Origin of the sequence: Bhargavaea cecembensis (assembly GCF_000826125.2) — a bacterium.
Classification (GTDB): domain Bacteria; phylum Bacillota; class Bacilli; order Bacillales_A; family Planococcaceae; genus Bhargavaea; species Bhargavaea cecembensis_B.
Window position 1 is genome coordinate 1,408,678 of the sequence record NZ_LN651373.1, and the last position, 192,080, is coordinate 1,600,757.

Consider the following 192,080-nt stretch of genomic DNA (forward strand, 5'->3'; position numbering starts at 1 on the left):
CGTTGGATGCGGTCCCGCCCGGCACGCAGCCGAGGAGGACGAGGCCCGCCGCGAGTTCCGGCGGCAGCCGCAGCGCATAGGCGATCCCGAATGCGACAAGCGGCATGACGGTGTACTGGGCGAGGACCCCGATGATGACCGGGACCGGCTGGGTGAAGACGACTTTGAAGTCGGCCGCCTTCAGCGTGAGCCCCATCCCGAACATGACGACGCCGAGGAGGATCGTAATATAGGCGCCGAACCGGGTGAATGCGTCCGGGATGAAGTAAGCGGTCATCGCCGTGGCGATGACGAAGAAGGCAAAGTATTTCCCTGCAAATGAGCTGATCGTTTCGAGCAGTTTCATCAGTCGGATCCCTCCTGTTTCAAATCGATGACTTTTCCGGGGTTCATGATATTGCCCGGGTCAAGCGCGCGCTTGATGGCCTGCATGGCAAGAAGGGCCGGTCCGTGTTCGCGTGCCTGGTATTTCTGTTTGCCGATCCCGACGCCGTGTTCGCCGGTGCAGGTTCCGTTCCGGTCAAGCGCATACGACACGATGTCTTCGTTCAGCTCATCCGCTTTTCGGACTTCTTCTGCATCATCCATGTCAATCATGAGAATGATGTGGAAGTTGCCGTCGCCGACGTGGCCGGTGATGCCGCCGATGAGCCCCAGACGGTCGACCGACTCCCGGGCGTGATGGACGGCGCCGGCCAGTTCCGAAATCGGAACGCAGACGTCCGTGACCATCATCTTCCGGCCGGGATGTCCGTGGATGTACGCGTAGGCAAGGTTGTGCCGGGCTTCCCACAGCCGGTTCCGGCCTTCGGTGTCGGTCTCGAAATCGATCCGTTCGCAGCCGAGCTCATCGACGATTTCCCTGCAGAAGGCGATGTCCTGCGCGAGGCCGGCTTCATTGCCGTGGAATTCGAGGAAGAGGGTCGGCCGGATGTCGTAATCCGTGCCGCTGTGGCGGTTCACCTGCTCCATCGATGGTTCGTCGACGAGTTCTACCCGTGCGATCGGAATGCCCGCCTGCAAAATCGAGACGACGGCCTGGACCGCGTCATCGACAGTCGGGAAGGAGGCGCGGGCGGCCGCCGTTTCCTCGGGGATGCCGTAAACCTTGAGCGTCAGCTCGGTGAAGCAGCCGAGCGTCCCTTCGGAGCCGACGAACAGGCCGTTCAGGTGAAGTCCGGAAGCGGATTTTGCCGCGAGGCTGCCTGTATGTATGATCGATCCGTCGGCGAGCACGACTTCCAGATCCCGGACCTGGTCGCGCATCACCCCGTATTTCACGCTCGTCGTTCCGCTTGCATTCGTTGCGGCCATGCCGCCGAGCGTGGCGTCCGCACCCGGGTCGACGGAAAAGAACAGGCCGTATTTTTTCAGTTCCTTATTGAGCCGGGTCCGGGTTACGCCGGGCTGGACCCGGACGAGAAAATCGCTTTCCCTCACTTCAAGGATCTGGTCCATGAGCGAGAAGTCGATCGAAATGCCGCCGCTGTAGGGGATGGCATGGCCTTCCAGGCTCGACCCGAGTCCGAACGGGATGACCGGCGTTCCATTCGAAGCGGCCAGGCGGACGATCCGGCTCACTTCTTCCGCCGTCTTCGGGAACACGACGAGATCCGGCCGGTGCTCGGCGTGGTAGGACTCGTCTTTTCCGTGAAGGGATCTCACCGTTTCATTCACGGTCGCCCGTTCTTCCCCGAGAAGGGAAACCAGTTCCTGGTGAAGCTGCGTGGTCTGTGTGGCTGTCATGATGTTCACTCACTCCTTCGCCCGAAAATCCGGGCATATTTGCGAATACAGAAATTATACGCTCTTTGCGAGTAATTGCAATTCAATTTCATCAATTCAAAACAAACGAAAAAATCGGTTTTCCCGAAATATCACCGGTTCCATGCGTGTCGGACGCGAAATTGGGTATCTTACATAGCAAAGGGATTATTTATACCGACAAACAGATTCGGCAGAAGGAGTGGAGTGAATTGAAGAAATACTTGGTGAGCCTGTCCGCCCTCACGCTGGCTCTCGGACTCTCGGCGTGCGGTAAAACGGCTGATGAAGATCCGTCGTTCACGGAGAACGGGCACGAAGAAAACGATATGGGCGTGCCGGCCGATACAGATGACGAGCAGAAAAAAGATGAAGGACAAAGCGGGGAAGACAAAAAATCAGACCCGGACGTCAAACTCGAGGTGAATCAGGAAGCCGCCGATAAAGTGAAGACCGTTGAGGGCGTGGAAGACGCATCGGTGATGGTCGCCGGAGATGATGCTTACGTGACCGTTCAATTGATGGAAGGAACGGAAGAAGATACGGTGTTCCAATCGGAAATCGAAGATGCCGCCAAGTCGGTCATTCCTGAAGCGAAAGTCCACCTCTCGACAGACCCGGAGACGGCCGAACAGGTGAAAGGCTATTCGGACCGTGTCGGCAACAATGATGACGCCGTGTACGACGAATTTATGGAAAAAGCCGGGGATCTGTTCCCGGGTTCATAAGGTGAGACAGCAGCGGCCGGGATTCCCGGCCGTTTTCATTTTGCCCGGCCGTACATAATCCGGGCGTCCGGTGACAATCTAAGAGATAGAGGAAAGGAGGGAAATGATGAAAAAGATCCTGATGAGCCTGTCCGCACTGTTCCTGGCTCTCGCCCTGGGTGCCTGCGGCGGCAATGATGATAACAACGCCGACAACGGCAATACCGGCAATACCGGAAACACGACCGACAATGCCGGCACCGGAGATGACAACCACTCCATGACGGACGAAGGCGGCACCAACGGCGGAACCGGCGATAACGGAAACACCGGAGATCAGGCGGCGGGCGACGGGAACGGCGACAACGATCTGCGGCGGGACGAAGACGTGGCGGACAAAGTGAAGACCGTTGAAGGCGTGGAGGACGCGACCGTTCTGATGACGGACCAAAACGCATACGTCGGTGTGAACCTGAAAGAGGGCACCGAAGAGACGGAAGACCTGCAGACCCAGATCAAAGACCAGGTGAAGAAGATCAAGCCCGAAATCGGTGAGGTATACGTATCGGCCAACCCGGACTTCGCCAAGCAGATGTCTGATTACGGGACCCGGATTGATGAAGGAGAACCGGTCGAAGGATTCTTCGATGAGTTTTCGGATGTCGTAAGGCGAATGTTCCCGGATGCACAGTAAATCAAAACGGACCGGAGAGACAGTCAGTCTCCGGTCCGTTTTTTGTAAAAACGCAGAATTATACCACATTGGCGGTCTGTTTGTGAACAATCCGTGAACTTTATGAATGGTGCTTCACTTCGACAAAAAGCGCAAAACTGAAGGTGTATGATAGACAAGCTGTCCTGAAAACAGCGCAATTCCATCATGGATAGGAGAATATTAATAATGTGCGTGTCGAAAACGGTTTTAAGGAATCGCATTCGGTTCGTTAGGAGGAAAATGTATCGCAAAGCCCATGTTCTCGGTATGACTCATCCGGAGACCGTCGCCTGCAGCCAGGCGCTGGACGGATTGCTGAACCGCTATCAGGACATTGCTTGAGCCGCTAATCCCCGACTCCAACAAATAAAACAGGCGCCGTCCCGGTAAGGGGCGGCGCCTGCTTCGAGTTAGCGTCCAGGGGGCGATTCGAACGCCCGACCTACAGCTTAGGAGGCTGTTGCTCTATCCAGCTGAGCTACCAGGACATGATTTGCGACAGTCTCTATTATACACGTTTTTGCCATGATGCAAAAGGGGGAGAGCGGATTTTTGTACCGGAGGAAGGAAACGGAGAGATTTCTTGCTGCCCGTCCGGACGGAAAGAGCAAAAAACATTTGCTTTTCCGTGTCGATTTTTGCATTTACAGGAGAGAAAGTTTTGATTTATTATTTTGTTAACGCTTTCGTAGAAAAGGAGTGGAGCGCATAGATGCAGTCATTTGAAGATCAGCAACCAGAAGAAATTCGAGAACGGAAAATCGGCTTTTTCTGGGCCATTCTTCCGCTCGCCATCATGATCATCGTCATGCTGTTCACGGTCGTCAAGCTGAAGGAGGGGCCGCACGTTCCGCTCATCGTCGGGACCGTCCTCGCGTCCCTCGTTGCGTATAAATCCGGATTCACCTGGAAAGAGATCGAGGAAATGATGTACAAGGGAATCCGGCTGGCGATGCCGGCGATCGTCATCATTATGCTCGTCGGACTCGTCATCGGGTCCTGGATGGGCGGCGGAATCGTCGCCTCGATGATCTATTTCGGCCTCAAGATCCTGAATCCGGCCTACTTCCTCGTCGCCATCTGTGTGATCTGCGCCATCGTTTCACTCGCGATCGGCAGCTCCTGGTCGACGATGGGAACGATCGGAGTGGCCGGCATGGGGATCGGCCTGTCGATGGGCCTTTCCCCGGGGATGATAGCGGGCGCCGTCATTTCCGGAGCCTATTTCGGCGATAAGCTTTCGCCGCTGTCCGACACGACGAACCTGGCGGCGGGACTGACCGGCACGGAACTGTTCGACCATATCAAGCATATGCTCTGGACAACCATCCCGGCGCTCATCCTGTCACTTGGCGCGTTCGCTTTTCTCGGCATGAAGCACGCCGGGGGTGCGGTAGATGCGTCAGAAATCGCCCGGACGTCGGAAGTCATGGGAGACAGCTTCCTCATCTCCCCGTGGCTGCTTCTCGTTCCGGTGCTGGTCATCGTGCTCGTTGCGATGAAAGTGCCGGCGGTGCCTGCATTGATCGTCGGCATCCTGCTCGGCTTCGCAAGCCAGGTGTTCATCCAGGGAGACTCGATTGCCCATGCGCTGAATGCGCTCCAGGAAGGTTACAAGATCAACACCGGCAACACTCTCGTGGATGAACTGTTCAACCGCGGAGGGCTCGATTCGATGATGTACACAGTGAGTATGACCATCGTCGCGATGACGTTCGGCGGGATCCTCGAATTTTCCGGCATGCTGAAGTCGATCATGGACCAGCTGCTGAAAGTCGTGAAAAACTCGGCATCGCTCATCGCGGCGACAATCGGCTCGGCATTCCTCACGAACGCCTCCTGCTCCGAGCAATACATCTCGATCGTCGTTCCGTCCCGGATGTTCGCCAAAACTTATCAGAAGATGGGCCTGGCCTCGAAAAACCTGTCGCGTGCCCTGGAGGACGGCGGGACCCTGACATCGGTCTTCATCCCGTGGAACACGTGCGGGGTCTTCATTTTCGGAACGCTCGGCGTCGGGGTCGCGGAATACGCCCCGTTCGCCATCCTGAACTTCCTTTGCCCGGTCATCTCGATCGTCTATGCCATCACCGGCTTCACGATCGAAAAGCTCGATAACTCGGGCACCGGCGGAGGGACGGCGGTCGAAGATCGTGAACCAGAACAAAAGCTGCAACCTGTAACGGAATAAATAAAAAGCCGCGCTGGCTCAGCAGCGCGGCTTTTCATTCGGTCTTCTTTTGCACGGAAAGCGTCCCGTCCTGTCCGTATTCGGCAAACAGGACGTCGGCGGCGGAAGAAATCCCTTGCTGCTTGAGCTCACTGAAGAGCCAGTCTTCGCCGAGGCCGAGCTCCTGCAACTCATGCTGCATGACCGTTCCGTCCACGACGAGGAGCGTCGGAAGGTTCCTGACCGGAGCGGCCTGCTGATCCAAGTCAGTTTTGGTCGCCGGCTGCTTGCCGTATTTCAACATGACGCTCAGCTGTCCGTTCGGCTCCAGGATGGCGTAATCCACATCGGCGATCGAGAACGCATTCGCTTTCCGGAGCATCATCACGAGATCGTCCAAGTTCATCCTCAGGTCACCGAGGACTTTCCTCTGGACGAATCCTTTTCGGATGAGGATCGACGGTTCGCCGTTGAACAGGACTCTCGCCTTGCTCGAGCGCAGGCTGATAAGACCGAGAAGGATGGTCAGCACGACCCAGACGGCCAGCGCAAGGAGCGCATATCCGGCTTTTGGCCAAGATTCAACTGCCGCATTCGCGGACAGGGTCCCGATTGAAACACCGGCCACGTAGTTGAAGTAGGTCAGCTGGCTCATCTGCTTTTTGCCGAGGATGCGTGTCAATAACAGTAAGAAGAAAAAAGCGAATATCGCCTGAAGAAATGTCGCAAAATAAGAAGAGTCACCCAAACCGATCATCTCCCCGAAAAGTATTGGTCCGATTAGGGTGAGACGGCCGGGCGAATTTATGCAAAATAAAAAAGACACCGGTAATAAAACCGGTGCCCGTTAGCGGAGATGAGAGGATTTGAACCCCCGCGGCGCGTGAACGCCCTAACTGATTTCGAGTCAGTCCCCTTCAGCCTCTTGGGTACATCTCCATGTTGACAAGAGAAATTATAACACGGCCGGGGAAAGGTGCGCAACCCTCTTTTTATGATTTTTTGATCGGGGAAGTGGAAGGGCGGGTGTTCACTTCGCGGGCGGGAGTGTCAACTTCGCTGGTTGGAGTGATAACCTCGGCAGCGCGGGTGTTGAATTTTTAAGGGTGAGTGTCATCTTCGTGAATGATCTGCGATCAAAGGAGGTCCGCGCCATGAAAAGGAAAATAACCGCGATATCGCTTGCGGTCATGCTCGTCTGCGGCATGCCTCTCGCTGTACCGCCTGTCGCCGCGTCAACAGAGACGGCCTTTGAACCGGCCGAAGAACTGCTGCAAACAATTGATTCCGGCCGGATTTACCGTCACATTGCCGAGCTGAGCAAAGAACCGCGGGTCGCCGGCACGGAATCGGAGCAGCAGGCCGTCCGGTATATCCGTGATGCATTCAAGTCTTACGGCTACCGGGTCGACGTTCAGCCGTTCACATTCACGGCGTACACGGAACCGCAGAAAGTCAGGCTCCAGGTGGAAGGACTGTGTGACGTGGCGGCCGGGCATTTCACATACGGCATGAACGGGGACGTCTCGGCGAAACTGATCGATGCGGGACTCGGAAAGCCGCGCGATTTTAAAAAGGCGAAAGGAAAGATCGCGGTCATCCGGCGGGGGGAAATCCCCTTTTCGGAGAAGATAGCGAACGCATCCCGCGCCGGGGCGGCAGGAGTGATTTTGTACAATAACGAACCCGGCGAGCTGGGTGGATCACTCGGGGAGCCCGGCAAACATCGGATTCCCGCCGTCGCCATGTCCCGCGACACCGGTGAAGCCATCCTGGAACACATCAAGGCGCGTCCTGATGCCGAGGCCCGGATCCTCGTGGAAGGGGCGGAAACGACCGAACGCGAATCGCATAACGTCATTGCAACGAAGAAAGCGGGCGCCAAGAAGAAGGGAGCCGGAGACAGGGAAATTATCATCATCAGCTCGCATCTGGACTCAGCACCCGGGGCGCCGGGCGCGAACGACAATGCATCCGGCACAGCGGTGGTGCTGGAAATGGCGCGTGTGCTCAAAAACATTCCGGCTGAAGCGGAAATCCGTTTCGTTGCATTCGGGGCGGAAGAACTCGGTTTGCTCGGCTCCGAAAAGTATATCTCGCTGTTGCCGGAATCCGAGAAAAAGCGGATCATCGCCAACTTCAACCTCGACATGGTCGGCAGCCGGGATGCCGGCGACCTGACCTTGCAGACAGTAGACGGAAAGCCGAACCTCGTCACGGAACTGGCCCGCTCATCCAGCAAAAAGCTCAACGGAACGCCGACGCCGGTCATCCAGGGAAACCGGAGCGACCACGTCCCGTTCCACGAAGCGGGCATCCCGGCCGCCTTGCTTATCCATCACCCCGCCGAACCCTGGTACCACACCCCCGACGACACGTCGGATAAAATCAGCAAAGAAAAACTCCGGGACGTCGCCCGGATTGTGACGATGGCGGTCTATGGGCGGATGAGCCGGCCGAAATAAGAAAAATGATCAGCGCCAGCCCGATAACGGCAGGCGCTTTTATTTGGTTGGGCCGAGTAGCCTCGGGAGTCTGTCCTACCGGAAAGCAGGCGCGAGAACGGGCGAAGCGGACGCGAAAAGTTACATTGCGGCCTCGAAAAAGGAAGAAGCGGACGCGAAAAGCCACAAAGCAGCCTCGAAAATCTTCCGAGGCAAAATGCGATCCGCGAAATTGCTCGTTGCATCCGCGAAAATCTCCCGGAGCAGAATGCATCCGCGAAACCGCCTGTTGCGTCCGCGAAAATAGCGCGGGACAAAATGCGTCTGCGAAAATGCCCGTTGCATCCGCGAAAATAGCGCGAGACAAATTGCATCCGCGAATCCACCCGTTGAGTCCGCGAAAATTCCATGAGTCCTCATTCCATCGGCAAAGTGACTCACCGAAAGTAATTTTCGCAGCAGGCATCAAAAGCCATCCTGTGACACTCTGCCTCCTTTAGTGTTAAAATCATAATAAGAAGGAGGTGTTCCCGTGGATCCATTCATCAGAAGTGCAGATCTGCATTTTGTTTTGAGGCAGGCGAGAAATGTCATGAACAGCCATTTGAGTGTCCGGGACGGAGGGGTTCTGGATGCTGTCGAAGGGCTTGCGGAGGAGCGGTCGAAGGCGCGGCTCGGCGATATTCCGGAAGAGGCCTTGGCCGTAGTCAAGAAGATCGGCGATGTCCGTGACCAGGACGGGTTTGCCCGGTTCCGTGAAGAGTTGCTGCCTTTTGTCATCCCGTTTCCGGCTGTGACGGAGCATCAGCTGAAAAAGACGTTTCCGAAAGTGAAGAAGCTGAAAGTCCCGGCGCTGGAGGATATCGAGTGGCGGGATCTGACGTACCTCGGCTGGAACGATCCCGGTTCCAACCGGAAGTATATCGTTTATGAAAAAGACGGGAAGCTCACCGGGATGCATGGGGAGTTCAGGCCGTCCGCCAAAAAGGGCGCATGCGCAATCTGCAAAGGGCTTGATGAGATCGGCATGTTCATGGCGGAGACCCGGCATTCGGGCGGAGTGAACTATACGAAGAGGGGAAATTATATTTGCGTGGACTCTGAGAAGTGCAATGATCGCCTGGATGACCCGGACCGTCTCGGGCAATTCATCGACACGCTCAAGAAATAAACGCGAAGGGAATGAAGGAATGATGGAAGGGAAAGGTATTGCTCATCACAGGAGCCGCCAGAGGGATCGGTTTTGATATCGCAAAAGAATTTTCCCGCGCCGGGGCGAACGTAATGATCTCCGATTTGGACGGGGAATCCGTGCGGGAAGCGGCCGAGTCGATCGGCGGCGAGACTGCGGGTGTCGTCTGTGACGTGACGAAAGAGGCGGATATCCGGCGGGCGATCGAGGAGACGGTCGGCCGTTTCGGCAAAATCGACATTCTCATCAACAACGCCGGCATGCAGCACGTCTCGATGCTCGAAGATTTCCCGACGGAGAAGTTCGAACAGCTCATCAAGATCATGCTCACCGGACCGTTCATGGCGATCAAGCATGTGCTTCCTTATATGAAGGAGCAGGGCTTCGGCCGGATCCTCAATATGGCATCGATCAACGGGGTGATCGGGTTTGCCGGAAAAGCGGCCTACAACTCCGCGAAGCACGGCGTCATCGGCCTCACCAAAGTCGCCGCACTGGAAACGGCCGAACACGGAATCACGGTGAACGCAATCTGCCCGGGATATGTCGATACTCAGCTTGTCCGCAACCAGATGGGCGACCTCGCCAAAACACGGGGCATTTCAGTGGAAGAAGTGCTCGGGGAAGTGCTGTATCCGCTCATTCCGCAAAAGCGCCTCATCAGTGTGGATGAAATCGCGTCGCTCGCACTTTACCTGGCAAGCGACGAAGCGAAGGGAATGACCGGGCAGGCGGTCATTTTGGACGGCGGCTATACGGCTCAATAAGTTCAAATCCGCACAGGCTGCAGCCGAGTTTGGGCACAAAGGGTTTTTCCTCGCTCCGCAAGGGAATCTTAAGGAAGAGAGGACTTATTTCTTAAGGAGGAGAGGTTGATGGCGAAGCGTTACCCGGACAGCCGTCCGCAACCGTACGACCAGGACGCCCCCCAATGGACGGTTTTTTGGATTGCCTTGGCGGTGATCGTTTTGGCCGTCGTCCTGGAATGGATGATGTGACGAAAAACAGGCAGCCGGAAGCTTCTCCGGACTGCCTGTTTTTTCAATGGATCTGGAATGTGAATGATTCTTCGCCCGCCGGTTCGCCGTCTTTGAATGTCCGTTCAATGAACGTGACCCGGCCGTCGCGGTCCGCGAGGATGACCGTTGAACAGCGTGTGCCGTAGCCGGTCGTCCGGATGAAGAGGGGAGAGAGCATCCGCTCCATGTCGGGGCCGACCCCCGTGTCCGGAAGATGCTTGTCAGGAAACGGTTCGGCCTTCGCCAGGATGTCGAAAAGTTCATCGGGATCGATCGGACAGAAGCCTTCTGCAATCCGGGCGAGCCGTTCTTTGCCGTATTCGACTTTCGGCCACGGCGTGTCGAGCCGGTCATTGCTCAAGCCATGCGTGCCGGCCGGAATTTCGGTGAAACCCTTCCGGTCGCGGTTCGTCCCATAGAATAGATGGCCGGGTGTCCCGGCGATGAGGTTATACATATCATAGGATCCTCCCTGAGCGGAGATCGTTTCCAGCACTTTGGGAAGGGGCTGGTCATCTTCCAGAACCGAAGTGACCAGTCCGCCCCGCGTTCTGGCACCCGGCGGAGGCGGCACATCCGGCTTCCGTACATTGGTGAGTGCCGCAAACCGGCCGCCTTTCGTCATGCCGAGCCAGGTTCCGCCTGACTGGAGGTCCCTTCCGGCAAGGAGGCCGGGTTTTTGTTCCCACCAGTGGGCCGGCTGTGCGGGCCGGTCATAGAATTCATCCCGGTTCGCCGCCACGATCAGCGGATAAACGGGATGTTCGTCATGATTGAAAAGAACGAGACACATTACGGACACACCTCCCTTGTTTCCTTCCAGTATACAGGATTCCCCGGGCCGCCCGATATCTTGTTGCCCGCGTATTCTATCGTGCCGGAAGTTGCGGTTCGTGATATGATGTTGAATACTTAGTTCTAGCTTTCAATCAAAGATTATTAGTTTCAAATTCAATATAGAATATGAATGGACGGAGTGAACCAGCATGAAATGCCCGAACTGCGGACATGACATCGACCAATTCGAGGGAGACTGCCCAGAGTGCGGACGGCCCTTGACACGGGGCAACCGGAAAAAGAAAAAGTCCAGGCTGATCGCCGCGGTGGTTGCCGCAATTTTCCTTCTCACCGGAGGAGCGTTTACCGCCCTTTATCTGACCGAAGATAAGGCGGAGGAGCAGCCGGCCGAACCGGATCAGGACGTGCTCCAGCAAACCGAGGAGGAACCGCCGCCTGAGGAAGAAGAAGGCGTCGTCACCGACGAATCGGAAGATGAACCGGAAGAACAGCCGGAAAAACAGGTGGGAACGGTCCAGCGGGAGATTACGGAGACCTCTGATACGATGGCGGAAGCCGTCATTCTCCCTGAAAAGATCGCCGGAGAAAAACGGGATACCCAGTCGATCATCAAAGAATCCCTCCCGAAAGTGTTTACGGTCATCACCGATGACAGCATCGGCTCCGGGTTCCTTTACAAAAAAGGGATGATCGTGACGAACGCGCACGTTGTCACCGGCTACACAAGAGTCACGGTCCGGAACGGGAGCGGGAAAGAATCCCAGGGGCAAGTCATCGGGATTTCGGACCGGTCCGACGTGGCGCTCATCAAAGTTGATGATTATGCCAATGCAGCTCCGTTCGAGACGGAGACCGGCGTCACCCCGATCGGAACGGAAGTCATCGCGATCGGAAGCCCGAACGGCCTCGCCAACACCGTGACGACCGGGCACCTGACCGGCCACGACCGGAACATGGAAATCGGATTTATTTACGAAAACATCTATCAGATGGATGCGCCGATCGACCGGGGCAGCAGCGGCGGCCCCTTGATTGATGCGAAGACCGGCAAGGTGGTCGGGATCAACTCGCTCGTCATGCAGGACAACAGCCTCGTCGGCTTCGCCATACCGCTCTTCAGCATGACCGGTCTCCTGGACGGCTGGGCGGCCAGCCCGATGTCGCCGGATCAGGTGGCTGCGTTGTTCGGGTCATATGATGATTATGAAGGCGGCTCCGGAACTCCTGCGGACGACCAGTTTGAAGGCGGATGGAAAGGCGACACATTCAATGAAATTGCGCTTGAGAACTTCATCCTCTCCTTCGGCCATTTCCATGTGCTGATGCTGACGGATGCGGACTTCTTCTGGGTGGCGGATCTTGTCCAGCCCGGCAGCCCGGCCTATGGTAAACTGGAAGAGGAAGTGGCGGCGCTCGGAGGAAAAGGTGTCCAGCATGAACTGACCAACCAGGAAGTGCCTTCAGTGGATATCCATGAAGACCACGCTGTCGTTCATTCGCTCGAATCCACCCGGACCACCGCAGCGGACGGCACCGTCACCGAAAAGGCGTTGAAGGTTGATTATACAGTCATCATCGACGAGAACGGGTTCTTCCAAGTATCGGACGTCGTGACATCCGAACGATGATGAAGTAAGGGGGAGCAGATGATGGAGCAATTGAAATCGATGGATCAATTCAACGAACTCAAGCAGGAAGAGCGGGTCGTATTCATGTTCACGGCCGGCTGGTGCCCGGACTGCCGGGTGATCGAACCGGCCCTCCCGTCGATTGAAGCGGATTACCCGGAATTCACATTCATTTCCGTGGACCGCGACGAATTCATCGACGTGTGCAGCGAACTGGATATCTACGGCATCCCAAGCTTCGTGGCATTCCACGAAGGAAAAGAAGCCGGACGCTTCGTCAGCAAAGACCGCAAAACAAAAGAACAGATTGAATCATTCCTCGACAGCGTATCAGTGGACTGAGGATGATGGGAAGAAGGCCCGGCAGTGGATGCCGGGCCTTCTTTTATCGTTTAGGGATTTACCCAGTCGGACGATTGGAAGGCTGAACCGATCGAGAAAAGGTAAATTCATTTTCAAGCCTTTTTCGATAGCTTCATAAAAAGCCGTGACGGAGAACGAAAGCTCCGGCACGGCTTTTATCGTGGGTGAACGGGAGTGGAAGCGATCCATATTTCAATTTTCCGTTCCATATTGTAAATCTACTTGCCATATTTCAAATGGGGCATCCATATTGTAAATTTGCGTTCCATATTTTAAAAACGGTGTCCATATTGTAATTCTGCTATCTATATTGTAAATTTGCTATCCATATTTTAATTCTGCGTTCCATATTGTAATTCTGCTTGCCGTATTTCAAATCGGTCTTCCATATTGTAAATCTGCCCGCTATATTTCAAATCCGGACGGAAACGTTGTGTATCTAGTCCTAAACGTTGTCTATCTGCGAAAAAACGTTGTGTATCTCCGCCGAAACGTTGTGTATCTATACTGAGACGTTAACGATCCGCTCAGCCGCACGCAAAAAAGGCTTTCCGGAGCGCAATCCCCCTGCGCTTTTCGGAAAGCCTTCTTTGAATGACGACCGGCCTCATGCGTCCCGGTCATACCATTCCAGCCGCTCTTCGATGCGCCGCTTCCGGTAGAACACTTTACCGGCTTCCGCGAGTTCGCGGATGACGCCTCGGTTGGTGATGGCGCCGAATACGAAACCGGCGACTGGGACCATCTGGAAGAGTTTCTTCCAGCCCCAGCGCTCCCTGTAGGAGTAGACGACTTCCCGCCAGCCCCGCAGCTCGGAGACGACTTCCTTGCGGGCGGCGTCCGGGTTTTCGTTCATCAGTCCGAGCTGCTTCAGCACGAGCTTCTTGCCTGAGGCGTCGGATGAGACGAACTGCATGATTTTGACGATGAAGAGCCGCTCTTCGGGAAGTTTCGGGTCATAGCCGTAGCACATGGCGATGTCCTGGAGGGTTTTCAGCTGAAGCCCGAGGAGCAGGGGGATGTCGATCGACAGGGTGAAAATCCCGCCGATCCCGGTCGATGCGCCTTGCACGGCCGCTGCTTTGCTGCGTCCTTCGCCGACGCGTTCCGCAGCGGTGTCCATCATGCGGATCGGCAGGCCGGGGACGTCTGCGAGAGTGCGGATCTGTGAATCCTGAAAGAATCCGGACACTGCTTTCTCTGAACTGAGATAGCCGCCGCCTGTCTGGATGAACTTGCCGATTTCATCGAGCGCCGTGCCGATTTTCCGGTGGATGAAGGCGGGGGTGAGCTTGTCCAGAATTTTAAACGGGATTTTGCCGATCCGTTCCCAGAACCACGAACCGCCCTGTGACCGCTCCCATCTCCGGATCTGCCGGAGTTCCTGTTCGAGCCATTGTTTTGATTCCATCTTGTTTTTCCTCCCGTGCGGTTTGTCTTTGTACGTTTCTATTACCCGGTTGGTTCCAATTGAAAGCGGTCTCCCGGCGTCCTTCCCTTTTCCCTTCTGGCGCCGTTCCGATACAATAGGACAAGAATCCATAAAGAAACAGGTGTTGTCCATGAACAGAATTCTGATCATCGGCGGTGGAATCCTCGGTGCCTCCGCCGCTTATCACCTTGCCAAGGCGGGCAGGGACGTGACAATCATCGACCGGGGGGAGCGCGGCCAGGCGACCGGCGCCGCAGCCGGCATCATCAGCCCGTGGCTCTCTCAGCGGCGGAACAAAGCCTGGTATGCGCTCGCGAAGGGCGGGGCGGCGTTTTATCCTTCATTGATCGACTCGCTCGAACAGGACGGGGAGACTTCGACCGGCTACAAGCGGGTCGGCGCCGTCAGCGTGCATACGGATCCGGCCGTGCTCGATCTTGCGGAAGAACGGGCGTACTCGAGAAGAGAAGATGCGCCGGAGATCGGCGAGATCCTGCGGCTGTCGGAAGAAGAGACGCGCGAGCGGGTGCCGATGCTTGCGGATGATTTTGCATCCGTCTGGATCGGCGGGGCGGCAAGAGTGAACGGCCGCCAGCTTCTCGAAGCCCTTCTGTCCGGATCGAAAAAGCACGGGGCCCGGGAGATCGGCGGATCCGCGACCGTTTCGGCGGAAGAAGGGAAAGTCAACGGCGCCATCGTGGACGGCCGGCTGATCGAAGGGGACACCGTGATCGTGGCGGCGGGTGCCTGGGCGCCCGGGGCCGTCGCACCGCTCGGCCTGAACGTCGATGTCCGGTCCCAGAAAGCGCAGATCCTCCATCTTCGGCTCGATGATCGGTCGACGGGGGAATGGCCGGTCATCATGCCGCCGCGGCGCCATTACATCGTTCCGTCGGAGGACGGCCGGATCGTCGTCGGGACGACCCACGAGGACGAGCATTCGTTTGAGCTGGAACCGACCGCCGGGGGCATCCACGAAATGCTCGACAAGGCGCTCGTCACGGCGCCCGCTCTTGCGGATGCCGCCTTTGAAGAGGCGAAGGTCGGCTACCGGCCGTTCACGGCGGACAATCTGCCTGTCATGGGTCCGCTCGGCGGGTTTAAAGGTCTTTATTTCGCGAACGGGCTCGGTTCAAGCGGGCTCACCGTCGGGCCGTTCCTCGGGACGGAGCTCGCGAAGATGGTGCTCGGGGAGCCGCTCGATATCGACCCGGCCCTCTACGACCCGTCGAAAACGATCTTAAACGGTGAATCATGAAAAGGAGGGTTGCCGAGTGACGACCGCAACGGCCGTTAAACGGGTGCCGGATCCCGTCTATCCGGTCATGTTCGCAATCGGGGCATGCCATCTCTTGAACGATACGATTTCCGCCGTCGTCCCGGCGATGTATCCGATCCTCCGGGAAGCGAACGGCTATTCATACACGCAGCTCGGGATGATCACGTTCGTGTTGCAGATGCTGTCGTCGGTCATGCAGCCGGTCGTCGGCATCATGAGCGACCGAAAGCCGAGGCCTGCCATGATGCCGACGGCGATGATTCTCGCATTCATCGGAATCGGGCTCCTCGCCTTCAGCCCCTCCTACTGGCTGCTGCTCGTCGCGGCGGTCTTTCTCGGTCTCGGCTCCGCCATCTTCCACCCGGAAGGTTCGCGGGTCGCCTTCATGGCCGGAGGGACGAAGCGCGGGATTTCCCAGTCGATCTTCCAGGTCGGCGGTAACTCCGGACAGGCGCTCGCCCCGATCATCACGGCGCTCATCCTCATTCCGCTCGGCCAGCGCGGCGCGGCCTGGTTCCTGCTGGCGGCCGGGGCAGGGGTCTGGATCCTGATTTTCGTGGCCAGGTGGATGAGAAACCGGCTTGAGGAAGAGGCGGCAATGCCCGGCAAAAAGCCGGCACCGACAGGAATCGCCGGCCTGACGAAAGGACGGGTCCGCGGGGCGCTTCTGCTTCTCATGCTGATCATTATCGTCCGGTCGTTCTACGTCGTGAACATGCAGGGCTATTTCGTATTCCACTTGACGGATAAATACGGGCTGACCGTCCGGCAGGCGCAGTATTTCATCTTCATGTTCCTGGCGCTCGGCGCGGCGGGCACGTTCTTCGGCGGCCCGTTTGCCGACAAATACGGCAGAAAGCGGCTGATCGCGGCGTCGGCGCTCATTCCGATTCCGATTTGTCTTGTTCTGCCGCATCTTCCGATCTACCTCGTGGCACCCGCGCTCGGTATCGTCGGCTTCGTCCTCATGTCGAGCTTTTCCGTGGCGGTCGTGTATGCCCAGGAACTTGTCCCGGGCAAGATCGGCACCATGGCGGGTCTCACGACCGGATTCGCATTCGGGGTCGGGGCGGTCGGATCGGTCGCCATCGGGGCGTTCATGGATGCGATGGGCGTGCCGCTCACGATGCTCGTCATTTCCGTTCTGCCGATTCTCGGCGTCGCGGCCATCTGGCTGCCGGACGACCGGTCGTCCGCGATTGCCTGACGGCGGGGCGGGAAAAAGCATGAGAAAACGCTTCCTGTTTTCTGCGAAGTCCGTCTATTCGCTTCTTCCTTGTTTTCATATTCCGGCATGTTATACTGATTTCAATCTAATCAATGACGCTCATATAATCGCAGGGATATGGCCTGCAAGTTTCTACCGGTCCGCCGTAAACGGACCGACTATGAGAGGCAGAACGAAGAAGACCGGTCGGCTGCTCAGCTCCGCCGCCTTTTGTTCATTTCCGTCCGGGAATCCATGTCCGGCGGCTTTGCCCCTCATCAAGGGGGCGGGCCGCCGGATTTTTTTCGGCCTCCAGAGAGCGCACAAAACCAAACCAAGCGGGAGGAAAAAGATGATGAAACAGCTTCAAGATAAAATTACAGACGAGGGCATCGTGCTCTCCGAACAAGTGCTGAAAGTCGATTCCTTCCTGAACCATCAGATCGACCCGCAGCTCATGAAGGCGGTCGGGGATGAGTTCGCAGACCGGTTCCGTACGGCCGGCATCACGAAGATCCTCACAATCGAATCGTCGGGCATTGCGCCGAGCGTCATGGCGGGACTCATGCTCGGCGTGCCGGTCATCTTCGCGAGGAAACGGGCGTCGCTCACGCTGAACCAGAATCTGATCAGCGCCCAAGTGAAGTCATTCACGAAAAAAGAAACAAACACAATATCGGTATCGGGCGATTTTCTGTCACCGGATGACACGCTGCTCATCATCGATGATTTCCTCGCGAACGGCCAGGCGGCACTCGGCCTGCTCGACATCGCCGAACAGGCAGGCGCAAAAGTCGCGGGGATTGGGATCGTCATCGAGAAAGGCTTCCAGCAGGGCGGCCGGCTCCTGCGCGACCGGGGCGTCCGTGTCGAATCGCTCGCGATTGTCGAGTCGCTCGAAGACGGCTCCGTCACATTCAGGAAGGAGACGGGCATCTGATGAAACAGGCACTCCGTGAAACGACGCTCGGCATCCAGCATCTGCTCGCCATGTATGCGGGCGCCATTCTCGTACCGCTCATCGTCGGGGAGGCGATCGGGCTGACGACCGAGCAGCTCACGTACCTGGTCGCTGTCGACATCTTCATGTGCGGCGTGGCGACACTCCTGCAGATCATGACGAACCGGTTCTTCGGCATCGGGCTGCCGGTCGTCCTCGGCTGCACGTTCACTGCGGTCGGTCCGATGATTGCGATCAGCGGCGACTACGGCATCGGGGCGCTTTACGGCTCGATCATCCTGTCCGGCCTGTTCATCGTCATCATCAGCCCGTTCTTCGGAATGCTCGTGAAGTTCTTCCCGCCGGTCGTCACCGGTTCCGTCGTGACGATCATCGGCCTCACGCTCATTCCGGTCGCGATCAACAACATGGCCGGCGGACAAGGGGCGGCGGATTTCGGCTCGTCGACGAACATCGCCCTGTCGTTCGGAACCCTTTTCGTCATCATCCTCATCTATAAGTTCACGACCGGTTTCGTCCGGTCGATCTCGATTCTCCTCGGCCTCATCGCAGGCACGGCCGCCGCTGCCGCGATGGGCGCGGTCGACTTCGGAAATGTGCGGTCGGCCTCCGTTTTCCATATGCTCGAGCCGTTCCACCTCGGGACGCCGACGGTCGTATGGCCGGCAGTGATCACGATGTGCCTCGTCAACATGGTCTCTCTCGTTGAATCGACCGGCGTCTACTTTGCGCTGAGCGACATCACGGGCAAGAAGCTCTCAAAGAACGACCTGTCCCGTGGCTACCGGGCGGAAGGGATCGCCGTCATGCTCGGCGGGTTCTTCAACGCCTTCCCGTACACGACGTTCTCTCAGAACGTCGGGCTCATCCAGATGTCCGGCGTGAAGTCCCGCCGCATCATCCTCATCACGGCCGGCATGCTCATTTCGCTCGGCTTCCTGCCGAAGGTCGCGGCGGTCACGACGATCATCCCGACTTCCGTGCTCGGCGGCGCGATGCTCGCCATGTTCGGCATGGTCGCCGTGCAGGGCATCAGCATGCTGAGCCGGGTGATGGGCGAGAAGCCGGAGAACGCAATGATCGTTGCCTGCGCCATCGGTCTCGGCCTCGGCGTCAGCGTCGTTCCGGACCTGTTCCAGGCCCTCCCGTCCGGCGTCCGCCTCCTGACGAGCAACGGCATCGTCGCCGGCAGCGTCACCGCCATCGTGCTGAATATCGTGTTCAACATGCTGCCGGGCAGGGAAGAAAAACCTGCCGACGAACAGGTTGCCGCTGTTGAGCATGCACACGAAGTTTGACCGGCCGGCGTACTGAAACATAAACTGACCCCAGCTCCGCGCCGCACCGGCGACCGGAGCTTTTCTGTGCCTTCAGCAGGCTAAAGGAATTCAGAACTTCGGAACACCGGCCGTCTGATAGAATAGGGAAGTCAACAGGAGGTCGTCTTTCATGGGGAAAACCAAATTCATGCAGTCATCTGCGTATGACTATGTACGCGTCATTTTCGGGGCCGCGCTTGTCGGGCTCAGCTTTAATCTGTTCCTTCTGCCGACCCGCATTGCGGCCGGGGGCGTATCGGGGATCAGCACGATCCTCTATGAACTGCACGGCTGGAATCCGGCTTATGTCCAGTGGCTCATCAGCCTGCCGCTGTTCGTCCTGGCGATCCTGCTCGTCGGCAAGGAATTCAGCATGAAGTCGCTCGTCGGCACGTTCTTCGTCCCGTTCACGATCTGGCTGACCGGCGGCATGAAGCTGCACGTGGAAAACCCGCTCCTCGGATCAATCTACGGCGGAATTCTGCTTGGGATCGGCCTCGGGATCGTCTACAGGGGCAACGGGTCCACGGGCGGAACGGCGCTCATCGCCCAGATTCTGAAGAAATACACCGGTCTGTCAAGCGGCTTCGCACAGCTGATCGTCGACGGGGGCGTCGTCCTCGCTTCGGCGTTCGTGTTTGACTTTGAGCTGGCGCTGTATGCGCTCATGTCGATCTACGTCACGAGCAAGGTGATCGACTTCGTCCAGCTCCGCACGTCGCCGACGAAGCTCGCCCTCATCATCACGGAGCGGGAGGCGGACGTCCAGGCGGTTATCCGCGACGAAGTCGACCGCGGCATGACGAAAGTCCGGGTCGTCGGCGGTCACTCCGCCAAAGAACGGACAATGATCCTCTGCGTCGTGGAACAATCCGAAGCCGTCTACCTCAAGAAACTTCTCGAAGATAAAGAACCGTCTTCGTTCGTCATCTTCCTGAACGCATCGGAAATACTCGGCCGCGGATTCTCCTCGGAACGGATCTATGAATGAAGCCGGCGGGAATATTCCCGCCGGTTTTTCGATGTTTAAGCAGCCGGACGAAGGGAGATACAAAAGTGACGCGCGTATTCGACGCTTCCGGCAATTCCGGATATGGGGAAAAGGAGTATTTGCCGTTGAAATGCGGGCTCTTTTTTTGGTACCGTTTAGCTTGTCTGAAGTCAGACCATCATTACATATATAACCGCGCGGAGCCGGTTGGATTGTAGAGGGATCAGATATGAATAATATTTTGTGGGGCTTGCTCGGAATCGTGGCCGTGCTCGGCCTGGCGTTCCTCATGTCGGACGCCAAGCGGTCGATCAAGCCGAGAACCGTACTCGGAGGCCTGGTCATCCAGCTTTTATTCGCGTTTGCCGTCTTGAAATGGGAAGCGGGAAGGAAAGGGCTGGAATGGTTTGCCGGCGTCGTCCAGAAAGTGATCGACTATGCGGGGGAAGGCATTAAGTTCGTATTCGGCCCCGCGGCGGACGTTGATAATTTTGGTTTCGTCTTTGCTTTTAACGTCCTGACGATCATCATCTTCTTCTCGTCGCTCATTTCCATTCTTTATTACCTCGGCATCATGCAGTGGGTGATCAAGCTCCTCGGCGGCGGTCTGTCCAAATTGCTTGGAACAAGCAAGGCGGAGTCGATCTCGGCCGCGGCGAACATTTTCGTAGGCCAGACGGAAGCGCCGCTCGTCGTCCGTCCGTTCATCTCCGGCATGACACGTTCCGAGCTGTTCGCGGTCATGACCGGAGGGCTCGCATCGGTCGCGGGGTCGACTCTCGCCGGATATGCGTTGCTCGGTGTCCCGCTGAAGTATCTGCTTGCGGCAAGCTTCATGGCGGCGCCGGCTGGGCTCATCATGGCGAAGATCATGATTCCTGAGAGGGAAAAACCGAATGAGGAAACATTCGAAATGGAAAAGGACAATGAATCGGCCAACATCATCGACGCGGCGGCCAAGGGGGCCGGGGATGGCCTCCACCTCGCGCTGAATGTCGGCGCGATGCTTCTCGCCTTCATTGCGCTCATCGCGTTGCTCAACGGGATCCTCGGTTTTGCCGGCTCGTTCCTCGGCTTTGAACACCTGACGCTTGAAGGGATTCTCGGTTTTCTTTTCGCCCCGCTCGCGTTCGTGATCGGTGTGCCGTGGGAGGAAGCCATGCAGGCAGGCAGCTTTATCGGCCAAAAGCTTGTGCTCAATGAATTCGTTGCGTACACGTCGTTCGCGCCGGAAATTCCGGATCTTTCGCCGAAGACGGTCATCGTCGTCTCGTTTGCGCTGTGCGGATTCGCCAATCTGAGCTCGCTCGCCATTCTGCTCGGCGGTCTCGGCGGTCTCGCACCGGACCGGCGGCCGGATATCGCCCGGCTCGGCATGCGGGCGGTCGCAGGCGGAGCGCTTGCTTCTCTGCTCAGCGCGGCCATCGCCGGCATGTTCATCTAAGAAAATGGAAAAGGGATGCGTCCGGAAAGACCGGAGCATCCCTTTTTTATGCTGGTAACACGTTCTGCTGAATCAAATCGATTTTCCTTCCCCAGTTGCCGGCCGGGGTTTGCCGCGGTATGATCCATCCACATGACAACTTAAGCAATGCAATCCCTGCCTTCTATTGCATCCTTGCGGCCCTCAAGCCGCGCCAGTGTGAATAAGTCCGTTCCGTGCCATACGGGATGGACGCCAGATCTTGCCGATTCCGTTCATCATGAAGCATTACTTTATCCAATATACACCTTTTAACGGCATTTGTAAAGCATCCCGGCTTGTCAGACGAGCTGCTGTTCGGCGTACTCTCGGTAGACGGGGTGGTTCTTGATCAGTTCGGCGTGGCTGCCGATCCCTGTGACCCGGCCGCCCTCGATAAAGACGATCTTGTCCGCTCCGACAATCGTCGACAGCCGGTGGGCAATGGCAAATGTCGTCCTGCCGGCCATGAGCCGGACGAGGGCCTCCTGGACCATCGCTTCCGAATGGCTGTCGAGGCTCGCCGTCGCTTCATCCATCATGAGGATGAGCGGATCCCGGAGGAAAGCCCGGGCGATGGCGATCCGCTGACGCTGTCCGCCGGAAAGCTTGATGCCCCGTTCGCCGATCTCCGTGTCGAGCCCGTCCGGAAACTCGCGGATGAATCCATCGGCGTAGGCCATCTCCGCCGCGAGCCAAAGCTTCTGGTCATCCGGGCGGCCGGTGCTGTCCATCCCGTACAGGAGGTTGTCGCGGATCGTTCCGGACATCATGGCGCTGTCCTGGGCCACGTAGCCGATGTGCCGCCGCCATTCTTCCATGGAAATATCGGCGATGGACGTGTCCCCGACCCGGATTTCTCCACTGTCGGGCTCGTAAAACCGCTCCAGCAGGGCGAACAGCGTCGATTTTCCGCCACCGCTCGGACCCGCGAAGGCGATCATCTCACCGGGTTTGGCGGTGAAGCCCACATTGTGCAGGACTTGTTCGCCGGTATTGTAGCTGAAGCTGACGTTGTCCGCAACGATCGGCTTCCCGGCGATGACCGCGGATTTTCCGGTCTGGCCGGGTTCCGGCTCGAGTCCGAGAATATGGATGATCCGCTCCGTTGCGCCTTTCGCCTTCTGCAGCTGGGTGAAGAACAGGGCGAAGGAAGTGACCGGGACGACGATCTGGAACAGGTAGAGGAGGAACGCGACGAGCGTACCCGTGGACATGGACCCGTCCGCCACGCGGATGCCTCCGTAGACGATGATGGAGACGATGACCGTCATGATCACCAGATTCATGAGCGGGCCGATCAGGGAGTTGATCTTCGCTTCCCGAAGGCCGAATTTCAGGAGCCTGTCGATGCCGCCGAAGCCTTTCTTCTCCTCGTCCGCCTCGGCATTGGACGCCTTCATGAGCCGGATTTCGCTGATCGTCTGCTGGATACTGCCGCTGAAGGCGGCCGTCTCATCCTGCATGCCACGGGAAATCTTGGCCATTTTCTTGCCGAGCGGAATCATGATCAAGACGGTGACCGGGACGGAGATGAGCATGATGAGCGTCATTTTCCAATCCATGATCAGCAAAAGCGTGACCGCCCCGATGATCGAGATGATGCCGCCCACGAATTTCGGCACGTGGTCGGAGATGAGTTCCCGCACGATCCCGGTGTCATTGACGACCCGGCTGACGGTGCCTCCGCTCGTCTCCGAGTCGAAGTGGGAGACCGGGAGCCGCAACAGCTGTCTCCACATGCGGACCCTCAGGTCGGCCACGACTTTCTGGCCGGAGTAGCTGAGCAGATAGGAAGACACCCCGCTGATGACCGCTTCCAGCAGGAATGCGATTGCGACCGCCGCAATGAGCGGTGCGCTCAGCGAAGCCGCCGAAAAACCGTCGACGAGGTTGCGCGTGAGCAGCGGGATGGCGAGCGAGACGAGCGTGGTGACGAGAAAGCCCGCCAGGCCCGCCGACATGGCCGCTTTCGGGATCTTCGTTGTTTTGATCAGATGGTAGAATGTTTGCTTGCTGTTTTTGCCTGGGTCCATGTCCGGTTTCCTTTCTTGACTTATGCGGTAATGTTTAGACGAATTCTAGAGATGGAAGATTCATGTCAGACCATTTCGAACGCTCTGCATTCAATTGCTTTTCAAGCAAACATCTTTAAAGGCCCTTTCTCTATGCTATACTGTTTGGCATTGAGATTCCATCATAGGGGGATGCTCCGTTGGGGATAAAGGGGAGAATTTCGGCGGTCGGCGTCGTCATCCTGTTCAACATTTTGCGGTACTTTTATTATCATGTGTATTTGGATCTCCCCTTCAAGTGGGATTTCTTCGTCCTGACGGCGGTCTTTCTCGCGGTCGCCTGGTTCGGCGGCCATCAGTATGACCGGGCCGAATATCTGTCGAGGCGGGATCCGCTGACCGGCGCCTTCAACCGCAGATCGCTTGCGGAGTATGTACACCGGCTCGCCCGGCAAGGGAAGGGCCGTTTTGCGGTCATCCTGTTCGATCTGGACGATTTCAAGCAGATCAACGACCGTTTCGGCCATGAGACCGGAGACGCAGTCCTGAAAAACTTCGCCGGGGAGCTGAAAACATTCATCGGCAAACGCGGGATCATCGCGAGATGGGGCGGGGATGAATTCCTGGCCGTCGTCCGCGATCCGGGCGAAACATTCAAGACCGAGTTGGCGTTCGAAGCGACGCAGCAGCTCGGCCGGTTATCTTATCAGGGCGGCCGGCCGGTGGGCGTTTCATTCGGCATCGCCGTCTTCCCGGAAGACGGGGCCGATCTGGAAAAGCTCGTTGATGCGGCGGACCAGGCGATGTATGAAAACAAGTACGAACGCAAGGTATAAAGGGTTTTTACTTGTCAATACAAGTGGATTTCGGTAAGATGGACTAATGAATTTTGATGGAATGAGGCAAAAACTGATGAAAACATCGATCTACGGACTGACATTCGATGCGATGCAGGATTGGATGCTGGAAAACGGGCAGCAAAAATTCCGCGCCAAGCAAGTGTGGGACTGGCTGTACAAAAAGCGCGTCAAGTCATTTGATGAAATGAAGAATATCAATAAAGAGTGCCGTACGCTGCTGGATGAGCAGTTCGAGCTCCGGACGATGGAAACGGCGGTCAAGCAGGAATCCGCCGACGGCACCGTCAAGTTCCTGTTCCGCCTTCAGGACGGCAATCTGATCGAGACGGTCCTCATGCACTTCAGCTACGGCCATTCCGTCTGTGTGACAACACAGGTCGGCTGCAATATCGGCTGCAGCTTCTGCGCGAGCGGCCTGCTCCGGAAAAGCCGTGACCTCAACGCAGGCGAAATCGTCGAGCAGATCATGAACGTGCAGGAGTACCTCGACGGCTTCGGCGGCGGGGAGCGCGTCTCCAACATCGTCGTCATGGGGATCGGCGAACCGTTCGACAACTATGACAACCTGATGGCCTTTCTCCGAATCGTCAACAACGGGGACGGCCTGTCGATCGGCGCCCGCCACATCACCGTCTCGACGAGCGGCCTCGTGAAGGGAATCCGCAAATTTGCGGACGAAGACCTGCAAGTGAACCTGGCACTGTCGATCCATGCGCCGAACAACGAGCTCCGGACGCGCATCATGAAGATCAACAAAGCGTTCCCGCTTGAGCAGGTGATGGACGCGATCGACTACTTCCTGTCGAAGAAAAACCGCCGGATCACGTTCGAGTATATCCTTCTGAACGATGTGAACGATCACGTCGAGGAAGCGCGGCAGCTCGCCAAGCTCCTGGAAAACAAGAAACACCTCAGCTACGTCAACCTCATCCCGTACAACCCGGTGGATGAGCACGACCAATACACCCGCAGCAACAAAGCGTCCATCGACGCATTTGAAAAGACGCTTAAGCAGAAGGGCATCCAGTGCGGCGTGCGCCAGGAACAAGGCACCGACATCGATGCCGCATGCGGACAGCTGCGGAGCAAGCAGATCAAAAAATCCGTTTCCTGAGCGGAAGAATATGAAGATGGGCGGCCGGAGAAGAACGTTTCTCCGGCCGTTTTCTACTGGGTGGGCTAGGGTTGGTTGTCTGAAAATATTGATTTTATTATCTCTGAGAATATTTTTCCTTTCCCCGAAATATAGTGGTTGTGGCTGCGGAGTGCAGTCCCGCTCAATTTTTTTTGGGAGATAGACCAGAAGAAGGTTGAAATGTTCTGTGCTTTCTGACAATATAGTAGATAGCGTCAGTTGAAAGCGCATACAAACGTGAGGGAGGAATGGAAACATGGTAGAAGCGATGAAATCGAGAGTGTATGCAAACCCGAATACGGACGGTGCGAAAGTCAACTTCAAGGAACGCTACGACAATTACATCGGCGGGCAGTGGGTGCCGCCGGCCAACGGGGAATACTTCGATAATGTGACTCCGGTCACCGGCAAGGTGTTTACAAAAGTGGCCCGCTCGACCGAAGCGGACATCGAAAAGGCGATCGACGCGGCCCATACTGCGAAGGATGCCTGGGGCAAGACGTCGGTTGCCGAGCGCTCGAACATTCTCCTGAAGATCGCCGACCGGATGGAAGAGAATCTGGAAATGCTCGCGGTCGCAGAAACTTGGGACAACGGGAAAGCCATCCGCGAAACGCTGAACGCCGACCTGCCGCTTGCGATCGATCATTTCCGCTATTTCGCCGGCGCCCTGCGTGCACAGGAAGGCGGCCTCAGCCAGATCGACGACAATACCGTCGCCTACCATTTCCATGAGCCGATCGGCGTTGTCGGCCAGATCATCCCGTGGAACTTCCCGCTCCTCATGGCGGTCTGGAAACTCGCACCGGCGCTGGCCGCAGGGAACTGCGTCGTGCTAAAGCCGGCCGAGCAGACACCTGCCTCCATCATGGTGCTCGCCGAACTGATCGATGACCTGCTGCCTGCGGGCGTGCTGAATATCGTGAACGGATTCGGCCTGGAAGCAGGCAAGCCGCTTGCATCCAATCCGCGGATCGGCAAAATTGCCTTCACGGGCGAGACGACGACCGGCCGGCTGATCATGCAGTATGCTTCCCAGAATCTCATCCCGGTCACGCTCGAACTCGGCGGCAAATCCCCGAATATCTTCTTTGAGGATGTTTTCGAAGAGGATGATGCTTTCCTCGACAAGGCGGTCGAAGGGTTCGTCATGTTCGCGCTCAACCAAGGGGAAGTGTGCACATGCCCGTCTCGCGCCCTCATCCAGGAATCAATCTATGACAAGTTCATGGAGCGTGCCCTGAAGCGCGTCGAAGCGATCAAGGTCGGCAATCCGCTCGATCCCGAAGTGATGATGGGCGCCCAGGCGTCGACCGAGCAGATGGAGAAGATCCAGTCTTATCTTGCGATCGGCAAAGAAGAAGGCGCCGAGTGCCTCACGGGCGGCGAGCGCAATGAACTGGAGGGCGACCTCTCGGAAGGCTACTATATCAAGCCGACCGTCTTCAAGGGCGACAACAAGATGCGCGTCTTCCAGGAAGAAATCTTCGGCCCGGTCGTCGCCGTCACGACATTCAAGGACAAGGAAGAGGCACTGGAAATTGCGAACGACACGCTGTACGGCCTCGGAGCCGGCGTGTGGACGCGCGACATGAACACCGCATACCGGTTCGGCCGCGGCATCCAGGCCGGCCGAGTGTGGACGAACTGCTACCACGCCTACCCGGCACACGCAGCATTCGGCGGCTACAAAATGTCCGGCATCGGACGCGAAACCCACCAGATGATGCTCAGCCACTACCAGCAGACGAAAAACCTGCTCATCAGCTACGAAGAGAACAAACAGGGCTTCTTCTGATCCGAAAGGAGGGGGCGTCATGGTCCAGCGGGTGATCGCCACGGACGCCGCGATCGAGCTGATCGGCAAGCTTGTGGAAAAACATGGCCCGGTCATGTTCCACCAGTCCGGCGGCTGCTGCGACGGCTCTTCGCCGATGTGCTATCCGGACGGAGACCTCCTGATCGGCAGCCAGGACATGCTGCTCGGTGAAATTGGGGGCGCCAAGTTCTACATGAACAAAAACCAGTACGATTACTGGAAGCACACCCAGATCATCATCGACGTCGTCGACGGTCGGGGCGGCATGTTCTCCCTCGAAGGCGTCGAAGGAAAACGGTTCCTGTCCAGATCGCGCGCCTTCACAAAAGAAGAAAACGAATTGCTCGGCATTTGACCGAACAATCCGGAAAACGGCTCCGCACGGCTGCGGAGCCGTTTTTGTTGTGGATTACGGGTGATTATGAGATCGGGCAGCCAGGGAAGTGTGAGCCACCGGAAAGCGACCGTGAAGTTAAAGGGAGCCCTCCAGCTCTCCGTCCAAATGCATCCGCGAAAACGTCAGTTGCATCCGTGAAAATAGCGGAAGGCAAAATGCGTCCGCGGAATCGCTTGTTGCGTCCATGAAAATTGCGAGAAGCAAAATGCATCCGCGAAAACGCCTGTTGCATCCGCGAAAACGTCTGTTGCGTCCGCGGAAATTGTAGGCGACAGAAGTGCATCCGCGGAAATGGTAGGAGACAAAGTGCATCCGCGAAAACGCTTGTTGCATCCGCGAAAATCACAAGAGGAAAAATGCGTCTGCGAAAATCCTTCCGCATTTGCCACCCACTCGCTCCGAAAAGCCACTCACTCAGCTTTATTTGCCACCGGCTCGCCCCTAATAGCCACCGACTCACCCACAATAGCTACCGACCCGCCCCCAATTGCCACGCACTCAAGTCCGCCGCCGCCCCGGCCCTTTGATGAAGTTCCTCAAGTTGCCCTGCCGGCCCCGGCTGTTCTACCATGTACATATGCAAAATGGAAAGGAAGTTGGTTATGGCGGAGCATTTGTTTACGTTGAAGGCGGATTGGCCTGGCTTAAGGAACGATGTGGGTTCGATCGAGGCGGAGAATCTGAGGACGAAGATTTCCGTTCCTCCGGAGATGGACGGGCCCGGCATTGGGACAAATCCGGATGAGATGCTGCTTGGGGCGGCGGCGACGTGCTATATTATTACGCTTGCTGCGATGCTGGAGCGGGCAGGGATCGACAAGCAATCTCTTCGGATGGAGTCGGAGGCGGCGGTGGATGTGACGAACGGCGTGTTCACGTATAAGCGGATCACCCATAGGCCGGTTCTCGTTCTGGAAAGAGGCGCAACGGAATCGGAGGTTGAGAAGGCGCAAGGATTCGCTGTGAAGGCGGAGGAATCTTGCATGATCAGCCGGGCGCTCCGCGGGAATGTGGAAATCCGGCTGGAGGAGAAGGTTCGGCGTGCCGGCGAGTGACGGGGATAAACGTTTGAACGCGAGAGGACGGCTCCTGAAAGTCCTCCATATTCTGATGGAGGAGACGGATGACCGGAATGCCCTCACCATCCATGACATCCACTCGCGCTTCGAAGGGTTCGGCGTGAGTGTGAAGGCGGTCCGGGAGGATGTTCAGGCGCTCGAGGAGTCGGATGATTTTCCGGTGACGGCCGTTCAGGAGAAGGAAGGGACCGTCAAGCGGTACTTTTTCGACGGCCGGCGCTTTCAGATCCACGAGTTGCGGCTTTTGCTGGACGCCATTTCGGCGGCCAAGTTCATTCCTGAACAGCTCACCCAGTCGCTGCAGGGGAAAATCCGCAAGCTGACGAGCCGGCCGCTTGCCGCGCAACTGAACAACGAGCTCCACGTTGCCGTCGATTCGGCCGGGGTAGCCGATACGGCGATTGCCGTCCAGACGCTTCATGAAGCGGTCCAGCAGCATCTGCGGATTGCCTTCAAGTACGGGAAGTATACGCCGGACAAGGAGTTCAAGCTGTCAAGGGACGGCGGTGAATACGTGGTCGAGCCATACGGCCTTGCCTGGAACAACGACAAGTATTACCTGGTCGCCCATTTCCCCGAGGAAGAGGAGGTCCGGCAATACCGGGTCGACCGGATGAGGGAAATCCGGCTCGAGGGAAGCCCGTTCGTTCCGGATCCGGAATTCAGCTTGCAGAGCTATCTCGGGAGCACGTTTCACATGTACAGCGGGGAGCCGATTTCCCTGGAGGCCCGGTTTGAAAACCGGCTCATCAATGTGGTCATCGACCGTTACGGGACGGCTGCGAACATCCGGCGGGACGGAGACGGCCATTTCATCCTGAAGACCCAGGCCGCCATGAGCGACGGGCTCGTCCGCTGGCTGCTCGGCTGGGGCAAGGGGGTCCGGATTCTGCATCCGCCCGTTCTCGTGAAGCGGATGGAAGAAGAGATCCGCGGCATGCATCGTCTGTATGAATGAGCCGCCTGCTGGACGGGGCGGCTCTTTCGCTTTCCGGCAATCATGCTCTACCCCGCGCGCCTTTGCTCGTTTATAATGATGGAAAGGGAATCTTTTTAAAATAAATGCAGGGAGGGTTATCCATGAAATTTTTCCACACTGCCGACTGGCACCTCGGCAAGATTGTCCAGGGCGTCCATATGACCGATGATCAGAGATTCGTGCTGGAGCAGTTGATCGAGGCGGCCAGGCAGGAACGGCCGGATGCCATTGTCATCGCCGGAGATCTGTATGACCGCGCCGTCCCGCCGACCGATGCGGTGCGGCTGCTGGATGATGTGCTTTCGGAGATTGTGCTCGGCCTCGGCATCCCGGTCATTGCGGTCGCGGGGAATCATGACAGCCCGAACCGACTGCATTTCGGGAGCGGATTCATGGGGCAGAGAGGGTACCATATCTCGGGTCTTCTGGAAAACGGGGCGGAGCCGGTCGTTCTGTCAGACGGCTTCGGCGAAGTCCATTTCCATTGTGTGCCATTCGCCGACCCGTCCATCGTCCGTGGCGTCTATGAGGCTCCCGAAGTGACCGGCCATGATGCGGCGATGGGCTGCGTGCTGGACGAGATGCAGGGACGGTTCGATGAAAGGGCTCGCCATGTGTTCGTCGGGCACGCATTCGTCACGCCGGGCGCTGAACCGGAAGAAAATACAAGCACTTCGGAACGTCCGCTTTCGGTCGGAGGTGCGGAGTACGTGGATGCAAGCCGGTTCAGCCTGTTTCATTACACCGCGCTCGGCCATCTGCACCGGGCGCATTCCGTCGGCAGCGAGACGGTCCGCTATTCGGGGTCGCCGCTGAAGTATTCCATTTCGGAGGAAACCCACCGGAAGGGCTTCCTGGCGGTTGAGCTTGACGGAGACGGCCGGGTGCAAGTGGAACACCGTCCGCTCAAGCCGAGAAGAGATATGCGGACAGTCGAGGGAACACTGGCCGAGCTGCTGGAGATGGCACCGTCCGAGGATTATGTGTTCGTCCGTCTGCTTGACCGGGCGCCGGTCCTTTATCCGATGGAGCGGATCCGGACGGTGTTCCCGAATGCCCTCCATGTCGAGCGGACGATGCCGATCCACCGGGAGAGCGCGTCCGGCAGCAGGGGGAGCCTTTCGGAAATGGACGACCTGACGATGTTCCGCGCGTTCCACGAGGAAGTGGAGGGATCCGCGCCTGATGAGGAGACGGAAGCGCTGTTCCGGGAGATGCTGGATGAGCTGCTCGGCGCCGAGCGGGAAAGCGAAAAGGAGGCGGTCCGGAAATGAAGCCGCTCATTTTGAAGATGACCGCATTCGGTCCGTACAAAGAGTGTGAGACGATTGATTTCCGGGAGCTGGACGGGCGCGGGCTGTTTGCGATCTCCGGGCCGACCGGTTCCGGCAAGACGACGATTTTTGATGCGATCTGCTTTGCCCTGTACGGGAAGGCGAGCGGAGAAGAGCGGGACGACAAGAGCCTGCGTTCGGATTTTGCGGACGACCAGGTGTACACCGAAGTCGAGCTCCATTTTGAGACCGCCGGCGATACATACCGGATCATGAGGAGGATGGCCCACGTCAAGGCCGGGAACAAAAGTGCGACCGGCGACCGGATCGAGCTGTTCCGTCTTTCGGACGGCAAGGAACAACCGGTGACCGACCGCCAGATGACGACGGAAGTGAATGCGAAAGTCGCTGAATTGATCGGCTTCACGCACGACCAGTTCAGCCAGATCGTCATGCTTCCGCAGGGCGAATTCCGCAAACTCCTCACGTCCGACACCGAAAACAAGGAAAAGATCTTCCGGAAGATTTTCCGGACGAAGAAGTATAAAGACATGGAAGCGGTCCTGAAAGAAAAGAAAGACCGCGTCCAGCAGGAATGGCAGGGGGCGGCCGGACGGATCGCCTGGCAGGCGAAGCATCTGCGGGACACGCTGCCGGGGCTCGGGGAAGAGCTGACCGTCCAGCTGTCCGCGGAACATCCGAATCCGTCGGCGATCATCGGAGAATTGATCACCGAACAAGAACGCCACTCGGAAGCGCACCGGCTCATCGGAGAGCAGGCGAACGAGCTGGCCGGCCGGCTGCAGGACCTTTCCGCCAAGCTTGCGGCGGCAAGGGAAGTGGCCGCGCGCTTTGAAGAATGGGAAAAGAAAAAGTCGGAACTGACCGGACTGGAAAGCCGGCTGCCGGAAATGGAAGCGGTCAAAGAGTCCATTTCAAATGCGCGGATCGCCGCGCGGATCCGGCCGCTTGAAGAGAAATTGCTGGAATGCCGGAAAGAGCATGAAGCCTCCCTTGAAGCGTTCCGGCAGGCGGAACTGGAGCTCGTTGCTTCCCGGGAAGGCGAGCGCCTGGCGAATGCCGCTCTTGAAGAGATTTCACGGGGCGACGCCGGTGCGGAAGCCGAGAGCCGGGAAGCGGACCGTCTTGAGGAGTCCCGCCCGCTCATCGGCCGCAAGCAGGAAGCGAAGAAGAAGCTCGCCGCGGCGCGCAGGCAGCTGGATTCATTGAAAAAAGAGATCCGGACGGCCGAAAACGAGCAGGCCTGCCTGGCCGAAGAAGGGACGCAGCTCCGCAAAACACTCGGCGAGCTTGAGGAGCAGCTGGAGGATACGGAGCACCTGTACGGCAAACTCGGACGACTTGAACGCGATCTGGAGCTGCTGGATGAATACATGAACGTGTCGCTGAAGACAACTGCGGCAAAAGAGCGGGCGAAATCGGCCGGGCAAATGGCGGCCGATGCCGAACAGATCCTGGAACAGCGGAAGCGGGAACGCCGCGACGGCCTGGCCGCGGAATTGGCGGTTCATCTCCACGACGGTTCGCCTTGCCCGGTCTGCGGCAGCGCGGATCATCCGGCACCTGCCGCATCAGGAACGGCGGGCACGGAGGCCGGACTGCTGGAAGAAGCTGAAGCCGCCTGGCGGATTGCCCATGCGGACTCGATCACGGCTGCGGGTGCTCACCGGATGCTGGAAGAACAGAAGGAAAGCCTTGCCGGACAGATCGCAGGACGCGGCATGGATCCGGCAGATGCCGGTACGCTTGGCGAAGAGCGCCGTTCGGCTGTTTCCCGGTGCAAGGAGGAGATCCGGCTGGCGGGCGAACGGAAGGAACAGCGGAACGTCCTCCGCGAGCGGCTTGCCGAGATTGACCGGAAACTGGAAGAAGCACAGTCGGTTCTGTCCGGCCTCAAAGAGCGCGAGCAGGAATTCCTCCGGGGCTCGGCGGGACTCGAAGCCCAGATCGGAGAGATGGCGTCGGCGCTTCCGGAAGGCCTGCCGGATCTCGCTTCCCTTGACGCCCGGCTCGGGACACTCCGCGAAAATGTCCGTGCGCATAAGGAACAGAAGGCCGGGGCGGAACGGAAATTGACCGATGCATCGGACCGGCGCAAGCGAGCCGAGCAGTCGCGTCTGTTCGGCGAGGAACAGGCCGGGAAAGCGGAAGCCCGGAAAAATGAGGCGGAAGAAGCCTTTGCCGAGGCGCTCGGCCGTTCCAAGTTTGCCGGGGAAGCCGGGTACCGGGAAGCCCTCATTCCGGAAAGCCGGCTTGAGGATCTCGAAGAGAAAGTCATGGAATTCGACCGGGCGGTTCATGCGGTCCGCGTCCGGGTCCGGGAACTGGACGCGTCCCTCGAAAATACGGAGCGGCCGGACCTGGAGGCGCTCGCCGGAGAAGAGGAGGCGTGCCGGGAGAGCGCGGAGGCGGCCCGGGAAGAGCTGATCCGCTCCAAGTCCCTGCTCGACATCCTCTCAAAAGGCATCGCGGACATGCGCGAAGCGGCGGGGGATGCAGAGGAACTTGAACGGAAGAGAGGCAAGATCTCCGCCCTGCACGATCTGCTGCGCGGGCAGAATGCGGATAAGCTCTCATTCGAACGGTATCTGCAGATCGAATACTTGGAACGCATCCTCGTGGCGGCGAATGAACGGCTGAAAAGCCTGTCAAACGGCCAGTTCGAGCTGATGAGGAGCGACCGCCAGGAAGCGCGCGGCCGTCAGAGCGGCCTCGGAATCGATGTGTACGATGCCTATACCGGACAGGCGCGCGACGTGAAGACCTTGTCGGGCGGAGAAAAATTCAATGCCTCGCTGTCGCTCGCGCTCGGAATGGCGGACATCATCCAAGGGTTCGGCGGCAACGTGCGGATCGACACGATGTTCATCGACGAAGGTTTCGGCTCGCTCGACCCGGAATCCCTCCAGAAAGCGGTCGATGCACTCATCGGACTCCAGCAGACCGGACGGATGGTCGGTGTCATCTCCCACGTCGGAGAACTGAAGGCTGCCATGCCGGCCGTCCTGGAAGTCTCCAAATCAAAAGCCGGCCATAGCACGACGGAATTTGTGCTGAAGTGAACGGGCGGTGTCAACTTTCAAAAAAAACAAACAGGCACGGGGCTCTCGGCTCCGTGCCTGCTTTATTCAATTCTTGATGCCGCGCTGAATCAGTGGAACAATCCGGACTCCCTCGATTTTTTCAGCAGTTTGTTCATGCTGTTCGTGAGCCTTGCCTTGAAGAACGTCCCGAACAGAATGAAGGCGATTGCGATTCCGAGCAGGACGGGGATGTCCGTCGTGACATTGGCTTTCACGACGCCGCCCGTCATTTCCCTCATCAGGTCGATTGCATAAGTGAACGGCAGGAACGGACTCAGCTTCTGGAAGAAGTCCGGGAGCAGGACGACGGGGTAGGTCCCGCCGGATCCCGCAATCTGCAGGACGAGCATGACGATCGCCATCGCTTTCCCGACGTCCCCGAATACGGAGACGAGGGTGTACACGATAGAGATGAAGACGAGGCTGATGAACAGGCCGGACAGGATGAAGCCAAGCGGCACCGCTACTTTGACACCGAGGATCAGCAAGTCTCCCGCCGTGACGATCAGCGCCTGCAGGAGGGCAAACACCGCGAATGTGATGAGCCGTCCGAAGTAGACGGTTCTCGGATGATAGACCGCTTCCCGGTGAACGTCAGTCGAAAGAAGGGAGATGAGCAACAGACAGCCGACCCAGAGCGAGAGGACCGTATAGAACGGCGTCATTCCGGTTCCGTAGTTTTCGATCGGGAACATCTTGTTTTCATGGAGCACGATCGGTTCTTCGAAAAAGCCCTTTTCAGCGGTCGGGTCGTTCAGCAGAAGATCGATGATGTCATTGACATCCGTTTCACCCTGCAGTTTGCGGATCCGGTCGGCAAGCTCCGTGATCTTGGAATATACATACGGATACTGGTTGAGCACGTCGCTGATCACTGTTTTCCCTTTTGTCAGGTCGCCTGCCGTGCTGCTCAGGACCCGTTCCGCTTCCGGGAGTTTGTCCTGGATGCCCGTTAGGAGGTCCCTGGCGTCCGTCAGCGTTTTTTCAGCGCCCGCGATTTCTTTATCAATGGTCGGTTTGATCGTGTCATGGTACATCTTTGAATAGCTGTCAATGCTGACGGAGACGTTCTGTGCAATGCCCTGCAGCTCGTCCACCCATCCTTTTGCCTGCTCTACATAGCCTGTCGCCGTATCGTTGACCGCCCGCGCATTCGTCTGCGCTTCCTGCAGCACGCCTTTCAGCTGACCGGTCGCGTCTATGGCGTGCTGGATGCGTTCCCGGCGGTCGGGAAGCGTGAGATCCGGCTTAATGTCCGGCAGCTGGATGTCCGGTGCGACCGGCCGCTCCGGCTGATTCCCTTCATCTCCGCCGGTTTCACCTTGGCCTTCGTCCGGACCGGGCTTGACCGGAATATCGGGAACCGGAATGTTGTCCGGCGAGATGGGATCCGGAGCGGCGTTCGCCAGTTCTTTCAGCTTTTCCAGGTTGGCCTGGATGTCATCGACGGACTGGATGGCGCCGGTCATCCGGTCATCCAGCTGCTTTTTCGCTTCGTCGAGCCGGGAAGTATCAAGGTCTGCATTCTGGATTTTTTTAAGCATGTCATTCACTTCGCCGGACACCCGGGAGGCCGTCTCCAGGTCTTTATCAATCTGGGGGGCGATGGCGCCGAGCTGTTTCTGCGCCGAGTCCAGATAGCCGAGTGTCCGGTTGATCGTGCCGAGGCCTTCTGTCGTCAGCCGCTTGGCTTCGGGCATCGCTCCCTGTGCCTGGCTGATGAGCGAATCTGCATTTTCCGCGTCGTTGTAAGCCGATTCCAGGAGGTCGTGCACACCCGGCAGTTCCTTTTCGGCGGTGAACACGTACTGCTCGAACTTTTCGATGTCCGGAAGATCTTGCTCGATCTCCAGCCCGATCTGATTGAACATGTCGAAGATGACATTGTTGACGGTCGATGTAAATTCGCTGCTCAGCGTCTGGACGACGGTCGTAGCGCCCTTTTCCGTAATCTTCGGCGCGATGGAGTTGATTTTTTCATTGACGTAGTACTCCATTTCGGCCTTTTCCGGCTTGTCGGTCACGACGGTGGCCAGCCTTTCGGAAAAGTTTTCCGGAACGACGATGGCGGCGAAGTACTCGCCGCTTTCCACCCGCTCCATCGCATCGTCACGTCCTGTAAACTTCCAGTCGATGCTGTCGTTTTCTTTTAATGATTCGACGAGTTCGTGGCCGACGTCGATGTGCTCATCCCGCACATCCGCACCCAAGTCCTCGTTCACGACCGCGACCGGAAGCTGGTCCGTCCGCCCGTACGGGTCCCAGGACGCGTAAATATTGAACCACGCATAAAGAGACGGAAGGAAAATGAGGCCGCCGACCAGGATGGCGGCAACCCAGTTCTTTGCAATGTTCACGAAGTCGGTTTTGGCAATTTCAAACGGTCCACGCATGGGCATCCCTACACTTTCTGAAGACTCTTCTTCTGTATATCGTACCCTTCGAAGCCGCCGAGAAACCGTGTCTTTCCTTTGGCAAATAAAAGGAGTCCGCCAGCGCCGCATCGAAACAGGTTCTTAAAGAGGGGGAGAAGAAGGATGGAAGAAAAGAGAATCATCGACTTTATCGAAAAGGAAAGAAATGCACAGAACATCCCCGGCATGGCCGCTGCCGTTTTCAAAAATGGTGAACTCTTTGAAGAGGGATCCGGTGTGATTGAAATCGGCAAGGACGCACCTGTCCGGCCCGAGACGGTATTTGGAACGGCGTCGCTGACGAAGACGTTCACCGCACTGGCGATCATGATCCTGCAGGCGGAAGGGGAACTGTCCGTCCATGATCCGGTCGTCCGTCATCTTCCGGAGCTGGAGCAAGTGGCGGCGATCCGCGATTCGGAGATCCGCCACTTGCTCTCGCACACGACCGGCCTGCCGCCGCTTGAGCGCCGGGAATCGATCGTCGGGTTCGAGGCGCATGTTGATTATCTTCAGTCGGCGGTTTTCGAACCGTTGGGACGTCCCGGTGAACGGCTCAGCTACAGCAACGATGCGTTTCTCCTTCTCGGTGCGATCATCGGCCAGGTGTCGGGCACGGATTACCAGTCGTTCATCACGGAGCGGATCATCCGGCCTGCCGGAATGACGAGGACATCCTTTGATCCGCCGCCGCAGGGCACGCAGGAAAACGTCGCCGTCCAATATGCGGAGACCGGCGGCGAACTCCGTCCCGTCGAGTGGCCTTCCCTCGGAAATTATGCGGTCGGAGGAGGCATCCGGTCGACGGTTCGTGATCTTATGAAATATGCACGGCTTTATATCGATGATGAATACCGGGAGCGGGTGCTGAAGGTCCGGCTGGACGTGTCCGAGATGTGGTCGGACGTGCAGCGGGCAGGCCGGTTTTCCTCCTACGGATACGGCCTGACGGTTTCGCGGGATTTCCATGGACTTCTCTTCGTCCATCACGGCGGAAGCCAGCCGGGTGTCTCATCGGCGATCGGTTTCATTCCGGAAAAACGAATGGCCGCAGTGGTTTTGACCAACCGCTCCGAGGCGCGTGCCGATCGGATTCTGCACGGAATCCTGAACATCGGACTCGGCCGGGATCCTGAAGACGACCCGTTCCGGGAACCGGAGTACGACATGGCGGAGGATGAGTTCGGGAGATTTAACGGTGTGTACGTCAATGACGAGGACCCGGAAGGATTCGAGATCCGGCTGGACGGGGGGCGTCCTGTGATGAGCGCCGGCGGAAAGACGGACGAGCTCCGGGCAAGCGGACCGTCAACGCTTGTCAATGAACGGACGAGCAAGCCAGTCGAATTCATGTTTGGCGAAGACGGCAAGCCGGCGTCCGCATTTATGGGACTCCGGATTTTCCGGAGAAAGGGATAAACAAAGCAAACCGCCGGCATCCGTGCCCGGCGGTTTATTCGTTATATGTTCAGGTTTCAGGAACGGGTTCATACCGTGCCGGATCCGGCACGAAGTAGAGAACAATCCCGCCGATGATAAACAGGATGACGAGGCTGAAGACGCCGGCGTTCGTGTTGCCGGTCATCTGCGCGGTGACGCCGACGAGAAGCGGCCCCATGATCGACGCAAACTTCCCGAAAATGTTGTAGAAGCCGAAGAATTCGTTGGAGTTCTCTTTCGGGACGAGCCGGCCGAAGTACGAGCGGCTGAGCGCCTGGATTCCGCCCTGGGAAGTGCCGACGAGCATCGCGAGGACCCAGAAGTCCGTCACGCTGTCCATCGTGTAGGCGTAAAAACAGACGAATGTATAAACCGCAATCCCGACATACAGCATGCGCTTTGTGCCGAACCGGTCGGCAAGACGGCCGTACAGGAAGGAAAACGGCGCCGCGATCACCTGGGTCATGAACAGGATCAGCAGCAGGTCCGTCGATCCGATGCCGAGATCCGATCCGTACGCCGTCGACATCGAGATGATCGTGCCGACGCCGTCGATGTAAAAAAAGTAGGCGAGCAAAAACAGGAACAGGCCGCGGTATTTCCGGATCTCCCGGAACGTTCCGGCCAGCCTGCGGAACGAGCGGGCGATCGGCTGCGGTTCAGGTTCGATGAAAAAGCGCTGCTTCACATGGCGGAACATCGGAATCGAGAAGAGGATCCACCAGATCGCCGTGATCAGAAATGCGGCCCGGCTGGCATTCGTCATCGACAGCGGAATCAGTTCAAACTGCGCGAGCATGATGATCGCGATGGCGATGATGAACGGGATGCAACTCCCGATATAGCCGATCCCGTAGCCGAACGCCGACACCCGGTTCATCCGCTCCGACGTCGAAACGTCCGTCAGGAATGAATCGTAGAACACGTTCGCCCCGGTCGATCCGAGTGCCGCGAACGTATAAATGATGAGCAGCAAGAGCCAATTGTCAGCCGGCACGAACGCCAGCGCTGCGGTCGCGCCGGTCCCCAGGACGAAGAAGAATGTAAAGAACTTCTTCTTCATTCCTTTATAATCGGCGATCGTGCCGAGTATCGGTCCGAGCATCGCCAGGATGAACGTGAAGATGGAGATGGTATAGCCGAGATAGGCCGTCGAGTCGGAGCCGCTGATACCGGCATCCGTGGCCGCCGCCTTGTAGAACAGCGGAAACACGGCAGTCGTGATGATGATGGAATAGGCGGAATTCGCCCAGTCATACATGGCCCAGCTTTTTTCTTCGGTCGTCAGCCGGAGTTTCAAATCCCGATCCCCCTTTAAGAGTGATGCCTGTTTTTCTACATTGTATCAATTACGTCCCGGGAAAAGGAGAAGTTTCAGAAATATATGTTGGAGTGAGGTGAGGCGGATGCGGGGCGAGTCGTCCGCATTTGGCCCCGAGTCGTCCGTATCTCGTGATATGGTCCCCTTAGAGTTTACACCTTGATTCTGTCACACTAGGAGTAACGAAAAGGGGTGCCGAAAAATGAACCAGAAGCGGGATTACGATATAAAAGTGAAAGCAGTGGAGGAATTTTTTGAAGGCTCTTCCACTGAGGAGTTGGCTCTTTCGTACAATGTCTCGGATCGGACGATCCGACGCTGGGTCGAAAAAGTGGAGATGGATGGCTTCGAGGCTTTGCATGACGCCAGGGGCAAGAATGGCCGGAAACCGTCGGATGAGAAGGATGCTCTGATTGAACTGCAGAAGGCGGAGATCCTCCTCTTAAAAAAGCTCTTGGATCTGAAAAGGGGGTGTTAAGCAAACAAGATAGTTTCCTGTTCATCGACCTGAATAAGGACACCTTTTCGGTCTCCCTCCTCGCGGAGGCGTCGGATGTCTCCCGGCAGGGTTATGCCAAGTGGAAGAAGCGGCAGGATCACTCTGCCCAGGATCTCAAGGATGAGCAGATGTTTCACTATATCTCCAAGGTGTTCGCCAAGTCCCGGGGAACCTATGGGCGACGCCGGATCAAGCTGGCGCTCCAGAGAGAGTTCGGGCTCACCGTCAATATCAAGCGAATCTCCAGAATCATGCGCCGATATGGGCTCAAATGTCGGATTCGCCGCAAAGGGTACCGTCACGGCGGTACAGAGGGGAAGGTGGCGCAGAACCTCTTGAAGCGTAACTTTAAAGCCACGAAGCCGATGAAGAAATTCTCGGTGGATATCACATACGTGCGCGCTTTCGTTCCTACGGAACACTGGACCTATCTGTGCGCCATTAAGGACCTGTACGACGACTCGATCGTAGCATTCGCCTACGGGCCGAACCAGGACACCGGCCTGGTCCTGGAAGCGCTCGAGATGCTGGAGAAGGTGAAAGGGAACCGGAAGAAGGCCATTATCCACAGCGACCAGGGCAGCCAGTTTATGAGCCTGAGATACCAGAAACGCCTTCAGTCGATGAACCTGACACCGTCCATGTCACGGCGCGGCAACTGTTGGGATAATGCATGCATCGAGAGCTTTTTCAGTCACTTCAAAACTGAGATTGCCTGCTTTGGCGACCCTCGGTCTCTTGAGGAGCTTCGGATTGCCATCGAGGAATATATCTACTTTTATAACCACGAACGCCTCCAGCTCAAGCACGGCGTGCCTCCTGCCGAGGTCGGAAGTGTGTTGGCTGCCTGAATCTTTATCGGACAGAATCAACTGTAAACTTGACAGGGACCAGACCATGGACCTGAATCGTCCGCATCCGGGCCTGAGTCGTCCAGGTTTTTATTTCCACTCCGGCGCTTCCGCCCGCACGGTCCAATCAGCCGGATGGTCGGGGCGTCCGGTTTCTTGTATGATGGAGTTGTGACTTATCGGAATGGAAGTGGGAACATGAGCCAACTCATCGTATCGAACCTGACGAAGACGGTCGGGGACAAGACGTTGTTCAACAATATCAGTTTCACGATTACGGCCGGTGACCGGATCGGCCTGATCGGGGTGAATGGAACCGGGAAATCGACGCTTCTGTCGATCATTTCGGGAGAGCTGTATGCGGACGAGGGGACGTTTGACCATCCGAATGATTACCGGATCGTCCATCTGCCGCAGGATCCCCAGCTGGAGCCGGGCCTGTCGGTCTTGCAGACGGTGTTTGCGGGGGATTCGCCGCTGATCCGGCTGAATCGTGAATACGAAGCCGCGCTGAAGGAACTCGCCGCTTTTCCGGGATCTGAAGCCGCGCAGGACCGGTTCGCCGCTCTGCAGGCGAGGATGGATGCGGAAGGAGGCTGGGATCTGAACGCGAGGGCGAAGATGATCCTTTCCAAACTCGGACTTCAGGATCCGGATGCACAGGCGGACACCTTGTCGGGCGGCCAGCGCAAACGCGCCGCGCTTGCGCATGTGCTGCTTGAGCCGGCGGACTTGCTGCTGCTCGATGAGCCGACGAACCATCTGGACGTGGACTCCATCGAGTGGCTGCAGGACTATCTCCGCCAGCTCGGCAGCAGTCTCCTGTTCATCACCCACGACCGCTATTTCCTCGATGCGGTGGCGACGAACATCTACGAACTGGCGGACCGCACGCTGTACAGCCACCGGGGCACGTATTCCGATTTTCTGGAGGCGAAGGCGCTCCGGATGGAACAGGCGGCGGCCACGCAGGAAAAGGACCGCAACCGGTACCGCAGCGAGCTGAAGTGGATCCAGAGGGGCGCCAAGGCCCGTTCCACGAAGCAGAAGGCGAGGATCGGCCGGTTCGAGGAGCTTTCGGAAAAAGTGAAGAAAGAGCATGATCAAGACCCGCTTGACCTGTCGCTCCTGACAAGCCGTCTCGGCAAGAAAGTGCTTGAAGGAGAACGGGTGACGAAGCAGTTCGGGGACCGGGCGGTGATCGATGATTTCTCCTTCCTTCTGCAGGGCGGCGACCGGGTTGCGGTCATCGGGCCGAACGGGGCGGGGAAGTCGACGCTCATGAACCTGCTCGCCGGGAAACTGCTTCCCGACAGCGGGGAGATCAGCCGGGGGGAGACCGTCCGGACTGCGCATTTCACCCAGCATCTGCCCGAAATGGACGAAAGCCAGCGCATCATCGAATACGTGACCGAAGCGTCGAATGATATCAGCCGGCAGGACGGGACCCGCTATTCGGCCGTCCAGATGCTCGAGCAGTTCCTGTTCCCGTCGAACGTCCACGGAACGCTCATCGGAAAATTGTCCGGCGGCGAGCGGAAGCGGCTGTACCTGCTCCGGCTCTTGATTGAACAGCCGAACGTGCTCCTGCTGGATGAGCCGACGAATGATTTGGACCTGGAGACGCTGTCCGTGCTGGAGTCGTTCATCGATACGTTCCCGGGCGTGGTCATCACGATTTCCCACGACCGGTTTTTCCTCGACCGTACGTCGAGGAAGTTGTGGGTGCTGGACGGCTCGGGGATGATCCGGCAGGAAATCGGAATTTATTCCGATTATCTGGAAAAGGCGTCGCTCGACAAGCCGGCAGCTGCGCAAAAGAACGTCCGGCAGGGAGCGGAGGCCACTCAGCCGGACAAGCCGAAAAAGAAAAAAATGACGCTCGGCGAGAAAAAGGAATGGGAAGAGATCGGCGGCAAGATCGAAGAGGTGGAACAGGCGATCATCGAAACCGAGGAAGAGCTGGCCGGCGCCGGTTCCGACTACGGCAAAGTGAGCGACATCTCAACAAGGCTGGACGAGCTGAACAGCCGGTATGAATCGCTCATCGAACGCTGGTCCGAACTCGAAGACCTTGCCGGCGGATCTTGACTGTAAAGAGGAGGGGTTTCAAATGAAAATCAAGTTGATCGAACCGACGCCGAGTCCGAACTCGATGAAGATCGTACTCGACCAGGAACTCCCGTTCGGGAAGGCGTACAACTATAAAAAAGAAGAGCTGGACGGCGCGCCGGACTTTATCCGGCAGCTGTTTGAAATCGAAGGCATCAAAGGCATCTATCATGTGATGGACTTCATCGCGATCGAACGCAACGGCCGCTTTGACTGGGAGCCGATCCTGGCCTCGGTCCGCGGGGTGTTCGGGGAAGAAGAGACGGGGGACCGCGAATCTTCAGAAGCGGACGAGCATTTCGGCGAAGTGTACGTGCACGTCCAGGAATTCAAGGGCATTCCGCTTCAGGTAAAAGTGTTTGACGACCACGGCGAAGACCGTTTCGGCCTTGGCAAGCGGTTCATCGATGCGATGAACGCCGTCATGAACGATGATGAAGAAAACTACATTCTCCAGCGCAAGTGGGCCGATTACGGCGTCCGCTACGGCGACAAGAAAGAAATCGGGGAAGAAGTCGTGAAAGAGATCGAGGCGGCTTATCCGCAGGAGCGGCTTGATGCGATCGTCCGCTCGGGAAGCGAGACGAAGGAAGCCCCGGTCCTCGGCAGGCAGAAAGTGACCCTTGAGGAGTATAGATCGGCGGACGGCTGGGAAGAGCGGTTCCGGATGCTCGACCAGATGCCGGACCCGACGATGGAAGACGTTCCGCTTCTGATGGAAGCGCTGGCCGATGAGAAAATGTCCGTCCGCCGGCTCGCCGTCGTTTATCTCGGCATGATCGAGGACCCGGCCGTCGTTCCTTATATCGGAAAAGCGATGGAGGACAAAAGCGCGCCGGTCCGACGCACGGCCGCCGATGCGATGAGTGACCTCGGATTTTCTGAATTTGAGGATCTGGCCATCCGGGCGTTGTCCGACAAAAGCAAGATCGTCCGCTGGCGCGGCGCCATGTATTTGTACGAATCCGGGACCGAAAAATCGCTGCCGGCACTTCATGAAGCGGAGAACGATCCGGAATTTGAAGTGAAGCTGCAGGCGAAGATGGCCGTTGCCCGCATCGAGGGCGGGGAAGAGGCGAAAGGGTCGATCTGGAAGCAGATGACCGAACTGAGATCAGCGGGGAAAGGGGAATGACAGATGGAAGCATATGAAGCGTACATGAAACAGGTGGCAGAACCGATGCGCCGGGAGCTCACCGGCAACGGGTTCACGGAACTCACGACGGACGATGAAGTGGAAAGCTTCATGAATTCCGCGGAAGGCGTGTCGCTCGTCGTCGTCAACTCGGTATGCGGATGCGCGGCAGGATTGGCACGTCCGGCGGTTGTCGGGGCGATCGAAGAACTCGAAAAAAAGCCGGACCACCTCGTAACGGTGTTCGCGGGACAGGACCGGGAAGCGACCGAAAAGATGCGGAGCTATTTTGAAGGGGTGCAGCCGAGTTCGCCGTCGATTGCTATCCTCGACGGCAGTGAACTCAAATACTTCATCCCGCGCGAGCAGATCGAGGACCATGACCTGGAACAGGTCCAGGAACACCTGGCCGGCGCGCTCCGACAGATGATCGGGTGAACCGGCCGATCGTCACAACCGGCCAGCATCCCGACGAACGGAGCGTGGAGCTCGCCGGACAGGTGGCCGGAGAACTGGGCAGCGATTTTGTCCCGAGGAAAAAGCGGTCGGTCCGAAAGCTCATGAAAGAGTTCGGCCGGCCGGTCGTCGTTGCGGGCAAGGAACGGTATGAATACCACACCGATCCCGACGTGCAGCCGCTGTTCTTCCACCCTGGGCTTGCCGCAATCCGGATCAAGCGTATCAGGGACGGGGGGAACGACGCCATGGCCGAAGCTTGCGGACTCCGTGCCGGAGATTCCTTCCTCGACTGCACGCTCGGCCTCGCAACGGACTCGACGGTCGCTTCGTTCATCGTCGGTCCCGGAGGCCGGGTGACCGGATGCGAGGCCGATCCGGTCGTCGCCTATATCGTCTCGCACGGACTTGAAACGTACACGGATTCTCCTCAGGACGTGCTCGAAGCGATGAGGCGGATCGACGTCCGCCGGGTAGAGGCGGGGGAATGGATCGCCCGCTGCCCCGACAACAGCTTCGACATCGTCTACCTCGACCCGATGTTCGAGGAAGCGATTGAAGAATCGGCCGCCTTCGCGCCGCTCCGTTCCGCCGGCGTCCACGGAATACCGGATGACCGGCTGTTCGAGGAAGCTCGCCGTGTCGCGCGGCGCCGGGTCGTCCTGAAGGCCCATTTCAAGTCGGCGCTTTTTGACCGGCATGGATTTATGCGGATTGAGCGCCCGAACACGAAGTTTCATTACGGAATACTCGACTGCTGAAAAGGAAACCGCCGGCTTGTGGCATGCCGGCGGTTTTTCATATCCGCGGTTTGACTTGCGTCACTCGCCGCTAAAATAGAAATACAGAAATAAAATAACCCCCTGAACCATTGGGGTCCAAGGGGTCAGCCGTCCGGAGGTCTACCGCTCCGCGACGACGATATCAGTGCGTAAAGTTAAAGTAGCTCAGGTATGCGAGAAGTGCGAGGAAGCCGATTCCGATCCAAGTGCTTGCGTCCATCTTTATTACCTCCTTTTAAGAAAACGAAGGGACTTTATGATGATTTCATTTACACATGAACTATTGTACAATGAACGCAGGAATAAAGAAACCTCTTACTTATCTCTTCCCGGAATTGACACGAATCTGACTGGACGGGTGATTTAAGATGAAAAAATGGATCCAGAAATCGTTAATGGTCGGTGTGGCGCTCCTGACGCTCGGCTTCATCCCGCCGAGCCACGAGATGTGGGATTCGCTCCTCGATGATAAAGGGCACCGCGAAATATCCGGCGGGGAAGTCCATGCGGAAGTCCTGCATGAGCCCGAAGCCCTTCCCGAGGAACCCGCGTTCCCTGACATCGCCAAACTTGCCGCCAAAGATCAGGCATTCGAAAAGTTCGGCAGCCGGATCGGCCCGGTCATCTCGGATGAATTTGAAGAGGTGATTCTGCCGAAGATCGAAGAAGCGATCGACATGACGCTCGTCTCGCTCGGTCCGGATGCCGTCCGCGAACTTGCGATCACGGAGCGGCCGGCCGGCGGCTACAGCGAAAAGATCTTCCATATCTTTGACACAGCGACCGGGAAGGACGTCATCCGCTTCCACGTGCGGACGGACAAGCGCCCGCAGGACGGCTACTTTTTCAACTTCCATTATCACACGGCGGAAGACGGCTTCAGCCGCCACATTGCGCTTGGAGACATCTACTGGTCAAAAAACACACCGCCGAAATGGCTGTCATGACAATGCAGTCCGGGAATCCTCTCATGGATTCCCGGGCTTTTTTGATTTCCTTGGCGCTTTTCCTGACTGCGGACGAATCGAACGATTCCCCCGGCCGGTCACAAATGCGCGGAAGCTGTGTGGGGAAAGGTCCCCGGCTCTATGTTAGAATGAAAGAAATCCCGGCGGGCAATCGGCCGGAAATGAATCTATAGAGTAAAGCCGGCGGGGGATGGAGCGGCCAGCCTCCCGCCCGGAACGGAGGCCGACGGCATGGAACAGTATTTGCAATTGTGCAAGAATATTATGGAGACCGGGACGGACAAGAGCGACCGGACGGGGACAGGGACGAGGAGCCTCTTCGGACATCAGATGCGATTCAATCTGGAAGACGGGTTCCCGCTTCTGACCACGAAGAAAACCGCTTTCCGGCTTATCGTCTCGGAGCTTCTCTGGTTTCTTCGGGGAGACACGAATGTGCGTGCGCTCATGGCGGAAAATAATCGGATCTGGGATGAATGGGCATTTGAAAAGTGGGCGGCCAGCCCGGAATATGACGGCCCGGACATGACAGACTTCGGAAGGCGGGCGGCTGCCGATCCGGAGTTCAAAAACGAGCTGGACGCCGAGATGGAGAAATTCCGCGGACGCATCCTCGCCGATGAAGCGTTCGCCGCAAAATACGGCGAGCTTGGCCCTGTTTACGGACGTCAGTGGCGTTCCTGGCCGGACGGCAAAGGAGGGACGATCGACCAGATCCGCAACGTGATCGAGTCGATCCGGAACAATCCCGACTCCAGGCGCCATCTCGTTTCCGCCTGGAATCCGGCGGAAGTCGATGACATGGCGCTGCCGCCGTGCCACACGCTGTTCCAGTTTTACGTGGCGGACGGCAAGTTGAGCTGCCAGCTGTATCAGCGGAGTGCGGACGTGTTTCTCGGCGTGCCGTTCAATATTGCGTCCTACGCCCTCCTGACGCATCTGATCGCCAGGGAAACGGGGCTCCGGCCCGGAGAATTCATCCATACGCTCGGGGATGCGCATATTTATTCCAATCACTTCGACCAGGTGAGGGAACAGCTGACGAGGGAACCCCGCCGGCTGCCCGAACTCGTGATCGGGGCGGAAGGCAAAAGCATTTTCGAGCTGGAAACCGGAGATATCAAGGTGGAGGGATACTACCCCCATCCGAAGATCAAGGCGCCGATCGCCGTTTAAATTGATCGCCGGTTAAATTGAAAGGAGCGGGCTTCGTTGATTTCATTCATTGTTGCGCATGATCCCGATCTCGTGATCGGAAAAGATAACCAGCTGCCGTGGCATTTGCCGGGGGATCTGGCTTATTTCAAGAAAATGACGATGGGCAAGGCGATGGTGATGGGAAGGCGGACGTTCGAATCGATCGGGCGGCCGCTGCCGGGAAGGCTGAATATCATCGTCACCCGGAATCCGGACTATGAGGCGGAAGGGGCCGTTGTCGTCCACTCAACAGAGGAAGCGGTCCGAAGGGCTTCGGATTACGCACCCGAAGTGATGGTCATCGGCGGAGCCGGGCTGTTCCGCTCGATGATGGAAGGAGCCGACCGGCTCTACATCACGCTGGTCCATGAACGGTTTGAAGGCGATACCCATTTCCCGGAATACCGGGACGACTGGGTGCTCGTCTCCAAGTCGGACATGCAGCAGGCCGAAGACGGCACCCGTTTCGACTACCGGATCTACGAAAGGACCCGGACGCTTTGAAGGCGGTCCGCTCGGCCCGGACATTCGGCTATCTGTTCGGCTACCTGCCGTTCTCGATACCGGCCCTCCGGAAAGTGAAAAAAGTGAAAAGCGGGCATGCCCCCGGCCGGACAGACGATCTGGTCAGCCGCGAGGCGAAGAAATGGGCATCCGGCATTCTCAGACGGGCCGACAGTTCGGTGACGGTCCGGATCCACGGGGACTTGCCGGAAGGTCCGGTCCTCTTCGCGAGCAACCATGAGGGCAACTTCGACATCCCGGTCCTCATCGCCAACCTGCCGAAACCGTTCGGATTCATGTCGAAGGCGGAAGTGAAAAAGCTTCCCGTCATCCGGAAATGGATGGTGGAGATGAACTGCGTGTTCATCGACCGGGCGGACCGGCGGAGTGCCGTTCAATCGATTCGGGACATGTCGGCCATGCTCCGGGAAGGTCATTCGATGCTCATCTTTCCGGAAGGCACGAGGAGCCGGGGGACGGGGCTCGGCGAGTTCAAGGCCGGTTTCGTCCGGGTCGCCAAAGATGCAGGCGCCCCGATTGTCCCGGTCGCCATCTCCGGCACTTCTTCCATCATGGAGCGAAACGGCAATTTCATCTGTCCGGCGGTTGTCACAGTCGATGTGCTGGAGCCGATCGGGCCTGACCTGATCGAGGAAATGCCGGCGAAGGAAGTGGCTTTGCTTGCACAGGAACGCATTGCCCGCACGCTTGCAGGCCGGCACAACGAAAACACGGCCGTCTCGTGAGGCGGCCGTGCTGCCATGCTATGATTTGACTCTAGCCGTATAATAAAACCGAAAAATACATCGCGGCGCTTCCGCCGATGACGAACAGATGCCAGATGGCATGGTTATACGGAATCTTGCGCCAGGCGTAGAAGATTGCGCCGACCGTGTAGAGGAGCCCGCCGATGACGAGCAGCGTGATTCCGTTCGTCCCGATCTGTGAATGGAGCGGACGGATCGCGAAGATGATGAGCCAGCCCATCGCGATGTAAAAAATCAGGGAGACGGCCTCGAAACGGTGAATGAAAAACACTTTGAAGAGGATGCCGAGAACGGCGAGTCCCCAGACGATCCCGAACAAAGTCCATCCGAGCGATCCGCCGAGCGACACGAGCACAAGCGGTGTGTAAGTGCCGGCGATCAGGATGTAGATGGATGAATGGTCCAGGATGGAGAAGAATCGCTTATATTTTTCGGGCATACTATGAAGCAAGGTCGACATGAGGTAGAGAATGAGCATCGAAACGCCGAAAATGGTGTAGGCGGTGATGTGAAGGGCGCTTCCGCGTTCGCTGCCCTTCAGGATGAGGAAGATGAGCGCAGGGATGCTGAGGACGAAGCCGATGCCGTGTGTGACGGCATTCCAGAATTCTTCTTTGTTGTTTTTATAATCGAAGGCCAAGGCCTCCACCTCACTTTTCTTGACTTGGACCGACGGGGGACCTATTCTTCTTTTACCGAACCTCTTTTTCTGAAACCTTATATTCATATATCATTTTACCAGTTTAATCACGGAAGGGCGATGAAATGGCTACTGTACACATCGTAACGGACTCCACAGCAGATATCGGCGAAGGGATCGCCGAAAAATACGGGATTCACATTGTCCCCCTTTCGATTCACGTCGGCGGGGAATCCTATCTGGACAAGATTGAGATCACGCCGGAGGAATTCCTCGACAAAATGGCGGCGGCCGATGAACTGCCGAAAAGTTCCCAGCCGCCGGTCGGCGTTTTCAAGGAGCTATACGACCGGCTCGGGGAAGACGGGAAGCCCGTCCTCTCCATCCATATGACCGGCGGCATGAGCGGGACCGTCGAGTCCGCCCGGGCGGCAGCCGAACTGACGAGTTCCAATGTAACGGTGATCGATTCGAAATATATCAGCTTCGCCCTGACTTTCCAGGTGATCGAGGCAGCCAAACTGTCCCTTGAAGGCAGATCGCTCCGTGAAATCGTCGACCGCGTCGAAACGGTCAGGAAAAACACGGCGCTCTTCGTCGTCGTGGATACGCTTGAGAACCTGGTGAAGGGCGGCCGGATCGGCAAAGGAAAGGCGATGATCGGTTCTCTGCTCAACATCAAACCGATTGCGGCGCTGAAAGACGGCGTGTACACACCGATCGGAAAGGCCAGGAACCACAAGCAGGTCGTCCGCCAGCTTTTCGACCAGTTCAAGGAGCATACGCTCGGGAAAACGGTCAAGGGAATCGGCATTTCCCATGCCCACGGGCTGGCCATGGGCGCTCCGCTGAAAGCGCTGATCGAGGAATCCGGCTATGAGGACGTCAAGCTCATGTTCACTTCGCCGGTCATCAGTACCCATACCGGACCGGGCGCCATCGGCTTCATGTATTACTGGGATTAGTCTGACCTTGGCGGGGTGCCGGCATCCCCGCCATTTTCATTTTTTCATGCCGGACGAACAGAGAAGGCGAGGGGAATGAGAGAGTTTTGAAGAGATGGATTGTGCTGATCGCCGCAATGGCGGTTGTTCTCTCCGGATGCACATCCGGCGCGCCCAAAAAGCAGTTCACAGGCATCCCGGCATCCGGGTTCGGCGATTACGAAGTGCCGCGGACGTTCGTCCCCCGGATTGTCACGCTTGTCGGGCTCGGTGATTCTCTCACTCAGGGAGTGGGGGACGAACGGAAAAAAGGCGGCTACCCTGGACGGCTTGCAACGGAGATGGATGACTGGAAAGGCGTGAAAGAGGTCAGGATTGAAAATCTCGCAAAGCGCGGAAGAAGGAGCGACCAGCTTGTCGCCCAGCTGAAGCGGGATGATATCCAGGAAGAAGTCGGCAAGGCCGACCTCATCACCCTGACCATCGGCGGCAATGATGTGATGAAAGTGGTTAAAAGCAACCTTTTTGATCTCCAGCCGGAACCGTTCCGAAAAGAGATCCAGCCGTTCACGGAAAGGCTCGCCTCCACGCTGTTCCTGATCCGCAAGGCCAATCCGGATGCGTTGCTTGTGATCATCGGCCTGTACAACCCGCTGACGGTCGTCACCGAAGAGGCGAGCGAGATGGACGACATCATCAGGGAGTGGAACGGCGTGCTCGAAGACGCGGCTTCTGCCGACGGGAGGGCGTGTTTCGTGCCGGTCGATGACTTGTTCATTTCGAATGCAAATCTCGTGTACCATACCGACTTTTTCCATCCGAACGCACGTGGCTATGAACGCATGACCGACAGAATTGAGGAATCGCTGGCGGCATGCGGTTTGAATGAGCTATCCGGCGGGGAATTGAACTTTTGAGGAGTGATGGCGATTGAACAAGTGGAAAATCGCGTTTTTCCTGCTGGCCGCGCTGATTATCACCGCGGTGATCGGGCTGGCTATCTGGATCACCCGCCCGGCGCCCTCTGCGGACATACCGGCCGCGGAAGCGATGACCAAGGAAGCCGACCGCCTGACGGTGACGGCGACGAAGGAAGACCTGCAGGGAATCGCCAATACGTATATCGCCAAGGCGATCGGGAGCAACAAGATTCCGATCGACTTGTTCATCGAAGATGATGTCCTGCTTACATCCGAGCTGACCGTATTTGCCGTCCGCCTCCCGGTGATCATGCATTTTGAACCGTCCGTGCTGGAAGACGGGAATCTCATCCTGAAACAAAAGTCGGTCGAGGTCGGCAATCTCAACATCCCGCCCTCGACTGTGCTGAAACTGATGGGGGACACCGTGGCACTGCCGTCCTGGATGATCGTCAGGCCGAAGGAAGAAGAACTGTTCATCGATTTGTCGAGACTGCCGGTTTCGGGTGATGTGAAAGTCCGGGCGACGAAAATCGACCTGCCCGGAAATGACATCGAACTGGAGATCATGATTCCGCGAAAATAGGAGTGAAAAGATGACAAACGAAAAAGCGACTTTTGCAGGCGGATGCTTTTGGTGCATGGTGAAGCCGTTCCATAAATATGAAGGCGTTTTGTCCGTCGTTTCGGGATATACGGGCGGGGATCTTCCGAATCCGACCTACGCCCAGGTCTGCTCGGACCGGACCGGACACTATGAGGCGGTGGAGATCACATTCGATCCGGAGATCATCTCTTACCGGGAGCTCGTCGATATATTCTGGCGCCAGATCGATCCGACCGATGCGGGCGGACAATTTTTTGACAGAGGTTCTTCTTACCGGACCGCCATCTTCTATCATTCGGACGAACAGCGGCAAATCGCAGAACAGACGAAGGAGGAGCTCGATGCATCAGGCCGGTTCGACCGGCCGATCGCAGTCGAAATCCTTCCCGCCAAGCCGTTTTATCCTGCGGAGGAAGAGCATCAGGATTATTACTTGAAGAATCCTGCGCACTATAATCGTTACTTTGAAGGATCCGGCCGGAAGGCGTTTCAGGAAAACTCATGGAAGGGGCAATGACCACATGAAACCGAGCAAAGAGGAACTCAAGCAGAAACTGACCCCGATGCAATATCAGGTAACACAGGAAAAAGGCACGGAGCCGCCTTTCCGCAACGAATACGATGCACACTACGAAGACGGAATCTATGTTGACATCGTCTCCGGGGAACCGCTGTTCTCCTCCATCGACAAGTATGATGCCGGCTGCGGCTGGCCGAGCTTTACGAAGCCGATCGAGAAGTCGGAAGTCACCGAGCATTTTGACTCGAGCTTCGGCATGCGGCGCACCGAAGTGAGGAGCAAGACAGCGGATTCGCACCTTGGGCATATCTTCCCGGACGGCCCGAAGGAAGCGGGCGGCATGCGGTACTGCATCAACTCGGCCGCGCTCCGGTTCATCCCGAAAGATCGTCTTGAAGAGGAAGGGTACGGCCGGTATGAATCGCTTTTTGAGTCCTGAACCGGCTGGAAGGACGGTGACTCCAACGTGAGACGTTCCTTCTATCAGTACCTTATGACACACCGGGGCGGCCCGAAGGGAGATCCGCGGTCCCGTTTTGCAGATGCGGCTTTCCTGGATCATGAATTCCCGAAGACGGAAACGTCCTTTGATCCGCTGTCCCGGTATATGGAAGAGCGGGCAGATCCCGATATGCCGTCCGCGACATTCGACAAGCTGTGGGAAGAGTACATGGAAACCGATTGATCCGAATCCTGCGTTTAAACGGCAGGCATTCCGGCAGACCGAGTTAAGTTGCCGGCGGTGCCTGCCGTTTTGCTTTTTCCGGCAGAGGCCGCTTGTTCCTCCGGCATTGCGGAAGCCGGGAAAACACGATATGATGGAAAAGAATTTGTGAAAGCGGGGTTTTTAACTGATGAGTGTACACATTGGTGCAAAAAAAGGCGAAATCGCCGACACGATCCTTCTCCCGGGAGATCCGCTCCGTGCCAAATATATCGCGGAAACATTCCTTGAGGACGCCAAGATCTACAATGAGGTCCGCAATATGTTCGGTTACACGGGTACGTACAAAGGCAAGCGGGTTTCGGTGCAAGGGACGGGGATGGGCGTTCCGTCGATCTCCATCTACATCACCGAGCTCATGCAGGAATACGACGTCCAAAAACTGATCCGCGTCGGCACATGCGGCGCGATCCAGAAAGACGTCAAAGTCCGTGACGTGATCCTGGCCCAGAGTGCTTCGACCAACTCCAAGATGAACGAGATCATCTTCAAGGGAGTCGACTACGCGCCGACGGCCGACTTCAACCTGTTGCTGAAAGCTTATGAAGCAGGCCGCGAGAAAGGCCTCCATCTTCAGGTCGGCAACGTCTTCACGGAAGACCTCTTCTACAGCGATGATGCCGAACATGAAAAGTGGGCATCATTCGGTGTGCTTGCGGTGGAAATGGAAACGGCGGCCCTTTACACGCTCGCAGCCAAATTCGGCCGCCAGGCGCTGTCCGTCCTGACGGTGAGCGACCATATCCTGACCGGCGAAGCGACATCTTCCGAAGAGAGACAGACCACCTTCAACGAAATGATCGAAGTCGCTCTTGACGCGGCAATCCAGGAGTAAGCACTGTCCGACTGCCATCGTGCCGGTGGCAGTCTTTTCTGCATACCGGTCCGGCGCATGCTGCCGGGCCTCCGGATGAAAGTGGTGAAATCAGATGGATGAAAACGAGAAAGACCTGAACAGGCAAGACCCGCCCGAAGAACAGAAGACGCCGGCAGGACGCAGATACATCCGGATCAAGCCGTTCGTGCTGCTGATGATGGCATTCGGCCTCATCCTCGCCACTGCCGGCGTAACCTTCTTTGCGCTGACCGTGGGAGACGACAAAGTCGTGGAAGTGGTGTCGCCTCAGACGGACCGGTCCCAGTTCAAAAAACTGTTCGACGCGTATGATGCGGTGAAGAAGGATTATTACGAGGACATCACCGATGAAGAACTGGTCAACGGGGCCATCAACGGATTGATCGATTCGCTCGGTGATCCGTACTCCGATTACCTGGATGAAGTGGAGGCCGAGCACCTGAATGAAAGCATCACCTCCAGTTTCGAAGGGATCGGTGCGGAAATCCAGGAACGAAACGGGCACATCATGATCGTCTCGCCGATCAAAAACTCACCGGCGGAGAAAGCCCATCTTCAGCCGGATGACATCATCCTCGAAGTGGACGGCAAAAGCATCCAGGGGATGAGCTCCTCTGAAGCAGTCCTGCTCATCCGCGGGGAAAAAGGATCGAGCGTGACGCTGAAAATCCAGCGTGCCGGCATGGAAGAGCCGGTGGACGTGACGGTCGTCCGCGATGTGATTCCGATTGAAACGGTGTACGCGGAAATGCTCGATGACCAGGTGGCCCATATCCAGATCTCGAGCTTTTCGGAGAACACGTACAAAGAGCTCCTCGCCGGCATCGAAGAGATGGAAAAAGCGGGGATGAAGGGAATGGTCGTGGACGTCAGGCAAAATCCGGGCGGGCTGCTGAACAGCGCCATCGACATCTCCAACCTGTTCGTCGAGGACGGCAAGCCGCTGTTCCAGATCGAAGACAAAGGCAAGAAGCCGGAAGTCTATTATGCGAAAGCCGGCCGGAAGATCAAAGTGCCGGTCGTCCTTCTGATCGACGGCGGAAGCGCCTCGGCTTCCGAGATCCTGACGGGGGCCATGATGGAATCCGCCGGGATCCCGACGGTCGGCGAGCATTCATTCGGCAAAGGTACCGTCCAGACGCCGCGCCAGTTCAAGGACGGCTCCAACCTGAAGCTCACGACGTCCAAATGGCTGACGCCGGAAGGGAACTGGATCCATGAAAAGGGGATCGAGCCGGATTACCCGGTCGCACAGCCGCCGTATGTGAAGCTCCCTTACATCGATCCAGAGACCGAGATGACGGAAGGCACGACATCGATGACCGTCCTGGCCGCGGAAGAAATGCTTGAAGCGGTCGGCTACGATCCGGGTGAAGCGGACGGGGTCTATGATGAACGGACGAAAGAAGCGGTAGAACATCTTCAGCAGGACGAAGGACTTGAAGTGGACGGCATCCTCGCAGGGGATACGACTTATTCGCTCATGGACAAGCTCCGTGAAAAGATCAAGACCGACGATCCTCAGATGAAAAAAGCCGCAGAACTCGTGCATGAACAGATAAAATGATGAACGGGCGGAATCCACGGGGTTCCGCCTTTTCTTTCTGAAAGGATGAGTGACCATGACGGAAGTATATATTTTCAGCGGGTTTCTCGGCAGCGGGAAAACGTCCCTGCTGACCCATGTGATCCGGCAGGCAAAGGAGGAGGGGCTAAAACCGGGCGTCATCATGAATGAACTCGGCCAGCTGGCATTCGACTCGGCGGCAGTGGACGGGGACGTGCCGCTCAAGGAGATCCTGGACGGCTGCATCTGCTGCACCGGCTCAGAAAAGACGGAGGCTCAGGTACAGGCGCTTCTCCATGAAAAGGTCGACATCATCTTCATCGAAACGACGGGGGCGGCCCATCCGGTCGAAGCCCTCGACTCGATCCACTCGCCGCTGTTCGGCGACAGCCTCGATATCCGGGGAATCATCACAGTCGCGGACGGCCGGCGCTGGCTCGAAAAGGAACGGTTGTCGCCGCAGGTCCGGATGCTCTTCCTTGAGCAGATCCGGCATGCATCGGTCATCCTTCTGAACAAATCCGACTTGCTGACGGAATCCGAGCGGGCTTCCGTGACTGCGGAAATCCAGTCGGTCAATCCCGGGGCGCCGATTCTTGAGACGGTCAACGGGAAGGTCCCACTCGATTATCTGAGGAAAATGGCATCCACCGGAAACCGGAAGCCGGTCCGCCGCGCGGCGATCGGAGAACAGCTGCCGATCTCATCGAGACTCGTCCGGATGGAAAAACCGGTAAACCGGGAGGCGTTCGAGGACTGGGTCAGGTCCCTGCCGGATACGGTGTACAGGATGAAGGGGTATGTGCCGCTCGAAGGCCACCGCTACCCGGCCCTCTTCCAGTATGCCTACGGGATGGTGCAGTGGATCCCCGAGTCGATGAACATGCCGGCCAATCTCGTGATCATCGGGGAGAACCCCGAAGCCGTCGAAGTGCCGGGAGCAGCGCGTGAGTGACCGGATGCTCCTGGAGGCCTACCGCCGATTCTGGAAAGGAAGAAGTTCCGCAGAGCGCGTTTCCGCCGCGGGTGAGCTGTTCCGGCGGATCTCCGACGACCTGGATGACCGGCTCACCCATCCGCGGCTGCGCAAAAGCCGGGAAGACAAGCTGCGAGAATTGGAAGAGCGGATTGCCGGTTCGTCATTGACTGAGGAGCAGAAAGAAATCCTGGCAGACGCCTACCGCTCCTCTCTCTGAAAAGGATGTCAACCGGATTAAACATACAATAAGCAGGCGGGTCCCCAGATGTTTCCTCTGAAACTCTTCGGGATCCGCCTGTTTCATCGCATCGGATCTGTTAATGGCTTCCCCTCCAATGTCTGGCAAGATTCCGGACGGATCGGGCATGTACGATATGGCGGAAGGGAGGAACATGCAGATGAAAAAATCGATTTCCATCGTCGCACTAAGTACGGCACTCCTTTTGCCGACTGTCACTGCAGAAGCATCTCAGCCAAAGGCCGAAACAGGCCACCATCAGATCGAGGTGGACGCTGCCGCGTTCAAAACCCTCGTTTACAGCCAACCGATCCGGTGGGCGGGAGGACAATGGACCGAGAAGGACCTCAATCAGCTGATCCAACGGCTCCTCGCATTCAAAGGCCAGGGAACCGTGAAACCTCCGGCGGCCGGGAATGAGGACACCCAAAAACCGGACGGGGAAAAACCTGCTCCAAAACCGGACACCGAAAAACCTGAAATTGAAAAACCGGAACCGGCACCAGAAATCCCGGAGCCAGATAAAAATGAAACACCAGAATCACAGCAGCCGGAAGTAGAACAGCCGGACGTCCAGCAGCCGGATGCAGAAAAACCTGAGGTCCAGCAGCCGGACGTCGAGCAACCGGAAGTTCAGAAGCCGGATGCAGAACAGCCGGAAGTCCAGCAACCGGACGTCCCGCAACCGGATGCGGAACAGCCGGAGGCCGAAAAACCGGCTCCTGCACCTGTTCAGCCACAACAGCCACAGCAACCGGAAACCGAGAAGCCGTCCGCCGGCCAAACGGCAGGTCTCAGCGCCGTTGAGCAGAAAGTGCTGGACCTGACCAATGCGGAGCGGTCGAAGGCGGGCCTCAAACCGCTTGCGGCCGATGCCAAGCTGATGGACGCCGCCCGCGAGAAATCCGCGGACATGCGCAAGAACCACTACTTCTCCCATACGAGCCCGGTTCTCGGTTCGCCGTTCGACCGGATGAAGGCGCTCGGCATCAGCTACCGGTCCGCCGCGGAGAATATCGCCATGGGACAGACGTCGCCCGAAGAAGTCGTCAAAGCCTGGATGGAATCACCGGGACACCGCCAGAACATCCTGACGCCAGGATTTACACATATCGGCATCGGCTACGATCCGAATGGCCACTACTGGACACAGCAGTTCATCCAGAAGTGATCGATACAAAAAACGGAGCGCGCTTTCAAGGCGGCTCCGTTTTTTGTCGATTACTTCGACATTTGGATAGCGGTCAGATCGGTCAGTAATCGGGAACGGGATGTTCGCTTGCGGGCGCGGAAATAGAAATGCGGCCGCGAAACACTCCCGGGCGGCCATGGAAATCATCCGGCGGCCTGTCCGGAACATGAGAAGAACGATTCGGATGATGTCCGGTTCTCTGTGTAAACTCTATCCGGAGGGAGAAGATAGCCGCGAGACACCTGCAGGAAAAGTTAATTGAGTGCCCCCGGCCCCGTTCCGATGACACTCAACCTGTTCCGATGACACTCGACTGTCCTCCGATCACACTCGCCCCTGCTCCGATCACACTCGCTTCGACCTACTCCAATTCGAGTCCAATTCTCTGTATGAATTTTGGCGCAGGCTCCGCCACGCGCCATCCTCCCGGCACGAAACATCCCACTCCCCCTTCCTGACCAGGAAAAGCCATGCTTATATAGACCACGAACACAGCTTTCACCCGCCTTGAATATCCCGCGTTCTGTGTGTTCATACTGTGCGGGAGAGGTGATCAAATGTCACAGGCCATGCTGAAGCAATCACTATTCACCTTCTTCGGGAATTCTGCGGATTTTCAGGTGAAGGATGTCCGGGTCGACGGGGAAAAAGCGTTGCTTTGCTTTTATTCGACGATGATCGACCAAGGCGAGGCAAACCGGCAACTGCGTATTCTAGAGGAGCGGGCCGTGAGCGGTTCGGAGGATTGGGGGACCGGTGCGCCCACGGAGGTTCAAACATTCAGCAAGGAAAAGCTCTCGCAGGCCGTCTGCACAGGCAACGCGGCCGTCATTTTTCCGGATTCCAATCTGATGATCGAGCTTTCTGTGTTCGGCCTGCCCCAGCGGTCCCCGGATGAACCGGGAAATGAGCAGGTCGTAAGGGGCTCTCACGAAGGCTTCATCGAGAATTTCATGGTCAATATCGGTTTGGTGAGAAAACGCCTCCAGCGCGAGGATCTTGTATATGAAACGTACATTCCGCCGGGGAGCCATACGGCGATCCATATGCTTTATCTGTCTCGGGAAGTGGCGCCTGAAGTGCTGGCTGAAATGCGCAGCCGGCTGAACCGGATTCCGCGGGGGCAAATATTCAGTATGGGACAGACCGAGGATTATCTGGATGACACGATCTATACGCCGTTCCCTCTGTTTTTGACGACGGAACGGCCGGACCGGGTCACCTTCAACCTGATGGAAGGGAAGATCGCGCTTCTCGCGGATCATTCGCCCTCCGTCGCGATCGCCCCCATCAATTTTTTTGCGTTCTATGAATCGCCCGATGATTATAACAGCCGGCCGGTCGTCGGCTCTTTTTATCGTCTTGTCCGGCTGGCCGCTTTCTTTCTGGCGGTTTTCCTGCCGGCGTTTTATATCGCCATCATCAGCTACCACTCGGAGATCCTGCCGTTCGAGATCAGCATGACGCTAAAAGAGACGTTGCTCAATGTTCCATATCGCCCGGTCTTTGAGGCGCTGCTGCTGGAACTGTTCATCGAACTGATCAGGGAAGCGAGCGTCCGGCTGCCGCAGCCGATCGGGCAGACTGTCGGAATCGTCGGCGGGATCGTCATCGGGGACGCCATTGTATCTGCCGGCCTGGCATCCAGCCTGATGGTCATCGTCGTGGCCATGACGGCGATCGCGAGCTTCGTGATCCCGTCAGCGGAGATGAATATGGCCGTGCGGATCCTCCGTTTCCCGTTCATGATCCTGGCCTCGATGTTCGGTTTCTTCGGAATCGTCATCGGATCGCTTTTGCTGACGATCCATCTCATCAATCTTTCTTCCTTGAACCAGCCGTACTTCGCTCCGGTCGTCCCGTACGACCCTTCCCGGATGAAGGATGTCTTTTTCAGGCTTCCGTTCTTCAAGCCGGACAGGCAGCAGCAGACGTTCCAGCATGGTGAGGAGGGGGCGGAATGAAATTCCGGCTCGCTCCGATCCAGCTTTTTGTCATGCTGTTCCTGACGACCGGTTCCGTCTTCATTTCGTTCCAGTCCGATTTGGTGAATGCAACCGGCCATGATGCATGGTGGCTTTTCCTGCTGGCCGGCCTGTTTCACTTGCCGCACCTCATCATCTTCGAAAAGTGCAGGGACCGGTTCATCTGGACGCGTCCGGTCTGTCTGCTCTATGGCCTTTACTGGATTTATGTCATCGTCAGCCTCATCGGATACACCGTGTATACGATGGAGGTGTGGGCTTTCCCGAAAACGCCCGAAATGATCGTTGTGCTGGCGATCATCTTGATCAGCCTGTACGCAAACATCAACCGCGCGGAGACGGTCGTCAACATCGGCGTTATTTTGATCCCGATCATGGCGATCTTGATTTTGTTCGTCATGATGGGCGCAAAGAATTTTGTCTGGACGAATCTTTTCCCGGTAGGCGGCGCATCTGCGGGAGAACTGTATAAAGGCTGGCTGTTTTCCCAGCTGCCGTTCATCGGAATCGAAGTCTACCTGCTTCTGAGGAAGCTGATGCCCGGACAGATCCGGACAAAGATGATCGTGATTTACAGCGCCATATGGTACAGTTTTTACTCTTTTATGCTGATCGTGCCTTTTCTGTATTTCTCGATAAAGGAGTTTAGCCTGATCGGAGATCCGATCATCTACCTGCTCAAATCACAGCAAGTCACATTTCTGGAACGGCTGGATCTGATTTTCATTTATATCTGGCTGATCTGGAGCATCGCCACCATTATGGTTTACGTGTTTGCAGTGCTCCGTCTCATGATCATGTGCGGAGCCCGGCAGATGAAGCGGAAAATCATCTGGTTCCATGTGGGCATCGCCGTTCTCGCGATGTTCTTCACATCCAAGGAGATGGTCCACTCGACTGCAATCTTCTACCCTTATTCCCATCTTTTATTTGCGATCCTGTTGCCGGCCTTCATCATGGTCTTCAATAAGCTGAGAGGTAAACGGGACGGCGGGGGAGGGGCGCCTGTATGAAACGGCTTCTGTTGCCGGTGCTGCTGTTGGTTCCGCTTCTCTCGGGCTGCTGGGATGAGCTCATGTTCAAGGAACTGCAGGCGGTCACACTCGTCGGAATTGAAGGTGAGGAAGGGGAGGTCACCGTTCATTTCGCTTTCCCGGCCTTCACGGAAAGCGGCGTCGAGTTTCAAACGATCAAAGCGGACGGACAATCGCTGAGCGATGCGCGGAACAAAGTCAACAGCCGTTCCAGTGATGCGCTCAATATGTCACAGCTGCAGATTCTATTGATTTCTTCCGAAACAGCAAAATCGGACGTGTACGAATTCCTCGATAACTTTTATCGTACGCCACACAACCGTCTGACCGGCCAGGTGATCTTGGTGGAGGGGAACATGGAAGACTATATGGGCTCCCCCGAAGGCGAAGGGCCATCAAAACAGATGCCGAGATACTTAAAGGATCTTTCGCGGACGATCGATATCTATTCTCTTTCGACGATGACGGATCTTCACCAAGCCGGCAGCCTGATATTCTCGGAAGGGATTGACCTTTCCCTGCCCATGTTGAAGATGGGAAAGAAAGGGCAGCCCGAACTGGCCGGCACCGCTTTGTTCAACGGCAATCAATTCAGCGGAACCATCCTGTCCGAAACCGAAGGCAGTCTTCTGAACATCCTGCGGGGAAAGCCGGGCAAGATCCTGAGGCTGAGCTATGAAGTGGAGATAGACGGAAAGCAGGAGCTTGTTTCATTTGAATTGATCAGGTCAAAGAAAATGTGGACGATCGACAACGGCCGGGCTGACTTGTTTTATCATCTGAAGGTGCAGGTCGAGGAATACCCCGATGGAGCCGTCCGCGACCAGATCCCTGAACTGGAACGCCAACTGAGCAAGAAAGTCGCCTCTGAACTGAGGGACACTGTGGAAAAGCTTCAGGACGCAGGGAGCGATCCTCTGGGCCTCGGCAGACAATTCCATGCTTTCCACCAGGACCTGTGGAAGAAAGGGGACTGGAACGAAACGTTTTCGGAGCTGGATATTTCCGTAGAGGCGGAAGTGAAGATCGCCAGGACCGGCATATTGAATTGAATCCTGATCGCTGCAAAAGAAAAACGGCAAGGACGCGTTTGACTCCGTCCTTGCCGTTTTCCCGTTTCGCTTTATTTGGCTGTGTATTCCGGATCCCCGGCCTTCGGCGGCCGTTTCTGGATCAGCACGAGCCGGATGGACAGCGTGATCGCCCCCGCGGTCAGGCCCGTGATGAGGCCGACCCAGTAGCCGAACGGTCCGAGGTCCGTGAGACGGGCGACCGCGTAGCCGACCGGGAGTCCGATCACCCAGTAGGAGACGATCGCCATGATGAACGTCACGTTGACGTCTTTGTAACCGCGCAGCGCCCCCTGGACAGGTGCCTGGATCGCATCCGACAGCTGGAACAGCGCCGCGAACAGGAAGAACTGGACGGCGAGCCGGATGATCGCCGGGTCATCCGTATAGAGGGACGCGATGCCGTTGCGAAACAGGATGAGAATCACGATGGATACGAGGCTGACGGCAATCGCCATCAGGACGCCGAGCCAGCTGAACTGGATGGCGTCTTTCCGTCTGCCGGCCCCTTCCGCCTGCCCGACGAGGATGGTCGCGCCCATCGACAGGCTGAGCGGGATCATGTACAGGAGCGACGAGAAATTGAGCGCGATCTGGTGGGCGGAGATCGTCTCGGTTGAATATGTGCTCATGAACAGGGTGACGACGGCGAAGATGCTCGTTTCGGTGAAGATGGCGATGCCGATCGGCACACCGAGCGCAACGATTTCCTTCCACTTGGCGAGGGACGGCTTCTGCCAGCCGGCAAACAGCCGGTAGGCGGCGAACGGGCGCCGGCCGTGCACGACGAACATGGCGATCAGGAAGACGAGCCAGTATGTAATGGCTGACGCGACTCCCGCTCCCGCGCCGCCCAGTTCCGGAAAGCCGAACTTGCCGAAGATGAACAGGTAGTTGAACAATATATTGATCGGCGCGGACAGCAGCGTGATGCCCATCGTCACCCGGGTGGCGGCCATCGCATCGATGAACGAGCGGATGACGTTGTAGGCGAACAGCGGGAACAGGCCGAGGCTCATCGCACTCAGGTAGCCGGCCGCCGTTTCCCGGACGGCCGACTCGATCGGCATATTGCTCAGCCCGAGGCGGATGACGAGCTGAAGCAGTCCGAAGACGATCGCCGACAGGACGACACTGATATACAGGCCCTGCTGGACGGTCGGGCGCACTTCTTTTTTCCGGTGGCCGCCGATCGCCTGTGCGACGATCGGGGTCACCGACAGGAGAATACCGGCGAGCCCGGTATAGACCGGATTCCAGAAAGAGGAGCCGATCGTGACGCCGGCGAGATGGGCGGAGTCGTACCGCCCGGTCATGACGATATCAAAGAACGTCATCAGGTACATCGCAACCTGTGTGATGAGGATCGGCAGAACGACTTTGCCGATGATCGGGATCTTGCCCGTAAAAGTTGTTTCCCCGTTCAATGAAGAAGCCTCCTTCTGATGTTGAGAGTCCCGGAATGGGTTGATTTCCTCCGTGCTACGATGGATAATGCTTTCATATGGATGAAAGACTGAACAGGAATAGAGGTTATTGATTTGGAATCACCCAAGATCGTCCTGACTGGCGGAGGGACGGCCGGCCACGTGTCGCTGAACCAGGCCATCATCCCCCCGCTGTCAGAAAAGGGCTACGATGTTCATTATATCGGTTCGAAAGATGGAATTGAAAAAAAGTTGATACAGGATTCATTTCCCGGCGTGCCGTACCACGAAATCCAAAGCGGCAAGCTGCGCCGGTATTTTTCCATGAAGAATTTCACGGATCCGTTCAAGGTCGGAGCGGGTGTCCTGCAGGCCTACCGGACCATCCGGAAGCTGAAGCCCGAACTGATCTTCTCTAAAGGCGGGTTCGTTTCCGTACCGGTGGCGCTCGCGGGGAGGATGGCGGGCGTGCCGGTCCTCATCCATGAATCGGATGTGACGCCGGGGCTCGCGAACCGCCTGGCGATGCCGTTTGCGGATCATGTGTTCACCGTCTTTCCGGAGACTGTGCCGCATGTCAAGAAAGCCGAAGCGACCTGTTCGGGTCCGATCATCCGGCCGGAGCTCTTTGAAGGCTCCAAAAAGGAGGGGCTCCGCCTGGCCGGGCTTTCCGGCTCCCGGCCGGTGTTGCTCGTCATGGGCGGAAGCCAGGGCTCTGCTGTTTTGAATGACGCAGTCCGTTCCAATCTTCCGGAACTGCTGCAGACCCATGAAGTGATCCACCTGTGCGGGAAGGGCCACCTTGACCGGGATCTGGAAGGACTCGGCGGATATGCCCAGTTCGAATACGTGACCGACGGGCTAAAGGATCTCCTAAAGGCGGCGGACGGCGTCGTTTCCCGGGCAGGCTCCAATTCCATCTTCGAATTTCTGGCCCTGCAGATCCCGATGCTGCTCATCCCGCTGTCGGCCGAGAAGAGCCGGGGGGACCAGATCCTGAACGCCCGCCTTTTCTTAAAAGCCGGTTTCGCCGAAGTCCTCGAGGAGGAAAAGGTGTCGAAGGAGTCATTCAGGGAGGCGGTCCGGTCGATGACAGAAAACACGCAGCGGATGATTCTCGCAATGGAGCAGGCGGAGCAGCCGAAAACGCCGGAAGAAATGGCGTCGCTCATTTTGCAATTTGCATCGAATGCCTGATTTTCAGGGCTTGTTTCCTGCTTTTCTGCATGATGGACAACCAAATCGGGTAATTATGGGGCATGTATCCGCTTTCAGCGTACATGCCCCGTTTTTCAGTAAAAAATGATTGTATTTTATCAGCACAGTAGTAAGATTGATATGGACAAAACGCAGGTATCGCCCGGCGTGCCGGTTCCCTTTAAGTCCTGAGGCCGGCATGCTAAAATTAAGGCGGATCAAATAAATACACGATGCCGTGCGAAAAAGTGGAGGGTATCTACATGTCAAACAATTTTGCCGCTCCCGGATCGCCCTGGGGGTCCTTTTCCGGGCCGAACCTCGGATATGTGATGGAGCAGTATGACCTGTACCGGGAGAACCCCGAACAGGTCGAACCTGAACTCGCGGAACTGTTCAGGAACTTCGGACCGCCTGCCGCTCCGGCAGCCGGCGGAACAACGGTCGAGCAAGGCGCCGGCGCGTCTTCGGCCGATATCGGAAAGGCGATTGCAGCGGTTCAGCTGGCAGACGCCATCCGCCTCTACGGACACCTGGCGGCGGATATTTACCCGCTCAAGGACTTCGAGCGGGATTCCTCGCGCATCGAGCCGTCCGCATACGGACTTGGAGATGAAGACCTGGAAGCACTTCCGGCGTCCCTCTTTTTCCGGGACGTGCCGGCAGGCGTGATGAACGGCCTGGACGCCATCCGTCGTCTCCGGGAAGTCTATACCGGAAAGGCCGCCTACGAATATGCGCAGGTGATCGATCCGGAAGAGCGCAACTGGCTTCAGCACTACATCGAATCGGGCTCCGTCAAGCCGGCTCTTTCCGATGAGGAGAAAAAAGAGCTGCTCGACCGGCTGACGAAAGTGGAAGGCTTCGAAAAGTTCATCCATCGTACGTTTGTCGGCGCCAAGCGCTTCTCGATCGAGGGCCTCGACACGCTCGTCGTGCTGATTGATGAGCTTGTCCGCAACACGAAAGAGCAGTCCATGAAAGAAGTGCTCATCGGCATGGCGCACCGCGGCCGGCTCAACGTGCTGACCCATGTGCTGAACAAGCCGTATGAGATCATGTTCGCCCAGTTTGCCGGTCTGTCGGAAGAGCCCTTCATGCCGACAGACGGTTCACTCGAACTGTCCCGCGGCTGGTTCGGCGACGTGAAATACCATATGGGGGCAACCCATAATACTCCTGACGGCCTGAAGGTCAAGCTTGCGTACAACCCGTCCCACCTTGAAGTGGTGAACCCGGTCATCACGGGACAAACCCGTGCGGCGCAGGACTCGACCGACGAACCGGGACTTCCCGTCCAGCATCCGGAACGCGCTTTTGCGGTCCTGGTCCACGGGGACGCGGCGTTCACCGGCGAAGGCATCAACACCGAGACATTCAACTACAGCCGGACCCGCGGCTTCAACAACGGCGGATCGGTCCACGTCATCGCCAACAACATGATCGGCTTCACGACGGAGCACTATGATTCCCGCTCGACGCTCTATGCATCCGATCCCGCGAAAGGCTATGAAGTGCCGATCATCCACGTCAACGCGGACTCGCCGGAAATGGTCATCGCCGTTGCGAAAATGGCATTTGAATACCGCACGCGCTTCGGCAAGGACATTCTGATCGACCTGCTCGGCTACCGCCGGTTCGGACACAACGAGATGGATGAGCCGCTCGTCACCAATCCGCTCATGTACCACGATATCCACCAGCATCCGACGGTCCGCGAACTTTACGGGCAGCAGCTCGCCGAACAGGGGATCGTTTCCGAAGACGACGTCAGGAACCTGGACGAGCAGACGTTCGGCATCATGCAGGAAGCCTATGACCGCGTGAAGGAAACATCGGGCAAGGATACGCCGGACAACTCGACGCCGGAAGAGATCATGGCCGGCTACCCGGGCAGCGACACCGGCGTGGCGGAAGACCGGTTGCGGAAGATGAACGAAGAGCTTCTCGAGTGGCCGCAGGACTTCAATGTGTTCAAGAAGCTTTCGCGCATCCTGAAGCGCCGTGAAGAACCGTTCAACGGAAAAGGGAAGATCGACTGGGCGCATGCGGAGACGCTCGCCTTCGGCTCCATTCTCCAGGACGGCCATCCGATCCGCATGTCCGGACAAGACGCGCAGCGCGGCACGTTCGCACAGCGCCACCTTGTCCTTCACGATGAACAGGACGGAACCGAATATGTCCCGCTTCACCACATCAGCGACTCGAAAGCCTCGTTCGCGGTCTACAACAGCCCGCTCAGCGAAGCGTCGATCGTCGCCTATGAATTCGGCTACTCGCTCGAGGACCGGAATGCGCTCGTCATCTGGGAAGCCCAGTACGGCGACTTTGCCAACATGGCCCAGATGATGTTCGACCAGTTCATCTCGTCCAGCAAGTCGAAATGGGGACAGAACACGGGGCTCGTCATGCTGCTTCCTCACGGCTATGAAGGACAGGGACCGGAGCACTCGAGCGCACGCATCGAGCGCTACCTCCAGATGTCGGCCGAGAATAACTGGACAGTCGCGAATCTGTCGAGCGCGGCGAACTACTTCCACATTCTCCGCCGCCAGGCCGAGCACCTCGGTGAAGAGGCGAGCCGTCCGCTCGTCATCACGACACCGAAGTCCCTTCTTCGCCACCCGCTCGTCGGGGCCGACTTGGAAGATCTGACGGAAGGTAAGTTCCAGACCGTTCTTGAACAGCCGGGCCTCGGAGCGAAGCCGAAGAAAGTCGAGCGGATCGCGTTCGCCAGCGGCAAGATGGCCATCGACCTCGCCGAAAAGGTGAAAGAGGGAGAAGAGCCGGAATGGCTGCACATCATCCGTGTGGAACAGCTGTATCCGTTCCCGGCAGAGCAAATCAAAGAGATCGTCGCACGCTTCCCGAATGTGAAAGAATTCATGTGGGTTCAGGAAGAACCTCAGAACATGGGCAGCTGGTCGTTCGCAGAACCGTACATCCGGGAGATCGCCGAAGGCAAGGAAGTCCGCTACAACGGACGCATCAAACGATCCAGCCCTTCGGAAGGCGACGGCAAATCCCATAAGATCGAACAGGATCGCATCATCCAAACTGCATTGAGCAAATGAATCCCATTTGCATGACCATAAGGAGGAAAACACCTTGGCAGAAATCAAAGTGCCTGAACTTGCTGAATCCATCACGGAAGGAACAATCGCCCAGTGGCTGAAACAGCCCGGCGACACGGTCGACAAAGGTGAATTCATCGTCGAGCTTGAAACCGACAAAGTCAACGTCGAAGTCATCTCCGAAGAAGCCGGCATCGTCCAGGAACTGCTCGCAGAAGAAGGCGACACGGTCGAAGTCGGCCAAGTCATCGCCGTTGTCGGCGAAGGATCCGGCGCTGCGGCAGCTCCGGCTCCAAAAGCTGAAGAACCGAAACAGGAAGCACCGAAACAGGAAGCTGCTCCAGCAACTCCTGCAGCTCCGGCTCCTGAAGCTTCCGTCGAAGAATCTTCTTCGACGGACCGCACGATCGCCAGCCCGGCCGCACGCAAGCTCGCCCGCGAAAAAGGCATCGATCTCGCATCGATCACACCGGTCGATCCGATGGGCCGAGTGCGCGTCCAGGACGTTGAAGCTGCAGCCGCAGCACCGAAACAGCAGGCCAAGCCGCAACAGCCGGCAGCCAAGGCCGCTGCACCTTCGTCCGACGAAGAGACAGGCCGCGTAACACGCGAGAAAATGTCCCGCCGCCGCCAGACGATCGCAAACCGCCTGCTGGAAGTCCGCCAGAACACGGCGATGCTGACGACATTCAACGAAATCGACATGACGAACGTCATGGAACTCCGCAAGCGCAAGAAAGACGAGTTCGAGAAGAAATTCGGCGCCCGCCTCGGCTTCATGTCCTTCTTCACGAAGGCTGTCGTCGCTGCGCTCAAGCAATACCCGTATGTGAACTCCGAACTCGACGGCAAAGACCTTCTCCTCAAGAACTTCTACGATGTCGGCATCGCCGTATCGACTGAAGAAGGCCTCGTCGTGCCGGTTGTCCGCGACGCCGACCGCAAGAACTTTGCGGAAATCGAGAAAGACATCGCGGAACTCGCAACGAAAGCACGCGACAAGAAGCTCGCCCTGTCCGACCTGAGCGGCGGATCGTTCACCATCACGAACGGCGGCGTCTTCGGATCCCTGTTCTCGACACCGATCCTGAACGGCACCCAGGTGGGCATCCTCGGCATGCACACCATCCAGAAACGTCCGGTCGCAGTCGGCGACAACGTCGAAATCCGCCCGATGATGTACGTGGCGCTCTCCTATGACCACCGCGTCATCGACGGAAAAGACTCCGTCGGCTTCCTCAAGACCGTCAAAGAAATGATCGAAAACCCTGAAGACCTCCTTCTCGGTTCCTGATCGGATCCCATCTGATGAAAAAGCCTCCTTCGGGAGGCTTTTTCTGTTGGCAGGAGAGTTGGGGGCGTGGGAATTCTAGCGCGTTGTGATGTTTTCGTGGTGGCGATTTAGGTGCATGGATTTTCAAAGGCGCGTGCGGGTGATTCAGAGGCGCACCGCATATTTTCGGAGGCGGGGTATTGCCGGTGGGATTTTCGAAGGCGCGTTGTGCGTTTTCGTGGTAGCGATTCAGCGGTGCGGATTTTCAAGGGCGCGTGCGGGTGATCCGGAAGCGCATGGCGTGTTTTCGGAGGCGGGGTATTGCCGGTGGGATTTTCGAAGGCGCGTTGTGTGTTTTCACGGTAGCGATTCAGCGGTGCGGATTTTCAAGGGCACGTGTGAGAAATTCGGAGGCTCACCGCGTGTTTTCGGAGGCGGGATATTGCCGTAGGGAATTTTCGAAGGCACGTTGTGCGTTTTCGTGGTAGCGATTCCGGTGGATGGATTTTCAAAAGTGCGTGCGGGAGATTCAGAGGCGCACCGCGTGTATTCGGAGGTGCAGTATTGCCGGTGGGATTTTCGAAGGCGCATTGAGTGTTTTCGTGGCAGCGATCTTGTCGCGTTATTTTTCAAAGACGCATCGTCCCTTTCTGCGGCAGCAATCCGGCAGCGCGATTTGCCCTTTGAATTACGGGCCATCGACCGTTATAATGGGGATATTGAAGAGGGGGCAGAAACCGATGAAATTCACAGAATGGAAAGACGCCCCGGCGATCCGGACGGTCAAGTGCACGCACACCGATGCGGCGAAGTATCTCGTCTCCAACGTCCTGACACCGGGCAAAGAATACGAAGTGAAAAATGAAACCGACGAATTCATTTTCGTGAAAGACAACACCGGCAATGTGGCCGGCTACTACAAAACCTACTTTGAATGATCCGGAGGCCCGGCGGGATAAACCGCCGGGCCTTTTGCATAGGAGGCATGGGAAATGGAAGCAATCATTGAGGAAGAACGGAAAGAACGCCTCGCGCGCCGATATGATGAGGAGGAGTCCCTGTTGGTCGGGACCGGGGGCTATGTGCCGCCCGGCCCGCATTTATGGGAGGATGTCCTCACATCCGTCGTGATCCGGAGGCCGGTTTTGCTGAAGGGGCCGACGGGTTCCGGAAAGACGAAGCTGGCCGAGTCGGTCTCGGCATTTTTCGCCCAGCCGATGCACCAGGTGAACTGTTCGGTCGACCTGGATGCGGAAGCGCTGCTTGGATTCAAGACGATCATCCAGCAGGAGGGACAGACCGTGATCGATTTCGTGGACGGTCCGGTCATCACGGCCATGAAGAAGGGCCATATCCTCTACATCGATGAGATCAACATGGCGAAGCCGGAGACGCTGCCGATCCTGCACAGCGTGCTTGACTACCGCCGCATGCTGACCAATCCGTTCACCGGGGAAATCATCCGCGCCCATCCGGATTTCAGCGTGCTCGCCGCTATCAATGAGGGCTATGTCGGGACGGTCCCGATGAATGAGGCGCTTAAAAACCGGTTCATCGCATTCCAAGTTCCATACCTCGGCACGGAAGAGACCCGGGAACTTCTGGAGCGTGAGTTTCCCGATGCGCCGGAGGTTCTGATCGATACGATGCTCGGCATTTCTTCGGACCTTAGGGAGCAGGTCAGAAACGGCCTGCTGGAAGATGAAGCCGCGTCCATCCGCAGTCTCATCGACGCCACGGAACTGGCCCTCCATATCGGGATGGAACGGGCGGTTCAATATGCGATCGCCGAGAAGCTCGAAGACCGCGGGGAACGGCAGCTCGTCCAGGACCTTGCCCGGACGAGGATCCGGTGAGGCGCGGATGACTTCCATCAGGCGATTCATCGATTTCAATGACGAACAGATCGACGCGGAAGAACGGCTCCGTCACGAGCGGCTTGCCCGGGCTCTGGCCGGAGACCCGGAAATCCGGCTAACGGAACGGAAGCTGCTGGAGTACAGTCCGGCCAACCTCGAGCTGGCGATGAGCGTATTTTGGCGGCATCGTCCGGACGAGATCCAGGAATCCGGCCGGCTGTCCGATATTTATCTGCTGGCCTCGGGGTTCTGGACCGGCTTCGACCTGTCTGCCTGGCGTTCATTCACTGGGCTGACAGAAGACAGTCCCATCCGTGAATTTCTGAGACAGACGGTCCTGATGATCGAAGAACTCCGTCTTTCCGACCTGATCATGAAAGAGCGCCCGGGGACGAAAAAGGCATTCGGTGTCAGAAGGAAAGCCTACGCAGAATTCCACAAGGCGCAGCTGCCGGTGAACCTCCGGCACGGCTTCCGGGCCGATGCACTTTTCAATCACTTCTTTCTGGCGCTTAACGGATTTCCGGATGCGGAGGGCGAAGAGGAGTTCGGCAATCTCACCAGGCTCAGCGAACCGATTCTCTTCCATGCATTTGACGCGCGCTCAACCGGGGACTCGGTGAATATCGCGGCCCGCTTGATGCCGGTGCTCGAGAGCCGGCTCGGAGTCGATCTCGTCCATTCTTATTATTCGCTCGGCGAGTCTCTCGGAGGCGGTCGGAAAGACTTCCATTATCACCGGGGCGTCAAGACGGGAGAGGCAGGGGAAGAGGAGGAGAAAGAGTCGATCCGGGAGCTGTTCAGGACATGGCACGACGCCAACCGGTCCGAGAAAGGCCCGCATCTCGACTATGAGCTCGAACACGGCCGGACCGGCCGTTCGGACTCCGCCGAATCAAGGGAAGGACGCGAAGGCATGGAGGTGACGTCCACCGGCCGGGGCCGATCTGCCGCAGATGAACGGACCGGCGTCTCTCAATCCAAGCCGGAGGCGGGCCAGGAGGGGATCGCGGCAGAGTGGAAGAAGGCGACCGGCTTCGGCTCCGAGAACGAAAGCGTTATTTACCGGGAGAAAGTTGCGGAGCCTGATCGAGATCCTGAAACGCTCCTGATGATCCGGGACTGGCGTATGGAGGCAGCTCCATACGTGCGGGCGGTCGAGAGGGAAATGAAAAAGAGAATCGAGAAAAAACGGGAAGATCGGAGAGAGGGGCTGTCAGCCGGGCGGCTCTCGGGCAATCCGACGGACATCGTGCTGTCGGAAAGGCCGAAGCCATTTTACCGGAAACAGCGGCCGTCGAAACGGCTGGATGCGGTATTCGGCCTGCTCGTCGACGGCTCGGGCTCCATGGTGGATAAACTGCCTGAAACGAGAAAAGCGGTCCTCCTGTTCCACGATGTGCTCAACTCGCTCGGAGTCCGTCACGGCATCGCTTCTTACCAGGAGGATGCCGGGACCGCTTCGAAAGCAAGCCAGCCGAATGAATTCCTCTGGCTCCATTCCTTCCGGGACGAGGGGAAGGATGACGCCTCCAGGATCATGAGCCTGGAAGCGGGGGATGATAACCGGGACGGATTTGCGATTCGGTGGATGACGAAGCGCCTCGAACAGATGCAGGAACACCATAAGTTCCTTTTGATCTTCACGGACGGAGAGCCGTCGGCGTTCGGATACGGACAAAACGGAATCGTCGATACGGCAGAAGCCGTCAATGAAGCAGAGAAGCGGGGCATCATCGTCATCCACCTGTTCCTGTCCGCTCATCCCGTCGACGAGCGGCAGCATGAACTGTTCAGGATGATGTACGGCAACCGCTCCGCAACCGCCGAATCCCTCGGACAATTTTCAGAGGAAACCGTCCGCATTCTCCGCAAGCTCCTCGCACTCGCCGCATCGTCGGAGTGAAGGGTCTCAAAATCGGAGCATGGCTCGCAATATCGGAGTATGGACCACAAAATCGGAGTATGGCTCGCAATATCGGAGCATGGAACACAAAATCGGAGTATGGCTCGCAATATCGGAGTATGGCTCGCAATATCGGAGTATGGAACACAAAATCGGAGTAAGGCTTGTAAAATCGGAGTATGGCCCACAATATCGGAGCATGGCACGTAAAATCGGAGTATGGAACACAAAATCGGAGTATGGCTTGTAAATTCGGAGCATGTCGTACCGCCCCTTCTTTAGCAAGCTGAAGCAGTGCGGATCGGTCGCTCCACGCCGCTTTCCGCTTTCCCCATCAATAAAAAGCAACGCATGAAAGGATGACATCCTTCATGCGTTGCTTCGGAACCGTCCTCATGAAGGGCGGTTTTGTGTTTTGTCCGCGACCGAGATGAGGCGCTGTTTGAGCTCTTCTTCCATCCGTCCGATTTCGGCTTCTGCGGCTTTCCGCTTGGCCCGTCCGTCGGCCTGGATGGCGAGTGTTTCCTCGATCGTGGAGATCAGGTTTTCCTGGGTCTTTTTCAGCGTGTCGACTTCGACGATTCCGCGTTCGTTCTCTTTGGCTGTTTCAATGCTGTTCATCTTGAGCATTTCCGAGTTCCGCAGCAGGAGGTCGTTCGTCGTCTTCGTCACGAGCTTCTGCGATTCGACGGCCTGCCGCTGTCTGTTGAGCGTGAGGGCGATGGCGATCTGGTTTTTCCAGAGCGGGATCGATGTCATGATCGACGACTGGATCTTTTCGGCGAGCGTCTGGTTCGTCTGCTGGATCATCCGGATCTGCGGCGCACTCTGGATGGTGATCTGGCGCGAGAGCTGAAGATCATAGACCCGCTTCTCGAGCCTGTCCACGAACTGGGCCATGTCATTCACTTCCTGGAACGCCATCTGGTCGTTGGATGCTTCCGCCTTGGCGCGGAGGGCGGGGAGGGTCTCGTTCATGATTTCGTCCCGCTTCAGTTCCGCGGCCGCGATGTAGACGTTGAGCGCCTGGAAGTAGGCTTTGTTCTGCTCGTAAAGGTTGTCGAGCATATGGACGTCCTCGATGAGCCCGCGTTTGGAGTGTTCGAGCTGAACGCCGATCCGGTCGATCTGCGTGCTCAGCTTCTGATATTTGGTCATCAGTTCCTGTACGGAGCGCTGGACCCGGCCGAACAGCTTTTTCAGGCCGGATTTCTTTTCTACGCTGAGGTCTTCCGGGTCGATCTCATTGAGCTTGCCCATCAGTTCGCTCAGGATATCGCCGACCGGTCCGATATCCTTTGATTGGACGTGGTCAAGCATCTTGTGGGAGAACGTCGAGAGCTGGTTCTGCGCATTGGCCCCGTAGGTGAGAATCGCTTCATAGTCTCCTGCGGGGATCTGCTTGGAGAGTTCCCGGGCTTTGGCCCGTTCTTCCTCGCTCAGCCTGTCCATCAGGGCGACACCGGGTTTCGCCGGGGCGGATGTCTGCATTTCATCCGGAAGCAGGGAAGCCTCCGGTTTCAGGTCGAAGGGGTTGTCGAGCAGGTCGTCCATTGTCGTGTTCATCGGTTCAGGAGCCGATTTGTTTTCGGTCATCCGAGTCATCTCCTTCCAGCGGCAGCGATTTGGTTTCCGCCGCATCTAATTCCTTTCTTTCCTTACCCGTCAAAACATCGGCATAGTCCAGTTCGAACCGGAGAGTCTCCAGGTCGGTCGCGAGTGCCCGCTTCACGTCTTTCCGGATTTCCTCGTTCAGGTCCCCGAGGGTCTCCCGTGTCTGTTGGAGGGCGACCTTCATCTCCTCGTCCTTCGTCGGCTGGTTGGCCAGCAGAGCGTATTTCGAAGAGAGCTCAACGGCGGAGTCGAGATGGGCATAGAAGAACTTTTCCACGTTGTAGAATTTCTTCGGGTTTTGCCGGACAATGCCGATGATGCGCTTCGAGAGCTTGTTCAGCTCATTCAGCTGGCGGAATGCCTGGACGGACCGGATGTTGCCGTAATGTGCATTCAATTGCCGGAGCTTGGACTTCGCCTCGCCCAGCTGGTGTTCAATATGTTTAAATTCGGATCGGGTCATGCCGAGCCGTTTGACCTCGGAAGTCGTCTGCACCTGGCGGACCGTGAAGTCACCTGCCAGGTAAATGGCGATGAGCAGGCCGGTCGCCGGCACAAATCCCATCCCTGCTCCGAGAAGAAAATAGAGCCATGACCCAAAACTGACCGGCAGCATGATCGCCTGCCTCGTCAGGAATTGCTGAAAGTAATTCATCAGCCGGACCTCCTGTCGGAATCTTACTATAGCTACGTTGCGGACGGGGAAAAGGTTTCACCGTCCGTGTCTCCGTCCGTTCGTTCATGCCTCCATTATATCGCATACCCGGCCCGCGGGCACACGAACCGCATGCCGTTTCGAGCATTGTATGTGGAGGCGGCGGCCGAATCTGCTAGAATGGGGGCTATACAAAGGTTTAAAAAAGAGGTTGAGCAGAATGTATGAGATCATTTACATGAGAGCAGACTATGAACCATGGTGGCAGTTTGACGGCTGGGAAGAAGAGATCGTTGAGCGCTGGTCTTTCGCCGAGGCGGACCAGGCGATCGAGAAGCTCGAAGACGTGCTCTGCGGGATGAGGGGCGAGCATGCCAACGAGGCGGAGCGGGACGGCCGCTTCTGGGCGTTCTGGTCGAAGAAGGAAGTATGCTTCTGCGAACACTGCGATGAAGATCTACAATTGTATCACGGCGTGATCACGATGAAAGACGGTCAACCGTCCCCGTTTTCGTGAAAATGAAAAATGTTCTGTAATTTCGATTGACAACGGACTGAAAGATGTTATACTTGTGTTTAATTGAACAGGCGGACCAAACACGGATTCACATATTATAAAAAGTGATCGGGGTCTTTGCGGTACTTTTTATAATATGTGAATTTTTTTGTTCAGCAAAAGGGTTCCATATTAATTTTTACTTTTATTTGGGGGTATCATCATGAAACAAGGTACAGTAAAATGGTTCAACGCTGAAAAAGGCTTCGGTTTCATCGAAGTCGAAGGTGAAGACGACGTATTCGTCCACTTCTCCGCAATCCAGGGCGAAGGCTTCAAGACGCTCGACGAAGGCCAGCAGGTCGAGTTCGAAGTTGTCGACGGCAACCGCGGACCGCAGGCTGCAAACGTCGTCAAACTGTAATAGCCGACGATCCAAAGGGGCATCCGGATAATCCGGATGCCCCTTTTTCCGTCCCCTTTAAATGCCTGTCGCCGATTCGAGGATGGAGGTGACGATGAACGGCTCTTCACCCTCTTCCTCCATGACCGATTCCCGTTTGACTTCACCGAATCCGGGCACAATCCAGGAGCGGTTCGTGAAGTCCGCCGTTTTTTCTTCGATCAGGATGGCCCCGTCGAACGTGCGGAAAGGCGTCTCCACCGTTTCATCATTGCCGAGGACCGTCCAGCCTTCGAATTCGGCGCCTTTCTCCGCAGGAAGGGCAAGGTAGGTGTTCATCGGTTCCATGGCGACCAGTTCTTCTTTGGACGGCAGCGGCTCATCTTCTTCGAGCGGCTTGCCGAGGACCTGTTCGATCTTGTCTTCACTGATCCGGTAGGCTTTGCGCAGTGTCACGCCGCCGTTGTCTTCGTCCAGGACGACATACTCGCCGTCCGACAGGCGGACCGAGATGTCGAGCTCGGCGAATTCATTACCCTCTCCCTTGAAATGAAGCTCTGCGCCTTCAGGAGGGAACAGGGAAGATGTTTCTTCCGCTGCGTCTTTGCTTTCGTCTGAACCGTCTTCTCCGGCAGGGTCGGCTTCTTCGGCGTCTGTGTCTTCACTGCCGGTTTGCTCCGTTGCCTCGTCTGTTATCGTGTCTTCAGACGGTTCCGTCTCCGGTGCGTTCTCTTCGGCCGGGGCTGCGGTCACATCATCCGTGTCGGCCGGGTCCGTGCCATCCGACGTTTCGCCGCTGCCGCCGGTGTTGCATCCGGCAAGCAGGAGAGCGAGGGACGCGGAGGCGGCCCATTTCCATTTTCTCATCTGTCATCTCTCCTTTTGTTGTGGGGTCTTTGATGCCCTCTTCTCTTAATAGGTCGTGTACCATTGCGCGGACGTTTCAAAACGTGCCCGGAATGGTAAAAAAGAATCAGAAGGGACGTGCAGCGCGTGAAACAAGAACTGAAAGAGCCGCTCCCGACTCCCGCGGAGCAGGAAGGGTTCTATAAACAGCTGCGAAGCCGGATCGCCCGCTGGCTCGGGCAGAAGCCGGGAAAGCGGGGCAGGGTCGCAGATGTCGTCCTGTTTGCACCCGACCTGTTCCATCTTCTCATGAAATCATTGACAGATGGAAGGATCGACCGGAAAAGCCGTCTCCTCGTCGCGAGCGGGATCCTTTATTTCATCTCGCCGATCGATTTGCTGCCGGAAGGGCTGCTCGGCCCCGGCGGCTATCTCGACGATGTGGCGGTTGCGTCGTTCATCATCACGACGCTCATCGGCAGTGCCGGGGAAGATGTGATGGAAGAGCACTGGACGGGGAACACCCGCCTGCTGCGAACGCTCGGAACGATCAGCGACCGGGGAGGGAAACTGATCCGGAAGCTGCCCGCAGGGGTGCTGGCGCGCCGCTATCTGAAGAAGCATTGAAAAAAGGGGAGACGGATGTCCGTCTCCCCTTTGATCATCCTCAGTTGGCGACGCTTTGGGCATCGCGCCATTCGAGGTATTCGTCGTAGCCGAGCTGTTTGTCCAGAATGGTCCCGTCATCCATGATCTCGATCACGCGGTTGGCGATCGTCTGGATGAACTGGTGGTCATGAGAAGTGAAGATCATCGCGCCCTTGAATGCGATCAGGCCGTTGTTCAGCGCCTGGATCGATTCGAGGTCGAGGTGGTTCGTCGGCTCGTCGAGAAGAAGGACGTTGGCATTCGTCAGCATCATCTTCGACAGCATGCAGCGGACTTTCTCGCCTCCGGAAAGAACGGACGGCTTCTTCTTCACTTCCTCGCCGGAGAAGAGCATCCGGCCGAGGAAGCCGCGGAGGAAGGTTTCCGTCTGGTCTTCCGGAGAGTACTGGCGGAGCCAGTCGACGAGTGTCGGCTCGCTTCCGGAGAAGTACTCGGAACTGTCCTGCGGGAAGTAGGCTTGGGAAGTCGTGACGCCCCATTTGTACGAGCCCGATTCCGGCTCTTTTTCGCCTGCAAGGACGTCGAGGAGTGCCGACTTGGCGAGCGGGTTGCCGATCAGGATGATCTTGTCTTCCTTGTTCATCGTGAAGCTGATGTTGTCGGCGAATGTGTGGCCTTCCTCCTTGATCGTCAGGTCCTTCACCTGAAGGACATCGTTGCCGATTTCCCGGCCGATCTGGAAGTTGACGTACGGATAGCGGCGGGAAGACGGACGGATGTCGTCCAGCTCGATCTTCTCGAGCGTCTTTTTCCGCGAAGTTGCCTGCTTGGATTTCGAGGCGTTGGCGCTGAAGCGGGCGATGAACGCCTGCAGCTCCTTGACCTTTTCCTCTTTTTTCTTGTTCTGCTCGGATGCCATCTTGGCCGCGAGCTGGCTCGATTCATACCAGAAGTCGTAGTTGCCGACGTACAGCTGGATCTTGCTGAAGTCGAGGTCCGCGATATGCGTGCACACCTTGTTCAGGAAGTGCCGGTCATGGGATACGACGATGACGGTGTTCTCAAAGTTGATGAGGAACTCCTCGAGCCACCGGATGGCTTTCAGGTCGAGGTGGTTGGTCGGCTCATCCAGCAGCAGGACGTCGGGCTTCCCGAACAGGGCCTGTGCAAGCAGAACCTTCACCTTGTCGGAACCTGTGAGATCTTTCATCTTCGTGTGCATCATCGATTCCGGGATGCCGAGGCCCTGAAGGAGGATCGACGCATCCGTCTCCGCCTCCCAGCCGTTCATTTCCGCGAATTCGCCTTCCAGTTCGGCGGCGCGCATGCCGTCCTCGTCCGAGAAGTCTTCTTTCATGTAGATCGAATTCTTCTCATTCATGACTTCAAACAGGCGTTTGTGGCCCATGATGACGGTCTCGAGGACTTCGTTTTCCTCGTATTCATAGTGGTTCTGCTTCAGGACGGCGAGACGCTCGTCGGCCCCCATCGAGACATTTCCTGTCTGCGGCTCGAGTTCGCCGGAGAGAATCTTGAGGAAGGTGGACTTGCCCGCGCCGTTCGCACCGATCAGGCCGTAGCAGTTGCCCGGCGTGAACTTTATGTTGACGTCTTCGAACAGCTTGCGGTCACCGAAGCGAAGACTGACGTTGCTAACTTGAATCATGAGTTCTCCTCCTTGTACACAATGCTCCGATTATAACATAAAGCGCCCCCGGACCAAAACACGGCGGGGACGCGAAAAAGACAATGGGGCCGGGACAGCCGGAAAATCAGGAAACTCCGAGGTTCCGTACACTGCGCCGGTTGCGGTAATGCTCAATCGTGCCGAGCTCTCCGTTGACGAGTTCTTCCATGACGGCATAATGGCGCCGCTCCGGAAGCGGACCGTACTCACCGCCCCTTGAAGAGAACAGGAAGTAGTAGTCCCCGATTCTCCTGAACAGGAAGACCGTCTCCGGAAAGTCATCAAATATGGCCTTCACCTGATACTTGCGCGTGTAGGACCACTGCATCAGCTTCAATGGGATCACCTTCCTGTTATATATTACCTGCAACAGGGGAAGAACGCAAGTTCGTACAGGCTGATCCGGGCATATGCACGGAGGCAAGCACGGCAAAAAGATGTCCGGTCGAGAAGAAACACCTGCCGTGACGGATGCCGTCAGTTTTTCCAGTGGTCCTGGATGAATTCATCGCGGCCGGAAATTGCGCGATCTTGTTCATAATGGTCCGGTTCTTTGAGATAATAGTCCTGGTGGTAGTCTTCGGCAGGATAAAAGACCGATGCCGGGAGGATTTCCGTCACGATCGGTTTCTGGAACCGGCCGCTCGCTTCGAGTGCTTCCCGGGAGCGGAGTGCTTTGCTTCGCTGGTCGTCCGTCGTCCAGAAGATGGCGGTCCGGTATGAATCGCCGCGGTCCTGGAACTGTCCGCCGTCGTCCGTCGGGTCGATCTGCTGCCAGTAGACATCAAGCAGCTTCTCATAAGGGAAGACTTCCGGATCGAATTCGATCTCGACCGCTTCGAAATGGCCGGTCTTGCCTGATTTCACTTGTTCATAGGTCGGGTTTGCGGCCGTGCCGCCCGTATAGCCGGAAACGAGGCCGTGGATGCCGTCCCACTCTTTGAACGGCTTCACCATGCACCAGAAGCAGCCTCCGGCAAACACCGCCTTTTCAGTTTTGCTTTCCGCCATCTGTCCGTCACCTTCTCTTTCATTTCATGCCGAAATTGTAGCATGCGGCGCGACGGCCGGGCAAGGCGGTGCAACCCCCGGAGCGGCGGGGCCGTCCTATGAACGAATACCAGTCTGGAGGAATCATCATGGAACAACGACATACACGGACAGGAAGAAAGAGGCGGCGGAGGCTCCGGCCGTTCAGGACGTTGTTCGCCTTCCTTTTTGTCGCCTTCATCGGGATCGGCCTTTACTCGGTCTGGCAATACAACGAGGGCAAGGAGCTGGCAAAAGGGGAAAAGCCGGACTCCGGGCCTTTCCGCGGAGATCCTGCCGATGCGAGGCAGCCGTACATCGAGAACTATCTGCTTCTCGGCATCGACGACGACGGGTCGGGCCGTTCCCGTTCCGATTCGATGATGCTGGCTTCCTGGAACCGGCAGTCCGGCGATCTGAAGCTCGTTTCGCTCATGCGGGACATCTACGCCGATATCCCGGGCTATAAATCATACAAGCTGAACACCGCGTATTACCTCGGCGGCGTGCAGCTGGCGAAGGATACGGTCTCCGGCATGTTCGGAGTGCCAATCCATCACTACGCCGTCACCGACTTCGACAATTTCGAGAAGCTGATCGATATCGCCGCGCCGAACGGCGTCACGATCGACGTTGAAAAGCCGATGTCCGAGAAGATCGGCGTCTCGCTTGAGCAGGGGACACAGAACCTGAACGGCAAGGAGCTTCTCGGCTATGCGCGTTTTCGGGCAGACAGCGAAGGAGACTTCGGCCGCGTGGCCCGGCAGCAGAAGGCGCTTGCCGCGCTGAAAGATGAAGTGGTCTCTCCGGCTACGCTGCCGCGGCTGCCGAAAATGGCAGGAGCGGCGACCGGCTACGTCGAAACAGATATCGGCGGGACGGAAGGCCTGGGGAAAGTGCTGAGGGCGGCATTGACGGGAGGCGTCCACATTGAGCGGATGACCATCCCGGCCGAGGGCACCTATTCGTTCGGCTCTTATCCGCACGCCGGTTCCGTGATCGAAATCGATCTTCCGGCCAACCGGGAGGCGCTCGGCAAGTTTCTCGGCGTTTCCCTGAATGAACATTCGGCGGCGGCATTCGCCGACTGACCTGGGGGGATCCAATTGAATAGAGATAACAAAAAAGGGGGCTCACGGGTCATCCGGTTCCTCGGCGGGCGGGTGACCTTGTTCGTTTTGGCCACCGTGCTTCTGGCCGGTCTCGTCATCCTCGTCTACGACCGGGTGTCCTTCATCTTCACGCCGGTCCGGGTGCTGTTGCAGACGGTCGTGCTTCCAGTTATCCTGGCAATGATCCTCTTTTATCTGCTCCGGCCCGTGCTCCGGCTGCTGGAGCGTGCAAAGATTCCGAGGGTCTGGGGGATAGCGATCATCTATATCGGGGGGATCGGGCTGATCACGCTGCTCGTCCTGCTCGTCTTCCCGTTCCTGAAAGCGCAGTTCCACAACCTGGCGGCGGACTTCCCGGAATACTTCCGGACACTCATGCTCAACATCGACCGGTACATGAGCACGTCACTGTTTGCCAGCTATTACAATGACCTGAACTTCAGCCTGGCAAAGATGACCGACTCGTTCTTCGATGACATCGCGGGGTTCTTCCAGGACACTGCCGGCGGAATCGCCTCGGGAATCACGAACTTTATATCGACGCTCACCGGAATCATCCTGTCGGTCGTGACCGTCCCGTTCATCCTGTTTTATCTGCTGAAGGACGGGGAAAAGCTGCCCGGATTCATCATGAACCTGCTTCCGCCGAGAATGCGGGACGACGCGATGGTAATCACCGCAGATGCGGACCGGCAGCTGAGCGCCTATATTCTCGGCCAGGTGCTCGTGTCGTTGTGCATCGGCATCATGGTGTCGATCGGCTTTTTGATCATCGGCATGAAATATGCGCTCGTCCTCGGGGCACTGGCTGCCGTGACGAGTGTTGTCCCGTATCTCGGTCCGGTCATCGCGATCACGCCGGCATTGATCATCGCGCTCGTCACTTCGCCGTTCATGATCCTGAAGCTCGCAATCGTGTGGACGGTCGTCCAGCTCGTAGAATCGAAGTTTATCTCACCGCAGATTATGGGTAAAACGATGCATATCCATCCGGTCACCATTATTTTCGTCCTGCTCACTGCAGGTTCGCTTTTCGGCATCCCGGGCGTCATTCTCGGGATACCGGGATACGCGCTGCTGAAGGTCGTCGCTTCTCATTTGTTCAAGCTTTTCAAGAAGCGGTACGATGAGCATGAAGACGAGCCGGAGATGCGCTACGGCGAAAACAATCTGCGGCCGGATGAGACAGGGAGAGAGTAAGATGCTGAAATCTTTTTTATCGAAAATCGGAATTAACAGCCTGCAGGTGGATACGGTCGTCGACAATCAGGTGCTTGAAGAAGGGGAGACGCTCAATGGCACCATTTATATCGATGGAGGAGATGCGGACCAGGTGATTGATCACCTGACGCTTGAAGTGCTGATCCGGACCCATGAATATAAGCCCGACAGCGATTTTGACACCGTTGACAGGACCATCACGAAGCAGTCCATCGAATTGCTTGGAGATGTCCGCTCGAAAGAAACGAGGATGATCCCGTTTGAGGTCGTCCCGGACGAGCGGTGGCAGGTGGATAAAGAAAAATCCAAGCTCATCTTAAAAACGACCGTCCATATTGCCGGCGGGATCGATGGCCATGATGAAGATGAAATCAGTTATGGCTGATTGGACAGAAGAAGCGCATCCGATTTTCCGGGTGCGCTTTTTGTTTTTTGAATGTACAATCAATTCAAGGGGAGGGGACTTACATGGATGAAATGCTGAGGATGTTTCATACGCTGAATGGGGAGCTGAATAAAATCCACAAAGACGCATGCAGGGAAGTCTCGGTGCAGCAGAGCACGATCATGCACGAAATCCAGAACCTCAACGAACCGTCGATGCAGGAAACCGCCCGCGGAGTCGGCATGGACATCACGACGTTTTCGCGGCAGATCCAGTCACTTGTTTCAGCAGGATTAGTCTCCAGAAGACCGTACCCCGGGGACCGCCGGATCCAAATCCTTTCGCTGACCGGAGAAGGGGAATCTGCAGTGGAACAGATCGATGCACTCATACTGGAACAGCTTGAAAAAGCATTCGAGGGAATGGGCGGTTTTGAAAAGGAAGTCATCGTCCGATCCCTCCAGCAACTGCAAAAAACGATGAAAGGAGATGGCTGAATCCAGTAGTTGCAAAGTACATCTATTGATTTTGATTAATGGTTGCAAGATTCAACTAGGATACTTGAAAGCTGATCCTAATGCAGAAAAAGTCTGACAGTTTCGGTTTGCAACTATCGAAGTTGAGTTTTGCATCTATTGAACATGCAACTTGCATGCAATGAACAATCGTTTTGCAATCAATCTGTTTTTATTGCGCAGACAGCAGCCGACAGGCGGTTTCGCTGCTTGTATAACAGCTCCCGGGTCAGTTTGAATACAGTCAGACAGCCGCCAGCCAGTCGGCTGCAAAGCGGCATGGACCGATCAGCGATTCAATGAAGAATTCATACGAAGAATACCGGGACAATTTTGTGAGAGAAATGCCGGCTGGTCATCAGCAGAAAAACAGTCCGGATTGCGTATGGATATTTGGCCGGATTGAGGAACTGATCTGCGACATTTGGAACTTGTCGTGAAAGTCGCTGTCATTGCATGGACAGTCAACAAACAGCAGGATAGGCAAATGAAGTGACGGAAGGACCGCTTAAGACGGATCCGCCAAAAGAAGGCCAAAAGACAATCCCGGTCATGCTATAATGATTCCAGGCTATAGGCTGCAGAGGGTAGCAGGAGTGGACCCTCTCTTGACTGCCACCGCTTTTAGTTTACATAATTTCTATTTTCGGAAGTTGAGTATCATTGAATAGTATACTCTAAACAGTGAGACGAAACGCGTTTTTTTGGTTATTCATGTCTGTGCAGACATTTTGGTCAATCCATCATTGCACCGGTGTTTTTGTCTGGTTTTCGTTTCATCTTCTCCGGCTGCATCATGATTTCACCCTCAGTCCGTCTCATCAGCCCGGTCTCCACGCATCTCACATCTCATTCTTATTCTCGTCTCGCCACGTCCCATCTCATCTCATTCGCATATCCCGTCTCACAATCAACCGGTTCACTTCCTGCGCTTCATTAACCGGCCGCCGGTTGCTGCCTTGCTTTCTTGAGTGTATTCAAACCGCACTTCACCCACAATCCAGTGCCCTTCTACGATCCGTTGATCCACCAAGTTGAAAAAAGATTCAGCAAACCCCTTTACATCCGCTTCCCGATGATGTAGTGTAGTTTCCAAGATTCATAATTGAATAACAATGGATGAGGTGCAAAGATCATCAGTAACCCGCCGCAACGGCTGCAGTCCGGCCGCGGGTGAAAGGGAGATTTGCCGAAATGGGGGCCGGTTTGCAGGCTGTCCCCTGTTGGACTGTACAGAAACACTGTGCAGGCTGTCATTATTCTTCGTGATAATGGAGTGCTTCCTTCTTGTGACCTTCCAGGTCGTGCATTGCACAACCCAAAACCGCCACAAGCCGGAAAACGATTCATTTTCCGGCTTGTGTTTTTTTATTGGGGAGCGATGCATGGGACATTTCATCCATTGTCCGGGCATTCGTACCGGAAACCGGAAAACCGGAATACACTATGGATAGAAAGAGGGATGGAACATGAATCATTTGTTCACCGGAACCGCCGCAGCCGTCACTACGCCATTCACCGATCAGCAAGTCGACTACACTAGTTTCCGCAATCACCTCGGGTACCTGATCAATAACCGGATCCAGGCGCTCGTCATCAACGGCACGACCGGAGAAGGCTCTACGCTCACCGCCGAAGAAAGGCGCAGGCTGCTGGAAATTGCCGTGGAAACGTCGGCCGGACGCGTTCCGGTCATCGCCGGCACCGGCTCCAACTCGACGATCGAATCGATCCGGGCTTCCCGTGAAGCGATGGAAATCGGTGCCGACGGAATCATGCTGATCACGCCTTACTACAATAAAACGAGCCAGCGGGGCCTCATCCGCCACTTTGAGGCCATTGTGGATGCGGCCGGCCTTCCGGCGATCTTGTATAACGTTCCGTCCCGCACCGGCATGACGATCGAGCCGGCCACCGTCCTGGAACTGAGCCGGCACCCGATGATCATCGGGCTGAAAGACGCGACAGGCGACCTGAACTACATGTCGCAGGTGCGGCTCATGACCGATCCGTCATTCGCCCTGTACAGCGGAAACGATGATACGGCATTGCCGTTCCTGTCACTCGGCGGAGACGGGGTCATCTCGGTCGTCGCGAACATCGTGCCCGATGAATTCCAGGAGATGTTCGAGCGGTCGAAAACAGATCTGAAAGCGGCACAGGAGATCCACTACCGGCTTACCCCGCTTATTTCGGCACTGTCCGTCGATGTGAACCCGATTCCGATCAAGGTGCTGACGTCGCATCTCGGTTTCGGCGGCTATGAAGTCCGCCTCCCTCTCCTGCCGCTTGAGGCAGCGGGCCGAAGCCGGCTGATCCGCCAATTTGAATCGATTCGGATGGAGGTTTGAGAATGAGGTTGCTGCTTTGCGGATACGGCGCGATGAACCGCCGTGTCGCTGCCCTGGCCGAGGAAAGAGGACATGAGATTGCGGGGGTGCTCCTCACGCGCGGAAGCCGGGCCGGCGGTTATCCGGTGTATCGTCCGGATGAACGCCTTCCGGATGCGGATGCGGTCATCGACTTCTCGCATCCCGCCCTGACGACCGCGCTGCTTGCCGCCGGAACCGGCCTGCCGCTCGTCGTCGCGACGACCGGCGAGAAAGAAGCATTGCTTGAAATGATGAAGGAGAGTTCCGCCGGCCAGCCGGTCTTTTTCAGCGCCAACATGAGTTTCGGCGTCCATATGCTCACGGAGATCGTGAAATACGCGGCCTCCCTTCTCCCCTCGTTCGATATCGAACTGACGGAGCGGCATCACCGGAAGAAAGTGGATGCGCCGAGCGGAACGCTCGTCAAGCTCTACGACGCCATTGCGTCTGTCCGGCCCGGCGTCCACCCGGTGCATGACCGGCACCAGACGGAAGGCAGGAGGACCGATGAGGAGATCGGGATCCATTCGCTCCGGGGCGGCACGATCTCCGGTGAACATGAAGTGCTGTTCGCCGGGCATGAAGAAACGATCACGATCGCCCACCATGCCCAGTCGAAAGACATATTCGCATCAGGCGCGCTCGATGTGGCCGAACGGCTCATCGGCAAAGCGAACGGTTTTTATACTTACGATAACCTGGAGGTTGACTAAACGATGACTGAATTCAACGCAGAAGAAATCATCTCTTTTATCAGCAACGCCAAAAAAACGACGCCGCTTAAAATCTATGTGAACACGGCACTGGAACGCGGAGAGTTCCCGGAGAGCTTCCATGTGTTCGGCGGCGACGGCTCTTATATCATTTTTGCCGACCATGCGGACTGGGCACCGTTCGAGGAAATGAACCGGGACCGGCTCGATGATGTCGTCATCGAACAGGACCGCCGGAACAGTGCCGTTCCGCTTCTGGATGCAACGAACGTCAATGCACGGATCGAGCCGGGCGCCTATATCAGGGAGCATGCCGTCATCGGCGACCATGCCGTCATCATGATGGGCGCCGTCATCAACATCGGGGCCGTCGTCGGCGAAGGGACGATGGTCGACATGAATGCGGTCCTCGGCGGCCGGGCCGCCACCGGGCGGAATGTCCATGTCGGAGCGGGAGCCGTCCTGGCCGGCGTCATCGAACCGGCGAGCGCCACTCCGGTGACGGTCGGCGACAATGTCCTCATCGGCGCGAATGCGGTCCTCCTCGAAGGGGTCCAGGTCGGCGACGGCGCGGTCATCGCGGCCGGCAGCATCGTCACGGATGATGTGCCGGCGGGTGCGGTCGTTGCGGGTGTCCCGGCGCGGATCATCAAACAGGCCGCTGACGTGCAGGCGGGCAAAGTCGGGATCGTCGACGCGCTCCGCAAGCTGAACGACTGACTTTCTTTTAAGGGGGAAGGGCCCGCCCTTCCCTTTTTCAATTCATGGAGGTGGACCTGATGGATTTGACCGAACGCCTGACCCTTCACCGGCGCACACTGCACCGGATTCCGGAACTCGGATTCCGGGAATTCAAGACAGCCCGCTATATCCGGGAAACGCTGGACAAACTCGGAATTGATTACGGAACACCGATGGAGACGGCGACCGTCGCCTTCATCAAGGGGAACTCCGGGCGGACCATCGCGTTCCGGGCGGATATCGACGGCCTTCCGATCGAAGAGGAGAACGACCTTCCGTTCCGCTCGGAACACCCTGGCGTCATGCATGCATGCGGCCACGACGGGCATGCAGCCATCCTTCTCGCATTCGCCGAGCGGTGCATGGAACTGCAGTCGGAGAACGCCCTGCCGCATAACGTCCTCCTCCTTTTCCAGCCGTCCGAGGAATCAGGCGGCGGAGCGGCTCACCTCGTCCGTGCAGGCGTATTTGAAGGTCATCCGCCCGAAGCCGTCTTCGGCCTTCATCTGATGCCGGATGAAGGAGAGGGACTCCTGCTGACGAGGAGCGGGGAGCTGACCGCAAGTGCCACGGAATACCGCTTTACGGTGAAGGGCCGGTCCGCCCACGTTGCGGACAAACAGGATGGTGCTTCCGCGCTCGGTTCGCTGATCCAGATCATCTCCGGCATCGAGCGGCTGCAGCATTACCATTTGGACGGCCTGAACCGCAACATCGTCCATATCGGCCGGATGCAGGCCGGCGAAGCGATCAACACGGTCGCTTCAAGCGCCCGCCTCGAAGGGACCATCCGGACGTATTCGCCGGACGACCTCAAAAAAGTGACGGCCATGATGAAGAACCTGGCCGTCAGCGCGGATCTGCTGTTCGGCACCGAAACGGAACTGGCGGTCGCCGACGGCTACCCGCCGGTCATCAACACCCCTTCCCTCCTCCCTCTCTCCCGGCGCGCGGCAGAGGCGGCGGGCCTCCGCTTCATCGAGAAAGAAAAACCGTATCTGTTCGGCGAAGACTTTTCATTTTACGCGGACGCCGCCCCGGTCCACTTCGCCTTCCTCGGCGTGCGGAATGAGCCGCTCGGCTATACGTCCGGTCTGCATACCCCGACCCTGAATTTCCGGGAAGAGGCGCTTGGGGGCGGAGTCCGATTCTTCGAACAGGCGCTGTTTGAAACAGGAGACGTAAACTGATGCCGGCCGTTCTTGAGATCGACCGCGGACGGATCCTCCGGCAGGCCCGCCGGATCAACGGTGACGCCCCCGTGATCGCGGTCGTGAAAAATGACGCGTACAACATCGGCCTCCCCCTCGCCTGGCGCACGTTCAGGGAAGCCGGAATAAATGCATTCGCGACGACAAACCTGAAGGAAGCGGTCGCCATCCGGGAACTCGACCCGGACAGCCTCGTTTTCCTCATGAACCCGTCTACCGAATTCAGTGTGATCCGCGATCACCGGATCGAGATGACCTTGCCGTCTATGGATTTCTACGTGCGGCACCAGCATGATCTGTCCGGAATCCGGGTCCATCTCGAATACAGGAACCTGCTTCGCCGGTCCGGCTTTGCAGATCCGGAAGAGATGAAACGGGTGCTGGAGGAAGGAGCCGTCGAAGTCTCCGGCATCTGGACGCATTTCGCGTTCGCCGATGAACCGGGCGCACCGGAACACGAACAGGAGAAGGAGGATTGGCTCGCTGTGCTTGCCGAACTGTCGCCGTTTGTGCAGCACTTGCCGTTCATCCATGCGCAGAACAGCGCGTCTTATATGCAGGACGGGCTGCTCCCCGGCCATACCCACATCCGGCCGGGCATCCTGCTGTATGGCTCACGTCCGTATGCTTCGCTTGAGGAATCGGCCGTCCCGAACGTGGTGACCGTCCGGGCGAATGTCATCCAGACCCTCCCGCTGAAACAAGGGGAGTCGTCCGGCTATTCCGCCGCCTTCCGCGCAGAGGAAGACTGCACGGTCGCCGTCTGCGACATCGGCTACGGGGACGGGGTTCTGCGGGCCCGTGCCCGCCACGACGTCCTGATCAACGGCAGGCGCTATCCGGTGGCGGCGCTCATGATGAGCCATCTGCTCGTCCGGGTGGATGAGACGGTGAAGGCGGGCGACACCGTCCATCTCTACGGGGACGACATCCGGGTGGACCGCTTCACCGCGCTCGGGGTCGGTGCGAATTCTGAGCAGATGTCGGCATTGAACCGGATGTCCCTTGAAACGGTCATCAAGGAATGAAAAATGCCCGTGCAGGGAGCCGGATCGGCTCTGCTGCACGGGCATTGCTTATTCTTCTTTCGTTTCCATGTCGATGGCCGGATAGACGGCCACCACTTCGCCGTCCTCTTTCTGGTCGACGGCGAAGCTGCCGTTCGAATACCGGTCGGCGAGACGATAGGCGCCCGGATCCACCGCGATCCGCTTGTCCTTGTCGGTCAAAAGGATGACCGGTTCGCCTTTCCTCGCCGGAGCGACGCCTGCGATCCGGTGAGGATTTGATTTCAGTTCCTTCAGGCAGACGAGCCCCCGCTTGGCGCGGGAAGACAACTCGAATTCGGAGACCGGCATCTTCTTCACGGCGCCCCGGTGCGTGGCCAGGAGCAGGGCATCTTCATCCCCCGCATTTTGGATGACCGCAGAAACGACCCGGTCCCCGTCTTTCAGATTGATGCCTTTGACGCCGGCTGTCCGGACGCCGGTTTCCGTCACTTCGGAGACTGGGAACCGGAGACCGTAGGCCAGGTTCGTGAACAAGAGGATCTCTCCGTCGGCCTTTACCTGGTGGACGGATTGCAGAGTGTCCCCTTTCTTCAGGGAGACAGCCTTGTACGATCGGCCGTAGCGCTGCACCTTGAAGTCCGCGAGTGCCGAACGCTTCACGAATCCGTTCTCCGTGACTGTCAGGATGCCCGCGCCTTCCTCTTCGAATGAACCGACCCCGAAGGCCGCAATGACTTCCTCGTCCGCAGCGAGCGGAACGATGCTGGAAATATGCTGTCCGAGATCCTTCCACCGGATGTCCGGCAGCTCATGAACCGGCTGGAAGATGTAATTGCCTCCGGAAGTGAACAGGAGGATCGCCTGCTGGGTGTTGAGCGTGCCGCCGAACAGCAGCCGGTCCGACTCCTTCATCTCGAGATCCCTGCCGCCCGAGGCGCCGTACGAGCGAAGGCCCGTCCGTTTCAGGTAGCCGTCCTTCGTCACCGTGACGACGACGTCCTCGCTCGGGATGAGAAGGTCCATATCAAGCCGGATCTCCTCGATCTCATCTTCGATGACCGAACGTCTCGGCTCGGCAAATCTCTTCCGGATGTCCTTCAGTTCGTTCTTGATCACGCGGAACAGTTTCTTCTCGGAGCCGAGTATGCCCGTCAGTTCTTCGATGAGCGCATTCAGCTCCTGCTGCTCGCGCTGCAGTTCGGTGATGTCCGTGTTCGTCAGCCGGTAAAGCTGGAGGGAGACGATCGCCTCCGCCTGCGCCTCCGAAAAGCCGAATGCGCTGATGAGGTTCTTCTTGGCATCCCGCTTGTCCTCGGACGCCCGGATCGTCCGGATCACCTCGTCGAGGATCGACAGGGCCTTCATCAGTCCCTCGACGATATGAAGGCGGTCTTTCGCGCGGAGCAGGTCATATTCGGACCGCTTCGTGATGACGTCCTTCCGGTGGCCGATGTACGCGTCCAGCAGCATGCCGAGCGACATGAGCTTCGGACGCCGGCCCTCGATGGCGATCATGTTGAAGTTGTAGTTCACCTGCAGGTCCGTGTTCTTGAACAAATACTGGAGGATGCCTTCCCCCGCGATGTCCTTTTTCAGTTCGACCACGATCCGGAGGCCGGTCCGGTCGGATTCATCCCTCACTTCGGAAATGCCTTCAAGCTTCCGGTCGAGCCGCAGTTCGTCGATCTTCTTCACGAGATTGGCCTTGTTCACGTCATACGGGATTTCCGTGACGACGATCTGTTCCTTGCCGCCCCGCAGCTGCTCGATTTCCGTCTTCGCCCGGATGACGATTTTGCCGCGGCCGGTCTCATAGGCTTTCCGGATGCCGTCCGCCCCCTGGATGATGCCGCCGGTCGGGAAGTCCGGTCCTCTCAGGACGGTCATGAGCTCGTCGGTCGAGACAGCCGGGTTGTCGATCCTCATCAGGACCGCATCGATCACTTCGTGGAGGGCATGCGGCGGGATGTCCGTCGCGTATCCGGCGGCGATCCCGGTCGAGCCGTTCACGAGCAGGTTCGGCAGGCGCGCCGGCAGGACGGTCGGTTCCGTTTCATTGTCATCATAGTTCGGAATGAACTCGACGGTCCGCTTGCCGATGTCACCGAGCATTTCCGATGCGATCGCCGACAGCCGGGCTTCCGTATACCGCATCGCCGCGGCCGGATCCCCGTCGAGCGATCCGTTGTTCCCGTGCATTTCGATGAGCGGGTGGCGGAGCTTCCAGTCCTGGCTCATCCGCACCATCGCTTCATAGACGGACGAATCGCCGTGCGGGTGATAGTTCCCGATGACGTTCCCGACCGTCTTTGCGGATTTCCGGAACGGCTTGTCGTGGGTGTTGCCTTCCTGGTGCATGGCGAAGAGGATGCGCCGCTGGACCGGCTTCAGGCCGTCACGCGCGTCCGGCAGTGCCCGGTCCTGGATGATGTATTTGCTGTAGCGTCCGAATCGGTCGCCGATCACTTCTTCAAGCGGCAGATCCTGATATTGTCCGGTTTCTGTCATGCCAGATCCTCCTCAGCCGTCAGGAATTCATTTTCGAGGATGCTTTCCCCGTCTTCCATGCCGAAGTCGACATTATCTTCGATCCATTTCCTGCGCGGGTCGACTTTGTCGCCCATGAGCGTCGTCACCCGGCGCTCGGATTTGGCTCCGTCTTCGATCGTCACCCGGATGAGTGTCCGGCTTTCGGGGTTCATCGTCGTCTCCCACAGCTGGTCGGCGTTCATCTCCCCGAGGCCTTTATAACGCTGCAGCATATAGCCTTTGCCGATTTTTTGGATGGCGCCGTCAAGTTCGGCCTCCGTCCAGGCGTATTCGATCTTCTCTTTTTTGCCGGCACCTTTTGATACCTTGAAGAGCGGCGGAAGCGCGATATATACCTTGCCTGCTTCGATCAGCGGCTTCATGTAGCGGTAGAAGAACGTCAGGAGCAGCACCTGGATGTGCGCGCCGTCGGTATCCGCGTCGGTCATGATGACGACTTTGTCGTAGGCGATGTCTTCGATCGTGAAATCGGCGCCCACTCCGCCGCCGATCGCATGGATGATCGTCGAAATCTCCTCATTTTTCATGATATCTTCAAGCTTCGCTTTTTCCGTGTTGATGACTTTGCCCCGCAGCGGCAGGATCGCCTGGAATGTGCGGTCCCTTCCCTGCTTGGCGGAACCGCCGGCGGAGTCGCCCTCGACGAGATACAGCTCGTTCTTCGCCGCGTTGCGCGACTGGGCCGGTGTCAGCTTGCCGGACAGCAGCGTCTCAGAACGCTTGCGCTTTTTGCCGGTGCGGGCATCTTCCCGCGCCTTCCGCGCCGCTTCCCTCGCCTGCTGCGCCCTCACCGCCTTGCGGACGAGCGTCGCGGACAGCTCGGCGTTCTCTTCCAGGAAGTAAAGCAGCTTCTGCGAAACGATCGCATCGGTCACCGTCCGCGCCTCGCTCGTGCCAAGCTTGCTCTTCGTCTGGCCCTCGAACTGAAGCACCGCTTCCGGGATCCGGACGGAAATGATCGCCGAAATCCCTTCACGGATATCCGATCCGTCAAGGTTCTTGTCTTTCGGCTTCAAGAGGCCTGCTTTGCGGCCGTATTCATTGAACACCCTCGTCATCGCGGACTTGACGCCGGTTTCGTGCGTTCCGCCGTCCTTCGTCCGGACATTATTGACGAACGACAAGATCGTCTCGGAGTAGCCGTCGGTGAACTGGAAAGCAAACTCCAGCTCGATCCCATCCTGCTCCCCTTCGATATAGGCGACTTCGTGGAGCGTGTCTTTTTCTTCATTGAGATAATGAACGAACGCCTCGATGCCCGTCTCGTAATGGAAGGCATCCGATTTGCCGTTTTCCTCGTCCTCCAGGGTGATTTTGAGCCCTTTGAGGAGGAAGGCCGACTCACGGAGACGCTCGCTCAGAGTTTCATAATTGTATTTGACTGTGGAGAAGATGGACGGATCCGGCTTGAAGTGGATCAGCGTCCCGTGTTCCCTCGTCTTTCCGATCATTTCGAGTGTCGTCACGGCATGGCCGCCGTGCTCGAACCGCTGGCGGAATTTCTGCCCGTCTTTGAAGACGGTCACTTCCAGCCATTCGGAGAGCGCGTTGACGACGGATGCGCCGACGCCGTGCAGCCCGCCGCTCGTCTTGTAGCCGCCCTGTCCGAACTTGCCGCCTGCGTGCAGGACGGTCAGGATGACTTCGGTCGTCGGCTTGCCGGTGCTGTGCATCCCGGTCGGCATGCCCCGCCCGTGGTCGCGGACGCTGACGCTGCCGTCTGCATGGACGGTAACGTTGATCTCTTCGCCGAAGCCGGCAAGTGCTTCGTCGACCGCATTGTCGACAATCTCATAGACAAGGTGATGAAGACCCCGTGAATCGGTCGAGCCGATATACATGCCGGGCCGTTTCCGGACGGCATCGAGGCCTTCGAGTACCTGGATCGATTCGTCATTGTATGTGCTGAGTTCATTGATCTTTGTCAAAGGTACGCCCCCATCAAACGTTTGTTCGCTTTTTATTTAATCGTAATCGTTTTTCCGGAGCCTGTCAAACCGCCGGTCTCCGGAACTCCCGGTCTTCATTGTAGAACACCGGAGCGCTCCGTGGCAATGTCCTCCGCTGTCCGTGTTGCTTGGACAGGCGTTCCGGAAGCGGACGGGCGGCGGGAAAAACCGCCCGCCGGTCATTGTACGGAGCCGGCCGTTAAGGTAAACTGATAGTGCCTTCTTAACACCTACTACTAACCAAAGAGGTGCCGTTTTATGCAGACTGCAGTATTGCTGCTGATCGCTTACCTGCTCGGATCGATTCCGGCGGGCCTGTGGATCGGCAAGCTGTTCTTCCATACGGACATCCGGGAATCCGGAAGCGGGAACCTCGGGGCGACGAACTCGTTCCGGGTTCTCGGAAAAAAAGCCGGAATCGCCGTCACCCTGATCGATATCCTCAAAGGGACGGCCGCCGTCCTTCTCCTTCATCTGCCGGCTTTCCAGGATGCCGGCATTCATCCGCTGACACTCGGGATTGCGGCCGTTGTCGGCCATATGTTCCCGGTGTTCGCCCGGTTCCGCGGCGGCAAGGCGGTGGCGACTTCCGGCGGGGTGATCCTCGGCTACAGCTGGCCGTTCTTCCTCGTGCTGATCGCTTCGTTCCTGATCGTGCTCAAGCTGACGAAGATCGTCTCGCTCACGTCGATGGCGATGGGCGCTGTCGGTCTCATTTATGCGACCGTCAACTATTTCCTGACCGGTGACTTGTACCTGCTCGTCGTCATCGTTCTCCTGACCGCTTTCATCTTTTACCGCCACCGGGCGAATATCGGCCGGATCAAGGCGGGAACCGAGCCAAAGGTGAAGTGGCTCTAGTATACTGGGTGGCAGAAGACCGAAAGGCGGTGTGACGGTTGGAGATCACGATCACTGATGAAGCGCTCCGCTGGTTCCGCGACGAGATGGACATCGGGCCCGGGGATAATGTCCGGTTCCGTGTCCGCTACGGCGGTGCCGGCCTGCAGCCCGGGTTCTCGCTCGGCCTGTCGGGCGATGCGCCGGAATCGCCGGCTGCCAGCACAAAGCAAGGTGACGTCACCTTTTTCGTCGAAGATGACGATGAGTGGTATTTTGACGGCCATGACCTGGTCGTCGGCTACGATGAACAGCTGGATGAACCTGAATACCGCTACGAAAAAGCGTGAGCCGTCAGAAGCTCACGCTTTTTCCTGTCTTTCTTCCAGTTTGAACCGCCGGATCAGGTCATGCCGCCCTTCGGCTTTCAGGATCTCGTATTCCCGTTCACCGAACAGGTCGAAGTGCGGAAACTGCTCTTTGTGATCGATCCATTCAGGTCTGAGCCCGTACTGCCTTCCCCACTCCGTCAGCCGGCCGATGTCGGCGCAACCGGCTTTCGTGACGGTTTTGCATCCCGGGAAGCGGTCATCGAGCCAGTAATGGGTCAGAAGCGCGACTTCCCCGTTGCTCACCGCCGCTTTCCACGCATTCAGCTCTTCCCGCTTGATGCCGAATGCCATCAGTCGGTTCCTTTTGCGATCTCAACGTACTTCGCTTCCCATTCCGGGTCGACTTTTCTGAGCGCCACCGGGCGGAATGTGTCTTTATGGACGAGTGTGTGGACCGACTTGCCGGTCGCCGCGATCGTGCCGTCCGGATGTGCAATCTCGTACCCGTACGTGGTCCGCAGTCTCCCGTGGTGTTCGATCCATGTGCGGATGACGGCGGTGTCCCCGTAGCGCATCGGCTGCTTGTATGAGACGTTCAAGTCGATGACGGGCGACAGATAGCCCTTCTCTTCGAGCCCCGCATAGGAGAACCCGATATCTGAAATGAGGGCGCTACGGCCGATCTCCATCCAGATCAGATAGTTCGCGTGGTAGACGACGCCCATCTGGTCGGTTTCGGCGTATCGCACGTCCACGGATGTTTCACTTATGTACATGATTCCTTCACCTCTTTTCCATTATAACGGAAACGGCCTGCCGGCGCGCGGACGGCGGGCCGGGGGCTTGGTGTGTGAGTGAAAGTGTGACGCTTCGTGCCGGCGGATGGCTTTGGCCGTGGACTCTGCTCTTCGCTGACGCTCCGGAGCGGATTCCACGGCGTCGCCTTCCGCATCGGCACTGTCGCTTCAACCGGTTCTTTCCAAAATGGTGGCGCAGCGCACAGCCTGCGCCGGTTTATCGAGTGTATGAGCAAAGTGTGTGACGCTCTGTGCCGGCGGATGGCTTCGATGGGTCAGGGGTTTCGAAACGTTAATTAGCTAGGTTGAGACGTTAATTAGCCGAGCTGAAACGTTAATTAGCCGAGCTGAGACGTTAATTAGCGGAGCTGAAACGTTAATTAGCTAAGGAGGCAGACGCAATCCTTCGTCACACGGCCTTCTCCCCACTCCCGCGGCTTCTTGACGGAAGCCCGGATTTCCTTTGCCGCCCCAATCTATTGGACAGTATTCCCAAACAACGCAAAAAAACAGCCGGGAGGGTCATGCCCTTCCGGCTGTTTTGCTTTGTATGGATCAGTTGTTTTTCAGCTTGTCGCGGAGGACCATCTGAAGGATGCCGCCGTTGCGGTAGTAGTCGACTTCCACTTCGGAGTCGAAACGGGCAAGGGCCTGGAATTCCTTGACGGAGCCGTCCGGCGATTTTGCCGTGACCGTCAGGATGTCGCGAGGCTTCACGTCGTCGGTAAGGTTGACGCTGATTTCCTCTTCGCCTGTCAGGCCGAGGGATTCCACGCTTTCGCCTTTCGCGAACTGGAGCGGCAGAACGCCCATCATGACGAGGTTCGAACGGTGGATCCGCTCGTAGCTTTCGGCGATGACGGTGCGGATGCCGAGAAGGCTTGTGCCTTTCGCAGCCCAGTCGCGGGAAGAGCCCATGCCGTAGTCTTTGCCTGCGAGAATGACGAGGCCTGTGCCGTCTTCCTGGTATTTCATGGCCGCATCATAGATCGGCATGATTTCTTTGTTCGGCCAGTAGGTCGTGAAGCCGCCTTCCGTGCCTTTTGCGATCTGGTTGCGGATCCGGATGTTTGCGAATGTGCCGCGCATCATGACTTCGTGGTTCCCGCGGCGGGAGCCGTACGAGTTGAAGTAGCGCGGTTCCACGCCATGTTCGCGCAGGTATTTGCCGGCCGGCGTGTCTTTGCCGATCGCCCCTGCAGGAGAAATGTGGTCGGTCGTGATGGAATCGCCGAATTTCCCGATCACGCGGAGGCTGGAAAGGGTTTCGATCGGGCTCGCTTCTCTCGAGAGTCCTTCGAAGAACGGCGGATTCTGGATGTATGTCGAATTTTCGTCGAAGTCATACAGGGAATCGTCCGTCGTTTCGATGGCGTTCCAGCGTTCGTTTTCCGTGAAGACATGTTCGTATTCTTTGCGGAACAGGTCAGGCGTGACTGTTTTTTCGATCTCCGCCTTCACTTCCTCGGAAGTTGGCCAGATATCTTTCAGGTAGACGTCCGTGCCGTCCGTACCGCGGCCGATCGGCTCCTTGTCGAAGTCGATGACGACTTTGCCCGCCAGTGCGTAGGCCACGACGAGCGGAGGCGATGCCAGGTAGTTCGCTTTGACGAGCGGGTGGATCCGGCCTTCGAAGTTCCGGTTACCGGAAAGGACCGAAGAAACGAGCAGGTCGTTGTCCATGATCGTCTGTTCGATTTCCGGAAGGAGCGGACCGGAGTTCCCGATGCATGTCGTGCAGCCGTAGCCGACGAGGTTGAACCCGATTTCATCGAGGTACTTGTCGAGGCCGGCAGCCTGGAGGTAGCCGGTTACGACTTTCGAACCCGGTGCAAGCGATGTCTTGACATACGCAGGCGGGCGGATGCCGCGCTCAACCGCTTTTTTCGCGACGAGTCCGGCGCCGAGCATGACGTACGGGTTCGATGTGTTCGTGCAGGAAGTGATGGCTGCGATGGCGAGGTCGCCCGTCGTCATATCGACTGTGCGGCCGTCTTCGAATTCGATCGTGCCTTTCTTGTCGAATTCCTTTTCCGTGAGGCCGAAGCCCTGGTTGCCGGCAGGAGCCGTAACAGCCTTGATGAACTCTTCTTTCATCTGGGACATCGGAATGCGGTCCTGTGGCCGTTTAGGGCCGGAAAGGCTCGCTTCGATTGTCGCCAGGTCGAGCTCAACGACGTCTGTGTAGAACGGATCTTCCTTGTCCGGAGTGAAGAACATGTCGTTTTCTTCAAGGTATTTCTTCGTAACGGCGATGTGATCCTCGTCACGGCCGGTCAGGCGCATGTAGTTGAGAGCTTCCTCGTCAACCGGGAAGAAGCCGCAAGTTGCGCCGTACTCAGGTGCCATGTTGGCGATCGTCGCGCGGTCCGCAAGCGGGAGCTTCGAAACGCCGGGGCCGAAGAATTCGACGAATTTGCCGACGACGCCTTTTTCACGCAGAAGCTGCGTCACGCGGAGCGCGAGGTCGGTCGCGGTGGAGCCGTTCGGAAGTTCGCCTGTCAGCTTCACGCCGATGACTTCCGGAACCGGGAAGTACGACGGCTGGCCGAGCATGCCGGCTTCCGCTTCGATGCCGCCGACGCCCCAGCCGAGTACGCCGAGTCCGTTGATCATCGTCGTGTGGGAGTCCGTACCGACGAGGGAGTCCGGATACGTTTCGAACGTGCCGTCCTCGTTCTCGACTTCGTGGACGACGCTCGCGAGGTACTCCAGGTTGACCTGGTGGACAATCCCGGTGGCCGGTGGAACAGCGCGATAGTTGTCATAGGCCTTCTGTGCCCAGTTCAGGAACTGGTAACGCTCGGCGTTGCGCTCGAACTCGAGTTCCATGTTGGCGCGGAGCGCATCTTCGGTGCCATAGCGGTCAACCTGGACAGAGTGGTCGATGACGAGGTCAACCGGGATTTCCGGGTTGATCTTGTTGGCGTCCCCGCCCATATCGGCCATCGCCTGGCGCATCGACGCAAGGTCAACGACGACCGGAACACCGGTGAAGTCCTGAAGGATGACGCGGGAAGGCTTGAATGGAACTTCCGCGGCAGGATCGACATCCTTCCCCCATTTGGCAAGGTTGCCGACGTGATCTTCTTTGATTACATAGCCATCGTACTGGCGCAGAACGGATTCGAGCAGCACTTTGATGGAATAAGGCAGCCGGGAAACGTCTGCGATATTCGCATCCTGAAGAGCTGCAAGACGATAGAAGTTATACGTCTTGCCGTTCAGGTCGAACGACTGGCGGCTGTTGTGCAGATTGCTTTTAGCCATTGTTTTTCCTCCTCTGACTCTACTGAAAAGGTCGGATGGACCCACTTTTCACCCTTTCATCATATCGGATTGCAGATGATAAGTAAAATACATAATATCGATCGATGGACATAAGGAAATGCAATCAAGTGATCGCAATCAAGCCCGGCCGGATCACCGGCCGGGCCTGGTTTTCCCGTCAGTAAAATGTCAGAAAGTCAAAGGCGAGGGAGATGATGAACACCGAATGCACTGCAGCGAAAAGCAGACCGTGGCGATCAAGCATTCTCATTCGTTCTGTATCCATACGACCATCTCCTTTTCAAAGATTATAAAGGAAATCGCCTTTAATTTCAATACTGTAAATTTTCAGTTTTAAATTTTCTTCATTTTTATTTCGTGCGTTATTCCGGATATTATGTTTCGGTTCTGCACAAAATGGATATATCAAATACTGTAAGCGACATTAGTTAAAAACAAACAAAAGGAGTGGAAGCGACATGGGATTCATTTTGTATTTGATCGTCGGCGGAATCATCGGCTGGCTCGCAGGACTCATTCTTGGTAAAGACATCCCTGGCGGCATCATCGGCAACATCATTGCAGGGATCATCGGTGCGTGGGTCGGCGGCGCCCTCTTCGGAGACTGGGGCCCTGATCTTGGCGGGATTGCCATTGTACCGGCTCTGATTGGTGCAATCATCCTCGTGTTCATTGTGAGCTTTATCCTCAAAGCTATGCGCAAAGCATAATCCGAACGAAAAAAAGGACCTTGCGGGGTCCTTTTTTTGTGCTTATTCCAGTTCATCGACCCTTGCTTCGTAGTCTTCATAAAAGGCGATGACGTCTTTTACATACCGGTCGCTGTGGTTATAGCGGAACACGGCCTGTTCAATTTCCCCGTCCGCCGCTCCGTTCTCCGACAGATAGAAGGCTGCGCTGTAGATGGCATCTTTCAGATTGAACGGATCCGCCTTTCCGTCCCCGTCCGCATCAACCCCGTATCCCCCGTATTTCCTGATGACCTCGGGATCCGTTTTCTCTTCTTCCGGGATTTCCCCTTTTCCGAGACCCGAGCACGTCGGATGCTCCCAGCCGACCCACGTGCACGGCATGAACTGCATATGGCCCTCCGCGCCTGCCGGGGAAATGAGCGGATCCATCGTGCTGAACCGGGTCTCGACCCGGTGATGGGCCGCGAGGAGCGTCCAAGGGATCCCGTATGCGTCCGCCGCTTCCTTGTAGAGCGGAATGTAATTCTCCGGCACGTCGACATCAAACAGCCTGTCCGGCGCATGGAGCGCATACTCGTTCAGTTCCCGGATGCCCGGGAGTTCCCTCAGCCGGTCCCAGAACAAGGCGGTCATCACATAGAGCACCATCATCACCGGGATGAGGAGGATGGCAGCCGACAGGAAGCAGCCCCGTTTCCGGAGGCGCCGTTTCGGCTTTTTCGCTTTTCTTTTCCTGGCCATCGTGTCCCTCCCAATGGAAAGGGCCGGCACGCGCCGGCCCCCGGGTCATGACCCTTCTTTGATGAGTGCTTTCAGATCTTCCGTGATCTGGTCGAATGGAACGTCCTCAAATCCGCTGTAGCTTTTCACGGCGTGCCCTTCCTGATTGACGAGGAAGTACGAAGTGCCGTGGGTGACCTGATCGGAGTTCGGATCATCGATGACCGGCGTCTTGAAGGATTTCACCGCCATTTTGCCGATGTCTTCCTGGGTGTAGCCCGTCAGCATCTCCCATTTGGACTGATCCGCCACATCGTACATATCCAGGTATTCCTGCAGTGCCTCCGGGGTATCGTGTTCCGGATCGACACTGAACGAAACGATTTTGTAGTCCTCGATTCCTTCTTTCGCAATCCGGTCTTGAAGTTCCGCCATGTTGAACATCATCGGCGGGCAGACCGAATCACAGTTGGTGAAGACGAACTGCGCGAGCCAAGGCTTGCCCTCCAGATCCTCAAGGGATACTTTCTCATTGTGCTGGTTCGTAAATTCGAACGGCTCGACTTTCCAGTTGAAGTCCCCATTGAACTTGCCCGCATTGCATGCGCCTAGCAGCAGTGCCGCCATCAATGCAAAAGCCGTGAATGACAGGAGTTTTCTCATTATCTATGTCCGCCTCCCACATTTCTCGTCATTCCCCATCTTAGCGGATGGCCTTCTCCTGTTCAAGCTGCATGCGCCCCTTCTTTCCGACAATTTATTGTCCTATGACGCATTCATCGAAACCAGTGCATCATGGATGGCCACCAGTTTCGACTCCACACGGTGCATCAGATAAAACGATACGAAAATCGGAAATCCGAGATCCTGTATGAATGACATCCACTGTTCCATCGATGTGCCCTCCTTTCTCCCGATTCAAAAACGGGCCCTCCGGAGCGTTTCCGGAAGGCCCTGTTGTCACGCCATGATCAGATCGGTCACTTCGCGCGCGATGATGCGCGCGCTCTCCACTTCCGCCAGCGGATGCCCTTCCGCACCAAACGCGCCGGTTGAAATGACGGCCTCCATGCTCTCGCGCACTTCAGCCGCCGTCAGCCCCTCTTTCGGCTCGTCGACCGTCAGGCTCACTTTCTTTCCGCCGGACGTCAGGAAGCCCAGCTCCAATGTTTTCGTCATGCCTCTTCTCCCCCTTTCCCTTTATCCGTTTTCCGCCAGGTCATCAAGCCGGTCAAGCCATGATGAAGCCCGTCTCGATCTTGTCCGCCGAAACAAACGTGTATTCCGACAGGCCCCCGAGTGCCGTCACCACCTGCAGCAACTCCTCCGCGCTCGACTGTCCGGTGACGTTCCGGTAAGTCTTCGTCTTGCGGATCGGTTTCCCTTCGCCGTCCATGCCGGCGTCAAAGTAAAGCCGCACGGAGGCATCCTTGAATTCGATGCTCGCCATTTTGCATCCCCTCCTTTCACCCGTTACATAGAGGGTTTAGGCCGGAAGGATACCAGGGGATGAAATTTTTCGCCTTCCCCCTTATAATGAGAGAGAATCCAAAAGAGGTGAGAATGTTGCTCCAAGGCTGGTTCCTCTGGTTTATCCTGTTCTGGGTCGTCATCCTGGTCGGCCTGTTTGCCATCGGCGGCTTTTTCATGTTCCGCAAATTCCTGAAGGTGTTCCCGAAAGAAGACGGGAAATCCACGCTCGACTGGGAAGAATATTACGTGGATCGCTCCCTCAAGCTTTGGACGGCCGAGTCCAAGGAAATGCTCAATGAGCTCGTCGCCCCTGTCCCCGAGCTGTTCCGCCCGGTCGCGAAGCAGAAGATCGCGGGCAGGATCGGACAGATCGCGCTTGAGGAGAAGGCGAAGCGGATTGAGTTTGACCATATCATCCGCGGCTATATTCTTGCCACGCCGAAACGGGACCATAAATTCCTCCGCAAAAAGCTCGACGAGATGAAAATCGACATCCGCCCATATGAACAGCTGTTCTGATCATAATGAATGAAAGCCGCCGTCCCGTGTATGCAGGGCGGCGGCTTTTGTGTAATATTTTGAAGGTGTACAAAAGTGTTTGGGGAGGCGCAGTTCCTCGTGCGTTTTTCCGGAGGCGCGAAGGGCAGTTTCGAAGGCGCGTAACCGGTTTTCAGAGGTGCGTTTCTCCGGGCGGATTTTTCGGGGGCGCACGGAACGGTTTCAAAGGCGTAGTCCCGCTTTCCGGAGGCGCGTTTCCTCGGACGGATTTTTCGGGGGCGCGCGGGACGGTTTCAAAGGCGCAGTTCTGCTTTTCGGAGGCGCGTTTCCTCGGACGGATTTTTCAGAGGCGCAGTCCCGCTTTGCGGTCCTGGGCCGTCCGTGCGGGGAATTTTCGTGACCGCTCGAAGGCTTTTCGCGCCCGCATTTTCCATTCTCGCGCCCGCTCGGAGGCTTTTCGCGCCCGCTTCGGCCATTTTCGCGCCCGCAAGCCGGGAGGCCCGGATTCCCGCGTCCGCTTCACCCGCACTTCCGGTAGCTTTCCGGTCACCCTGTTCCCCATGACCATCGTGGTCCGCAGTCCCAAAATTACCTTATCCAAAGAAAAAAGGCGCAGATCGGTTTCTGCGCCTTTTTTCGATTCCGATTCAATTGTCAGGCAGCGAGCGATCGTTGCCGGTTCAGCTTCTGGAACTGGATATACATCGCGATGCGCCACGGGACGATCATGGCGAATGCCAGCAGGAAGAACATGCCGGCCAGTTCCCCGACATCGATCGAGCTGCTCAGGATGAGCTTTGCGACCACTCGGAAGATGAGCAGGCCGACGAGGATGAAGATGAACGCCTTCGACGGCTTCAGATAAATATCATCGCCGACCGTTTCGAACTTCGAGGTCTTGATGAGCACGATGGAAAACAGCAGGCCGACGAGCGCCGCCTCCAGGACATGTGCCCACGGAACCCGGAACGGCTCGAACAGGAACATGAGCGCTCCAGTGGACATCATGACCGGCGGCAGCAGAATCTTCCTGGCGCTCGCCGGACGCTTCGCCGATTTGGAGCGGACGATGAGCGCCATCGTCCCCATGAACGCGAAGGCGACCGTAGATCCGATGATCAGGACCGGCGCCGGCACTTCGTCGAACACCCAGTTGATCCAATCATTGATCATTGTAATCACCCGGGGCTTCGAGTTCATCCATGCGGCGCTTCAAATCCTCCATCGGCACGAACCGCGCAAAGCGGGCATATTCCCGGCCTTTCTTGAAGAGAAGCACGACGGGTGCAGAAAACAGCGAAAGCTGGCCTGCCAGTTCCGGCACACGGGCCGCATTTGCCCAGTGGAACGGGAATCCGTATTCTTCTTCCAGTGCGGCAACTTGCGGGAACAGCGCCTCGCAGACCGAGCAGTTGTCGGTCTTCACGAACAGAAGCAGCGTCTCCTCTTCCCCGAGGGCATCCAGCCAGCTGTCGAATGAAGTAATTTCCTCCATGGTGTTTCCCCTCTTTCCAAAATCAGAATCCTTGGAAGTCCCCGAAGAACGGGCTCAGCCAGCCGATGATCTTCGTCATTCCGTCGAAGAACAGCAGAATCCCGACGAGGATCATGATCCAGCCGCCGATCTTCATGATGATGTTGCTGTATTTCCGGATGACCCCGAGCTTCGTGATGAAGAACGACAAGATGAAGAACGGGATGGCGAATCCGAGCACATAGGACATCATATACAGCATGCCCGCGTCCGGATGCTGCCCGGCCATCGTGATGATGGCGCCGACGATCGGGCCGTTGCACGGCGTCCATCCGGCGGCGAACGCCAGGCCGATGACAATCGATCCCAGGTAGCCGGCCGGCCGGTTCTTGAACTGGAATTTCCGTTCTTTCATGAGGAACTCCGGCTGCAGCACCCCAACGATCATGAGGCCGAACAGGATGATGAAGATGGCCCCGATCTGCCGGATCATGTTGTCATACTTCAGGAAGAATTCCCCGATCAGGGAAGTTCCGAATCCGAGGGCCACGAAGATGATGGAGAACCCGATCAGGAAGAACAGCGTATGCAGGATGCCGGATCTTGTCATTTTCTTCTGGTCCGATTTCAGGTCTTCGAGCGACATCCCTGTAATGTACGATACGAATGCAGGATAAAGCGGCAGCGAACACGGGGAGATGAAGCTGAGGAAGCCCGCCCCGAATGCCAATAACACGTTGAGGTCCGTCGACATACCGTTCCCCCTTTCTTTATTGCCTCTCCTATCGTACCAAAATCATCCCGGATTTGCGCCAGTTCCGCCTGTGACAGTTTGTTGTCGGCGCAACGGCGCTGCCGGGTGGGCACCTTTCCTTCAGTTTCAAAGGTGTTTGATTTAGTTTCGCGTCGCCCCTCTTTAGTTTCAGACCCTCCTGCTTTCGTTTCCCGCAAAAAAACACGGGAGCCGTCGGCACTCCCGTGTTCGCTGGTCAGCCTGCTTCGTCTCCTTCGCCGACGAGTCCGTTCTGCAGGCGGTACATATTGAAATACAGGCCTTTCCGGGCGATCAGCTCGCGGTGGGTGCCCCGCTCGACGATCTCTCCCTGATGGAGGACGAGGATCAGTTCCGCGTCCTGGATCGTGCTCAGCCGGTGGGCGATGGCGATCGTCGTCCGGCCCTTCCGCATGCGGCCGAGTCCTTCCTGGATCGCCGCTTCGGTTTCCGTGTCGATGTTGGCCGTCGCTTCGTCCAGCACGAGGATCTTCGGGTCGGTGGCCATCGTGCGCGCGAAGGCGACGAGCTGGCGCTGGCCTCCGGAGAAGGTCGTCCCCCGCTCGGTCACTTTCTGGCGGTAGCCGTCCGGGAGCTGCCGGATGAACGGATCCGCCTGGACGAACTCCGCCGCCGCCCGGACGTCCGCCGGAGTGATCGACTCGTTGAACAGGCGGATATTGCTCTCGATGTCGCCGTAGAACAAGAACGGGTCCTGGAGCACGAGGCCCATCTTCTGCCTCAGTTCCGCCTTCGGGTACTCGCGGATCGGCCGTCCGTCGATCAGGATGTCCCCCCGCTCGAACTCATAGAAGCGCATGAGCAGATTGATGATCGAGCTCTTGCCGGAGCCGGTATGCCCGACGAGTGCGACCGTCTCTCCGGGCCTTGCGGTGAATGAAATATTTTTCAGGACATCGTTGCGGCCGTCATAGGAGAAGGAAACATCGCGGAATTCGATTTCGCCTTCCGTGATTTCCGCCCCGCTTGCTGCAGGCTGCGCAGGTTCCAGGTCCGGTTCGTCCATGAGCTTGAACACCCGGTCCGCCGCGACGGTCGCCTGCTGGAAAATCGACAGCCGCTGCATGACCTGGTTGATCGGCTCGAAGAACCGGTCGATGTACGTGACGAATGCGTAGATGACGCCGACCTCCACCGGGCTGCTGAATGACGTGATGCCGAAGTACGACAGCAGCAGGATGAGGCCGAGCGCATAGACGAGGTCGACCGCCGGCCGGAGAAGCAGGCCGTCCAGCTTGATGTTGCGCATGCCGGCGTCGTAATGCTTTTCGTTGATCTCCCCAAATTCCTTGCGGAGCCGCTTCTCCTGCCGGAACGCCTGGACCATGCCCATGCCGTTGAGCGATTCGGCGATTTTCCCGTTCAGCTGGCTGAGCCGCTCCCTCAGATCCTGGTAAAACTCGGAACTGTATTTGCGGTAGATCGCCATGATGAGGAAGATGAGCGGCAGCAAAAGCAGCGTGATGAGCGCCAGGCGGACGTCCAGGATGAACATGGCGATGTAGACGCCGATGATGAGGAAGCCGCTCTGCAGGAAGCCGACGAGCACGTCGACGAACATTTCGAGGATCGCTTCCGTATCGTTCGTCACGCGGGAGACGATGCCGCCGGCGGGTGTCCGGTCAAAGTAGCGCATGCCGAGCCGCTGGACTTTTGAAAACGCGTCGATCCGGATCTGGCGGACGATCCGGAGGGCGATCTCCTGGAACTTGAACAGCTGCACGTAGCCGAACACCGTATTGAGCACGAGAATGATGAGGTAGACTGCGGCAAGCGCCGTGAGCGGACCGGCCGGGAACGTGCCCGGCGTCAGGTAGTCGTCGATGAAGATCTTGATGAGCACCGGCCCGAGCACGTCGCCGAGCACCATGAGCCCGAGCAGGACGAGGGCGAGGACCGCCGCCTTGGCATGCGGGCGGATATAGCCCATCAGCCGCTTCAGCACCCGCCACTGTTCCCGGTTGCTCAGGACCGGCTGTTTTTCCCGAGGTTCCATCATGATTCTCCTCCCTGCTCGACGAGCGCCTCAAGCCGCTGCAGCTCGTACATTTCGTAATAATGGCCCCGGAGCGCCATCAGCTCGTCATGCGTGCCTTTTTCGGTGATTGTGCCGCCGTCCATGACGAGGATTTCGTGCGCATGCTGGATGGCGCTCATCCGGTGGGAAGTGATGATCGTCGTCTCCCCCTGCCGCTCCGCCTTGAGCGAGCGGAGGATCGCTTCCTCCGTCCGGGCATCGACCGCGGAAAGCGAATCGTCGAGGATGAGCAGCTCGGGGTCCATCAGAAGGGCGCGTGCGATCGAAATGCGCTGCTTCTGACCGCCGGAAAGCGAGACGCCCCGCTCCCCGACGACCGTTTCGTAGCCGGCCGCGAATCCGAGGATGTCGCCGTCGATCTGGGCGAGCCGGGCCGCCCGCCGCACTTCATCAAGCGGTGCGTCGATGTCCGTGAAGGCGATGTTCTCCCGGATGGTCGTCGAGAACAGGAAATGATCCTGCGGGACGTAGCCGATCGCCTCGCGGAGACGCTCTTTCCGGTAATCGCCGATCGGGACGCCGCCGTATGTAATCGTTCCTTCAAAGCCGTCGAATTCCCGGAGGAGCAGCTTCAGGATGGCAGTCTTGCCGGAACCGGTCCTGCCGACGACGCCGAGCGTCTCGCCGCGCCGGAGCGCGAAGCGGACATCGTGAAGCGCCGGCCGGTCATCGCCCGGGAACTTGAACTCCTTCACGTCAAAGACAAGGTCGCCCTCCGGCTTCCGGTCGACCGCCCCCGGGACGTCCTGCACTTCCGGCCGGACCGAAAGCAGTTCGGTGATCCGGCCGTAGGAGGCGCGTCCGCGCTCGACAATGTTGAACAGGAAGCCGAATGCGAGCATCGGCCAGACGAGCAGCCCGAGATAGGCCGTGAAGGCGACGAGGTCCCCGACGCTCATCTCCCCGGCCAGGATGAAGCGGGCCCCGAACACGACCGACAGGAAGAACGAGACCCCGACGATCAGCGAGATGGTCGGATCGAACAGGGCGTCCACGCGTGCGACCCGGATGTTCTTGTCGACGACGTCCGCGGACAGCCTGCGGAAATCGTCGATGTCCTCTTCCTCCTGGCCGAACGTCTTGATGACCTTGATGCCGGAGATGCTCTCCTGGGTCTTGTCGTTCAGGTCGGAGAAGGCTTCCTGGGCGCCGCGGAACCGTTCATGGAGCATGCGCCCGTACCAGCTCGTCAAAACGGCCATGAACGGCATCGGCAGAAGCGCGATCAACGTCAGCTTCCAGTTGATCGTGATCGCCATCGCGAGGATGACCGCTCCACCGGTCGTGACGGAATCAACGAGCGTCAGCACGCCCTGGCCGGCGGTCATCTGGACCGCCCGCAGGTCGTTCGTCGCGTGCGCCATCAGATCGCCGACCCGCCGTTTCTGATAGAACGAAGGCGATTGATCGGTGAAATGGCGGAACAGCCGCTCGCGCATCTGCCGGCCGAGCAGCACCGAGGAGCCGAAGATCTGGATCCGCCAGTAGTAGCGGAGGACGTACATGCCGAGCGCCGCTCCGGCCAGGATGAGGAGCCATTTCCCGAGTCCGCCGGGCGTGAGGTCGCCGAGCCGGATCTCGTCGACGACAAACCCGATGATCCGCGGAGGCAGGAGCTGGAGCACGGCCACGACGATCAGCATGAGGATGCCGAGGATGTATTGCTTCTTTCTTTCCTTAAAGAACCACCCCAGTTGCATGAATACTTTCACGGAATACGGTCCCCCCTTTTTTTTCGAACCGATATCCAGTGTAGCAAATGTTCCGAATTTGGAGAAGTGGCGGAAACCGGATTATTCGGCTGCGGAAATGCCGATTACATCCGCGGTCCGGATGATGCGCGGCTCCCCGTCCCCGTCCACGAGGCGGACCGTGCCGCTCGCCGGGTCGAAATGATGCAGGGGCCCCGCATATTCCACCTCCCCGGAAACCGTCCGGCAGCGGATGGCGAGCCTGCCGCCGAACTCCAGCGCTTCGTGGATCAGCCGGTCCCATTCCTCCAGCTGCTGCGGGTCCGCCCCGACCGGCTCCCGCCTCTCTTCTTCCTCCTGCCATTCCCTCAATAGTTTCAGGTGTTCCGGCAGCATCATCGCCGTCCATTTGATGTTTCCCCTGTCGCGGATCATCCGCACCACTCCTTTCCCGTCCGGCGGTGATTCCGCCGTCAGATTTTATGGCCGCCGATCAGCTTCGCGCGGCCGACCGCCGTGCCGGCGTCCGTGTAGGAGACGGCCCGGAGAATGGCGGCCGGCCCGTATTTCGAGCGGATGGCGTCCATCGCGGCGCCGAGCTTCCGTTCTTCCCATTTGTTCTCCTCAAACAGGCTCAGCTGCATGGAATGCTCTTCTTCCAGATTGGAAAGCGAGATCGCCAGGCGGCGGATCGGCCGCCCGTCATGAAATTTATCAAGCAGTTCCGTGCACACCCGGTAGATCGCCATCGTGGCATTGATCGCCTCATCGACGGAGCGTGACCGGCTGAACCCGCCGCCGTACGCATCATCGCTGTAGCCGGCCGACAGATGGACGGTCCGCCCCGCCCGGTTTGCTTCGCGCGCCCTGCGCCCGACGTCTTCGCACATTTCGAGCAGGACGGCGAGGATGTCTTCGCGCTTCGAGTAGTCCCGGAACAGCACCTGCCCTTTCCCGTAGCTCACCTGGCCCTCGATGAGCGGTGCGCCGAGCTCCGACAGATCGACGCCCCACGCGTGGTGATACAGCTGGTTGCCCATCACGCCGAACTCCTTTTCCAGCACGGCGAGGTCCGCGTGGGCAAGATCGCCGACCGAGAAGATGCCGAGGCTGTTCAGCCGCTTCTCGAGCCGGCGGCCGATGCCCCACATGCCGGAAAGGGGCGCAACCGGCCACAGTTTCTCCGGCACGTCTTCATAGCGCCATTTGGCGAAGCCCCGCTTTTTCGCCTCCAGATCGAGTGCCAGCTTGGCCAAGAGCATGTTCGGTCCCATGCCGATCGCGGACGGCATCTGGAACTGGGCGAGCAGCTGGTCGCCGATCCGCTTTGCCGTCTTTTCCGGCGGGCCCCACAGCCGCTCCGTGCCGCCGAGGTCGACGAACGCCTCGTCGATGCTGTATACGTGGATCGCTTCTTTTGGAACATACTCGTTCAAGAGGCGGGTGATCTCCATGGAAATGCCGATATAGAAGCCCATCTTCGGTTCAATGAGCCGGATGGACGGATCATCGGGGATTTCATACAGCCGGCTGCCCGTCCGCACACCGAATTCCTTTTTCAGCCGCGGAGAGGCGGCGAGCACGACACTGCCCTTCCGCTCCCGGTCGCCGATGATCGCGATCGGCTCTTTCATCACGTCGAGCCCTTCATCGGCCGCCGCGCAGCTCGCGTAGAAGCTGCGCATGTCGAGGCAGATGATTTTCCGCTCCGGCAGTCCTTCGTACATCCGGATTTCCTCCCTTCCTCTGCATTGATTCTACTTAGAACAAGTGTTCCCCTCCTTCAGTATAGCCAAACCGGACGGAATCATTCAACGGCAATTTCGGGAAACGGAGGAAGGAAATCAGCAGATCCGCTGTGCATGCGGGTCTCCGTTTCCATTAAAAAAGACCGGGAGGGATCCCGGTCAGGATGTGCGCCGCTCGCGGCCGGCTTTAGAACCACGCCTTTTTCAGAAGCTCCGCACCAAGTTCGATCTCTTCGGCAGAGAGGCTGCTGAACCCGAGCTTGATCATGGGACGGTCGGGATGGTTGCGGATAAAATAAGTTGAAGAAGGATAAACACGCACTCCCTGCGAGGAGGCACGGCGGATCAGTTCTTCTTCGGTATACGGAAGATGCACCTTGATCAGGAGGAACAGGCCCGATTCCTTCCCGACCATCGTCACCTGTCCGCCGAAAAGCCTGTCCAGTACGGAAATGAGCCGCGTCATCTTGCGCTTGTACACAAGCCGCATCCGCTTGATGTGGCGGCTCCATTCCCCGTCCTCAATAAACCGGGCCATGGCAAGCTGGTTCGGAAGCGAAGCGGTCGTCTCGAAATTTTGGAAACGGGCGTGATACCGGTCGAGCAGACCGGGCGGAAGGACCATGTAGCCGAGCCGGATCCCCGGCAGAAAAGACTTTGAAAAATTCCCGAGGTAGACGACCCGCGACGAATCGGTGGCCGCAAGCGCCGGGAACGGCCTGCCGGTATACCGGAACTCGCTGTCATAGTCGTCCTCGATGACGTATCCCTCCCTTGAGGCGGCCCAGTTCAAAAGTGCCTGGCGTTGCTGGATAGTCATGCTGACACCGAGCGGGCTCTGGTGGGAGGGCGTGACATAGGCCACCCCGGCGTCCGTCCCTCCGAGATGAGACAGGTCAATGCCCGTCTCACGGACCGGCAGCGTCCGGATCCCGAAGGAGTGGAAACGGAAGGCCTCCCAGGCACCGTCATATCCGGGATCCTCCACGGCGACGGAGGAATGATCCTCCCTCAGGACATGGCCGAGCTGGAGGAGCATCTGCTGGGTGCTGCTGCCGATGACGATGGCATCCGCATCGGCCGACACGCCGCGGGATTGGAAAAGGTAAGACGCAATCTGTTCGCGCAGACGCCGTTCGCCGAACGGGTCTCCGTACAGGAAGCTCTCTTTCTCCGCCAGCACCTGGTTGAAAATCCTTCTCCATGCCTTCAGCGGGAAGTGCGCCTGATCAACGGCACCCGCCCGGAAATCGACGGTTACGGAAGGTTCCGGAGGAGCGGGCCTGACAGACCGGGAAGTCGTTCCATGGAGGAAAAGCGGTTCCAGCCGGTTCACGAAGTAGCCCCTCCGGCTCTCACCCTGTATGTATCCTTCGGCCATCAGCTGTTCGTAAGCCATCAGTGTCGTGTTCCGGCTCACCTGGAGCGAATCCGCAAGGCGGCGGATGGACGGCAGCTGCTCGCCGGGCAGCAGTTCACCTTGCTCAATCCATCGCTTGAACCGTTCATAGACCTGCTTGTACTTCGGCGATCCTTCATGGAAAGCGAAAATGATGTCTTTCATAGTCCAACATCCTCTGACATGTGGATTTTTCTAATATTGTACCTTTTTCCATGACAGCCTACATCGTATACTTTCAAAAAGAGGATTAAAACTGGAGGCGTTGCTCATGTACATTCCAAGAAAATACCAGGTCCGGGATATGGAAGAGATCGAAACATTCATCCGGGCGAATCCGTTCGGCATTGTCGTCACCTTGAAAGAAGGCAGTCCCGTCGCAACTCATATCCCCCTGCAGCTTCGCACAGTGGACGGGGAGCATTACCTTACCGGGCATCTGGCCTACGGGAATGCCCAGTGGAAGGCGTTCGGGGCGGACGAAGAAGTCCTCATAATCTTCCAGGGTCCGCACTCGTACATCTCCCCCTCCTGGTACGAGCAGGAAAACGTGCCGACCTGGAACTACCAGGCTGTGCACGTGTACGGAAAGCCGGAAATTATGGAAGGCGAAGAACTGCACCGGGACCTCGCCCTCCTGATGGAGAAATACGAAAAGCACCGGGAACACCCAGTACTCTGGGACACACTGTCCCCTGAACTGCTGGAAACCGAACTGAAGGGGATCGTCGGATTCAAGATCCGGGTCGGCAGGATCGAGGCCGCATTCAAGCTCAGCCAGAACCGCAGCGACTCCGACTACCGGAACATCATCCGGCACCTCGGCCAAGAAGACGACCCGCTGGCCGCGGATGTGGCCGAAGCGATGGGGAAAATCCGGCCGGGCGAGACGGAATGAGCCAAAACGCAGGCTGAAACGGCGCGAAGGGGAGATACCGGGAGATACCGGCCGAAACTCTCCTCACTCGGCGGCCAACTCTCCTCACTCGTGCCCAAACTCTCCTCACTCGTCAGCCACAACGTAAAAAAAAGACCGGAGTCGTCCGCCATGGACAATTCCGGTCTTTTCGGGTGATGAATCAATACTTGCCGGCAGGCTGGCCGAGGGTCTCCTCCGCTTTGCCGATCTGCACGCGGACCTGGTCAAATCCGGTCCCCCCGTAGGAGTTTCTCCGGCGGACGGCCGCTTCGGGTGCGAGCACGGCGTAGATGTCTTCTTCGATGAGCGGGCTTTCCTCCTGCATGCCGGACAGCGGCAGGTCTGTCAGGACGCAGCCTTTCTGGATGCAGGTGAAGACGAGCTTTCCGGTCACTTCGTGCGCTTCGCGGAACGGCATGCCTTTCGCCGCCAGGTAGTCGGCGAGCTCGGTGGCGTTCGAGAAATCCTTGCCGACCTCCTGCTCCATGACGTCCGCATTCACGGTCATCGTGCGGATCATGCCCGCGAAGATGCGGAGCGAGCCGGTGACGGTCTTGACCGTGTCGAACATGCCTTCCTTGTCTTCCTGCATGTCTTTGTTGTAGGCGAGCGGCAGGCCCTTCAGCGTCGTGAGGAGGCCGGTCAAGTTGCCGTACACGCGGCCGGTTTTGCCGCGGATGAGTTCCGCCATGTCAGGATTCTTTTTCTGCGGCATGATGCTCGAGCCGGTCGAGAACGCGTCGTCGAGCTCAATGAAGCCGAATTCCTGGCTCGACCAGAGGATGATCTCCTCGGCGAAGCGCGACAGATGCGCCATGAGCAGCGACGAGGCGGACAGGAATTCGACGATGAAGTCCCGGTCGCTCACCGCGTCCATGCTGTTTTCATAGACACCGGCAAAGCCGAGCAGCTCCGCAGACAGATGCCGGTCGATCGGGAACGTCGTCCCGGCGAGTGCGCCCGCGCCGAGCGGAGACAGATCGGTCCGCTTGAGGGAGTCTGTGAAACGGCCTTTATCCCGCTCGAGCATCCAGAAGTATGCCATCAGGTGATGGGCGAATGACACCGGCTGGGCGCGCTGGAGGTGCGTGTAGCCCGGTGCGAGCGTCTCGACATGGGCTTCCGCCTGCTCGAGGATCGCCTTCTGGAAGTCTTCGATGAGCACGATGACTTCCTTCGTGCGCGCCTTCAGGTACAGGTGCATGTCGGTCGCGACCTGGTCGTTGCGGCTGCGTCCGGTGTGGAGCTTGCCGCCGACCGGGCCGATGTCGTCCGTCAGCATCTTCTCGAGGTTCAGGTGAATGTCTTCAAGTTCCACGGAAAATTCCAGTTCATCCGCTTCCGCCTTTTCTTTCAGACGGGCGAGGCCGCCGAGGATGGCATCCGTCTCATCGTTGGTGAGAATGCCGCATGTTCCGAGCATCCGGACGTGCGCCGTGCTGCCTTCCAGGTCCTCCAGGACGAGTTCCCGGTCGAAGCCGATCGACGCGCCAAACTCGTCGACCCATTCCTCGGCGCTCTTCTGGAAACGGCCACCCCAGAGTTTTTCGGTCATGACTGCACCTTCTCCGGCTGTTTCACGGATTCGGCAGCCTTGTTGACGGAGGCGTGGACTTTCGTCGGCAGGCCCCACAGTTCGATGAAGCCGACGGCGGATTCATGGTTGAACGCGTCTTCCTTCGTATAAGTCGCGAGCTTTTCGTCATAGAGGGAGTTCGGCGACTTGCGGCCTTCGACGATCGCATGGCCCTTGAACAGTTTCACGCGGACGGTGCCGTTGACGAACTGCTGGGTCTCCTGCAGGAATGCCTGGAGCGCTTTTGTGAGCGGCGAGAACCAGAGTCCTTCGTAGATGAGCTCGGTCAGCTTCTTGCCGACGACCGGCTTGAAGTGCGCGAGTTCCTTCACGAGCGTGATGTCTTCGAGTTCCTTGTGCGCCGTGAGCAGCGTCATCGCGCCCGGGCATTCGTATACTTCACGGGACTTGATGCCGACGAGGCGGTTCTCGACGTGGTCGATGCGGCCGACGCCGTGCTTGCCGGCGATGTCGTTCAAGCTGAGGATCAATTCATCCAGCGCCATTTTCTCGTCGTCGAGCGTGACCGGAACGCCGTGCTCAAAGCCGATTTCAATGACGTCCGGCGTGTCCGGCGCGTCTTCGAGGGACACCGTCAGGTCGTATGCATCTTCCGGCGGAGCGGCCCACGGGTTCTCGAGGATGCCGCATTCATTCGAACGGCCCCACAGGTTCTGGTCGATCGAGTACGGGCTGTCGAGATTGATCGGGATCGGGATGTTGTGCGCTTTCGCGTATTCGATCTCTTCTTCGCGCGACCAGCCCCACTCGCGGACAGGGGCGATCACTTCAAGCGACGGGTCGAGCGCCTTGATCGACACTTCGAAGCGGACCTGGTCGTTCCCCTTGCCTGTGCAGCCGTGCGCAACGGCATCTGCGTTCGTTTCATGCGCGATTTCGACGAGTTTCTTCGAAATGAGTGGACGGGACAGCGCCGAGACGAGCGGGTACTTTTCCTCATAAAGCGTGTGGCCCTGGAGCGCCGGCAGGACGAATTCTTCCGCGAACTCCTTCTTTGCGTCGATCATGTAGCTTTCGGATGCGCCGACCTGGAGCGCCTTTTCTTTGACGAATGCGAGGTCCTTCCCTTCGCCGACGTCGAGGCAGACCGCGACCACTTCGTATCCTTTTTCCTTCAGCCACGCAACCGCCACCGATGTATCAAGACCTCCTGAATATGCAAGAACGACTTTCTTCGCCATATGCAATCCCTCCATGTATGTTTATTCATGTTATTCATGTTTTATTCATGAGTGAATCTTAACACGGAATAATCATCGGTGCAAGCAAATGTTTATGCATTTCCGAAGAAAGCAAAAAAAGTCGCCCGGAGCCCGCCGGGACCCCGGGTCTCTCAAAGCAAAACAGGCGAGACGCAGCCGGTCACCCGGTTGCAGTCTCGCCTGTTTTGCGGTCCGATCATTCGCTTTTCGGTTCTTTCGTATATTCGTGGCTGTCGACGTCGAGTTCCACGGTGTAGGTCTCATTGGATTCGACGATCGTGTAGTCGAATTTGACCGTCTCTTCGCCGAGCTCCGGCTTGCCGAGGAGGACGAAGTCATTGCCCTCTTTTTCGAGGAACGCCTGGAATGCTTCGGTCTGGCTGATCGACAGGCCGTCTTTCGGCACGACGAAGACCGAGGCGTGCGCCTGACCCGGGAACGAGCGCGCGACCATGCCCGTATGGTACACATCGGCCCGCATGCCCTTTTCCAGATCCCCGATTTCCAGTTTCCGCTCTTCTCCGTCTCCTACGCTGACGAAGTGGGTCTCTTCGTCAATCGTATAGAAGATGTCATTGACGAGCACCCGGTCGCCGTCAATGTCCGTGATGAACCCTTCCACTTTTTCAAGCCCTTCAACCGAAGCGGACAGTTTATCTTCCGCTTTCGGGCCATCCGACTGGCCCCCGCTCCCCCCGCCGGTGCCGCAGGCGGAAAGAAAAAGCGTTGCCGTTGCGCAGATCAGAAATTTTTTCACTGCAATCACTCCCCGGAATGTTCGTCATCGATCGGTTCTTTCGTGTACGCTTTTGTGTCCGTGTCCAGCTCCACGCGGAATTCCTCGTTTGAATCCGACGTATAATCAAACCGGATTTCGCCCTCGGGGAACTCGACCTTTTTGATCACCCAGGGCTGGTCGTCCTCTTCTTCAAGGAACGACCGGAATGCCTCCGCCTGCTTCATCTCTTCCTCTCCCTTTTGGACCGCAAACACGTCGGCGTAAGCCTGGCCCGGCAAGGACAGCGCCACGACGCCGGAATGGTAGACATCCACTCTCATGCCCTTCTCCAGATCTTCGGCCGCCAGCGTCTTTTCGGAGCCGTCGCCGAGGGAGACGAGGTGGGTGTTTTCATCCATCGAATAAGAGACGTCATTGACGAGCACGCGGCCGTCTTCGATCGCAACGATCAGTCCCTCGGTCTTCTCCATCCCTTCCACGGACACGGACAGCTGATCCTCTTTCCCTGTCTCTCCTGAAGGAGCGGCGTCCCCGCCGCCTCCCGTCCCGCAGGCGGACAGCAGCACCGCCGTGGCGGCGAAAATCAATAACTTCTTCAAAATTTTCACCCCCTCAACCGATCAGACGGTCGAGGGGGTATGGAGTTTCATTTCTTTTCAAAGAAATTCCGGCCGAGCTTTTCGGTGAGCCCGGGAGCGATCGAATGGGCCCTGGCGGCGGCCGCCATGTACCACGGAAGATCGATGTCGCGGACCGGACGGCCGAGTGCCCGGACGGCGGCTTCTGCGACTTTTTCCGGAGAGGTCAGGTAGCCGGCCATCGATTCCCGGTAGTCCGCAGACGGAGCGGCCAGGTCAAGGAATGGCGTATCGACAGGCCCCGGATTAATCGAGGTGACGGTGATGCCGTGCGGGGCCATCTCGAGCCGGAGCGCATCCGCGTAGCCGAGGAGGGCGGCTTTGGAGGCGGCGTAGGCGGACGCTTTTTTCGTGGCGACTTTCCCCGCGGCGGAAGCGATGAAGATGATCTGCCCCGCCCCCCGAGCCATCATGCCCGGCAGGAGCCGCCGCAGCAGCTTCATCGGGGAGGCGGCGTTCACCTCGAGCATCCGGTCGATCGTTTCGTCGGACAGCTCATGGGCGTGGACGAACGCACCGACGCCGGATGCCAGGATGACCGCATCGGGTGCTCCCGCCGCCCGTGCCACCCGGTCGAGTCCGGCGGCGTTGGACAGGTCGGCCTCCAGGATCCCGGCCCCTTCCCGCCGGATGTCTTCGAGGGTTGAGCGGTTGCGCCCGGTGGCGAGCACGAGATGCCCTTCCTTCAGCAGTTCCGAAACGATTGCCCGGCCGATGCCGCCGGTCGCGCCGGTGACGAGCACCCGCTTACGCCTGTTCATAATGAAGCACCCCGTCTTCCCCGCGTGTTTCCTCCGCGAGCCCTTCCTCGACGAGCCAGTCCGCCTGGCCGATCGTCTCCGAGAGCGTCAGGCCGAGTTCTTTCTGATACATCGTCGGGAACAGACGCGTGGTCAGGTCGAAAATCGTCTTCGGCCCGTCTTCCAGCATGCCGAGCACTTTCATCGCGCGGTCTTTCTGCTGATCAAGACGGTGTTCAATGAGCGGCGCGATCCCCCGCACTTCTTCGCCGTGTCCCGGGTAGACGACTTCCACCGGCAGCGCGGCAACCCGGCGGAGCGAATCGTTGTATTCCAGCAGCGATTTCGGCCGTCCGGCTTTCGGATCGAGCGGCGGTTCGATGAGCGGATTGGAAGAGATCTTCCCGAGCACGAGGTCGCCGCCGATCATGTCGCCTGTGCTTTCACTGAAGAAGGCCAGGTGGCTCCGGGCATGGCCGGGTGTTTCGAGCGCGGTCCAGCCGGGATGCCCCGGCACGGCGTCCCCTTCGCCAAGCAGTCCGTCGAGCGGCCGGCTGCCCATGAATCCGACCGGACGCTTCATTTTTGAGACCCATTTCAAATATTCTTCCGGCACGCCCTCTTCGGTCAGGCAGTCCAGATAAAATCGGTCGTGATGCTCAAAAAACGCCTCGTCCCGGCGCAGCCACGGGTCGTTGTAGGCGTGCCCGAGCAACGCCGCCCGCTCGAAACGGTCGACGAGGCCGGCGTGGTCCGGATGATGATGCGTCAGGATGACCTGCTCGATGTCTTCCGGCCGGTACCCGGCTTCCTTCAATCCGTGCAGAAGCGCTTCCCACGCTTCGGTTGTATTCGTGCCGGCGTCGAACAGGGTGAGCGCGTCCCCTTTCAGCAAATACGCGTTGACATCTCCGACGGCAAACGGCGTCGGCATGGTGATGGTATGGATCATCGGAACCCCTCCGTTGAATGAATCGTGATTCATTTATTGTACATGAGGAGAACCGCCGCGTCATCTGTTGACACTGCACGGCCGGGTGCGTATAATCACGTTAACCGAATGAACGGAATGCTCCGACGAAGACGAGTACGGGCGGTGAAGGCGCACAGAAAATGCGGTCACCGGCTGAGAGCCGCATCCCCTCTCCCGCCCCGAACCTGCTTTTGAGCCGCCGTGGAAACACGGCCGCAGCCCTCTGCGTTAAAGGGGATGAGCCGCGCCGGCCCTACCGGTGAATGAAGGTGGTACCGCGGAAACGATGCGTTTTCGTCCTTTTTCATGATTGATTCATGAACGGGGACGAGAGCGCATCTTTTATTTTGAGAAGGAGGATGAACGGGATGGAAAATGTGCTGTTTGTCGGCGCAGGTTCGATGGCGGAGGCCATCATGGCCGGGATTTTGGAAAAGGGGGCCGTGAACCCGTCGTCTGTGTTCGTGATGAATAAATCCGATGAAGGCCGTCTGGGCATGCTGAAGGAGAAATACGGCGTCGTGCCGGTAAAGAAAGAACATCCGGAAGTCGGACTGGCGGAACTCGTCGTGTTTGCGACGAAGCCGAAAGACGTGCGCCAGGCGATGAGTGATGTGGCCGCCTATCTTCATCCGGAAGCGGCAGTGTTGTCGGTGATGGCCGGGATTCCGATCCGGACGTTCGAAGAAGGCCTCGGCAGCCGGCCGGTGGCGCGTTCCATGCCGAACACGTCCGCCACGATCGGACTTGCCGCGACCGGCGTGGCGATGAACAATGCGGTGTGCGACCGGGTGCGCGGGGACATCCTTTCGCTTCTCGGCTCGGTCGGCATCGTCAAGGAAGTGGCGGAAGACGATCTCCACCTCGTGACCGCCCTTTCCGGAAGCGGCCCGGCGTATGTGTATTATTTCACGGAAGCCCTGGAGGAAGCGGCGAAGACCGCCGGGTTTGACGGAAGGGACGCGCGCGAACTGATCATCCAGACGCTCGAGGGGGCGGCGGCGATGATGCGGCAGACCGGGCTGGAGCCGGCGGATCTGCGCGAGCATGTGACGAGCCCGGGCGGCACGACCGCTGCCGGACTCCGCGCGCTGGATGAAGCCGGCTTCCACCGGGCGGTCGCCTCCTGCATCCGCGCAGCCGAAAACCGCTCACGCGAGCTCGCGGACGGGAAGTGACCGCCGGCAACTGATAGAATGGAAAGGAATTCTGTCAGGGGAAGGTGAGTATGGATGGCAACATTGTTCGAATCGATCAAATTTGGTGAAGTGACGCTGCGCAACCGGATCGTCATGTCCCCGATGTGCATGTACTCCTGTCCGGAAGGGGACGGCCGGGTCCAGGACTGGCACCTCGTCCACTATCCGACACGCGCAGTCGGCGGCGCCGGCCTCATCATTGTCGAGGCGACCGCGGTCCAGCCGGAAGGCCGGATCTCCAATGAAGACCTCGGCATCTGGGAAGACGGACAGATAGAGGGGCTCGGCCGGCTGACGGATCTGATCAAGCAGCACGGAGCAGCGGCAGGCATCCAGCTGGCTCACGCCGGCCGCAAGTCGGAGACGGACGGGGACATCTTCGCCCCGTCGGCGATCGCTTTCAATGACCGGTACAAAGAGCCGAAGGAAATGACTACGGAAGACATCCGGGCGACCGTCTCCGCTTTCCGGGAAGCGGCACGTCGGGCGAAGAAAGCCGGGTTCGACGTGATCGAGCTCCACGGAGCGCACGGCTACCTGCTCAACGAATTCCTCTCTCCGCTCTCCAACCGGCGGACCGACGAATACGGCGGCAGCGCGGAAAACCGCTACCGGGTCCTCCGCGAGACGATCGATGCCGTCAAGGAAGTGTGGGACGGGCCGCTGTTCGTCCGGGTTTCCGCAAGCGACTGGACGGACGGCGGCATGGGGCCGGACGACTATGTGCCGATGGCGCGCTGGATGAAGGAACAGGGCGTCGATTTCATCGACGTGAGCTCGGGTGCCGTCGTGCCGGCCCGGATCGAAAGCTACCCGGGCTACCAGGTGCCGTTTTCCGAGACGATCCGGAGCGGCGCCGGCATTGCCACCGGTGCCGTCGGCATGATCGCCGAGCCCGAGCACGCCGAGGAAATTGTCCGCAACGGCCGCGCCGATCTCGTGCTGCTCGGCCGGGAACTGCTGCGCGACCCGTACTGGCCGCGCAGGGCGGCGAATGTGCTCGGTGCGGAGGTCGAAGCACCGGTTCAATACGAACGCGGCTNCATCCGCGCAGCCGAAAACCGCTCACGCGAGCTCGCGGACGGGAAGTGACCGCCGGCAACTGATAGAATGGAAAGGAATTCTGTCAGGGGAAGGTGAGTATGGATGGCAACATTGTTCGAATCGATCAAATTTGGTGAAGTGACGCTGCGCAACCGGATCGTCATGTCCCCGATGTGCATGTACTCCTGTCCGGAAGGGGACGGCCGGGTCCAGGACTGGCACCTCGTCCACTATCCGACACGCGCAGTCGGCGGCGCCGGCCTCATCATTGTCGAGGCGACCGCGGTCCAGCCGGAAGGCCGGATCTCCAATGAAGACCTCGGCATCTGGGAAGACGGACAGATAGAGGGGCTCGGCCGGCTGACGGATCTGATCAAGCAGCACGGAGCAGCGGCAGGCATCCAGCTGGCTCACGCCGGCCGCAAGTCGGAGACGGACGGGGACATCTTCGCCCCGTCGGCGATCGCTTTCAATGACCGGTACAAAGAGCCGAAGGAAATGACTACGGAAGACATCCGGGCGACCGTCTCCGCTTTCCGGGAAGCGGCACGTCGGGCGAAGAAAGCCGGGTTCGACGTGATCGAGCTCCACGGAGCGCACGGCTACCTGCTCAACGAATTCCTCTCTCCGCTCTCCAACCGGCGGACCGACGAATACGGCGGCAGCGCGGAAAACCGCTACCGGGTCCTCCGCGAGACGATCGATGCCGTCAAGGAAGTGTGGGACGGGCCGCTGTTCGTCCGGGTTTCCGCAAGCGACTGGACGGACGGCGGCATGGGGCCGGACGACTATGTGCCGATGGCGCGCTGGATGAAGGAACAGGGCGTCGATTTCATCGACGTGAGCTCGGGTGCCGTCGTGCCGGCCCGGATCGAAAGCTACCCGGGCTACCAGGTGCCGTTTTCCGAGACGATCCGGAGCGGCGCCGGCATTGCCACCGGTGCCGTCGGCATGATCGCCGAGCCCGAGCACGCCGAGGAAATTGTCCGCAACGGCCGCGCCGATCTCGTGCTGCTCGGCCGGGAACTGCTGCGCGACCCGTACTGGCCGCGCAGGGCGGCGAATGTGCTCGGTGCGGAGGTCGAAGCACCGGTTCAATACGAACGCGGCTNAAGCCCTGGAGGAAGCGGCGAAGACCGCCGGGTTTGACGGAAGGGACGCGCGCGAACTGATCATCCAGACGCTCGAGGGGGCGGCGGCGATGATGCGGCAGACCGGGCTGGAGCCGGCGGATCTGCGCGAGCATGTGACGAGCCCGGGCGGCACGACCGCTGCCGGACTCCGCGCGCTGGATGAAGCCGGCTTCCACCGGGCGGTCGCCTCCTGCATCCGCGCAGCCGAAAACCGCTCACGCGAGCTCGCGGACGGGAAGTGACCGCCGGCAACTGATAGAATGGAAAGGAATTCTGTCAGGGGAAGGTGAGTATGGATGGCAACATTGTTCGAATCGATCAAATTTGGTGAAGTGACGCTGCGCAACCGGATCGTCATGTCCCCGATGTGCATGTACTCCTGTCCGGAAGGGGACGGCCGGGTCCAGGACTGGCACCTCGTCCACTATCCGACACGCGCAGTCGGCGGCGCCGGCCTCATCATTGTCGAGGCGACCGCGGTCCAGCCGGAAGGCCGGATCTCCAATGAAGACCTCGGCATCTGGGAAGACGGACAGATAGAGGGGCTCGGCCGGCTGACGGATCTGATCAAGCAGCACGGAGCAGCGGCAGGCATCCAGCTGGCTCACGCCGGCCGCAAGTCGGAGACGGACGGGGACATCTTCGCCCCGTCGGCGATCGCTTTCAATGACCGGTACAAAGAGCCGAAGGAAATGACTACGGAAGACATCCGGGCGACCGTCTCCGCTTTCCGGGAAGCGGCACGTCGGGCGAAGAAAGCCGGGTTCGACGTGATCGAGCTCCACGGAGCGCACGGCTACCTGCTCAACGAATTCCTCTCTCCGCTCTCCAACCGGCGGACCGACGAATACGGCGGCAGCGCGGAAAACCGCTACCGGGTCCTCCGCGAGACGATCGATGCCGTCAAGGAAGTGTGGGACGGGCCGCTGTTCGTCCGGGTTTCCGCAAGCGACTGGACGGACGGCGGCATGGGGCCGGACGACTATGTGCCGATGGCGCGCTGGATGAAGGAACAGGGCGTCGATTTCATCGACGTGAGCTCGGGTGCCGTCGTGCCGGCCCGGATCGAAAGCTACCCGGGCTACCAGGTGCCGTTTTCCGAGACGATCCGGAGCGGCGCCGGCATTGCCACCGGTGCCGTCGGCATGATCGCCGAGCCCGAGCACGCCGAGGAAATTGTCCGCAACGGCCGCGCCGATCTCGTGCTGCTCGGCCGGGAACTGCTGCGCGACCCGTACTGGCCGCGCAGGGCGGCGAATGTGCTCGGTGCGGAGGTCGAAGCACCGGTTCAATACGAACGCGGCTGGAAATGAAAACAGCGCCGGACGGGATGACGCCCCGTCCGGCGCTGTTTTTGTAACTGGAGAATCGGAATCGTTCGATTCAAAGAGCTAATCGTTCGATTCGGCGAGCTAATCATTCGATTCAAACGGCTAATCGTTCGATTCGGCGAGCTAATCATTCGATTCGCGGCCGTGCTCCCATACCGCCCGTGATCCTCCGGTAATTCCCCGGATCGGTATCGCCTTCCGTGTTGATTGCCAGGACAACCGAACGCTCGTCCAGGCCCAGTTCCGCCGCACGCTTCGGGTTTACGCGACAGATGTCGTCCAGCAGGCCGACCGCGACCGCAGCGCCGGATTCACCCGATACGACACGGGGATTCCCCGCGGATGGACGGGACAGGATCCGCATGCCGTTCGCGCTGACTTCATCGCTGCATGAGGCGAAGTGCGACACGAGTGGCCTCAGGATCTGCCAGGCATCCGGACTCGGCACACCGCAGGCGAGCCCCGCCATCATCGTGTCCAGGTCGCCGCCCACTTCGGCCGCGGCCCCGTCCCCCTTCAGTGCCGACCGGTAAAAACAGTCCGCCTTGTCCGGTTCCATCACTATGATTTTCGGAGCGGACTCCTCCATCCGGTTCCGCGCATATGCCGCCATCGCGGCGGCGAACGAGCCGACGCCGGCCTGCAGGAACAGATGGGTGACCGGCGGCGCGCCCGCTTCCTCCATCTGATCGAACGCTTCGTCGATCAGCGTCAGATAGCCCTGCATGATGAGCCGCGGGATTTCCTCATAGCCGCGCCAGGCCGTGTCCTGCACGAGCAGCCAGCCGCTGCGGACCGCTTCGTCTTCGGCCAGCCGGACGGTGGCGTCATAATTCAACTGCGTGACCCGCACATCCGCCCCCTGTTCCCGGATGGCGTCCACCCGCTCCTGTGCGGATCCGGCCGGCAGGAAGACGACGGCCCGCTGTCCGAGTTCACGTGCCGCCCAGGCGAGCCCTTTCCCGTGGTTGCCGTCGGTGGCCGTAGCGAATGTGACGGGTTCCCCGTTTCCTTCATGAAGCCGGCTCAGCGCATAAGAGGCGCCGAGCCCCTTGAATGCCCCCAGGCCGAACCGCCCGGACTCATTCTTGATGTACAATCCGCCGATGCCAAAAGCACGGGCCAGGCCGCCGAGCGAATGAAGCGGCGTTTCGGCGTACGCCGGAAGGCTTTCGTGGAAGCTTCTCGCCCGCTTCGCTTCTTTCAATGAAAACCGTTCCGTCAGACCGGATGGCGGCTCCCCCGCAAACGGATTGGCCATCCACTTCAACTTCCCCACTTCAGATCCCCCCTGTCCAATCGTTCCCTACGGCAGCCGTCTCAGCTGCCCGTCTTTCCATTCGAATTCCGAAAGGTCTTCCGCGATTTCGACGACCGGAAACAGGTCGGCGGCCTCGTCTGCCAGCTTGCGGGCGTCTTCGGGCAGGAAGCGCGCGCTGATATGGTTGGCGATCAGTGCCCTGGCGTCCCCTTCAGCGGCGACCCGTGCCGCATCCCGGATCGTGGAATGGCCGTACGGTCCGGCCAGATGGGCGGTGTCCGCGTCGTACGTCGCTTCATGGACGACGATGTCCGCACCGCGTGCCAGTTCGACCGAATTGCCGGTGAGCCGGGTGTCGCCGAGAATCGTCACCGTGAATCCGGGCTGCGGAGGGCCGGTGACGTCTGCGCTCCGGACTGTCCGGCCATCCGGAAGCTGCACATCGCGGCCTTCCTTCAGTTCCCGGAGAAGGGGCCCTTTCGGCACGCCGGCTTCCATTGCCCGACCGATCAGCAGCTTGCCGGGGAGCGGTTTTTGCTCGATCCGGTAGCCGAGACTCGGGATGGCGTGATCGAGCGGAAGCGCGCGCACGATGAACATTTCATCCTCGAACACGGGGCCGCCTTCCGTCTCGTGGATCTCCAGCTCGTAGTTCAGATGCGTCCGGCTGATCCTGAGCGTCACGTCGATCCACTCCTTCAGTCCGGGCGGTCCGTACAGATCGAGCCGCTCCGTGCCGCCGAGAAATCCCCTTGAGCCGAGCAGACCCGGCAGGCCGAAGATATGATCGCCGTGCAGGTGGGTGATGAAGATCTTCTCGAGCTTTCTCGGCTTCAGCGTCGTGTGGAGAATCTGGTGCTGCGTCGCTTCGCCGCAGTCGAACAGCCAGAACGTCCCCCGCTCCTCGAGCAGCTTCAGCGCAAGCGCACTCGTGTTTCGTTGTTTGGACGGCATGCCGGCGCCCGTCCCCAAAAATTGTATCTGCATGGCCTTCCCTACTTTCCTCCGGGGTTGCCGTCCCGGATGCCCCGGGTGACCGCCCCTTTGCCGAATTTTTGTTCCAGGTCGCCGAGCGCCTTCAGGACCGGTTCTTCTTTTGCGTATTTCTGATAGCTGAAGATCGACAGCTGCTCCGTCGCTTCCGCCCGGTCGACGATCCCGCCGACCGTCACGCCGAGCAGACGGACCGGCTGTCCTTCCCAGTGCCGGTCAAGCAGCGCCTCCGCTTCCCGGAAGATCGCCTCTTCCGAATAAACGGGATTCGTGAGCGTCCGGCTTCGCGTATGATTCACCCAGTCCGCATCCCGGATCTGCAAAATGACGACGTCTCCCGCGAGTTCCCGTCTGCCGAGCCGGATGGCGACTTTCTCGGAAAGGCCGCGCAGCGTCTTCTTCAGCGCTTCGGGATCGGTTTCGTCAAACGGCAGCGTCACCGATCCGCCGACGCTTTTCCGTTCATTTGCCGACTCCGGATCTACCGGGCGGGAGTCGATCCCGTTCGCCCGCTGTTTCAGATAATGGCCGCGCTTCCCGAGATTCTCCTTCAGGATGCCGTCCGGGGCGGCGGCGAGTTCGCCGATCGTCCGGACTCCGATCGTCCGGAATTTCTCTTCGGTGCTTTTTCCCACTCCGTGCATTTCGATGACCGGAAGCGGCCAGAGCACGGCCGGCACGTCCCGCTTCCTGAGGATTGTGATGCCCATCGGCTTCTTCATGTCGGACGCCGTCTTTGCGAGGAACTTGTTCGGGGCGATGCCGATCGAGCACGGCAAATCCAGTTCCGTGAGCACCCGGCGCTGGATCTCCTCCGCCAGCGAGACGGCGGAGCCCGGCCAATCCGATTCGGTCACGTCCAGATAGCCTTCGTCGATCGAGACGGGTTCGATCAGGTCGGTGAATGTGGCCAGGAGCCGGAACATCGCGTTCGATGCGTCCCTGTACCGGTTATGGTCGGGCGGGATGACGATCAGATCCGGGCATTTCTTCCGGGCTTCCCACACCGGCATCGTCGTATAGACGCCGTACGCCCGGGCCTCATAGGAACAGGTGACGACGATGCCCCGCCGCTCCTTCGGGTTCCCGGCGATCGCCACCGGCTTGCCCTTCAGCGACGGATCATGCGCCTGCTCGACGGAAGCGAAAAAGGAGTTCATGTCGATATGAAAGATGATTCTTCCCCTGTGCTGTCCGCTGCCTGCCATCCCGTCACCTCCCGTTCTTCTTCCATTATATCAACGGCGGCACGCGTTGCACAAAAACCGCATGGAAAAAGCGGGCGCGCGGCCCGCTTTTTATGTTGGCTTCTTATGACTGCTTCGCTGCTTCTTTGACGATTTCCACAAGCAGGTCCGCCAGCTTTTCGAGTTCTTCGACCGGCATGCGCTCGTTCGTCGTGTGGATTTCTTCGTAGCCGACCGACAGCGTGACGGTCGGAACGCCGAAGCCGTTGAAGATGTTGCCGTCGCTTCCGCCGCCGCTCGTCATCAGCTTCGGTTCGCGGCCGACTTTGCGGATGGCGTCCGTCGCGGTGCGGACGACCGGCGCTTCTTCGCCGATCGAGAAGCCCGGATACATGAGCTTGACATCGGTTTCCGCGGAGCCGCCCATGAGCTGCGCCTGACGTTCGAACGTGCGGACCATGTGCTCCGTCTGCTCGTCGAGTTTGGCTTTGTCGATCGAGCGGGCTTCCGAAAGGATCTTCACTTCGTCGCAGACGATGTTCGTCGCCTGTCCGCCTTCGAAGCGGCCGATGTTCGCGGTCGTTTCCGAATCGATCCGGCCGAGCGACATGTTGGCGATCGCCTTCGCCGCGATCGTGATGGCGGAGACGCCTTTTTCGGGCGCCACACCGGCATGCGCCGTGCGGCCCTTGATCACCGTTTCGAGCTTCGCCTGGTACGGCGCCGCCGTGACGATGCCGCCGACTTTGCCGTCCGAGTCGACCGCATAGCCGTAGTCGGCCCGGATCGCATCCGGCGACAGCTCCCGGGCACCGGCGAGCCCGCTTTCCTCGCCCGCCGTGATGATGAACTGGATGTCGCCGTGCGGAATGTTCTCTTCGTTCACCCGGCGCATCATTTCAAAGAGTGCCGCGAGCCCCGCCTTGTCGTCCGCCCCGAGAATCGTCGTGCCGTCAGAATAAATGAAGCCGTCTTCCTTCAGCTGCGGCTGGATGCCCTTGCCGGGGGTGACCGTGTCCATATGGCAGGTGAAATAAATCCGGTCAGCCCCTTCGACGCTGCCTTTCAGCGTGGCGATCAGGTTACCGGCCCCGTGGCCGGAGCGTGCGGCGGAGTCGTCTTCTTCCACTTCAAAGCCGAGCGCCTCCATCTTTTCCTTCAGCACCCCGACGATTTCCTGTTCATGTTTTGTTTCGGAGTCGATTTGCACGAGCTCCATGAATTCATCTACAAGCCTGCTTTGTGCCATGCTGCATTCTCCTTTCTGTGTCAAAACAACAGGACGCACCGTTGCCGAAGAGCTGCCGGTGCGTCCGTTCCCCGCATCAGAGCGGAATATTGCCGTGTTTCTTCTTCGGCCGGTCTTCTTTCTTGTTGCGCATCATGTCGAGCGCCTGGATCAGCTTGATCCGGGTGTCGCGCGGATCGATGACGTCGTCGACCATGCCGTGGCTCGCCGCGACGTACGGGTTTGCGAATTTCTGCTTGTATTCCTCGATCTTCGCCGCTCGGGTCGCCTCCGGATTGTCGCTGTTCGCGATTTCGCGGGCGAAAATGATGTTCGCCGCCCCTTCCGGCCCCATCACCGCGATTTCCGCGTTCGGCCACGCATACACGACATCCGCGCCGATCGATTTCGAATTAAGGGCGACATACGCGCCGCCGAACGCCTTCCTCAGGATGACCGTCATCTTCGGCACCGTCGCCTCGGAATAGGCATACAGGATCTTCGCACCGTGGCGGATGATGCCGCCGTGCTCCTGCTTGATGCCCGGGAAGAAGCCTGTCACGTCCTCGAACGTGATGATCGGGATGTTGAACGAGTCGCAGAAGCGAATAAACCGCGCCGCCTTGTCGGATGAATCGATGTCGAGCCCGCCCGCCATCACCTTCGGCTGGTTGCAGACGAGGCCGACGACTTCACCCTTGATCCGCGCAAGGCCGACAACGATGTTGCGCGCAAACTCCGGCTGGACTTCCATGAATGAATCTTCGTCGACGACTTCATCGATCACCTTGCGCACGTCATACGGGCGGATCGTCTCGAACGGAACGACATCCGCCAGATCCGGCCGGTCATCCTTCTCCCCGTCGGCCTCAAGGCGCGGCGGCATTTCATTGTTGTTCTGCGGCAGGTAGGAAAGCAGCCGCCGGACATCTTCCAGAACTTCCTGTTCGGACGCCCCGCGGAAATGCGCATTCCCGCTGATTGCATTATGTACTTTCGATCCGCCGAGGTCTTCGGAGGAGATCTTCTCGCCGGTCACCGTTTCGATGACTTTCGGGCCGGTGATGAACATCTGGCTCGTCTCGTCCGTCATGAAGACGAAATCGGTGATCGCCGGGGAATAAACCGCCCCGCCTGCACACGGTCCGAGGATGACGGAAATCTGCGGGATGACGCCGGAATAGATGGCGTTCCGGTAGAAGATCTCGCCGTAGCCGTCGAGCGACACGACCCCTTCCTGGATCCGGGCGCCGCCCGAGTCGTTCAGTCCGATGAACGGGGCGCCGTTTTTCGCCGCCAGGTCCATCACATTCGCGATTTTCATCGCATGCATCTCGCCGAGCGCCCCGCCGAACACCGTGAAGTCCTGCGAGAACAGGTACACCGGACGGCCGTTCACTTTTCCGTAGCCGGTGACGACGCCGTCCCCGGGTCCTTCCATCTTGTCCATGCCGAAATCCCGGGTTCTGTGGGAGACGAACGGGTTCAGCTCAACGAACGTGCCTTCATCGAGAAGCAGATCGATCCGCTCCCGCGCGGTCAGCTTGCCTTTTTCGTGCTGCTTGTCGATCCGTTCGTCTCCGCCGCCCAGTTCAATTTTACGCTTCCTGTCATACAGTTCATTGATTTTTTCGTAGATATCCATGTCGGGTCACTCCTGCTTTCCGGATTTGTCGCAGAGCTCATAGAGCACACCAAATGAAGATTTCGGATGCATGAACGCCACCTGCGCCCCGCCTGCACCCGGACGTGGCTCGTCCGACAACAGCCGGACGCCGTGCTCTTTCAGCTCGTTCATCCGCTCCTGGATGTCGGCCACCCCGAAGGCGATATGATGCACGCCTTCCCCCCGCTTCTCGAGAAACTTGGCAACGGCGCTGTCTTCTGAAACCGGCTCCAGCAGTTCCAGTTTGACGTTGCCGGCATCGAGGAACGCCACCTTGAGTCCCTGCGTCGGCACATCTTCCGTCCCGAGCAGCGGGATGCCGAGCGTCTCCGTGTAGTATGGCAAGGTTTCGCTGATGCTCTTGACGGCAATGCCGATATGATCCACGCGCTTCATTTCCTCATGCCCCCTTTTTGTATCCGCCTTCAATTGTACCGCGTTAAAGGAGAAATCTCTATATATTGCGCAAACACCGGAAAAACCTTAGAATGGATGCATCATCTACAGAGGAGTTTGAACGTGAACAATAAACGAATCCAAAAAATCGTCATTTACATCATGATCGCCCTCATGGTCCTGTCCATGGTCGTGTTCGGCCTGAGCTTCGCCATCTAAATCTTAGAGCGGTGCGGCGAGATGTCCGCTTATTTCCGAAAGCGGCTCACTCAGGGAAGATTGCGGCTCACTCGGACCCAAAAGCAGCTCACTCGGGCGAGATTGCGGCTTACTCACGCCCAACAGCGGCTCACTCGGCCACAAGCCCACGGCAAAAACACAAAAAGGAGAACCGGATCCACCCTCGGGTGTCCGGTTCTCCTTTTTTGCATTAAAGCTCTTCGCAGTTTTCTTCGAACTGGGCCTGAAGGTTGACGACAACCGACATCGGGTCGTGGCCTTCGATTTCGTGGCGCGGCACTTCGCCGACCACTTTGCCGTCTTTCATGAGGACGAATGCCGGGGACGATGGCAGGTGGTCATCCCCGAAGTGCATGCGTGCCTGTGCCGTCGCTTCCTTGTCCTGGCCGGCGAAGACCGTGACGAGGTGATCCGGACGCTTGTCATAGTGGACCGCGTGCGCCGCTGCCGGACGCGCGATGCCGCCTGCGCAGCCGCATACGGAGTTGACCATGAAGAGTGTCGTGCCTTCGCGCTTCATGGCTTCTTCAACTTTTTCAGGAGTCTCCAATTGCTCGTAGCCGGAAGCTTCCATTTCGCTCCGCGCCTGGCGGATCATATCTTGCATGAACAGGTTCATATCCATATTCATGTTCACATTCCCCTTTCGGTTCTTTCAATTCGCATTTTACCAGTTTGCCCACCGGACTGCAAAAGGCCGGGCTTCATTCGCTGAACAGGTCGTCAACCGCCGCCGTGACGGTGAGCCGGCCGTGCAGAATTTCCTCCTCTAACCGGGCCACCTGCGTTTTCCGGCCGTGCGCGGCAAAAAAGCTTTCGATGAGCCGGTCCTCGATCGCCTCGCGGAACCACTCTTTCAGCTGCGCCTTTCTCCGGGCTTCCCATTGCCCCGATGCGCCCGTCTGTTCCTTGAACCGGGAGATCGTCTCCCAGACGCCTTCAAGGCCCGACGGAACGATCGACGACACCGGGACGACCGATGTCTGCCAGCCGGGTGTTGCGGGCTGCAGCATCCGGAGGAACTGCTTGTACTCCCTCGCCGTCCGTTTGGCGGCGAGCACATTGTCGCCGTCCGCCTTGTGGACGATGATCCCGTCCGCCAGCTCCATGATCCCCTTTTTCACGCCCTGGAGCTCGTCGCCCGCTCCGGTGAGCACGAGCAGGAGGAAGAAATCCGCCATCCCGCGCACCGCGGTCTCGCTCTGCCCGACGCCGACCGTCTCGATCAGGATGATGTCATAGCCCGCCGCCTCGCACAGCAGCATCGTTTCCCGGGTTTTCCGGTGGACACCGCCGAGCGTTCCGGACGACGGGGACGGCCGGATGAACGCGTTCGGGTGCCGGGCCAGCTCTTCCATCCGCGTCTTGTCGCCGAGGATGCTGCCGCCGGTGACGGTCGAACTCGGATCGATCGCGAGCACCGCGACTTTGTGGCCGGCCTCTGCGAGCGTGAGGCCGAACGCCTCGATGAATGTGCTCTTGCCGGCACCAGGTACGCCGGTGATGCCGATCCGGATGCTGTTCCCGGATTCCGGAAGCAGGCCGAGCAGCAGCTCCTGAGCCGCCGCCCGGTCATCCGGTGAACGGCTTTCGAGCAGGGTGATCCCCCTGGCGAGCCCTAGCCGGGAGCCGCTCCGGATCTCGGCTTCGATATCACCGACCGGGACTGGCCGCTTCCGCTTGACGAATTTCCTGCGGGGAGAAGCGGACATGCCGTCATGAGGCGGTACACCGCCCCCGGTCCGCAACTCTTCCCCGCCGCTTCGTTCCGTCAATCGGATGTCGCCTCGTAGCCGAGGCCTTCGTAGATCGACTCGATCACTTTCTGGGCGGAAACCGGGATGACGGTGCCCGGTCCGAAGATCGCCGCGACGCCCGCTTCGTAAAGGAACTCATAGTCCTTCGCCGGGATGACGCCGCCTGCAAAGACGACGATGTCCTCGCGGCCGAGCTTCTTCAGCTCCGCAATGAGTTCGGGGATAAGCGTCTTGTGCCCGGCCGCAAGCGAGCTGACGCCGACCGCATGCACGTCGTTCTCCGCCGCCTGGAGCGCCGTTTCTGCAGGCGTCTGGAACAGCGGGCCGATGTCGACGTCAAAGCCGAGGTCCGCGAATGCAGTGGCGACGACTTTCGCTCCCCGGTCGTGGCCGTCCTGGCCCATCTTGGCGACCATGACGCGCGGGCGGCGGCCTTCGTTTTCAAGGAACTCGTCCGCCATTTCCTTCACTTCCCGGATCGCTTCGGAGTCCGAGTAGTTCGTGCTGTATACGCCGCTGATCGAGCGGATGACCGCTTTATGACGGCCGGACGCCTTCTCGATCGCATCGGAAATCTCACCGATCGACGCACGGGTCCGCGCCGCATCGACGGCCAGCGCCAGCAGGTTCCCTTCCCCGCTTTTCGCCGCGTCTGTCACCTTGTCGAGTGCCATGCGGACGACCGCCTCATCGCGGTCCGCCTTCATTTTCTCGAGCCGCTCAATCTGCTTGCGCCGGACTTCCGTGTTGTCGATGTCGAGGATCTCGATGGGGTCTTCCTCGTCCGGGCGATATTTGTTCACGCCGATGATCGACTCGGCACCCGAATCGATCTGCGCCTGGCGCTTCGCCGCGGCTTCCTCGATCTTCATCTTCGGAACGCCGGTCTCGATCGCCTTCGCCATGCCGCCGAGCTCCTCGATTTCTTCGATGAGCGCCCAGGCCTTTTCCATCAGCTCATCCGTCAGCTTCTCCACGTAATAAGACCCGCCCCACGGGTCGATGACGTTCGTCATCTGCGTCTCTTCCTGTAGGAACAGCTGTGTGTTGCGAGCGATGCGTGCCGAGAAATCGGTCGGCAGCGCAATCGCCTCGTCAAGCGCATTCGTATGGAGCGACTGCGTATGCCCCATCGCCGCCGCGTTCGCCTCAATCAGCGTCCGCGTGACGTTATTGAACGGATCCTGCTCGGTCAGGCTCCAGCCGGACGTCTGAGAATGGGTCCGGAGCGCGAGCGACTTCGGATTTTTCGGATCAAATGACTTCATCATCTGCGCCCAGATCCGGCGCGCGGCCCGCATTTTGGCGACTTCCATGAAGTAGTTCATGCCGATCGCCCAGAAAAAGCTGAGCCGCGGGGCGAATGAATCGATATCGATGCCCGCCGCAAGGCCCGTCCGCACATATTCAAGTCCGTCGGCGAGCGTATAGGCGAGCTCGATGTCCGCGGTCGCGCCCGCTTCCTGCATGTGATAGCCGGAAATCGAGATCGAGTTGAACTTCGGCATGTGGTTCGACGTGTAGTCGAAAATGTCCGCGATGATCCGCATCGACATCTCCGGCGGATAAATGTACGTGTTGCGGACCATGTACTCCTTCAGGATGTCGTTCTGGATCGTGCCGGCCAGTTTTTCGGGCGGAACGCCCTGTTCCTCGGCCGCCACGATGTAAAACGCCATGACCGGGATGACCGCGCCGTTCATCGTCATCGACACCGACATCTGATCAAGCGGGATGCCGTCAAACAGGATCTTCATATCTTCGACGGAATCGATTGCAACGCCCGCCTTTCCGACGTCACCGGACACACGCGGATGATCGGAGTCGTAACCCCGGTGGGTCGCGAGGTCAAATGCGACCGACAGCCCTTTCTGGCCCATCGCGAGGTTCCGCCGGTAGAACGCGTTGCTCTCCTCCGCGGTGGAGAAGCCGGCGTATTGCCGGACGGTCCACGGGCGCGACACGTACATCGTCGGATACGGTCCGCGTGTGTTCGGCGCGATGCCCGGCAGGTCGGACAGATGCGAAAGCCCGTCCAGATCCTCTTCTGAATAAACCGGCTTGATCTGGATTCCTTCATAGGACTCCACAGGCGCTGCGGCCTCCGCTGCCCGGGTCGATCCCTTCAGCACCGCGGATGGGTCCACCTTTGAAAAATCAGGCTTGTTCATGTTCTGTACCCCCTTCGAGAATCCCTTTCAGCTCTTCCAGCTTGGCGAGGATGTCCTGCCCGCGCCGATAGAATCCGGACAGCCCGGCTTCCAGCAACGCCGCCTCGTCTTCAAAGCGTCCGGCCGCATCGAGCGTCAGCCCGTCCGGCTTGTCCCGTAGCAACCCGGCGACCACCGTTTCCGCCTGAGCGGCCGGCGCGCAGACGACCGCATAGCCGACCGCGTTCCCCCGGACATAGCCAAGCGCATCTTCCGTGCTGTCAAACAGCGGAGACAGCTCGGGGCGGATGCCGCCGACCGCGAGCACCCCGGCCGTAAAGTCGGACACCGGCTTGACGTCTTTGAGCGCCCCGAAACGGAGCAAGTGGACGGTTTTGCCCTGCAGCGCAAGGCGCATTCCCTCAAACGGTTCCGCAAAGCGATCTGTCGCGGCGGCCGAAGGTTCCGTGATCGTCTCCTCAGGATCGGCGTAGATGTTTGTTCCGATCAGGGATTCCGCCCTTCCGGAAAGCGCCCGGATACGCGCTTCTTTCTTTTCGCTTAGCAGTCCGCCTAGTGTTCCGTCAGCGGTGACCGCATCGATGCCGCCTTTCTGCTCGAATTCGAGGAAGAGCTCCCACGCCTTCCGGTATAAGGCTTCCGTCAGCGTTTCGATATAATAGGAGCCCCCTGCCGGGTCCAGCACGCGGTCTGCATGGACTTCGTCTTTTAGGATGAGCTGGATGTTACGGGCGAGCCGTTCGGAGAATGCCGTGCTGCCGGTCAATGTGTCAAACGGCGACACAACGAGTGCATCCGCCCCTCCGACTGCTGCGGCAAACGCCTCGTTGCCCGCGCGCAGCAGGTTGACATACGGGTCGGCAAGAGTGAATGTGCGCAACGAGGTCCGAGCAATGACCGGGACGGGTGCCGGGTCCTTCACGCCATATGCTGCGGCAAACGCTTCAAAAAGCAGCCGAAACGCTCGAAGCTTCGCAACTTCGGTGAAAAAATGAGTATCGACGTCAAACGTGAAGAACAGCTGCCGCGAGAAAGCCCCGAAATCGTCCTCGCATTCCGAGATCTTCGCCGCTTCCGACAGGGCGACTGCAAGCTCCGTGACCGCATCCGAGCCTTTGCTATGTACTGAACCGGTGTCGACAGCGATCGTCCGGATTCCCGGGAACAGGCGGGACAAGTCCGCCGTCCGCTCCACATCGGCAAACCCGGTGACCAGATGACGGTCCGCCTCATCCACCGCACCGAACACCGCAAGAAACGGATCATCTGGGCTGCAGCACACGTGCACAGGCACTTCCTTGATTAGTTCGGCGAGCTGATCCGTCACCTGTTTATCCGCCTCCGCCGTCCAGCCGCCCGTATAGACGACAGCCCCGTTACCGCGCGCAAGTGCTTCCTTCGTCTTTCTGAGGAATTCCGCCGGATCTGTCGTCCGCACTTCCTGAAGGATCATCCAGTCCGCCTGTTTCATCCCGTTGCGGATGGCGTCAATCCGGAACTCCGAACCGTCGGGAACATCTTCCGCCGTATAAAGCGGCTTCAACGTGATGCCTTCCGGTGTATCTGTTTCAAGCGCTGAAAGCGATTTCCCTTTCAGCGAGGCTTCCGCCGCCTCGCGCCATTCCTCACAGGAAGGCACGGGGAACGTCGTGTTTTTCATCGTCTGGATCGTCACTTGCCTCTCCCCCTCATGCAACTTATGACTATTTCCATTCTAACGAAGAATTTGATGGTTTGAAAGGACAGGGCGGCAATCCTTCCCCTTAATAATGAATGCGGCCTTCCTGCGTTGTTTTCATCCTGCGTCAGCGAGAAAAACCCGAAAGTTTTATTGCTTTAAATTTCGTATACCGCACGTCTCAACATATTAAAGTCAACATGGGCTAAGTTCTTCCTTCATGACGTCTCCCAGTCTTTCAAATGCTCATCTTCGACAGAATAATTAACCGCATTGTAAAAAACGGACCGGTTGGCTTCCTGCGCGCCAGCCGGTCCGCTCATTTATACATAATGGATTTCCGCTTAAGGCTAATCATTCAAGCCATGGCCGTTCAGTCCTCCGGAATCACCATGACGCCCCAGCCGTCTGAGCGGCCATCAAAAGGGGCGGCAATTTGATCAAGGCGTTCTTGCATTTCCACGATCGCCGCATGGTCAAGATGAGTCACTACCACCGCGTAGCAACTCCACTCCCCCTCGTCTTCGTCCAATTCAGCCGTAATCCCTTCTCTTTTGATCGCTTTTAAGATTTTCTTTGCACGCCGCTTGTCCGGACAGGCCACTGCAAATTCCACTGGTTGTGGAATATCAAAATCCACTCCCTCTTCCTTGAGCATTTGCAAAACCTGTCCATCCTCATCATTTGGAAACATCTTGATTTCCTCCATTCTTTCCTTTAAGAAGACGCTCCATCTCGTCGCTTTTGATATTGTAGTGCCGCTTGTCCATATAGCCCGCATACTGAAGGGACGGATGTTCCAGGAGCGGAGTCATATCCCCGTCTAGAACGTTCGTATCAACGAAAATAAATTTCTCAAGCTTTGGGAACTGTCTTAAAAACTGCAGGTTCTCAAGAGGGCTGATTCCTACTAGACTTAAAATTCGAAGCTCCTTCATTTCAAACAGTTCAGTTTCCAAACCAATTCTCTTTGCTTTTTCTATTTTGAGTACCTCTAAATGTTCAGAAAGCTGGCTGATCCCATTGAATGATTGAAGATTCCTTGCATAGGCAATGCCGATTCGTTTTAAGCGGCTACATTCCTCGAAATCTTCAAAGTCCTTTATATTCGTAAAATCTAATTCAACGCTCAAAAGGTTTTTAAAACGTTTGAAATCGTAAAAGTTACTTTTTGAACCCTCTTTATAAGAATCCAGATAGATATATTTTATTTCCTCAAAATTAAGAGAATCTTTAATTCCTCCTTTTAAGTCTAACCCTAAAAACTCATTTGCAGGGACTTCATCATAAATCAATGTGATGGATTTCCACATTTGCATCCTCCTAATTAATATTTTCCGTAATCTTGATAATGATATTTTCTACCCGGGCTGCTTATTTTATTGTATAATCTATGGCCCTTCTTTTTGAGGTTTCTACTACTGTTCAAATAAAAACCATGTTTTTTCATCAATTTATATCCCCTAATAAAAGCCTCCCTTGAATTCTTTGCCGGCCTCCAAGCAATGGAAGTAATTTGTGCGCCGTCTTTCCTTTGGTGTTTTTTTGCGGATTTTTTCGCTCTTTTCATGCTTCCTTTCCCAATATATTTGTAGCCATTACTATAGGAGATCATATAGGTACCGGTTGTTTTAGTTACCTTGGTCAGACCTTTAATCTTTCCAATCCCAATAAGACTGGATGCTGCAGCCCACGCAATCTGCTTCTTGCTCTTGCCCGACTTGTACGCCTGGTAGCCGTCATAGGCCGCGAAGCCGGCGTTGACGACCATCCATGCCCAGTGGCCGTCCGGGTCGGTGTTCATGACCGGATTCCCGTCGGCGTACGTGTAGCCGTTCATCGTGACGGGGTCGTCCTCATCGCCCGGATCGGGGTCGCGGGAGAGGAAACGGGCGGTCGCCGGGTCGTAGTAGCGCGCCTGGAGATAGTAGAGCTTCGTTTCCGTGTCATACACATAGCCCGCATAGCGGATCGGCTGGCCTTTGATGCGCGCGTCGGTCGGTTCCGGCGACACGAGGTTGCCCCATGGGTCGTAGTCATATTCGGCGGCGGTGAGTCCGTCCCGGTCAATCAGGCGGACGACGTCGCCCCGGTGGTTCGTCACGGCCTCAAACGACTGGCCGGCGGCGTTCGTCACCTGGACAAGCTTACTGTTGTTCCAGGTGAAGGACCAGACGGTGCGGCCGCCGGTTTCGGTGATGCGGACGAGCTGCGAGCCGTCGTAGTGATACTGGTGGGTTGCGCTTCCCACAGTCTTTGTCTTCCGGAGTCCGTCGGGATGATACGTGTAGCTGACCTGGCTTCCATTGATCCGGTCGGTGGAGGAGGCGAGCCGGCCAAGGCCGTCCCATGTATGAGTGAGCCGTCCGTCATCCAACAGGTTTCCTTCCCGGTCATAGGTAAAGCCCACTACTTCGTTCGCCGCATTGAAAGATAGTGTCCGGCCCTGCGGGTTCTGCAGGTTGCCTGCAGCGTCGTAGTGGTAAAGGGTCTCTTTTGAACCGTTGTGCCATTTCACAAGCCGGTTATACGCGTCATACGTGTACCGGTGGGTCTTGTTGCCGGCGGTGTAGGACACCACCTGTCCGCTCTTGTCGTAGGCGTAGCGGTACTGGACCGGGGACCGGGCCAGGACGGTCTGGGCGGTGAGCTGTCCGTCCTCGTCAAACTCATGAAGCTGGACAGACATCTGGCTTTCCTGGCGGACCGGCTGGCTTTTCTCATTGAAGAAGTACTGGTACGCCGTGTTGTCCGGCGCAGTCAGCGTCGTCAGACGCTGAAGGCTGTCATAGGCATAGCGTGTGGTAAAGGTGCCGGCGCCGAGCGTTTCCTTAAAGGCAGTCCGCAACCCGTTTGCCGGATTGTCGGTGGCGGTTTCATAAGTGTTTTCTATGGTATACCCTAGCGAGACGGCTTTGGTCAAGCGCTGGCTGGCATCATAGTCGAAGGAATAGGCGCCGTTCGGCGTCTGGATCGACTTCAGCAGGCTGTTTTTGAAATAGGTCTTATCATAGAGCTTGACGCCATTCACGGATTTGGCGACTTCGTTGTTTTTGGCGTCATAGCCGAATGTNGTCCGGGTCGCGTGAGAGGAAGCGGGCGGTCGCCGGGTCGTAGTAGCGCGCCTGCAGGTAGTAGAGCTTGGTTTCCGTGTCATACACGTAGCCGGCATAGCGGATCGGCTGTCCCTTGATGCGCGCGTCGGTCGGTTCCGGCGACACGAGGTTGCCCCACGGGTCGTAGTCATATTCGGCGGCGGTTTGCCCGTCCCGGTCGATCAGGCGGACGACGTCGTCCGGTGGTTCGTCACGGCCTCAAACGGCTGGCCGGCGGCGTTCGTCACCTGGACGAGCTTGCTGTTGTTCCAGGTGAAGGACCAGACGGTGCGGCCGTTCGTATCGGTGATGCGGACGAGCTGCGAGCCATCGTACTGGTAGTGCAGGGCGGTGCCGCCCGCCGTCTTCATTTTCCGGAGGCCGTCGGGATGGTACGTGTAGCTGACCTGGCTTCCGTTGGTCCGGTCGGTGGAGGAGGCGAGCTGGCCAAGGCCGTTCCATGTATGGGTGAGCCGCCCGTCATCCAGCAGATTCCCTTCCCCGTCATAGATGAAGCCGGCGACTTCGTTCGCCGTATTGAAAGAAAGCGTGCGGCCCTTCGGGTTTTCTAGAATGCCGGCAACGTCATGTTTGTAAGGGTTTTATTTTAAACCGTTATGCACTTTACAAGCCCGTTGTATTTGTCGTACGCCTATCGGTGTATCGCAGTAGAACAACCAAAAGTTTCTAAAGTAAAACCGGAAAGCCTAAGCTCTCCGGTTAATTCTTAACCCAAGTTGCCTGAGTAAATCTTCTAAGCTAACTGTTGTGCCAGACAATTATATTAGTTTTCATTCCAAATAAATAACTTATCACCGTATTCATTTCCTTCTACAACTATTCCTCTTCTTAATTGAGGATCAACAAACACTAAATCCATTTCTCCTGTTCTGTAACCGGTAAACGGCAAGATTTCTTCCAGATTCTTAAAAAAAGTGTCTTCCGGTATCCAAATCGCATCAACTTCGGTGTTTTGTTTGAAGAAAAGTAATGCCTTGTTGTCTAATTGCGTTGACTTAAATAGCAGACGAGATTTAAGAATAGTATTGATAATCGTATTTTCATTTACTGGAAAAATGCTGAGGTTTTCAGTTTTATCAATTCTTTTAAACACATCATTGAACAATTCAAACCTATCGTTTTGATTAATAAATCCACTTGGCTCGTAGTCCTTTAATATTTGTATCAATTTCTCTTGAACAATGGCTCGTTTGTTTTCGAAGAGTAATTGTTGAAGACGCAATTTTTGATTATTACTCATTACTACCTCCTGCTATTAAAACCCTTTTTATTTTCAGGAAAATGACCTTTGTATTGCTTATATCTTCCTGGACGTAGTGGGCTTCCTTTACTATTGTCAGCTCCGTGAAAGTGTGGGCCCCTCCCAAATTTATCTTCTTTATGAAGGACAAAATACTTCTTCCCGAATTTATAAACTGTTCTGTTCTCATACTTTTTATCACGCACATATTTATGGGTCTGATATTGAGAAGACGTTGGTATTCCCGCTGCCCTCTTGGCAGATCTGAAGGCTTGTCTCCTTGTTAGCTTTACAACTTTACTAATTTTCTTGACATGCCCAACCTTCACAAAGCTCGAAGCCACCGCCCAAGCAATCTGCTTCTTGCTCTTGCCCGACTTGTACGCCTGGTAGCCGTCATAGGCCGCGAAGCCGGCGTTGACGACCATCCATGCCCAGTGGCCGTCCGGGTCGGTGTTCATGACCGGATTCCCGTCGGCGTACGTGTAGCCGTTCATCGTGACGGGGTCGTCCTCATCGCCCGGNAACATCTTGATTTCCTCCATTCTTTCCTTTAAGAAGACGCTCCATCTCGTCGCTTTTGATATTGTAGTGCCGCTTGTCCATATAGCCCGCATACTGAAGGGACGGATGTTCCAGGAGCGGAGTCATATCCCCGTCTAGAACGTTCGTATCAACGAAAATAAATTTCTCAAGCTTTGGGAACTGTCTTAAAAACTGCAGGTTCTCAAGAGGGCTGATTCCTACTAGACTTAAAATTCGAAGCTCCTTCATTTCAAACAGTTCAGTTTCCAAACCAATTCTCTTTGCTTTTTCTATTTTGAGTACCTCTAAATGTTCAGAAAGCTGGCTGATCCCATTGAATGATTGAAGATTCCTTGCATAGGCAATGCCGATTCGTTTTAAGCGGCTACATTCCTCGAAATCTTCAAAGTCCTTTATATTCGTAAAATCTAATTCAACGCTCAAAAGGTTTTTAAAACGTTTGAAATCGTAAAAGTTACTTTTTGAACCCTCTTTATAAGAATCCAGATAGATATATTTTATTTCCTCAAAATTAAGAGAATCTTTAATTCCTCCTTTTAAGTCTAACCCTAAAAACTCATTTGCAGGGACTTCATCATAAATCAATGTGATGGATTTCCACATTTGCATCCTCCTAATTAATATTTTCCGTAATCTTGATAATGATATTTTCTACCCGGGCTGCTTATTTTATTGTATAATCTATGGCCCTTCTTTTTGAGGTTTCTACTACTGTTCAAATAAAAACCATGTTTTTTCATCAATTTATATCCCCTAATAAAAGCCTCCCTTGAATTCTTTGCCGGCCTCCAAGCAATGGAAGTAATTTGTGCGCCGTCTTTCCTTTGGTGTTTTTTTGCGGATTTTTTCGCTCTTTTCATGCTTCCTTTCCCAATATATTTGTAGCCATTACTATAGGAGATCATATAGGTACCGGTTGTTTTAGTTACCTTGGTCAGACCTTTAATCTTTCCAATCCCAATAAGACTGGATGCTGCAGCCCACGCAATCTGCTTCTTGCTCTTGCCCGACTTGTACGCCTGGTAGCCGTCATAGGCCGCGAAGCCGGCGTTGACGACCATCCATGCCCAGTGGCCGTCCGGGTCGGTGTTCATGACCGGATTCCCGTCGGCGTACGTGTAGCCGTTCATCGTGACGGGGTCGTCCTCATCGCCCGGATCGGGGTCGCGGGAGAGGAAACGGGCGGTCGCCGGGTCGTAGTAGCGCGCCTGGAGATAGTAGAGCTTCGTTTCCGTGTCATACACATAGCCCGCATAGCGGATCGGCTGGCCTTTGATGCGCGCGTCGGTCGGTTCCGGCGACACGAGGTTGCCCCATGGGTCGTAGTCATATTCGGCGGCGGTGAGTCCGTCCCGGTCAATCAGGCGGACGACGTCGCCCCGGTGGTTCGTCACGGCCTCAAACGACTGGCCGGCGGCGTTCGTCACCTGGACAAGCTTACTGTTGTTCCAGGTGAAGGACCAGACGGTGCGGCCGCCGGTTTCGGTGATGCGGACGAGCTGCGAGCCGTCGTAGTGATACTGGTGGGTTGCGCTTCCCACAGTCTTTGTCTTCCGGAGTCCGTCGGGATGATACGTGTAGCTGACCTGGCTTCCATTGATCCGGTCGGTGGAGGAGGCGAGCCGGCCAAGGCCGTCCCATGTATGAGTGAGCCGTCCGTCATCCAACAGGTTTCCTTCCCGGTCATAGGTAAAGCCCACTACTTCGTTCGCCGCATTGAAAGATAGTGTCCGGCCCTGCGGGTTCTGCAGGTTGCCTGCAGCGTCGTAGTGGTAAAGGGTCTCTTTTGAACCGTTGTGCCATTTCACAAGCCGGTTATACGCGTCATACGTGTACCGGTGGGTCTTGTTGCCGGCGGTGTAGGACACCACCTGTCCGCTCTTGTCGTAGGCGTAGCGGTACTGGACCGGGGACCGGGCCAGGACGGTCTGGGCGGTGAGCTGTCCGTCCTCGTCAAACTCATGAAGCTGGACAGACATCTGGCTTTCCTGGCGGACCGGCTGGCTTTTCTCATTGAAGAAGTACTGGTACGCCGTGTTGTCCGGCGCAGTCAGCGTCGTCAGACGCTGAAGGCTGTCATAGGCATAGCGTGTGGTAAAGGTGCCGGCGCCGAGCGTTTCCTTAAAGGCAGTCCGCAACCCGTTTGCCGGATTGTCGGTGGCGGTTTCATAAGTGTTTTCTATGGTATACCCTAGCGAGACGGCTTTGGTCAAGCGCTGGCTGGCATCATAGTCGAAGGAATAGGCGCCGTTCGGCGTCTGGATCGACTTCAGCAGGCTGTTTTTGAAATAGGTCTTATCATAGAGCTTGACGCCATTCACGGATTTGGCGACTTCGTTGTTTTTGGCGTCATAGCCGAATGTCACCGTTGAAGAGACGGAGGTGTCCTGGCCGCGTTCAATCTTGGTGACATTGCCTTCGCCGTCATACTCGTAGCGATAGAACTTCCCGAGCGGATCGTTCTCCCTCTCCACCTGGTTAATGGCGTTGTAGGAGAACGTGGTCTTGTTGCCGCGCGGATCGGTCCTTGAAAGCAGATTGCCTTGCCTGTCGTAGGCATAGGTCGTCTGGATGTCCTTTGCCGGACCCAGGCTGACGGATGTGACCCGGTTCATCGGGTCGTATTGGCGCTCTTTCACCCGGTTTTCCGCATCAGTGACTTTCGTTTCATTGCCGTTTGCATCGTGTGCATAAGAAGTCGTATTGCCGAAGGCGTCTGTCTCCGCTGTCATGTTGACGCCGTTGGCATCGTATTTCTTCTCTACCGCGGAACCGGTTGTTTCCACCTTGATATTATCAAAATAGGCAAAGCCGGAGGTCTTGCTGTAGAGCCCATAAATCTTGGCTTGTTTAAAGTCCTTCGGTGCACGGATGGTGTTTTTGGCGAACTGCCACTTGTTCTGGGCATGGCTGCCGCTCATGAACGGAAGATCGACCGAAGCGGAAGTTCCGTCCGTGTACGTAAGCCAGAGGCGAAGTTTCAGATCTCCCGCGGCTACGGCACTGCTGGTGTTCGCCCAGCCGGAAAATGTAATCGGGTCGTTCTTTTTTCCTTTGGCTTCCACATACTGTCCGATGAATCGCTGGGTTCCATTGCCGGTGATCCGGACGCTATTGCTGCCGGACTGTTTGACGGCCGTGCTTCTACCGTCTCCTGTACCGAAGCTGTTCAGGGTCCATCCTTCCGGAGAAGCGGAAGTTCCTCTTTCAAAACCGGCATTCTCATTGGCGGCATATTCCGGAAGCGTCGTACCGTAGACTGCCTGGACTCCGTCGAACAAGGCGGTTCCTTGCCCTTTTGCCAGGAGATCGATTCGGACAGCTCCTGTTCCTGCCGGCAACGTGACGGTTTTCGAAAGGTCTGTCCAATCCGTCGTCCCGGTGATCGGGGCGCTCAGCTCCTGATAGATGGAGCCGTCCGGATTTTTCAAGTTTACATTGGCACTGTCCAACGGGTAGATGCGAAGGCGTGCGCCTTCACCGCTTAAATTAACCGTCTTTACCCGGGCGGATACCGTGTAGACCCGCTGGGTCTCTGACGGTTCCACATTGAAGGCCTGTCGGAAGTAGCCTGCATCGCCTGTTCCCGAGAGACTGATCTGTGCCGCTTTCTGGCCGAATCGACTGTCAGCCGACAAGGTGTGGCTGCCTGCATTCGTCCCCGAAAAACGCAGCCATCCTGAAGGCAGACCGGCTGCATCCGCCGTTTCAAACTGGCTGTTGGCCAGGCGATTGTAACTGTTTCGCGTCGGGCTCACGCTTCTCGTCACGTTTCCAAATAGATCATACTGGTTGTAGTCCGTGAGGTAGAAGTTTGTGGTGCTTGAGACCAGGTTGCTGACGGCATCATAAATGTTGTTCTCAAAGATTCCGCCGGAATCTTTTGAACTGACCACATTGTTCTTTGCATCGAGGGTCTGCGTGAACGACTGATTGCCGGTCGTGGAAGCGCCGGTGACATTTCCCTTGCTGTCATATTGGGTGGTGGTCGTGACAGCTGAAGGCGCTCCACTGTCTTTGTCCGGCTCATACTCTTTTTCCAGCAGGTTATTTTTCCATACATATTTGGTGGTGCTTTGATTGGCACTGCCCACATTCTCTACAATCTGGGTTACGTTCACCGTTCGGGCTTCCGGAGTGGAGTAGGTGTAATCCGTCTTGTTTCCTTTTGAGTCCATGTAAGACGTCTTTTGATTTGTATAAATCAGTTGGGAGTAGATGGACGGGCCTTTCGGATCAATCAGCTTGGTGACACGGTTGTTCACTTTGTCATATTCGATCTTGCCGATATTCCCGTTGGCATCCTTCACCGATACCAGTCGGGCAGTCGCCGGGTCATAGCCGAATTCAATGGCTTTCTCTGCAGTCGTTCCGGCAGCGAATGTGATCTTTTGCAGGACAGAAAGGTTGTTGACGGTGGCATAGGCGAACTTCACCGGCGTGTTTTTGAAATCATTGACCGTGTCCAGCCGTCCGTTGACATACTTCAAGTCCAGGCTCCGTACGGAGCCGCCCGTTTTCTCCGTGATCTTGGTGATGCGGGTTGAGGAGCCGTCGAACGTATAAAGTACCTGATTCCCCTTCTCATCCTTGATCTCATAAAGACGGCCGGAGTGGTCAAAGAACCGCACCGTTTCCGATGTGTCGCGCAGCTCATATCCCGAAGACGTCCGGATCAGTTCATACTCACGCCTTCAGGGGAGCTATAGGTCATCCCATCATCATGCTGCTGCTTGGCGAAGTGATAACGGGCACCGCCGCCCGTCCGGTATTCAATGATGGACTGGTCACTGTTGGCTGCAAGTGATTCATAGGAGTTGAACATCCATCCGAGGCCGAAGTGGGTGTTGTAGTTCGACCGGCTGTTGTAGGTCAGGCCCAGATCAAACGCTTCGGTCAGGCCGGCGACGTCAATCAGCGCCAGGTCATAGACCATATTGCCGTTGATGACATTGACGACGGCCGTTCCTTCCCCTTGGAATACATCCGGCGTATACGCCCAATAGTCGGTGAGTCCAAGCAGTTCGGTCGGCCGGAATTCGATGTACAGTTTTGGCTTTCCGAACGGACTGCCATCCGGATTCACCCATTCCGATGAATGGAAGCTCTTTCGCGCGGCTGTCCCTTCCACACTATCCGGGTATTTGGCCATCACCCCGAAGTTGGTTGCCGGGTTGTCATACCAGCCTTTGACGGCGTCCGTGACCTTGAAATATTGGTAGGCCTCGGCAGACTGCTTATTTGAATCAAGAGGTGTCGACAGATAAGACGGCTGCGTCGCCCAATTGACCGTCGTCGCATTGAACGAAGAAGTCAGTTTGTGAAGGTCAATCTGTGAAGTGTTTCCAGTGCCCACTTGGTAGAGCCCGAGAGAGGCACCGGTCACGACCCCGTTGGGGACAGTAGGAAGGTTGAACTTCAAAAGGGAGCGGGTCTTCCCGATCGCAGAATGGTTCCCTGCGAACAGATAATCTGTATTGTGATAGTTGTAGTTCGTTCCGCTTGCGACAAACGTGTCTTCTCCCTGGAAGACATCGATCCATGGATCGATCGTCACCGGGTAGACGGTGTCTGGACTTTGAAGAAATGCTTCATCTGCGGTGACAGTAAGCAAAAAGCCCTCATCGGTTTTTTCGATGTCCTGTGAAACTTCCTGCGAGATGACCCCTTCGGGAGCTGCTTCGTGATTGGAGTCATACATGAACGGTTTTTGGATGAGGAACAAAAACGCTCCCTTGGCATTAAAGAAATGAATACTCCCATCAGATTGCTTTTTCGCTTACACGCCGTCGATCGACAGCTTGAATTGAAACTGGTTTTTGCCTTCATACGCTTGGAGAATAATGTTTTCTTTCACCTTGCTGCCGTCAGCGAACTGTTTTTCATTCACGGATTGGCCTTCAAGGGACATTTCCATGACATGTCCACCCGTTTCATAGGACAAGATTTCAGAGGACTCACTGAAAAGCTGCTTCGGAAATTCTACCGAGAATTCATTATCGGTGTTTTCAAAAACAGTACCCGTTTCAGAGTCCTTTAAAGTATTGTCAATATCAAGCCATTCCCCATTCTCTTCAAAGTGAATGGGATCCAAATAGACTTCTGCAAAATAATTCCCTTCTTCATCACTGAATACTTTTGAATTCCGATTGCGCATGGCAGGGATCTCTCTTATCTGTTTCCGGTTTTCCCCCTGGAACTTGTGCTCCAATGATTTACCGGGTTCTTCCGGTTTTTTTGCGAGTGCTTCCGTCGCAGAAAGAGGCAGTGAACTGATCATGAGGCAGATCGCCAGGAGGACTGCCAAAGTTTTTCGGGCTGGATACATGCGGTTGCTCCTTCGATGGTTGATAAAATGGTAAAACAGGCATAAAAAATAGCGGGATTGAAATTCATCCCGACATACGCTTCAATTGGCATCCAATTTTACATACTTTGTGAGAACCGGTTTCGGGCAGCCGAAGCACTGCCATGAAATTTCAACCACAGTGGTACCCGATCATGAATGGGTTCTCGATCCTCTTCTCCGCACCGCCCGTTAGTAGTTTTTTTGACACACCCAGCTTGCTTCGATGGTCAACTAATTCTATCAAGATACCTCTGGAAATATCAATCTAATTTTTCTGCTGTTGTAATTTTTCTTTAAAATTTTCATGATCTCTAAGAAGGACGTATCTGGTCAATGCATTGAGCATGGAAGTTGACGCCCGAAGGGAGGAATTAGAGTGAATCCGAAAGAAAGATCACAAAAAAACATCCGGAAAGCAAATGAGCTCTCCGGATGTTTATTAGTAAACAGATGTAGTTTCACTTGAAATACTTTCAAGGATCTCCTTCACCCGCGCCAGGAAGTTTCCTGCGACGAGGCCGTCGAGCACGCGGTGGTCGAGCGACAGGCAGAGGTTGACCATGTCGCGTACTGCGATCATGCCGCCGTCCATGACGACCGGCCGCTTGACGATCGATTCGACCTGCAGGATGGCGGCCTGCGGGTAGTTGATGATGCCCATCGACTGGACGGATCCGAACGAGCCGGTGTTGTTGACGGTGAATGTGCCGCCCTGCATTTCGTCGGATTTCAGCTTGCCGGAGCGGACTTTCGACGCGAGTTCGTTTACTTCGCGGGCGATGCCTTTGACCGTCTTTTCGTCGGCGTCTTTGATGACGGGGACGAAGAGGGCGTCTTCCGTTGCGACGGCGATCGAGATGTTGATCGCCTTCTTTTGGATGATCTTGTCGCCCGCCCACATCGAGTTCATCATCGGGAATTCCTTCAGTGCCTGTGCGACCGCCTTGACGAAGAAGGCGAAGTACGTCAGGTTGAAGCCTTCCTTCTTCTTGAAGTCGGTTTTGAGCGAATCGCGGTAGTTGACGAGGTTCGTCACGTCGACTTCGACCATCGTCCATGCATGCGGCGCCTCGTGCACAGAGCGCAGCATGTTGTTCGCGATGGCGCGGCGCACGCCGGTCACCGGAATCTCGATGTCGCCTGCTGCGGTTTCAGCAGGAGGTGCGGGACGCTCCGCCGGCTTGGATGAAGCGGCAGGCTGGGAGGCAGCCGGTTGTGAAGGGGCAGGTGCCGCTTCTTTCGCCGGTTCTGCCGCCGGGCGGCTGCCTTCTGTTGGGATGTTGCCGGATTCAATCAGGCTCGTGAGGTCTTTCCGCGTGATGCGGCCGCCTTTTCCGGAGCCTTCCACCTGGGACAGGTCGATCCCGTGTTCCTGCGAAAGCCGGAGAACGGCCGGGGAATAGCGGCCGCCCGTCTGTTTCTGCGGAGCCGGTGAGATGTTGGTGCCTTTCGTGCCGGACAGGTTTTCCGGCTTGTCGGAACCGGCGGCCGGCATTTCGTTCGCCGGCTCATCCGCTGCCGGGGACGCCTCAGGTTCCGCCTCCCCGCCGCCTTCCGTCTCGATCGTGCAGACGGGCGCGCCGACTTCAAGCGTCTCGCCTTCCCCTGCGAGCAGTTCCTTGATCGTCCCGGAGAATGAAGAAGGAATTTCCGCCGTTACCTTGTCTGTGTTCACTTCTGCGAGCGCATCGTATTTTTCAACGGTGTCGCCCGGTTTCACGAGCCATCGCTCGATTGTGCCCTCGGTCACGGATTCTCCGAGCTGGGGCATTTTAATCTGTTCGGTCGCCAATGGTAACCCTCCGTCCGATTTAGAATTCCGCAAGCTCCCGCATGGCCTTTTCGACTTTGTCCGGGTTGATCATGAAGAACTTCTCCATGGTCGGCGCATACGGCATCGCCGGCACATCCGGTCCTGCCAGCCGCTGGATTGGGGCGTCGAGGTCAAACAGGCATTCTTCGCCGATGATCGCCGCCACTTCACTCATGATGCTGCCTTCTTTGTTGTCTTCCGTGACGAGCAGGACCTTCCCCGTCTTGGACGCCGCTTCGACGATCGCTTCGCGGTCAAGCGGATAGACTGTCCGCAGGTCGAGGATATGGGCGGAAATGCCGTCTTCCGCCAGGCGTTCCGCTGCCTGGAGCGCGAAATGAACCGCAAGTCCGTATGTGATGACGGTGATGTCATCCCCTTCGCGTTTGACGTCCGCCTTGCCGATCGGGAGCGTGTAATCTTCTTCAGGCACTTCCCCCTTGATCAGGCGGTAGGCCCGCTTGTGCTCGAAGAACAGGACCGGATCTTCGTCGCGGATCGCCGCCTTCAGCAGGCCCTTCGCGTCATAAGGAGTGGACGGGATGACGATCTTCAGCCCCGGCTGGTTGGCGAATACCGCTTCCACCGACTGCGAGTGGTAAAGCGCCCCGTGGACGCCGCCGCCGAATGGCGCACGCACGACAAGCGGGCAGCTCCAGTCATTGTTCGAGCGGTAGCGGATTCGCGATGCCTCGGAGATGATCTGGTTGACCGCCGGCATGATGAAGTCGGCGAATTGCATTTCCGCGATCGGGCGCATGCCGTACATGGCGGCGCCGATCGCAACACCGGCAATCGCGGATTCGGCGAGCGGGGCATCGATGACACGTTCTTCGCCGAACTCATCGTAGAGCCCCTGTGTCGCCTTGAACACGCCGCCTTTTTTGCCGACGTCTTCACCGAGGATAAAGACGTTGTCGTCACGCTCCATCTCTTCTTTCATCGCGAGTGTGATTGCATCGATATAGGACATGACCGCCATCACTCATCCCCCCCTTTCTCTGCGTATACATACTTCAGTGCGTCTTCCGGCTTCGCATAAGGAGCCGCTTCCGCATAGTCGGTCGCTTCGTTGACGATCTTCTTGACCTTGTCTTCAAGCGCCTTTTCCGACTCTTCGTCCAAGACGCCCGTTTCTTTCAGATAAGCGGCGAATCTCGGAATCGGATCTTTTTCGCGTTCGGCTTTCAGGTCTTCGTCCGACCGGTACGCCCGGTGGTCGTCATCGGACGAGTGGGCGGTCAGGCGGTAGCAGATCGTTTCGACGAGCGACGGGCCTTCTCCGCTGCGTGCACGGTCAGCCGCTTCTTTCATCACTTTGTACACTTCAAGCGGATCGGTGCCGTCGACGGTGACGCCCGGCATGCCGTAGCCGATCGCGCGGTCCGAGACGTGTTCGCAGGCGAGCTGCTTTTCAATCGGAACGGAAATGGCGTATTTATTGTTTTCGACCATGATGATCGTCGGCAGTTTATGGACGCCCGCAAAGTTCGCACCTTCATGGAAGTCGCCCTGGTTGGACGAGCCTTCCCCGAGCGTCACGAATGTGATGAAGTCCTTTTTCTTGATCTTCGCTGCAAGCGCGACGCCGACCGCATGCGGCAGCTGGGTCGTGACGGGCGAGGAGCCGGTAAGGATCCGGTTCTTTTTCTGCCCGAAGTGGCCCGGCATCTGGCGTCCGCCCGAGTTCGGGTCTTCCGCCTTCGCGAATGCACTCAGCATGAGTTCTTTCGGCGTCATGCCGAAATGGAGCACGACGCCCATGTCCCGGTAGTACGGGGCGATATAGTCTTTGTCTTTGTCGAGTGCGTAGGCGGCGCCGACCTGGGCGGCCTCCTGGCCCTGGCACGAGATGACGAACGGGATCTTGCCCGCCCGGTTGAGCAGCCACATCCGCTCATCGAGGCGGCGAGCCATCAGCATCGTTTCGTACATGTGCAGGACGTCGTCGTTGGACAGCCCGAGCTCTTCATGACGGTTGTTGGTCACTTGATTTTCCCCCTTCATCACATATGGATCGCTTTGCCGTCGACGGCAAGCGCCGCTTCGCCCATCACTTCGCTGAGTGTCGGGTGCGGGTGGACGAGCGATGCAATTTCCCAAGGTGTTGCGTCAAGCACTTTCGCAAGGCCCGCCTCGGAGATCATGTCGGTCACATGCGGACCGATCATGTGGACGCCGAGCAGGTCGTCGGTTTCCTTGTCGGCGATGATCTTGACGAACCCTTCCGATTCGCCGTGGACCAAAGCCTTGCCGATCGCCTTGAACGGGAACTTGCCGATTTTCACTTCGTGCCCGCGTTCCTTCGCTTCCGCTTCGGTCAATCCGACGGCGGCCGCTTCCGGGCTGGAATAAATGCAGCGCGGCACCAGTTCCGCGTCCACATGCGACGGCTCTTTGCGTGCAATATGCTCCACTGCGGCAATCCCTTCATGGGACGCGACATGGGCGAGCTGAAGGCCGCCGATCACGTCTCCGATCGCATAAATATGGGATTCCTTCGTCTGGTAAGTCTTTTTCACTTGGATGTAGCCGCGGTCCAGCTCGATATCCGTGTTTTCGAGACCGATGCCTTCCGTGTTCGCCTGGCGGCCGACGGAGACGAGGACCTTTTCCGCTGAGAAGGTTTCCGTGCCGTCGCCGGTCTCCGCCGAAATCGACACGGATCCTTCTCCCTTCTGGAGAGTGTCAGGCAGGACTTTCGCGGATGTGATGATCTTCACACCGCGCTTTTTGAGCAGCTTCTCCATTTCCTTCGAGATGTCGGCATCTTCCGTCGGCAAAATCCGGTCCGCATATTCGACGACCGTCGTGTCGACGCCGAAGTCATTCAGCATGGAAGCCCACTCGATGCCGATCACGCCGCCTCCGATGATGAGGATCGATGCCGGCAGGCTTTCCATCGCGAGCGCCTCGTCTGAAGTCATGACATGGGTCCCGTCAATGTCGAGTCCCGGCAGCGTGCGCGGACGGGATCCCGTCGCGATGATGACGTTGTTCGGGATGAGCATTTCATTTTCCTCGCCGTTCTCATACTCGACGGAGATCGTGCCGGGCATCGGCGAGAAGATCGACGGGCCGAGAATGCGGCCCATCCCCTCGTATACGTCGATCTTGCCTTTTTTCATGAGTCCCCGGACTCCGTTGTGCAGACCGGAGACGATGGATTCTTTCCGGCTCTGCACTTTGCCGAAGTCGAGCGTGACTTCCCCGGTCGAAACGCCGAACGAATCGGCTTCGTCCTTTGCAAGACGGAGCACTTCCGCACTGCGGAGTAGCGCCTTGGACGGGATGCATCCTTTATGGAGGCAAGTGCCGCCAAGCTTCCCTTTTTCGACGATGGCCGTTTTCAGCCCGAGCTGGGACGCGCGGATGGCGGCGACATAGCCGCCGGTCCCTCCGCCCAGAATGACAACATCATATTCAAGTGCCATGAGATGGCCCCCTTTCCTAACTGCGGTGGATCTGTTCTGTGGTCAACGTTTCGCCAGGATGTCTTTGCCGTTGCGCAGGAACTGGCGGCGCGACTTCGCGAGGTTGGCGATCCGCTCTTCCGCGAGGCGGTCCGCTGCCGCATAGGTCGGGATGCCGTCACGCTTCGAGATGGAGATGACTTTTTCGATCGTGTCGTAGATTTTTTCGACTTTCCTCATCGCGCGTTCTTCGTTATAGCCGTCGAGCTCATCGGCCACGTTGATGACGCCGCCAGCATTGATGATGTAGTCCGGCGCATAGACGATGCCCATTTCGTGGATCCTGTCCCCGTGCTCCGGCGTTTTCAGCTGGTTGTTCGCCGAGCCGGCGATCACTTTCGCCTTGAGCTGAGGGATCGTCTCGTCATTGATCGTCGCGCCGAGTGCGCAAGGTGCGTAGATGTCCGCTTCCACACCGTAGATGTCGTTGATGCCGACCGCTTCGGCGCCGAATTCTTCAACAGCGCGCTGAACGGCCTGCTCGTTGATGTCCGTGACGATCAGCTTGGCGCCTTCCTCGTGGAGGTAGCGGCAAAGCGCGAATGCAACGTTGCCGACGCCCTGTACGGCAACCGTCCGGCCCTCAAGGGAGTCTGTGCCGAACGCCTCTTTTGCCGCCGCCTTCATGCCGCGGTAGACGCCGTATGCCGTGACCGGCGACGGATTGCCCGAAGAGCCGGAAGTTGTCGGAGAAACGCCGGTGACATATTCCGTTTCCAGGTGGATGAGGTCCATGTCTTCTTCGGTCGTGCCGACGTCTTCGGCGGTGATGTAACGGCCGTTGAGCCCTTGTACAAACCGGCCGAATGCGCGGAACATCTCTTCATTCTTGTCTTTCTTCGGATCGCCGATGATGACGGTCTTGCCTCCGCCGAGGTTCAGCCCGGCTGCGGCGTTTTTGTATGTCATGCCGCGTGCAAGACGGAGTGCGTCTTCGAGCGCTTCCTCTTCGGATGCATATGTCCACATGCGCACGCCGCCGAGCGCCGGTCCGATTGTCGTGTCATGGATGACGATGATCGCCTTCAGGCCCGAAGCCTCATCCTGGCAAAGAACCACTTGCTCGTAATCGTATTTCTCCATGTATTTGAACAGTTCCATCATCATTCTCCTCCTTTTATGTACAGGCGGTAAGCCTGGTCCCGCTTCATAGCAGATTGTGCTTTTCGAGCTTGTAGTACAGCGTGCGCACGGAGATTCCGAGCTGTTTGGCGGCTTCGGATTTGTTTCCGCCGCACGTTGTAAGCGCTTCCCTTAAAATCATTTTTTCATGGGCATCCAACTGCTCGGCGAGCGTTCCGGATGCCCCTTCGCCTTCCGCCTGGAATACGGCGGCCAATTCAGGCCTGCCGAGGACTTTGTCCGTCGGCTGCATGAAGATCAGGGCGCGGCTGACCACGTTTTCAAGTTCTCTTACGTTTCCGGGCCATTCATGCTGCATGAGCAGGCCGGCCGCATCCGGATCGATCCGTTCGACGGATCGGCCGAGGTCCCGGTTCAGTTTGGGCAACAGCTTTTCCGCCAGTTCGGGGATGTCCGCCCTGCGGTGTCGGAGAGGCGGGATGTGGACCGGCACCCGGTTCAGCCGGTGGAACAGGTCTTCCCTGAACCGGCCTTCCTTCATCGCCTTCTCCAGGTTGCTGTTCGTTGCCGAGATGACCCTGACGGATACCGGCACAGGTTTGCTGCCGCCGACGCGGTGGATCTCCTTCTCTTCAAGTGCACGGAGAAGGCCGGCCTGCACCGTCCCCGGCAGTTCGCCGATTTCATCCAGGAAGAGCGTCCCGCCTTCCGCTTCTTCGAAAAGTCCTTCCTCCGAATCACCCGGGTCCGGCCCTTCGGAACCGAACAGTTCACGGGCGAGCCGGTCCCCCGGCAGGGCTGCGCAATTCACTCTCACGAAGTTGCCGCCGCCGGATGCATGGTGGATCGCCTGGGCGAACACTTCCTTGCCGGTCCCCGACTCTCCGCGTAGCAGGATCGGAACGGGCATCGCGGACGCCAGCTTCGCCTGCTGGACGGCGAGCCGCATTTCCGGTGACTCGCCCGCTATGTCGTCGAACGTATAGCGGGTTTCCAGAGAGCGAATGAGGCGCCTGGCCCGGTCCAGCTCTTCTGACAGTGAACGGATTTCCGTCAGGTCATGGATGATCCCGACGCTCCCCTTCAGCTTGCCGCCTGCGATCACCGGCGCCACGTTGACGACGACTTCGCGGCGGGACGGACCGACGCGCATCCGGACGCCCCGGATCGGCTTGCCCGTCTCCAGGACCTTCATATGGATGCTCTCGCCCTCGGTGATGTCCACTCCGGCCGGCTTCCCGATCACGTCTTCCTCGGTGAGTCCGGTTAGCCGGGTGTACGCCGGGTTGACGAGAATGCCGCGGCCCTCTTCGTCCACGACGGAGATGGCATCGTCGCTCGACTGGATGATCGCCTTGAGCATCGACTGGATCTCCTGGAGGTTCGTGATCTCTTCGGCGAGCTCGACAATGCCGGTGATGTCGCGGAACACGGCAAATGCCCCGACCCGCTTGCCGGTATTGTCCTTGAGCGGCCGCCTGGAGGAGACGACGCGAACTCCGTTGGCGAGCGTCAATTCCCGGTTCAGTTCGGGGATCCCCGTCTCGGCCACTCCCGGCAGCCCGCTTCCCGGAATGACTTCTCCGACGGGACGGCCGATCGCATCGGCTGCCGGATGCCCGGTGATGAGCGCCGCGCTGCGGTTATAGAACCGGATGATGCCGTCCGTGTCGATGCCGATCATCCCCTCGTCCAGGGAGTTGAAGATCAGCCGGTTCCGGAACGATTCCGACCGGAGCTGCCGGATATAATGGTCATTTTCTTCCAGCAGGCTGACAAGCAGCCTGGCGATCGTGCCCGGGATTACGACGGCGTGGGCGGGCCGCGACTTGAGCAGTTCGCCGAACACGCCCTGTTCCCCCGTCACATCAAAGATCAGATGCAGGTCGTTCGCCAGGAAGGCCCGCCAGTCATCGCCGGTCGGAATGCCGTTCTGCTCGGCAAGGGCGAGGCCGGGCGCATCCGGATTGATGTCGGTCATTCCGGTGACGTGCATGTAATCCAGCTGCATCAATAGTTTCAGGATGGCGGTACCGCCAGCTCCGGCACCGACGACAAGCACATTCTGCAATATCGTTCAGGCCCTTCATAAGAATTATGCAAAGCTTTGCAATACCACCCCAATCATAACCGATAGCGGCTTTCTTGACAATCATGACCTGGCATCGGACAATAAAAACGACAGAAAAAGGGGAGATCAGCATGCAGCGGCTGGCCGCTTTCATTGTCCTGCTCATTCCCGGTATCGGCGCCGCCTGGGGCATCAAGCTGATGAGAGACTCCCTCTTCGGGATCCGCTTCGCTTTGTTTCCGTGGGTTTGGCTGCAGTTCCTCGCAGGGCTTGCCATCCTGATCGTCTGCATCGGCTTTTTCGCCGGGTTCCTGCTGAGACGTGATCAGAGAAAAGGGAAGATACCGGAAGACCGGTTCAAACGTAAAAAAAAGGGTTCCTGACAAACGTCAGAAACCCTTTTTCATTGCGTTCCGGACCCTTTCCGGGTGATCGGTGATCCATCCCCTGACAAACGGTTCGGGCGTGCGGATAAACGGCTCGCTCCCGTCCACCCCGTACACCCTCGCCGGCTTTCCGCTTTTCTCGATGGCGCCAAGGAAACGGCCGGACCAGAGCCGCTTGTGGATATGGAATGCATCCGCGGACCCGTAACTTTCAAGATGGTCCCATGAAGATTTCTTGGTGGCGATGAGCGCCGTTTCCGCCGAGGGATCCAGCCATTTGGCACGGACGAGCAACGGATAATGGAAAGACGAAAAATGCACATCTTCCAATCCGGCACATAAGGCGAGCACTTCCCGTATAAGTTCCGGCCGTTCAAGGAACGTCTCCTTCAGCTCGATGTTGACGGAAAGCCCCGGCCTGCCGGACGCCCAGCGGATAAACTCCCCGAGCGACATGATCGTCCCCCCGCACAGGCGCTTCCACCGATTCCGGCCGACTCGGAGCCGGCACACCTCCTCCGACGTGAGCTCCGTCACGAACTTCCGCCTGCCGGTGACCCGGTACAGATCCGCATCATGGACAATGACGGGAACCCCGTCGCGCGTCAGCTGCACGTCTGTCTCGATCCCGTCCGCCCCGAGCTCGGCTGCCTGCTCAAATGCGGACAGGGTGTTCTCGAATGCCGACCCGGATGCCCCCCGGTGCGCGTAGATTTTCATTCCGATCGACCGCCCTTCCAGCTTCTCTCTCCATCATACGGCATCTTTACCCGGTGCGGGCCGGCCGGCAAACGGAAAAATCCGCCGGCGGAGCCGGGGCGTCCGTCGGCGGATCATTTTCAGGCGGTCATGAATTCAAGCCGCAGTCGGTCTGAAACCATGGCGATGAATTCGGAATTGGTCGGCTTGCTCTTCATATGATGCACGGTATAGCCGAACATCTTGGAGATCACTTCATAATTGCCGCGGTTCCAGGCGACTTCGATCGCATGCCGGATCGCCCGCTCGACACGGGAAGGGGTCGTGGAGAACTTCTCCGCAATTTCCGGGTACAGCACTTTCGTCACCGAACCGAGAAGGTCGACGTCGTTATAGACCATCGTAATCGCTTCACGTAGGAAGGCATAGCCCTTGATATGGGCCGGCACGCCGATTTCCTTGATGATGGCCGTCACAGCCGTGTCGATCGCCTTGCGGCTGACCGTCTGCTGGCGGCCGGTTTCCAGCACGGACGCGGGCTGGCGGGTCGTTCTGCCGTTTTTCATCGTGAGGATCTGATGGACGAGCCGGTCAAACTCAAACGGCTTGAGGATGAAATAAGAGGCGCCAAGCTCCGCCGCCTGCTTCATGATCTCTTCCTGGCCGAACGCCGTCAGCATGATGATGGACATGTTCTCGGCCCGTCCGTCCGCGTTCAGCTCTTCCAGCACTCCGATCCCGTCAAGATGGGGCATGATGATGTCGAGCAGGAGAACATCGGGTGATTGTTCCTCAAGCATCGACAGGCAGAGCTTCCCGTTCGCCGCTGTTCCCGTCACTTCAATTTCCGGGTGGTTTTCGAAGTATTGGACCATTGTTTTCACCAATTCGCGATTATCATCAGCAATTGCCACTTTAATTTTTTCCATTTCCCGTTCCCCCTTTTATTAAAAGAACCCATCCCAAGGCACTTACCCGTTTCAATTCGACATTGCCCCGCGGTCCCCTTCACCAAATCCGAAAATAGGGCCGCGGGAGGATAGTTTAGACACGATTCGACGCGTTTCCACAATTGGCATTTTGTATAACCGCTTTTCATTATAATGAAAATATAGGAAAAGGCCATACCTGTGCAGGTATGGCCGACCATGTTTTTCGTCACGGTTTTTTCTTTGTCATTTCTACGACGGGAAGACCCGCCCCTTTCATCGGTTCCTCGACGAACATATGGGTGACGACTCCCGCAAACCGTCCGTCCTGGATGATCGGGCTGCCGCTCATTCCCTGCAGGATCCCGCCAGTCTTCTCAATCAGCCGGCGGTCGGTGACGGTGAACCGGAACGCTTCCGAGTCCTTTCCCGCGGAGGTGATGCGGATGCTGAATTTTTCGATCGTCACGCCCTCGACGGTCGTATAGATCTCCGCATCCCCTTCGCGGACCTCGTCAGACCGCATAAGTTCAAGCGGTTCCGGGAATGCTCCTGTTAACGATGATGTCCACTTGCCGAAAATCCCGTATACATCATTTTCCCGGATGTTGCCGAGAAGCTTTGTGCCGGATTCCACCGAGGAAATCTTATAGCCGGGCACACCCGGTTCACTTTTCCGGATATGCTCCACTTCCGCCAAGTGGATGGAGCCGCCCGTGAAAGGCGGGGGTCCGTCCAGCGCACGGTCGACAATCTGGTGACCGAGCGCGCCATACTCTCCGGTCTTCGGGTCGATATACGAGAGGGTGCCGACTCCTTCCGTCCGTTCCCTGATGAAAGCAGGCAGATTTTCCAATTCCTTTTTCCCGGCCTGCACGGTGACGGGCTCTCCGTCCCGGTCGACGGTCAGATCCGCCTCTGAGCCATCCGGCATCTTGCCGGCAAGCTTGAGAAGGCTGTCCGTTCCGGCCACGGTATTCCCGTCGATCGTCTTGACAAAATCTCCGGCTCTGAGCCAGTTCCCGCTTCCGACCATCACATCATCGGTCACCATCACCCTGCCCAGGTCCAGATGGATGCCGATGGAATGACCCATCGGGATGAGGGATTTCGGCTCTTCCGCAGAGACGGCCGCTGCCGGCATCAGTACGAGCAAAAGGAGGACCGGTGACAAAAGCCTGCGGCTAATCCATCGCATGTTTCACCTCCTATGAACGTTGTACCGTTATGATGGTCGCCGCGGCCGCTGTTATGTCCGGTACTTTTAAGCAGGCGTGTGCGGGGTGGGAATTTTTGTTGAAAAAATAGCCGGATTGGGAGAGGTGTGCGTTACATTCGGAGTAAATATTGTGGCTGGCCGTTGCTGGTGAAGCCGGAAAGTCAGGTGGACATCGGTGGCAAGTTCTCTTCATTCGCTGTTGATTCCCGTTGCCGGCGGACACTTTCTGCAGGCACGGCCTCTGCCGGCGCCAAAACGAAGATGGCATCTGCGCCCAACTCCGATTTTTTGTCCCATACTCCGAATTCTGAGTCCATACTCCGATTTCTCGTTCCATACTCCGAATTTTGAGTCCATACTCCGATTTCTCGTTCCATGCTCCGAATTTTGAGTCCATATTCCGATTTCTCGTTCCATACTCCGAATTTTGATCCCATACTCCGAATTTTGATCCCATACTCCGATTTTTCGTTCCATACTCCGAATTCCGTGTCCATACTCCGAATTCTAAGCTCATACTCCGAATTTTGATCACTTACTCCGATATTGCTCCTTGGCCGGGTTCCATAAAACAACAATGAAAACCGGACAGTGCTGCAGTTCGGGTCCTGCCCCTTTTTTCGGCCGCTTGTCGAACGTCCTATTAGATGGCGTCCAGTTATCTGTGTGAAATCCACGATACATCTGGGAAAAGCTAATGTGATTGCACCCGGCCTCACTCCGATTACACTCGGCCCCGATCCGATTACACTCGACTGCCCTCCGATGACACTCAGCCACGCTCCGATGACACTCGGTCGCCCTCCGATGACACTCGTCATTCTCCACCTAAATTTTGCAAACAAACCGATCCGCCTCTTCAACAGATCACCTGCCCGGTACAGCCCCCGGGCCGGTTCTTCAATGATTTTCCGAACAACAAAAAACACGCACGTTCGGTGCGTGTCAGGCGAGTTTGCGTTTGCGGTCGGCCGCCATTCTGAGCAGCTCGTCCGCGTGCTGTTTGGTGAGTTCGGTCATTTCGGCGCCGGTCATCATCCGGCTCAGTTCCTCTGTCCGCCCGGTGCCTTCCAGTTCCTGCACGGAGGTTGTCGTCCGGTCTCCGGAGACCTCTTTTCGGATGAGCAGGTGATGGTCCGCCATGGCGGCCACCTGTGGAAGGTGGGAGATGCAAAGTACTTGGGAGTGCATGCTGATGGCGGCGATCTTTTCGGCGATGGCCTGTGCGACCCGGCCGCTCACCCCCGTGTCCACTTCGTCGAAGATGATGGACGTGACTTCCTGGTGTTTGGAGAAGATGGATTTCAGGGCCAGCATGATGCGGGACAGTTCCCCGCCGGACGCCACTTTGGCAAGCGGTTTCAGCGGTTCGCCGACGTTGGCGGAGATCAGGAATGTCACATCTTCCGCCCCTTCCCTGTCGAACCGGCCGCGCGGATTGAAGGCGACGCTGAATTCGGCCTTCTCCATGTAGAGCTCCGTCAGCTGACGGCGGATGGCCGAGGCCAGTTCCTCCGCCGCTCTCTGCCGCAGAATGGCCAGTTCTTCCGCCTCCACACGCAGGTCCTCTTCCATTGCATCGAGTTCCCCGCGGTCCTGCTGCAGCCGCTCGTCCCGGTTTTCGAGCTTTTCCAGCTCGGCGCCGATCCGTTCGCGGTAAGCCAGCATCTCCGCGATCGTTGCCCCGTATTTCCGCTTCATGGACTGGAGAAGCGCGAGCCTGCGCTCCACTTCGTCCAGACGGTCGGGGTCAAATTCCATTTCATCCAGAAAGGCCTTGAGGGAGAAGGCGGCGTCCTGCAAGGTGTAGAAGGCATCCGAAACGGCCGTGGAGTGTTCGCCGACCGACGGGTCCACGGAAGCGGCGTGCTCCAGGTCGCTCATCGCAGTGCCGGTCCAGTCCAGGCCTTTGGATTCTCCCTGGATCGCCTCGTAGGCGGAAGCCAGGCGCTCATAGATCGTATGGAAGTTTTTAAGGCGCAGCCGCTCTTCCGTCAGTTCTTCCTCTTCTTCCTCGTAAAAGCCGGTATCATCGATCTCGCCGATCTGGAACCGGTACAGATCGATTTTATGGGCGATCTGCTGTTCGGACTCTTCATATTCGCCGAGCCGTCTGCGAAGTTTGACGTACCGGTCATAGAGCTTTCCGTAGCTTTCCTTGGCAGGCGCAATTGAATCCCATCCGAACTGGTCGAGGAGCAGCACATGCCGCTGCTCATCCATCAGTTCCTGGGTCTCATGCTGCCCGTGGATGTCGATGATCGACGAGCCGATCTCACGCAAAATCGCGATGGTGACCAGCTTGCCGTTGATCCGGCACGTGCTTTTCCCGGACTGGGAAATGTCCCGCCGGAGAATGACGGTCCCCTCTTCATGCTGGATGCCATTGTCCTCAAGCTTCCGGAACACGGCATGATTCGGATTTTCAAGGATGAACATCCCTTCCAGCTCCGCTTTCTTTTCACCGTGACGGATAAATTCGCTTGACCCCCTGCCGCCTGCAAGAAGCTGGACGGCATCAATGATGATCGACTTCCCGGCACCGGTCTCGCCGGTCAGGACGGTCAACCCCGATTCAAAGCTGATGGACAGTTCGCTGATGATGGCAAAGTTCTTGATGGTCAGCTCTCGAAGCATCCCATCACCTCCCCGCTTATAGCATGCCGAGCAGTTTCTCCCTGAGCGCCGATCGCTCATCACTGTCCCGGCATAAAATCAGTATCGTATCGTCTCCGCAAATCGTTCCGAGCACTTCTTCCCACTCGATCTGGTCGAGCAGGGAGCCGATCGCATGGGCATTGCCGGGCAATGTCTTCATGACGAGGAAATGGCCCGCGCCGTCGATGCTGACGAAGGCGTCCGTCAGTGCCCGGTGAAGTTTCCGGCTCGGATCAAAACTCCGCTCCGCCGGCAGATTATATTTGTATCGCCCGTCGCGAAGCGGAACTTTCACCAGATGCAGTTCCTTGATGTCTCTGGAGATGGTCGCCTGCGTCACGTTGAAGCCTTCCTGTTTCAACCGGTCGACCAGCTCGTCCTGCGTCTCGATCTCGTCATGGGCGATTATTTCACGAATGCGGATATGGCGTTGGCCTTTGCTCACGTTTTTCCCTCCGGTACCTGCTTGTTCAATGTATTTTCCTACACCTTAATGTACCATTATCCGGTTTTCCCGACAAACGAATGGCAACCGGGTGCCGTCCGCAAACGAAAAACGGCAAGAACCAGGAGGGCCTTCCGGACGGACACTTGCCGTTTTCACGTCCGTCAAACGGAAGCCCTCCCGTTCCTGCCAGTTTCTATCCTATTCGGTTGCCGGCAACTCAGTCCAGCTGGCGGTGCGCCTCCTGCACGACCTCCGGCAGCCGCCCGTCGTCTATCAGGATGGACGGCGAATCGGAAGCCCTCAGATGGAACAGGAATTCGATGTTGCCTTCCCCGCCGGTCACCGGTGAATAATCAGCGGCCACCAGGTCAAAGCCGCTGCCGACCGCCATTGCCGCCGTCTTTTCCAGCACTTCCAGATGGACGGCCGGATCCCGAACGATCCCCTTCTTGCCGACTTTTTCCCTGCCGGCTTCGAACTGCGGCTTGACGAGGGCGATGACATCCCCTCCCGAAACGATGATCGTCTTCAGCGTCGGAAGAATGAGGGACAGCGAGATGAACGACACATCAATCGTCGCGAACTCCGGCGCTCCCTCGGTGAACATGCCTGGATCGGCATGTCGGAAGTTGACGCGCTCCATGACCGTCACCCTCGGATCTTCACGGAGTTTCCAGGCCAGCTGATTGTAGCCGACGTCGAGGGCATATCCGTGTTCCGCCCCGTTCTGCAGGGCGCAATCGGTGAAGCCTCCGGTCGACGCCCCGATATCAAGAAATCGTTTGCCCGCCACGGACACGTCAAAGACGGCGAGCGCTTTTTCCAGCTTAAGCCCGCCGCGGCTGACGTATTTCATCCGTTGGCCTTTGATCCGTACTTCAGCGTCTTCCGGAATCTTCTCACCCGGCTTGTCGATCCGGCGGTCGCCGGAGAAGACGATGCCCGCCATGACGGCGCGCTTCGCCTGTTCACGGGTTTCGAACAGGCCCCGGGCGACGAGCAGGACATCGATTCGTTCTTTCGTCTGTTGCCCGCTCATGAGACGTGTGTCCCTTCAGGGCGGGAAAGCCCGACAAGCTCCTCGATCCGGATGGCCAGATTTTCATCGGTCATGCCAATTTCCTCAAGCAGCTCCCCGACATTGCCGTGCTCGATGAACTGATCGGGAATCCCCATCCTGCCGATGACGGCGTCATGGAATCCGTGATCACTCGCGAATTCCAGCACCGCGCTTCCGAAACCGCCTGCGAGCACGGCCTCTTCCACCGTCATGATCGGGATTTGGCGGTCCAGCAGATTTTTCAGCATCTCTTCGTCAAACGGCTTGATGAACCGCGCATTGACGATGGCGGCGTCGATTCCTTTTGCCATGAGGCGCTCGGCTGCGGCGAATGCCATCGGGATTGTCGTCCCGAATGTCACGATCGCTGCATCCCGGCCTTCCTTCAGAATTTCCCAGGAACCGATCGGGATTTCCTTCAGTTCCTCGTCCATCGGAACGCCGATTCCGTTGCCCCTCGGATATCTCAGGGCAATCGGCCCGCCGTCATAGGACAACGCCGTCCGGACCATGTGCTGACCTTCGTTTTCGTCTTTCGGCATCATGATCGTGAAATTCGGCATGCTCCGGAGGAAGGCAATGTCGAAGACTCCCTGATGGGTCTCGCCGTCCGCGCCGACCAGGCCGGCACGGTCAATTCCGACGAACACATTCAGGTTCTGCCTGGAGATGTCATGCAGCATCTGGTCATAGGCACGCTGGAGGAACGTCGAATAAATGGCCAGAAACGGCTTCATGCCCTCGATGGCCATCCCGGCCGCCATCGTGGCCGCATGCTGTTCGGCGATGCCGACGTCAAACATGCGGTCCGGGAATTCGGAAGCGAAGCCTTCCAGCTTGGAGCCGACCGGCATCGCCGGCGTGATGGCGACGACCCGGCGGTCCTCTCGCGCAATGCGGCGGACCGTCTCCGAAACGAGCGCGCTCCAGGCGGGTCCCGCAGCCGGTGACTTGACGAATGCGCCGGTTTCCATCTTATACGGGCCTGTCCCGTGCCAGGTGCCGATCTTGTCTTCCTCTGCCGGCCGGAAGCCCTTGCCTTTTTTCGTGATGACATGCACGAGGACCGGGCCCTTCATTTTCTTCGCGTAGTTCAGGTTCGACTCGAGGTCCTCCAGGCTGTGCCCGTCGACGGGTCCGAGATAAGTAAACCCGAGTTCCTCGAAAAAGACGCCGGAGACGAGCAGATACTTCAGGCTGTCCTTCACCCGCTCCGCCGTTGCGGCGACCCTGCCGCCGACGGCCGGAATCTTTTTCATGAGGAATTCAAGGTCATCCTTGACCTTGTTGTACTTGCCGGCGGTCCGCAGTCTGCCGAGCACATTGTGAAGCGCGCCGACATTCGGCGCAATCGACATTTCATTGTCATTCAGGATGACGGTCATGTCGGTTTTTTCCGAACCGATATGGTTGAGCGCCTCCAGCGCCATTCCGCCGGTCAGTGCCCCGTCGCCGATCACCGGCACGACATGGTTGTTCATCTTCTTGATGTCCCGTGCGGCTGCCATGCCCATGGCGGCGGACAGCGAAGTGGAACTGTGGCCGGTCTCCCAAATGTCATGTTCGCTTTCGATCCTCTTCGGGAACCCGCAAAGCCCTTTATATTGCCGGAGGGTGGCGAAATCGCAGGCCCGTCCGGTCAATATTTTATGGACGTACGCCTGATGTCCGACATCCCAGATGATCTTGTCCCTCGGGCTGTCGAATGCCCGGTGAAGGGCGATTGTCAGTTCGACGACCCCGAGGTTCGGACCGATATGGCCCCCCGTCGCCGACAGCTCATTGATGAGGAAAGACCGGATGTCCGACGCCACTGCCTCAAGTTCGTCATTGCTGAGATCCTTCAGGAAGGATGGATCGGAAATCTTAGTCAAGTCCATCGCCATCACTCACCTTTATCAAATAAATAAATGGTATACATTCTTTTCCGTATACATTCTTTGTCCATTATAGCAGGGTCCGCCCGTTGTACCAATTATACCGTTGTTCAAGAAGCCCGGTAAACGATGTAGTCCGCGATGAGGCGGAGCATCGGTTCCGGCGATCTCAGGAAGGAGATGGCCTTCACCGCCTCGGTGTGGTGGTGCGCCAGCTTCTGCTTGGCACCTTCGAGCGTGAGCACGGACGGATAGGTGTTCTTGCCCTGTTCCGCATCGGCGCCGGATTTTTTTCCGGTCAGTTTTTCGTCCCCTTCCACGTCCAGAATATCATCCTGAATCTGGAAAGCAAGTCCGATATGCCGGGCGTACCGGAGAAGATTCTCCCGCTCCGGCATCGTCGCGCCCGCCAGGACGGCACCCGCTTCAACCGGGAATGAAAGAAGTGCACCTGTTTTCAGCCTGTGGACTTGCTCAAGCCCTTTTTCCGTGAGCGTCTCTTCCTCGGACTGGATATCGAGCATTTGGCCGCCGACCATGCCTTCCGCACCGCTCGCCTTGACGAGGAGGCCGATCAGGGCAAGCTTGTCTTCCGGGGAAAGTGCGGGTGCCCGTCCGATGATCCCGAAACTTTCGGTCAGGAGGGCATCACCCGCGAGGATGGCGGCCGCTTCGCCGAACACTTTATGGTTGGTCGGCTTGCCCCTGCGGAGATCGTCGTCATCCATGCTCGGCAGATCGTCGTGGATGAGAGAATACGTATGGATCAGCTCGACGGCCGCGCCGATATGCATTTCGGCAGGGTGGACTTTCCCGAGGTCATGCAAAACGGCGGACAGCAGAATCGGACGGATCCGCTTGCCGCCCGCCAAGAGAGAATAAAGCATCGATTCCTTCAGGACGGACGGCGCATTCAGGCGCCGGACCGTTCCTTCGAGAACGGGTGTCAGGTCATCCGCACGGTTTTCCATGAAACGGCTCAGCTGCTCATTCATCGCGCGTCCCCCCGGTTGCGGGATTGAACGGGGCCTGCGAGCCGTCTTCGCCGATCATCGTGACGAGCTGCTTTTCCGCGGACTGCAGCTTGCCGTGGCAGACGGCGGACAGCTCCATCCCTTTTTTGTAGAGGCTGATCGCGTCCTCAAGCGGAACGTCTCCGGACTCCAGACGGCGCACGATCTCCTCCAGGCGCCCGATCGCCTCTTCGAACTTGATATCTTCTTTCTTCGCTTCTTCCATTATGTATCCCCGTCCTTTCCTGCGGTTACCGAGACGACGGATGCTTCGGCGTATCCGTCGCGGAATGAAATGGCAATATGGTCCCCTTCCGAAAGTGCGGATGCGGACTTGACGACCTGTCCGCCGCTCCTTGCGATGCTGTAGCCGCGTTCCATGACGGCAAGCGGATTCAGCGCCTGGAGCGTGCGGAGTACGGATGCAAGCGACCGGCCGTGCAGGGAAACGGCCTCCCGCGCACTCCGTTCCAGTTCCCGGCCGAGCCGGTCCGTCCGCTCTTTGGCCGATTCGATCAGCAGTCCGGGATTGCGGGAATGCAGCCTCGTGTCCAGATGGGCGACGGCCTGCCTGCGTTCCTCGACCTGCCGGCTTGCAGACTGGCGAAACCGTTCTTCGAGTGATTCCAGCCGTTCGGCAAACGGGCGGTACAGCCGCTCCGGAAACTGCATCGGGTAGGAAGACTCCAGCTGGGAAAGCCGCCGCTTTTCCTGTCGCAGCCTTCCCGACAGGCTTTGATGCATGCGGGATTTTGCTTCAAGGATCCTTCTGGCGAGTTCCACGCTGTCCGGCACAGCCATTTCAGCGGCGGCCGTCGGGGTGGGGGCACGCAGGTCGGCGACGAAATCGGCGATCACGGTGTCGGTCTCATGGCCGACTGCGCTGATCACCGGAATCCGGGAAGAGAAGATCTCCCGGGCCACCTGTTCTTCGTTGAATGCCCACAGGTCCTCGATCGACCCGCCGCCCCGTCCGACGATGAGCACATCGATTCCCCCGTGTTCATTTGCCCGCCGGATGGCCGAAGAAACGGACGGCGCGGCGTTCGCGCCCTGCACGACTGCCGGGAACAGAAGGACTTCCGCCATCGGATACCGCCTGGCAAGCGTCGTGCAGATGTCGCGTACCGCGGCCCCGGTCGGTGCGGTGATCACGCCGACCCGCTCGGGAAAGCGGGGGATCGGCTGTTTCCACCGGGCATCGAAGAGGCCTTCCTTCCCGAGCTTCTCCTTCAGCTGTTCAAACGCGATGTAAAGCTCTCCGATGCCGTCAGGCTGCATGGAGGTGGCGTAGAGCTGGTATTGCCCCGCGGCTTCATAGACGTTCACGTCTCCCCGGATCAGGACGTTCATCCCTTCCTCGGGGCGGAATTTCAGCTTCCCGGCATTGGACCGGAACATGGCGGCGCCGATCCGGGAACGCTCGTCCTTCAGGGTGAAGTAAATATGGCCGCTCGAGTGGATCTTGACGTTCGACAGTTCGCCTTTCACATAAACGTCGCGCAAGTGAATATCCGCATCGAATTTCCGCTTGATGTAGCGGGTCAGCGCCGCCACGGATAAATATGGATTGTCCAAGGGCTGTTCCCTCCTTCGCTATCGGAGCGCTTGAAGAGGCGCGGCCGGTTTTCAGCTCAGCAGCGGCCTTCCTTGAATGCTCTTCTGGCGCTTTCAAGCGTGTTCGACATGAGCATGGCGATGGTCATCGGACCGACCCCGCCGGGAACCGGGGTGATCTTTGAAGCGACCGGCAGGACGGCGTCAAAGTCGACGTCTCCCCGGAGCTTGCCGTCTTCACCGCGGTTGATGCCCACGTCGATGACGACGGCCCCGTCTTTCACATGTTCCTTGTTGATCATCCCTTCGCGGCCGACTGCCGCGACAAGGATGTCGGCCTGCTTCGTCACGGAAGGGAGGTCTGCCGTTTTCGAGTGGCAGATCGTGACGGTGGCGTCCTGCTGCAGCAGAAGCATGCTCATCGGCTTGCCGACAATATTGCTCCGGCCGACGACGACTGCGTGCTTTCCTTTGAGGGAGACTCCGCTCCGTTCCAGCATCACCATGATGCCGAGCGGCGTGCACGGCACGAAGGCGTCCAGGCCGGCCATCAGTTTGCCGGCATTGATCGGATGGAAGCCGTCCACGTCTTTGTCCGGCGAAATCGCCGAGATGATCCGCTGTTCGTCGATCTGCTTTGGAAGCGGCAGCTGGACAAGGATGCCGTGGATGGCCGGATCGCCGTTCAGCCGGTCGATTTCGCCGAGAAGTTCACTCTCCGACGTCTCCTCCGCCATGCGGATCACTTCCGAGTGCATGCCGAGCGCCTTCACCGTGCGCTCTTTGCTTCCTACATAGGAAGCCGATGCCGGGTCGTTGCCGACGAGGATGACGGCGAGGCCCGGTGTGCAACCGTCCTGCTTGAGGCGCTCCACTTCCCGCCCCACTTCTTCCTTGATCTGCCTGCTGATTTCTTTTCCGTCAATGATCTTGCCGTCCAAGCGATTCACTCCAAGCTGTTAAGGATTCATTCCGAGTATTTGGAGAGGACCCCGTTGACAAACCGGCCCGAAGTCTCGTCACCGAACGTCTTGCACAGTTCGATGGCTTCGTTCAAGACGACTTTTGCAGGGGTGCCTTCCATATATTGCAGTTCATAGACCGCCATGCGAAGGACCGTGCGCTCCACTTTCGGCAGCCGGTCAAGCGTCCAGTTCTCCAGTTTGGACCGGAGGGAGCCGTCGATTTCGGCCCGGTTTTCAAACGTTCCGTTGACGAGCTGTTCATAAAAGGGATCCGTTTCTTCGCCGACGATGTGCCTCATGGCCTCTTGCGGGCTCATTTCGGTATTGTCCAGCTGGAACAGCGTCTGCATGGCCTTTTCGCGTGCTTCATGTCGTTTCATATCGGGCAGTTCTCCTCTTTTTCTTCGTTCTGGTTTATGATAGCACATTTCCCGCCGGACATCCGGACCGAGCCGAAAAAACAGACCGCCGCCCGGATGGACGGCGGTCAGGTCATTGTTTGTCGGCCGGCGGATCGAACTGGATGCCGGTGATATGGACGTTCACTTCCTGTGCTTCGATGGCGGTCATGTTCTGGACGGTTTGCCGGACCGTCTCCTGGATTTTCCTGGCAACCGCCGGGATGGTGTAGCCGTACAGCACCGTGCAATAAATATCGATGAACAGGCCTTCATCCCCGTAATCAAGCTTGACCCCCTTGCCGTGGACTTTTTTGCCGAACTTTTCCGCGACGTCGCTCGCAAATGTGCCGCGGGTGTCCGCAACCCCTTCGACTTCCGTCGTGGCGATCCCGACAATCACTTCAAGCACTTCCGGGGCAAGTTCAACCTTGCCGAACTCATCTTTTTCCGAGACTGCCGCATGTTCATTGGAAGGAATCGATTTATCAGCCATCCGGTTCATCCCTTTCTCAGTCTTGTCCTGCCTCTTCAGCCATGACATCGTATTTTTCGAGGAACTTCGTATCAAAATCCCCTGATTTGAACACTTCATGATCCATAAGGTTCAGATGGAACGGGATCGTCGTGTCCACTCCGTCGACGACGAATTCGGACAGGGCCCGCTTCATCCGCGCGACCGCCTCTTCTCGGGTGTCGGCGAACGTGATGAGCTTGGCCACCATCGAGTCGTAGAACGGCGGGATCGAATAGCCGGTGTAGACGGCGGAGTCCACCCGCACCCCGTTGCCGCCCGGCGCCATGTACATGTCCACGCGGCCCGGGGACGGCATGAAATTCCTCGCCGGGTTTTCCGCGTTGATCCGGCATTCGATCGCCCAGCCGCGGATCTTGATATCCTCCTGGCGGTAAGCGAGGGGCTCGCCCGAGGCGATCTTCAGCTGCTGGACGATGAGGTCGATGCCCGTCACCATTTCGGTCACGGGATGCTCGACCTGGATCCTCGTGTTCATTTCCATGAAATAGAACTTGTCGTTCACATGATCATAGATGAACTCGACTGTGCCCGCCCCCCGGTAGCCGACGGCCTCGGCCGCCTTGACGGCCGCCTCGCCCATCTTCGCGCGGGTCTCTTCGGAAAGTGCCGGTGACGGCGCTTCCTCGACGAGCTTCTGCATCCGTCGCTGGATCGAGCAGTCCCGTTCGCCGAGGTGGATGACGTTCCCGTACTTGTCCGCCAGTACCTGGATCTCGACATGCCGGAAGTTCTCGATGAACTTCTCCAGATAGACACCCGGGTTCCCGAAGGCGGCCGCAGCCTCCTTCTGGGTGATTTCGACCCCTTTGCGGAGTTCGGCCTCATCACGCGCTACCCGGATGCCCTTTCCTCCGCCGCCCGCCGTCGCTTTGATGATGACGGGGAAGCCGATCTCCCCGGCCACCCGGAGGGCGTCTTCAGGACCGTCGACAATGCCGGTCGAGCCGGGCACGACCGGAACGCCCGCCGCCCGCATCGTCTCGCGCGCCACGTCTTTCGTGCCCATCTTGGAGATGGCGTCGGCGGTCGGTCCGATGAATTCGACGTTGACTTCCTCGCAGAGCTCGGCGAAGTCCGCGTTTTCGGCGAGGAATCCGTAACCCGGATGGATGCCGTCGCAGCCGGTCATCTTGGCGACGCTGATGACATTCGTGAAGTTGAGGTAGCTGTCTTTTGAGAGCTTCGGCCCGATGCAATACGCCTCGTCGGCCATCTCCACATGGAGGGCGTCGCGGTCGGCCTCAGAGTAGACGGCCACTGTCTGGATCCCGAGGTCGCGGCATGCACGGATGATGCGGACCGCGATTTCTCCCCGGTTTGCAATGAGTACTTTCTTCAGCATGGCAGACCCTCCTTATTCCGGCTTGACGAGGAATAGAGGCTGGCCGTACTCAACAAGCTGGCCGTCTTCCACGAGAACCTTGACGATTTCCCCGCTCATTTCCGCTTCGATTTCGTTGAACAGCTTCATCGCTTCGACGATGCAGACAACGCTTGCAGGCTTTACTTTGTCGCCGGGCCGGACAAATGCCGGTGCGTCCGGGGACGGCGATTCATAGAAAGTCCCGACCATCGGAGATTTCACTTCCTCAAGTCCTTCTTCCGGTTCGGCTGCAGCCGCAGGGGCTTCTTTCTGCGCGGCCGGCTCTTCCTTCTGCTCGGCAACGGCGGGCGCTGCAGGAGCTGCGGGAGCGGCCGGCGCTACAGGTGCTTGCTGCGTGACTTCCGGTGCGGAAGGGGCAGCGGAAACGGCTGTGAAGGCGCCGCCTTTTTTCAGCTTGATCTCCCCTTCTTCCGTCTTGTACTTGAATTCTTCAATCCCCGATTGGTCGATGAGTTTGATGATTTCTCGGATTTCCTGGATTTTCAGCATTTCGACGACTCCTCTTACTTTTGAAATGGGTACCCTTTCATTTTAGACGTTTCTCTGACTTTTTGAAACTGTTAACGGGGAATTGGCCGGATTTGGGCCTGCGGGAGGATTCGAATCCCCGTTGATTTCCGTTGCAGGCGGACGCTTTCTGCGGGCACGGCTTCAGTCGACGCCAATACGAAGATTGGCGTCTGCGCCCAAAAGCGATAGCGTTGGGCGGCATCGCGGGGCCTTCAGCTCGCGCTGTTCCCGCTAGAGTCGCCGCCTTCCACTCCAATCACCTGATAGTAACAGTTGAAGACCTTGCGGAAGCTTTACAATTCTCCAAACAACAAGAAAAAAGGCCTTCCGGAGGAGGCCTTGTCATTTTTCGGATTTGAAGTCGACCTGGACGGTTCTTGCATCATTCCACTCGCTCTTGACGGTGTAGACGATCTGGTCGGCCTGGGCGGGGGACATTTCCGCCGCGATGACGTTCACCTTCACACTGCCGTCTTCCGCCCTGACCACCGCGTCTTCGTACCCGAGGTCTTTGATGAGCATTTCAAGCATCGCCTCCGCGGTCTCCCGTTTCGTGAGGGTCTGCATCTCGTCGAATGCGGCATTCCGTTCCTCTGCGGTCATGTCTTCGGAAGTGATCTTCTGCGTGAGCTGCTCCCTCAGCTGGCTGCGCTCGTTGCGCACTTCCATCCGCATCTCTTCGAACAGGTAGCTTTCCGCGAAGACCGGGGTCGTGTCCTTGCCCGCCTCCCCGAGTTCGGTGCCGTCCAGCGTATCGCCGGAGAAGATCGTGATCCCGTCAAATGGTTTCGGCGCTTTTTCGAACAAGTAATACACTCCGATCACTGCCGTCAGGCTGAGCAGCGTGAGCAGCCAGACGCCTCTTTTCCTTACTTTCATCGGCCTTCCCCCTCTTTTTTCATTTCCACCACGACGATCCGGTGTTCGGGCAGCTGGAGCACCCCGGACAGGATCCGGGCCAGCTCACTCCGGATTCTCGGGTCTCCGGCTCCTTCGGCGACGACGAGGATCCCTTCGGAAGGCGTGTCCCCCGATGCGCCGGACCCGCCCCCGAAATAGCCGGACAGCGAAAACATCCCGCTTTCCGAATCCGGACCGGCATCCTGCCGGTAGACCTTGACGGAACCGACTCCGCGGATTTCCGAAAGCACGGCTTCAAGATCCGATTGCGCCGGTTCCGTTCCCGCGCCTCCCCGGTCACCGCCGGCCAGGGCCGGCAGCAGGATGATCAGGGCTGCGGCACCGGCGAGCAGGAACAGCCAACTATTCCGTTTCCGCAAATTCTCCATGTCATCCCACGCTTCCCGTCCCTTCCGCCATGGTGATCCATCCTGAGACAATGTATGCCGTATCCGTACAAGCTATGCACCCGCGAGCCGTGCCGCACACCGGATCATCCAGAGCAGCACCGCCAGCTTGACGAGCGGAAGAATGCGCTCCTGCTCCTCATCGCCGAGAAGGAGCGGCAGAACCGCGGCAAAGAACAGGAGAGAGACCAGCCCGCCCATAAATTCACCCAACATCCCGTTCACCCCGTTCCCGCGATCAACTTGATCAGAACCACGGCGAGCAGCACCGTATAAAAAACCGCGAAAGCTACGATGAATGTAATGCCGCAAAGAACGAACATCGTCTTCCCGAGATCGTCGAACAGGCCGGACAATTCCTCACCCGCGAACGGCTCGCTCAGCGCCGCCAGCCATTTATAGAAAAAGGCGGTGAGCAGCACCTGGGCTGCCGGGATAAGACAGACGACGAGGATCGTCCCGATGAGCCACCCGCCCGCCATGGCCGCGGTGCCTGCCGAGTATTTGCCGAAAACCCCGAGCGCATCCGTGACAAATGAGCCGATCAGCGGAATGTTTTGCCGGAGCAGCACTTTCAGCGGCTCGCCCGCGGAGCCTGAACCGGCCCATGCCATGACGCCCGTGGCCGTGATGAACAGCGTGTAACAGGCCGCGATCACCGAGACCGCGCCGAGGATCGTCACCCGGATCATTTCCGCGATCCGCGTGAACGGAATATCCGGCACAAGCCGCGAAAGGTAATCAAATAAAAAGCTGACCGTCAGCAGCGGAATGAGCCACTTCCCGCCGAGGACGACCGAGCCCTGCACGAACAGGAACACCGCCGGATTCCAGCCGGCGATCGTCAGCGCCCCGCCCGCTGCCGCCATTCCGGACGTGAGGAGCGGATAGACGCCGAGGAACAGGCCGGTCATCTTGGCGGTGAGCCCGTCCAGCATCCGGAGCGCTTCCGCCGCCGGGCCGAGCGCCATCGTGCCGGCCGTCAGAAACAGGAGGACCCTTGTCCATTCCCTGAACGCCGGAAAAAGGAAATCTGCGATGAGTCCGGCCGCACAGAGGATGAGGACGGTCTGAAACAGCCGGACGACCGGAGCGGCTGCCGCAAGTATAAGATCCGCCAGGAAAGGCCCCCCCTTTCACGCCCGGTCAAGGCAGGAGGCCGAGCACCGTCCCGGACGCCTCGAGCAGCCGGTCTGACCAGGCGGCCAGGATCAGCAGTTTGGCCGCCGTGTGGGAAATCCGGCCGACCGCTCCGAACCCGGCATCCTCCATCATCGATTTAAATGAATCCGATAGATAAAAGATCAGCGCAGACCCGGCTAGCAAGCCGAGCAGGCCGGCGGCGGGGATGTCCGCCCCCGCCAGTGTCCGGATGGCCGGCACGAGAAGTTTCATGGCGAGCTGCGCAATCAGAAGGAAATAGAAGATCATCAGAAAAAACGGCAGCAGGCCCGGCGCATGCGACTGGATCAGGATCAGCAGGAAGGCGGCGATCACCGCCGTAAGAATGATGTCCATCCGTCCGCCTCACGCCGCCAGCCACTGGAAAAATGCGATGATTTCATTGAAGAACAGCCGCAGGAACCGGAGCATCTCGGCCGTAATGTACAAATACGCGATAAAAAACAGAAAAAAGGAAAACTCCTTCTTGCCCGTCTGCTCAAAAAACAGGTGAAGGAAGGCGATGACGAGCCCGATGCCGGCGACCCGAAGGATGTCCTGCAGCTCCAAATGACGGCCCTCCCGTTTTCATGATCGGTTGCATAGCGGGTTGCGGACGAAGCGGACAACGGGTGCGCGAACAAGCGGAGGATCCGCCGGCCGGCTTCATCCTGTTGTTGCTTAATGTATGTACATGATTTTCCCCATATGAAAAGGCCCCCGCTTTGTGCGGAGGCCTTGCGGTGTTTCTCATGCACGGGAGACGTAGTCGCCTTCCGATGTGTTGATGATCAGCTTGTCGCCGGTGTTGACGAAGAACGGAACCTGAACGACGAGGCCGGTTTCCATTGTCGCCGGCTTGGAGCCGCCGCTGGCCGTGTCGCCCTTGATGCCCGGCTCGGTGTCCGTGACTTCCAGTTCGACCGTTGCCGGCAGTTCCACACCGAGCGTCTCGCCCTGGTACTGGATGATGTGGACTTCCATGTTTTCCTTCAGGAACTTCAATTCATACTCGATCTGGGAAGCATTGAGCTCGATCTGTTCGTACGAGTCGTTGTCCATGAACACGTGCTCGTCGCCGCTCGCATACAGGTACTGCATGCGCCGGTTGTCGATCTGGGCGCGTTCGACCTTCTCCCCGCCGCGGAATGTCTTTTCCGTGACGTTGCCGTTGCGAAGGTTGCGCAGCTTGGACCGTACGAATGCCGCCCCTTTNGCCGGTCATCTTGGCGGTGAGCCCGTCCAGCATCCGGAGCGCTTCCGCCGCCGGGCCGAGCGCCATCGTGCCGGCCGTCAGAAACAGGAGGACCCTTGTCCATTCCCTGAACGCCGGAAAAAGGAAATCTGCGATGAGTCCGGCCGCACAGAGGATGAGGACGGTCTGAAACAGCCGGACGACCGGAGCGGCTGCCGCAAGTATAAGATCCGCCAGGAAAGGCCCCCCCTTTCACGCCCGGTCAAGGCAGGAGGCCGAGCACCGTCCCGGACGCCTCGAGCAGCCGGTCTGACCAGGCGGCCAGGATCAGCAGTTTGGCCGCCGTGTGGGAAATCCGGCCGACCGCTCCGAACCCGGCATCCTCCATCATCGATTTAAATGAATCCGATAGATAAAAGATCAGCGCAGACCCGGCTAGCAAGCCGAGCAGGCCGGCGGCGGGGATGTCCGCCCCCGCCAGTGTCCGGATGGCCGGCACGAGAAGTTTCATGGCGAGCTGCGCAATCAGAAGGAAATAGAAGATCATCAGAAAAAACGGCAGCAGGCCCGGCGCATGCGACTGGATCAGGATCAGCAGGAAGGCGGCGATCACCGCCGTAAGAATGATGTCCATCCGTCCGCCTCACGCCGCCAGCCACTGGAAAAATGCGATGATTTCATTGAAGAACAGCCGCAGGAACCGGAGCATCTCGGCCGTAATGTACAAATACGCGATAAAAAACAGAAAAAAGGAAAACTCCTTCTTGCCCGTCTGCTCAAAAAACAGGTGAAGGAAGGCGATGACGAGCCCGATGCCGGCGACCCGAAGGATGTCCTGCAGCTCCAAATGACGGCCCTCCCGTTTTCATGATCGGTTGCATAGCGGGTTGCGGACGAAGCGGACAACGGGTGCGCGAACAAGCGGAGGATCCGCCGGCCGGCTTCATCCTGTTGTTGCTTAATGTATGTACATGATTTTCCCCATATGAAAAGGCCCCCGCTTTGTGCGGAGGCCTTGCGGTGTTTCTCATGCACGGGAGACGTAGTCGCCTTCCGATGTGTTGATGATCAGCTTGTCGCCGGTGTTGACGAAGAACGGAACCTGAACGACGAGGCCGGTTTCCATTGTCGCCGGCTTGGAGCCGCCGCTGGCCGTGTCGCCCTTGATGCCCGGCTCGGTGTCCGTGACTTCCAGTTCGACCGTTGCCGGCAGTTCCACACCGAGCGTCTCGCCCTGGTACTGGATGATGTGGACTTCCATGTTTTCCTTCAGGAACTTCAATTCATACTCGATCTGGGAAGCATTGAGCTCGATCTGTTCGTACGAGTCGTTGTCCATGAACACGTGCTCGTCGCCGCTCGCATACAGGTACTGCATGCGCCGGTTGTCGATCTGGGCGCGTTCGACCTTCTCCCCGCCGCGGAATGTCTTTTCCGTGACGTTGCCGTTGCGAAGGTTGCGCAGCTTGGACCGTACGAATGCCGCCCCTTTGCCCGGCTTGACGTGCTGGAAATCCAGAACCCGGTAAATGTCTCCGTCGACCTCGATCGTCAGGCCGGTCTTGAAATCGTTCACTGAAATCATGTTGTTTCCTCCAATGGTTGTTTATAGGATGATAAGTTCTTTCGGCGAGGAAGTGATGACCTCGCGTCCGTCTTCGGTGATGATGGCATCATCCTCGATCCGGACCCCGCCGAGGCCCGGAACATAGATGCCCGGCTCGACCGTGACGGCCATGCCCGGTTCGAGCTTCATGTCCGAGCGGAACGACAGCGCGGGCCCCTCATGCACTTCAAGCCCGATGCCGTGGCCGGTCGAGTGGCCGAACGCCTCGCCGTAGCCGTGCTCTTTGATGTAATCCCGTGCGACGGCGTCCGCCTCTATTCCCGTCATACCCGGTTTGAGCGCATCCAAAGCACGCTTTTGCGCCTCGAGTACGATAGAGTAGATGTTTTTCAGTTCTTCGGGCGGTTCGCCGACNATTTCATTGAAGAACAGCCGCAGGAACCGGAGCATCTCGGCCGTAATGTACAAATACGCGATAAAAAACAGAAAAAAGGAAAACTCCTTCTTGCCCGTCTGCTCAAAAAACAGGTGAAGGAAGGCGATGACGAGCCCGATGCCGGCGACCCGAAGGATGTCCTGCAGCTCCAAATGACGGCCCTCCCGTTTTCATGATCGGTTGCATAGCGGGTTGCGGACGAAGCGGACAACGGGTGCGCGAACAAGCGGAGGATCCGCCGGCCGGCTTCATCCTGTTGTTGCTTAATGTATGTACATGATTTTCCCCATATGAAAAGGCCCCCGCTTTGTGCGGAGGCCTTGCGGTGTTTCTCATGCACGGGAGACGTAGTCGCCTTCCGATGTGTTGATGATCAGCTTGTCGCCGGTGTTGACGAAGAACGGAACCTGAACGACGAGGCCGGTTTCCATTGTCGCCGGCTTGGAGCCGCCGCTGGCCGTGTCGCCCTTGATGCCCGGCTCGGTGTCCGTGACTTCCAGTTCGACCGTTGCCGGCAGTTCCACACCGAGCGTCTCGCCCTGGTACTGGATGATGTGGACTTCCATGTTTTCCTTCAGGAACTTCAATTCATACTCGATCTGGGAAGCATTGAGCTCGATCTGTTCGTACGAGTCGTTGTCCATGAACACGTGCTCGTCGCCGCTCGCATACAGGTACTGCATGCGCCGGTTGTCGATCTGGGCGCGTTCGACCTTCTCCCCGCCGCGGAATGTCTTTTCCGTGACGTTGCCGTTGCGAAGGTTGCGCAGCTTGGACCGTACGAATGCCGCCCCTTTGCCCGGCTTGACGTGCTGGAAATCCAGAACCCGGTAAATGTCTCCGTCGACCTCGATCGTCAGGCCGGTCTTGAAATCGTTCACTGAAATCATGTTGTTTCCTCCAATGGTTGTTTATAGGATGATAAGTTCTTTCGGCGAGGAAGTGATGACCTCGCGTCCGTCTTCGGTGATGATGGCATCATCCTCGATCCGGACCCCGCCGAGGCCCGGAACATAGATGCCCGGCTCGACCGTGACGGCCATGCCCGGTTCGAGCTTCATGTCCGAGCGGAACGACAGCGCGGGCCCCTCATGCACTTCAAGCCCGATGCCGTGGCCGGTCGAGTGGCCGAACGCCTCGCCGTAGCCGTGCTCTTTGATGTAATCCCGTGCGACGGCGTCCGCCTCTATTCCCGTCATACCCGGTTTGAGCGCATCCAAAGCACGCTTTTGCGCCTCGAGTACGATAGAGTAGATGTTTTTCAGTTCTTCGGGCGGTTCGCCGACGGCCACTGTCCGGGTGATGTCCGAAATATAGCCGTTGTAGAGCGCGCCGAAATCGAGCGTCACCATGTCCCCCTGCTCGATCTTCTTGTCCGTCGCCACACCGTGCGGGAGCGCAGAACGCTTGCCGGATGCCACAATGATGTCAAACGAGGACGATGTGGCCCCCTGGCGGCGCATGAAGAATTCAAGCTCGTTCGATACGTCGAGTTCCGTGACGCCCGGCCGGATGAATGTGCAGATATGGGCGAATGCATCGTCGGCAATCTTCGCCGCCTGGCGGAGCACTTCCTTCTCCTCGTCCGTCTTGTACATGCGGAGCTTTTCAATGACGCCGGAAACGGGGACGAATTCGACCCCTGCCGCTTTTTGGTACCGGTCGTATTCCGCATACGGGAGCGTGTCTTCCTCGAAGCCGACTTTCTTGATCCCCATGTCCCGGATCACTTCGCCGATCTCATCCGACAGAACACCGGATTGCTTGATGATCCGGTAGCCCTTCACCTGTTCGGCGGCCTGTTCCGTGTAGCGGAAGTCCGTGATGAACACCGCATCATTCTCCGAGATGACGGCGACGCCCGCCGTCCCCGTGAAGCCGGTCATGTAGCGGCGGTTGAACTCGCCCGTCACGAGAAATCCGTCAATCCCCTTTTCCGCAAACATGCTGCGGAACGCCTTCAGTCTGTCCATGATCATTCCCCTTTTCCGTACCGATGGAGGGCGAGCAGCGCGAGTTCATAGCCATGCGTCCCGAGGCCCGCAATCTGGCCGATGCAGACGGGCGCGATGAATGAATGATGGCGGAACTCCTCTCGGGTATGTATGTTCGAAATATGGACCTCGACCGTCGGAATGCCGACGGAAGCCACCGCATCCCTCAGTGCCACGCTCGTATGCGTGAAAGCGCCGGGATTGAAGATGATCCCTTCCATCCCTTCATCCGCCGCTTCGTGGATCCGGTCGATCAGACAGCCCTCATGATTCGACTGGAAAAAGGAGATCCGGGCGCCGAGCTCCCCGGCCTTTTCCCCGAGCCGGGCTTCCACATCATCCAGCGTTTTTGTCCCGTAGATATCCGGTTCCCTTTTTCCGAGCCGGTTCAGATTAGGTCCGTTCAGGCAAAGAATGTCCATATGCCCACCCCCTTCAGCAGATTCCCTATCATTTTATCATATGGTTCCCCCGGGACAACTCATTTCGGGCGGGAAGCCTGCTGCTTTTTCTGAAAAACGGCCGTTTCGGTGACGAACCGGCTGGCGATGAGCACGAGGGCCGCGAACGGGATCGACAGCCGGTCCATGAAATCCCCCATTCCTTCGGGTCGGAGAATGATCCACTCCGCCGGCAGGGCCAGGATGATTCCGATCAGAAAGGCAGTGACCGCGGTCGGCCACTGCGCCAGAAGCATCGAGAGATAATAAACAGCGAGCGTGAAAACAAACAGCCCGGCGAACAGGAGCAACCAGCCGGCGGGCCAGGCGGCGCCCTTCACGCCGATCCGCTCCATCAATCCCGCGGGATGCCAGGAGATGAATTTAAAATACTGCAGGAATCTCAGCCCGAGGCAGACGAGGAGCGCGGTTGCCCCGGCCGTCCAGAAAGGCATCGCCGTGAACTTCATGGTTCATTCCTCCCAAACTTGGTCTTCCTTCCATCCTCCCTAACGGATGCGGGAAATATACATGCCGGGATCGCCGGCGGACGGTCCGGGAGCTGCCGGTCCGGGAGATCCGGGAATATAAAAGCGGAGCGGATGCGCCTGTGCCGGCAACATCCGCTCCGCGGGAAGTGTTAGATAAGTTCGGGTCAGTTCGGGTCGGATCTGTTCGGATCGGATCAGAGGCCGCATTTCAGCTGGGCGCCGCAGTTCGTGCACGAGTTGCAGCCGCCGAGTTCTTCAACGGTGCCTTTGCGGCAGACCGGGCAAGTGTCGCCGATCTCGGAGCCGATCGTCACATTCGTCGAACGCAGATCCTGGATCGTGTCCACGAGGACGATCGGGCGTTTCTCCTCGATCTCTTCCTCCACCCGCTCGTCCATGTCGTTCTCTTCCGCTTTGAGCGTGAGCACCTGGGAGTCGCGGGATCCGTCGACGTAGACCGTTCCGCCTTTCGCCCCGCCACGGTAGAGCCGCTCATAAACGCTTTCGACCTGTTCGACCGTGTAGCCTTTCGGCGCGTTGACGGTCTTCGAGATCGAGCTGTCGATCCAGCGCTGGATGACGCACTGGACATCCGCATGCTCTTCGGTCGTCAGGTCCATCGAAGAGACGAACCAATCCGGAAGATGATCCGCATCCGCATCAGGGTGCCGGCGCAGGTACTCCTCGACGATCTCTGCCTTCACTTCGATGAACTTGCCGAGACGGCCGCTCCGGTAGTATGTGAAGGAGAAGTACGGCTCCAGGCCGGTGCTGACGCCGACCATCGTTCCGGTGCTTCCCGTCGGAGCGACCGTGAGAAGGTGGGAGTTGCGGATGCCGTGTTCGAGGACGCCCTGCCGGATGTCTTCGGGCATTCCCTTCATGAATCCGGTGTTGATGAAGCGTTCACGGAGTTCCTTCGTCTCTTCGTCCGTAGAACCGACGAGGAACGGGAAGCTCCCCTTCTCTTTGGCCAGTTCGATCGATTCCCGGTAGGCGGTCGTTGCGATCGTCCGGAACACATCGTCGACGAGCCGGTTGCCCTCTTGGGAGCCGTACCGCTTGCCGCAATAGATGAGAAGGTCGGCAAGCCCCATGACGCCGAGGCCGACACGGCGTTCGCCGAGCGCCTGCTTTTCGTTCTCGGGAAGGAAGTACGGAGTGGCATCGATGACATTGTCCTGCATCCGGACACCGGTCCGGACCGTCTTCTCGAGTTTTGCGTAATCGACCTGCATCGTCTCGCGGTCCGCCATTTCGGCGAGATTGACCGCAGCCAGGTTGCAGACCGAATACGGTGCGAGCGGCTGCTCGCCGCAAGGGTTCGTCGCGACAACCTGCTGGCCGTACGCCTTGGCGTTCGTCATCGCGTTAGCGTTGTCGATGAAGAAGATGCCGGGCTCCGCCGAATAAGTCGCGCAGATGTTGATGAGGTTCCACAGCTCGCGCGCCTTCATCGTGCGGTAGGTGCGGATGGCAAAGCCCCGCTTCTCCCACTCCCTCACATCGCCCGTCTGGTGCCACTCTTCGTTGTAGACGGCCATCTCCTCCGGCGTATACTGCTCGACATACGGGAAGCGCAGCCGGTGTTCGCCGTCCTCTTCGACCGCTTTCATGAAATCGTCGGTGAGCGTCACCGAAATGTTGGCGCCCGTCAGGAAGTCGGGATTGTGGACCGAATACGTCCCGCCGTCACGGAGCTTCTGCTCGGCATCGCGGATGATGCCGTCATTGAAGCCGCCCTGGCCCGGGATGTTCTTATAGTTGACGATCCCCTGGTACATCGCTTCCTCCTGCTGGGTGAATGGCTTGAACTTCAGCTTTTCGTTCGCCAGCTTCCGGATATGCTCGTCCCGTGTGTTTTCGACGAGGTAGCGGAGGATCCGCGGATTTTGCATTTTGGAGATGATGAATTCGGCGATGTCCGGATGCCAGTCCGCGAGCATGATCATCTGCGCGCCGCGGCGCGATCCGCCCTGCTCGACAAGGTGGGTGAGCTTGGCGATGTCGTCAAGCCACGACACCGAGCCGGAAGATTTTCCGTTGACTCCGCGGGCAAGCGTATTGCGCGGACGGAGCGTCGAGCCGTTCGTGCCGACGCCGCCGCCTCGGCTCATGATTTCCATGACCTGCTTCCGGTGGTCCGAGATGCCTTCGCGGGAGTCCGCGACATACGGCATGACGTAACAGTTGAAATAAGTCACGTCCGTATCCGCTCCGGCCCCGTAGAGGACCCGGCCTGCCGGAATAAAGTTCAGCGAAACAAGTTCACGGTAGAAACGATCGAACGACTCCTGCCGCTTCTCCTCATCCGCTTCGACGGATGAAAGGCCCGTCGCGTTGCGGAGGGCGATCTGCTCGTAGAAGACTTCCAGCGGCTTTTCGATGACTTCCAGCGGGCGGGATACGATTCCCTTCTCCTGCTCATCGGGATTGTCGATCGCCGAACGGTAGTCGGGTTCGATCCAGATTTCCGCCCGGCCGGCATCCCGGTCGACGGACATCACATAGCCGAGGCCGCGTGCCGGAAACTTCGGATCTTCCTTGACGGTGAGAACGACGAAATCTCCTTTGCCGAGTGTTTTCTTTTCCGTATCCTTGAAGGAATACCGGTCGATCATGACGAGCCGGGAAACGCCGGAATGGCTGATGTTCATTTCTTCCGTCACAGGGTGGACTTGGGGGAACAGTGAAATGTCCGCATTTAATTTCTGCTTGTCCAGTGTCGGACGGTTCTGTTGAGAGGCGATGACCATAAAGAGACCTCCTCCTGTCTTCTATCTGTTTTACACAACATGTTGTGCTTATGTACTTCCCTAATCTACTACATATTGAAACTTGGCTACAAGCATGTAATTTTCGCTTGACTTTTATCTCCGGAAGGCGGACCTTTGCGGCTCATGCTTTTGCGACGTTATGGAAAGAAAAGGGTTGCTTAAAATAAGTCGAAAGTCCCGTTTCACTTTTTGAAATTCCATAGGTCGGAAGCATACTTCTCCCTCTCCAGCCGGGCGACCAGTTCTTCCTGTTCCGGCGTCGGGTTGAAATCAGACAGATTGATGCCAAGCCCTTCGCGGAAACCTTCCCGGAAAGCTTCCACGCACTCCGCCACCGGAACCGGCCTGCCGAGGAGCCCCTCGATGGATACCGCCTTGCCTTCGAGCTTGCGCTTCATCTCACGTCGCTTGTCTTCAGAAGAGAAACGGAAAACGGAGACGAGTTTGTCGAGATCAAGCCCGACCGGAATCGCCCCGTGCTGCAGGATGACCCCTTTCTGCCTCGTCTGCGCGCTGCCCGCCGCCTTCCTGCCGCCCACGACCAGCTCATACCAGCTCGGCGCATCAAAGCAGACCGCGCTCTTCGGCTTTCTGAGCGCTTCCTTTTCTTCCTCGCCCGCAGGCACCGCAAGCTCGGCTTCAAGGCCGACGTTCCGAAATCCTTGGAGAAGGCCCGCGCTGATGACGCGGTAGGCTTCCGTCACCGTCGCCGGCATATCCGGATGGGACTCGGAGACGATGACACTGTAGGTGAGCTCACGGTCATGAAGGACCGCCCGGCCCCCGGTCGGCCGGCGGACGAACCCGAGGCCCTGCTCCCGAACCCGGTCGAGGTCGACAGCCTTCTCCGCCTCCTGGAAATAGCCGATCGACAGCGTCGGCGGATTCCATTCATAGAAGCGGATGACCGGCGGAATCTCCCCCCGGCTGTGCAGATCGAGCAAAGCCTCGTCAAGCGCCATATTGTAGGATGGGCTCTTCGGGCCGGAGTTAATGAACAGCCAATTTTCTGCCATGCCAACATCACCTTTCAAAAACACAGTGGTTCCAGTTTATCATATTTCCGCGCCGTTTTTTTGGACGTGACGTGAATAAATTTCGCGGGCATGGACGGAATGCGGCTCTTCTTTTATAATCGGTTTGAGAGAGAAAGGGGAAAATGGCTGTGACTACACTTTATTTCATCGCGGCGATCTTGTTTGCGCTGATCGTCTATATGCTCGTCACCGTCCTCAGGACCCGGGGGGCCGTGGCGACACTCACGCAAGAGGAATTCATCGCAGGCTACCGGAAGGCCCAGCTGATCGATGTCCGCGAACCGAAGGACTTCGACGCCGGCCACATCCTCGGTGCGCGGAACATCCCGCTCACCCAGTTCAGGCAGCGTTACAAGGAAATCCGGGCGGACAAGCCCGTCTACCTGTATGACCAGAACGGCTCACGGAGCGGAAGGGCCGCGCTGTTCCTGAAAAAACGCGGCTGCACGCAGCTCTTCATGCTGAAGGGCGGCTTCCGGCAATGGACCGGAAAGATCAAAACGAAATAAGCCACGCTGTGCGGGCAAATGAATGCCGTGCCGGAGAGACCGCTCTCCGGCACGGCTTTTGTTTGGTCGGAGTGTGGAGGGATGGAGAGTGCGGCGCAGAGCGAAGCCTGCGCCCTTTCTTCAGAAAGGGGAAGCGGTGCATGCGATTGTGTCCAAGATTTTATATGAATCTGTTTCGGGTTCAATTGCGAAGAAGGGAAAATCGGAGTATGGGTGCCGATTTCGGAGTATGGATGGAAAAATCGGAGTATGGGTGCCAATTTCGGAGTATGGACCGGAAAATCGGAGTATGGACGACAATTTCGGAGCATGGACCGGAAAATCGGAGTTTGGACGACAATTTCGGAGCATGGGCCGGAAAATCGGAGTATGGGCGACAATTTCGGAGTATGGACCGGAAGATCGGAGTATGGACGACAATTTCGGAGCATGGGCGGAAAAATCGGAGTATGGACAACAATTTCGGAGTATGGACGGAAAAATCGGAGCATAGGCGGAAAAGTCGGAGTATGGACGAAAGATTCAGAGATGGTGTCCGGTTCACTTGTAAGTTCTGTTCAAATGAAAAAGAAATCCACGAGACACCTGCGGGAAAAACTAATGCGAATGCACCCGTCCGCACTCCGATTACACTCACCCCCGCTGCGATCACACTCGCCTGTCCTCCGATTACAATCGGCCCTGCTCCGATTACACTCAGCCCCGATCCGATTACACTCGCCTTATCCTCAGTTCGTGAGCTTCTCTCCTTCCGGGCAAAAATCCAACGCGGAACCGGATGCATACCTCACCCATTCTCCGATCCGGCCGCCCGCAGGACTCTAGGCTACCGCGTGCACCGTTACCGAAGGCGGTCCGGCCACATCGTGACCCCACGACAAAAACCTGCAGGGCATAGGCACCTGCAGGTTTTTGATATTCATCCGGACCCGGGTCAGTTCACTGCGACGGGTTCGTTTTCTTCTTTCGGGATGTACTTCAGGACCGGCTTGCGGGCGGCCCGTGTTTCATCAAGGCGGCTGACGACGGTCGTGTGCGGAGCTTCCTGGACGACTTCAGGCGTCTCCTCCGCTTCTTTGGCGATCTTGATCAGCGCATCGATGAACGCGTCAAGCGTTTCCTTCGATTCGGTCTCCGTCGGTTCGATCATCATGCCTTCCTCCACATTGAGCGGGAAGTAGACGGTCGGCGGGTGGAAGCCGAAGTCGAGGAGCCGCTTGGCGATGTCGAGCGTGCGCACGCCGAGCTTCTTCTGCCGGCTTCCGCTCAGCACGAATTCATGCTTGCAGTGCTGGTCGTACGGAAGCTCGTAGTACGGGGCGAGCTTGCGCATCATGTAATTGGCGTTCAGGACGGCATATTCCGAGACGAGCTTCAAGCCTTCCGCCCCCATGGAACGGATGTAAGCGTATGCCCGGACGTTGATGCCGAAGTTTCCGTAGAACGGCTTGATGCGGCCGATCGTCTGCGGACGGTCGTAGTCGAACGTGTACCGGTCGTCTTTCTTCACGAGCACCGGCTTCGGCATGAACGGGACGAGCTCCTTCTTCACGCCGACAGGCCCGGAACCCGGTCCGCCGCCGCCGTGAGGACCCGTGAACGTCTTGTGGAGGTTCAGGTGGACGGCATCGAAGCCCATGTCCCCCGGACGGACTTTGCCCATGACCGCATTCAGGTTGGCGCCGTCATAATACAGCTTGCCGCCGACCCCGTGGATGATCTCGGCCATCTCAAGGATATGTTCCTCGAACAGACCGAGCGTGTTCGGGTTCGTGAGCATGAGCGCTGCCGTGTCTTCACCGACGACCCTGCGGAGGTCATCGAGGTCGACAAGGCCGTCATCGGCCGACTTGACCGTGACCGTGTCAAAGCCCGCGACAGCGGCGGAAGCCGGGTTCGTTCCGTGCGCGGAGTCCGGGACGATGACTTTTGTGCGCTGGTGATCGCCGTTTGCTTCATGGAAGGCGCGGATCATCATGAGCGCCGTCCATTCGCCCTGGGCACCGGCCGCCGACTGCAGCGTCACTTCGTCCATGCCGGTGATTTCGACGAGATGCTCCTGGAGGTCGTACATGAGCGCCATGGCACCCTGGACGGACGACTCATCCTGCAGCGGGTGGATGTTAGCGAAGCCGGATAGGCGCGCCACTTCCTCGTTCACTTTCGGATTGTACTTCATCGTGCAAGACCCGAGCGGATAGAAGCCCGAGTCGATGCCGTGGTTCCGGTTGGACAGGGCCGTGTAGTGGCGCATGATGTCCAGTTCCGACACTTCCGGCAGCGGGGCCGGCTCTTCGCGGAGCAGGCCTTCGGGGATGAGCGCGGAAAGGTCCGCCTCCGGAACATCGAGCTCCGGAAGGCTATAGCCGATCCTGCCCTCCTTGCTGATTTCAAAGATGAGCGGCTGATTTTCGTTATGCATGGATGGCCTCCATTTCCTGCACAAGTGCATCGATTTCTTCCTTCGTCCGAAGTTCGGTCACCGCGATGAGCGTATGGCCCTCAAGCTCCGGATAAGTGAGCCCGAGGTCGTAACCGCCGATGATCTTCGATTCAAGCAGACGCTTGTTGAGCGCTCCGACAGGCTCTTTCGTTTCCACGACGAATTCGTTGAAGCACGGGCCGTCGAACTTGACGTTGAAGCCTGCTTTCTTGAACGCATTGATCGCATACTGGGTCTTCGAAATGTTCTGCCGTGCCATTTCCCTCGTGCCTTCCTTGCCGAGCGCCGTCATGGCGACGGACGCGGCAAGCGCGACGAGGGCCTGGTTCGAGCAGATGTTGGAAGTCGCTTTGTCCCGGCGGATATGCTGCTCGCGCGCCTGGAGCGTCAGCACGTAGCCGCGGCGCCCTTCCTCGTCAACCGTCTCGCCGATCAGGCGGCCCGGAACTTTTCTCATGAGCTTTTCCGTCACGGCGAAATAGCCGCAGTGCGGGCCGCCGAACGATTCGGGAATCCCGAACGGTTGGGCATCCCCGACCGTGATGTCCGCGCCGAGCTCACCCGGAGGGGTCAGCACGGAAAGGGCGAGCGGATTGGAGGAAACGATGAACAGCGCCTTATGTGCATGCGCCAGTTCCGCCGCTTCGCGGATGTCTTCGATCTGGCCGAAGAAGTTCGGATACTGGACCATGACTCCGGCCGTTTCGCCGTCAACCATGCCGCCGAGCGCCTCGTAGTCCGTTTTTCCGTCTTTCATCGGAATGTCGACGACGTCGATCGACTGGCCGGCCGCATAAGTCCGGACGACGGCACGGTACTCCGGATGCACGGCTGCCGAGATGAGCAGCTTCTTGCGGCGCGTGTGGCCCGCGGCAAGCGTGCCGGCCTCGGCGAGCGCCGTCCCGCCGTCATACATCGAGGAGTTGGCGAGGTCCATGCCGGTGAGCTGGCAGATCATCGTCTGGAACTCGAACAGGGCCTGCAGCTCGCCCTGCGACAATTCCGGCTGGTACGGCGTGTAGGCCGTGTAAAATTCGGAACGGGAAATCACATGGTCGACGACGACCGGCTTGTAGTGATCATAGACGCCGGCGCCGATGAATGTGGCGTGGGAAAGGCTGTCGGCATTCATCGCGGCAAGCGCGGACAGCTCCTTCATCAGGTCGGTCTCCGAGAGCGCCGGCTTGATGTCATACTCGCGCTTGAAACGGACTTTTTCAGGGATGTCGGAAAACAGTTCTTCGACCGAATCAATTCCGATTGTCTGGAGCATTTCCTTCTTATCGGTTTCGGTCATCGGCAGATAGCGATGCTTCATTTTATCTGGACCTCTCTTCATTGGGATTTCGGACGCTTGTAGAACGGAGTTTCCACAACTTTCGCCTTCAGGCGGCGCTTTCTCACTTCGACTTCAAGTTCTTCGCCCGGGTTTGCGTATTCCGCACGGATCAGGGCGTTCCCGACATTTTTGCCGATCGTCGGGGACTGGGTGCCGGTCGTCACTTCCCCGACCTTCTCCCCGTCCTTGTAAACCGCATATCCCGTGCGAGGAATTCCCTTGTCGATCATTTCCAGGCCGGCGACCTTCCTCGGCACCCCCGCCTCTTTTTGCCGGGCGAGTGCTTCCTTGCCGATGAAGTCTTCTTCTTTGCCGAGCTTCACGACGAAGCCGAGGCCCGCCTCGAGAGGAGAGACCGAGTCGGACAGCTCCTGCCCGTAGAGCGGGAGCCCCGCTTCAAACCGGAGAGTGTCACGGGCACCGAGACCTGCAGGAAGAAGACCGTCCGGTTCCCCCGCACGCAGGATTTCCGTCCAGAGAGCACGCGCCGACTCCGGCGATGTGTAAATTTCGAACCCGTCTTCGCCTGTGTAACCCGTCCGGGAAACGAGGGCCGGGTGTCCCGCAATCTCCACCCCTTCGCGGAAACGGAAAAACTTGATGTCTTCGAGCGGCTCGTCCGTGAGCCTGGACAGGATCTCCTGTGCAAGCGGCCCCTGCAGCGCGAGAAGCGCATAGTCATCGGAAACATCCGTCACGGAGACNAGGGCCTGCAGCTCGCCCTGCGACAATTCCGGCTGGTACGGCGTGTAGGCCGTGTAAAATTCGGAACGGGAAATCACATGGTCGACGACGACCGGCTTGTAGTGATCATAGACGCCGGCGCCGATGAATGTGGCGTGGGAAAGGCTGTCGGCATTCATCGCGGCAAGCGCGGACAGCTCCTTCATCAGGTCGGTCTCCGAGAGCGCCGGCTTGATGTCATACTCGCGCTTGAAACGGACTTTTTCAGGGATGTCGGAAAACAGTTCTTCGACCGAATCAATTCCGATTGTCTGGAGCATTTCCTTCTTATCGGTTTCGGTCATCGGCAGATAGCGATGCTTCATTTTATCTGGACCTCTCTTCATTGGGATTTCGGACGCTTGTAGAACGGAGTTTCCACAACTTTCGCCTTCAGGCGGCGCTTTCTCACTTCGACTTCAAGTTCTTCGCCCGGGTTTGCGTATTCCGCACGGATCAGGGCGTTCCCGACATTTTTGCCGATCGTCGGGGACTGGGTGCCGGTCGTCACTTCCCCGACCTTCTCCCCGTCCTTGTAAACCGCATATCCCGTGCGAGGAATTCCCTTGTCGATCATTTCCAGGCCGGCGACCTTCCTCGGCACCCCCGCCTCTTTTTGCCGGGCGAGTGCTTCCTTGCCGATGAAGTCTTCTTCTTTGCCGAGCTTCACGACGAAGCCGAGGCCCGCCTCGAGAGGAGAGACCGAGTCGGACAGCTCCTGCCCGTAGAGCGGGAGCCCCGCTTCAAACCGGAGAGTGTCACGGGCACCGAGACCTGCAGGAAGAAGACCGTCCGGTTCCCCCGCACGCAGGATTTCCGTCCAGAGAGCACGCGCCGACTCCGGCGATGTGTAAATTTCGAACCCGTCTTCGCCTGTGTAACCCGTCCGGGAAACGAGGGCCGGGTGTCCCGCAATCTCCACCCCTTCGCGGAAACGGAAAAACTTGATGTCTTCGAGCGGCTCGTCCGTGAGCCTGGACAGGATCTCCTGTGCAAGCGGCCCCTGCAGCGCGAGAAGCGCATAGTCATCGGAAACATCCGTCACGGAGACGTCCCCTTCCGCGTGACGCTGCATCCACCGGACGTCTTTTTCCGTGTTCGCCGCGTTGACTACAACCAGATACTTGTCGCCGGACAGTTTATAGATGAGCAGATCATCCACCGTGCCGCCGTCTTCGTTGCACATGACGGTATACTGTGCACGGCCCTCCGTCAGTTTCGACACATCATTCGTCACAAGCTTTTGAAGAAAAGCGGTGCTGTCCGGACCTTCGACGATCACCTCGCCCATATGGGAAACATCGAACAGCCCTGCGCGGTTCCGGACCGCCTCATGTTCCGCCTTGATGCCGGAAAATTGGACGGGCAGATCCCATCCTCCAAAATCGATCGTTTTTGCACCGTGCTGTTTGTACAGATCGAACAGCGGGGTGCGCAGCAACTCATCGGTCACGCCGTTTTCCTCCCTTTTTCCAGAATAAAAAGACAGAGGCCCCTTGAATCGGGTCCTCTGTCCTGTCACCTGAAAGTTTTCCTGATCGGTTTTCCTCGTTGGTGGCCGGCCTGTCCGGCACTCTCCAGAGATGCGTCCTGTACGAGTCTTTTTGCCTGAGAGATTCATAACAGCTGTTATTTGCTCCTTCGGCGACGCATTTCGCGTTCTCTCCCCGTACATTCATCCGCCCGGCGCATGGCGCCTCGTTATTCAACTGTCGGATTACTTCAAAGCGTCTGCCGCTTTGCCTATATCCTAACATTGAACAGGCAGAAAACGCAATCTTTTTTATGATTCCTTCCATAGACGAATGAAATTCGCAGAGTCGCGCAGATCGTTCGGGAAAGCAGGCGGTGCAGCAGATCTCTACCTGCTTCTCAGCCGCCTGACCTGCCTGGCTGCATATTCCGTGGCCTGGCGCAGCGATCTCCCTTCCGTGTTCACCGTAATATGGGCCGTCTTCCTGTAGATCTTCTTGCGCTCGCCGTAAAGCTGCTGGAGCTCCTCCCGGGTCGAACGCTGCACGATCGGCCGGTTGCGGTCGGTCCTGATCCGGCGCCAGATCTCGTGGAACGGGGCGTTGAGGAACAGGACGAGCCCGGTCTTCCTCATGATCTCCCGGTTCTCTTTCCTCATCGGCGTTCCTCCGCCGGTGGAAATGATGCACCATTCGTCCCGGAATTCATTGAGGAATGCAGTCTCCTGGCGGCGGAAGTAGTCCTCGCCGAACCGTTCGAAGATTTCCGGTATTTTCATGCCCTCCTTTCGTTCAATCTCCCGGTCCATGTCGTAGAAGGGCATCTTGAGCGCGTAGCTCAGCCTCCTGCCGATCGCTGATTTCCCCGAGCCCATGTATCCGATCAGATACACTTTCTTCATCTTCCCACCTGCCTGCCTGTGAAGCCGATTCTTGTGAAACCGATTCGATTTTCATAATCGTATCACGAGTCGCGGCCGATTCCAACAACGTATAGGCGTGGAGTTGGCCGAGATAAGCAGCAGTGGCGGAAAGGAAGAAAGCGGTGCTGAGGAGCAGCAGGAAAAGCGCGGCGGGCAAAGCGGCCCCCGATTCACTCCTCCCCGTTGCGGAACGTAATCGTATGGGTGGTCCTCCTTTCCCGGCCGTTGCCGAAAACGACTTCCAGATTGAGACGATGGCCCTCAAGCGCAAAGCTTGCGGAGGAGACATCGGTCAGCATCGGCTCATGGCCTTTCCGGTCGACCCGTTTTCTCAACAGTGCCCCGTCTTTGAATTCCTCGATATCGATGACTACCCCGCCCCGCCGGACGGAAACGCCTTTTCCGCCTTCCGGGACGGCGATTCCATCGGTCTCCTTCAGATACTCCGAAAACTCGCGGCGGAAAAGCTCCCATTCAACGGCCGAGGGGTCCCCGAGATGAACCGCGGTCTGCCCCGCCCATACGAGGAAGGCGAGAGAGAAAAGGCTGAAAAACGAAAAAATGAGAAGCTGAAGCATCGACTCGGTGAACGTGTAGCCCCTCTCCGGATGATCAAGGAATGATGCAGAGCGATTCCTCGCCCGAAAGCGACCGGTAGGAAACACAGACTCCTCCCCTTTCCATCCACCAGTCAAAGCGGGTGCCGTCGATCAGGTGATGGCCGGCAGATTCGCCGTAGGCCAAGTGGGCATCCGCCGCATCGGCCGCAACCGACGCCGCCTGGGCGGCCAATCGCCGCTCGTCCATCTTCAGCGTCATCCGGTCCGCTGCCGGAATGAGCAGCAGCCATACGACCGACACGACAATGAGGCTGAGCATCGCTTCCGGCCAGGAATAGCCCCGCTCATCGTTCAAACGAAACCCGCCCCTTTCCGATATGCACTTTCAGCTTCAGCGTCCCTGACGGCGCATCAAAGTGGATCGTTCCGAATGCGGCGACCGAACCCCGGGGATTGAATTCGATGTTCCGGAGGGTCCCGTATCTGGAGACGGTCACTCCTTCTGGCAACGCGCGCCTGAACAGGATTTCCGAATTTTCCCCGGAGCCGATGTAACCGGTCCCGTCGCTCGTGAACACGAGCCGTCCGGTGACCCGGTTTGCCAGCGTATAGGACTGGAGCGTCTGGATGTCCGCCTTCAGCTGTTCTTCGAATCTCATCAGGCCGCCGCCCGACGGCACGCGGCCGGCGGCATGGACGGATGCCAGCGTGACGGCGGACACGACGAGCAGCACGAGGACGACTTCCATGAAAGTGAAGCCGGCCTCCCGCTTACGGCTGCGACAGGGTGACTTCCCCATTGTTCAC

The 192,080-nt window shown here is 57.8% G+C and carries 183 protein-coding genes, 2 tRNA genes, 3 pseudogenes and 3 riboswitches; of the genes and pseudogenes, 80 read left to right on the top strand and 108 right to left on the bottom strand.

Features of this window, described 5'->3' with window-relative positions:
• A partial coding sequence (locus BN1189_RS16185; RefSeq protein WP_040228527.1) for a bile acid:sodium symporter family protein occupies positions 1–346 on the bottom strand: 346 nt, incomplete at its 3' end.
• Positions 346–1,746 (bottom strand): FAD-binding oxidoreductase, encoded by a 1,401-nt coding sequence (locus BN1189_RS12420; protein ID WP_040228743.1) that lies wholly within the window; start codon positions 1,744–1,746, stop codon positions 346–348. The genes BN1189_RS12420 and BN1189_RS16185, both read right to left, overlap by 1 nt.
• 230 nt (positions 1,747–1,976) lie before the next feature.
• Here BN1189_RS12420 and BN1189_RS12425 point away from each other — a divergent pair, with 230 nt between their 5' ends.
• The 3 genes from BN1189_RS12425 to BN1189_RS12435 all read left to right on the top strand — a co-directional run bounded on the left by BN1189_RS12425 (position 1,977) and on the right by BN1189_RS12435 (position 3,528).
• Complete coding sequence (locus BN1189_RS12425) at positions 1,977–2,492, top strand: YhcN/YlaJ family sporulation lipoprotein (protein ID WP_040228529.1); 516 nt, start codon at positions 1,977–1,979, stop codon at positions 2,490–2,492.
• 106 nt (positions 2,493–2,598) lie between these two features.
• Entirely contained in the window at positions 2,599–3,165 is a 567-nt protein-coding gene (locus tag BN1189_RS12430; RefSeq protein WP_052455844.1) for a YhcN/YlaJ family sporulation lipoprotein, read from the top strand.
• A 207-nt stretch (positions 3,166–3,372) separates the two neighbouring features.
• Complete coding sequence (locus BN1189_RS12435; RefSeq protein ID WP_082194260.1) at positions 3,373–3,528, top strand: aspartyl-phosphate phosphatase Spo0E family protein; 156 nt, start codon at positions 3,373–3,375, stop codon at positions 3,526–3,528.
• A gap of 72 nt (positions 3,529–3,600) precedes the next feature.
• On the opposite strand, the gene BN1189_RS12440 is transcribed toward BN1189_RS12435, so the two are convergent.
• Positions 3,601–3,674, bottom strand: a tRNA-Arg gene (locus BN1189_RS12440).
• A gap of 224 nt (positions 3,675–3,898) precedes the next feature.
• Between BN1189_RS12440 and nhaC the strand changes: the two genes are divergently transcribed.
• Positions 3,899–5,377: a Na+/H+ antiporter NhaC gene (gene nhaC / locus BN1189_RS12445; RefSeq protein WP_040228530.1), complete on the top strand. Its 1,479-nt coding sequence runs from the start codon at positions 3,899–3,901 to the stop codon at positions 5,375–5,377.
• 34 nt (positions 5,378–5,411) lie between these two features.
• On the opposite strand, the gene BN1189_RS12450 is transcribed toward nhaC, so the two are convergent.
• Entirely contained in the window at positions 5,412–6,104 is a 693-nt protein-coding gene (locus tag BN1189_RS12450) for a YetF domain-containing protein (protein WP_069201975.1), read from the bottom strand.
• A gap of 103 nt (positions 6,105–6,207) precedes the next feature.
• Positions 6,208–6,295 (bottom strand) — tRNA-Ser (locus tag BN1189_RS12455).
• Between the two features lie 215 nt (positions 6,296–6,510).
• Here BN1189_RS12455 and BN1189_RS16690 point away from each other — a divergent pair.
• From BN1189_RS16690 to BN1189_RS16585, 4 genes are all read left to right on the top strand, one after another.
• Positions 6,511–7,821 carry a M28 family peptidase gene (locus tag BN1189_RS16690; protein ID WP_040228533.1) on the top strand — a complete coding sequence of 437 codons (1,311 nt, stop codon included), beginning with the start codon at positions 6,511–6,513 and terminating at the stop codon, positions 7,819–7,821.
• 511 nt (positions 7,822–8,332) lie between these two features.
• Complete coding sequence (locus tag BN1189_RS12470) at positions 8,333–8,971, top strand: FusB/FusC family EF-G-binding protein (protein ID WP_040228536.1); 639 nt, start codon at positions 8,333–8,335, stop codon at positions 8,969–8,971.
• A gap of 38 nt (positions 8,972–9,009) precedes the next feature.
• Positions 9,010–9,759, top strand: coding sequence for a 3-hydroxybutyrate dehydrogenase (locus BN1189_RS12475; RefSeq protein WP_040228538.1), 750 nt, complete (start codon positions 9,010–9,012; stop codon positions 9,757–9,759).
• A gap of 108 nt (positions 9,760–9,867) precedes the next feature.
• The gene (locus BN1189_RS16585; protein ID WP_257125420.1) at positions 9,868–9,990 is read left to right on the top strand and encodes a hypothetical protein; all 123 of its coding nucleotides are present in this window, start codon (positions 9,868–9,870) and stop codon (positions 9,988–9,990) included.
• 43 nt (positions 9,991–10,033) lie between these two features.
• Here the strand turns inward: BN1189_RS16585 and BN1189_RS12480 are convergent, their stop codons facing one another.
• Entirely contained in the window at positions 10,034–10,804 is a 771-nt protein-coding gene (locus BN1189_RS12480; protein WP_040228540.1) for an NRDE family protein, read from the bottom strand.
• 262 nt (positions 10,805–11,066) lie between these two features.
• On the opposite strand from BN1189_RS12480, the gene BN1189_RS12485 reads away from it, so the two are divergent.
• Both BN1189_RS12485 and BN1189_RS12490 read left to right on the top strand, forming a co-directional pair.
• Positions 11,067–12,437, top strand: a complete 1,371-nt coding sequence (locus tag BN1189_RS12485) for a S1C family serine protease (protein ID WP_052455845.1) — start codon at positions 11,067–11,069, stop codon at positions 12,435–12,437.
• Between the two features lie 21 nt (positions 12,438–12,458).
• Positions 12,459–12,779 (top strand): thioredoxin family protein, encoded by a 321-nt coding sequence (locus BN1189_RS12490; protein ID WP_040228542.1) that lies wholly within the window; start codon positions 12,459–12,461, stop codon positions 12,777–12,779.
• Between the two features lie 628 nt (positions 12,780–13,407).
• Here the strand turns inward: BN1189_RS12490 and BN1189_RS12495 are convergent.
• Positions 13,408–14,211 carry an EcsC family protein gene (locus BN1189_RS12495; RefSeq protein ID WP_040228543.1) on the bottom strand — a complete coding sequence of 268 codons (804 nt, stop codon included), beginning with the start codon at positions 14,209–14,211 and terminating at the stop codon, positions 13,408–13,410.
• A 151-nt stretch (positions 14,212–14,362) separates the two neighbouring features.
• Here BN1189_RS12495 and BN1189_RS12500 point away from each other — a divergent pair, with 151 nt between their 5' ends.
• The 6 genes from BN1189_RS12500 to BN1189_RS12525 all read left to right on the top strand — a co-directional run bounded on the left by BN1189_RS12500 (position 14,363) and on the right by BN1189_RS12525 (position 21,433).
• Complete coding sequence (locus BN1189_RS12500; protein ID WP_040228544.1) at positions 14,363–15,490, top strand: NAD(P)/FAD-dependent oxidoreductase; 1,128 nt, start codon at positions 14,363–14,365, stop codon at positions 15,488–15,490.
• A gap of 16 nt (positions 15,491–15,506) precedes the next feature.
• Positions 15,507–16,718 (top strand): MFS transporter, encoded by a 1,212-nt coding sequence (locus BN1189_RS12505; RefSeq protein WP_040228545.1) that lies wholly within the window; start codon positions 15,507–15,509, stop codon positions 16,716–16,718.
• Between the two features lie 100 nt (positions 16,719–16,818).
• Positions 16,819–16,920, top strand: a riboswitch (purine riboswitch).
• A 153-nt stretch (positions 16,921–17,073) separates the two neighbouring features.
• A complete protein-coding gene (locus BN1189_RS12510) occupies positions 17,074–17,658 on the top strand; it encodes a xanthine phosphoribosyltransferase (protein ID WP_040228747.1) in 585 nt (194 codons plus the stop codon).
• On the top strand, positions 17,658–18,977 hold the full coding sequence (locus BN1189_RS12515) for a nucleobase:cation symporter-2 family protein (RefSeq protein WP_040228546.1): 1,320 nt from the start codon (positions 17,658–17,660) through the stop codon (positions 18,975–18,977). Before BN1189_RS12510 ends, BN1189_RS12515 begins: the two co-directional genes overlap by 1 nt.
• Before the next feature lie 151 nt (positions 18,978–19,128).
• Positions 19,129–19,989, top strand: coding sequence for a YitT family protein (locus BN1189_RS12520; RefSeq protein WP_052455846.1), 861 nt, complete (start codon positions 19,129–19,131; stop codon positions 19,987–19,989).
• 229 nt (positions 19,990–20,218) lie between these two features.
• Complete coding sequence (locus BN1189_RS12525) at positions 20,219–21,433, top strand: NupC/NupG family nucleoside CNT transporter (protein ID WP_040228547.1); 1,215 nt, start codon at positions 20,219–20,221, stop codon at positions 21,431–21,433.
• Positions 21,434–21,753: 320 nt separating this feature from the next.
• On the opposite strand, the gene BN1189_RS12530 is transcribed toward BN1189_RS12525, so the two are convergent.
• Complete coding sequence (locus BN1189_RS12530) at positions 21,754–23,487, bottom strand: ABC transporter ATP-binding protein (RefSeq protein ID WP_040228548.1); 1,734 nt, start codon at positions 23,485–23,487, stop codon at positions 21,754–21,756.
• Between the two features lie 179 nt (positions 23,488–23,666).
• Between BN1189_RS12530 and BN1189_RS12535 the strand changes: the two genes are divergently transcribed.
• The 8 genes from BN1189_RS12535 to BN1189_RS12570 all read left to right on the top strand — a co-directional run bounded on the left by BN1189_RS12535 (position 23,667) and on the right by BN1189_RS12570 (position 34,092).
• Positions 23,667–24,302 carry a GGDEF domain-containing protein gene (locus tag BN1189_RS12535; protein ID WP_040228549.1) on the top strand — a complete coding sequence of 212 codons (636 nt, stop codon included), beginning with the start codon at positions 23,667–23,669 and terminating at the stop codon, positions 24,300–24,302.
• A 76-nt stretch (positions 24,303–24,378) separates the two neighbouring features.
• A complete protein-coding gene (rlmN, locus tag BN1189_RS12540) occupies positions 24,379–25,440 on the top strand; it encodes a 23S rRNA (adenine(2503)-C(2))-methyltransferase RlmN (RefSeq protein WP_040228749.1) in 1,062 nt (353 codons plus the stop codon).
• A 277-nt stretch (positions 25,441–25,717) separates the two neighbouring features.
• A complete protein-coding gene (gene adh, locus BN1189_RS12545) occupies positions 25,718–27,259 on the top strand; it encodes an aldehyde dehydrogenase (RefSeq protein WP_179860953.1) in 1,542 nt (513 codons plus the stop codon).
• 19 nt (positions 27,260–27,278) lie between these two features.
• The gene (locus BN1189_RS12550) at positions 27,279–27,635 is read left to right on the top strand and encodes a DUF779 domain-containing protein (RefSeq protein ID WP_040228550.1); all 357 of its coding nucleotides are present in this window, start codon (positions 27,279–27,281) and stop codon (positions 27,633–27,635) included.
• A gap of 644 nt (positions 27,636–28,279) precedes the next feature.
• Complete coding sequence (locus BN1189_RS12555) at positions 28,280–28,732, top strand: OsmC family protein (protein WP_040228551.1); 453 nt, start codon at positions 28,280–28,282, stop codon at positions 28,730–28,732.
• Between the two features lie 13 nt (positions 28,733–28,745).
• Complete coding sequence (locus BN1189_RS12560) at positions 28,746–29,714, top strand: helix-turn-helix transcriptional regulator (protein WP_179860954.1); 969 nt, start codon at positions 28,746–28,748, stop codon at positions 29,712–29,714.
• A 122-nt stretch (positions 29,715–29,836) separates the two neighbouring features.
• The gene (locus BN1189_RS12565; RefSeq protein WP_040228553.1) at positions 29,837–31,009 is read left to right on the top strand and encodes an exonuclease SbcCD subunit D; all 1,173 of its coding nucleotides are present in this window, start codon (positions 29,837–29,839) and stop codon (positions 31,007–31,009) included.
• Positions 31,006–34,092 (top strand): AAA family ATPase, encoded by a 3,087-nt coding sequence (locus BN1189_RS12570; RefSeq protein WP_040228554.1) that lies wholly within the window; start codon positions 31,006–31,008, stop codon positions 34,090–34,092. The genes BN1189_RS12565 and BN1189_RS12570 overlap by 4 nt, the downstream gene beginning before the upstream one ends.
• Positions 34,093–34,181: 89 nt before the next feature.
• On the opposite strand, the gene BN1189_RS12575 is transcribed toward BN1189_RS12570, so the two are convergent.
• The gene (locus BN1189_RS12575) at positions 34,182–36,512 is read right to left on the bottom strand and encodes a YhgE/Pip domain-containing protein (protein WP_257125421.1); all 2,331 of its coding nucleotides are present in this window, start codon (positions 36,510–36,512) and stop codon (positions 34,182–34,184) included.
• 138 nt (positions 36,513–36,650) lie between these two features.
• Here BN1189_RS12575 and BN1189_RS12580 point away from each other — a divergent pair, with 138 nt between their 5' ends.
• Positions 36,651–37,946: a serine hydrolase domain-containing protein gene (locus tag BN1189_RS12580; RefSeq protein ID WP_040228555.1), complete on the top strand. Its 1,296-nt coding sequence runs from the start codon at positions 36,651–36,653 to the stop codon at positions 37,944–37,946.
• 49 nt (positions 37,947–37,995) lie between these two features.
• On the opposite strand, the gene BN1189_RS12585 is transcribed toward BN1189_RS12580, so the two are convergent.
• Entirely contained in the window at positions 37,996–39,228 is a 1,233-nt protein-coding gene (locus tag BN1189_RS12585; protein ID WP_052455864.1) for an MFS transporter, read from the bottom strand.
• Positions 39,229–39,490: 262 nt separating this feature from the next.
• Between BN1189_RS12585 and BN1189_RS12590 the strand changes: the two genes are divergently transcribed.
• The 10 genes from BN1189_RS12590 to BN1189_RS12635 all read left to right on the top strand — a co-directional run bounded on the left by BN1189_RS12590 (position 39,491) and on the right by BN1189_RS12635 (position 48,538).
• Positions 39,491–39,766, top strand: a complete 276-nt coding sequence (locus BN1189_RS12590) for a helix-turn-helix domain-containing protein (RefSeq protein WP_040224721.1) — start codon at positions 39,491–39,493, stop codon at positions 39,764–39,766.
• Positions 39,760–40,638 carry an IS3 family transposase gene (locus tag BN1189_RS12595; protein ID WP_052455554.1) on the top strand — a complete coding sequence of 293 codons (879 nt, stop codon included), beginning with the start codon at positions 39,760–39,762 and terminating at the stop codon, positions 40,636–40,638. The genes BN1189_RS12590 and BN1189_RS12595 overlap by 7 nt, the downstream gene beginning before the upstream one ends.
• A gap of 198 nt (positions 40,639–40,836) precedes the next feature.
• Entirely contained in the window at positions 40,837–42,729 is a 1,893-nt protein-coding gene (locus tag BN1189_RS12600; protein ID WP_040228557.1) for an ABC-F family ATP-binding cassette domain-containing protein, read from the top strand.
• Between the two features lie 22 nt (positions 42,730–42,751).
• Positions 42,752–43,885 carry a conserved virulence factor C family protein gene (locus tag BN1189_RS12605; RefSeq protein ID WP_040228558.1) on the top strand — a complete coding sequence of 378 codons (1,134 nt, stop codon included), beginning with the start codon at positions 42,752–42,754 and terminating at the stop codon, positions 43,883–43,885.
• A 3-nt stretch (positions 43,886–43,888) separates the two neighbouring features.
• On the top strand, positions 43,889–44,323 hold the full coding sequence (locus BN1189_RS12610) for a BrxA/BrxB family bacilliredoxin (protein WP_040228559.1): 435 nt from the start codon (positions 43,889–43,891) through the stop codon (positions 44,321–44,323).
• Positions 44,320–45,102 carry a class I SAM-dependent methyltransferase gene (locus tag BN1189_RS12615; protein ID WP_040228560.1) on the top strand — a complete coding sequence of 261 codons (783 nt, stop codon included), beginning with the start codon at positions 44,320–44,322 and terminating at the stop codon, positions 45,100–45,102. The genes BN1189_RS12610 and BN1189_RS12615 overlap by 4 nt, the downstream gene beginning before the upstream one ends.
• Positions 45,103–45,491: 389 nt before the next feature.
• Entirely contained in the window at positions 45,492–46,070 is a 579-nt protein-coding gene (locus BN1189_RS12620; protein ID WP_040228561.1) for a YpjP family protein, read from the top strand.
• Positions 46,071–46,322: 252 nt separating this feature from the next.
• Positions 46,323–47,267, top strand: coding sequence for a thymidylate synthase (locus BN1189_RS12625; protein ID WP_040228562.1), 945 nt, complete (start codon positions 46,323–46,325; stop codon positions 47,265–47,267).
• Positions 47,268–47,303: 36 nt separating this feature from the next.
• Positions 47,304–47,792 (top strand): dihydrofolate reductase, encoded by a 489-nt coding sequence (locus tag BN1189_RS12630; RefSeq protein WP_040228564.1) that lies wholly within the window; start codon positions 47,304–47,306, stop codon positions 47,790–47,792.
• A complete protein-coding gene (locus BN1189_RS12635; RefSeq protein ID WP_040228565.1) occupies positions 47,789–48,538 on the top strand; it encodes a lysophospholipid acyltransferase family protein in 750 nt (249 codons plus the stop codon). The genes BN1189_RS12630 and BN1189_RS12635 overlap by 4 nt, the downstream gene beginning before the upstream one ends.
• Positions 48,539–48,569: 31 nt before the next feature.
• Here BN1189_RS12635 and trhA read toward each other — a convergent pair whose 3' ends face one another.
• Complete coding sequence (trhA, locus tag BN1189_RS12640) at positions 48,570–49,199, bottom strand: PAQR family membrane homeostasis protein TrhA (RefSeq protein WP_040228567.1); 630 nt, start codon at positions 49,197–49,199, stop codon at positions 48,570–48,572.
• Between the two features lie 125 nt (positions 49,200–49,324).
• Here trhA and BN1189_RS12645 point away from each other — a divergent pair, with 125 nt between their 5' ends.
• From BN1189_RS12645 to BN1189_RS12710, 14 genes are all read left to right on the top strand, one after another.
• Entirely contained in the window at positions 49,325–50,164 is an 840-nt protein-coding gene (locus BN1189_RS12645; protein WP_040228568.1) for a DegV family protein, read from the top strand.
• Between the two features lie 86 nt (positions 50,165–50,250).
• Positions 50,251–51,060: an SGNH/GDSL hydrolase family protein gene (locus BN1189_RS12650; RefSeq protein ID WP_040228570.1), complete on the top strand. Its 810-nt coding sequence runs from the start codon at positions 50,251–50,253 to the stop codon at positions 51,058–51,060.
• A 13-nt stretch (positions 51,061–51,073) separates the two neighbouring features.
• Positions 51,074–51,649 carry a YpmS family protein gene (locus BN1189_RS12655; RefSeq protein WP_040228571.1) on the top strand — a complete coding sequence of 192 codons (576 nt, stop codon included), beginning with the start codon at positions 51,074–51,076 and terminating at the stop codon, positions 51,647–51,649.
• A 10-nt stretch (positions 51,650–51,659) separates the two neighbouring features.
• Positions 51,660–52,187, top strand: a complete 528-nt coding sequence (gene msrA / locus BN1189_RS12660; protein ID WP_040228573.1) for a peptide-methionine (S)-S-oxide reductase MsrA — start codon at positions 51,660–51,662, stop codon at positions 52,185–52,187.
• 4 nt (positions 52,188–52,191) lie between these two features.
• Entirely contained in the window at positions 52,192–52,629 is a 438-nt protein-coding gene (gene msrB, locus BN1189_RS12665) for a peptide-methionine (R)-S-oxide reductase MsrB (protein ID WP_040228575.1), read from the top strand.
• Between the two features lie 27 nt (positions 52,630–52,656).
• Positions 52,657–52,875: a YozE family protein gene (locus tag BN1189_RS12670; protein ID WP_040228577.1), complete on the top strand. Its 219-nt coding sequence runs from the start codon at positions 52,657–52,659 to the stop codon at positions 52,873–52,875.
• 169 nt (positions 52,876–53,044) lie between these two features.
• The gene (deoD, locus tag BN1189_RS12675; protein ID WP_040228579.1) at positions 53,045–53,749 is read left to right on the top strand and encodes a purine-nucleoside phosphorylase; all 705 of its coding nucleotides are present in this window, start codon (positions 53,045–53,047) and stop codon (positions 53,747–53,749) included.
• Positions 53,750–53,843: 94 nt separating this feature from the next.
• Positions 53,844–55,337, top strand: coding sequence for a S41 family peptidase (locus BN1189_RS12680; protein WP_040228581.1), 1,494 nt, complete (start codon positions 53,844–53,846; stop codon positions 55,335–55,337).
• A 55-nt stretch (positions 55,338–55,392) separates the two neighbouring features.
• Entirely contained in the window at positions 55,393–56,292 is a 900-nt protein-coding gene (locus tag BN1189_RS12685) for a CobW family GTP-binding protein (RefSeq protein ID WP_040228583.1), read from the top strand.
• Positions 56,285–56,533, top strand: a complete 249-nt coding sequence (locus BN1189_RS12690) for a hypothetical protein (RefSeq protein ID WP_052455847.1) — start codon at positions 56,285–56,287, stop codon at positions 56,531–56,533. Before BN1189_RS12685 ends, BN1189_RS12690 begins: the two co-directional genes overlap by 8 nt.
• Positions 56,534–56,714: 181 nt before the next feature.
• Complete coding sequence (locus BN1189_RS12695; RefSeq protein ID WP_082194271.1) at positions 56,715–57,725, top strand: CAP domain-containing protein; 1,011 nt, start codon at positions 56,715–56,717, stop codon at positions 57,723–57,725.
• Between the two features lie 578 nt (positions 57,726–58,303).
• Positions 58,304–59,710: a spore germination protein gene (locus BN1189_RS12700; RefSeq protein ID WP_040228584.1), complete on the top strand. Its 1,407-nt coding sequence runs from the start codon at positions 58,304–58,306 to the stop codon at positions 59,708–59,710.
• A complete protein-coding gene (locus tag BN1189_RS12705) occupies positions 59,707–60,744 on the top strand; it encodes a GerAB/ArcD/ProY family transporter (RefSeq protein WP_040228585.1) in 1,038 nt (345 codons plus the stop codon). Before BN1189_RS12700 ends, BN1189_RS12705 begins: the two co-directional genes overlap by 4 nt.
• Positions 60,741–61,817: a Ger(x)C family spore germination protein gene (locus BN1189_RS12710; RefSeq protein WP_040228586.1), complete on the top strand. Its 1,077-nt coding sequence runs from the start codon at positions 60,741–60,743 to the stop codon at positions 61,815–61,817. Before BN1189_RS12705 ends, BN1189_RS12710 begins: the two co-directional genes overlap by 4 nt.
• 71 nt (positions 61,818–61,888) lie before the next feature.
• Here the strand turns inward: BN1189_RS12710 and BN1189_RS12715 are convergent, their stop codons facing one another.
• Positions 61,889–63,262 carry an MATE family efflux transporter gene (locus BN1189_RS12715; protein WP_052455849.1) on the bottom strand — a complete coding sequence of 458 codons (1,374 nt, stop codon included), beginning with the start codon at positions 63,260–63,262 and terminating at the stop codon, positions 61,889–61,891.
• A 114-nt stretch (positions 63,263–63,376) separates the two neighbouring features.
• Here BN1189_RS12715 and BN1189_RS12720 point away from each other — a divergent pair, with 114 nt between their 5' ends.
• From BN1189_RS12720 to BN1189_RS12745, 6 genes are all read left to right on the top strand, one after another.
• Positions 63,377–64,459, top strand: a complete 1,083-nt coding sequence (locus tag BN1189_RS12720) for an undecaprenyldiphospho-muramoylpentapeptide beta-N-acetylglucosaminyltransferase (protein ID WP_040228587.1) — start codon at positions 63,377–63,379, stop codon at positions 64,457–64,459.
• A gap of 263 nt (positions 64,460–64,722) precedes the next feature.
• A complete protein-coding gene (locus BN1189_RS12725) occupies positions 64,723–67,533 on the top strand; it encodes a 2-oxoglutarate dehydrogenase E1 component (protein WP_040228588.1) in 2,811 nt (936 codons plus the stop codon).
• Positions 67,534–67,567: 34 nt separating this feature from the next.
• Complete coding sequence (gene odhB / locus BN1189_RS12730; protein WP_040228589.1) at positions 67,568–68,827, top strand: 2-oxoglutarate dehydrogenase complex dihydrolipoyllysine-residue succinyltransferase; 1,260 nt, start codon at positions 67,568–67,570, stop codon at positions 68,825–68,827.
• Positions 68,828–69,546: 719 nt separating this feature from the next.
• The gene (locus tag BN1189_RS12735; RefSeq protein WP_040228590.1) at positions 69,547–69,744 is read left to right on the top strand and encodes a DUF6501 family protein; all 198 of its coding nucleotides are present in this window, start codon (positions 69,547–69,549) and stop codon (positions 69,742–69,744) included.
• A gap of 54 nt (positions 69,745–69,798) precedes the next feature.
• Entirely contained in the window at positions 69,799–70,662 is an 864-nt protein-coding gene (locus tag BN1189_RS12740) for an ATP-binding protein (RefSeq protein ID WP_040228591.1), read from the top strand.
• A 7-nt stretch (positions 70,663–70,669) separates the two neighbouring features.
• A complete protein-coding gene (locus tag BN1189_RS12745) occupies positions 70,670–72,571 on the top strand; it encodes a vWA domain-containing protein (protein ID WP_040228592.1) in 1,902 nt (633 codons plus the stop codon).
• 393 nt (positions 72,572–72,964) lie between these two features.
• Here BN1189_RS12745 and BN1189_RS12750 read toward each other — a convergent pair whose 3' ends face one another.
• Together BN1189_RS12750 and BN1189_RS12755 are read right to left on the bottom strand one after the other, a co-directional pair.
• Positions 72,965–74,167: a toxic anion resistance protein gene (locus BN1189_RS12750; RefSeq protein ID WP_040228593.1), complete on the bottom strand. Its 1,203-nt coding sequence runs from the start codon at positions 74,165–74,167 to the stop codon at positions 72,965–72,967.
• A complete protein-coding gene (locus BN1189_RS12755; RefSeq protein WP_040228595.1) occupies positions 74,142–74,840 on the bottom strand; it encodes a 5-bromo-4-chloroindolyl phosphate hydrolysis family protein in 699 nt (232 codons plus the stop codon). Before BN1189_RS12755 ends, BN1189_RS12750 begins: the two co-directional genes overlap by 26 nt.
• 220 nt (positions 74,841–75,060) lie before the next feature.
• On the opposite strand from BN1189_RS12755, the gene BN1189_RS12760 reads away from it, so the two are divergent.
• Entirely contained in the window at positions 75,061–75,357 is a 297-nt protein-coding gene (locus BN1189_RS12760) for a DUF1033 family protein (RefSeq protein WP_040228596.1), read from the top strand.
• 202 nt (positions 75,358–75,559) lie between these two features.
• Positions 75,560–75,760: a cold-shock protein gene (locus BN1189_RS12765; protein ID WP_040228597.1), complete on the top strand. Its 201-nt coding sequence runs from the start codon at positions 75,560–75,562 to the stop codon at positions 75,758–75,760.
• Between the two features lie 57 nt (positions 75,761–75,817).
• Here the strand turns inward: BN1189_RS12765 and BN1189_RS12770 are convergent, their stop codons facing one another.
• A complete protein-coding gene (locus BN1189_RS12770) occupies positions 75,818–76,606 on the bottom strand; it encodes a hypothetical protein (protein ID WP_052455850.1) in 789 nt (262 codons plus the stop codon).
• Between the two features lie 126 nt (positions 76,607–76,732).
• Here BN1189_RS12770 and BN1189_RS12775 point away from each other — a divergent pair, with 126 nt between their 5' ends.
• Positions 76,733–77,212, top strand: a complete 480-nt coding sequence (locus BN1189_RS12775) for a YkvA family protein (RefSeq protein ID WP_040228599.1) — start codon at positions 76,733–76,735, stop codon at positions 77,210–77,212.
• A 40-nt stretch (positions 77,213–77,252) separates the two neighbouring features.
• Here BN1189_RS12775 and BN1189_RS12780 read toward each other — a convergent pair whose 3' ends face one another.
• The 3 genes from BN1189_RS12780 to msrA (BN1189_RS12790) form a co-directional block, all read right to left on the bottom strand.
• Positions 77,253–78,860 carry an ABC-F family ATP-binding cassette domain-containing protein gene (locus BN1189_RS12780; protein ID WP_040228601.1) on the bottom strand — a complete coding sequence of 536 codons (1,608 nt, stop codon included), beginning with the start codon at positions 78,858–78,860 and terminating at the stop codon, positions 77,253–77,255.
• A gap of 106 nt (positions 78,861–78,966) precedes the next feature.
• Positions 78,967–79,209, bottom strand: a complete 243-nt coding sequence (locus tag BN1189_RS12785; RefSeq protein WP_257125456.1) for a hypothetical protein — start codon at positions 79,207–79,209, stop codon at positions 78,967–78,969.
• A gap of 149 nt (positions 79,210–79,358) precedes the next feature.
• A complete protein-coding gene (gene msrA, locus BN1189_RS12790) occupies positions 79,359–79,892 on the bottom strand; it encodes a peptide-methionine (S)-S-oxide reductase MsrA (protein WP_040228604.1) in 534 nt (177 codons plus the stop codon).
• 128 nt (positions 79,893–80,020) lie between these two features.
• On the opposite strand from msrA (BN1189_RS12790), the gene BN1189_RS12795 reads away from it, so the two are divergent.
• The 9 genes from BN1189_RS12795 to BN1189_RS12835 all read left to right on the top strand — a co-directional run bounded on the left by BN1189_RS12795 (position 80,021) and on the right by BN1189_RS12835 (position 89,208).
• Positions 80,021–81,001, top strand: coding sequence for an LCP family protein (locus BN1189_RS12795; protein WP_040228605.1), 981 nt, complete (start codon positions 80,021–80,023; stop codon positions 80,999–81,001).
• 15 nt (positions 81,002–81,016) lie between these two features.
• Positions 81,017–82,222 carry an AI-2E family transporter gene (locus BN1189_RS12800; RefSeq protein WP_179860955.1) on the top strand — a complete coding sequence of 402 codons (1,206 nt, stop codon included), beginning with the start codon at positions 81,017–81,019 and terminating at the stop codon, positions 82,220–82,222.
• Position 82,223: 1 nt separating this feature from the next.
• Entirely contained in the window at positions 82,224–82,628 is a 405-nt protein-coding gene (locus BN1189_RS12805; RefSeq protein WP_040228608.1) for a sporulation protein, read from the top strand.
• A gap of 83 nt (positions 82,629–82,711) precedes the next feature.
• Positions 82,712–83,125 (top strand): MarR family winged helix-turn-helix transcriptional regulator, encoded by a 414-nt coding sequence (locus BN1189_RS12810; RefSeq protein ID WP_040228609.1) that lies wholly within the window; start codon positions 82,712–82,714, stop codon positions 83,123–83,125.
• A gap of 1,129 nt (positions 83,126–84,254) precedes the next feature.
• Positions 84,255–84,433: riboswitch (Lysine riboswitch) on the top strand.
• A gap of 179 nt (positions 84,434–84,612) precedes the next feature.
• Entirely contained in the window at positions 84,613–85,494 is an 882-nt protein-coding gene (dapA, locus tag BN1189_RS12815) for a 4-hydroxy-tetrahydrodipicolinate synthase (RefSeq protein ID WP_040228610.1), read from the top strand.
• A 2-nt stretch (positions 85,495–85,496) separates the two neighbouring features.
• On the top strand, positions 85,497–86,228 hold the full coding sequence (gene dapB, locus BN1189_RS12820; protein WP_040228612.1) for a 4-hydroxy-tetrahydrodipicolinate reductase: 732 nt from the start codon (positions 85,497–85,499) through the stop codon (positions 86,226–86,228).
• A gap of 3 nt (positions 86,229–86,231) precedes the next feature.
• The gene (gene dapD / locus BN1189_RS12825; RefSeq protein ID WP_040228613.1) at positions 86,232–86,948 is read left to right on the top strand and encodes a 2,3,4,5-tetrahydropyridine-2,6-dicarboxylate N-acetyltransferase; all 717 of its coding nucleotides are present in this window, start codon (positions 86,232–86,234) and stop codon (positions 86,946–86,948) included.
• Positions 86,949–87,007: 59 nt separating this feature from the next.
• Complete coding sequence (locus BN1189_RS12830) at positions 87,008–88,159, top strand: M20 metallopeptidase family protein (RefSeq protein ID WP_040228614.1); 1,152 nt, start codon at positions 87,008–87,010, stop codon at positions 88,157–88,159.
• Positions 88,159–89,208, top strand: coding sequence for an alanine racemase (locus tag BN1189_RS12835; RefSeq protein WP_040228615.1), 1,050 nt, complete (start codon positions 88,159–88,161; stop codon positions 89,206–89,208). Before BN1189_RS12830 ends, BN1189_RS12835 begins: the two co-directional genes overlap by 1 nt.
• Positions 89,209–89,256: 48 nt before the next feature.
• Here the strand turns inward: BN1189_RS12835 and parC are convergent, their stop codons facing one another.
• On the bottom strand, positions 89,257–91,698 hold the full coding sequence (gene parC / locus BN1189_RS12840) for a DNA topoisomerase IV subunit A (protein WP_040228616.1): 2,442 nt from the start codon (positions 91,696–91,698) through the stop codon (positions 89,257–89,259).
• The gene (parE, locus tag BN1189_RS12845; RefSeq protein ID WP_040228617.1) at positions 91,695–93,668 is read right to left on the bottom strand and encodes a DNA topoisomerase IV subunit B; all 1,974 of its coding nucleotides are present in this window, start codon (positions 93,666–93,668) and stop codon (positions 91,695–91,697) included. The genes parC and parE overlap by 4 nt, the downstream gene beginning before the upstream one ends.
• A 279-nt stretch (positions 93,669–93,947) precedes the next feature.
• Here parE and plsY point away from each other — a divergent pair, with 279 nt between their 5' ends.
• Positions 93,948–94,550, top strand: coding sequence for a glycerol-3-phosphate 1-O-acyltransferase PlsY (gene plsY / locus BN1189_RS12850; RefSeq protein WP_040228618.1), 603 nt, complete (start codon positions 93,948–93,950; stop codon positions 94,548–94,550).
• A gap of 38 nt (positions 94,551–94,588) precedes the next feature.
• Complete coding sequence (locus BN1189_RS12855; RefSeq protein ID WP_040228619.1) at positions 94,589–94,879, top strand: HesB/YadR/YfhF family protein; 291 nt, start codon at positions 94,589–94,591, stop codon at positions 94,877–94,879.
• Positions 94,880–94,891: 12 nt separating this feature from the next.
• Here the strand turns inward: BN1189_RS12855 and BN1189_RS12860 are convergent, their stop codons facing one another.
• From BN1189_RS12860 to acnA, 3 genes are all read right to left on the bottom strand, one after another.
• The gene (locus BN1189_RS12860; RefSeq protein WP_040228620.1) at positions 94,892–95,212 is read right to left on the bottom strand and encodes a hypothetical protein; all 321 of its coding nucleotides are present in this window, start codon (positions 95,210–95,212) and stop codon (positions 94,892–94,894) included.
• Positions 95,212–95,637, bottom strand: coding sequence for an acyl-CoA thioesterase (locus tag BN1189_RS12865; RefSeq protein ID WP_040228621.1), 426 nt, complete (start codon positions 95,635–95,637; stop codon positions 95,212–95,214). The genes BN1189_RS12860 and BN1189_RS12865 overlap by 1 nt, the downstream gene beginning before the upstream one ends.
• A gap of 576 nt (positions 95,638–96,213) precedes the next feature.
• Positions 96,214–98,928, bottom strand: a complete 2,715-nt coding sequence (gene acnA / locus BN1189_RS12870; RefSeq protein WP_040228622.1) for an aconitate hydratase AcnA — start codon at positions 98,926–98,928, stop codon at positions 96,214–96,216.
• Between the two features lie 479 nt (positions 98,929–99,407).
• On the opposite strand from acnA, the gene BN1189_RS12875 reads away from it, so the two are divergent.
• The gene (locus BN1189_RS12875) at positions 99,408–99,659 is read left to right on the top strand and encodes a GlsB/YeaQ/YmgE family stress response membrane protein (RefSeq protein WP_040228623.1); all 252 of its coding nucleotides are present in this window, start codon (positions 99,408–99,410) and stop codon (positions 99,657–99,659) included.
• 42 nt (positions 99,660–99,701) lie between these two features.
• On the opposite strand, the gene BN1189_RS12880 is transcribed toward BN1189_RS12875, so the two are convergent.
• The 5 genes from BN1189_RS12880 to BN1189_RS12900 all read right to left on the bottom strand — a co-directional run bounded on the left by BN1189_RS12880 (position 99,702) and on the right by BN1189_RS12900 (position 101,811).
• A complete protein-coding gene (locus BN1189_RS12880; RefSeq protein WP_040228624.1) occupies positions 99,702–100,382 on the bottom strand; it encodes a lytic transglycosylase domain-containing protein in 681 nt (226 codons plus the stop codon).
• Positions 100,383–100,427: 45 nt separating this feature from the next.
• Entirely contained in the window at positions 100,428–101,024 is a 597-nt protein-coding gene (locus BN1189_RS12885) for an SCO family protein (protein ID WP_040228625.1), read from the bottom strand.
• A gap of 102 nt (positions 101,025–101,126) precedes the next feature.
• Positions 101,127–101,255 carry a YvrJ family protein gene (locus BN1189_RS12890; RefSeq protein ID WP_082194264.1) on the bottom strand — a complete coding sequence of 43 codons (129 nt, stop codon included), beginning with the start codon at positions 101,253–101,255 and terminating at the stop codon, positions 101,127–101,129.
• A 66-nt stretch (positions 101,256–101,321) separates the two neighbouring features.
• Entirely contained in the window at positions 101,322–101,540 is a 219-nt protein-coding gene (locus tag BN1189_RS12895) for a DUF2922 domain-containing protein (RefSeq protein WP_040228626.1), read from the bottom strand.
• A gap of 52 nt (positions 101,541–101,592) precedes the next feature.
• Positions 101,593–101,811 (bottom strand): DUF1659 domain-containing protein, encoded by a 219-nt coding sequence (locus BN1189_RS12900; RefSeq protein WP_040228628.1) that lies wholly within the window; start codon positions 101,809–101,811, stop codon positions 101,593–101,595.
• Positions 101,812–101,924: 113 nt separating this feature from the next.
• On the opposite strand from BN1189_RS12900, the gene BN1189_RS12905 reads away from it, so the two are divergent.
• Positions 101,925–102,353 carry a DUF2621 family protein gene (locus BN1189_RS12905; RefSeq protein WP_040228630.1) on the top strand — a complete coding sequence of 143 codons (429 nt, stop codon included), beginning with the start codon at positions 101,925–101,927 and terminating at the stop codon, positions 102,351–102,353.
• Positions 102,354–102,986: 633 nt separating this feature from the next.
• Here the strand turns inward: BN1189_RS12905 and BN1189_RS12915 are convergent.
• The 8 genes from BN1189_RS12915 to pdxR all read right to left on the bottom strand — a co-directional run bounded on the left by BN1189_RS12915 (position 102,987) and on the right by pdxR (position 111,640).
• Entirely contained in the window at positions 102,987–103,505 is a 519-nt protein-coding gene (locus BN1189_RS12915) for a CcdC family protein (RefSeq protein WP_052455851.1), read from the bottom strand.
• On the bottom strand, positions 103,495–103,827 hold the full coding sequence (locus BN1189_RS12920; protein WP_040228632.1) for a thioredoxin family protein: 333 nt from the start codon (positions 103,825–103,827) through the stop codon (positions 103,495–103,497). The genes BN1189_RS12915 and BN1189_RS12920 overlap by 11 nt, the downstream gene beginning before the upstream one ends.
• Before the next feature lie 22 nt (positions 103,828–103,849).
• Positions 103,850–104,560: a cytochrome c biogenesis CcdA family protein gene (locus BN1189_RS12925; protein ID WP_040228633.1), complete on the bottom strand. Its 711-nt coding sequence runs from the start codon at positions 104,558–104,560 to the stop codon at positions 103,850–103,852.
• 235 nt (positions 104,561–104,795) lie between these two features.
• Positions 104,796–106,595 carry an ABC transporter ATP-binding protein gene (locus tag BN1189_RS12930; RefSeq protein WP_040228634.1) on the bottom strand — a complete coding sequence of 600 codons (1,800 nt, stop codon included), beginning with the start codon at positions 106,593–106,595 and terminating at the stop codon, positions 104,796–104,798.
• Positions 106,595–108,349 carry an ABC transporter ATP-binding protein gene (locus BN1189_RS12935; protein WP_040228635.1) on the bottom strand — a complete coding sequence of 585 codons (1,755 nt, stop codon included), beginning with the start codon at positions 108,347–108,349 and terminating at the stop codon, positions 106,595–106,597. Before BN1189_RS12935 ends, BN1189_RS12930 begins: the two co-directional genes overlap by 1 nt.
• Before the next feature lie 81 nt (positions 108,350–108,430).
• Entirely contained in the window at positions 108,431–108,763 is a 333-nt protein-coding gene (locus tag BN1189_RS12940; protein WP_040228636.1) for a YolD-like family protein, read from the bottom strand.
• A gap of 38 nt (positions 108,764–108,801) precedes the next feature.
• A complete protein-coding gene (locus tag BN1189_RS12945) occupies positions 108,802–110,055 on the bottom strand; it encodes a Y-family DNA polymerase (RefSeq protein WP_040228637.1) in 1,254 nt (417 codons plus the stop codon).
• A gap of 208 nt (positions 110,056–110,263) precedes the next feature.
• Positions 110,264–111,640: a MocR-like pyridoxine biosynthesis transcription factor PdxR gene (pdxR, locus tag BN1189_RS12950; protein ID WP_040228639.1), complete on the bottom strand. Its 1,377-nt coding sequence runs from the start codon at positions 111,638–111,640 to the stop codon at positions 110,264–110,266.
• A 106-nt stretch (positions 111,641–111,746) separates the two neighbouring features.
• Between pdxR and BN1189_RS12955 the strand changes: the two genes are divergently transcribed.
• On the top strand, positions 111,747–112,373 hold the full coding sequence (locus tag BN1189_RS12955) for an FMN-binding negative transcriptional regulator (RefSeq protein ID WP_040228640.1): 627 nt from the start codon (positions 111,747–111,749) through the stop codon (positions 112,371–112,373).
• 181 nt (positions 112,374–112,554) lie between these two features.
• Here BN1189_RS12955 and argH read toward each other — a convergent pair whose 3' ends face one another.
• The 6 genes from argH to BN1189_RS12985 all read right to left on the bottom strand — a co-directional run bounded on the left by argH (position 112,555) and on the right by BN1189_RS12985 (position 118,262).
• On the bottom strand, positions 112,555–113,949 hold the full coding sequence (argH, locus tag BN1189_RS12960) for an argininosuccinate lyase (RefSeq protein ID WP_040228642.1): 1,395 nt from the start codon (positions 113,947–113,949) through the stop codon (positions 112,555–112,557).
• Positions 113,946–115,172 (bottom strand): argininosuccinate synthase, encoded by a 1,227-nt coding sequence (locus BN1189_RS12965; protein ID WP_040228643.1) that lies wholly within the window; start codon positions 115,170–115,172, stop codon positions 113,946–113,948. Before BN1189_RS12965 ends, argH begins: the two co-directional genes overlap by 4 nt.
• A 217-nt stretch (positions 115,173–115,389) precedes the next feature.
• Positions 115,390–115,950: a hypothetical protein gene (locus BN1189_RS12970; protein WP_040228645.1), complete on the bottom strand. Its 561-nt coding sequence runs from the start codon at positions 115,948–115,950 to the stop codon at positions 115,390–115,392.
• Positions 115,951–115,955: 5 nt separating this feature from the next.
• Entirely contained in the window at positions 115,956–116,531 is a 576-nt protein-coding gene (locus BN1189_RS12975) for a hypothetical protein (RefSeq protein ID WP_040228646.1), read from the bottom strand.
• A gap of 47 nt (positions 116,532–116,578) precedes the next feature.
• Positions 116,579–117,331, bottom strand: a complete 753-nt coding sequence (locus BN1189_RS12980; protein ID WP_052455852.1) for an SDR family NAD(P)-dependent oxidoreductase — start codon at positions 117,329–117,331, stop codon at positions 116,579–116,581.
• On the bottom strand, positions 117,318–118,262 hold the full coding sequence (locus tag BN1189_RS12985) for an MBL fold metallo-hydrolase (RefSeq protein ID WP_040228648.1): 945 nt from the start codon (positions 118,260–118,262) through the stop codon (positions 117,318–117,320). Before BN1189_RS12985 ends, BN1189_RS12980 begins: the two co-directional genes overlap by 14 nt.
• 389 nt (positions 118,263–118,651) lie before the next feature.
• Between BN1189_RS12985 and proC the strand changes: the two genes are divergently transcribed.
• The 5 genes from proC to namA (BN1189_RS13010) all read left to right on the top strand — a co-directional run bounded on the left by proC (position 118,652) and on the right by namA (BN1189_RS13010) (position 122,972).
• Entirely contained in the window at positions 118,652–119,461 is an 810-nt protein-coding gene (proC, locus tag BN1189_RS12990) for a pyrroline-5-carboxylate reductase (RefSeq protein WP_040228650.1), read from the top strand.
• Between the two features lie 54 nt (positions 119,462–119,515).
• Complete coding sequence (gene namA, locus BN1189_RS12995) at positions 119,516–120,574, top strand: NADPH dehydrogenase NamA (protein WP_052455853.1); 1,059 nt, start codon at positions 119,516–119,518, stop codon at positions 120,572–120,574.
• A gap of 54 nt (positions 120,575–120,628) precedes the next feature.
• Complete coding sequence (gene namA / locus BN1189_RS13000) at positions 120,629–121,675, top strand: NADPH dehydrogenase NamA (RefSeq protein WP_040228651.1); 1,047 nt, start codon at positions 120,629–120,631, stop codon at positions 121,673–121,675.
• On the top strand, positions 121,590–121,901 hold the full coding sequence (locus tag BN1189_RS13005; RefSeq protein ID WP_082194265.1) for a pyrroline-5-carboxylate reductase family protein: 312 nt from the start codon (positions 121,590–121,592) through the stop codon (positions 121,899–121,901). The genes namA (BN1189_RS13000) and BN1189_RS13005 overlap by 86 nt, the downstream gene beginning before the upstream one ends.
• Before the next feature lie 54 nt (positions 121,902–121,955).
• Positions 121,956–122,972: an NADPH dehydrogenase NamA gene (namA, locus tag BN1189_RS13010; protein WP_040228653.1), complete on the top strand. Its 1,017-nt coding sequence runs from the start codon at positions 121,956–121,958 to the stop codon at positions 122,970–122,972.
• Between the two features lie 145 nt (positions 122,973–123,117).
• On the opposite strand, the gene BN1189_RS13015 is transcribed toward namA (BN1189_RS13010), so the two are convergent.
• The 6 genes from BN1189_RS13015 to mce form a co-directional block, all read right to left on the bottom strand.
• On the bottom strand, positions 123,118–124,269 hold the full coding sequence (locus tag BN1189_RS13015) for a diaminopropionate ammonia-lyase (protein WP_218922851.1): 1,152 nt from the start codon (positions 124,267–124,269) through the stop codon (positions 123,118–123,120).
• Positions 124,270–124,296: 27 nt separating this feature from the next.
• The gene (gene rnz / locus BN1189_RS13020; protein WP_040228654.1) at positions 124,297–125,238 is read right to left on the bottom strand and encodes a ribonuclease Z; all 942 of its coding nucleotides are present in this window, start codon (positions 125,236–125,238) and stop codon (positions 124,297–124,299) included.
• An 8-nt stretch (positions 125,239–125,246) separates the two neighbouring features.
• The gene (locus tag BN1189_RS13025; protein ID WP_040228655.1) at positions 125,247–126,452 is read right to left on the bottom strand and encodes a DNA polymerase IV; all 1,206 of its coding nucleotides are present in this window, start codon (positions 126,450–126,452) and stop codon (positions 125,247–125,249) included.
• A 103-nt stretch (positions 126,453–126,555) separates the two neighbouring features.
• Entirely contained in the window at positions 126,556–127,680 is a 1,125-nt protein-coding gene (locus BN1189_RS13030) for a M20/M25/M40 family metallo-hydrolase (RefSeq protein ID WP_040228657.1), read from the bottom strand.
• A 76-nt stretch (positions 127,681–127,756) separates the two neighbouring features.
• Positions 127,757–129,304: an acyl-CoA carboxylase subunit beta gene (locus BN1189_RS13035; protein WP_040228658.1), complete on the bottom strand. Its 1,548-nt coding sequence runs from the start codon at positions 129,302–129,304 to the stop codon at positions 127,757–127,759.
• A gap of 6 nt (positions 129,305–129,310) precedes the next feature.
• Positions 129,311–129,721, bottom strand: a complete 411-nt coding sequence (mce, locus tag BN1189_RS13040; RefSeq protein ID WP_040228659.1) for a methylmalonyl-CoA epimerase — start codon at positions 129,719–129,721, stop codon at positions 129,311–129,313.
• Positions 129,722–129,844: 123 nt separating this feature from the next.
• Here mce and prli42 point away from each other — a divergent pair, with 123 nt between their 5' ends.
• Positions 129,845–129,940, top strand: a complete 96-nt coding sequence (gene prli42, locus BN1189_RS16190) for a stressosome-associated protein Prli42 (protein ID WP_179860956.1) — start codon at positions 129,845–129,847, stop codon at positions 129,938–129,940.
• Between the two features lie 211 nt (positions 129,941–130,151).
• On the opposite strand, the gene BN1189_RS13045 is transcribed toward prli42, so the two are convergent.
• The 20 genes and pseudogenes from BN1189_RS13045 to BN1189_RS13150 all read right to left on the bottom strand — a co-directional run bounded on the left by BN1189_RS13045 (position 130,152) and on the right by BN1189_RS13150 (position 155,258).
• Positions 130,152–130,592 (bottom strand): BrxA/BrxB family bacilliredoxin, encoded by a 441-nt coding sequence (locus BN1189_RS13045; protein WP_040228661.1) that lies wholly within the window; start codon positions 130,590–130,592, stop codon positions 130,152–130,154.
• Between the two features lie 73 nt (positions 130,593–130,665).
• Positions 130,666–131,673, bottom strand: coding sequence for a methylmalonyl Co-A mutase-associated GTPase MeaB (meaB, locus tag BN1189_RS13050; RefSeq protein ID WP_082194273.1), 1,008 nt, complete (start codon positions 131,671–131,673; stop codon positions 130,666–130,668).
• A 59-nt stretch (positions 131,674–131,732) separates the two neighbouring features.
• Positions 131,733–133,889, bottom strand: coding sequence for a methylmalonyl-CoA mutase (gene scpA, locus BN1189_RS13055; protein WP_040228663.1), 2,157 nt, complete (start codon positions 133,887–133,889; stop codon positions 131,733–131,735).
• Complete coding sequence (locus BN1189_RS13060) at positions 133,876–135,564, bottom strand: methylmalonyl-CoA mutase family protein (RefSeq protein ID WP_052455856.1); 1,689 nt, start codon at positions 135,562–135,564, stop codon at positions 133,876–133,878. The genes scpA and BN1189_RS13060 overlap by 14 nt, the downstream gene beginning before the upstream one ends.
• 376 nt (positions 135,565–135,940) lie before the next feature.
• Positions 135,941–136,261 carry a ribonuclease E inhibitor RraB gene (locus tag BN1189_RS13065; protein WP_052455857.1) on the bottom strand — a complete coding sequence of 107 codons (321 nt, stop codon included), beginning with the start codon at positions 136,259–136,261 and terminating at the stop codon, positions 135,941–135,943.
• Positions 136,248–136,880 carry a hypothetical protein gene (locus BN1189_RS13070; RefSeq protein ID WP_052455858.1) on the bottom strand — a complete coding sequence of 211 codons (633 nt, stop codon included), beginning with the start codon at positions 136,878–136,880 and terminating at the stop codon, positions 136,248–136,250. The genes BN1189_RS13065 and BN1189_RS13070 overlap by 14 nt, the downstream gene beginning before the upstream one ends.
• Positions 136,881–136,894: 14 nt before the next feature.
• The gene (locus tag BN1189_RS13075; RefSeq protein WP_052455859.1) at positions 136,895–138,598 is read right to left on the bottom strand and encodes an RHS repeat domain-containing protein; all 1,704 of its coding nucleotides are present in this window, start codon (positions 138,596–138,598) and stop codon (positions 136,895–136,897) included.
• A gap of 28 nt (positions 138,599–138,626) precedes the next feature.
• Positions 138,627–138,848, bottom strand: coding sequence for an RHS repeat-associated core domain-containing protein (locus BN1189_RS13080; RefSeq protein WP_082194267.1), 222 nt, complete (start codon positions 138,846–138,848; stop codon positions 138,627–138,629).
• A complete protein-coding gene (locus BN1189_RS16900) occupies positions 138,845–139,033 on the bottom strand; it encodes a hypothetical protein (protein WP_040228665.1) in 189 nt (62 codons plus the stop codon). The genes BN1189_RS13080 and BN1189_RS16900 overlap by 4 nt, the downstream gene beginning before the upstream one ends.
• A gap of 413 nt (positions 139,034–139,446) precedes the next feature.
• A complete protein-coding gene (locus BN1189_RS13095; RefSeq protein ID WP_040228668.1) occupies positions 139,447–139,923 on the bottom strand; it encodes a YxiF family protein in 477 nt (158 codons plus the stop codon).
• Positions 139,924–139,925: 2 nt separating this feature from the next.
• Positions 139,926–140,447 (bottom strand): annotated as a pseudogene (locus BN1189_RS15900) (HNH/endonuclease VII fold putative polymorphic toxin); the annotation flags it as partial.
• 639 nt (positions 140,448–141,086) lie between these two features.
• Positions 141,087–145,100, bottom strand: coding sequence for an RHS repeat domain-containing protein (locus BN1189_RS13110; RefSeq protein ID WP_040228669.1), 4,014 nt, complete (start codon positions 145,098–145,100; stop codon positions 141,087–141,089).
• 44 nt (positions 145,101–145,144) lie between these two features.
• On the bottom strand, positions 145,145–146,194 hold the full coding sequence (locus BN1189_RS13115; protein ID WP_040228670.1) for a DNRLRE domain-containing protein: 1,050 nt from the start codon (positions 146,192–146,194) through the stop codon (positions 145,145–145,147).
• A 54-nt stretch (positions 146,195–146,248) separates the two neighbouring features.
• Entirely contained in the window at positions 146,249–146,749 is a 501-nt protein-coding gene (locus BN1189_RS13120) for a hypothetical protein (protein ID WP_143242308.1), read from the bottom strand.
• A gap of 508 nt (positions 146,750–147,257) precedes the next feature.
• Entirely contained in the window at positions 147,258–148,610 is a 1,353-nt protein-coding gene (locus BN1189_RS13125) for a dihydrolipoamide acetyltransferase family protein (RefSeq protein WP_040228673.1), read from the bottom strand.
• 19 nt (positions 148,611–148,629) lie between these two features.
• Complete coding sequence (locus tag BN1189_RS13130) at positions 148,630–149,613, bottom strand: alpha-ketoacid dehydrogenase subunit beta (protein ID WP_040228675.1); 984 nt, start codon at positions 149,611–149,613, stop codon at positions 148,630–148,632.
• A complete protein-coding gene (locus BN1189_RS13135) occupies positions 149,613–150,620 on the bottom strand; it encodes a thiamine pyrophosphate-dependent dehydrogenase E1 component subunit alpha (protein WP_098049720.1) in 1,008 nt (335 codons plus the stop codon). Before BN1189_RS13135 ends, BN1189_RS13130 begins: the two co-directional genes overlap by 1 nt.
• A gap of 17 nt (positions 150,621–150,637) precedes the next feature.
• On the bottom strand, positions 150,638–152,065 hold the full coding sequence (gene lpdA, locus BN1189_RS13140) for a dihydrolipoyl dehydrogenase (RefSeq protein WP_040228678.1): 1,428 nt from the start codon (positions 152,063–152,065) through the stop codon (positions 150,638–150,640).
• A gap of 42 nt (positions 152,066–152,107) precedes the next feature.
• On the bottom strand, positions 152,108–153,205 hold the full coding sequence (gene bcd, locus BN1189_RS13145; RefSeq protein ID WP_040228679.1) for a branched-chain amino acid dehydrogenase: 1,098 nt from the start codon (positions 153,203–153,205) through the stop codon (positions 152,108–152,110).
• A gap of 46 nt (positions 153,206–153,251) precedes the next feature.
• On the bottom strand, positions 153,252–155,258 hold the full coding sequence (locus BN1189_RS13150) for a sigma-54-dependent Fis family transcriptional regulator (protein WP_040228680.1): 2,007 nt from the start codon (positions 155,256–155,258) through the stop codon (positions 153,252–153,254).
• Positions 155,259–155,389: 131 nt separating this feature from the next.
• Here BN1189_RS13150 and BN1189_RS13155 point away from each other — a divergent pair, with 131 nt between their 5' ends.
• Positions 155,390–155,641: a DUF2627 domain-containing protein gene (locus BN1189_RS13155; protein ID WP_040228682.1), complete on the top strand. Its 252-nt coding sequence runs from the start codon at positions 155,390–155,392 to the stop codon at positions 155,639–155,641.
• Positions 155,642–155,647: 6 nt separating this feature from the next.
• On the opposite strand, the gene BN1189_RS13160 is transcribed toward BN1189_RS13155, so the two are convergent.
• The 32 genes and pseudogenes from BN1189_RS13160 to BN1189_RS13320 form a co-directional block, all read right to left on the bottom strand.
• The gene (locus BN1189_RS13160; protein WP_040228684.1) at positions 155,648–156,364 is read right to left on the bottom strand and encodes a glycerophosphodiester phosphodiesterase; all 717 of its coding nucleotides are present in this window, start codon (positions 156,362–156,364) and stop codon (positions 155,648–155,650) included.
• 119 nt (positions 156,365–156,483) lie between these two features.
• Positions 156,484–157,272, bottom strand: coding sequence for a sporulation transcription factor Spo0A (gene spo0A, locus BN1189_RS13165; RefSeq protein WP_040228686.1), 789 nt, complete (start codon positions 157,270–157,272; stop codon positions 156,484–156,486).
• A 229-nt stretch (positions 157,273–157,501) separates the two neighbouring features.
• Entirely contained in the window at positions 157,502–158,470 is a 969-nt protein-coding gene (locus BN1189_RS13170) for a SpoIVB peptidase S55 domain-containing protein (RefSeq protein ID WP_052455862.1), read from the bottom strand.
• Between the two features lie 966 nt (positions 158,471–159,436).
• Positions 159,437–161,128, bottom strand: a complete 1,692-nt coding sequence (gene recN / locus BN1189_RS13180) for a DNA repair protein RecN (RefSeq protein WP_040228689.1) — start codon at positions 161,126–161,128, stop codon at positions 159,437–159,439.
• 16 nt (positions 161,129–161,144) lie between these two features.
• Positions 161,145–161,594: a transcriptional regulator AhrC/ArgR gene (gene ahrC, locus BN1189_RS13185; RefSeq protein ID WP_040228691.1), complete on the bottom strand. Its 450-nt coding sequence runs from the start codon at positions 161,592–161,594 to the stop codon at positions 161,145–161,147.
• A 220-nt stretch (positions 161,595–161,814) separates the two neighbouring features.
• Complete coding sequence (locus BN1189_RS13190; protein ID WP_040228693.1) at positions 161,815–162,636, bottom strand: TlyA family RNA methyltransferase; 822 nt, start codon at positions 162,634–162,636, stop codon at positions 161,815–161,817.
• Positions 162,633–164,537: a 1-deoxy-D-xylulose-5-phosphate synthase gene (dxs, locus tag BN1189_RS13195; protein WP_040228777.1), complete on the bottom strand. Its 1,905-nt coding sequence runs from the start codon at positions 164,535–164,537 to the stop codon at positions 162,633–162,635. Before dxs ends, BN1189_RS13190 begins: the two co-directional genes overlap by 4 nt.
• Positions 164,538–164,644: 107 nt before the next feature.
• A complete protein-coding gene (locus BN1189_RS13200; RefSeq protein WP_040228695.1) occupies positions 164,645–165,529 on the bottom strand; it encodes a polyprenyl synthetase family protein in 885 nt (294 codons plus the stop codon).
• Positions 165,522–165,773, bottom strand: coding sequence for an exodeoxyribonuclease VII small subunit (locus BN1189_RS13205; protein ID WP_040228697.1), 252 nt, complete (start codon positions 165,771–165,773; stop codon positions 165,522–165,524). Before BN1189_RS13205 ends, BN1189_RS13200 begins: the two co-directional genes overlap by 8 nt.
• Positions 165,773–167,125, bottom strand: a complete 1,353-nt coding sequence (xseA, locus tag BN1189_RS13210; RefSeq protein WP_040228699.1) for an exodeoxyribonuclease VII large subunit — start codon at positions 167,123–167,125, stop codon at positions 165,773–165,775. Before xseA ends, BN1189_RS13205 begins: the two co-directional genes overlap by 1 nt.
• Positions 167,126–167,181: 56 nt before the next feature.
• Positions 167,182–168,045, bottom strand: a complete 864-nt coding sequence (gene folD, locus BN1189_RS13215) for a bifunctional methylenetetrahydrofolate dehydrogenase/methenyltetrahydrofolate cyclohydrolase FolD (protein WP_040228702.1) — start codon at positions 168,043–168,045, stop codon at positions 167,182–167,184.
• Positions 168,046–168,071: 26 nt separating this feature from the next.
• Positions 168,072–168,449, bottom strand: coding sequence for a transcription antitermination factor NusB (gene nusB, locus BN1189_RS13220; RefSeq protein WP_040228704.1), 378 nt, complete (start codon positions 168,447–168,449; stop codon positions 168,072–168,074).
• 112 nt (positions 168,450–168,561) lie between these two features.
• Entirely contained in the window at positions 168,562–168,963 is a 402-nt protein-coding gene (locus BN1189_RS13225; RefSeq protein ID WP_257125422.1) for an Asp23/Gls24 family envelope stress response protein, read from the bottom strand.
• Between the two features lie 16 nt (positions 168,964–168,979).
• Positions 168,980–170,347, bottom strand: coding sequence for an acetyl-CoA carboxylase biotin carboxylase subunit (gene accC, locus BN1189_RS13230; RefSeq protein ID WP_040228707.1), 1,368 nt, complete (start codon positions 170,345–170,347; stop codon positions 168,980–168,982).
• 12 nt (positions 170,348–170,359) lie between these two features.
• The gene (gene accB / locus BN1189_RS13235; RefSeq protein WP_040228708.1) at positions 170,360–170,878 is read right to left on the bottom strand and encodes an acetyl-CoA carboxylase biotin carboxyl carrier protein; all 519 of its coding nucleotides are present in this window, start codon (positions 170,876–170,878) and stop codon (positions 170,360–170,362) included.
• 363 nt (positions 170,879–171,241) lie between these two features.
• Complete coding sequence (locus BN1189_RS13240) at positions 171,242–171,778, bottom strand: SpoIIIAH-like family protein (protein ID WP_040228709.1); 537 nt, start codon at positions 171,776–171,778, stop codon at positions 171,242–171,244.
• On the bottom strand, positions 171,775–172,188 hold the full coding sequence (locus tag BN1189_RS13245) for a hypothetical protein (protein ID WP_040228714.1): 414 nt from the start codon (positions 172,186–172,188) through the stop codon (positions 171,775–171,777). The genes BN1189_RS13240 and BN1189_RS13245 overlap by 4 nt, the downstream gene beginning before the upstream one ends.
• A 72-nt stretch (positions 172,189–172,260) precedes the next feature.
• Positions 172,261–172,422 carry a hypothetical protein gene (locus tag BN1189_RS16195; RefSeq protein WP_179860958.1) on the bottom strand — a complete coding sequence of 54 codons (162 nt, stop codon included), beginning with the start codon at positions 172,420–172,422 and terminating at the stop codon, positions 172,261–172,263.
• 5 nt (positions 172,423–172,427) lie between these two features.
• The gene (locus tag BN1189_RS13250; protein WP_306610719.1) at positions 172,428–173,327 is read right to left on the bottom strand and encodes a stage III sporulation protein AE; all 900 of its coding nucleotides are present in this window, start codon (positions 173,325–173,327) and stop codon (positions 172,428–172,430) included.
• A 25-nt stretch (positions 173,328–173,352) separates the two neighbouring features.
• A complete protein-coding gene (locus BN1189_RS13255; RefSeq protein WP_040228718.1) occupies positions 173,353–173,724 on the bottom strand; it encodes a hypothetical protein in 372 nt (123 codons plus the stop codon).
• Positions 173,725–173,733: 9 nt separating this feature from the next.
• Positions 173,734–173,937, bottom strand: a complete 204-nt coding sequence (locus tag BN1189_RS13260; RefSeq protein ID WP_040228719.1) for a SpoIIIAC/SpoIIIAD family protein — start codon at positions 173,935–173,937, stop codon at positions 173,734–173,736.
• A 180-nt stretch (positions 173,938–174,117) separates the two neighbouring features.
• Positions 174,118–174,588: pseudogene (gene efp / locus BN1189_RS13265) on the bottom strand (elongation factor P); the annotation flags it as partial.
• 236 nt (positions 174,589–174,824) lie between these two features.
• Positions 174,825–175,196: a hypothetical protein gene (locus BN1189_RS13275; RefSeq protein WP_040228718.1), complete on the bottom strand. Its 372-nt coding sequence runs from the start codon at positions 175,194–175,196 to the stop codon at positions 174,825–174,827.
• Positions 175,197–175,205: 9 nt separating this feature from the next.
• Positions 175,206–175,409 carry a SpoIIIAC/SpoIIIAD family protein gene (locus BN1189_RS13280; RefSeq protein WP_040228719.1) on the bottom strand — a complete coding sequence of 68 codons (204 nt, stop codon included), beginning with the start codon at positions 175,407–175,409 and terminating at the stop codon, positions 175,206–175,208.
• A 180-nt stretch (positions 175,410–175,589) separates the two neighbouring features.
• Complete coding sequence (gene efp, locus BN1189_RS13285) at positions 175,590–176,147, bottom strand: elongation factor P (protein WP_040228721.1); 558 nt, start codon at positions 176,145–176,147, stop codon at positions 175,590–175,592.
• Between the two features lie 21 nt (positions 176,148–176,168).
• Positions 176,169–176,543 (bottom strand): annotated as a pseudogene (locus BN1189_RS13290) (M24 family metallopeptidase); the annotation flags it as partial.
• Positions 176,544–176,897: 354 nt separating this feature from the next.
• Entirely contained in the window at positions 176,898–177,455 is a 558-nt protein-coding gene (gene efp / locus BN1189_RS13295) for an elongation factor P (RefSeq protein WP_040228721.1), read from the bottom strand.
• A gap of 21 nt (positions 177,456–177,476) precedes the next feature.
• Positions 177,477–178,538 carry a M24 family metallopeptidase gene (locus tag BN1189_RS13300; protein ID WP_040228723.1) on the bottom strand — a complete coding sequence of 354 codons (1,062 nt, stop codon included), beginning with the start codon at positions 178,536–178,538 and terminating at the stop codon, positions 177,477–177,479.
• 2 nt (positions 178,539–178,540) lie between these two features.
• Positions 178,541–178,981 carry a type II 3-dehydroquinate dehydratase gene (aroQ, locus tag BN1189_RS13305; RefSeq protein WP_040228724.1) on the bottom strand — a complete coding sequence of 147 codons (441 nt, stop codon included), beginning with the start codon at positions 178,979–178,981 and terminating at the stop codon, positions 178,541–178,543.
• A gap of 59 nt (positions 178,982–179,040) precedes the next feature.
• A complete protein-coding gene (locus BN1189_RS13310) occupies positions 179,041–179,469 on the bottom strand; it encodes a hypothetical protein (RefSeq protein ID WP_040228725.1) in 429 nt (142 codons plus the stop codon).
• 215 nt (positions 179,470–179,684) lie between these two features.
• Positions 179,685–182,246 carry a vitamin B12-dependent ribonucleotide reductase gene (locus tag BN1189_RS13315; RefSeq protein WP_040228726.1) on the bottom strand — a complete coding sequence of 854 codons (2,562 nt, stop codon included), beginning with the start codon at positions 182,244–182,246 and terminating at the stop codon, positions 179,685–179,687.
• 203 nt (positions 182,247–182,449) lie between these two features.
• Positions 182,450–183,283, bottom strand: a complete 834-nt coding sequence (locus BN1189_RS13320) for a lipoate--protein ligase family protein (RefSeq protein ID WP_040228728.1) — start codon at positions 183,281–183,283, stop codon at positions 182,450–182,452.
• A 143-nt stretch (positions 183,284–183,426) separates the two neighbouring features.
• Here BN1189_RS13320 and BN1189_RS13325 point away from each other — a divergent pair, with 143 nt between their 5' ends.
• Complete coding sequence (locus BN1189_RS13325) at positions 183,427–183,813, top strand: rhodanese-like domain-containing protein (protein WP_040228729.1); 387 nt, start codon at positions 183,427–183,429, stop codon at positions 183,811–183,813.
• A gap of 934 nt (positions 183,814–184,747) precedes the next feature.
• Here the strand turns inward: BN1189_RS13325 and gcvPB are convergent.
• The 8 genes from gcvPB to BN1189_RS13370 all read right to left on the bottom strand — a co-directional run bounded on the left by gcvPB (position 184,748) and on the right by BN1189_RS13370 (position 192,022).
• A complete protein-coding gene (gcvPB, locus tag BN1189_RS13335) occupies positions 184,748–186,235 on the bottom strand; it encodes an aminomethyl-transferring glycine dehydrogenase subunit GcvPB (RefSeq protein ID WP_040228732.1) in 1,488 nt (495 codons plus the stop codon).
• Positions 186,228–187,574, bottom strand: coding sequence for an aminomethyl-transferring glycine dehydrogenase subunit GcvPA (gene gcvPA / locus BN1189_RS13340; protein WP_040228733.1), 1,347 nt, complete (start codon positions 187,572–187,574; stop codon positions 186,228–186,230). The genes gcvPB and gcvPA overlap by 8 nt, the downstream gene beginning before the upstream one ends.
• Before the next feature lie 17 nt (positions 187,575–187,591).
• A complete protein-coding gene (gene gcvT / locus BN1189_RS13345) occupies positions 187,592–188,665 on the bottom strand; it encodes a glycine cleavage system aminomethyltransferase GcvT (RefSeq protein WP_082194269.1) in 1,074 nt (357 codons plus the stop codon).
• On the bottom strand, positions 188,662–189,771 hold the full coding sequence (gcvT, locus tag BN1189_RS13350) for a glycine cleavage system aminomethyltransferase GcvT (protein ID WP_040228735.1): 1,110 nt from the start codon (positions 189,769–189,771) through the stop codon (positions 188,662–188,664). Before gcvT (BN1189_RS13350) ends, gcvT (BN1189_RS13345) begins: the two co-directional genes overlap by 4 nt.
• 133 nt (positions 189,772–189,904) lie before the next feature.
• Positions 189,905–189,997: riboswitch (glycine riboswitch) on the bottom strand.
• A gap of 182 nt (positions 189,998–190,179) precedes the next feature.
• Positions 190,180–190,692: a shikimate kinase gene (locus tag BN1189_RS13355; protein ID WP_040228737.1), complete on the bottom strand. Its 513-nt coding sequence runs from the start codon at positions 190,690–190,692 to the stop codon at positions 190,180–190,182.
• A gap of 191 nt (positions 190,693–190,883) precedes the next feature.
• Complete coding sequence (gene comGF / locus BN1189_RS13360) at positions 190,884–191,378, bottom strand: competence type IV pilus minor pilin ComGF (protein WP_179860959.1); 495 nt, start codon at positions 191,376–191,378, stop codon at positions 190,884–190,886.
• Entirely contained in the window at positions 191,326–191,628 is a 303-nt protein-coding gene (locus BN1189_RS13365; protein ID WP_040228739.1) for a hypothetical protein, read from the bottom strand. Before BN1189_RS13365 ends, comGF begins: the two co-directional genes overlap by 53 nt.
• Positions 191,618–192,022 carry a hypothetical protein gene (locus BN1189_RS13370; protein WP_040228741.1) on the bottom strand — a complete coding sequence of 135 codons (405 nt, stop codon included), beginning with the start codon at positions 192,020–192,022 and terminating at the stop codon, positions 191,618–191,620. Before BN1189_RS13370 ends, BN1189_RS13365 begins: the two co-directional genes overlap by 11 nt.
• Positions 192,023–192,080: the final 58 nt, after the last annotated feature.

What these genes read in the sequence shown, in the direction of transcription:
- BN1189_RS12420 (WP_040228743.1), bottom strand. Translation starts at nt 1,746, where the DNA reads ATGACAGCCACACAGACCACGCAGCTTCACCAGGAACTGGTTTCCCTT.
- BN1189_RS12430 (WP_052455844.1), top strand. Translation starts at nt 2,599, where the DNA reads ATGAAAAAGATCCTGATGAGCCTGTCCGCACTGTTCCTGGCTCTCGCC.
- BN1189_RS12435 (WP_082194260.1), top strand. Translation starts at nt 3,373, where the DNA reads ATGTGCGTGTCGAAAACGGTTTTAAGGAATCGCATTCGGTTCGTTAGG.
- nhaC (WP_040228530.1), top strand. Translation starts at nt 3,899, where the DNA reads ATGCAGTCATTTGAAGATCAGCAACCAGAAGAAATTCGAGAACGGAAA.
- BN1189_RS16690 (WP_040228533.1), top strand. Translation starts at nt 6,511, where the DNA reads ATGAAAAGGAAAATAACCGCGATATCGCTTGCGGTCATGCTCGTCTGC.
- BN1189_RS16585 (WP_257125420.1), top strand. Translation starts at nt 9,868, where the DNA reads ATGGCGAAGCGTTACCCGGACAGCCGTCCGCAACCGTACGACCAGGAC.
- BN1189_RS12480 (WP_040228540.1), bottom strand. Translation starts at nt 10,804, where the DNA reads ATGTGTCTCGTTCTTTTCAATCATGACGAACATCCCGTTTATCCGCTG.
- BN1189_RS12490 (WP_040228542.1), top strand. Translation starts at nt 12,459, where the DNA reads ATGGAGCAATTGAAATCGATGGATCAATTCAACGAACTCAAGCAGGAA.
- BN1189_RS12495 (WP_040228543.1), bottom strand. Translation starts at nt 14,211, where the DNA reads ATGGAATCAAAACAATGGCTCGAACAGGAACTCCGGCAGATCCGGAGA.
- BN1189_RS12500 (WP_040228544.1), top strand. Translation starts at nt 14,363, where the DNA reads ATGAACAGAATTCTGATCATCGGCGGTGGAATCCTCGGTGCCTCCGCC.
- BN1189_RS12510 (WP_040228747.1), top strand. Translation starts at nt 17,074, where the DNA reads ATGAAACAGCTTCAAGATAAAATTACAGACGAGGGCATCGTGCTCTCC.
- BN1189_RS12515 (WP_040228546.1), top strand. Translation starts at nt 17,658, where the DNA reads ATGAAACAGGCACTCCGTGAAACGACGCTCGGCATCCAGCATCTGCTC.
- BN1189_RS12520 (WP_052455846.1), top strand. Translation starts at nt 19,129, where the DNA reads ATGGGGAAAACCAAATTCATGCAGTCATCTGCGTATGACTATGTACGC.
- BN1189_RS12525 (WP_040228547.1), top strand. Translation starts at nt 20,219, where the DNA reads ATGAATAATATTTTGTGGGGCTTGCTCGGAATCGTGGCCGTGCTCGGC.
- BN1189_RS12530 (WP_040228548.1), bottom strand. Translation starts at nt 23,487, where the DNA reads ATGGACCCAGGCAAAAACAGCAAGCAAACATTCTACCATCTGATCAAA.
- rlmN (WP_040228749.1), top strand. Translation starts at nt 24,379, where the DNA reads ATGAAAACATCGATCTACGGACTGACATTCGATGCGATGCAGGATTGG.
- adh (WP_179860953.1), top strand. Translation starts at nt 25,718, where the DNA reads ATGGTAGAAGCGATGAAATCGAGAGTGTATGCAAACCCGAATACGGAC.
- BN1189_RS12550 (WP_040228550.1), top strand. Translation starts at nt 27,279, where the DNA reads ATGGTCCAGCGGGTGATCGCCACGGACGCCGCGATCGAGCTGATCGGC.
- BN1189_RS12555 (WP_040228551.1), top strand. Translation starts at nt 28,280, where the DNA reads ATGGCGGAGCATTTGTTTACGTTGAAGGCGGATTGGCCTGGCTTAAGG.
- BN1189_RS12565 (WP_040228553.1), top strand. Translation starts at nt 29,837, where the DNA reads ATGAAATTTTTCCACACTGCCGACTGGCACCTCGGCAAGATTGTCCAG.
- BN1189_RS12570 (WP_040228554.1), top strand. Translation starts at nt 31,006, where the DNA reads ATGAAGCCGCTCATTTTGAAGATGACCGCATTCGGTCCGTACAAAGAG.
- BN1189_RS12575 (WP_257125421.1), bottom strand. Translation starts at nt 36,512, where the DNA reads ATGCCCATGCGTGGACCGTTTGAAATTGCCAAAACCGACTTCGTGAAC.
- BN1189_RS12580 (WP_040228555.1), top strand. Translation starts at nt 36,651, where the DNA reads ATGGAAGAAAAGAGAATCATCGACTTTATCGAAAAGGAAAGAAATGCA.
- BN1189_RS12585 (WP_052455864.1), bottom strand. Translation starts at nt 39,228, where the DNA reads ATGTATGACTGGGCGAATTCCGCCTATTCCATCATCATCACGACTGCC.
- BN1189_RS12590 (WP_040224721.1), top strand. Translation starts at nt 39,491, where the DNA reads ATGAACCAGAAGCGGGATTACGATATAAAAGTGAAAGCAGTGGAGGAA.
- BN1189_RS12600 (WP_040228557.1), top strand. Translation starts at nt 40,837, where the DNA reads ATGAGCCAACTCATCGTATCGAACCTGACGAAGACGGTCGGGGACAAG.
- BN1189_RS12605 (WP_040228558.1), top strand. Translation starts at nt 42,752, where the DNA reads ATGAAAATCAAGTTGATCGAACCGACGCCGAGTCCGAACTCGATGAAG.
- BN1189_RS12610 (WP_040228559.1), top strand. Translation starts at nt 43,889, where the DNA reads ATGGAAGCATATGAAGCGTACATGAAACAGGTGGCAGAACCGATGCGC.
- BN1189_RS12620 (WP_040228561.1), top strand. Translation starts at nt 45,492, where the DNA reads ATGAAAAAATGGATCCAGAAATCGTTAATGGTCGGTGTGGCGCTCCTG.
- BN1189_RS12625 (WP_040228562.1), top strand. Translation starts at nt 46,323, where the DNA reads ATGGAACAGTATTTGCAATTGTGCAAGAATATTATGGAGACCGGGACG.
- BN1189_RS12645 (WP_040228568.1), top strand. Translation starts at nt 49,325, where the DNA reads ATGGCTACTGTACACATCGTAACGGACTCCACAGCAGATATCGGCGAA.
- msrA (WP_040228573.1), top strand. Translation starts at nt 51,660, where the DNA reads ATGACAAACGAAAAAGCGACTTTTGCAGGCGGATGCTTTTGGTGCATG.
- msrB (WP_040228575.1), top strand. Translation starts at nt 52,192, where the DNA reads ATGAAACCGAGCAAAGAGGAACTCAAGCAGAAACTGACCCCGATGCAA.
- deoD (WP_040228579.1), top strand. Translation starts at nt 53,045, where the DNA reads ATGAGTGTACACATTGGTGCAAAAAAAGGCGAAATCGCCGACACGATC.
- BN1189_RS12680 (WP_040228581.1), top strand. Translation starts at nt 53,844, where the DNA reads ATGGATGAAAACGAGAAAGACCTGAACAGGCAAGACCCGCCCGAAGAA.
- BN1189_RS12685 (WP_040228583.1), top strand. Translation starts at nt 55,393, where the DNA reads ATGACGGAAGTATATATTTTCAGCGGGTTTCTCGGCAGCGGGAAAACG.
- BN1189_RS12695 (WP_082194271.1), top strand. Translation starts at nt 56,715, where the DNA reads ATGAAAAAATCGATTTCCATCGTCGCACTAAGTACGGCACTCCTTTTG.
- BN1189_RS12700 (WP_040228584.1), top strand. Translation starts at nt 58,304, where the DNA reads ATGTCACAGGCCATGCTGAAGCAATCACTATTCACCTTCTTCGGGAAT.
- BN1189_RS12705 (WP_040228585.1), top strand. Translation starts at nt 59,707, where the DNA reads ATGAAATTCCGGCTCGCTCCGATCCAGCTTTTTGTCATGCTGTTCCTG.
- BN1189_RS12710 (WP_040228586.1), top strand. Translation starts at nt 60,741, where the DNA reads ATGAAACGGCTTCTGTTGCCGGTGCTGCTGTTGGTTCCGCTTCTCTCG.
- BN1189_RS12725 (WP_040228588.1), top strand. Translation starts at nt 64,723, where the DNA reads ATGTCAAACAATTTTGCCGCTCCCGGATCGCCCTGGGGGTCCTTTTCC.
- BN1189_RS12735 (WP_040228590.1), top strand. Translation starts at nt 69,547, where the DNA reads ATGAAATTCACAGAATGGAAAGACGCCCCGGCGATCCGGACGGTCAAG.
- BN1189_RS12740 (WP_040228591.1), top strand. Translation starts at nt 69,799, where the DNA reads ATGGAAGCAATCATTGAGGAAGAACGGAAAGAACGCCTCGCGCGCCGA.
- BN1189_RS12745 (WP_040228592.1), top strand. Translation starts at nt 70,670, where the DNA reads ATGACTTCCATCAGGCGATTCATCGATTTCAATGACGAACAGATCGAC.
- BN1189_RS12750 (WP_040228593.1), bottom strand. Translation starts at nt 74,167, where the DNA reads ATGACCGAAAACAAATCGGCTCCTGAACCGATGAACACGACAATGGAC.
- BN1189_RS12755 (WP_040228595.1), bottom strand. Translation starts at nt 74,840, where the DNA reads ATGAATTACTTTCAGCAATTCCTGACGAGGCAGGCGATCATGCTGCCG.
- BN1189_RS12760 (WP_040228596.1), top strand. Translation starts at nt 75,061, where the DNA reads ATGTATGAGATCATTTACATGAGAGCAGACTATGAACCATGGTGGCAG.
- BN1189_RS12765 (WP_040228597.1), top strand. Translation starts at nt 75,560, where the DNA reads ATGAAACAAGGTACAGTAAAATGGTTCAACGCTGAAAAAGGCTTCGGT.
- BN1189_RS12770 (WP_052455850.1), bottom strand. Translation starts at nt 76,606, where the DNA reads ATGAGAAAATGGAAATGGGCCGCCTCCGCGTCCCTCGCTCTCCTGCTT.
- BN1189_RS12780 (WP_040228601.1), bottom strand. Translation starts at nt 78,860, where the DNA reads ATGATTCAAGTTAGCAACGTCAGTCTTCGCTTCGGTGACCGCAAGCTG.
- BN1189_RS12785 (WP_257125456.1), bottom strand. Translation starts at nt 79,209, where the DNA reads ATGCAGTGGTCCTACACGCGCAAGTATCAGGTGAAGGCCATATTTGAT.
- msrA (WP_040228604.1), bottom strand. Translation starts at nt 79,892, where the DNA reads ATGGCGGAAAGCAAAACTGAAAAGGCGGTGTTTGCCGGAGGCTGCTTC.
- BN1189_RS12795 (WP_040228605.1), top strand. Translation starts at nt 80,021, where the DNA reads ATGGAACAACGACATACACGGACAGGAAGAAAGAGGCGGCGGAGGCTC.
- BN1189_RS12805 (WP_040228608.1), top strand. Translation starts at nt 82,224, where the DNA reads ATGCTGAAATCTTTTTTATCGAAAATCGGAATTAACAGCCTGCAGGTG.
- BN1189_RS12810 (WP_040228609.1), top strand. Translation starts at nt 82,712, where the DNA reads ATGGATGAAATGCTGAGGATGTTTCATACGCTGAATGGGGAGCTGAAT.
- dapA (WP_040228610.1), top strand. Translation starts at nt 84,613, where the DNA reads ATGAATCATTTGTTCACCGGAACCGCCGCAGCCGTCACTACGCCATTC.
- dapB (WP_040228612.1), top strand. Translation starts at nt 85,497, where the DNA reads ATGAGGTTGCTGCTTTGCGGATACGGCGCGATGAACCGCCGTGTCGCT.
- dapD (WP_040228613.1), top strand. Translation starts at nt 86,232, where the DNA reads ATGACTGAATTCAACGCAGAAGAAATCATCTCTTTTATCAGCAACGCC.
- BN1189_RS12830 (WP_040228614.1), top strand. Translation starts at nt 87,008, where the DNA reads ATGGATTTGACCGAACGCCTGACCCTTCACCGGCGCACACTGCACCGG.
- BN1189_RS12835 (WP_040228615.1), top strand. Translation starts at nt 88,159, where the DNA reads ATGCCGGCCGTTCTTGAGATCGACCGCGGACGGATCCTCCGGCAGGCC.
- parC (WP_040228616.1), bottom strand. Translation starts at nt 91,698, where the DNA reads ATGACAGAAACCGGACAATATCAGGATCTGCCGCTTGAAGAAGTGATC.
- plsY (WP_040228618.1), top strand. Translation starts at nt 93,948, where the DNA reads ATGCAGACTGCAGTATTGCTGCTGATCGCTTACCTGCTCGGATCGATT.
- BN1189_RS12860 (WP_040228620.1), bottom strand. Translation starts at nt 95,212, where the DNA reads ATGGCATTCGGCATCAAGCGGGAAGAGCTGAATGCGTGGAAAGCGGCG.
- BN1189_RS12865 (WP_040228621.1), bottom strand. Translation starts at nt 95,637, where the DNA reads ATGTACATAAGTGAAACATCCGTGGACGTGCGATACGCCGAAACCGAC.
- acnA (WP_040228622.1), bottom strand. Translation starts at nt 98,928, where the DNA reads ATGGCTAAAAGCAATCTGCACAACAGCCGCCAGTCGTTCGACCTGAAC.
- BN1189_RS12875 (WP_040228623.1), top strand. Translation starts at nt 99,408, where the DNA reads ATGGGATTCATTTTGTATTTGATCGTCGGCGGAATCATCGGCTGGCTC.
- BN1189_RS12880 (WP_040228624.1), bottom strand. Translation starts at nt 100,382, where the DNA reads ATGGCCAGGAAAAGAAAAGCGAAAAAGCCGAAACGGCGCCTCCGGAAA.
- BN1189_RS12885 (WP_040228625.1), bottom strand. Translation starts at nt 101,024, where the DNA reads ATGAGAAAACTCCTGTCATTCACGGCTTTTGCATTGATGGCGGCACTG.
- BN1189_RS12890 (WP_082194264.1), bottom strand. Translation starts at nt 101,255, where the DNA reads ATGGAACAGTGGATGTCATTCATACAGGATCTCGGATTTCCGATTTTC.
- BN1189_RS12895 (WP_040228626.1), bottom strand. Translation starts at nt 101,540, where the DNA reads ATGACGAAAACATTGGAGCTGGGCTTCCTGACGTCCGGCGGAAAGAAA.
- BN1189_RS12900 (WP_040228628.1), bottom strand. Translation starts at nt 101,811, where the DNA reads ATGGCGAGCATCGAATTCAAGGATGCCTCCGTGCGGCTTTACTTTGAC.
- BN1189_RS12905 (WP_040228630.1), top strand. Translation starts at nt 101,925, where the DNA reads ATGTTGCTCCAAGGCTGGTTCCTCTGGTTTATCCTGTTCTGGGTCGTC.
- BN1189_RS12915 (WP_052455851.1), bottom strand. Translation starts at nt 103,505, where the DNA reads ATGATCAATGATTGGATCAACTGGGTGTTCGACGAAGTGCCGGCGCCG.
- BN1189_RS12920 (WP_040228632.1), bottom strand. Translation starts at nt 103,827, where the DNA reads ATGGAGGAAATTACTTCATTCGACAGCTGGCTGGATGCCCTCGGGGAA.
- BN1189_RS12925 (WP_040228633.1), bottom strand. Translation starts at nt 104,560, where the DNA reads ATGTCGACGGACCTCAACGTGTTATTGGCATTCGGGGCGGGCTTCCTC.
- BN1189_RS12930 (WP_040228634.1), bottom strand. Translation starts at nt 106,595, where the DNA reads ATGGAACCTCGGGAAAAACAGCCGGTCCTGAGCAACCGGGAACAGTGG.
- BN1189_RS12940 (WP_040228636.1), bottom strand. Translation starts at nt 108,763, where the DNA reads ATGATCCGCGACAGGGGAAACATCAAATGGACGGCGATGATGCTGCCG.
- BN1189_RS12945 (WP_040228637.1), bottom strand. Translation starts at nt 110,055, where the DNA reads ATGTACGAAGGACTGCCGGAGCGGAAAATCATCTGCCTCGACATGCGC.
- pdxR (WP_040228639.1), bottom strand. Translation starts at nt 111,640, where the DNA reads ATGAAAGACATCATTTTCGCTTTCCATGAAGGATCGCCGAAGTACAAG.
- BN1189_RS12955 (WP_040228640.1), top strand. Translation starts at nt 111,747, where the DNA reads ATGTACATTCCAAGAAAATACCAGGTCCGGGATATGGAAGAGATCGAA.
- argH (WP_040228642.1), bottom strand. Translation starts at nt 113,949, where the DNA reads ATGACCGAAAAACTCTGGGGTGGCCGTTTCCAGAAGAGCGCCGAGGAA.
- BN1189_RS12965 (WP_040228643.1), bottom strand. Translation starts at nt 115,172, where the DNA reads ATGGCGAAGAAAGTCGTTCTTGCATATTCAGGAGGTCTTGATACATCG.
- BN1189_RS12980 (WP_052455852.1), bottom strand. Translation starts at nt 117,331, where the DNA reads ATGAACAGGCGTAAGCGGGTGCTCGTCACCGGCGCGACCGGCGGCATC.
- BN1189_RS12985 (WP_040228648.1), bottom strand. Translation starts at nt 118,262, where the DNA reads ATGATCCATACCATCACCATGCCGACGCCGTTTGCCGTCGGAGATGTC.
- proC (WP_040228650.1), top strand. Translation starts at nt 118,652, where the DNA reads ATGGAAAATGTGCTGTTTGTCGGCGCAGGTTCGATGGCGGAGGCCATC.
- namA (WP_040228653.1), top strand. Translation starts at nt 121,956, where the DNA reads ATGGCAACATTGTTCGAATCGATCAAATTTGGTGAAGTGACGCTGCGC.
- rnz (WP_040228654.1), bottom strand. Translation starts at nt 125,238, where the DNA reads ATGCAGATACAATTTTTGGGGACGGGCGCCGGCATGCCGTCCAAACAA.
- BN1189_RS13025 (WP_040228655.1), bottom strand. Translation starts at nt 126,452, where the DNA reads ATGGCAGGCAGCGGACAGCACAGGGGAAGAATCATCTTTCATATCGAC.
- BN1189_RS13030 (WP_040228657.1), bottom strand. Translation starts at nt 127,680, where the DNA reads ATGGCACAAAGCAGGCTTGTAGATGAATTCATGGAGCTCGTGCAAATC.
- BN1189_RS13035 (WP_040228658.1), bottom strand. Translation starts at nt 129,304, where the DNA reads ATGGATATCTACGAAAAAATCAATGAACTGTATGACAGGAAGCGTAAA.
- mce (WP_040228659.1), bottom strand. Translation starts at nt 129,721, where the DNA reads ATGAAGCGCGTGGATCATATCGGCATTGCCGTCAAGAGCATCAGCGAA.
- BN1189_RS13045 (WP_040228661.1), bottom strand. Translation starts at nt 130,592, where the DNA reads ATGAATATGGATATGAACCTGTTCATGCAAGATATGATCCGCCAGGCG.
- meaB (WP_082194273.1), bottom strand. Translation starts at nt 131,673, where the DNA reads ATGTCCGCTTCTCCCCGCAGGAAATTCGTCAAGCGGAAGCGGCCAGTC.
- scpA (WP_040228663.1), bottom strand. Translation starts at nt 133,889, where the DNA reads ATGAACAAGCCTGATTTTTCAAAGGTGGACCCATCCGCGGTGCTGAAG.
- BN1189_RS13065 (WP_052455857.1), bottom strand. Translation starts at nt 136,261, where the DNA reads ATGTTTCCAAATGATGAGGATGGACAGGTTTTGCAAATGCTCAAGGAA.
- BN1189_RS13070 (WP_052455858.1), bottom strand. Translation starts at nt 136,880, where the DNA reads ATGTGGAAATCCATCACATTGATTTATGATGAAGTCCCTGCAAATGAG.
- BN1189_RS16900 (WP_040228665.1), bottom strand. Translation starts at nt 139,033, where the DNA reads ATGAAGACGGCGGGCGGCACCGCCCTGCACTACCAGTACGATGGCTCG.
- BN1189_RS13095 (WP_040228668.1), bottom strand. Translation starts at nt 139,923, where the DNA reads ATGAGTAATAATCAAAAATTGCGTCTTCAACAATTACTCTTCGAAAAC.
- BN1189_RS13120 (WP_143242308.1), bottom strand. Translation starts at nt 146,749, where the DNA reads ATGATCAGTTCACTGCCTCTTTCTGCGACGGAAGCACTCGCAAAAAAA.
- BN1189_RS13130 (WP_040228675.1), bottom strand. Translation starts at nt 149,613, where the DNA reads ATGGCGGTCATGTCCTATATCGATGCAATCACACTCGCGATGAAAGAA.
- lpdA (WP_040228678.1), bottom strand. Translation starts at nt 152,065, where the DNA reads ATGGCACTTGAATATGATGTTGTCATTCTGGGCGGAGGGACCGGCGGC.
- bcd (WP_040228679.1), bottom strand. Translation starts at nt 153,205, where the DNA reads ATGGAACTGTTCAAATACATGGAGAAATACGATTACGAGCAAGTGGTT.
- BN1189_RS13155 (WP_040228682.1), top strand. Translation starts at nt 155,390, where the DNA reads ATGCAGCGGCTGGCCGCTTTCATTGTCCTGCTCATTCCCGGTATCGGC.
- BN1189_RS13160 (WP_040228684.1), bottom strand. Translation starts at nt 156,364, where the DNA reads ATGAAAATCTACGCGCACCGGGGGGCATCCGGGTCGGCATTCGAGAAC.
- spo0A (WP_040228686.1), bottom strand. Translation starts at nt 157,272, where the DNA reads ATGGAAAAAATTAAAGTGGCAATTGCTGATGATAATCGCGAATTGGTG.
- BN1189_RS13170 (WP_052455862.1), bottom strand. Translation starts at nt 158,470, where the DNA reads ATGCGATGGATTAGCCGCAGGCTTTTGTCACCGGTCCTCCTTTTGCTC.
- recN (WP_040228689.1), bottom strand. Translation starts at nt 161,128, where the DNA reads ATGCTTCGAGAGCTGACCATCAAGAACTTTGCCATCATCAGCGAACTG.
- BN1189_RS13190 (WP_040228693.1), bottom strand. Translation starts at nt 162,636, where the DNA reads ATGAGCGGGCAACAGACGAAAGAACGAATCGATGTCCTGCTCGTCGCC.
- dxs (WP_040228777.1), bottom strand. Translation starts at nt 164,537, where the DNA reads ATGGACTTGACTAAGATTTCCGATCCATCCTTCCTGAAGGATCTCAGC.
- BN1189_RS13200 (WP_040228695.1), bottom strand. Translation starts at nt 165,529, where the DNA reads ATGAATGAGCAGCTGAGCCGTTTCATGGAAAACCGTGCGGATGACCTG.
- BN1189_RS13205 (WP_040228697.1), bottom strand. Translation starts at nt 165,773, where the DNA reads ATGGAAGAAGCGAAGAAAGAAGATATCAAGTTCGAAGAGGCGATCGGG.
- nusB (WP_040228704.1), bottom strand. Translation starts at nt 168,449, where the DNA reads ATGAAACGACATGAAGCACGCGAAAAGGCCATGCAGACGCTGTTCCAG.
- BN1189_RS13225 (WP_257125422.1), bottom strand. Translation starts at nt 168,963, where the DNA reads ATGGCTGATAAATCGATTCCTTCCAATGAACATGCGGCAGTCTCGGAA.
- accC (WP_040228707.1), bottom strand. Translation starts at nt 170,347, where the DNA reads ATGCTGAAGAAAGTACTCATTGCAAACCGGGGAGAAATCGCGGTCCGC.
- accB (WP_040228708.1), bottom strand. Translation starts at nt 170,878, where the DNA reads ATGCTGAAAATCCAGGAAATCCGAGAAATCATCAAACTCATCGACCAA.
- BN1189_RS13240 (WP_040228709.1), bottom strand. Translation starts at nt 171,778, where the DNA reads ATGAAAGTAAGGAAAAGAGGCGTCTGGCTGCTCACGCTGCTCAGCCTG.
- BN1189_RS13245 (WP_040228714.1), bottom strand. Translation starts at nt 172,188, where the DNA reads ATGGAGAATTTGCGGAAACGGAATAGTTGGCTGTTCCTGCTCGCCGGT.
- BN1189_RS16195 (WP_179860958.1), bottom strand. Translation starts at nt 172,422, where the DNA reads ATGTTGGGTGAATTTATGGGCGGGCTGGTCTCTCTCCTGTTCTTTGCC.
- BN1189_RS13255 (WP_040228718.1), bottom strand. Translation starts at nt 173,724, where the DNA reads ATGGACATCATTCTTACGGCGGTGATCGCCGCCTTCCTGCTGATCCTG.
- BN1189_RS13275 (WP_040228718.1), bottom strand. Translation starts at nt 175,196, where the DNA reads ATGGACATCATTCTTACGGCGGTGATCGCCGCCTTCCTGCTGATCCTG.
- efp (WP_040228721.1), bottom strand. Translation starts at nt 176,147, where the DNA reads ATGATTTCAGTGAACGATTTCAAGACCGGCCTGACGATCGAGGTCGAC.
- efp (WP_040228721.1), bottom strand. Translation starts at nt 177,455, where the DNA reads ATGATTTCAGTGAACGATTTCAAGACCGGCCTGACGATCGAGGTCGAC.
- BN1189_RS13300 (WP_040228723.1), bottom strand. Translation starts at nt 178,538, where the DNA reads ATGGACAGACTGAAGGCGTTCCGCAGCATGTTTGCGGAAAAGGGGATT.
- aroQ (WP_040228724.1), bottom strand. Translation starts at nt 178,981, where the DNA reads ATGGACATTCTTTGCCTGAACGGACCTAATCTGAACCGGCTCGGAAAA.
- BN1189_RS13310 (WP_040228725.1), bottom strand. Translation starts at nt 179,469, where the DNA reads ATGAAGTTCACGGCGATGCCTTTCTGGACGGCCGGGGCAACCGCGCTC.
- BN1189_RS13315 (WP_040228726.1), bottom strand. Translation starts at nt 182,246, where the DNA reads ATGGTCATCGCCTCTCAACAGAACCGTCCGACACTGGACAAGCAGAAA.
- BN1189_RS13320 (WP_040228728.1), bottom strand. Translation starts at nt 183,283, where the DNA reads ATGGCAGAAAATTGGCTGTTCATTAACTCCGGCCCGAAGAGCCCATCC.
- BN1189_RS13325 (WP_040228729.1), top strand. Translation starts at nt 183,427, where the DNA reads ATGGCTGTGACTACACTTTATTTCATCGCGGCGATCTTGTTTGCGCTG.
- gcvPB (WP_040228732.1), bottom strand. Translation starts at nt 186,235, where the DNA reads ATGCATAACGAAAATCAGCCGCTCATCTTTGAAATCAGCAAGGAGGGC.
- gcvPA (WP_040228733.1), bottom strand. Translation starts at nt 187,574, where the DNA reads ATGAAGCATCGCTATCTGCCGATGACCGAAACCGATAAGAAGGAAATG.
- BN1189_RS13355 (WP_040228737.1), bottom strand. Translation starts at nt 190,692, where the DNA reads ATGAAGAAAGTGTATCTGATCGGATACATGGGCTCGGGGAAATCAGCG.
- BN1189_RS13370 (WP_040228741.1), bottom strand. Translation starts at nt 192,022, where the DNA reads ATGGAAGTCGTCCTCGTGCTGCTCGTCGTGTCCGCCGTCACGCTGGCA.